Here is a 230,686-nt window from a genome sequence, read left to right as displayed (position 1 = left end):
CTATATTGAATTTGAGGCCTCTAAATGGGTCCAATCTTTGCTAATCTTCTAGAGATTGGCGGTGATCAATATGAGTACATTCAAAGTGTTATCACTCATGATTTCCTTTGGCATACTTGTAGCGACCATTATCATGGCAGCAAAGTGATTGACCTCTAGCTGAAAGCTAGCTTTCTAATAGTGGTATGAAAAAAGGCCCGACATAGAAGTCAGACCGTTTCTTCAAATATTTACTTTAGAAGCGAAGTCTGGCGTCGAAACCATTTATGCCTCACTTTGATATAAATTATATCATATTAAAACAAGGAAAGAAATCTAAGGATTTCTTTCCTTATTTTGTTAGTAAGATCACAATTTACTCGCTTATAAATCCTCTAAGGTATAAATAGGTAAGTATCTTTGTGCGAAGGCAAGGTTTTTATTAAGTTCTGCCCATTTAGTAGCATCACCAATAACATAGATATATTCTTTTGCTCTAGTAAAGGCTACATTTACATTATTGGCGTTAACCCATTTAATAGCTCCATTAGCAGCGCCATCGCTTTGACAGCCTAACATATAAATAACGACTTTAGCTTCTTTACCTTGGAAGGTATGAACCGTACCGATATTATCATCTAACCAGTCTTTCTTATTATCCTCTTTAGTCCAATTCACAATATCATTACTAAGGGATTCCATATACTTTTTAAAACCATATGCCACACTGGTAAATGGTGTAATGATAAAAATATCTTTAAATTTGGTATTTCTTGCTCGTAACTTTTGAATCAATTCAAAAGCAATTTGACCTTGTACTTGTATATATCTATCTTTACCAGTAGTAGATTCAATATTACTTGCATCATATGTTATCCAACAGCTCTCTTTGCATAAATCAATAGTCTCTTTAGTATCCAGAGTCTTATTAATCATAAAGCCACCATAGGATAAATCATTAGCTACTGTAAACATAGGATCCTTACAGCGTCTATGAATAACGAGTGGACAACCAACCCAAGATTCAGAACCATCAAGATTTTTGATAATGCCTGCAAATGAATTTTGTGCATCAGCTAAACTTTGTACAGATAACTCTTTAGTCCGATATTTACCAATACCTTCGCCACCAATTTTTTCGACAAACAAATCCTGTACAGTTTGTACCGGTTCAATCTGTTTAGGATCACCAACTACTATTGCCTTTTGCGCACGGAATAATGCCCCTACAAGCATATGAGGTGACGCTTGTCCTGCTTCATCGATAATAATTGTACCTAACGAACTTTCAGATTTACAATTAATCAAAAATCTCTCCACAGCAGCAAAGGTGGAAGAAATAACTGGTACTGCAACCATCAAGGAATTAATTAATGCAGGGAATATGGCATCAAGGTCAAAATTTTTCTGTAAATTTTTCCTATCATTTAATGAGCCCCAATACTGACTAAGTAATTGCATATTTTTTCTGAAAGCATTACTCATAACAACAGCCTTTTGCAATTGTAAAGCATCATATAACAAATGCTCTCTACATTCATTTAAGTAGTTGCACATATATAAGAACGCTGTATGGGCCTCTGCTCGGTCCTCATCAGGTGACATTAATTTTGATACTATATCATCAAAGCAATGTATAGAAGCTTTAGTACTAATTTTTAATGTACCTAAAATATCTTGCTGTGTTTCTTCTATTTTTTGAAGAGTATTATCAAACTCTTTAATATCAGCTAATAAACCATCTTTCGTATTGATTATAGATTCACGCTCATTAACCAACTGGTGTAATGCATCTAATTCACCTTTAACATTTTGAAGCTTTGTAGTCTCGTCTTCAATAACTGATAACAATGCAGCATTACTCATGGCTTCTAAAATAGACCAGTTAGTAGCACTCCAAATCTTATCAATAATAGAACGTTTGCTGTTCAACTCTATTAATTTAGACTCAATACTATTTTTACGCTCTATCAACTTCAACAAATTATCATCTAAATCATCATACTTACTTAATTGTTCATTGATTACAAGAACTTCCTCTTTTAATTTATCGATTTTACCCTTTAATTCTTGAATCAAATGAATATTCTCTTCATAGACTGTTACATAAGTAAATAATGCTTTTACAAGATTATGTTGAGCCTGAAACTGTTTCTTGGCACTTTCAAAAGCATCTTGAGCACTAGGCATACGCATAATAGAGGACATATCTGAGGATAATACATCTAATACTGGCATAAATGTGTTTATATTAGACTTCTTACCAAGTCTCGCAGAAATTAAGCCCCATTGTTCATTACTCTCTGCTAAACGATCTGCTAAAAAGGTAAAATATACCTCATTAGATTTAACAAATTGATACTTCTTATCCTTAGCAAAATAAGATAAATCAACCTGTTGATTAGAGGAATCTGGATGAAATAATGTAGCCCCATTAGTCCCCTCTTCCACAGAGGAAATATTTGGCAATTCTAATGTAATATTTTCAACGGCCTTATTATTTGATGAAAGCACCAGCATGCCATATAATGCAATATCACTAGGTATATCATAGTAAAAAGAGATCCCATCTCGGCCCACAACCTTTTTGAAGATATCATTTACATGATTACTTTCACAAAACTTAGCAGCACGTTCAACAATATTACTAGCAATGATATCCTTCAATAACGTAGTTTTTCCTGTACCAGGAGGCCCATTAACAGAAAAGACGTCTTTAGGATTCTCCTTAGCAATATTAACAGCAATTTGCTGCATAAAGGATAAGTTAAACTTTGAAGGCCATCTACCATATGGTAATACCTTCGGATTATACCATTTACGCATCTGCTTAGTATCTTTCAACAAATCATAATGCTCAATATCCTGATTAAGACTATTAATATAAGATAATACCTTATCATCATCCTTTAATGTATCAATGTGCCGTAAGACCAACTGTAAATCATCAAGGAAAAAACTAGATTTTAAATCATTAATAGGCATTGTATCAGCTTTAACAAGCTGAATTTCCTCTTCCTTAAAACCACAATAACCATAAATATCACCGGCACGAAACATGGTAACGCCCATAGGATCCAAGATATGCTCTTGTATATACGCATTGATCACACGTGCAGCCTTATCAAGGGATACCTTTTCCTCAGGAAGATTAAAACCATCCTCGATTTCTTTAACAACCTCATCCCATCCATCTAACTTAATATCTTTAAACTCCACATCAGGCTGAAACATCATTTGATAAATCACCCAAATAAAAGGAGCAATTTGTAGACTGCCCTCTTTATAGTATCCATCTGCATCAACGATAAATGATGCACTATACACATTCCCTAAATATGGTTTTTCAGGATATTCAATTTCTAATTTATCAATGAAAGCCTCTAATATTTCAGTCCCTTTAACTACACATAACAGAACAGCATGTTCATCATCTAAAACATATTCCTTTTCATCCTTAAAATATTTAATCTCATCAGTAATAGAGTAATTATAAGGATCATTTGGTAACGGGACTACATACGTAGAAACACGCGAATTTGTTCTTTTCCAATAAGGTTTTATTACAGACTGTTGATAAATAGTAGTTGTATCATTCTCAGTAGTAAATACAAGCTCATTAACATACTTCTTAGGAATTGCTTTATACTTAGGAACCTCTTTCGGTTGCAAACATTCAAGTGAATACCAATACTTTATAATTTGCTTTGCAATATCTTTCATCTATACCTACCCTCTCATTAGACTAATGAAAATATTATACAGGTAGAAGAAAGAGATTTCATGAAAATCAAATAAAAACAGTCCAACCGTAAAGTCAGCCTATTTCTTAAAGATATTACCCCAATAAGAACTTCTTATATTTCTCATTTATTTCATAATTTAATAACTAGTTATAACATAAAATATCAAAAATCCACCAATAAGAAAAGCAATTCCACTAACAACAACAGTTATAATTGTAGTATTACGCCAGATAGTACCATTCTTAATCATTTTATCATTACCATTAGCTTCGTTATAGTATGTTTGTGATATATAGGCAAATAACCAAGAAATAGTTGAAAAAAAGGCACCTATCGAAAAGAAAACTAATCCCCATGCAATCCCTCTAATCCAACGATCAAATTCAGTTCCCAAAATATTTCCTAAAAAAGCTAAGATAGCTATACCAGCTGCACCATTTAATAAAAGTAGTGCCTTTAAGCCGCCACTAGCATATTCTTTAATTAAAGATAATCCAATTTCAGACAGTTTTACCTCTAATTCACTTACCTTTAATCGAAACTCAGTTTCACTCATTTTTTCATATTTTTCATAATTATCAAAATTCTGCATATTTATCTCCTTAAAATTACTTGGGAACAGCGTAAGTTATCAGATATTTTAGTTGAACGTAATGAGCAACAAGTTGAAACAAATGAATATCCATTAATGTCGTTTGTTCAAGGGCATGGTGTAGTACCAAAAGGTGAAAGATATGATAGAAGCTTTTTAGTATTAGATCAATCGAAAAAATATAAAAGAACTGAGCTGGGAGATTTTATATATAGCTCTAATAATTTAGAAACAGGCTCTATAGGAATAAATAAAACGGGTAAAGCTGTAATATCACCTGTATATAGTATTTTTTACGGTGTATCTATTGGTGATAGTCAATTTATTGGGATAATGTCATTATTACCAAGATTTATTGCTAAGATGATTCGATTTAGGCAAGGTGTTGTTTATGGTCAATGGAGAATTCATGAAAAAGATTTTCTTGATATTTCTATATTAATACCATCAGAAGCTGAACGTACTAAGATTACAAAATTAATTCTAAGTATTGAAGAACTTATTACCCTTCATCAGTAAAAGCCATTTCTATATAATAATTCTCATGCTAATCCAGCCATAGACCGCATCACTAGATCAATATCTCTATTTTCCATTTCTTGAATAATATGTATATATGTTTTTTGTGTTGTTGTCATACTCGCATGCCCAAGTCTTCTTGCGACACTTGCAATCGATACTCCTGCAAAAAGTAATAGTGAAGCATGCGTATGTCGTAACCCATGGATTGATATAACTGGTATTCCTAACTTTTTACAATATCTTTCTAATACACCATTAATTGTGGAATTAAATACACGACCTTTCACAAATATCGGCTTATCTTCAGGTAAGCCTTTAATTAATTCTGAGAACTTTATGATTGTTTGCCAATCAAGCTGTATTTTTCTAACTGATGAGCGATTCTTTGTTGGCAGAAATCCACCATTCCCTTTATAATCCCACGTTTTATCCACAATCAATGATTGATGTGAAAAATCAAAATCCTTTGGCGTTAATGCTAAAGCTTCTGAAAATCGCATCCCAGTTTTAGCTATTATCAATATCAACCAATCCCAGTTAATCTCGGATGTCAATTTCAAATTAACTAACAAGGTATGTAATTCAAACTGATTTAGATATTTAATCTTCTTTATTCTTGGTGATCGACCTTTTATAATGGCCTTCCGCGTCGGATCCCTATCAATAAATCCTTCATCTACTGCATCCAATATAGCCGCTTTAATTTGATGATGAAAGTCCATTGTTGTTTGTCGTTCATGAAACTCTGCATAATCATTTAATAATTGTTGATACGATATTCTGTTTAATTGTGAAAGCTTAAGTTCAGGAACTAATTTTTTTAACCATAATAGAGTTATCTCATATTTTCGCATTGTTACATTACGAATAGCCCCTTCTTTATAAATTCGTATCCATTTTTCGTAATAAATATAAAATAGTTCGGATTTTTCCTCTATTGTCAACATAATTCTACCCCACCATTTACGCTGTTCCCACATAGAAATGGCTCTTGCTGATGAAGGGTAATATTTATATCTATCGTTTCTATAAATTTCCCTATAACGCACTGTTCATCATAATTAGGCATTGATATAGGTATTTCTAACAATGCTTTCAAATTAAGTTTTGATCTTCCACTACCAACAATAAAGGTAGTCATTTTTACAGTTTTTAATGAATAAGATAAAAATTTATTTTCTAGTTTTTCCTTATAACCTGCTATCACATGTGCATGGTTATTTACCCAAATCGCTCCATTTACATATTGAATAGGATAGTCATTTAAATCATTAGCACCATCTTCTGCAATCAAGACAAATTCTCCAGAATGCGTATGTCCTGATACATAATCTTGTATACCATTTGCTCCGTAATACGGTATTTTACCAGGTACCCTATCTGATGCCGTGACTGGTACTCTTAAATTATCAAAACAAGTAGTTACCTCTGACAACTTACGCTGTTCCCAAGAATACAAAAAGAGGTAGAAAAGTCCTATTTGGTCTTTTCTACCTCTTTTCCTTACATTTTGACACCTAATAGGGCTAATTGTTCGGCTATTTCTTTTTCAAGTTGTGCAATTTCTCGGTTATCTTGTTCAATCATACGATTGATTTCATCAAGATTAAGTTCTTCTTCTTCCTCAAATGTGTCTACATATCGAGGAATATTTAGATTATAGTCATTTTCTTTAATTTCTTCGATAGACGCAACATGTGCATATTTATCAACGTCTTGTCTATTTCGGTATGTTTCAATAATTTTAGTAATATTTTTATCACTTAAATTATTTTGATTTTTACCCTTTTCGAACTCATTGCTAGCATCAATAAATAGTACATCGCGTGTCGTACGGTTTTTCTTAAACACAAGAATTGTTGTAGGGATACTTGTGCCATAGAACAAGTTCGCAGGCAAACCAATCACCGCATCAAGGTAATTCTTTTCTATAATAGTTTGGCGAATCTTACCTTCTGCTGCGCCACGGAATAGAACACCATGAGGTAAAACGATTGCCATTGTACCTTCATTGTTTAGGTGATATAAGCTATGTAATATGAAAGCATAATCTGCTTTAGAGGCTGGTGCTAATTTACCATATTCACTAAAGCGTGGATCTTTAAGTTTACTTTCACTATTATCCCATTTCGCAGAATATGGAGGATTCGCAACAACCGCATCAAAGGAACGTGGTCTATCAATCCCATCACGGTCAGGACCATCTGGCCAATCACTTTCAAGAGTATCAGCATTATTCAGTGTCATATTATTATACGTAACACCATGCATCATTAAATTCATACGTGCCAAGTTATAGGTAACTGTATTTAGTTCTTGCCCGTAAAAGCTAACTGCACCTTGACGAGATCCATCAGGCAATTCATTACGAACCGTCAATAGTAGTGAACCAGAACCCATTGTAGGGTCATAGACTGTGAAAGTATCAGATTGAGATTTTATATTGCCAGTAACAATTTTAGCCAAGATTTGACTAACTTCATGTGGTGTATAGAACTCCCCACCTTTTTTACCAGCATTAGCTGCAAACTTACCAATCAAATACTCATAGATCTCACCAAGTATATCTTTACCATTTTCATCTTTATACTCGATTTCATCAATTTTAGTAACAACCGCATTTAAAGTCTTCGTTCTTCCGGCTGTTGTTGATCCAAGTCCAGAGTCACCAAGATTAATGTAGTTAAAAATACCTCTAAAATCTGCTGCAGCCTCTTTATTAATTTCAGCATTCTTATTAAAATTTTCAAATAATCGTTGATAATCACTAGGAATAACTGAGCCATTATGAATACTTTCAGTCAAAGAAGCCCATGTATCCTCAGGATTAATAACATATCCTAACGTACCTGCAATATCAATTAAACAAGCCTCTAAGCCTGCCTCTTCGACAAGTTCCTTATATGCCTCATTAACAGATTTTCCATCTGAAACATCAACCAAGTCATTATTAACTAAGTACTCTTCTTGATGAATCGAAAGATATTTATAGAACAAAAATGGAAGAATGTAATCTTTGAAAGAGCTTGCATCCATTGTGCCACGCAAATCATTGGCAATAGCCCATAATTGGCTTGAAATATTCTGTGCTTTTGATTCTGCCATACAAAATCTCCTTTATTTATACAAACATCTGTTGAAGTAATGCTTTTTTCTGTAATTGTAAGTGATCTAACTTACGCTGATGAAGGGTAATAGATTTATCAAGCTGATTAAATAGTGTACTAATTAATTCTTCCTCTTTGGGATTTGATGGTACATAACCATTAATATTATCAATAGTAGTTTTAGATAAACTAGGAACCCCTGTTGATTCATCAAACTTTTTCCAAGGCATCAATTGCATTAAATAGTATAAGAATAAAATTGAATGCTTATCTAATGCGGTAAGATAAAATAAAGTGTCTACTGTCCAAAAAGGTGCTTTGAGATATTGCGGCTTATCAATCGTTCCTTTTCTACCAATTCCTATAGCATCTATATTAGATAAAGACTCATTCACACTTAACATATAGCCACCAGTACCATATACAGGTATATCGCCTTGTTCTAGATGTTTATAGTCTTTACCGGAATTAACTTTTAAAATATCTGATAACTTACGCTGTTCCCAAGCATCAGTAAATCCTGGAAAACGAAGTTCAGGATATCGTTTTCCATTTTTCGGAAAAAGTTTCTGAAGCAACGCTTTTTTCTTTAATTTAAGATTATTTAACTTACGCTGATGAAGGGTAATAATACTATCTGTCTGCGACAAAAGACTAGCAATTAAGTTCTGCTCTTTTATTGAATTAGGTATGGCTATACTTTGTTCGATTAAATCAGTTTTACTAATCCCTTTTATTGATGTTCCTTGAAGAACTTTGGCATTTTCTTGCATTAATCGAAATAATTGATATGCAATAAATTTGATATCATTCCCATCAAAATCACTCAAAGATAAAAAATCTTGACTAGTAGTAAAATCTTGATTTATTACTGCAACTTTACCAACTCCAACTCTCGTAACTAAAGCAATTGAATCACGAGAAATTAATTTTGCAGCTGAATTTTTTAATGCATTATTGTCAATAAATTTTTTTATATTAACATGTACAACATCACCTTCAACTAAATCAGATGATTGTATCCAAGGTATATCACCACTCCAATATTCAAGATTAGTCGTTTTAGGAGTCCCTCCACCAGTTTTTATTTTTGCAATATTATCTAACTTACGCTGTTCCCAATCTTCCGTAAATCCCGGAAATCGCAATTTAGGTACTCTCCGTTTTTCTTTACTCATCATAACCTCGCTTTCCCTTTATCACAACAACACTACCTTTCATTAACATAAGAATCTGCAAATTTATATAAAGCTGCCACAAGTTCATTACCATATTTGATTTTATTAAGACTTACAATATCCGTATCTTGTGCTTTTGCTTGGTATTCCGCACGTGCATCTTTTTTTAATTTACTAATTCTACCAGTACTATCCAAATCCTGTTTGCCAGCCGTATGTCGAGAAAATAGATCTAATATTTCGTCATTACTGATAACATCAATGATTCCCCATTTTAAGCGGAAATCAAAAATATCATCTTTCATAATCATAGTATTTACATCTTCAATGACTTCCAAACTAGTTAACTTTACAGGATATTGAATAGTCTTTCCTTCTGGAGGATACGTACCTTTATAAATTGCATCAGCCGCATTATTAATTTGTTTTGCATATTGGCGATCATCTAAAGCCATTGCAAAGTCATTAATTTTTTCACGATAATCTGCAGCTGCATCCATACGTTTTTCATGAACAGCATTCATTAATGCTTCTATCAATTCAGTGAGATAGTCATAGTTAACACTAATTTGTTTTACATGTATCATGCGTAGTTCAATTTGAGCAACCGGTACATCATGATTTTCAGCAATACGCTCTTTCAAATCGTTATACAGAGATGTCGTTAACATTTCTTCTTGTTCAGGTGTCATTCCTAGCAAGGTGACAAGTTCATCTGGATTATCATAGTCAAAACCGATGTCTTCTCCATTAACAACATCCGGATCATATTGTTTTAGCTTTGACATTCCCACGCTATATGTACGCATAAGATTAAACATTTCCTCTTGCTTAGCTTCGCTAGCAGGAACTTCTGTAAAATTATCCGTCATATCTGCAAGGCGGTCTACCACTTGTTTTACCTCTTCAAATTGTTCTTTGAAAGGTTTTGCCAAAACACCAGTATCAACTAAAGCCCTTGTATCAACTAATGTTTCTTGTACATCAGCGGAATGCTTATTAGCATAAATACTTAAGGCTCTATTCATAAACTCTTCGTTCTTAGCTGGCCATCTGTAATTGACTATACGGCCCCACGGCTTACCTTGATTATCGGCAATACGATTTGTTCTAGAATAAGCCTGGATTAGCATTGCATCCTTCAATGTACGGTCTACGTAAAGTGTATTTAGCTGCGGTGCATCAAAACCAGTCAAGAGTTGATCCACAACAATAACAATGTCTAAATATTGCCCATCTTGTGCTGTACGGTTCAAACGTGTGGTTAAATCCTGAGTGTATCCAGATACATCATCAAGTCCAAAACTAGTACCAAACATCTTATTATAGTGTTTCATTGCACGTAATAGACCATCATTTGTAGTTAATTGGTTATCACTATTATTAGTACTCATACTGAAAGTAATACCAACTTTTAACGTAGGTAACTCTTGCGCCTTACGTTCTTGGTTCACTCGATCAAATTCTTCAAAGTACAATAAGGCCATTGGTGTACTAGGTCTATTGCCACCTACATGTGTAGTAAGCATTGCGTTATAAGCACCATCATTAGACCGGTTTCTCCAATTTTTAAAGATATCTTCTACAACCAATTTTACGTGCTCTTCATTATTATCATAGAAGCTTGGTTCTATCATATCATCCATATCATTATCAGTAAGGTTAGCAATCTTTCGTTCAATATCTAACTCATTCCAATCAGGATATTTATCTTTATAGAACTTTGGTAGGTATTCAAGTTTCATTTTGTCTTCCGCAATAGTCGTTTCGAAATCCACTTTAAAACCTAATACATTTTTATCTGCAATGGCTTCCCGAATAGTATACGCATGCAACAACTTACCAAAAACTTCATGTGTTTTAGTACCTTTTCTACCGACCACCTTATCAAACATAGGGGTTCCTGTATAGCCAACCCAAGCAGCACCTTTGAATACCTTTTGTAAATCTTCAAAGCTTTCACCACCGGTAGACCTATGTGCCTCATCGACAATAAATACAAAGTTTTTCTTCGGTACTACAAAGTCTTTACGATTAATGAGGGTATTTAATTTTTGTACAGATGTCACAATGATGCCATACCCTTTTTCATTTAATTTCTTCTTTAATGCCGAAGTATTTTCTGTTCCACCAATGGTATCAAATTGTTTACCATCAATATCAATAGAACCTTCAGGGTCATATGCCTTATAGTTTGCTTCAGTTTGTTTCGTTAACGCTATACGGTCAACTACGAATACAACCTTGTCTACATTTGGCATGCGACTCGCCAACCATGCAGTTTTAAAACTAGTAATCGTTTTACCAGATCCTGTAGTATGCCAAACATAGCCTAATTTATTAATTGGCAAATCAAAATCAGCGCGTTTTAATTCATTTAAAACTGCTTTTGTTGCATATACTTGGTAAGGACGCATAACCTTAAGCATCTGTTTATTCTTAGTCCCATCAAGAATAGTAAACAATGTAGACATTTGATGTGCCATAGGTATGCTAAGGAACATATCTGCAAATGTAGTCCAATTGCGAACAACCTTGTTATCATTAGGATTTTGCCATTCAAAAGCAAAATCTTTATTAAACAAATCGGCCGTAGTATTCGCCATATATTTAATTCGATTAGGAGTCATTGCGACTAGAATTTGAACGGTTGAGAAAATATCACTGTACTGTTTTTCCTGAATATATTGATGCATTTGATTTAATGCTTCATCTACAGAATGTTTTACAGATTTTTCTTCAATTTGAATAATTGGCAAGCCATTAATGAGTAGTGTTGTATCAAAACGACGTTCTGGGCGACCTGCAATTTGTGGTTCTCTCTTAACTTGGCTAACCACTTGATAAACAGTATTACCTGCCCCAATTTGCTTTTGATCAAATACTGTTAAAAATACATGGCGACCATCATCTAGATCGACCTCTACTTGGGATACACCATTAATACCATATAGAAACTGTCCTGCTTGATATGGAGTGTATAGTTCATTAATTACCTTTTGAACTTGTTTAAATTCCGTATCACTTAATGGTTGTGTCAATTGATTTTGATTCAATTGATATAAAATCTTACGGAAATTCTCCCAAAGAGCCTCTGTTGTTTTTATGGTTGGCTCATACTTCCAGAGTTTACTTTTATAAACCTTCATATTTCCATAAGCATCTATTGTATCGCCTATTTGATTAGACTTAGCTGCATTAGTAACAATCCCAGTTGATAATTGCTCAATTAATTTATTTTCAAATTCTAGCTCTGTCATATTAGTTTACTCCCTGTAACATATTAATTGCTTTTCGATATGTATTATCTGCCACACGCTGTTTTAATGCTCTTAGTCGTAATTGTTTAAAATAAATATCCCCCATAATACGTTGTGTTTCAATAGATGGTAATTTTGGTAACTGGATTTCTTTTAATAAGCTAAGACTATAACGTACAACTTGACTACCTTGTAAATTTTGTTTGAACTGCCTTTTAATTTTAGAATTCTCATTAATCAAATAAGCCATAAACTTTTTATCAATAGGCGTATTTAACGGCTCCATCCGAACATAGTTTTGAGTAAAAAGATAACCTTCATGATCACTGGTAACGAGGGTAGCAATGCCAGATATTGTACTAAATATTAAATCTCCTGCTTTAAGAGTAGAGCCTTTATATTCTGTACGAATTTGTTTTCTATCACTCATAGATCCAGGTACACCAGTTAAATCTTCATATAATTCGTTCTGTCCATACAAGGTATATAGCACTGCATCTTCACTAGTGCTTTCCTCTAATCGATATTGTGATACCCCTGTATTACTATGAAATATATCTTTAATATACACTATGTCACCTCTTCCTCAAAAATAGTTTTCATTTTATATTTATTTTTGCATGTAAAAAAATTACACTGTATAACTTTTAACTTAAGTATACAGTGTAATCCATACAAAGGCAATAATAAATTTGTAATTTTTAAAAATGCAGAACGGTTTTCTTTAATTCTAAATAATTAACTAAACTATTTTATATTCTTAATATCATAAGTAACCATTTCTTTTGGCATCTTAGCCCCTAGTCCACTTTGGAATGTATTATAGTAGTCCTTATTGTTATTAGTATCCACATATTGCACAATATCACGATAGTCTTTTACCAATAGATTACTATTATTAGATATAATAAAGTGCGTATATACAAATTGTTTGTCATGAGATACTAACATATACAAAGTTGTTTTAGGGCGCTTAATTTGCAAGTATACAGATGGCATAGCATCATTCCATACGGTAGCAAATTGAATTGGTTGTCGCATTGAATATTTATCAGACATAATGATACTTCGTACAACTTTTGGGAATATATTCTCTAGATGCTGCATATCAGTATCTGCTATTGGCATCACCATAATCCCCTCTTTATAATGATCGCTATCATGTATGTACATATACGAATCGCTTTTATCTACCCGTACCATTTTACTTGTTTTTAGTGTTAAAAATGTAAAATCATTAATTTTTAATGTCTTACTTTTAGAAAGGATATCCTTAGCTGGCTCAATAGATGGTAGAACATAGTTTACCAAAGGTGACATTATAATCTCTTTAGTCTTATCTACACCTTGTTTCTCCAATGAATTGAACTGTTTTTTAGGTGTCAAATTGTAACCGATATGATAGGAAATTGTAGGTGTATCCTTCATTGTAAAATTGATACTCCCTACCATCGGCGTCCCCTTAGCATATGTTACATCCCATGTAGCTTTTTCTATAGTAGGATACATAAATTTATCAGCATATAATGAAGGATTAGGCGCTTTATACACTCCAGCTGTTTTCTCTGCAATAGCTTTCATATCATCAATAGTCAACTTGTTATATGGAATCTTACTATCTTCCCAATTATTTCCAGCTGGTTGATGTCGTAATTCATAGGCCATAATCCCATTAGGACTCATAATCATTGCCTGTTTGAAAGCAGAGGTGCCATCTGAAATTTTTTCAGTATTACCATACCTACTTGGATATGGCATAGTAAATTTTATATTTGCCCCATCCTCCTTTAAAATAAATACTGTTGAAGAAAAATTTAACGAATGGTTTAACTCACGATTTGAATAAATTACCTTATCTAAATCTATGTCACCATTACCTACCACAGCTTTGGGCATATAATCTTTTATCTCTGCTTCAACCTCATGTTCCATCTTATGTACATCTAAATCAGTCTTGCGATAATTTTGATATGCCTCCTTTGATATTGTAGGATCCGCACCTGGTATATTAATATCAATCGCATGACTTCCTAACGTAACACAGCTTAAACATAATGCAGCCATCAATATACGTTTCATAATAGACTCTCATCCTTTCACATAATGTCTCTCAAATAGTATATATGTATAGAATATCATATTTTAGTTGACATTTAGTAGTACAATATAAGTATAGAATTAAGGAGATGATACATATGAGATTTACAAAACGTATGCTCGTCATGACCTTTTTAGCCGTGACTGCTGCTGTATCTACGGGATTTGCTTATGATTATGTATGCAATGGATCACAAGCAAATTGCAATACCAATGCTCAGTATAAATGTAATGCAGATACTCAATACAATTGTAATACAAACGCTCAATACAACTGTAATAATAACAATACAGTTTGTAACAATACTAGCCAAAGTTATTGCGGTCCAAACTCTAATACAAGAGGATGCGGCGGATATAGAAGATAATATGATAAGTACACTAAAAGCCTATAGTACTGTATATGTACTATAGGCTTTTATAGAGTTTATAACAAGAATACTATTTAATGCATCAATGTACTGATAAGACACAATTTAAAGCTACACTTGTATTAGGAGTTCATGCGGTTAAAGTATTCAATGGCTTTTGGTGTAAAACCAATATAGGTATTACCAGCTGCGTACGGTCCTAGTTCATATGGTTGGTAAACTAGATCAATGTTCCCCTTACCGCGTAAGCAATAGTTATCGGTTACATATTTTACACTCCATCCATTTGGAATATAGCTCTTTGTATGATTACCTGTATAATAACTTAATACATGGGATCGTAAGCCGTTATCCAATTGTGCTGCATTCGCAATTTTTATATAGTTATATAATGGAATGCGTTGACCTGTTACTTTATTATATACAAGACCTCTTGTATTATACATACCATGAGCAGCTCCGGCGTAGTAATAATAGGTAGTTAGTAGGATTGAAACAACTTGACTATCCTCATAGGTAACCTTATAGTTTTGAGAAACTTGATAAATATGTTGGTTGTAATACATATCCTTTGCTTCGAGTACATAATTTGCAATATCTGTATTAATAACTCTTTGAGCATAAGCATGATCTGTATAAACTAAAGGATACTTTAAATCTAAATTTACATCTGATTGACTGCCTGTAACAACAGTTGCATACGTTGGTACAGTTAACATAACACCTAACATAGAGGTCATACATAGCTTTTTAAAGATTCCCATAATAATGTCTCCTTTTACAAGCACCTTAAATAGGTTTATTACTATGTTAGTTCTACAAGCTATAATAAAACTCCTCTTTTATATTTTACTTTTTTGATAGTTTATTTCACTTTATAAAACAGCTAAAACGATTTAGTATTTTACACTAAAATATAAATGTAGCTATATCATACTTTCACCATACAAAAAGGACCCTCCAAAGAGAGTCCTTAATCTGTATTATTATGCTATTAAGCGTTTTTAGCTACTTCCATAAACTCATTTATCTTATTTCTTATGAAGAGTCATATTTTCAAAAGTTGTACCATAAGCTTCTTTAAAGATATAGTTACCTACAACATATTTAGGATCATGCAAAGCTACATCAACGTATTGTTCTGGAATATTACCGAAATTCCCTAAAGCCATACCTTCATAATTAAAATCTTCCACACTATTTATTGTTAATTTCATACCAGAGCTAGCTTGTTTAGCATATATGAGAAGTGAATAGTCTTGTGCATACTGTGGAGTACGTAATACGCTGGCTACAGAATGGTTTATATCATAACGATAAGTAACTAAAACCTTGTGAATATATGAGTTAGTTCTACGACTATTATTATTTTCAACCTCATATACAACGGCCTGTGCTTTATAAATAAACTCATTCTCTTCTACTCTTTTAATGGAACTTTTATCTACAAAATACGTAATAGCATTTTTTCCTGTAAGAATAGGAACATTGTTCTTATCATTTTTAATTGCTTCCATCGATATAGCTTGGATCTGTAATGGTATTACTATACATACTAACAATAACATAGAAAATAATTTTTTCATTATTTTAATTCCCCTCTTTTAATATTTATCACACACATTCTATGTATAGAATATCATATTATAAAAGTTATTGATAATCTATTACTTTCACCACATAAAAAAGGACCCTCCAAAGAGAGTCCTCAATGTATATGATTATGCTATTAAGCGTTTTTAGCTACTTCAACAAGTTTAGCGAATGCTGCTGCATCGTTAACTGCCAAGTCAGCCAACATTTTACGGTTTACTTCAACGCCTGCTTTAGCTAAACCAGCGATGAAACGACTGTAAGTTGTACCGTTGATGCGAGCCGCTGCGTTGATACGAGCGATCCACAATTGACGGAATTCGCGTTTTTTCGCACGACGGTCACGACGAGCGTAGTACAACGCTTTCATTACTGTTTCGTTAGCTTTTTTGAACAAACGGGAACGTGTACCGCGGTAACCTTTAGCTAATTTTAAAATCTTTTTATGACGTGCATGAGCTGTAACGCCCTTTTTCACTCTTGCCATTGTATATTCCTCCTAAATTACGATGTATCGATCTAATAGTTAACGATTAAGCGTATGGTAAGCATTTAGCTACGCGTTTGTGGTCAGCTTTTGCAACCAATGTAGCTTTACGTAAATTACGTTTACGAGCTGGAGATTTTTTCTCAAGAATGTGGCTTTTGAAAGCTTTCGCACGCTTGAATTCACCAGTACCAGTTACTGCGAAACGTTTAGCCGCTGCGCGACGAGTTTTAATTTTTGGCATAATATAATCCTCCCAATACCTTATTTACTTACTAAAATCATGGTCATGTTACGACCTTCTAATTTAGCTGCTTTTTCAATAGACGCCGTTTCTTTGAGTTCTTCAGCAAAACGTGTCAACACTGCCATGCCTAGTTCTGGATGTGAAAGTTCACGACCGCGGAACATAATGGTTACTTTTACTTTGTTACCTTCAGCCAAGAATTTGGATGCGTTTTTCATTTTTACATAAAAGTCATGGTCTTCAATATGTGGACGTAATTTGACTTCTTTCAAAGTTACGATTTTTTGTTTCTTTTTCGCTTCTTTCTCGCGTTTTTGTTGTTCATAACGATATTTACCGTAGTTCATAATGCGAGCTACTGGTGGTTTAGCGTTAGGTGCAATTTCCACAAGATCAAGATGCTGTTCTTCAGCCAATGCCAACGCCTCACGGCCAGACATAATACCGATTTGTTCGTTTTCAGGACCTACGACACGAAGTTCACGAGCACGAATCTCTTCATTAATGCGTGGTGTATCCTTGCTAATAGCGTTCACCTCCAAGAGAATAAAAAAAACGGACGGCAAACACCATCCGAATAGAATTCTCTATATTAACCTCATACTTCTTGGTATTAGGTGAGTGGCGGATGGCCTCTGCTTCATAAATTACTTAATTATAATAACAAATTAGATAGTGAAAGTCAACAACAATCTTAAGCTGCTCTCAGCAATTTATTATTACAACTCTTTTAGTATAACAGAGATTATAAGTTCTGTATATAGGCATACTTACTGACACCTATCCCCCTTTATGTATACAATATTTCTATAATATGATTATTAATTCTATAGAAAAATACGATACAATAATATATATAATATATTCTACCTAGCAAGGTATTATCTAACTGGGTATTATTTAAGTGAGTATTATCTAGCTATGTATTATCTAACTAGATATTATTTAACTGATTATTATCTAACTAAACATTATCTAACTAAGTATTATACAGTAATAGGTATTACACAAACTGAAAGGGGTTTTATCATGAGTGTAACAACTAGCTTGCCTCCTCAAAAGGCTCGTACAACAATTCAAAATATAGGTCTTATTCTTGCCTTTATTGTTTTAGGTAGCATTTTATTATTACCTACACCAGAAACATTATCTACCGGTGGTCATCGCATGATTGGTGTCCTCGCCTTTGCTATCATCTTGTGGATGACATCGGCTGTATCCTATCCGGTAAGTGCGACCATGATTACAGCGCTCACTGCCTTATTACTAGGTTTCTCTCCAAATCCAGAAGCGCCAGCGAAAGCTATGGGCACAGCCAATGCCTTAAAGCTGATTATTTCAGGTTATTCTTCCCCTGCGATGATTCTCGTAGGTGCAGCTATGTTCATTTCCGTAGCCATGCGTAAAACAGGTCTCGATCGTCGCATAGCCATGCTCGTATTATCTAGTGTAGGTACAAAGGTTAGCCGCATTTATTTAGGTGTTATTATTACAGGCCTTATTCTCGCATTCTTTGTACCAAGTGCAACGGCTCGTATCGCTTGTTTAGCTCCAATTATTATCGGTATCGTCGAAAACTTAGGTATTGAACGTAAAAGCCGTGTAGCAGCCCTACTCATGGTAGGTGCCGTACAAGCAGATACATTTTGGAATATTATGATTCAAACAGCTGCTGCTCAAAACCTCGTAGCTGTTGGATTTATGCAAACACAGATGAATACATCTGTAAGTTGGATTGATTGGCTCACAGCAGCTGCACCGTTCTCCATAATTATGGCTATCATTACCTACTTTGTAACGCAAGCTTTTATCAAACCAGAGTTTAAAGAGCTCGTTGGCGGTGATGTCCAACTCGCTAAAATGCGTAAAGAAATCGGTCCCATGTCATTTGATGAAAAGAAACTATTATGCATCTCCATTGGTTTATTAGCATTGTGGGCAACAGGAGGTAAACTACACTCCATCGATACTACGACAACTACAATCATAGCAATTGCCTTATTCTTCTTCCCTAAAATTGGTATTATGGACTGGAAGTTTGCACAGCCAAACATCGATTGGGGGTCGATTGTCATGTTTGGGGCTGGTATCGGTCTTGGATCTGTATTACTTAAAACGAAAGCTGCTACTTGGCTCGCACAAGTATTCGTAAATGCCTTCTCCCTTGAAACGGCAAGCGTGTTCCTTTTGATTGCTATTATGGCTGCCTTCCTGATTTTAATCCATCTTGGATTTGCATCAGCTACAGCTCTCTCTTCTGCCATGATTCCTATCGTAATATCCATCGTTATGGGACATTCCGCAGAAGGACTTAATCCACTTGGCGTAACAATGCTCATGCAATATGCAATCTGCTTTGGTCTGGTATTGCCAGTAAACTCACCACAAGGCATGGTAGCTTATGGTACAGATACATTCGACGTAAAAACATTTATGACTACAGGAATTCCATTAACCATCATCGGCTATATCATGATGCTCGTATTTGCACTGACATACTGGCATTGGATTGGAATTGCGTAAAATTAATTAACTATCAGAATCCTACAATTTCTTACTACTGGAAATTGTAGGATTCTTAATTTTAGCAGTTTAATTCTTATACTTATATATTAATATTTTAATACAATGCTTATTATCTAACCTCTTAAAACATTAAGCTACCATATTTAATCTGAACGATTAGTATATTTCTTCCTGACTGAAATGTCTAAGTACATATGATAAGTTTGATTTCATTTCTCCCTTTTTATTCATACACATAACAGAAAATGTATTTCCTAAAACTTTATCATGTATGACTTGTACCTCTTCAAATAAAATCTTACCTTCATAGGTCAAAGCTAAACATTTAGATCGTTTATCATTTGGGCAAATATCAGAATTTACTAAGCCTTTTTTCACTAGATTCTTTACGACTTCAAATAGATTACCATATGATATGCGTAATTCATCTACAATAAAGCCTAATGTTGGATTGCAAGATGATACATAGACAAACTCCAAAACATTGTACTGCATGGGTGTTAAGCCAAACCGTTTTAGTACGGCTACCTCCCTATCATGAATTACCGTATATATACGCTCAAATAAAAACCATAACTGCTTATCCTCTGGTAAAAATACATCTCTAGGCACTCTTTTTGCCAACTTTAACCGTTTTCCGTATCGCACAGCCCGCTCTAATCGATTAAAACGTTCCTCACTCTCACTAACCTCACGCAAACGTAATCGTGCCACTTCGCTCACACCTTCTCCATATATATACATACAAACAAAAATATTCTTATATATATTGCTATTTAAAAATTAACGGTTAAACCTATTTACTATTTCTACCGACATAGCCTATTTCCCAGATACTACCAGTTAAAAATAAATATTTTTAACTGGTAGTATCTTTAAAAAGACATATATCATTCCTTAGTAAAATTAGTTTTAACTAATAATTTCTCTAAAACAATAGCTTTCTTCCCTTAGCAAAAATAGTTTTAATTGGTAGTATTTCAAAAATGACATATATCTCCACTTGACGAAATTAGTTTTAACTGGTAGTACCTCTAAAAAGACATATATCTTTCCTTGTAGAAATTAATTTTAACTAATAGTTTCTCTAAAACAATAGCTTTCTTCCCTTAGCAAAATTAGTTTTAATTAGTAGTATTTCAAAAATTACATATATCCACTTGATGGAATTATTTTTAACTGGTAGTACTTCTAAAAAGACATATATCATTCCTTGATAAAATTAGTTTTAACTGGTGGTATATTCAATAATTATATAAAAAGTAAACCTTGCGTTATACTTTACATCAAAAACTAAATATCCCAAAATATTATTCGACACTTTTTATTAAATTCCTGCAAGTAACTTCATGATTTATAAAATAATAGTTCCATAAATATAAAAAGCACCGTCTAAAGTGATATTCCCCCTTTACGAGACAATCAGTAAAGGTGGGACATATCAAAGACAGCGCTTAGTTAACTATTAAAGCGTAATTCAATAGATATCTCTATTTTATTAAACTCATTTACCTATTCTATTTTATTGAATTAATTTGCCTAGTCTAGTTCCTTACCTTTTAGTTCAGGAATTAAGAATACGGTTGCCAATATATCGATTACATAAATAATAGCCAAGAATGCAATTGCCACTTGGTACGAGTACATTGAGATAATCATACCTACTACCATTGGGCTAAAGCCACCTACGGCGCGACCGATGTTAAATAACACGTTTTGAGCCGTTGCGCGAGCACTTGTTGGATAGGCTTCTGCCATTAAGGCACCATACCCACCCATCATACCATTTACAGAGGCCCCTAGAATAGCGCCGGCAAATAGCATAGCTGTTGGATCAGATAGTTGAGAATAAATCAAAATAGATGCCACAGCACATACTTGGAACAAGATAAATGTTGGTTTACGGCCAATTTTATCAGCCAATCGTCCGAATAACCAAATGCCGACCATCATACCACATACAGTAACAGCAGTCCACAAACCAGATTTTGTAAGGGAAAACCCTAATTGCTTACTCAAGAAATTAGGCAACCAAATCATAATACCGTAGTAACCAAAGTTTTGAACAGATGTTAAAATAGCAACACCTATGGAGGTCTTTGTAGTTCTTACATCTTTTACTAATAACTTGAATGAGTTCGTATGGGAATGTTCTTTAGTGTCTTTACTTTGAACAAAGATTTCTGGTTCATGTAATTTCGCACGGAAGATCCAGGCCACAAAGGCAGGAATAATGCCAACCATGAACATACCACGCCATCCAATATAAGGAAGTAATACGGGTGTTAACAGTGCTGCAGCCAATACGCCTAACTGCCAGCCGATGGCAACATAGCTTGTTGCCTTTGCACGATGTTGTGCAGGCCATGCTTCAGCTGCTAAAGCCATACCAATACCGAATTCACCGCCTAGACCGATGCCGGCAATTGTACGATATATGAGAAGATCCCAATAGCCTTGTGCAAAAGCACAAAGCCCAGTGAATACAGCAAATAATACAATAGTCCATGTCAACACACGAACACGACCAAACTTATCTGACAAGGTACCAAAGATAAAACCACCGATTACGGCACCTACCAAGGTCCACGTCACAAGTGAACCTGCTTGACCAGTAGTCAAGCCTAAGTCCCCTGAAATCAAAGTTAGCATAAAGCCAAGAATCAAGAGATCAAACCCATCCATGGCATAACCTATAGATGAACCAATAACAGCTTTCCAACCGTATGAATTTACTTCTTTCATAGTCATTTCCTTTCGCTACTCACAGGTAACAATTAAAGAGAATATAATAATAAAATCCCCCTCATATAATCTCACCACTAATAAATTATACAGACTAATCATAATTGTGCAAGATGTGAGGGGGATTTTTATAAATATAAATAGCTAGACAGTAGATAATTAATTACGTTCTTTAATTTCAATCTTAATAGAATTAAAGAATTCTTCAAATGGTACAGAACCTAATTCATCACCACCGTGTTTACGAACGTTAACTGTGCCTTCTTCAACTTCTTTATCACCCACAACAAGCATGTAAGGAACTTTTGCCATTTGCGCTTGGCGGATTTTGTAGCCGATTTTTTCGCTGCGATCGTCTACTTCTACGCGTACATAGTCGCGGTGCATTTGTTTTGCCAATTCCTTAGCATATTCAACATGTTTTTCAGAGATAGGCAAGATTTTAACTTGTACAGGAGCCATCCATGTTGGGAATGCGCCTGCATAGTGTTCAGTTAAGATACCAATGAAACGTTCCATAGAGCCGAAGCATGCACGGTGAATCATGATAGGACGATGTTTTTGACCATCTTCACCAATGTATTCAATTTGGAACCGTTCAGGCAAGTTCATATCCAATTGAATAGTACCACATTGCCATGTACGACCTAAGGAGTCTTCGATATGGTAGTCAAGTTTAGGACCGTAGAATGCGCCGTCACCAGGGTTGATTACGTATGGAATACCTTTCGCTTCAATAGCATTACGCAATGCTTCTGTCGCTGCTTCCCAAATGGCGTCATCACCCATTGCATTATCAGGTTTAGTGGACAATTCTACATGATATTTCAAGCCGAATTGACTATAGATACGGTCAAATAATTCGATAACTTTCATCAACTCAGATTGCATTTGAGATGGCAACATGAATACATGCGCATCATCTTGCGTGAACGCACGTACTCGGAACAAGCCGTGTAATGCACCAGATAATTCATGACGGTGAACTAGACCGAGTTCAGCGTAACGCAATGGGAAGTCACGATAGGAATGCATTTCGTTTTGGTAAACCAAGATACCGCCTGGGCAGTTCATTGGTTTAATTGCATATTCTTCTTCGTCGATAATTGTAGTGTACATATTTTCACGATAATGGAACCAGTGACCAGATGTTTCCCACAATTGTTTGTTCAAGATGATTGGTGTACGGATTTCTTCGTATTCAAATTCATGGTGAACTTCGCGCCAGAAGTTTTCTAATTCGTTGCGAAGAGCCATGCCTTTTGGCAAGAAGAATGGGAAGCCAGGACCTTCTTCTTTGATAACGAACAAACCAAGTTCTTTACCAAGTTTACGGTGGTCGCGTTTAGCTGCTTCTTCAAGCAAGTGAAGGTATGCATCAAGTTCTTCTTTCTTTTCAAATGCTGTACCGTAAATACGTTGTAACATTTTATTTTTTTCATCGCCACGCCAGTATGCACCTGCAATGCTTTGTAATTTGAAAGCTTTCACCTTACCAGTAGATGCCACGTGAGGTCCTGCACAAAGATCGATGAAATCGCCTTGAGAGTAGCAAGAGATTACAGCATCTTCAGGAAGATCTTGAATCAATTCTACCTTGTAATCTTCATTTTTGGCTTTAAAGAATTCGATAGCTTCTTGACGAGGCATAACGGATTTAGTAATCAGTAAATTTTCTTTTACAATACGGCTCATTTCCTTTTCGATTTTATCCAAATCTTCAGGAGTCAAAGTATGTTCCATATCGATATCATAGTAAAAACCCTTATCGATAGCAGGACCGATAGCCAATTTAGCTTCAGGCCATAAACGTTTAACAGCTTGTGCCAAGATATGAGAAGCTGTATGGCGCAAAGTATGTTTGCCCCCTTCATCTTCGAATGTTAAGAACGCAACTTCAGAACCATCTACAAGTTCTTCGCGAAGGTCTGTTAATTCGCCATTTACGTTTGCAGCTAGTACTTTTTTAGCCAAGCTGTTAGATAGTTGTTTTACTGCTTCCCCAAGAGTAGTGCCAGCAGCGTATTCCTTTGCACTACCATCAGGTAAAATGATTTTTACATCTGCCATTTTTCTTTCCTCCAATTTATAAACTAGGATAGCTTTGATTTTCTACTTTCACCAATATACCTACTTACCACACAATACATAAACATTGAGTACTTAGCTTGTAGAAATTGGGTAATAAAAAAAGACCTTCTATCCCTACAAACAAGGGACGAAGATCATTCGCGGTTCCACCCTAGTTAACTACCTATACCAATATATGTGTATAGTTAATTCACTTCATTAAGCCCGATAACGGTGGCGGCCGTACTTGCCTACTTAGGTTCGACAAATCAGTTTAAAGGGGGTAACTCTAATATATGTGTAAGGCATTTCCAGCATCAGCCTCTCTCTGGTACACAGGGATAAAAGAATCATGTCCTTTGCATCACTTTTACTAGATTATAGTATCATAGAGGACTAAAAAATTCAATACAGTTTATCTGTAAATTTCTTGAAAACTATAAATTGTAATTTTTTAAATCCATAAATTGTAAATCTTCTCTTCATTTATATTGATACATTTATATTTTAAAGAAAACAGCCCGAGAATGATATGCTCCCCTTTACTAGACAACCAGTAAAGGCAGAACATATCAGAATCTCGAGCCATTTTATATGTATTATTTATAAATTAACGTTTGAAGTTTATAGACAGCATAGCGCCAATTACTTTTTCCAATTTGCTAGTGGAAAGGTCTGGACCTTTGTAAAGTGTTAAGAGCACGTCATTAGAATTATCTTGTTTAGATACCATCATAACGCCACTACCGCGAGCCCCGTTATCATCGTAATCTTTCGCTACGATAACAAGGTTCAAATAATGGTCCTTCATGTATGTATACACCTTGCTTGTACGCGCAGAGGAACCAATCATTTTTGCCATGTTCATACCACGGTTAAATACGATTGCATTTGCATTATGAGGATTTGCCGCTAATTGTTGCTTCTCTTCCTCATTTAGAGGCATGAGGTTTACCATGAGGGAGTCACCCATCTTGCCGCGGAACATGGCTGGCATCGTTTCGCGCACATCATCAGGAATGCCTGTATCAGCAGTCAATTTCAATTCCTTAGGAACGGTCATGTATAAAACGCCCTTGCTATTGCGTCCCACCTCTGTTGTACTGAGGTCTACAGCGCTAAGCATAATAGAATCTTTAATGGTCGCCACTTGATTAGCCAATGGTTTTTCAGGAACGCCACGGCTCGCCAATTGTACATCGCCAGATTTAGTTTTCTTCAATGTTTCCACGTTCCAACTTGCGCCTTTTTTGTCTGCATCGCTAGCTTCTGTGAAAGCATTCGCCCCGTCTTTTGTGCCTACATATACATATGTTTGAGCTGGGATGATAGTATCTGGTGCGCCAGACTTATTGAAAGCCGCACCGTATACCACATTAGGAATCACAGTAGAACCAATTTGTAAATTGTTGTTAGTTTGGCTTTCAACATCAAAATTGATATTCCCTGTGAAAGTCATATCAGGACCATGGTTGATAACAACCACATCCCCGGCTTGAGGAATGATTACAGGGCCTACAGGACCCGCCATAGCTACACCTGCCATAGATGCTCCAAGGCAAGCTGTTAATAATGTGCGTTTCAAAATAGATTGTTTCATAGATATACTCTCATTTCTCTACAATTCGTATACATTTAATATAATTGTAAATCTAGTATAGTCACAAAATTTCCTCATACAATTTACAATCATGATTATACTTTATCTTCTATAGTGACATAGTCGGATAAACTACTTAATACTTCAAGCGCCAAAGGCCTTGTAGATGATGTGCAGCGCAACATGCACCGCCCACTCGTATCTACAGAGGTCATAACACCTAAATATTCATAACCTTCAATGATGCGATTGATGAAATTCGTATGCTTAGGATCAATGTAAAAGTACACATACGCTTCTTCTCCAGAGGTGGTTAAGTCAGGTACATCTGGAAATGCGCCGATAGATTTACTCGGTCCTAATGGTGTACCGCTCATAAACTATCCTCCTTCGCATCACCATTATATCATTTAGATTTTTATAAACTAAACTAGATGGACTATCTTATATAGCTAATAGGCTTACTACCATTTTGAAAATAGTATCTATCTTTTTCTAAATAGTAACTATCTTTTAGACTTTAATTAGTCTTCGATACCAGTTTTTTAACTATTCACCCTCTTTAGGTTTGCACTCACGGCGCATCATGGAGTACGGTTCAAGTGGTGTATCCATATAGATACGTACTTTCATTTGTGCATGAGGTGCTACATCAATAGGATTGCCATCTTCATCTGTCATTTTTTCGATAACAGTTTCAACGAGTTCCCCTTTTGGCTGACAGAATTCTACCTTATCGCCCACCTTGAAGTTATTACGTTGTTCAAGATCAACGTATTTTTCTTCTTCGTTGTAGCCCATAACTAAACCGATGAAGTCATGACTTTGGGTATTCGTAGATTTACCATAGTTTTGAGCCGTTTCATCAGGACGACCTTCTGCAAAGCCATCTGTGTAAGGACGATGGGAAATCTTTTCTAATTCTGCAAGCCATTCTGGACGAACGTACCAGTTTTTGCCTTCTTTAAGATATGTATCAATCGCTGTGCGATATACTTTCGCCACTGTTGCACAGTAGTGAACGGATTTCATACGACCTTCGATTTTAAGGCTATCAATACCAGCTTCATATAGATCTGGAATGCGGTGAATCAAGCACAAGTCTTTAGAGTTAAAGATATACGTACCATGTTCATCTTCTTCGATTGGGTAATATTCACCAGGTCGATTAGACTCTACAAGAGAATATTTCCAACGGCAAGATTGAGAACATTGACCACGGTTAGCATCGCGATTACCTGTCATATAGTTAGACAATAAGCAGCGACCGGAGTAAGAGATACACATAGAACCATGTACAAAGGACTCAATTTCAATATCTACATGGTCCTTCATTTCTTTAAGGTCTGCTAAGGATACTTCGCGAGCCGCTACAACACGTGTGGCACCAAGTTCTTTCCACATCTGAACTGTATGCCAATTCGTAGTAGAAGCTTGTGTACTTACGTGAAGCTCTAAACCCGGAGCTACGCGCTTAGCAAGGCTAAAGATACCCATATCTGCAACGATGATAGCATCAACACCGATACTTTCAAGGAATTTCAAATAATCCTCTAAGCCTTCGAAGTCCTCGTTGTGAGGAATAATATTGCATGTAACATGGAGTTTTTTACCATGAGCATGTACGAATTCTACAGCTTCCTTTAATTCCTCATCGGAGAAATTAGAGTTACCTGCGCGCAAGCCAAAGCGTTTGCCTGCGCAATATACGGCATCCGCACCATAGCGAATAGCCATTTTAAGCTTGTCCATATTACCTGCAGGACAAAGCAATTCCATAAAATGTTCTGCCATTATTTGTTGTGCCCTTTCCACACACTCACACTCATACCATCACCCATGGGATAAATAGTGGTGTTAAACAATTCTTTATTTTCAACATATGTTAAGTATTCTTGTAACCGTTTTACGATAGTTTTGAACCGTTTTGGCGGTTCCTTATCGCCCCTTACATAGCCTCTAAAGAGTACATTATCTGCAAGAATGACGCCCCCTTCTTTCACATGTGGCAGAATAAGTTCAAGTTGTTTTAAATATTGCCCCTTTGGTCCATCTAAAAACACTAGATCGTATTCGCCTGTGAGTTCCGTTAAGACTTGAGACGCATCGCCTTTCAGCAATGTAATTTTATCGGCATAATCGGATTGGTTAATATAGTATTTCGCCATTTCATAGCGCACATCATCCAATTCAATGGAGGTAATATGCCCTTCCTCTTCGTCAAGTAATGGTGCCATCAACAAAGCGGAGTAACCAATGGCTGTGCCCACCTCTAACACAGAGGTGGGCCGGTATAAACCTATTAATTCTTCAAATAGATGAACCTCAGATTCTCGTAAAATCGGCACATCATTAATCATCGCGTAAATACGCTGTTCATTTAAAATATCATTTAATATCATGAAAGTAGATTAAATCTCCTACATTATCTATTGTTAGTACCACTAGGAACTACCAACGTAGAGCGTTCAGCCGGATTTGCAGATTCTACCTGAATTTGTGGTACTTGTTGTGCATTAGGAATAACGTTCTGCATCGATTCAGGTACAGGTGTCGTCGTTGGTACATACGTATTGGTATTTGTATTATTTCCATAGGATGGAGCAGTTGGCGTAACTTGCGTCGATGATTGATTTTGTGTTGAACCTGGTACAGGATCTGGGACCTCAGCCGCTGGAACTGTAGTTGGTGTGTATTTATAACTAGGTTCTACATCAACATATTGAGAATCTGCTTCCACTGCTTCTGCAGAACTATAATTATAATTAGGCTCTGTAGTCGCTACTGCTACGTCATAGTTAGGACCAGCTTGTGCAGCTACTTCAGTATTAGCAGAAGAATTTTTTACTGTGTCAGCGCCATAAATTTTATTAACCTCTGCTAAATGTTCTTCGTATGATTTAGAGAAGTGATTATGCCCCTCTTTATCTGCTACGAAGTATAAATAATCTGTATTTTCAGAGTGTAATACTGCATCTAAAGCTTTTTTACCAGGGTTTGCAATTGGTCCTGGTGGTAAACCTTTAGATACATATGTATTATATGGGCTTTGCAATTGTGTATCACCAATCGTTACATTTTCCTTTGCATAACCAAGTACATAGGAAATAGTCGCATCAGATTGCAATGGAATACCATGAGCTAGACGCTTTTTGAATACCCCTGCAATGGTTGGACGGTCTGCATCAAATAACGACTCTCGTTCAACGATAGACGCCAAAGTTACAAAGTCATGAATACTCATATGTTGAGCTTGAATTTGTTTCTTCACAGCTGGTGTGAGATAACGATTCATTTCATCCGCCATCATTTGAATAACATCACGAGGTGTAGCCCCTACGGGGATTTCATACGTACTTGGGAACAAGAAGCCTTCTACAGGATATGTAGCAGGTTTTGTGCCTTTCATGTATGGGTATGGTACATAAGTTTTAGCTTCAGCCAAGAAGTCCTTCGCCTTCATGATTTGATTCTTTTCAAGAACGATAGCGATATCCCCAACTGTATAGCCTTCAGGAATTGTAACACGAATAGATTCTACATGACCTTCTTGTAACAAAGAAATGAGTTCGCGCACAGTTACCTTATTAGGTATTTGATAATGGCCAGTTTGAAGCTTATCATTGGTACCACTCAAGTATAACCAAAGCTTAAAGCCTTGAGTTGAGCGAATAAGCCCCCTTTCAAAAAGCATATCTGCAATTTCAGTACCCGTTTGACCTTTTTCTATAACGACTACTTGTGTTCCATCATCTTGAGCAAAGGTATTCGGTACAAAGTACAATGCACCAAGGCCTCCACCAATAATTAATATACCTACAATAACTAGGATCAAAATATATCTTAAGGCTTTTCTCACGTTGTTGAGTTCCTTTCTGTAACATAACAGTATATCAATTCATTATACCATAAACTCTATATTTCCCCTATATAAAAGGGCAATGATTACGCTTATTACATTTTATGCAATATATTAATTTTGTGAATTTGTTATGCCTTTAACATAAATGTAGTCTCGTCTTTGTACAACAATGATAATGTATAACAAAATAAAAATAGCGCATTGTCCACTGACAATACGCTAAATTTATGCTAAAGACGATTATTCGTCTTCATCCATGTCTTCATACAATTTTACTAGAGTTTCAAAGTTTTCATCTTCTTCATCCAAAGGTACGTATTCTTCTACGCCTTCTTCGTTTGTTTCGATGCGAGCCAAGATCATGTATGTGTCATCTTGACCTTCATGATCAGCATCTTCATCTTGTACATGCACAAGAACGGCATACTCTTGACCTTCATGACTCAAGATAACATCTTCTGTGAAGTATTGTTTATTACCATGTTCGTCTTCGAATTCCAAATAATACACTTCACCTTCAAAATTTTGGTCAACCATTGGAAACCCTCCTTAAGGAAAAATACTTATTTATTAAACTGCAAGCGATCTAGATATCCTTGCAAAATTACAACCGCTGCCATTTTATCGATAACGGATTTACGCTTTTTACGGCTCACGTCAGCTGCGATGAGTTGACGTTCAGCCATAACAGTAGATAACCGCTCATCCCAATATGTAACAGGTAAATCGATGACTTCCTTCATTTTTGCAACGAATTCTTCAGTCTTTTCAGCCCGTTCACCTTTTGTACCATTCATATTTTTCGGCATACCTACCACAAGTTCATGTACTTCATATTCAGAAATGAGTTCTTGTAAGCGATTAAAGTCTTTTTCTAGAGATGTTCTACGAATGGTTTCAATACCTTGTGCAGTCATGAGCAGTGCATCGCTACAGGCAATACCAATAGTACGGCTGCCTACATCTAATGACATAATTCTCATTATAGTTGTTTAGCCTTTGCGTATTCTTTCAACAATTCTTCAATCAAGTCATCACGCTCTAAACGGCGGATATCGGAACGCGCATTATTATAACTTGTTATATACGCAGGATCTCCAGAGATTAGATACCCTAAGATTTGATTAATTGGATTGTAACCTTTTTCTTGAATAGATTGATAAACGCGAGTGAGCACCTCTTCAGCGGTCATCGGTTCATCGTCTACTTTACGGAATAACATGGTTTCATCTGAAACGTTCATCGTATCCCTCCTTTTTATTACATCGGCAGATTTCACCATACAAGTGAAATCTCACCTACTATTATACTTGAATTAAAGCTACAAAGTCAGTAACTTTTTATGCATTATAAAAAATTTCTATAACAGATACAAGTATAATTATAAAATTATATGCCTATTGTAACATAGATTTTAAGGCTTCACCACCAGCTTTTAATGCTTCCATTAATTTAGCTGGCTCTTTGCCACCTGCTTGTGCCATATCCGGACGGCCACCGCCATTACCTCCAGCTACTTGAGCTGCTGCTTTAACAATATTACCTGCTTTTGCACCTTTAGCAACGACATCTTTAGATACTTTACATACAAAGTTTACCTTATCATCACCCATAGCAGCGCCTACAAGAACCACACCAGAGCCATTCAATTTATCAAGGCCCATATCAGCTAAATCACGCAATTCATCGATGGAGGACGCCTTTACAGCTGCGGCAACAAATTCAACATCACCTATCACAACTTTACCAGCAACGATGTCAGCTGCACCCGCTGCAGAAACTTCTTTACGAATTTGTTCTAATTCTTTTGCTGTGTCTTTAGCTTCTGTCAACACTTGGTGTAAGCGTTCTTCTATTTGAGGTGCTTTAGTTTTAAGCTCGCTTGCCATGCGTTCAATAGTCAAACGATCTTGTTTTGCTGCATCGAGAGCTGCACGACCTGTAATCGCTTCAATACGACGTACACCAGAACCGATACCAGCTTCAGATGTTAAACGGAAGGAACTAATGAAAGCTGTGTTGCCTACATGAGAACCACCACATAATTCAACGGAGAAGCCAGGAACCTCTACAACGCGAACTACATCGCCATATTTATCACCAAAGAGTGCCATCGCACCTTTCGCTTTTGCTTCGTCCATGGACATTTCAGCGATAGCTAGGTCCGTAGCTTTTAAAATTTCTTCATTTACAAGTGCTTCGATTTGATCAAGTTCCTCTTGTGTTACAGGGGAGAAATGAGTGAAGTCAAAACGCAAGTAATCAGGAGTTACTAGAGAACCAGCTTGGTTAACATGCTCGCCAAGAACCTTTTTCAATGCTGCATGTAACAAGTGTGTTGCTGTATGATTGCGGGCCATTGCTGCGCGACGATTTGTATCCACTTCAAGCGTTACATCGTCACCTTCAGAAATAGAACCTTCTATAACAGTACCGATATGATATACAGTGCCTTCTGGTAAACGTTTTGTATTATGAACCTCTACCTTACCCATTGGGCCCACGATAAAGCCTGTATCACCTAATTGACCGCCCCCTTCAGCATGGAAAGGAGTAGTGCGTACGATAACAGTAATTTCATCGCCGTCAGCTGCTGTTTGCAAGCGTTCAGAACCTTTACCAAGCATCAATACGGAGGATGCAGTTTCTGCTTCATCTTCAACAAGTTCTTCATCTTTCAAGAATGTAATGTCTGGTGTTGCTACCTTCGCATCTTCTTTTACACGAGCTTCACGAGCGCGTTCGCGTTGTTCTTTCATAGCAGCTTCAAAACCTTCATGGTCGATTGTAAAGCCGCGTTCAGAAGCTATTTCCTCTGTTAATTCCCAAGGGAATCCATATGTATCATATAGTTTAAATACTTCTGTACCAGGAACAACAGTTGCTTTTTCAGCTGCAAGTGTATCAATCAAGGAGTTTAATAACTCAAGACCTTGTTCCAATGTTTGGTTGAAGCGTTCTTCTTCATTTTGTACAACACGCTTAACGAAGTCTTGTTTTTCAGCGATGGATTTAATACCAGGGCCAAGAATGTCTACGACTACATCAATAAGTGGTGTTAGGAAGATACCTTCAATACCAAGTAAACGGCCATGACGTACAGCACGGCGTAAAATACGACGCAATACGTAGCCGCGACCTTCGTTGGATGGCAATACGCCATCGGAGATCAATGCAGTGACAGCACGAGCATGGTCAGCAATAACCTTCAAAGAAACATCTGTATTTGGATCTTCGTTATATTTCACACCGGCCCGTTTTGCAGTGGCTTCAATAATTGGGAAAATCAAATCGGTTTCAAAATTTGTTTTACAACCTTGTAATACGGAAGCCAATCGTTCAAGACCGGCGCCTGTATCAATATTTTTGTGTTGTAATGGTTCATAAGACCCATCTGGCATTTTATTGAATTGTGTAAATACTAAGTTCCAGATTTCAAGATAGCGATCACAGTCACAACCTGGTGCGCAATTAGGGTCATCACAACCATGTTCAGGACCTTGGTCGAAGAAAATTTCACTGTCAGGACCACATGGGCCTTCACCAATTTCCCAGAAGTTATCTTCAAGGCGTGTAATATGGCTTTCCTCTACGCCACAATCATTGTGCCATGTATCATACGCTTCTTGGTCATCTGGATATACAGTAACATATAATCTATTTTTATCGAGTTTAATAACTTCAGTTAAGAACTCCCATGCCCAGTGAATCGCTTCTTTTTTGAAGTAATCACCGAAGGAGAAGTTACCAAGCATTTCAAAGAATGTATGGTGACGAGCTGTGCGGCCTACATTTTCAAGGTCACCAGTACGCATACATTTTTGGCTTGTTGTAATACGATGACAAGGAGGTACCAACTTACCTGTAAAGAACGGCTTCAATGGCGCCATACCTGCCCCAATCAATAACAAAGACGGATCGTTTTCTGGTATAAGAGAAAAACTATCTAATTTTAAATGTCCTTTACTTTCAAAAAACTGCAAGTATGCTTGACGCAGTTCATTACCCTTCATGTGTATATTCCTCCTAAAATTATTTACTCTTCATTATAACTCAAAAACGATATAAAATCTATTAAAAACATTGAGATTATGCGGAATTTACGCACTTTCACACCAATTCAAGCAAACCGCAAAAAATATAATTTTAAATCCATATTTTTTACAATGAAAGTAAAAGTCAAATTTAATCAATGCTAGTTAAATCATAAATAATGAACATAAAAAGAGGTTATACAAATCAACAAAACAAAATTGATTCGTATAGCCTCTTTTATAGCTAGTTATTAAATTAGCGTACAACGCGTTTTGCGCCGATGTAACGTTCACCCCAATAGCCAGTATCAAGGTCTGCTACTGCAACACCACGACTGGAAGTGGCGCTGATGAACTTGCCATCGCCAATATAAATACCGGAGTGAGATGGACCTGGTTCATAAGTTTCGAAGAATACCAAATCCCCTGCTTTCAAGTTCGCACGAGAAACTTCAACACCTACATTATACTGTTCATCTGCCAAACGCGGTAAAGAAATACCTTGTTTTTCAAATACATATTTAACATAACCGGAGCAGTCAAAGCCACTTGGAGTCGTACCGCCAAATACATATGGTACACCACGGTATTTGTCAGCTTCTGCCAAGATTGCGTGAATGCTGCTAGGTATTTCATTTTTCGTAATATTGTTTAATTTAACGTTCTTGCCATTAATGGAATGACCAGCGATACGACGGGATGTCGCATTACTGTTTGTAAAAGCGGATTTCGTTGCTACTGCTTTAGTTGCTGCATTTTGGGTCAATACTGCCTTCGTAGAACGAGGAGCACCCATCAATGCATTATACGTAGCAGGGCCTACGATACCATCCACCGGAAGGCCACGATCTTGTTGGAACAGACGAACTGCCCACTTCGTTTCCTTACCATATACACCATTTTTATCTGTAGCATTATAGCCGTGTTTAATTAGTTGTTGTTGAACCGCTGTAACACTTTTGCCCTTATCACCATATTGTAATGTTGTTGCGCCAACCATGGCTGTTGTGGCACACACAAAAGTTAATGTTAATGCCGTTATTTTAACCTTACTATATTTTGACTTCATATGCTTCCTTTCCAAAAAACTTTTAAAGTAAGTTATTTATTCAAAATATACTAACCGTCTATTTATTTGCATTCACAAATACAGCTAGTCTTCTTTGCTTTTGTTAGTATAAGCCTCTGGTGCCATAAAAACATCTGCACTGCTTGGTCCGAGTAACGGAGCCTCTTCATGCTCTTCAAAATTTATAGCTGACTTAACCCAATACAAAGGCCGTTGCTTCACCTCTTCAAAAATACGACCTACATACTCGCCAATAATTCCCAGTCCGACGAGTTGAATTCCACCAATAAACAAGATTGATACGCCCAAAGTTGTCCACCCATTCAAAGCTTGTCCTGTAAGATATACATACAAAAGATGTAAGATGAGCAAAAAGCTCATTCCACCGCAAAGTACTCCTACATACAAGGCGGCCCGTAAAGGTACCCTTGAAAAAGCGGTTACACCATCGAGAGCAAATCGAATCATTTTACGCACACTAAACTTTGAGACACCTGCAAATCGAGGTGGTGCCACAAAGTGCAACTCTGCTTGTCTGTACCCTAAGGCGCCGACAATACCACGCAAAAATCGACCATGTTCTCTGAATCGTTTCAACGTGCCCAATGCTTTACTATTCATGAGGCGAAAATCGGACCCGCCTTCAACAATAGGAACATCGGCCATTTTGTTCATCAGTTTGTAATAATACTTAGACGTGAAAGATTTAGCCCAACTAGCGTCATCAGTTGAATCGCGTATGGTACGCACCACATCATACCCTGATTCCCACAATCGAACTAGTTCAGGAATCAATGCCGGTGGATGCTGCATATCACCGTCCATTGTAATGACTGCATCGCCATGAGCATAATCAAGCCCACATGTAAGTGCCGTTTGATGCCCAAAGTTACGAGCTAACAATAACACTTTAACATGTTTATCATTGAATGCAATTTCACGCAGTATCATAGCTGACGAATCACTAGATCCATCATCCACGAAGATTAATTCATAATCATACGTGAGACCTGACATAACATCAGTTACAGCTTTATAAAAGTTCGCTATATTTTCCTCTTCGTTATATACAGGCACTACAATAGAAAGTAACATAAATCCTCCAAAGTATTTTACTCACATATTTTATGTTAATTAGTAAATTAAGGCAAATGCTAAAGGTTAACAATAGGACTGATAATGTTTATAAAGACAGTAAACAAGCTACTTCTCTATAAAATACCAATAAAACCCTTCATTTATCCTTTATATAAGTACAGTAAATCAATATTATATTAATTTATTCATCAAGCTACTTAATAAAGTAATTTATAAAAAATATTTATTTTATTAATATAGAAACAAATATGATTTTTTCTGGCTTTATCAACTATTAATCAAAAAATTATATGAATTTTTATCATAAAATTATCAAAAACGCCTAATTTCATCTACCTTTCATGAAGAAGAGACCCGTTAAGGGTCTCCTTTACTATAATCCAGCAGCATCAATCCAAGATTGTAAATCTTCCTCCGCCAGTTCCATATCTTCTATATAAGCACCAGCTACAACTGGATATTTAGCGACCTCTACTGTATGTAAAATGGAATCATCGCGACCATTTTTATAAGTCCCAATCCAGATTCCAGAAAATTGTGATTCATACCATTCTACAGGTTGATCAGTTTCATTAAAGTTAATCGTAATATGACCGCGTCCAAGTGTTTCTAATACTTCAACTTGTTCTTCCTCTGTTAAACCTGTTTTTTCAATATAAATCGAATATGTCTCACCATTTTCACGCAAATTCTTTAGAGCCAAACGCAACTCATTTAAAACGGCGCGAACATTACCATAATTTTCAATCATAAATACTCCTATACAGAAACTATCTTTACATTCTATAAGCTATCTATACATTATATGAAATTTCCACTTTATGCTTTAGGCTCAACTGTTACGCCCCATTCTCGTAGGACATGCAAAATACGTTTTTTAACCTCAGGCAAGGCACATTGTACCGGCCCGCTAGGTTCAAAACCAATTTCCAATGATTCCGGTTCTACACCGATAACCACTGCATCTTCTAATGGATCTTCTTGAATAGCACGGATGCGTAAAATATCTTGCATTCCTACTTCATGTACAGAAATATGTTCCGTAAAATATTGTTCCAATTCCTTATGAGGAAATTCATATATAGTTCCTGGAGCATCTCCACCATTAATAGCGTCTACAAGAAGAATTTTCTTCATACCACGCATATACGTGAGTAATTCCATCCCCATAGTGCCACCATCAATAATGGAAATTGCAGGTGTAAATGTGAAAGATTCTTTCAATTCTTTTACTACATGAACACCTAACCCCTCATCGGTAAGCAAAATATTACCGACTCCAAGTAGGACAATTTCATTATCTCCATCATCATAAAGGCTGTTTAAATCAATACGCGGACCCTCTGAGTCCGCGTATTGTTTCAAGCCACTGATGATATCAGTACTTGTATTAGTCATTTTCTTGTAATTCTCTTTCTCTAGGATCATTAGGATCACTTGGACGATATGTAGTACCAGATGGTTTATCAATACGTTCCCCACGACGGCGTTTACCATTGAGGTCTTCAATATCAATTGGGTCATGAGCGTAATATTTCATACCCGAAACCATAGCAGATACTTCGCCGGATTCCTCCATAACGTCTTCTCGGAATGCCATATACACGTGAACAATAGTAAAGAACAAGAATCCCCACGCAATGTAGTGATGGATAACATGGACTTTATATTCACCGCCAAATAATGTAATCACTGGTGCAAATAAAGTTCCTAGAATACCATTAGGATTAACCATCGAATACATTGCAAAACCCGTTAAGATTTCAAAGAAGAACATAATGTATACCATCATATACGCAGTTCTAGCTAAGGAATTACGAAGCCAATGATGTTCATGTTTTTGAGGAATCATTAAATAGTGCAATGTTGTTTCTTTAAGACCGTACCAATACCGTTTTTGACGGAATTTAGGTAATAATCTATCCCCTCGGTTCCAAAGAGCGCCTGCAAAACGGAAGATAAAGGAGAATGTTAAGATAACACCTGCAATGAAATGAACACGTCGCATAGTTTCCATAGAGAACCAGCCATCAATAGCAAAAGTTGGTTCAGGGTTACCCGTAATCGCAGCAAAGCCTGGATCACCAATATATAGTCCTGTCCAGAATAAAGCCGTTACACTAAGCACCATAGTCCAGTGGAATATGCGCAGCCATAGACTAAATACGACATACGCCTTTTTGTCAGTATGTATTAACATAAGCCCACCACCCTTTATTTACACAATGCATCTGTATTGACGGAAACAATTTTTTCGCCTTTTTTATTGTATAAATGGGTTGCACATGCGAGGCATGGATCAAAGGAGTGAATTACCTTCAAAATTTCAAGTGGTTTATCTGCAATTTTTACATGTGTATCAATCATGGAATCTTCATAGGCACCATGTTCATTAGCTGCAGTTTTAGGGCACGCATTCCATGTAGATGGTACGATACATTGATAGTTTGCAGAGCGTCCATCTTTAATGTGTATCCAGTGCCCCAAACCACCACGAGGCGCATCTACTAGGCCAACACCTTTAGCATCTTTATCCCATGTGTTTGGCTCAAACTTAGTCATATCCGCTACTGTAGTATCACCATTTTTGATATTAGATACAAGTTTGTTAAAGAAGTATTGGCTAATATTTGCCGCTACTTGTGCATCAAGACCACGACATGCTGTACGTCCTACCATAGTAGTCATCCATACATGAGCTGGTACACCCAATACTTGTGATACTGTATCAATTTGACGAACAATCATAGATTCAGCCCAAGTTGGGTCTTTGATTATGCCTTGTTTTACCTTTGTATACACAACAATATATTTTGCTAATGGACCAACCTCTGCGGTTTTCCCTTTGAAAGTTGGAGATTTAATCCAAGAGTATTTTTTATCTTCATCAAGGAATTCCCATTTTTCTTTTGTACCAGATTTAGGACCCGTAAATTTAGGATCAGTAACACCTTCAATAGGATGAAGTGTTTTTGTTCCATCTGGGTATGTAAACCAGGAATGATCAACCTCTTCACTAAGGTATTGAGGATCCATAAAATCCTTACCTTCTAATGGGATGAAAGTTGCTTTATCTACACCTAACGCAAAGTTTTCAACAACGCCATTGGAACGAACAATACATTTCTTATGATAGTCACCATTAGAAGTGCCTGTGTAAGTATCATCTGGATAATCACCATAAGACATAACGCGTTTCTTCGCAAGTCCACCACCATCGATCATACCTTTTTCTACATAGATTTTGCCAATAGCTAGTAAATCTGGTAAATAAAAATTATCTACTAAGTCTTTAGCTAATGCAATAGATTGTTCAACAGCTCCTAGGCGTTGTGTATTGATAGGTGCATTCATATCATTCATCGAGATAGAACATGGCATGCCACCTACAATGTAATGAGGATGAGGGTTTTTACCACCAAATACAACGTGAGGAATTACAATATCCCGTTGACGGTCAAGAATATTCAAGTAATGGGATACGGCCATTAAATGAACCTCTGGTGGCAACAAATTATAATCAGGATGATCCCACCATTGGGCGGAGAAAATACCCAACTGACCAGATTCAACTATTTTCTTAACCTTTTGCTGTACAGCCGTAAAGTATGCTGTAGTAGCCTTAGGAAACTCTTTAGGATAAGCAGAGTCTTTGGATGCTGTTTCAGCAGGTGCTAAACCGCTTACATTATATGTAGCCAATACATCATTTTGTAATTGTGCGGTTTTAGCAGGGTCGGCACTAAGAGCTGCTACTGGGCTAACCCAGTCAAGGGCATGTAAATGATAGAAATGCACAATATGATCATGCACATCTAGACTACTATGCATAATATTACGTATATAGTTTGCATTTTTAGGAATTGTAATACCAAGCGCATCTTCAACAGCTCTTAACGAAGCCAAGGCATGTGTTGTAGTACATACACCACAAATACGTTGTACGAACGCCCAAAGGTCACGAGGATCGCGGTCTTTAGCAACAAGTTCGATACCGCGCCAAGCAGTACCAGAAGACAATGCATCCTCTACTTTACCACTCGCTTCATCAACTTTTATTTCAACCCGTAAATGACCTTCAATACGGGAAATCGGATCTACTACTACGCGTTTCATTAGTGACCTCCTCCATTATTATGTTTCTTTTCATCCCATAAGCCTTGTTCTTTTAAGCGTTTTTCTTCTTTCATATCAAGAATTTTATTACGCGTAAGAGTTGCAGCACCATGAACGATAACTGCTGCAGTAGCACCAACAGCAGCTACTGTACCGATTGTATCAGCAGTCGTGATGGTATTAGCCAATGGAATATCTGGTAAACGTTTGTAGAATACGTCATTATCCCAGAAGCCCTTTTCAGAGCAACCAATACAACCGTGACCGGATTGAATTGGATAGGATAAACCATTCCACCAACGTAAGTTACCACAAGAATTATATGTTTGAGGTCCACGACAACCTACTTTATACAAGCACCAACCAGATTTGGATGCATCATCGTCGAATTTTTCAACAAAGAGTCCAGAGTCAAAGAAGGCACGACGGTAGCATGTGTCGTGAATGCGATTGCCATAAAATTGTTTAGGACGGCCTTGAGAATCAAGAGGTGGAATTTGACCGAATAATGCATAGTGCATGATTACGCCAGTCATAACCTCTGGAATTGGAGGACAACCAGGGACCTTAATAATTGGCTTGCCAGATACAACGGAAGATACAGAAACTGTATTTGTTGGATTTGGTTTTGCCGCCTGTATACCGCCCCAAGAAGCACAAGAACCATATTCTATGATTGCTGCAGCTCCTTTAGCTGCTTCTAATAGAGATTCTTTAAATGTACGTCCACCTACTGTACAATAAACGCCATCGTCATCAAGTGGTACACCACCTTCAACAGCCAAGATATATTTACCGGCTTTTTCTTTGATGATTTTTTCTAAATGTTCTTCTAATGGTGCACCAGACGCTGCCGCCAAAGTATCATCATATTCAAGAGAAATCATGTTCAAAATAACATCAGAAGTAAAGGGAGAGGATGAACGGATAAAAGATTCACTACAACCAGTACATTCATGACCATGCAACCAAATCACTGTAGGTAATTCAGTTGTTTCGGCAGCCTTAACAACGGTGTCTAACATCGTTGGAGGTAGTCCTAAAATAGCAGTGAGTGCTACACAGGATTTCATAAATGTTCGTCGACTCAAACGGCGTTCTTGGAAGAGTGTCCACAAACTATTTATACGATTCTTCATGGAATATAGCCTCCTTACAACAACTTTGCGCAATATAATTATATTACTTAATAAACTACAACGTTTATGACGGAAATCATTTTATTAGCGTCCTCTATCACTTTGAAGAAGTTCAACCAACATGATGACAATCATATTTTTACTATTTTATTATATCACTTAACATTTTTGAAAACTATGAAATTTAACAAAAAAGCTGTATATAAGAAATTAACTTTCCTTATATACAGCCTCATGTTATTCATTTCCTAAGAATTCCTAGTTATTAATTAATCAGATAACTTCCTTTATTAGAGACTCAAGCATATCTGCTTTTTTATAGCCCACAAGGGAATCGAGCATTTTGCCATCGCGGAAGAATACTAAGGATGGAATACCATCAACATCTTCTTTTAACAAAATACCGCGAAGATTTTTATCTTCTGCATTAACACTAAAGAATTCTACTTGACCTTTTAAACGCTCTGCTACGTCTTCAATCTCTGGGCGCATAACAGTGCATGGTTCGCACCAACCAGCCCAAAAATCAACAATAGCTAAACCTTTAGCGCCAAGCACTTTCTCATCAAATTCTTGTACACTAGTAATTGCTGTAATTGCCATGAAGTTCTCCTAACAAAGATCTACAATCTTATATACTATCAATTATATGTTAAATATAGAAGCAAGCAATCAATAAGCCGAGTTCTGTTCCGCTTGCGCGGTGACGATTATCTTTCTAGGCGTACAGTCGCCTGCACGCTCGAGCGACACAACCCGGAAGGTAGGCGGGACCACCCTTAACCCTTCCCTATTCGGTCTTGCTCCAGATGGGGTTTACCGAGCCAGCCTGTTACCAGACTGCTGGTGAGCTCTTACCTCACCTTTCCACCCTTACCACTTACGTGGCGGTTTCCTTTTCTATGGCACTTTCCCTAAGGTTACCCTCGCCAGACGTTATCTGGCATCCTGCCCTATGGAGCTCGGACTTTCCTCGAGTCTTATAGACTCGCAACCGTCTTTCATACTTGCTTCAATTCAGTTTATCATAGCTAACAATTTGTTGCAAGAAAATGCATCATTACACAAAGAAGAAATCATTTTGTTCTATGAAAGCTTTCACAGGAACAGTAAGCCCTGCAGAGATTAAATAGTCACGTAAACCATGTGCCACTATAGACTCAGTTCCAAAATGCCCCGCATCAACTACGAGTAAGCCTAATTCCTTAGCCATTTGCGCCTCATGATACTTCACATCACCTGTAATATAGGCATCTACATGTAACCGGGCAGCATCCTTAATAAATTCTGCACCTGCACCAGAGCATAGAGCAATGGATTGAATCGCTTTCGGCACAATACCAGCAAAACGAATGTTAGCATCAGGCAACGCTTCTTGTACCCATTCACGGAAAGAATCTAAGTTTAATGCATTAGGCAAGCGACCTACCCGTCCTAGATATTGAGTTGAACTAGTAGGCTCGACTATATTCAAAACCTCATAAGCAACTTCTTCATATGGATGAGCAGCTTTCATAGCCGCTACGACTTCGCTTAAATGCGTACCATCAACGATAGCATTCACTTGTACCTCAGGAACCACTGTCAAAGCGCCAGCTGCCCCAATGACAGGATGAGAATCTTCATTACCAACAAAGCGTCCTTCCCCATGGATACTGAAACTACAATGCTCGTAATTGCCAATTCGGCCTGCCCCTGCATCGCCCATCGCCAAACGAACCGCATCAGCCGAGCTTTCCGGTACAAAGGTGATCACCTTATAGAGCGCCTCTTCACCAGTTTTAATAAAGCCCTTAACATCTGTAAGCCCCAATTGCTTTGCCAACATATCATTGAGACCGCCTGGAGCGATATCAAGATTTGTATGAGCACTATATACGGCAATCTTATGTTGAATCAGCTTATTAATCGTACGCCCTTGAGCAGTATCACATGATATCTGTTTCAACCCTTTAAAGATTAATGGGTGGTGGCTAACAATTAAATTACAATTTTGTTCAATAGCATATTCTACGGTTTCTTCTGTTACGTCTAACGTAGTCACTACACCTGTAACAACTACATTCCGATCGCCCACCATTAAACCTACATTATCCCAAGACTCTGCATAAGAACGCGGTGCTAATTGCTCCATCAAGGTAATAACTTGTTGAATCGTTATCATACAACTCACTTCTTTCTATTTATTCTCTAAAAGATTACGAAGAAAATTAACTTCCTGCTTTAAATCCTGATATTTATCAGTATGATTTAATTTCTCTGTCATATCATCTAATGCACATTGTCGTTGATATATTAAATACTCTATATATTTCCTCCAAAGTGGTGGTCTATCTTGTTCCAATAAAGCCCCTACAGACCACAACAAGGAGTCTGCCGGTAACGATTGATAAATATCTACATATTCAGTCATACCTGTATAAGCTTTCACGCAGTCATTGCGTATTGCTAAAAATGCTGTATAGAGCTTACCAGCATCTTCTACGATGATTTCTAGAACGATAACATATCCCTTTTGAACCATATATTGACGTAATTCTTTTTGTCCATTCTGTGGTTGGAGTACATAAAACTCTAATGGTTCTGGGCCTGCATCTACAATATCCCGCATTAAAAAGCCACCCATACCACAACAAATGACGCCGTTCAACTCGCCCTTTTCTGTCACTTTAAGACCATCGCCTAAACGACAATCTACTTTATCGGCTAGTCCACAAGACTCAACATATGATCTTGCAGACTCTAACGGACCTTTATGTACATCACCGGCAATGACATATTCAGCGCGTTGACGGTTGATGAGCTCTACCGCTAAATAGCCATGATCGGTACCGATATCGGCAATGGATTGCGCCTTTGGTACGATTGAGAATACCGCTTCTAGGCGGTCCATCATAGGTCTAGGTTCCATAACTTCCTCTACTATTACTAATTATATATTACTAACTATTCATTCTTAATTCTTAATTATTTATTCTTGATTATTTTTTGCTTATTTATTTGCTTATTTATTCTCGTTTATTTATTTCTAAACATAATACTATTCAAAAATAAGCTTTGTTAAGTTACAAAAATAAATGAATTACATATAAAAATAACCGCCCTTGAAATCTCAAGGACGGTAGATATCAACATAATGGTGGGCAATTCATACCATAAAGCGAACCACTTTTATATAGGTGGTTCGCTTTACCCAATAATGCTTATTCTACCTCGATAACCTTATAATCGCTCATTCGCACATCGTATAGTAATGTGTTGACTGTATCGACTGTTAATTCATTCGGATTAAATACGGCATATTCACCGTCAGCACTCATCAATATTTCAAGACCGCTTTTTACTTTCTCGATGAGTTCTGGCATATCTTCAATCAAGCCACTTTGTGGATCATTTATAATTGTGTCTACGTCCATTGTGTTGGCTGACAAATCAACGATATAAGATAGTGCCTCGTAAGGTGTTTCTACTGTTGCAAGGTGTTTTTTTGCTGGTGCGCATTGGTTGATAATTTCTAACATGATTGTAATCCCCTTTCGTTACTACTATGTCTTATCTTTGATTATATAATATCATATAATCAAATAGAATGCAAGCATAATTTTATAGATTTTCAAAAATTTTTTTGCGAGCATATTCAGATATGCTCATTCCTGCTTTTTCGGCTGCTGCTTTAAGTGTTGCGTATTCATCGTTATTCATTTGTATGGCTCTAGGTTTACGGCGCCCCTCTTCGCCTACTGTAACAGGCGCCCCAGCTCCTTTACGAGCGCCGCCCCATTGGTTTTTACTACTCATAATAACACCTCTTAAATATATAAATAACTATTTTGTTGGCCCCTATTATAGGGGCCATATATTATTATCTATCAGCCGCTGCATTCATGATGTTTGAGTACATGTCGGTTAAATCATCAAGTAACGGATTTGACTCAAAACCACCAAGATTTTGATAATTAAACGCTGCTTTCATGTTAGCCACAAAATCAAGCTTATCAAATTCATCTCGATATGCTCGATATTGTGCAGCTGCTGAATGAGCTGCGCTTAATGCTCCGTCAAACATGAGTTTCAAGAAATCCTTTTGATTATCTTGTAATGTTGCTGTGAAATCTTCTGTCATTAAAATTTTCATGGTGTGTGATGTCCTTTCGTTTTATCATTCAGTAAGTGTAATTCCCTTACCTTTGATTATATGATAACATATAATCAAATAGAATGCAAGTACTTTTTTAAATTTTTGCAAAAAAATAAAGGCCCACTACATTAAATGTATATATTTAGTGTAGTAGGCCTATTTTATTTACCAATTATCAAAAATCAAAGCTATATGTCCACCCTCACATAGTAGGGAGATAATCGGATCACCTCGATTTCATCGAATAGCGCCAGCTGCGCCAATTAGAAAACCAATCACACCACCAGCGGCCCATGTATCACGTTGACGCCGCAAGCGTTGCTCTGTTCGTCTATTGTTTTTGATTTCGTTCCTCAATTCGTCTAATGAGTTCGAGGCTTGATTTAATCTCTCCTCTTGCTCTGTTATTTTGCTCGAGGCTTTCTCTAATTCTTGCCCTTGTTTCTCGTTGATTTCCCTCAATTCGGTTAAGGCTTTCGCCCTCTCGCTGTTGATAACCCTCAATTCTTTTAATTCTGTCGCCTGCGTCATTGTTAAGCTGTCGGCTTGTTTCAATGAGTTTGTTGAGTTCTCGATTGAGGCGTCGGCTGTCATCAAGTGCCCTTTGAGTCTGTTCCAATCGCTCAATGGCACGGTTATAGTTGGCTCTGGCTGTGAAATATCCACTTGCGAGGCTGCCAATGCCATAGAGGAAAAGCACACAAATAGCACCAACAATAAGGCGCTGCATAGTAATCTTATATTTAAGCGTTTCGAGGTATGTTTTAATTTTTTCATACATGATAACCTCCTATTTAGTCCATATCACTCCAGCGAGCCTCATAACCTCGCACGTCAACATGAACGAAGTCTTGATAGTAATATTTACCTATGCCGTCGGCGCCGCATTCCTCGGCCACCTGCGCGAGATAGTCTACGTCTATCCCGTCATAGGTTATATCCGCAGCAACGCCTTGCGTATGATAGGAATTAGGAACGCCACCAACCTCAGCATTATGCTCTGGGCAACGATAGCCGCTATTAACGGTAATAGGAACGCCCAAGCGTTCACGAATTTTGTCTAATACGTCTACAAGTCGCTTGTCGATGATGTGATCCAGCACATTATGGCCGTTTTCATCAACCGCATGACGTTCACAATGACAAGCAAATTCGTAATCGTCGAAATATTCGCCAATTTTCATAGTTTTTAACCCCCAATTATAAAAGGCTGCACTCAGTACGAATGCAGCCTATACATTATTATTTCTTTAAAATCATATCAATTTTTGAATGCACTATATCCAATAGCCCTGTTACTGTGCTGTTGCCGCCGTCTCTCATATTCTCGAGTATACTCAAAAACTCAACCGAGCCAAGATATAGCCATACTAGATTGACAGCGAAAGCATATTGTCCAGCCATGAAGTCAAAGCACCATGCTGCCGCAGTTGCTAGGCAGTATGTGAGCACCTTTGTAACAAATGGCTTTCGCATATGCTTTGAGCTGATTAAGCCCTTACCCCAAGCGGCAGGAATAGCTAAATATTTGTCAGAACCGCTAATATTCTCTGGGCTAGCCCCTAAATCTAGTAACATTTGATAGCTAATAGAGGCCCATTTAGTGATAAGGTCAAGAAACACCAGTATAATGAATATCCCTAGCACTTGAACGTGTTTAAGCCCTAGCATATATATGCCAACCTCTGCTATTACTGCGAGTAAGGCTTTCATGGCAAAAGACTCTGTAAGAGTTCGCCATGCCTCACTCATGAAATTCGTTAATTCTTGCATTTGTTCCCCTTACATTGAAATTAGCCTACTTTATTGATTGTGTCTGTAGCGAACACATATTCATATTTAGCGCCTTGCTCCATAGCAACCAACTCAGAGCCGTTGAATTGAATTTTCTTATTAAGTGCACCTGTGAACTTAATAGAAGTTGCCACCCCTGTTTTGTGCGGTGTCATAGGATCCTCAGACACAGTAATTACCTGTCCACGATTAACCTTAACAATGGTATTGTTACCATTGTTAACTAAATAGCTTAAATTTTTGCACACTTCTGGGAAGTTGCCGCCTTTAGGTTGGTTGTCTGGTAATTGCGTTAAATCAAGTTCTACACATTCAACTTGTTTGTAATCGCAAACTTTTTCGATTATGCCTTTGAACATGTTTTCTAAATTGAATTTATTCATAGTTTCTAATACTGTAGGAATAATTTTAACTCCATTTGCATATACTTTACCTGTGCCAGCGATAGTAACACCACCCATGTTAGAAGTTAATTGAGTGTCTTTGGTGAAAGTTCCAAAGTCTGGGCCCTGTGTAGGCTTAACTATCTCAATAATATGAGTTGTAACTAAGCGATCCATTAAGTCGTAATAATCAACTCTTACATTGCCTTTCATGCTTTCATCAATAGCCACTCGCATATTGTCGTACTGAAATTCTCGTTTTTCTCCATTATTGATAGCTATTTTGTAGTGCGGCTCGCCTGTGAAGTCAATATAAGTAGCCCCCTCTTTTGGCTGGATAAAGTCGAGAGATTTAGGCGTGAAATTATTATGACAACCAGAAAGCTCAATGACTTTCATAAGCAATGTATCTACGCTAGTATCTTCGAGCCAGATATTGTGCTCTTTTAAGAATTGAGCTGATTTTTCTGCGCTGCCTGCCTCGCCTTTATACCCTCTTGGGCCTTGCTCCCCTCGTTCGCCTCGCTCACCACGTTGGCCGTCCTCGCCCTTTTCCCCTTTAGGGCCTCTTAAACCCTCGAGTAAATCCAGAGTCGTAGGAACATCGAATTTAATTGTTAAAGAATTATCTGCCATGATTTTTACCTCTCTTTAGTCGTGCATTGAAATATCTTGAATAAATAAGATTTTGCCGTATCCTAGCTTAATATGCTCACTATCGTTGTAAATAAAAGCGTCATATACAAAATCTTTGCCGCTTACTTTCTTGGCCACCGATGTAGCCCCACTCAATGAGAATGTAACATATTTTTCGCCAACCTCTGCGGCGAGTTCGAAGATAACGCCCTCATCTGCTCGCTTTCTGATTTTACATACACCTGTAAACCCTGTTAGCACTCTGTCGCTACCCTCTGGAACTACATACGAAACATTGAAATCGTGTCCAGCATGGATAGTGAAATCGTGTTTTACCATAATTCACCCCCTATTATTGCTTAGCAATTACAAGCACAAACAACTCACCATATGAATATGTTTCCACGTCTTTAAACCCTTGCACGCTGCCGTCGCTACCAGATGTAGACATATCTAAATAGCGGCTCTCTACAACCGCTTTTCGCTTACCTTTAATGCCGATATTAACCTTATGCGTGCGGTTGTTTCTGAAATATATATCACAACTACCAGCCCAGCGAGCTTTTTGCTGATTGAATTTATCAAAAGTAATACGTTCAAGAGCTTTTCCGATCCCATCATCTGTAGGTTGCGGAATATAAGGCCTACCGCTATTACTGGAATTACAATAACTTTCAGTCTGTACATATCCGACTGGTACAAAAGTACATTGTGCCTCAGTAAACCCATTTGGAATAGGGCACCAATCGCCATGCTTAACCCTATACACTTGAACGTCAATATTCTTAATCTTATAGCCAGATTGGAATATTGAGGCGGCGTCAATTCGTGAGCCTGTGATGTTAGCACCATTAATATTACCGTCGCGATCTATCTCGAATGTACCAGTACTATTTTTGAACGTGCCCCCTGTAATAGAGCCGCCTGTTAGGTCGCCTGTATTAATTGATATAGCTGCTAGGTTATCAACTTTAATATTCCTTGCATTCACGCTGTCGGCCTGCAGCATTTTATTTGTAATGATATTATCATCAAATAATGCTTTACCAGTAACGTGTAATAACCTGCCGTCAATGCGTGTGCCTGCTTGTGTTAAGTTAATACGGCTTATAAGTTCCTTGCCGTCTAGCGCTCCGAGTGCATTCGTTACTTTTAACTCAATGCCCTCGGATATTTGAGTAATTTGAGAGCCTACATGCTTGTTCAAATCATTCAAAGAGCGCTGAAATGCACTCGCTCGGTCGATGAGTTTGTTTTCAAACCCATTAACGCTAGTCTTGACTGTGCCGACTTCGTCATTTAAAGCCTTAATGGCCTTATCCATATCAGATATACCGAGGCTTTCCATGTCGAGTAGCTCTTTATCAATTTTAGCTTTTACGGCTACAGATATAGGCTCACTCACAGGCCCCTCGCCGAATATATCGACGTAAGCCACTTTTACATTGTACATACCAGCCTCTAAAGGAATGCTTAGAGCGTTTGTAGTAGTGAAATATACCTTACTATCTACATACACATTAGCGCCCTTACAGCTCGCAGGAATAGCCTCGAATGTAACGCCTATACCATTGATATTGGCTGTTGCTCTTAGGTTTGTAGGCTGCTTAGGTTGCGGCACATTATAGGTTAATTCAGCAGGCGCTCCATAGCCTTTAGCTGGGTTATGAGCATACAAGTACACCTTACCAGTCCGATTGCTTAGCGTTCCGCTGTATGTAGTGTTATTACTGCGGCCGATTAAGCCATCATTTTGGCCAGCGTTTAAGTCGAGCCGTAGCTCGTAATAATCTACATCGGCATTTCTAACCTCTAACCAGTTAAAATGAGCCATATCGCTGAATGAAATAGAAAAGCCTAGAGGCTTATTCGGAATTTCACTCTTTAGCTCTACAGTAATACTCTTAGATACGCCCTGTGAGGTGTTTCCGTGTGTATCTTTCACAATGGCTTTAACCTCGTATGTATGGCCTAATTCACAGCCGCTTATAATGACTTGCCCCTCACCTGCGCCGCCATATTTCCATTGACCACTATGCTCTCTATACCAGATTTCCACAGTATCAAGGCTGTTAATTTGTGGCACATTGAACTCTGCTACCACATCGAATGACTTAACCCTATTAGTGATCTCGTAGTATTTAGTGTATAGAGTGAGGTCTGTAACCTCTGGAATAAAGTATGGCGTTAAGGTGTATTGATAAGCCTGTACCTCGTCGAGCTCTTGCTCGTTGCTACCGAATAAGTTCATAGAGGTGAATTTGAGGTATATTGTTTTGCCTATATCCTCTTTGCGATATGGGTATCTAAATAAAGCCTCATCTACACGAATAAACCGCTCGCCAGCATTATGACTAATTGCATTAGTGCCATATTGTCCACGCACTAGGCCACTTAATGTATACCAGTTATCTTGGTGCATTTCTGCGCCCTCATAACTGAACGCCTCGCCATTTACCCAGCAAAGCGTATTCGCTCTCTCGGCGTCGATATGCGTACCGCCTTTGAGTATGCCTTGATTGAGCGTAACCTCGCAGGCGTTCGCTGTTTCATTGAATGCCAATCGAGTGCGGCCCATTCGAGCCTGTTGACTAATGGATCCTATGCGGCTGTAGTTCTCGCCATTATCAGATAACCATACAGAGCAACCACCCCAGCCGCTTGGTGCATTTACGCCTATAAATACTTGATTGCCGCCTACATCGCCAACTGTTTGGAAGATTGCCACATCGTTGACGCTTGGCGCCTCTTGGTTGTAATCAACAAAAGGCCGCTCGTTCTCATGTACATCGTAGCGAGCAGGTGCATACGTACCAGCTGGCTTGCCCTCTGCTGTAAATTCAAGCTGGCCGTCGGCCGCCTCGTTTACCGCTGTAATTACAACAATTTGCTTGTTTAATTGACAAGCCTCATCGGTGAGTGTTAAGAGATCCCCAACCTCAAGAGTACAGAATGCCCAATCAAGCCTAAATGTGTACTGCGTTTTAGAATACAGCCGTTTCATGGCGAGCTGTTCGGCATAGTATTGAGCTCTAGCCTTTGTATATAGGTAGTGAGCAGTTTTCTTTGAGGCTGGCTTTAAGCCGTTTCTTTGTACGTCGGCCACTACCTCAAAAGATACTGTTTCTTTCTCGTAGCCATTGGCACGGTTAATGAACTCTACTGTAGCCTCATTAAATGCCTCGCTTGTATCTTTGCGCTTATACAAAATAAGTTGGCCGTCGGTACCTGCGATAAAATCATCTGCCGTGAGGTTGTATTGAATTTGGTTCGCAGGCGTCCATGTGCCAATAGGCTTATCGGCTAAAGGTACGATTTTAAGGCGGTCGGTGCTCCAGAATACAAGGCTATTTGTAATTTCGGCTATATCGTTTATAATCTGCTGAGCCTTAGCGCTCTTTTGTTCTGGCGGTGTACTGATAAGAATATCAGCCGCCTTACAGTAAGCTCTAAAGTTTTCAATGCCCTCAATTTGTACATCGGCCCCAACTGATTGCAGCACATGCTCGATATAGTCCGCTGGGTTCACGTCCACGCCGTCGCCTGTATCTCTGAGCTTGCCGTATACCTCGAAATTATATTGAGGTAAGCTGCCACGTTCGCCCAAATCAACCACGCCAGCCATGTAAGCCAAGCCACTATAAGGCAATGCCTTTTCTGGGTGCTTAGATAGCATATAAGGCCAAGGGGCTTGGGCTATTTCGCCATTAAACAAAGTAAGCTGGATATTTTCATTTGGATATTGGAATATTTCTTTATCACGCCACACCTTGCCAATACCAGCGATAGGGCCCTCACATAATGCAATGGCAGCAGCTACAGTATAGGTATATGTGATATTCGTATGCTTAGAGCCGCCACCCTTACCAGTTCTGGTGGTGCTTTTATGTTCATGCGCCGTGAAATCTTCATAATCAATGATATTGCCACTCACTCGAGTTGTACCCAGTATCTCTGGAACCACCTCGCCATATGAGGCTGTATTGATTTGAAAATCGGCGATTAAATCGGCTCTGCTGGTAGTGTTTTTACCTCTTGTAAATAAAAAGCCCATTATTCACGCTCCTCTCTATATCTATATACAGCCCTCAACCTAGAGCGGCCTTTCTTGTCATAAAAAAGTACATCATCGAGCTTGGATATAATCACGCCATAATCAACGAAAGCATGAATTACAAGTCCTTTGCCTATGTAAATAGCCCCATGCGAAATACATCGGCCGTATTGGTATAGTAAAAAATCGCCAATTTCAAACGGAGAGCCCTCTTTCACCTCATCGGCGACTTGTTGCACGTATTTAAGATATTTCTCCTCAGAATGGTGTAAATGCCACTCATTTGAGTAGTTTTCTATCTGTAAGCGGTCAGCTTTCATGAGGCCACTATCTACGAGTGCGGCCACTAATAAATAAGAGCAATCGACGCCAGCACCTTTCACCATTGAATTATTGGCGTAAGGTGTGCCTAGCCACTCAATCGCAGCATTAGCTATCCTTTCGCCAGTCGTTAAAGTATTCATCTTATGCTCTCCTTTAGTGGAACGTAAGGGGTAGCCCTGTTTCTGTTCCAGTTATTGAATTTATTCTTACATTCACTAGGTGTTTTATTGCAGCCAGCATATATATAGAATTGGTCTCCGACTCTTGGGCTTACCTCGAGAGCGCTCATATACAGAATTACGCCGTCAGCGCTTTGTAATATCTGCGTAGATTGCCCTGCCAATGGGCCAGTGATCCAATCTATGCCGCCTGCTGTGTAATAACCATTAGTAAATGGTATGTCAATTCGTATGGAATTAGGGCCAGAGCCTAATGCTGTTACCTTACCGATCTTTCTAAATTGTTTAATATCAACGCCGCACTCTTTTGAATACACGCTAAATGGGCACTGTGGATAATATCGCCTATTTGGATATTCAATATTGAGCTTTTGCACGATTGATTTAACATTCAGCTTTAAGGTAAGGCCGCCGCCCTGCGTAACCTCACACAAACCAGTAAATAAGCCCACAGCGCCTATAATGGTGTAGTTATCATCAAAGAAAGCTCGTTTCAGCGTCATTTGAGCGCCGTCAAAGCCACCATTATGAGCCACAGCCATAATAGGAACGCCGCCTATTTTATCTTGCTCATTCGTGGATATGCTAACCGTCATTTTATCAACGCTTACGCTGCTATTAGTGGTTATCTTATCCCTTACGATAATTGGGCCGTCGCTTTTATATATTTGGCCGTTGTATGATACGTCGGCGTCTGAGTCCGCCCAATAATAGGTAACTCCACTACGCAAGCGCAACTCGTAAAGGTCGCAGCTCATGAAATACTTGTCATTATTGAGGTGATTTCGTAATACCTCGTTTACCTCTTTCATAAATGCGCCCCCTATCGAGTTGATACTAACTTGAATGATTTAGATTTATAAACGTTTGTGAAAATGTACTCGGCTGTCATATCACCGCTGAACCTTACGAGCCAATAATAAGTATAATCGGCTGTAATTACTGCATTCGGCTCAACTGTTTGGCCTGCTGCCAGCTTGATTACGCCTTTATCGCTAACAGCTCGAATGGGTGAGCCATTAGCGTATAATGTAAGGTTTTCTATGTGGTATACAGGTTCTAGGAAATCGCCGAACTTTCGCACGGCTTGCCATGAACCCATTGAACCAGTGCCGAGCTGAATGCCTTTTTCTTGGTTGTCCTCTGGATCTAACCACAAGAAAGGAACTGTACCGCCTTTAGTCTTAGAGTAAAAGCCCATGAGCTCCTTATATTGTGCTGGTGTTAGCACTTCAAACTCTGTGGAAATCGTATATTGTGGATATTTCCAGTTGGTCATGGTGCGAACCTTACCAGAACCAGAGGTCTTTGTCTTAGTATCCCATTTTTGAGCCTTTTGAGATTTCCAAGCCAAAGATATGATAGTAGGAAATTTCATTAATTCCGCCATATTACCACGTTCCCTCCGCTCCGATAAATTCTCTATCTTGATTTACAAGGAATTGACGTAACGCCCTGCCGCCTCGTGTTTCAAGGAATGAGCCAAAGCTTTCGGCGTCGATAGCGCTCACGTTGAGCGTAATGCCGCCACCTGCGCCCATACCACCATTAGAGCGATTAATGCCCTCACCTAATCGGTCGAATACGGTATCAGATAAAGGCAATACAGCCTCATCATATTTACCCTCGCCGATTTGGGCGAATGTAGCACCATAAGCAAGGCCGCCCTCTGCGAGTTTTGGCATACTGTTAGCGTTGAATGCAGCTCCAAAGCTGCCGCCAAAGTTGCCAACTGCACCGAGTGCCGTAGCTTGCGCCACGCCTGCCGCTGTGCTGCTACTCCATGCAGCTAAACCAGCCGCCGCACTAGCGCCAAATGTTGCCATTGATACTTGTTGAGCGAGTGAGCTCCATGCAGGTAATTGGGCTTGTGCCGCTGCTACGCTTGCCGCTGTTTGTTGCGATTGTAGCATTTTGCCTAGCACAGCTTGCTTTACTTGTGCTGCGATCCATTGAGCCACGCTATCACTAATTGTTTTAAGGATAGCTTTACCCATATTTTGGAAAGCCTGCGTTATGCTCATTGTGCCTTGCAAGAGCCCAGAAATACCCTCTTGTAATTTATCAATGCCAGCGCTTGCACTCTCCCAAATAGCCTCTTGTCCGTTCCAGTGGCTATCCATTACAGCCTGCTGGTACTCGTTTAAAAGCTCCTTGCGTAGTTCGTAGCTTTGCTGAGTCGCTACATATTCAGCGTCAAGCGCCGATTGCAACGCCTCAAAGTCCTGTGTACGCATAGCCTCGTCAATGTTCCATTTCTCCTCGGCCATTGTGCGCTGTAATTCTAGGTATTTATCGCTATAATCACGATGAACTGCGAGCAATTCCTCAGTCTTTTGGCGTTCAAATGTAATGCGTCCGTCCTCGACTTCCTCAAACTTAATACCTCGCTCTTTCAAGGTATCAATAAAATGCTGTTGCTGCATTTTGTCCATTTGTACGAAATCATCGGCGTATTTATCCCATTTGTCGCCGATTGCGTCTATAGCGTCGGTATATTCTTTGGTGAATTGAACCATAGGCGAGGCTTGGCCTGTACTATCTTTGACTGCTAGATTTAACTCGAGATCCTTTCGCATATCACGAATGTTATTCTCGATTTCTCGCAGCTTTGTCATTTCCTCTTGTTTAGCTTTAATGCGTTTCTCAGCATATACGGCGTTCAATAACTCGAGGTCTTTTTGATAGTTAGCATTAGCTGCCTTTGATTTTTCAAGCTCATCAAGCTCTTTCTTGTACTCTAATTCGAGTAGCTCTTGCTTGTTGCCGAGCATTTCAAGGTATGATTGCAAAATCTTTTCATGTATCTGCTTAGCCTCTTTTTCGAGGTCTTTACCTTTGCTACCTTTTCCGCCGCCACCTTTGCCTTTTTTACCTTTGCCGCCGCTGGTGTCGTAATCTCCACCGCCGCCACCGCCAACATCAAGGCCTGTATCACCGCCGCCAGATAAGCCGTTAAATACTTGCGAGGCCATATCGCCAGCAGTATTTACAATATCCTGCGCTGTATCAGCGCTGATAGTGTCTACCTGCGCAATAGCGGTGAACGTACCGCCAAAGAATTTGGCTACCTTATCACCTACGCTGTTGAGTTTAGCAATAAGCCAGTTCAAAGCCTCAATAATCTTATTTACGCCCCAAACTGCAGTATGAACGATTGTCGAGAATACCGAGCTCAATGTACTTCCAAAGCCGTTGCCAGCTGCTGCCGCTGTAGCAAATACTGTAACCAATGTTACAAGTACAGAGATTAATAACCCTACAGGGTTGGCTTTCATGGCTGCATTTAATACTCTTTGAGCAACTGCTGTGAGTAACATGCCACTACGCAAGGCAGCGAACAATGAACGTAAAACAGTTAAAGGCATTGTTAAAGCGCCAATTAAAAACACAGTCGCACCGAATGCAACTCTTAAAACAGTAACGGCCGTATAAAAGGCTTTTGTTGCTGTTGTAGTTAATATTTGAGCTGCGTTATATGCCAGCGTTTTGACTGTCAAAGCTGCAGTTTGTGCGCTACATGCGTTCACTGCCACTCTATAAGCTGTAAAAGCGGCAATAGTTCCGAGCACAACTGTTGTTATTCTCGGCATAGTCGTAATAAACAATGAGCCAAAGCTCCTTACTGTCTGCGTGATCGTTGATATTGCTATCCGTAAACCTGCAAAAGCTGCGCTAATTAAGCCTATAGAGCCTTGTGCTGTTACCGCCATGCCTCTGATTGCTACGCCTACGCCCTCGCTTAACGCTTGGAACTCGCCACTTTGTGGAATAGTAGAAATCTGTTCAAGTACAGGCTGAAAGGCTTGTATTAATTGGTTTTGAATAGATTGGCCTACCTCGGCGAATGTCATAGGAATTTCGGCGAATTTCTCGTTTGTTTCCTCTGCGCTGCCGAGCAGTGCATTCTTGATTATGTCGGCTGTAATGAGGCCTTGCGAACTCATTTCTTTTAATTGGCCAACGGATAACCCCATTTCATTGGCAATAGATTGAGCTAATAACGGCGCATTTTCCATGATAGAGCGGAACTCGTCGCCTTGTAACTTACCTGCAGCCATTGCTTGGGTAAGTTGGTACATCGCAGCACTTGCCTCTTGCACACTAGCTCCAGAGATTTTGAATTGTTTATTCAGTTGCTCTACAAAGGCGATCGCCTCATCATTCGAGCTGAATGCGTCTTTTGCCAGCATATTAAGCTTTGCCACGCTATCAGCCATGTCAATATAGCTGCCTCTCGAGCGATTGGCTGCGCCATATATTTTGTCCATGATCTCGGCGGTAGTTTGTGAGCCGTCATTGATTAAGTTGATACGAGAACGTATGCTCGTTAATTCGTCAGCTGTCTGCGCTGCTGCTACAGCCACATCTTTGACTTTATTCGCCACTAGCCCTATGCCAGTAACAGCGCCAGCGAATTGCAAGCCCTTATTCATTTGAGCAACAATAGACTTTATTTCTGCACGAATGCCAGCAGCCTCTTTGGCTACTTTATTACTCGCCTCTGCCACGCTTTTTGGTAGTTCAGAGCTTATCGTATTGGCTACCTTGTTGACGGCTGCCGTAGCCTCTGAACTGTCAGCACTAATGCGAACATTAATATTACTATCTGCCATTTTCTATATCTCACCCCCTGCCTCTCTAAACTCACGGATAAAGTCCGCCTCTGCCTGCCGTTTCTCGGCCTCTGTAGGCGGATATAGAATGTCAATAAATTTCTTCGGTTCGATTGGCTCGGATAGCTGCGTGTTCATGATATTAGCCACCCAGAAAGCTCTGTTTGTATCCTGTAGCTTTTGTCTACGTTCATACCCTCTAACTAGCTTTCTGTACTCCATAGGTTGGAGTCGCATAAACTCCCACGGCTTTAGCTCTAACACGCTGTATGCTATATCTTCCGCATTTCGTACCCATAAAGAAAAAGAGGGGGCGCTTTGGCCCCCCTCTAGTTTTTTGCTTGTTCGGCCTCGTTTTCGATAGCTACCTTATCATCTGGCGTGAGTTCGTTTGGGTACATTTGATAGTACATTTTGGAACCCAAAGCACCGCTTGCAATGATCGCTTGCATAAGTGGCGCTTGTAATGATAAGAGGCTCATGTCTTTGGTTTCATCAGCAAGTAGCTCGTCAAACAATTCATAATATTGTTGTGCATTGCGTTTATGCTGTTTCATACCAATGGCATAACCTGTGATAATGCTATTGATTGGCCAAATGCTCATTTGTAGCAATTTCCCAATAGGTTGCCCTACAGCAGCCTCAAACTCCATGAGGCGCTGCATATTGAACATTAAATATTCGCCATTTTTAAAAAAATCACAATTTACTTTTTTCATAATTAAAACTCCTATTTTTAGCGCTAAGTTAGGAATGTATTACAGGTATTTAAAGACTACCTATTAGCCTAGCGGTGCTGGTTGTAGCTCAGATAATGGGCCTATGCCATTAAGAGAGCCTTTATATGTTGCCACGCCGTCGTGAGGTGTAGAGAGAGAAAGCTCTGTAACGCTGGCAATTCCAGTGAAGAATGTTTTATCTGGATACTCGAATTTGATATGTACATTGTCGCCGTCCAAGAATGCTTTTTCTAAGAGTTTCAAGCTTTCCTCTTTAGGCATAAGTAATGTTTCAATCGCAAAGCTCCACTCTTTAAGGCCTGCAATCGTAGATTTCCAACCACCAGAGCCTTTGTGGCTTGCGTCGATAGAGTCAGCTTTACGAGAAAGGTCGCCAGAGCGTTGGCCGCCTAACAATAGCCATTTAGCGCCTGCTTTTTCATTTGTGCCAACGTTCAAATATAATAGGTAGTTCTTGCCTGCTGTAGGCATATCTACCGCCGCTGGTTTGTATAATGTTTCTGCCATTAATAAATACCCCCTTTAGTATTTAGATTTTCTTTTAAATCGTACATTTTAGCCTCAAATCGGTATTGGGTACCAATAAAAGGCCTCATGCTGTCGTGATCGTCTGTTTTATTCGTGCAGCGAATATCAATAATCTGATAGCCGCTTTCTTGTAATACGCAAAATTCCTCATTAAGTGCACCGCAGGCCTCACGAAAGGCAATAATAACCCTTTCGACTTGACTCTCTAATACGGCAATCTGCTCATAAGCTACATCGAACTCATGACTATCTGATTTAGTCCATACCTCAATGTAAAACTCTTGTTTTAGCATGTTATGCACGTTTTCATCGGCAGGCGTTGCCTCGCCTCGTCCTAGCATTACCATTCCGAGAGAGTCTACTCCAGCCGTTTGAGGTGCTAAAAAACCGAGCTTAATTTGTCCATTAAACTCGGCTTTCTCTAATGCGTATTTTATTTTATTCAATAATTCGAGCCACATATTAGCCACCTCGATATAAAGGTATATTTCTATACCCTGCATACTTGGCTGGCTGCCCTGTGAGCTGTTCCGCTGTGATTTGAGCCTCTAATACCGCTATTCTATCGTTGATATACTTTAGTTTCTTAGAGTAATAATCATCATCGGAACCATTACGGCTATATTGGCCAATCAGAGAGGCGGCTTTATTCATGCATGTTTCTCGGTAACAATAGAGTGTTACGAGCTCATCTGCAACAAAAGAGCGAATTACATCGCCCTCTTGCACGCCAAGCTTTTTAGCCAATACATACAGCCAACTCTCTGCTTTCTTTAAAGTGGTTTCTAGCACGTTGGGGCCTAGTAGCTCATCATCGAATACCATAGATTGAAATTCGTATAACATTTATGTAACCCCTTACAGTTTAATGTGTAACTCCCCTCGTTTTGCGCCTTGCTCTATATTTCTAGCCACATCATCAAGCGCAACGCCAACGGCTTTAGAGAAAAGGTTTCCAATAGCCTCATGGCTATTATCCAATGCCTCATATAAGAACCTATCGCCCTCTTTCGGCCTGTGAAATACACGTTTAGCGAACACAAAGCCATTGCCACCAGCAGGAACCCAGCGTAAAGACTGTTTTTCTTTTGGGAATATGTAATATGCAGGCGTTCCCTCATGTACAAATCTACCGTAAGGCGCCATCCTGCGACTGATATATACCTCTGCCGTTTTATCGCCAATCATACGCTTATTAATAGCTCGTTCAAGTTGCCCTGTGCGAGAGTTAAAGCGATGAGTGCGTTGTGCCTCCTCTTGTACCTCTCGAGCGCTGGCTCTTATAGCTTGTCGTAGGCGTTTCTCAAACACCTCTCTAGCATTCATGATTATTTCTTACTGGACTTTGTAGCTTTCTTGCCCTCTGTTTCGCCGTCTGTCGGCTCTGTGTCTGGGTTTTCATCGCCTACACCGCCCTCGCCGTCTGTCGGCTCTGTGTCTGGTTCAAATTCTGGCTCTAATACAAAGCCCTCATCAAGCCATAGCTCGAGAGTGCTTTCATTGTCCGTGTATCGAACCTCATTCATACGAATTACTCTGTATTTGCCCATAGTTTACCTCCTAATTAAGCGCCAAAGTTTACCCACAAAGACGCTAAGCGGTTCTTAGGAACCCATACGTCATGGAATTTTCTGTAATCAATCGCCCATGCGTCAGCTTGTTGGTTAATTGTTGGATCAAAAATACGCATTTTGTCTGTTTTAGATACAGCAATAGCAGCTTTACGGCTCATGATAAGCCAGTTAATAGCTTTAGCGCCTGTATCGGCTTTAAAGCCGCCTTTTTCTTGTCCTGTAGTTTTGCCGTCATTGAAAATGTATTGAGATTTTAAGCGTGCGCTAGATACGCCAATAATAGGAATTTCGTTATACGTGCGAACGCGAGTATTGTATTGGCCTTGTGCAAAGTTAGCTACATTGAGCATGCCTTTAGCGCCTGCTGCCTCGTTCAAAATACCTTGAACTCGTGCACTCATTACGATGACTAAATCGCCAGTTTCACCGATTAAGTCCTCAATTTCCATGATTTCTTTATTAAGCTGTTTGACAATGTTAGTATCGTCTGGGGTGAAAGAGTCTGTTTTGCGGCTTTCTTGCTTAGCATATGCAGCTACTTTAGAGTAGCGGTAAGAGTCAACTTCTGGAATAACTTGCTCCTTTTGGAATGTAGTCATAACATTTGTCGCTGTTGCTAAGAAATTTGTTTCATCTACGTCCATAGAGTCAAGAGAGAACTTACGGCCACGGTCTTGGGTAAGTTTGAAATCTTGGAATTTCAAAGATACAGCGCCTCGGTTATAGCCGTTATCACGGTCATAATTAGCCAAGCCGTCAACAGAAAGAGTAGGAATTTTAACAGTATCGCCGCCGTTGTATTTAACATCGCCAGCGTTGGCCTCCATAAAGCCAGATGTAGCACCAACTAACATCTGTTGGTCTAGTACTGTTTGGAAGTTTTGAGCCATTTGTAAAGTGTTAATTGCCATTGATTAATACCTCATTTCGTAATTAAATAATTAAGCCTCGCTAGGTGGTTTAATACCTGCGATTTTGTACATTTCTGCTAATTGACTATTGCCGTCATTCGCATTGCCTGCGCCTGCACCGCTGCCGCCATTTTGTGCAGTTTTAACGGCGTAAGGCTTGTCAGCAAGAAATGCCGTTGCGCATTCCTCGATAGTGCCGATTGTGCCGTCGTCCTTAGTCCAGCCATAAGATCCGTCTTGCTGTACGGAAATCTGCCCAGCAATGAGCTTGCTGAATGTTTCGGCGTCTGTACAATTAGCTTTTGTTAGCGCTGCAATCGTTTGAGCGCTGATTTCGGAATTAGTACGCTTTTCAATCTCTGCTTGGCGAGCTTGCTCTGCTTGCTCGTACTTATCTGTAAGGCCTTTAATTTGTTTCTCTAAAGCCAAGATTTCTGGGCTTTTCTCGCCTTTGTGAGCCTCGTATTCGTCAACCTTACCTTTTAACTCATCACGTGCTGTAGTTAAATCGGTAATTTGTTTCTCGAATTTGATTCTGTCGGCTTTGGCGCCCTCGTTAATGTGAGAGATTTCGCTTTTAAAGCCGTCGATAAGTTCCTTACCGCCCTCGAGATTTTCAAGTTTTGTGTACAATTCTGCTAAAGTCATGAGTCGTTCTCCTTTTCGTCATGAATTTTGCCACCTTTCGGCTCCCCTAATTAATGGCAATATAAAAGGCCTACGCATTCACTTGCGCAGGCCTGTAGGTCTAAATTATGTATTTTCTTTTGGTTCTCTAGGCTCGAATGTTTCACCATTCCAACCCCTTGCGTAGTCTTTCCAGTTAGCTTTGCCGCTTTTAACCTCTTTACTGCCGCTTATGCCGAGTAATTTCTCTCTATGATCACGAGAAATAGACTCTATATATTGCTTACCGCCCTCGTCTGTATTGTCTTTTGCTTTGGTAATGTCTACCTCAAAATCAAATACAGGCGATATTCTACACATGCAATGCGGATGAGCTGGCAACGTAGGAAATTTGTCTTTAGGATAAACGCCTTTACCTAAGCCATATAAATCGGCGTTGGCGTAAAAGTCGCATATATCATACCGAGGGTGCCTACTGGATAGCACCCATTTGAGTGCGACTACATCCTCATCATCTTTATAGCGTAGCATTTGGCCGTCAGCGTATGCTCTAGCCATTTCTGTGCGAGCTATCCTCTCGGCGTTGTATCGTGCTTTCTCCTGCACGGCCACAGTAACAGCTCGAGAAAGATCAATAGCGTTGCCCTCATCAACAGCTTGAATTAATTCAGAATAGGCAGCTCGTAGGCTTGGCGTTGTGTTCTGCCGTACTAGCCGCTCTGTGCGCCTAATTGTTCGCTTAAATCGAGCCAACTCCTCATCATTGAGCGATTGCGGCGGCTTTAACGTTCTAAGACGTTCAATATGTTTAGGCAGTTTATCAGTAGCAATTATGCCACCTTTGCCATAGCCCTCGAATATAGAGCGAGCTATCTCACGAATGCTTTTACCACGCTTTAGAGAGTTAGCGATAACCGCCGTCGTCTCTCGTCGCACTTTATGAGCGTTTTTATGTAGTCGCTTAGATAGCTTTAAGCCGTCGCTCGCCCAAGCCGCTTGCATAGCCTCACTAATTGATTGAGTTGTGTAATTAAAAGGCCTATGCCCTGCCACCGAGAGCGGTGTAAGTACACTATGATAGGCCTTATTGAAATTTTCCACCATATCAGCCGTAAGATGGGCCTCTAGCATTTCCATAATAGGATAAGACTTATAAGCGATTTGAACAGCCTTATCGGCTGAATATCCAAGTTTCACCAACTCATACACCATTTTTTCAAATTGCTCGAGTATCTTATCAAGCGTTTGGCTCGTCTGTGTCATTGTCGCCACCGTTTAGATCATCATCGTCATAAGCTTGGTCTTGGGCTTTAGTATCGGCCGCCGTCTGCGCCTCTTTAACGATTGCGTCTTTAGTTTCCTTTTCCAAATTAGGCATATAAGCGTCAATTACTTTCTTTAAGATTTCATTGTCGAATGTGTCGGACTCAAATTCTAAGTCTTTAGCCTGTTGTGCCTGTGTAAGACTTTCAGTAACATCATTTACTTTGAAGTCTTTTGGATACTCGCAAAAATACTCCAAATTGTCGCCGCTCCATAGCTTATAGAGAGCGATAATGTCATATTCTGCATTCTCACAACGGACTGCAAAGGCTGCTAGATTTTGATTAGTACGCTCAAAGTCCCATTGTTTAGCCACGCCACTCTTTGCTTGCTGTACGCCGATAACGCTATCAATACCACTCATGCGATACATTTCATTGATGAGCTTATCAATTTGAGCCATAAGTACCTCAGCTGGCCCTTTATCTGGTGCGATGAAGTTCGGTGCCTTACTTGACTCGAATGGATATGCGAGCAAGTTATCTGTACCGATTGTTACATCTTGCAAGCCATTGTTATCGACTGGCATAGTCAAGATAGAAAATGTCTGATTGTATAAGATTTGAGATAGCAAAGAGCACAAATTATATACATGAGCATTCGTTTTAGCTATACTCAAATACTCAGGCGGCGGCAAAATATCACGCTTGCGTGCTGCTCTGCCAAACCATTGAACCACAGGAATGCGGCCGATGTTATGCTCGCCTTTGTCGATGAGTTTATTATTATCATCTGTGATTTTCCACTCGGTAGGCGTCCATGTGTGGCAACGTGCTTTGATTGTGCCGTCAGCATTCTTCAAATACGTCGCATAAGTAAATAATTTGAGCTTTCCGTTGTCGTCAAACTCATAATTCACTACGTTCTTAGGCTCAACCGCCGTGAGATAAGGCATAGACCTATTAGCCAATGTTTCAGCCAAAGAGCTGCCAAACTCGCTCACGTTATCAGATACGATATACATAACGCCATACAGCTTAGCTGCTATAGCATTTTGCTCAATAAATTCCTGTAGCGATGTGCCTTGACGGTCTACATCATTAATGAATTCATCAAATAATACAGATTTGCTGTATTCTCGCTTGATTTCGTCCTTAAAGATTGGATCTACAGAGGCGTTCAAAATAGGCCCTGTGTAATTTAAGTAGTAAGCTATCTTACGCCTAAAAGCGATTGACTGCGTACTCTCTCGAGCGTGTTCCGTAATCGCCGCCCCAGTAGCGAACATACCGCTACCATAATATGCGTCATGTAACAGCTCATACTCCTCTAATCGAGGGTTATTGTTAATTATTGCCATATTGCCCCTTTCTAATTGATATTAATTCTACCGCTGCGAACCTGCGGCGCATTGATTTTCTCTGCAATTCCTGTGAGTGCGTCTGGTGCGTCGTCATGCGCATTCTTGCCCTCTCGCTGATATTTGGTAATGTCGGCAGCGAACTGCGGCCACCTATCACGCCAATTTTTAGGCATATATACGTGGTTCATAACCCATGTAGCATTAGACTGAATACGAGCTATCTTATTGCCGCTTTGATGAAACATATTGATCACACACTTATTAGAGTTATATTTCTGTTTGAGTATACTTTGAACATTACGGCCAAACCCTCGGCCGCCGTTATTGCTTTCTATATCGGCCACATTTACGCCGTTTCTATGCAGCATGTCCGCCACCTCTGGCTCTGTGGTTTCCATAGCGTCTTTTGTATACACTACATCAAGGATATACGCCTCACCCTCATATACGCCGTATACAATACTTGCCAAGTAGTCGCTGCCAGTATCGGCGGTATCGGTATAGTTTTTAATACATGAAAATAACACGTTACCCTTATCATCTCTTGGTAACGTGTCATATGTGAGTATTTGACTGTAAAGACAGCCTTTTAAGTCAATCGGTATTTGTTGATAGTTGGCGCTGGCAATATCCTCGCCCATAGCCCTCACTTTTGATGTGTAAGAGGCTTTAGAGAGCACCTCTTCGCAAAGCATTGAGCCGTCGTCTTGTAAGGCTTTCATGGTAATAACTTTAGCTTTAAATAATGGATCATCTTTAAAATGCTCAATTGCTCGCCCTGCTAAATCATCACTCGCCCAGCGTGTCATGATTATGATAATCTTGCCGCCCTCTTCCAAGCGTGAAAGCATGGTGTTTGTAAACCACTCCCAATGTTTCTCTTTAACGCTCGCATTATAGGCCTCTTCGCTATTCTTGATAATATCGTCAATGATCATGAGCGAACAGCCAAAGCCTGTAGCTGTACCAGTTGGCGATGTTGCAAGATATGAATTAGTATAGCCCTCTAAGCTCCATAGGTGCGCCTGTGCGTCGCCTACGGCCACTCTTATATTGGGGAATACGTCAGAGAATACAATAATATCCTCATCGGCCTTATTCTCTTGAACCGCATTTCTAACTGATTTACTAAACATTTTAGAGAGTGTTTCGTTATAAGAGCCTGTCATTACTTTGGCCGCTGGGTTATTACCAAATAGCCATTGTGTAAAATGCTGCGCCGTTAAACTCTTGCCATGCCGAGGTTATGGGGGCAGGTTCATAATAAGCACGTTATACGTATCATTTTCAATGAATTTCTGTAGCTCATTGCAAAGCCTAACTAAATATTTACGGCTCTTTTTGTAAAAGCCGCCTGTCTTTAGCTGACAATAATAAAAGAACTCACGTCTTGCGAGTTCCCTTTTAGCTAACTGTATGATCTTATCTTTATTATCTCGAACCTGCACGCCCTCACCCCCTTTACACGACCATATACAGATTGAGCCTATTCATCACCTATGAGCTTTTTAATATCAGCCGTATCAATACCTTCAAATGGGTTTCTAACCTCGACGGCTGCGTCAATATTCTTTGTATCTCTCCACGCCTCTGGCTTTCTGTTTTTAAGCCAGAATATTAGAGATGTAGAGTTTGGCTGCACATGTTTAGTAACAACCTTAACAGGCACTAATATTTTTTCTCCTGTTTCTCCATTTTCTATTCCAATTTGTGTAACTTCATCATAAGAATACCCCATAGCACTTTTAAGCAAGGCATTTTCAACCATAATGTCTACTACTTCCTTGCCTCTTTTTACGGCCTCAGCAAATTGAGGATATTTCTTTTTCCAATCATAAAATGTCGTAGTAGTAATGCCAATATTATGCGCTATCATCTCATCTGTGAGGCCGTTGCGAGCCCAGCCCTCTAAGCGAATAAGGTTATCAGCCTCTAGCCACTCTTTATATAATCCTTTTCTGCCTGCATTGCTCTTTTTCTTTGATTGTGTTTTCTTTGTCGCCACGATCTCACCTCTTTTATATGCTTAAATACAAAAATACCTCGAGCAGAGTACCCTAATCTCTGCCGAGGTATTTTTGCGTATGTCTATAGTTGAAAGAAAGGAGGATAGAATGAAACGTATAAGCACCATTCACCACTAACATAGTATCACAGATATTTAGTACTGAATATGACAGCTTTTTGACATTTTATAGAGCATATGCGCCAAATAAATATATGCTCAAATCATCAATTCCTTTGTCGAGCCACCTATACACATTTCGCTCAACTGTATTATGTTTTTCTGCGATTTCTGCGATTGTTAAATCGTTGATATATCTATCAATCACGCACTCGCAATAGTGCTTATTATTGTTAATGCAAGTTGTGCGGTATATCTCGAGCATTTTGTCTATATGCTCTATAATTAACTCGGTACGTCGCTTACTAGCGAGAATGGTTTCAATCTGCAATAAGCCTCTACGGTTAAAAACCTCATACAATACTGTTTGTAAATCGCTAGGCGTGAGCGTTTCCTCGGCCCTTGCAATAGCGCTCTGACAATGCGCTTTCATAGCCGTGTAGCCCTCGAGTAGCGTTGTAGTATTCTTATAGGCTCTTTCGTTTTTCTTTGCCAGCATATCCTCATTACGCCGATTAAATTCGGTTAAGGCTGTTTGTGCTGCTGTTTCTGCTGCAATCTTAACGATAGCCTCAACCTCTAACTCAGTAAAAGTGCGCCCCTTACATTCCATTTAATCACCCCCATATATAGCGAAAACCAGTAGCCAATAATAGTATCATTCCGATTGCCACCAGAACACTAAACACAATAGAGGTTATGAATATAAGGTTTATACGCCTATTGAATTTTTCCTCAACAGCTGCATGTGCCATTAATCGAGCTTTTTCTAATTTTTGCATTCGTCCATAATCTATATAGCCTTTAAAATGTAGGCGATCATTGTTATTCTGATTTTCCAATTTTAACCGCCTTTCCGTCTTTAACCTTGTAAATAATTTCTTCCTCAAAATGTACGCCGTTAGGTATACGCTTATTTCTGATAAGCCATTGTCGAACCAGTTTTTCTAAGCCAATTTCAAATTCTTTAAATTCACTATCCGATAAGTTTGAAAGTGTATTAGTATCATGTATCTCGTCGCTTATATCGTTTTTTATGTTGCTGATTATCATGTAAGCAGCGCCTGCGGTATAAGGCCACCATTGCGAACAGCGAACCAGATAAAATATGTCCTTTCCACACCTTTGAGCCTCTTTAATACCTGCCTCTTTTGCCTCTTTTAAGCCGTGTATTTCGTTTTCTCGAGTCCATTCATAGCAGCCGCTTTCAAGTGTGATGATGTATGTATTATTTTTCATTGTAGACACCTGCTAATTTTACATTATTTGACTCGGTACAATGCGTCCCTGCTGCACTCCAGCTAGTCGCACCAAAACCAAAATAATAAACCTTTCCCCCGTCATATTTTGCAAAATATCTTTTTAATGTTTTGCTTTTATGATTGATTATGATAGGAGTATTCACCGACACCTCACTCCAGTCTACAATACCCAAATACTTGCCAATATCCAGATAATTTGGCTCGTTGAAATCTGGGAGTAAATCGCTTAACAAGTCTATTCTCTCAAAATCTCCACTGACATATATTCTATCCCCCTTAAATTTTGGCGGCTGCTTTGTAGCTAAATATCCGCCCATTGCACTATAGTGAAAAATGTATTTAAACCCTCTATCATACAGTTTCTGTAACAGCCACTTACGGCCCTCTTTATCGTTCATGTTAATACTCCTTACCTTTATAAACTCATCAAAATCATAGCAGCGATCGTAAAGCATTTTCTACATAATCGCACTCACTTTGACTTTTATAGAATTCACGAATTTCTATCGTGCTATTTTGATTTCCCTTATCTTTTATAGAGAGCAATATGCGATGTTTCTTATCCATTACAACAAACAAATAAGCGCTTTTATTCTTTTCGATTTCGATTACAATTTCGCCAGTCGTTGTAATAAAATAATTTCTTTTTATGCCCTCTATAAATCCTACAATTTTCCCTATTTCTTTACTTGTTAGCATACATTCACCTCATTACTACCATTAGCCGCTTACCCATTGTGTAGCTATTGTCAGTAAGCTGTATTTTGCTATCTAATAATCTAAGGTCGATTATGTCCATAACCTCTAGTACCTTATAACCTAAGCTGTCTTTAACTTTGATGAACACTCTATAAGGCTTATCTTTAGCAATTTTTCGAGCATAATTCAAAGCCTTATCAAGCTCTTTATTTGTGATCCAGTCAAAGCACTTCAAGATTAAACTAGCACCTTTTGAGTATTGATGTATCTCGAACTCATCAAAGCCATGTTTCGCTAATTCTTCCATGCTACATAGCATTATTTTTCACCTCTCTACCCATTAATCGGTATAACTCGCCTTTTACATATGATCTTGTAGCCTCGATATAGCTATCTAGTTCGTTATGTTCTAAAATTTCAGCTCTGACTACGCTGCTTAAATCGACCTTTACGCCACAATTTTTATAACGCCAGATATACCCATATACAAAGCCATAAGCAAAAACTGCCTCTCTTTGCTCAACACTAGGAATGATTATATCGTTACCAATAACCACGGTTAAAGCCATTCTTAACCGCTCTAAATTTTCGATACTTTCAAATCTATTCATACTCGCCTACTTTCTAAGTTCAGCGCTCACATACGCCACCAATGATACGGCGAATGTACCAAGCAATATACCGAGTATTCTCAATACATCGCCGCCAGCTACGCCGAATAGTCCAACTAACCAAAGCACTGCTGCAATAGCAAGCGCAATAATCTCGACTTTCATTACCAGAATAAGTGCTATGGATATTGTGTATAAGAATGCTTTCATATGTTTACCTCATTTCATTTGATATTCAAATCTTATGTCCGTTTTCTGTGAATTGATCATCATGAAAATACTATGATGTGCAGGCGATTTTGTATGCTCGCCTGTTTCGCTAATAAATTTTACTCGTTTAGTAGGTACATACACGCTTATATGCGTCTGACTAAATAATTTATGCCGTTGTACCCCCCAGTGTATCTATGGGTAATACCAGTACACATGGCTTGCCTGTTTCAATACACCGAGCTATAATCTTATCTTTATTGCTATATGGTGGGTTCGTTATTAGATAATCAAACTCGTATTGATTTGTTAAAAAATCAGTAATGCCATATATAGCGAATGGATCATAGTCTTGAGTAATTACTTTTGTAAAATTGCTTTTCTCTGTGTCGAACGGTAGCAGCACCCTCGCACCTTTAGGCGGTGGAAATACCTCGAGCATAGTTTTTACTGTTTCGAGCGGTGTGTACCATTCATCAGATTTCAAGCCACTTATAAGAGCCTCTTTCATTTCAACCTTTCCAATTTAACCCCTGCATTTAAAAGGCGTTTTCTAACTACGGCGAATGACATATCACACGCCGCTGCGATTTGTCTTATTGTTAAGCCCTCACGCCTCATATCAATTAAAGTGTTTATATCCACGTTATAGCGGTTTTTCTTTCTGGTTCGAATAATCTGTAAGCCTAGCACTTTTAACGCCTCATCTGGGCTTTTACGCCCATATATACAAGCACCTAATGCGAACCAGTTACCAGCGTATACAAGTTCCATAATTCCCCTTTCCTCACTGCCCATAATATTTAGGCTTTCCGATACGTCGGCGTACTCTATTGGTGGTATCCTTAACATATCCCAATATATCGCCGCTCTTATCTCGAGCCTTTCTCTGATTGATTAAGCCGTTTGAATACTTTGTATAAGGCTCGCATTTTGCATGACAACCTACAATTCTGTATTCACAGCCTTTGCACGGTGATTTAAGCATATATAATCACCCATTAACATAATCTTTTATTTCATATGTTTCTGTTTCTTCCACCACGTGCATGGTATTTTCGTATCCGTGGCGTTTTTCCCAATTTCTAAATACTTTGGTTAATTCATCGCTTAACTCTTGAATATGCTCATCTTTAACATTACTCAAATAGTCCTCTGAGTGATCATAGATTTCATCTGGCATATAGTTGATTACATGTTCAATTACATGTTCGCCGTCTACATCTGGCACGAAATAAGCAGGGTGTCCGATTTCAACTCCATTATCTAATAATTGACTTCGTTCTAAGCTGCTATATCCGTCATACCCATTACAATCCATATAGTCATAAACAGCGGCTTCAATACTATCTTGTGGTTCGCCAGCGTATTCGTCTTCGCACCAGCAATATTTTGTTTCGTCTTTAACTAACATTATTGTTCACTCCCTTTTAGTTGTTCTTTCCATTCATTTATTGTAAATACTGGCATTCCCCTTTTTAAAGCATGATCAAGCTCACCTCTGCACCCTCGGCTTGTTTCCCACTCATCGCAAAGCACTAACACATCGCAATGACTTAATAAGCCTAAGCAAATATCAAGCCCTCGCTGGTACTCGTCGCCAGTTAAGTACATAACCCCATAGTTGTGAATTGGCGAAACATAATTATGCTCGCTATCATTCATAACTAACTCATTCATGATTTTGTCGATTTTTAACTTGTTGCTTTCCTTACCTCCGTAAGGGTGAGCAACATATACGAGTCTCTTTTTCGTCATCTGTTTACCCATTTCATACACCCTATTCTTAAATAATGCATTAGCCCACTAGAACTTAGAGGGTATGCGTCTTTTCTAGCTTTAGCACGTTTCACAAAGCCACCAAATTCGTATATATTCCCTCTAAAATCTGCAACATCAATCTCATCAATCAAGATTAAGCCTGCGTCGCCTAATAGTTCATCAATTACATCGTAATAATCGTCATATATACCTCTTGGCATTGCATAATATAGATACTTAACATTTCCGCAGTCGTGATAGCGTTTCTTTTTAAAATCACGCTTAAAATCTTGAACAGATGTTTTAATTTCAACTTCTGTGATGTATTTTGTTTTTAAATCAAAATATATAAAATCAGCCTCATATTCTGATTTTTCAGGGCAGTACATGCTCACATTAGGAATGCATATTTTTCTTAAAAACAAATGCTTGCCAAGTACATATTGAATATCGCTTTCGTCCATATTCTAACCTCTTAACTTTTAATGCTTATTGAACGAGTCGCTCATGACTCACCTCATTTATCCCTTTGATCTCATTTATTACAGCAGCTTTTGCCTCATCGAATAACTCTGTATCGTTGCCAGCAATAATATATAAGGCTTGCTCCGCTACATCGCACACAAAAGATAATAACTCTACCGTGTTACACTCCTCTGCTGTGAGCGTGAAGTGCTTTCCGTCATATTCAGCTTTTATGGTTCTGTTCATAAGTACCTCTCTAGTCTTGAATTACCAATTTATCAATTTCAAGCTCGATGCAATCAACGTATACATCGAGCGTGCCGTCTACATTGCCGAAGTCAATCGTGATTTGATCATTGATAGTTTTCAGTACTTGCTCTTTTAATTTCTCGGCATGAGCCTCGCTATTAGCATTGAGCCAAATATCAAGGCCGACAGTACCTATCAGCTGCAACCTGTACTCTTTTTCGTTCTCATTCATGGTGTGTGATGTCCTTTCATCATGAGTTTTCTGTATTCCTTATACGATATTGAGACAGGGGCTTTTGGTTTTGCCTTAGCCCCTGTCGTGGCAACCTTACAGCGTTTAGGCTTTTGAGTGGTGTCGCACTCTCTAGCCTTTCGCCTTTCGTACTCATCGACTAAGACAGTATTATCATTAATTGGCTGAATAGTGATCTCGGCCCTCGGTCTGTCTTTGTCAATACCTGCAATCATTGAGCCGTCATAATTGACGATGTATTTATCATCATCAATCACGCCAGCTGCTTGCAGTATGTCGCTAGTTGCTTGTAATAGGCCCACCAAATCTGGCCAATGCGCTCGATTTTGTAAATAATAGCGGCACAGCACCGATACTGGCCCACGAACAGCCTGCACTCGAGCCAGCTGCATGAGAGCAACTTTCTCATATTCTTTAAACGCTTTTGACGGTAAGAGTACACGTTTATTGTTAATGAGTGCTATTCTGCTGCTGTTTTTTTTCGTTCTTGGTTGGCCCAATATTACAATTTCCAACTTTTACCCCTCTATATCTTTTAAATTATTTTCTAATTCTATGCGGTAAATTTCGTTATTTTGCCCTCTGTAGCTATTCGCTCGATAATTCATATGGCGAGAATTATAAACTCGCCTTATAGAGCGTTTTAATCAATTTCCGTTTTTGTTTCTTCGAGCAATTTATCAATCATCTTTCTTACAGCGTCAAGGCTTGCGTCTGGTTCTTTATTCAACAAATAAAAACAGGTGTCAAAGCCGAGCTTGATAGCTGCCATGAACTCGGCTTTTTCTTGGTTGCATAAATTAGAGTTCATGATCGTTACAGTACCAGCAGCCATAAGTACATTAGCCACCTATTTTACATCTTGAAAATCTTTACTATGTTTAATTTTTAATGCTCCATTATCAAGCACTTTAATTTTTATCTTTTTCATATTTCCTCCTGTGAGAGCCGCCCATAAAAACAGCCTCCTTGTATTCGCCACGCAAGCGATCATAGATACGCTGACTGTAATTATCTTTTGTCCAGCTATCGCTATAGTTAGTGGTTAAGATAATCGGCCGCATTCGGTTATAGCGGTCTATGATTATGCTTTCTACTTTGGCTGCCACCCATTCAGATTTTGAATACTCCGCCCCAAAATCATCGAGCAGTAAGAGCGGTATATTCCGCAGCTTTTGCTCGTAGCTCATGAATGCCACGCTATCGCCTTTGGATAAGGTGAGCATATTGTCTAAGAGATTTGGCATTGAGATCATTAAGCAGCCCTTGCCAATCTCTAGCGCCTCTTTTAAAAGGCACACACCGAGAGAGGTTTTCCCTGTACCTGCTGGGCCCCTTAGTATGAGGCCCTTGCCTGTGTTTAGGTTTTCCTCTAGGTGCTGCCTGTAGTCATTCACTATACGATAGGCCTCGGCGTTTTCCTTTGGGAATGTTCCGTTTTTCTTTAACCACTCAAAGCTCATATCGTAGTAGCGTTTAGGAATGCCAGACACTCCATAGGTCTGGCTTTTATCCTTTTGAATAACCATAGGCTTATCATAGACAGGCTTAAAAAATTCATAATCAGCCTTTACCGTGCACCCTTTCATACTCGGCTTGCCAATCGACTGCCTCATCTTTTCGATTGCTGCCGTTACGTCTATTTTTTTCATTTCCTAACCTTTTATTTTTCAACACTCCCTCAACGTATTTAATTGAGGTTTTCCCTCTATCGTGTGTGATCTCGATAGCCTCTATTACTTGCTCTGGGCCATATTCCTCGGTAAGGGTTTCTAAAGTTTCTTTTATAAAAGAAGAGATGTCTCCGAAAGTATTTAACCAAGTTGAGAATACATCGTTTTGAATTACTGTGTTTTTCTCTTTACTTTCCTTTCCTTTACTTTCCTTTACTTTACTTTCCTTTACTTTACTTTGTGTACTTTTGTATACATTAACTGGGGTTTCTGCAACATTAACTATAGTTTCTGCAACATTAACCCTAGTTTCTGTATACATCATGTCAACATTAACTAGGTTAATGTCAGCATTAATTTTTACCGATTTTCTGCGCTCTGTGATTTTAAGGTATCTATTTTGTATCCCCTCAGATGTTAGGACTCGAAAATTGTCGTAAATTCTAAATGAGAATAGACCAACCTCACACGCTCGATTTATAACATTTTTTACATAGTCTGTATCGAGGTTTGTATCAAGAGCGATGAGTGCTATATCATCATCTTTAACATTCATGAAATAGCCCTCATCTCTATAGATCGCTGCGAATATGTATATCAGCACAGCAATAGAGCTGGCCCCACACGAAAGCATAATTTTTCTTATTTTTAAATCACTCAAAAACCCTACATCAAGAGGGAAATACTCAACCCCTTTCGCTTTAGGTCTTGCCATTATTTAAACTCCTTATCTAATAGGTGCGAATGTAATAATATCTCTATCATTCGTCTTACGATACAGCCCAATTTGTAGGCCGTAATCTAAAACACTTTTTATAGTGTTAGCCTGTACGCCTGTTTCCTTTTCAACTCGTACCATAAAGGTAGGTGTATAAGGAATATCGGCCAGCTTTAATGCTGCGATATGATCCCTCACTTTCACCCAGTCAGAGCCGAATTGAGCGAGCATTTTATCATTCATGGCCTACTACCTCGCCTGTGTTAGCGTCAATAATCTCGCCTGCCACGTTGTAAGTGTCGCCGCTTTGCTCTGCCGTTGGCTCGTCATATTCGGCGTCAATGGTTTCACCGCTGAAATCGACATCAAAATCACCGTTTTTGTTCATGCTAATTACGCCGCCGTCATTACTTAATGCTTGGCTCATTTGAACGCTTTCAATGCTCAAAGGGCCGAACTTGGAAAGCAGGCGTTTGAGTACCGTTTTTTCGGCCATGACATTGAAGTCAGCGAGGCCCCATTTATCAGTACCACCCTTATAATTTTGACTATATTTCTTGGCATGCGCTTGCATTTCATCAAGTGTCATAAACAGCATTTTCTCAAAGCCATTAGTTAGGCGAAAATACGCTAAATAGCCAATGACTTTATCGCCTGTCCGTTCGCCAAATCGGAATTTATCAAGCAAGCGGTTCTCGTATTCGAGCTCGCCCTCATATACTGTTTTAGCCCCAATATCAACATATTGGCCGCTGCGTTGAGCAAGTTGGATATAGCCTTTATAACCAAGCTGGAACTGTGCAGCACCTTTATAAGGTACGATATAGGCAAACCCAAGAGACTGATTGATTGGCAGATCCAACATAGCCGCCTGTGCCGCTGCCCCAATGACTGTGGCAGGATCTGCTTTCATCAAGTAATTATTATTATTTGTAACTGCAATAATGCTGCTCATAAAGCCAGCTGCTTTCTTGCCTAGCATTTCCTCGAATTTTTTCTTGTATGCTTGGCTTTCAAGCATGCCTTTTAATGTTTTAGCCTCTTTTGCGGCTGTGATATTGTTTTTCTTTAACTCGATACCTGTTGTGGTTGCCATTATTATTTATCCTCACTTTCTGGGAATGCGTCGCCTTTTACACCAGCGATATATGCTTTTAGAGATACGATTTCAGCTTTTAAACTATTGATTTCATCTTTGTATCTATTAACTGCATAACCCTCATATTTGAGATCGTTTTCTAATTTTTTGTTAAGCTCTTTTAATTGAGCAATTTCAGCAAGTAAATGTTTTCTTTTCGGTTTTTGCTCTACTGTTTCGATTGCTTTGCTTTCTGTGTTTTCCATTATTTTTTATCCCCTATTACAAATAATTTATTTTCAAAATCGATGTATACAGCCTTAGCCTCTGCCGTATATTTAGCGATATTTACAGGTGTTTCAATATGTATATCAAAATCGTAAGGAACCGCCTCGAGCAGCTTTCGTAAATCATGTGTTTTCATCATTTCACCTCAAATCTACGACTAGGCTCACCCTGCTTGATGTAATTTGTATACATTTCTGGGTGATCGCTCTTAAATTTCTTACTATCAAAAGTCTCTCGAGGCTTGCTCGATTTCCAGCTCACATAATGCTCGCCGCAAGAGCCTTTCTCGTTTTCGCCTAGAGCGTCTTTTAAGAGGTTTTCAATGCCTCTTTTTTTGCTTTCTAGCTCTGCGAGCTGGTCTTTAATTTTCAGATAATCAATAACAGCGTTACCATATTCAGCAGGCAGCTCTATAGCTTTGCCATTGCTGTGTTGATATAGTTTTTTCAGAGCCTCGCTGCAAGCTTTGCTGTTGTCTGGCGCTGGCATGGTTTTAGTTTCCACTAACCGCCAGAATTCCGCCCCAGTATCAATAATCGCTTGAATGACTTCGTCATTCCGCTTAATTTCTTTGTAGTAGAACGTATTTCCACCTACTAGGCAAGCTATCCACCAGCTCGCCTTGCCAGTTACCGCCATGTAGTGCTGGCATTGCACATAATAGGCATCTGGCACACTATCACCTTGCCACTCATCAGCCTTGAATGCGTTCGCTGTTTTGCATTCGAGCCCTGCGTCAAGGCCGACGATTTCCCTATCAATATTAGCCAAGAGATAAGGGTACTCTACTGATTGCAATGTGAAATTATTGTTGCGTACCTTGTAGCCAGTACGCTTTGCGAACTCTTGGGCTACAATATCCTCGAGGATAGTACCCCAATACATTGGCTCGCTCTCTTTCTCCTCTACTGTGTCGCTTGTTTTGTCGAGCCACACATCAAGAGGGCTGCGCCATTGATTGACGCCTAGCACGGCGCTCATATCAGAGCCACCAAGGCCTAACTTTCTGATTTTTAGCCACTCTTCTCGAGTAGCGTTCTTGGAGTCAAAGATTTTCTTGTACATTGTGTGATGTCCTTTCTTTTTGTTAGTAAATAAGATATAATAATGTTGTGTGATGTTCCTTTCTTAATTGATTGGAATATAGGGCCGTTCGCCTTTGGTGAATGGCTCTTTTTTTATACTTAGATCTACCATTTAATTAGCGCCTCACCTGTACACCACCAGTAAGCAGTGGCAAAGAAAAAACCCAATGTTAAGAAAGTGAATAGTGCCATTTGTAACGATGTAGGCTCATCATTACGCCCTAGCCGTTTGGCTCTCATTGGCTTTCTGTGTTTTGCTTTTAATTGTTGAGTCATCATGTTTCTATTTCCTTTCTTTAAAGTGATATACCAGCTGGCTTAGAATGTCGCCGTACACCCAGCCCATTAATTTGTGAGCTTTCTTTAGTTGTTGTGTTCTTGTTTTCATATTTCTTCTTTCTCCATTCCTTAAACGCTGCTAGGTTTTGAGGGTTACTGTAAAAATTGTGTATTTCATCAATGAGTAGCGTCATTACATCACGTCCTTACATACAGCCTCAATGCCTCGAGCTGTGAGAATTTCGTGAATACGCAAGCGGCCTTTTTGAGTCCATTTCGTTTGAATTTTGCTATCAAGTCGGCCGTCATTTCGTGTAAAAGTAAATGTTTCAGATTTTGTGTAGCCTTTGCCCATTTCAGATTTGTACAATATCCATTGATCGCCCACTTTTCGCTGTATCTTTTCCTCATGTAAAATGTTATTTAAAGCTCGAGCCGTAAGGTCATAGTCAGCAGCCACCTGTGTAGTGGTTAGCGTGCTAGTACTGCTCAAGATTTCATCTACATAATCACGAATTGGCTTAAATTCTGCGATTTGTTGCTCTTGTTGTGCAATAAGCACTTTTTGCTCATTGATTACGTTATTGGCAATCTTTAAAGCTCGGCTCATTACTTTTTCTGGGCTGTTCCAGTCTTTCTCTACTGCGATAAAATACTCTCGAGCCTCTCGGCCCTTATCATTTCTCGCCAGCATACAAAGCTGTTTCGCCATTTCAATGGTTAAGTTATGATCTTGTTGAGGTCTACCGCCTAGAGGTTTTTCACATTTTTGTGATAAACCTACATAATCAAGATTTTCAGTAAAACCATAATCACACATGCGCTCAAACCATTGAGTGTAGGGCGTTTTAATTTCTAGGAACATATGCAGCGTTCTACCACTTACATATTGCTCATCGTTCTTGCTCACGTTGATTGGAATTAGGTTCATTGTGTGATGTTCCTTTCTATAAAAAGTAATCAACTGTTACGCCAAAATAATCAGCGATTTTTTTAAGGGTTGTAACGCTTGGCTTATAATCGCCTTTGCGCCACGCTGTAACAGATGATGTATGCAAGCCTAAATCTTTGCACATTCGATAAGCTGTTACGCCGTTCTTTGTTAAGAGAACCTCGATTTTTTTATATTCCATTGCCTCACCCCTTTCTATGTGATAAAATTAGTTAAGAAATATTAATTAATTTCTATTACGTCAAGTTTTCTTAACGTTCCCTATGGCTATATAATAGCACAGAAAACTGAACGTACCTAGTAAACTTTTCGTAAATCTTTCTTAACTATTTTATAAAGTAAGGTCAGAAAAATGTACGAAAGATTTAATAATTTGTTGCAAGAAAAAGGGCTGACCGCATACAAAGTAGCAAAGGCTACTGGCGTGTCTAGGTCTACCCTCGCAGCATGGAAAAAGAAAGAATACACGCCAAAAATAGATAAGTTGCAAAAGTTGGCCAATTATTTAGGGGTATCGTTGTATTATTTAACTGGCGAGGTTGACGATTACGACATAATGCGTCAGCAAAAGATAGACTTTATTCATCAATGTGGTATTGATATTGATTTCACGTTATATGATGATGAGGCTGTCGATGATTTATACGTCGCATGTGCGCTCAAAAAAGATGTGATCCATAATTTAGAGTTACCAGAAATAAAAAAAGCGCCCTCTACGCTAATGAGCATAGAGAACGCTGAGGGGGTTAATTTAAAAGCGGTACTCGAAAAGGATAATGTATTGTCATATGATAAACACATCATTACAGCTGAGGAACGCACAACTATAAAAGCGCTTATAGAGGCGTTTTTAAAAACTAAGTAAAGGGAACATTAAGGGGAGTTATGTATTATGAAAAAGTTAGTTATTGTTGCTTGCCTATTAGCTAGCATGTCATTTTCTGCCGTTGCTATCAACCCAGCGGCGCCATTTGTACCAGCATATACAACCGAGAAAGGCGTAAATGTTAGCGTAAGAGCTGATTTAGATATAAAGAATTATGACGGCGGCAGCGTTGAAATATTGCTGTACACTCAAATAGATAACCCAGAAAAGCCATATATTACATGGAAATTGAACCACTTTTACTATACATTAGATCCGCACGGAACAGGAAAGCCTATATCTGTATTATATCGAGTGGATAGGGTTACAAATTTCTCGAGAAATTCTGATTATGTCGTGAGTGGCAGCGCACAGCCTACGCCTATAGTGCCTATTATTGAGGGTTCAGACGAATACAAAACAGCTGTATATGCTTATAATTTTGCTGTGCAAAGCGGCAAAATGGCCGAGGCGCAAGCTAAATATAAAGGCAAGAAATAAAAAAGAGCCCCTATCAAGGGGCTTTATTTATACCTAAAAGCCAAAAACCGCCGAGCATAAACTTCGGCGGTCATGGTTAGCACATCTTTACTTCTTGATAAGATTATACCATTGAAAGGAATATCACACAATGACAAATACAAAAGATTTACAAACAGGGGTTATATACGCCAGATATTCAAGCGATAAACAAAGAGATGAGTCAATCGAGGGGCAAATAAGAGAATGTACAGAGTACGCTCAGCGTGAGGGTATATTGATTACTAAAATATATACAGATAGAGCTCTCTCAGCTCGCACTGATAACCGCCCAGAGTTCTTGCAAATGATCCGTGATAGTGCCAATCAATCATTTAATTATGTCATAGTGTACCAGCTCGATAGGTTCAGCCGTAGCCGTGAGGATAGCGCCAAATACAAGGGCATATTACGCCGTAATGGGGTGAGAGTATTAAGCGCCAAGGAACATATCACCAATGAGCCTGCTGGTATTATTTTAGAAAGCATGCTCGAGGGTATGGCGGAATATTACAGCGTTGAGCTATCCCAAAAGGTTAAACGTGGCATGACTGAAAACGCACTTAAAGGCAAAATGAACGGTGCTGCTATTCCTCTCGGCTACGACCTAACAGAAAGCCACCATTTAGCCGTGAATACTCACGAGGCTAAGGCGGTAAGATTAATATATGACTTATACCTAAAACAGCATTCTATGGCTAAAATTTCAAATATTTTACACGGTAAAGGCTACACAACTAAGCGAGGCCGCAAGATTTCCCCTAGCGTGATTAAGAATATTCTGTCTAATGAGAAATATATAGGCGTGTACTCATGGGGTGATATTCGTATTGAGGACTCAATACCGCCTATTATCTCAAGAAAAATATTCGACGAGGTTCAAAAGATTATGCCTAATAGAATTAGAAATAAAGGCCGCCGCTCTGAAATGTATAGCTTATGTGGCAAGCTCATTTGTGGCGAATGTGGCGGCCACTATGTAGGCTCTACAGCTACATCAAGAAATGGCGAAAAGCACCATTATTACGTATGCACTAATAGAAGAAAATATCACACTTGTACAGCGCCAAATATCCGCCGTGATGAACTCGAGGACTTGGTGATTAATAAAACACTAAACATCTTAAATGAGCCTCAAATTATCGAGCGTATAGCCCATTTAGTAATGTCTGGCTATAGTAATGTTACCCAAGAGGCTAAAACGGCCATACATGGCATAAATAATAAAATTAAGGCTATAGATACAGAATTAGATAATTGCATGACGGCAATTAAGCAAGGTTTTATTACTGATAGGCTTAAATCAGAAATAGAAAGCCTCGAAAATGAACGTCAAGACCTATTAGAGCAAAAAGCGAACCATGAGAGCGCTATTACACCTATTAAATTTACTGCGGATCATATAGAGTATTTTCTCGAAAGAATGGCAACAGAAAACCCTACCACTAAGACAGGCCGCTCACGTATTCTTGATACGTTTATCAAAAGCGTAACTATCTATAATGATAGGGTTGAAATTATCTTCAATTATAAAAACGAATTGCCAGAATTTAACGACCAGTGCGAGGGTGGTTCGCATTTCAAAGTATTGGTGGGCCCACCTGGGTTCGAACCAGGGACCGACCGGTTATGAGCCGGTTGCTCTACCCCTGAGCTATAGGCCCTCAGTTAGTTTCTAGCTTATTAATTATACCGAATAGACTATCATTTAGTCAAGGCAACTCAAATCTTAAGACTGTTTCATTAGCATAAAACGGTGAATCATATGATCTTCGTTAAATACGCCTTTAGTAGTTAGTGTAGTCGTTTGGCTATCTGTAGATTTAATACCTCGTGCACTCATGCAGCTGTGAGACGATGTAATGTGCACAATAACATCATCAGACCCTGTCGCTAAGGAAATTACTTCCGCAATATCTTCACCAATTTTTTCTTGTAGTTGTAAACGCTTGCAGCACATTTCAGCTATGCGGGGAATCTTAGATAAACCTATGACACGACCTTTTGGAATGTACCCAATACTGATACTCATATCATACATCAATGCCATATGATGTTCACAATGAGAGAAGCAAGTAATATCCTTTACTACTACCATTTGATTTGTATCTACAGCGAAGGTCTTACCATACATTTCTGCAATCTCAGCGTTTGTATACTGAATGCCTTCATATACCTCTTCCATCATTTGAGCCACCCGTTTCGGTGTTTCTAACAAACCGTCCCGATTAGGATCCTCACCTAATGCTTCTAACAACTGATATATAAGCGATTCTATTTTTTTTGTATCCATATTTACCCCTTTATATCAAGATTTCATCAGACCTCATATCATACCATAGAAAAGATACTGATACTACACAGCCTAATAATACTATACACCCTTTGCATCTGGATCCCAGACAAATTTATGGATTTGCAGTTGGAATCGTACATTCTGCAAATTATATGCTTTCATATAATCGATAATCGATGCCGCCTCAATCTGTCCCCATACAGGCGATACATATATTTGAGCCACTGTAGGATATTTACTAATTATGCGACGCATACAATCCAAATCTTCTGGAGAACCAACGACAAACTTAATCAAATCACGTTCTGTAGCCACCTTGAATATATCTATATTCATAGACTCTTCAGCTAAAGAGGACGGCGTTTTATAATCGTAGGTAAACCACACATTATCTCTATGAAAGCTCGGTACAATCGTGCCATTTGTTTCAATATTAAAATCATAATAGCTAATATTAGGTATCTTTCGTTTATCAAATTTATCTACATCATTAATACGAGTTAAATCACTTTGATTTGATGGACTGTTTTGTATCTTTAAAGCCTTCCGACGATTTAATTCATCAATTAACTCTACAACAGCAGCTTCTTGTAATAGAGGCTCCCCACCAGTAATAGTAATGCGATGATTACCTAAGCTTTCAATAACATCAGCCACCTCAGCTACAGTCATCTCTGTGAATACACTATCAATGCCGTAGCTATAAGTCGTGTCGCAATAGGAACAGCGAATATTGCAATCATGAAGGCGTAAAAATGTAGTCAGCAAGCCTTGCCGACTACCTTCCCCATCAATAGAGGCAAAAATCTCAATCACGTTCATAAATAGCTGTGTTCCCTTCAGATTCTTGAACCTCTACTTTAAAGCATTTTGGGCCCAATTCATCAGCGATCCATTTTGCCATATTCTCCGCAGTAGGATTTATATCGCCTAGTACATCGTTGATATGGCGATGGTCCAATCGACCATGAATTTTTTCTTTAATAATCGTAAAATCGATGACCATCCCATTATGATCTAACTCTTCAGAACGTGCATGAACTGTAATAATCCAGTTATGCCCATGAAGATTTTGACATTTACTCGGATAATCTAGTTTTAATTGATGAGATGCACTCACCTCTAACCGTTTAGTAACTGTAAACATTATATCTCCTATCTATTACATAAGCTTTCAACTTATATCTATTACATAGAACTTATCGATATTACATGAAACGCTTGTCTATTACGTAAGTCTTATCATAAATTACTTTTTATTGTAAGATATTACCATTTTTTATTATAACACAAAAGGGTTGTAATACAGTGCTATACAACACTGCATTACAACCCTTAAGAGATTCAAAATATTATAAGAAGTCTTTGATTTTATCACGTTTACCGCGGTTACGCAATTTAGTAAGCGCTTTACCTTCAATCTGACGAATACGTTCTCTTGTTACATTGAAATGTTGACCAACTTCTTCCAATGTACGAGGCTTACCATCCTTCAAACCAAAACGTAAAATCAAGACTTGTTGCTCACGATCAGTCAAGCATGTAAATACATCTTCAATCTGCTCTTGCAATAAAATGTAGCTAGCTGCATCGTCTGGAGCAATTGCATCTTGGTCCTCGATGAAGTCCCCTAAATGGGAATCTTCCTCTTCACCAATCGGAGTTTCCAAGGATACTGGCTCTTGAGCGATTTTCTGAATTTCACGCACCCGCTCTACAGTAATTCCCATACCTTCAGCAATTTCTTCTGGCAATGGCTCACGACCCTTGTCTTGCAACAATTGTCTAGAAATACGAATCAATTTATTAATTGTTTCTACCATATGTACAGGAATACGAATCGTACGAGCTTGGTCTGCAATAGCACGCGTAATTGCTTGACGAATCCACCATGTAGCATACGTAGAAAATTTATAACCTTTAGTATAATCGAATTTATCTACCGCTTTGATTAGACCTAAGTTACCTTCTTGGATTAGATCCAAGAACAACATACCGCGACCTACATAACGTTTTGCGATACTTACAACTAGTCGCAAGTTAGCATCTACCAATTTTTTCTTTGCCTTTTTGCTAAGTTGAATATCTTTATATGTAGCATCCTCTTGAGCACCAGCTTCAATTTGCTTAGCTAATACGATTTCTTCATCAGCTGAAAGCAATGGCACTCGACCAATCTCTTTTAGGTACATTCGTACAGGGTCATCGATATTAACACCAGAATCAACACTTAAATCGATAGCAATTTTTTTCTCGCTAGAAACTTCGTCTTCATCTTCATCCGTTTCAATTGTATGATTATCTGTATCATCAGCATCGATATCTGCCACAATCTCAACATTCAATTTACCCAAAGTCGTATAAATATCATCTAATTGTTCCGCAGTAATTTCCGTCTGCTCATGAAGAGCATCTGAAATCTCGGATTGTGTCAACACACCGCTCTTACGGCCTTTTTCAAGAAGTTGCTCAACAATCTCCTCTATTTGACTTTTTTGTACTTTCTTAGCCACAGCGCTCTCCTTTTTAACCATTAATGATTTACTTAGACCATTCTCTAATTAAATTCTGTATTTCCTGACACTTATGTAATTCGCTAATAAACGTCGAATCTCCTGCTCGTTTTAATTGATCCGCCATAATCGAATGCGCTTTATACTGTTCACGCAATGAATGGAGCCTTATCTTGCGGATTAATGCAGGCACTTGTACCTTATATTCATCGTCACTCATGACGACCAACCTAGAGTAAATATCGTATTCTTGAGAAGATAAAACAGATTGAATTGCAGTTTCATCTAGACGACCTTCGGACTTATACAAGGTGAATAGCTTTTCTATTATACCTCGATATTCAATTTTTTCAAAGTCCTCTAATGGCAAATAGCTCATCATATGTTGTAATACTTCGCCATTTGTGAAAGCTAAGGATAATAATTTTTCCGCATCACCCCTTGGTAAATCCTGTGTTGGCAAAGGTGTCGATGCCGTATCCACTAATTCAATTTGTCCTTTTTTCACATAATCTCTAAAGTATCTAAAAATAGTACTATTATCAAGCCATAATGGCAATGCCAATGTTTTTAAAGCATCATCTCTCTGCGTTTGACTATCTATATTTGCAATATATGGGAAAACATCTGCCATAACAGCCTGCTTTCCTTCTGTATCATTTGTATCGTGTTTAATTAAAGACTCACTTAATAGATAATCAAGAGGCTTAACAGCTTTAGCAACTAACTCCTTAAATGCCTGCCCCCCATGATTACGCACATAATCATCTGGATCTTTGCCGTCTGGCATAGCAAGGACACGCACCTTAAAATCCGTATTTTGCAATAATTCAATAGCTCTAGCAGCCGCCTGACGACCAGCACCATCCATATCATAAGCTAACACGATTTCTTCAGCCTGCCTCATCAAGATATGTCCATGATCTCTTGTATAAGCAGTCCCCAATGATGCGACTACATTAGTAACACCATGATTATGAGCAGATATAACATCCATATAGCCTTCTACAAGAATAGCTTGTTTTTCCTCACGAATAGATTTATAAGCCTTATCAAAAGCAAATAGAAGTTTACCTTTTTCAAAGATTGATGACTCTGGAGAGTTTAAATATTTTGGTGTACTATCATCCATAACACGCCCACCAAAAGCAACTACTCGCCCTTTACCATCCATAATGGGGAACATAATTCTATTTCTGAAGAAGTCATAAAATTGACCCTTTTGATTCTTTCTGACAAGATTCAACTCCAAGAGAATGGAATCATCAATACCACGGTCATGAAAGGCACGATATAACTTATCCCAACCATCAGGAGCAAAACCAAGTTTAAATTGTTCTATGGTTTCTTGTGTGAGCCCCCTCTTTTTCAAATAATCTAATCCCACTTTACCAATAGACGTTTGAGTGAGACAGTTATGGAAAAAGGTGGCTGCTAAATCAGAAGCTTCATACAGTTTTTTACGTCTTTCATCTCTAGCTCTTTGCTCAGGTGAAAGTTTCGCCTCTGGCAATGGAATATTAGCCCGATTAGCTAGCCGCTCTAAAGCTTCTACAAAGGTTAAATGCTCTAACTCCATAAGAAATTTAATAGCATTTCCTGATGCATGGCAACCAAAACAATAATAAAAACCCTTTTCAGGAGCTACGCTAAAGGATGGCGTTTTTTCATTATGAAATGGACAACAACCCCAATAGTTCTTGCCGCGTTTCTTTAAGGCTACATGCTCGGATACAACTGACACGATATCATTAGCATCTTTGATTTGTTCAATCAACTCATTTTCAAAATATCGGCTCATAGCCAACGCCTCCTTCCCCATATATATATATTAATTCTATATACAAATAAAAAATCCTCTATTTGTAAAGCATTTTAATCAATTAAATTATAAAAATAATATAAAAAAGCTTGATACGAATCATAGGAATCATCATCTACAATGTAATGTACATGATGATTTCTATACGCCGTATATAGCAATATGTAATTACCGAAACTTTGATAACAATAGGCTGCAATGAAAACATTGCAGCCTATACTTATCGCTTATAGCATATTATTTTGCGTAATCCACAACGCGAGTTTCACGAATAATTACGACCTTAATTTGGCCTGGATATTCAAGTTCTGACTCGATGCGTTTTACGATATTCCGAACAAGTAATGTAGACTCAGCTTCATCAATCTTATCCGGCTTTACTACAACGCGAATCTCACGACCGGCTTGAATAGCAAAACATTTTTCAACGCCTTCGAAGGATTCAGCGATTTCTTCCAATTTAGATAAACGTTTTAAGTAGTTTTCTAATGTTTCTCGACGTGCTCCTGGACGGGCAGCGGAGATAGCATCAGCGGCAGCTACTAATACAGCTTCTACTGTTTGGAACTCTTCATCACCATGATGAGCACCAATACAGTTAATTACTGCTGCACTTTCACGATATTTACGAGCCACATCAACACCGATTTGAACATGAGAACCTTCAAGTTCACGGTCTAATGCTTTACCAATATCATGAATCAAACCACCTCGTTTAGCCAAAGTTACATCACAGCCTAGTTCAGCTGCCATTAAACCTGCTAAATGAGATACTTCAATGGAATGTTTCAATACGTTTTGACCATAACTAGTACGATATTTCAAACGGCCTAAAATCTTAACAATTTCAGGATGTAAGCCGTGAACATCAGCTTCAAATGTCGCTTGTTCACCAGCCTCTTTAATAGTTTGGTCCACCTCTTTACGAGCTTTACCAACCATTTCTTCAATACGAGCTGGATGGATACGACCATCTACAATCAATTTTTCCAGCGCAATACGAGCCACTTCACGACGAATTGGATCGAAGCCGGAAAGAATAACTGCTTCTGGTGTGTCATCGATAATCAAATCAATACCTGTTAATGTTTCGAGTGCACGAATGTTACGACCCTCACGACCGATAATGCGCCCCTTCATTTCATCATTAGGCAATGCCACTACGGATACGGTAGTTTCCGCTACATGGTCAGCTGCACAACGTTGGATAGCAGAGGAGATAATTTCTTTCGCTTTTTTCTCCGCTTCATCCTTAGCTTGCTGCTCCATTTCCTTAACCATAATCGCCGTTTCATGACGGATTTCTTGTTCCACATTCGTTAACAAGATATTTTTTGCTTCTTCGAACGTCATGCCAGAAATACGTTCCAATTCTGCCATTTGTTTTTCATACAAAGCTTCTACCTTTTCACGGCTTTGGGCTAAGTCAGCTTCTTTGCGATGTAAAGCTTCCTCTTTGTGCTCAATATTGTCTAATTTTTTATCCAAAGATTCTTCTTTTTGAAGAATACGACGTTCCATACGTTGAAGTTCAGAACGACGATCTTTATTTTCTCGTTCTACATCAGAACGGAGCTTATGAATTTCTTCTTTCGCTTCTAATAAAGCTTCTTTCTTTTTAGACTCAGCTGTGCGTTCACCATTTGCAATGATGCGTGCAGCCTCTTGTTCAGCTTGATTCAGTTTTCCTTCAGCAATATTTTTTCTTAAAAAATAGCCTACCCCTAGTCCAATCAGTACCATTACCACTGCAATTAGACTATACTCTAGAATTTCTTTCACCTCCTTTTTATTTCTCAAAATTGAGCTTTCATGCTCCTTTTTATGCCCTTTATGCATTAAATTATCAATTAGCCATATCATCATATAAATAAATAAGGCTATTATTAATTTTAGACTTCAAAGCCCTTTCTGTCAAGATTTTACAAGCCTACCAAGGCCTCTCAAAAAGCAGAATTTATTCATAAAAATCATTGCATACAACTTGAATTGTGCTTGTTGAGAACCCCCTGTATTTGAGAAAACTAAAAACTTTTACCTGAGGAGTCTTCTCTTCATTGAGAATAGATCCAAATTTTTTCTCTACCACCCGATAAGCAGCTTTTACCTCATCATAAGCAGAAATTTCTTGAGGAATCGCAAGTCCTCGAAGTTTCATTTTTTGCTTAATCATATAAGCACCGTATTTCTGTTCTTTCATAAAATAGGCTAATACCTGCTCAGATAAACGTTCATCATTAATGTAATCATAATCTTTAAGGCGCTCAAGGACCCTCTCAATGATAGGGTCCTCGAATTGTTTACGTCTCATTTTTTGCGTCAGCTCATAAGAACTAAGGAAGCGCTGAGCTAAGAAGCGATACGCTTGATCCATAGCAGCTTGCATCGTTTCGTCACTCATGATTATACTTCTTCAGTTACTTCTTCACCAATTACATCGATTTCTTCAGTGCCAACAGCCAATGTATCACGAATAATGCGATCGATTTCATCAGCTATTTGTGGATTCTCTAACAAGTATTGTTTAGCCGCTTCCTTACCTTGCCCCATACGTTCCCCATTATAGGAGTACCAAGCACCAGATTTATTAATAATTTCCATATTTGTACCAATATCAATAAGTGTGCCAGTTTTAGAGATACCTTCGCCATACATCAAATCAAATTCAGCTGTCTTAAATGGAGGTGCCACCTTATTTTTGACAACTTTGACTTTTGTTCGAGCGCCAACATTTTCGTTGTTTGCTTTAATTAATTCCCCTTTACGAACATCAAGTCGCACGGAAGAATAGAATTTCAACGCACGACCACCAGTCGTTGTTTCAGGATTACCGAACATAACACCTACTTTTTCACGCAATTGGTTGATGAAGATAACAACTGTTTTGGATTTACTGATGATACCAGTCAATTTGCGCAAAGCTTTACTCATCAAACGAGCTTGTAAGCCTACGTGAGCATCGCCCATTTCGCCATCGATTTCCGCTTTAGGAACCAAAGCCGCTACGGAGTCAACTACAACAATATCTACTGCACCACTGCGAACAAGAGCTTCTGTAATTTCTAGAGCTTGTTCTCCATTATCTGGTTGAGAAATCAACAAATTATTGATGTCTACCCCCAAGTTGCGAGCATATACAGGATCCATCGCATGTTCCGCATCAATAAATGCTGCAATACCACCTTGTTTTTGAGCTTCTGCTACAGCGTGAAGAGCCACTGTTGTTTTACCAGAAGATTCTGGACCGTAGATTTCAATTACACGGCCACGAGGGAAACCACCTACACCAACAGCAATATCGATAGCAAGAGAACCAGAGGAAATCACCTCTACATTCATGCGATCTGCCGCTTCACCAAGACGCATAATAGCACCTTTACCAAAATCTTTTTCAATTTGTTTTAACGCGTTATCCAACGCTGCTTGTCTGCCATCTACAGCCATTATTTTATTTCTCCTTTTCTGTTATATAAGTATAAACATAGTATAGTGCTAGCTCTGCCGCACTTTGTCTAATATCTTCTCGATTGCCAATTAAATTAGCTTTATGGGCCACTGTGCCATGTGGACCAGTAACACCAAACCACACTAGTCCAACGGGCTTTTCTTGAGTTCCTCCACCAGGACCGGCTATCCCCGTTGTAGAAACAGCATATGTTGTTTGGCCAACAGTTCGTGCCCCCTCTGCCATAGCCTTAGCCACTTGTTCACTAACAGCGCCATATGTATCTAACATATCTTGTGGTACACCTAAAACACGATGTTTCACATCATTACTATACGAAATGACACCACCCATATAGTACTCACTACTGCCACTGACATTAGTCAGTAATTTACCAACCAATCCTGATGTACATGATTCAGCAGTACTAATAGTACTATGTTCCTCTAACAAGGTTCGACCTAATGTTTCCTCCATAGAAATTGTTAAGTTGCGCCCTATGCGAGAGCCTAAGCGTTCTCGTATGATTGCATCCCAAGGATTAAGCAGGTCTTGTGCCGCTTCTAATGTTTCAGCCTTAGCAGTGATGCGAACCTCAATGTAGCCCTTTTTAATGAGCAAAGCTATGGTCGGATTAGATTGCTTCTTAATTAGATCCATCAAGGTGCTTTCTAAATCAATTTCACGAATATCATATACGCCATAACGATAGGATGTAACAACACCTTGAGAACCAAATCGGCCATTTAAATAAGGAACTACGCTCTCTTGGAACATGCCCTTCATTTCTCCAGGAGGTCCAGGTAAAAGTATGTACGTAGTGTCGCCATCTTCAACGACTACACCGGGAGCAACTCCAACAGGGTTATATAATACCTTTGCCCCTTTTGGTAATTGTGCTTCTCGCCGACTCGCATCGGGTATAGTACGGTTTACACTTTTAAAAAACCTTTCAAGCTCGTTCATGGCCTCTTGATTAAACACAATAGGTCTGCCAATTGAATCGGCAAGTACATTACGTGTAATGTCGCCCTGCGTTGGTCCTAGCCCACCAGTACTAATAACGATATCAGCCCTTGTACTAGCGAGCTGAAAGACTTCAGCCATCCGTTTCGGATTATCACCTACCACCGATTGATGGGCAATGGTATATCCTAGTTTATTCAACTCTTGTGCTAGCCATGATACATTCGTATTTACTGTATCACCTAGCAATAATTCTGAACCTGTAGAAATAAGTTCTACAATCATCAGATCACCTCCACAATCGAATATATCGAACTGTGCATTATTCTACAACCGTAGCTACTACATCATAAGCAAAGCCTTGCTCTACTTGTACCTTAAGAATATCACCAGGTTGAATGTCTTCACCGCAGTCTTCAATGTACATATTACCATCTACATCAGGTGCTTGAGATTTCAATCGCCCTTTTGCAAGCAATGTGTTATTCTCGCCTTCTTCGATTTCCTCTACCATAGCATAATCAATGGTACCTTCTAAATTGCGATTATTCTCTTCAGAGATAGCAGCTTGGATGGACATAAGAACGTGATAGCGCTCTTCTTTGACCTCTTCTGGTATTTGGTCTTCACGAGCACCAGCTGGTGTACCATCTTCTTGAGAATACGTAAATACGCCCATATTATCAAATTTGATTTCTTTTACAAAGTCACAAAGTTCCTCAAATTGTTCATCTGTTTCACCAGGGAATCCAACGATGATAGAGGTGCGCAATGTAATATGAGTCGGTGCATTTCTAATTTTCTTAAGCAAACGCTCAATATCATTGCGATCATCTCGGCGATTCATTTGTTTCAAAATATCGTTATTAACATGTTGCAATGGAATATCTACATATTTACAAAGCTTTGGCTCATTAACGATAATATCTAACAATTCATCAGAGAAAAATGTCGGATATAGGTATAGCATGCGAATCCATTCTATGCCTTCTACAGTTGTTAATTCTTTTAACAATGTCGTCAACAATGGTTTACCATCATTAAGGTCGATACCATAACTCGTTGTATCTTGAGCGATAAGGACAACTTCCTTAACCCCGGTCGCAGCCAATCGTTCCACTTCAGCCTTGATAGACTCGATAGTACGACTACGGAATGCACCGCGTACCTTTGGGATAATACAGAATGTACACCCGTTATTACAGCCTTCTGCAATTTTTACATATGCACTATAACGAGGTGTTGTTTGAATACGAGGCATGCGCTCATCGTAGATATTCGTAATATTTTCCATGATACAACTGCGATTGCCGTGCTCAATAGCATCAACGGCTACCATAACTTGATCCCATGCACCGGTACCGATTAATGCATCAATTTCAGGAATTTCTTGGAATAATTCATCCTGATATTGTTGACTAAGACAACCTGCTACGATAAGGCCCTTACAAGCACCATCCTCCTTATATTGGGCAACCTCAAGGATGGTATTTATAGACTCAGCCTTAGCTTTTTCAATAAAAGTACAGGTATTTACAACGATAAGATCTGCTTCGCTTAAGTCTTCTGTAATCGAATAGCCATTATCTCTCAATAAGCCTAACATTACCTCTGTATCTACTAAATTTTTAGCACAACCTAGGCTAACATATCCTAATTTTTTCCCCATTACATATCCTTTCGTCACTAGATTCTTTTTATTTATTTCTTGGATTTATACAACTGACTTAGTCCTTACGGAATCGTACCTGGCTAACCCAATGATTTAACAATAACTTTTTACCCTCTAGGGTATAACCACCATTCACAGGCCATAACACTAAATCATGCCCCATAGAATCTTTTGGCTCATCCATCTCAGGATTAGTAAATATATAGGTAAAATTCTTTTCTACCATATATTTTGCCGTTTTAGAAGATAGTAACCAATTAATAAACTCTACACTATCTGCTTTATGTTTTGAATTTTTTAAAACGGCAGCACCAGTCACATAATAAGACGTACCATCTTTAGGATAAATGATCTTAATTGGATACCCATGATGACTATATTGCGCCGCATCAGACAAGTTACCAATACCAATATTTGTCTCCCCTAGCGCAGTTAGGCGTATTGGAGTAGACAAAAATTTAGCATGTTGAACCACATGGGGCTTCAAACTATATAAGTATTCAAGAGCCTCTGGTTCCCCTTTATACTCTACCATATTATATAGCAAATTGGCCGCATTCTGAGATGCTACAAAATCGGTCATAACGATAGACCAATCACCTTGTTTTCCCAATGTATCCCATGTAGTAATATATTTACCAATGCCATTATGGAAGGTATCATTCTGAACAAATACGATGGGATCATACCAAATACCAACCCAATAGCCATTTGGATCCTTTAGATTATCACGTACCTCGTCAATACGTTCATTGACGATGGGCATATATTTACCTGCATTGGCACCAATTACGAGATTATCTTCAGAAGTTAGCACCAAATCACCAGAAGTATCAGCCACTATAGAAGCCGACCGTTGCGACATTTGTTCCTCTGTAAGAGGCATTACAGTGACTTTTACCTTTTGTTCCTCTTCATAACGCTCAGCAAGCATAGCTGTCAAAGTATTAGGTAAGTCCGTATAGACTATAATTTCACCACGAATAGGCTCTTTGGCCTGTTCTATTTGTTCTTGTTGGTAAAAGTTTATGCCATAGATCAACATTCCTACCACAAATAATGCTAAGATGCTCGGAGCAATCCATCGTTTCATATATGCCTCCCATAAGACATAAAGTATCTTAAAATGAGAGTAGCTAGAGCTACTCCCTACATGTAACGACCACCAAAACTTTTATTAGATGTACGAACTTTAGTCACATCTCTACTACGCCTTTTTCCAGTCTGGCATCGATTCCTAGATTCGCAACCTCGTTTGCCATTACGGGATTTACTAGATTGGCTAATACGCTTAGAATTTCCACCAATTGGTCGGGGTGGAATTAAACATTCTGGGCCAAAGCCAATTAAATCACGTCGATTGGCTTCTATGAGAGCCTCTTTAACAAGGTCATAGTTTTCAATATTTTTAAACTGCATCAATGCGCGCTGTTTTGCTTTATCTCTACCCTTTTTAGCAACATAAACAGGTTTTCCATCTAGTGGATTAATGCCCGTATAATACATACAAGTAGAAAGGCTACCCGGCGTAGGAATAAAATCCTGTACTTGCTCTGGGTACATATGGTGATCTCGTAAAAATTCCGCTAATTCAATAGCATCCTCTAGGGCACAACCGGGATGAGAGCTCATAAAGTACGGCACTAAGTATTGTTTCTTACCAAGCTTTTTATTTGCCTCTTCAAACCAAGACTTAAAGGTTAGGAATTCTTCTTTACCAGCTTTCCCCATCATATTGGTAACCCGTTTAGATACATGTTCTGGAGCTACCTTTAGCTGCCCACTTACGTGAAACTCGCAAAGTTCCCGCACAAAATCTTTATTGTTATCGGCTAGTACATAGTCATAACGCAAACCAGAACGAACAAATACCTTTTTTACACCTTTTAGTTTACGTAATTTACGCAGTAAAGCAATATAGTCATCATGATTTGTATTCAAGTTTTCACAAGGCTCTGGAGCCGCACAAGTACGACCTTTACACGCACCATAGACAGCTTGTTTATCGCAAGCTAGATGGCGGAAGTTTGCCGTAGGGCCCCCTACATCATGAATATACCCTTTAAAATTGTCCATCTTGATCATCATGTGAGCTTCTTCAATCAAAGACTCATGACTACGATTCTGAATGATACGCCCTTGGTGATTAGTAATAGCACAGAAAGAACAACTGCCAAAGCAACCTCGTTGGCTCACAAGGCTAAATTGAACTTCGCTTAATGCTGGCACACCACCCTTATCATCGTATTTAGGATGCCACTTTCGAGTATATGGCAAGTTATAGACACCGTCCATTTCCTCCTGTGTCAATGGCAACGCAGGCGTGTTCTGAATGAGATATCTATCACCATGCTTTTGGACTACAATACGTCCATAGAACGGATCTTGTTCATCGTATTGAATGCGGAATGCATCGGCAAAATCCATCTTATCCGCCTTAATAGCTTCATACGATGGGCACTCTACATAGTCAATGGTTGGAATTTCCTTTGCCATGTAGCAAATGCCACGTATAGATGGCAAAGACTCTTTAAATCGACCCTGATCTAAGGCATCAGCTAGTTCAACGATTTGAAGTTCTCCCATGCCATAGACGAGTACATCGGCCTTAGAATCTACTAAGATGGATCGACGCACCGTATCTGACCAATAGTCATAATGACCAAAGCGACGCAAAGACGCTTCTATACCACCAATGATAAGAGGTACATCACTGTAAGCCTCCTTCATACGGTTAGCATATACCAAGGTAGCACGATCTGGACGATGACCTGACTCACCACCTGGAGAATAATCATCTTGACGGCGAACTTTCTTTGCTGCCGTAAATTTATTAAGCATTGAATCTAAATTCCCTGCCGTAACAAGGGATGCTAGACGTGGTTTACCTAGTTTTTTGAAAGCCTCTACATCATTCCAATCTGGTTGATCTATAATGCCTACACGATAACCTTTGGATTCCAAGTATCTACCGATAACTGCAGGCGCAAAGGATGGATGGTCCACATAAGCGTCCCCACTGATGAGAACGAAATCTAATTCAGCCCAACCACGTTCCTTCATATCCGAAGGTTCTGTTACTAAAAATCTATCCATTGATTGTGTAAATGCCTTTCTATCATGCCTAATCAGATACTAGAACAGGAATAACCATAGTAAAAATAATGCCATACAAACTAAAATAATCCCTAAAATAATGCGTTCTTGTACAATAGAGCGTTGACGTTTTCGTTGACGCGTTTCTAAGGACATACGCTTTTTAGATGTTTGGTATTCAACAAACTCACTTTGTACCAAATTAGGAGTTGCTTGAGCCTTCTGTCTTGTAACAGAACGTAAAGAAAAGGTATCTATGTCCCCTACTTGGCCCTGATATACTTTTACCAAGCGATCCCCATCAAGATCTAAGTAGTTACCATAGTTTCGAATAAAACCTTTTACGTAGACTTGACCAGGAATGATATCATAGTTGCCATCTTCGATAGCCTCTAAATAGGTTGTTTTAATGTGCAGCACTTGCTCCACATCTTTAAAGGTTAGATTACGTCTTACCCGTTCACGTCGTAATTCTTCGCCTAATTCAGCCATTTTCGTTCCTTTCTAAATCTACGTAATATTCATATAGTAATTAGCTAATTATTGCTCATCATTGGAATCGGAGAAATATCTAGCCTTAGCTTGTTCAGGGCTCATTAAAATTTCTCGCGCCTTACTGCCCATGCTAGGACCAACGATTTTAAGGTCTTCCATTGTATCTACAAGACGTGCCGCACGGGTATAACCTATACGGAAACGACGTTGCAACATCGATACGGAAGCTTGACCAGATTCCATAACGAGATTGACAGCTCGCTCTAATAATTCATCGCGGTAAACATCATTAGCATCAGAAGATTCTTTTTCAGCTTCCTTTTCCACTTCTTGAGTTACCGTATTATCATATTCTGGTTCTCGTTGAGCTTTCACAAACTCTACAAGTTTTTCTACCTCATCATCAGAAATGAAAGCCCCTTGTACACGAATAGGTTTATTAGCACCAATCGGAGCAAATAACATATCCCCTTTACCCAATAGTTTCTCTGCTCCTGCCATATCAAGAATGGTACGAGAGTCAATTTGAGAGCCTACAGCAAAGGAAATACGACTTGGCACATTGGCCTTGATAGAACCGGTAATAACGTTAACAGATGGCCGCTGCGTAGCAAGAACCATGTGAATACCTGCAGCACGAGCCATTTGTGCTAAACGACTAATAGATTCTTCAATATCATCAGGAGCCGTCATCATAAGGTCAGCTAACTCGTCGATAATCAACACGATTAGCGGCATAGCAGCCTTAGGATGCGCTTCATTATAGCTCTTGATATCACGTTTACCAGATGCAGCAAACGCCTTATAACGAGCCTCCATTTCACGAACGGCCCAACGTAATACAGCTGCTGCTTTTTTCATATCCGTTACAACTGGAGCCATCAAGTGCGGGATCCCATTGTAAATAGACAATTCAACCATCTTAGGGTCGATTAATAATAACTTAACCTCTTCCGGTTTGCGGCTAAAGAGAATACTAGAAATTAATGTATTTACACATACGGATTTACCAGAGCCAGTTGTACCAGCTACGAGCAAGTGAGGCATCTTCGCAAGGTCTGTAATAACAGGCTTTCCTGCAATATCCTTACCAAGGCCGACAGGAATACCTCCACGAGCATCTTTAAAGTCACTGCAATCAAGTACATCGCGTAAATGAACGGCTTCTGTCGTTTTATTAGGGACCTCAATACCGATGGCAGATTTCCCTGGAATCGGAGCCTCCATACGAATATGTTGTGCTGCCAAATTGAGGGCAATATCATCTGTTAAATTAACGATACGACTCACTTTCACGCCTGGTGCAGGTTCAATTTCATAACGTGTAACAGTTGGGCCTTGTGTAGCATTAACAACCTTTGCCGTAATACCAAAGTCACTCAATACATGTTCAAGCATCATCGCATTTTGTGCTACTTCTTCACCATTGTTTTGACTCCCCTTCCCTTTCGCCAAAATATCTAGGCTTGGGAAATGGTAAGGTCTATCATAGGACCGATGAATCTGTCCATCTTTAGATACAGCTACTTGCGCCGTATCTTCTGTAGTACTAATAATGGACGGTACTTGTAACCCCATACCTGCCATACCAGCTCCAGCACTTACAGAACTTGCCGCTGCACCCGTTCCTGGCACAGCGGAGGCAATAGCACCGTGATTCGTTTCCAATGGTCCTATTGTTGTATTTTGATAAGAGAATTCTGGTTCTTCATCATCAGAGTTTTCTACAGTTCCAACCTCATCTGAATACTCTTCATCTGGTGTATATGAAAAGTCCTCATCTGGAACATATACATAATCATCACTCGTAGATCTATGCGTATCAGAGAATTGTTCAAAATTATCAGCTTCATAAGACTTAGCATCACCAGATGCTTCAGATATATTAGCCAATTGCTCAGCCGCACGATTACGTGCTTCTATCTCAGCCAATTCCTTCCAAGATGTAGGAGTTCTTTGTGACTCCATAGTAGTAACTGTATCTTCAATAGGATCAACATCTATAGCTGTGGTAGAGTCAAAGAGGTCTCTTCCAGTAGCAATGCCTTGTTTTTCTAGTGCATCTAATGCTTGATCTGCTGCATCAGCAAAGCGTGTATCTTTTTCCCTGTTATAAGCTTTACGCTGTTCTGCCGCTTCTTTACGTTGTTCATTCCAATCTTCAAAGACTTCTTTTGCAACAGCAACCTTCTCAGCAGCTACCTCTTTTGCAACATCAAGGCCAACCTGTGTTTTGTCCGCAGCCTTTTGTAATCCACTGCGCAAAGACAAACGTGTCACCAGTAATCCAAAAGCTATGAGTAAGAATACATCAAGAATAATAGCCCCTAGATTGCCTAATAGTGTACGAAGGAATGTAGCAATTGCACCACCTACGAAACCACCTTGATTAGCTAGTTGTGTAGTAATGAGTTCCTGCCCCTCAGGAACGCGCCACAAGGGAACAAGAGCTAACAAAAATAGGAAAAACAAGGTCATTACAATCCCTCGTTTTGTAATGGAAATAAATGTATCCTTATATAATAATCTCCAACCTAACCAGAAAACGCATAAACAAGGAATAATACCCCCTAAGCCAAAGCCATAACGGAATATACCTGTTAAAATCTGTCCTACAAGGCCGAGTTCAAAGCCGAAAAAGCCCAGAAAGGAAATCACAGCAAAGGCAATGACAATAAGGCCTTTCACTTCGCTGCGCAAAGAAAAGCTTTGAGACTTTGATTGCTGTTTTGTACTTGTTCGCTTACGGCGTGTGTTGCGTCTTTTGGTGGAAGTATTTTCTTCTGCCATAAATCTATACAAACCCCTTACTTATATAACATTACAGTAAATTAACTTATCATTATATTATAGCATATATCGTAATATTAAGTTAATTTTTACAACGTTTCTCCCAGTCGTGAAGTAACTGTTCCTCAGTCCCTCTCTTTATGCCCTTATAGTAGGTTGCATCAACTAGAGGCGTTGGTAAATACTGCTGTTTTACATATCCATTAGGATAATTATGAGCATACTTATAAGCTTTCCCATGGCCTAATTTACTAGCCCCGCTATAGTGACTATCTTTCAAATGATCAGGTACTTGTCCACAATCCTTATGTCGCACATCAGATATCGCGGCATCAATAGCTACATAAGCAGAATTACTTTTAGGTGCGAGAGCAACATAGCACGCAGCCTCAGATAATATAATGCGCGCCTCAGGAAAACCTACCATATGAGCCGCTTGAGCCGCTGCGTTGGCAAGTATAAGAGCTTGTGGGTCCGCAAGTCCTACATCCTCTGCTGCACAAATAACAATACGACGAGCAATGAAATTAGGATCCTCTCCAGCTTCAATCATGCGTGCTAAATAATGTACCGTTGCCTGCACGTCAGAACCACGCATACTTTTTATAAAGGCTGAGATTGTATCGTAATGACTGTCTCCTTTTTTATCATATGTATATATACGACGACCTACGACCTTTTCAAGAACCTCAATAGTAATCGTCCCCTCATCGGGAACCATAGCTGCAGCTTGTTCAAGAATATTAAGGGCCATGCGGCCATCACCATTGACGAAAATTCCCACATCTTCCAGAACTTCATCCGTTACCTGTAGATGGCGTTTGCCTAATCCCACTTCTTCATCGGTAATGGCGCGACGTAAAATTTGACCAATAGCCTTTGGTGTAAGTGCTTCTAATGTAATAAGACGCAAACGAGATAATAACGGTCTATTAACCTCAAAGAATGGATTCTCTGTTGTAGCACCAATAAGGATAATAGTGCCATCCTCTACACAAGGTAACAACACATCTTGTTGGCTTTTATTAAAACGATGAATTTCATCGAGGAATAGAATTGTGCGTTGCTGTAAAGAACGAACTCGTTTGCGCGCGTCTTCAATGATGGTGCGCAACTCACCAATACCGGCGTTAGTAGCATTCAGGTTTACAAAATGGCTATTACTCACCTTAGCTATAATGCCAGCTAATGTAGTCTTACCCGTTCCACAAGGCCCATAAAAAAGCATAGATGGTATTGTATCCTTCTCTACCATAGCTCTCAAGAAAGTCCCCTTACCTACGGCCTTCTCTTGACCATATAAATGATCTAGTTTAGTAGGACGCATTCGTACAGGAAGCGGCTCGTATGTATTTGTAGGTGTCATATCAAACAAACTATCCATTCTATCACCTCAATTCGCACTCAGTTTAACTGTCGTATTTTCATATCTATAACTATTCAATCCAAAAAAATTACTGTCCCGTCATAAAAGCCTAATAACATCAGTAACTCGGTAACACTGATAATATTGGCAAGATATTTATAACATTTATGACATTTAGGACTCTTAAGATTTTAAATAGTTTAAATTCTTACCAAAGATATATTTATAGTATATGATATTTCAGTCTATTTTTACACGCAAAAAAGCCCCACCATGCCGTAATGTACCGCGTTTTGATCCTGCAAGGGCAGGTGGGTGTCCTCCTCATCCTGCAGTTGTCCCGTAAGGGCGTAACGTTCAGACGAGAGTTCAGACTCCCAAAGTAAATGTGTTGGCTCAAAACTGCGATATCACACGCACATGGCAGGGATATCTTATACTTAAATAGTATCAGAAAGATTAGCAATTAACAAGTCTTGACATTTCGATTTTAATCAATTCTTGCCTATGTTTTTACACTAAAGATTGCTCTTGTTCTTCTTCTACATCTGGTTTAATATGCAACTCTTTTAATTGCTTTGGTTCTACTTCAGATGGAGCTTGGCTCATGATATCAGAAGCAGATTGAGTTTTAGGGAATGCGATTACGTCGCGGATAGATTGACGTTTTGCCATCAACATAACAAGACGATCTAAGCCAAATGCACAACCTGCATGAGGAGGTGCACCATATTGGAATGCATCAAGCATGAAGCCGAATTTGGATCTTGCTTCTTCAATGGACAAACCAATTGCTTTGAATACTTTTTCTTGTACGTCAGCTTGGTAGATACGCAAGGAACCGCCACCAATTTCTACGCCATTCAATACCATATCGTAAGCAATCGCTTTTACGCTGCCAGGATCAGATTCCAATTTATCAAGATCCGCATGGCGTGGCATTGTGAACGGATGGTGCATTGCAACATAACGTTTTTCATCTTCGTTATATTCGAACATAGGGAAATCAGTTACCCAGGTGAATGCCAATTTATCTTGGTCAATCATGTTCATACGACGTGCCATTTCAAGGCGTAGTTCACCTAATGCACGTGCCACAGTTGCAGGTTTATCAGCAATCATCAATACGAGGTCGCCACCTTTAGCACCCATTTTTTCACCGATATTGCGAATTGTATCTTCACCTAAGAACTTCATGATTTGAGACTTGATAGAACCATCTTCGTTGAAGCAAGCCCATGCAAGGCCTTTGGCGCCGTAACGATTTACATATTCAACAAGGTCGTCAAGTTCACGGCGAGGAATGCCAGCGTCACCAGGTACAACGATACCTTTAACTACACCACCATTGTCGATAACAGAACGGAATACTTTGAATTCTGTATCTTTTACAAGATCAGTTACATCAGTAAAGGCCATATCAAAACGAAGATCCGGCTTATCAGAGCCGTATTTATCCATTGCTTCGTCCCATGTAATACGAGGCATAGGCAAAGAAATTTCTTTACCTAATGCAGTTTTAAATACATGAGCAATCATCTCTTCAAGCAATGCATAAATATCTTCTTCATCAACGAAGGACATTTCTAAGTCGAGCTGAGTGAACTCAGGTTGACGGTCTGCGCGCAAATCTTCATCGCGGAAGCAACGAACGATTTGGAAATATTTTTCGTAACCAGCAACCATCAAGATTTGTTTGAAAATTTGTGGAGATTGTGGCAACGCATAGAATGTACCAGCATTTACACGGGACGGCACTAGATAGTCACGAGCGCCTTCTGGTGTAGATTTAGTAAGCATTGGAGTTTCAATTTCCAAAAAATCGCGGCTATCGAAGAAATCGCGCATTGCTTTCGTTACTTTGTGACGCAAAATCAAGTTGCGTTGCATTTCTGGACGACGTAAGTCAAGGTAACGATATTTCAAGCGAATATTTTCATCTACATCGATATCATCTTGGATATAGAAAGGAGGAGTTTTAGCAGAGTTCAATACGCGCAACTCTTCACAGAACATTTCGTATGCACCTGTAGGAAGATTTGGATTAATAGCAGCCTCATCACGCTTTGTAATCTTACCACGTACACAAAGCACATATTCATTACGAACATCCTCTGCTTTGTGGAACGATTCTACGTTATGATCTGGGGATGCCACCACTTGTACTACGCCAGAACGATCACGTAAATCCAAGAAAATCAAACCACCATGGTCACGACGGCGTTCAACCCAACCACATAATACGACCTCTTTACCTACCTCTTGTTCAGAGATGGTGCCACAACCGTGCGTACGGTGTAAGCCTTGCATTGTTTCCATTCTAACTGTCATCCTTTCACCAAAGAAGTTATACGTTCAGCCACTGTATCAAGAGATACAGTCTCTTGTTCACTAGTATCCATGAATCGAATTATGGCTTCTTTACGAGCCAATTCATCATCACCCAATATAATAACATATTTCGCATTAATTTTGTTAGCGTATTTTAATTGTGCCTTCATACTCTTGCCCTGCCCGTCCATTTCAACGGTAATATATTCATCATGTAAGGCTTGGCAAATTTTGAAAGTCTCTACCTTAGCCGCATCACCAAGAGCGACTACGAATACAGATGGTTCTACAGTTGGCTCAGGCAATAAGTTTTGTTTTTCAAGAGCTAATAGTAAACGCTCCATGCCCATAGCAAAACCGATAGCTGGAGTATGAGGTCCATCGAGCTCTTCTACGAGACCATCGTAACGACCACCACCAGCTACAGCACTTTGAGCACCTAAAGGAGTATATTGTACCTCAAAGGCTGTCTTTGTATAGTAATCAAGGCCACGTACGAGACGAGGATTTAAAGTATATTGCACATTAGCTGCAGTTAAATAGGTTTTCAATTCTTCAAAATGATCATGACACTCTTCACATAAATGTTCGTGAATTTCAGGAGCACCTACGGACAAGGATTTGCATGTTTCATTTTTGCAGTCCAAGATACGCAAAGGATTTTTGTACAAACGCTCTTGGCAATCGCTACATAATTGTTCCTTTTTAGGTTCAAAGAAAGCGATTAATTTTTCTCGGTATACAGGACGACATGTTGGGCAACCTACGGAGTTTACTTCTACATTAAGGTCTTTAAGGCCAAAGTCTTTTAATAACTGTACAACCATACAGATAACTTCACTATCTACCACTGGAGATTGCGAACCTAGTACCTCTGCACCAAACTGGTGGAATTGACGATAACGACCCGCTTGCGGTTTATCATGACGGAACATAGGGCCCATGTAATACCATTTTGTGAGACCTTCTTTACCATATACTTTATTTTCTAAGTATGCGCGCACAGCAGACGCCGTATTTTCAGGGCGTAAGGTAAAGCTAGAACCACCGTCATCACCAGTGGTAAAGGTGTACATCTCTTTTTGTACTACATCTGTAGTCTCACCGATACCACGTAAGAATAATTTAGTTTCTTCAAAGGCAGGTGTGCGAATTTCATTGAACCCATATACTTTACAAATTTCGCGCATACGTTGTTCAATATAATGCCAATGTATCATCTGTTCTGGCAAAAAGTCTTGTGTACCTCTTGGTTTTCTTATAGCCATTACACAACCTCCCAAAATCTTTCACAAATTCTATGTCGTTTCTCTAAAAGTGCATCTATCGTTTCGTGATAAACATCTACGTCTTTTGGCATATGCTGTTTAAGTTGACGATATTCAGGGGCGCGCATCCACTTGGATGAACTGCCAGGCCCCATAGATAGAATACTCTGCCGTTCTTCCATAATCTGGATATTATATTCACACGCTTTGCCAGGCAAGGTATAGCCAATATTCTCTAACTGCCCTCTCATATATTGTTGGCGATATAAATAATATGGCACATAACCAGCCGCTTCAAGACGCTCTTTACCATATTGTACCATTTCCGCCACAAGATGTTCTTCAGGAATATCATCTTCCATATGTAAATCGTACAACGGGCTACCACGTTTTAATGCTAACGTATGAATTGTAACATTTTCCGGCAGATTTTGACATACATAATCCATATTCTCTATCATGTTTAACATCGTTTGATTAGGCAAGCCTGCAATAAAATCCATATTTACGGCTAATGATGTATTGTTTTTTACATATTGTAAAAGTTCATCAATATCCCGTACACTATGGCCGCGTCCAATACGACGCAAAATATCATCTTGCATTGTTTGCGGGTTAATGCTAATACGATTCACACCTAGCGCAAGCATGGAACGTAGCTTTGTAGGATTAACAGAATCAGGTCGTCCTGCCTCTACAGTAAATTCATGACCTTCTGGTACGAGTAGAGACAACTGTTTTAGAACCTGGTGAAAGTCTTCATCCTTTAGCACTGTCGGAGTACCGCCGCCCATATAGAGGGTATCTACGGTTAGATTATAAGATTGGATAATAGCTTTCATATCTTCTATATCACGGGTTAAAGCCCTTAGAAATTGACTTTTACCAGCATAATCCTGATAGAGACCATATGGAAATGAGCAATATACGCAACGCGTGTCACAGAAAGGAATACCACAATAGAGGCTTACCTTTTTATCATCTGTATCAGATAGAAATGGACGTTGATACTCGCCAATGGCCCCCAAAGTAGCAAGCTTTTCCATAGACACAGAAAACTCGTCCCGAATGTGACGAGTTGCTGCGTGGACAGAGCCATATGTATCTATATATTTATGTAGTAGCTTTGTAGGGCGCACACCTATCATAGTTCCCCATGGAGCCTCAGCAGGTAAGCCTTGATATTCACGCAAATATCGCAACAAGGCTTGTCCAATTTGACGACGCCCCATAGAGGAAACAGTTCCTTCAAAAATCTTAATTGTATCACCAATAGTAACAGTTAATGTATATATTCCTTCCACTTCATGCGCTTCAAGGATAACCTCTGGATGTACCTTATCAGAAAAGAGTCCTGCCGCGCCACAGTTATGAGCTACTACGGAGCCAAGTGGTAATGGACCCGTATATAGATATCCATTAACCATGATGGGACATACGCTCAAGCTTTTCTAATTCTGCTTCAGTCATATGATTTTGACAATCACTACAGTAACCATATACTTTCAATTGATGATCAATGGTACGGAAGTTCAATTTCTTAGCGATGATAGACTCCAATGTTTCAAGCATGTCATCTTCAAACTCGGATACTTTACCACATTTTACGCAAATCAAATGATGATGGAAATGAGCGAACTCTTCGTCATTTAATTCATAACGATTACGGCCATCACCAAAATCAAGACGTTTTAACAAATCAAGTTCTGTGAAGAGATCAAGAGTTCTGTAAATTGTTGCTAACCCGATATCAGGTGCCACCTCTTTTACAAGAACATATACATCTTCAGCACTCAAATGATTTTCTTCAGCATCGATAAATGCTTGCAAGATTGTTTGACGTTGTGTGGTCAATTTGTACTTTTTGTCTTTAATGCGTTCTTTTAATTTTTCTAATGTTGTGTTCATAATAAATTTCCCCTCGACTGTAAAAAATAATTCGTTTAAACCTACTGACCAACGAATGGGTTGTATTGTTTTTCATACCCTATATTTGTTTCCGGTCCATGACCAGGATAAACCATTGTATTATCAGGCAATGTATAAAGCTGAGTCTTAATAGATGATATCAGAGTCTCATAAGAGCCATTTGGAAAATCTGTACGGCCTACGGAATCTCTAAATAAAGTATCCCCTACAAACACAAGACCTTCCATGTAATAACACACACCACCCGGCGTATGACCTGGTGTTTCAAGCACCTCAAGATCAATATCACCACATGTAATGTGATCACCTTGTTTAACCTCGATAATTTCCGCTTTTATCTTAATTGGCGTTGGATTGCTATAAGCACTGAGATTAAGCTCAGGATCAGATAAATACGGTACATCGCCTTTATGAATATATACAGGCACATGATAGGTGTTCACAATCTCTTGAATGCCACCAATATGATCTCCATGACCATGTGTCAGTACAACCGCCTTCGGCTTTAAGTCATGTTTTTTTAGCGCATCTAGTACTTCAGCTGTTGCAGGATCGATAATGAAAGCTTCACCTATCGCTTTATCACCGATAACATAGCAATTTGTTCCTAATGGACCTAAAGGCATGCGCATAAGTACTAATTGTTGTTCGCTCATTAAGCCCCTCCTTTACTACGTTGAACAGTATAAACTTCACGAATACGACGCAATTTAGTCATTACGAAATCTAGTTGTGAAATATCGCGGATATCAACCACCAAATTGATGCTTACATTTTTTGTATCCTCTTGAACCTTAGCATTGATGTTAGTAATGGTGATTTTCAATTCTGAAAGCACCGCCATAACTTCCATGAGAATACCAGCTCGATCATAAGCTTGAATATCAATGCCTACGTGGAAAGATTCGCCAGAAGAACCGTCCCAAGAGACTTCTATCATCCGCTCTAAGTCTTCAGGAGAATGGCCCATGCTAGGGCAATCACAGCGATGAATAGAAACGCCACGACCACGGGTTATGTAACCTATAATATCATCACCAGGTACAGGATTACAGCATTTTGCCATACGCACCATCACACCAGCTTCACCTTTTACGAGAACACCAGTTCCATTTTTAGTTTTCTTTTGTCCTTGAGATTTTAATTTCTCGATAATTTGCTCTGTGCTGCGCTTAGATTCCTCTACCTCTTTAGACTTTTTATAAAGTTCAATTAAACGCAAAAGAACAGTGCTTACAGGAATGCCGCCATAGCCACAGGCTGCAAACATTTCCTCTTCTGTACCGGCTTTAAGTTGTTTCGTTACATGTTGTAAACGGTTGTCTGCACATAATTCTTTCCAATTATGATTCAATCGTTTCGCTTCTTTTTCAAGAGAGTCTAAACCTTTTTCAATATTTTCAGCTTTATTTTCGCGCTTGAACCAATTGCGAATTTTGCTCTTGCTTTCAGAAGAACCTACGATATTCAACCAGTCGAGGCTAGGACGACCTGTTTTGGATGTGATAATATCAACAATATCACCATTTTGCAAGGTATAATCCAGCGGTACAATTTTGCCGTTTACCTTAGCGCCTACACAATGATGACCTACATCGGTATGAACTCGATAGGCAAAGTCGAGCGGTACAGAGCCTATTGGCAACTTAACAACGTCACCCTTTGGCGTAAATACAAATACTTCGCCAGAGAAAACGTCTAATTTTAAAGCGTTAACAAGTTCCGTTGGATTACTCGTATCTTGCCATTCAAGAACTTGGCGCAGCCATGCAACCTTTTGATCGAATTCTTTATCGCCGTTTTTATTTCCTTCTTTATATCGCCAGTGAGCAGCCACACCGTATTCAGATACACGATGCATCTCCCATGTACGAATTTGAATCTCTACAGGCTGCCCCATCGTGCCGATAACTGTAGTATGTAAAGATTGATACATATTAGACTTTGGCATAGAAATATAATCTTTGAAGCGATATGGCAATGGTTTCCACAAGCTATGTGCAATGCCAAGTACTGCATAACAATCAGGGATGCTATCAACGATTACACGAACGGCAAGCAAATCATAAATTTGGGATAAATCACGATTGTCCTTTTTCATCTTCTTATAAATACTGTAGAAATGTTTTGGACGACCTTTGATATCCGCCTTGATATGGGCTTCGCTTAAGGCCTTTGTAAGTTGCCTCATCGTATCATTAACGATGTCTTCCCGAACTTGGCGTTTTTGTTTCATTTGATCTACTAGATCATAGTATTTTTCCGGCTCTAAATAACGGAAGGATAAATCTTCCAACTCCCATTTCACATTGAAGATACCGAGACGATGTGCCAAAGGTGCAAAGATTTCTAGGGTTTCCTTAGCAATACGTTTTTGTTTGTCACTACGCATATGCTTTAAGGTGCGCATGTTGTGTAAGCGGTCACCCAATTTAATAACTACGACACGTACATCCTTCGCCATGGCTAAAATCATCTTTCGATAGTTTTCCATTTGGCGATCTTCTTTTGTTTCATATTGGAATTGGTTTAATTTTGTTACCCCATCAACAAGGAATGCTACTTCAGAGCCAAACATCTCCTCTAGGTCTTCCTTCGAATAAGATGTATCTTCAACCACATCATGCATAAGAGCTGCCATGAGTGTAATATGGTCGATTTGTAAATGTGCCAAAATATCTGCTACAGCTAGAGGATGCATGATATACGGCTCACCGGAAGCTCTAAACTGACCTTCGTGAGCCTTATCAGCAAGCTCAAAAGCTTTCAATACTTGGTCACACTCATCATCTGTTAAATACGTATGGATATACTCCATAAACTCGGCTAAGGCTTTACTTTTATCAAATGTACTTTGTTCCACCAAAGCTTTGCCTTCTTCATTTACAGTTGTCATGATGTCACCTCCTATACACTATAAGTAAGGAATGTTACGGATGTGACAAGATCTAATTTTCCTTCAATAGCATTCCATCTAAGCATTAATTGACCATCATCACTTGTATATTCTTCAACAATGCCCAATTCTTTAAATACATCGATAGATGTTAGAGCACTGCGATTATTCTGATCTGCCGGCTTGCGGCGCAATATATCTTGTTCAACATTATAAACCGACTGACTGCGACCTCGCATGGACTGTTTTATTATGACATACATTTGTCTAAGTCCTTCTGTAGAAAGCTTAATTGGCTCTTCAGTCAACGGTTCAATAGCTTGAATCATGAGCTGCGGAGAAACCATGCCTTGCCATTCATTCTTCTGCAAGGAGAATGCCACTTTCACCACGGTTCCCACAAAGATTGATTTAAATAAATCAGGACGATTCCAAGCTATAGCATCTAATGTACCATTCGAAGTTGCAAAAATTACCTTACAGTGATTCTTTAATTGCCCCATGAGCATAATATCCTGTACGGTAGCTTCCATAATAGCAAAGACTGGCGTGCTATTGGCCATCCCATAAGGCTCAAGGTCTGATATGCGGTCAATGATATCGACATCGATATCATCAACAGGTAATTCCGCATCAATGGCCACAACAGGAATATATTCCTCAGCAGTAACAACTTCTTTACAATACTTAGTTAAACGGTCTCGTAATTCATCAATACGATTTGCATCGATGCTAAAACCTGCCGCCGCAGAGTGTCCGCCAAACTGTAGCAAGATATCCTCGCAAGATTTTAATGCATCATATATGTTAAAGCCATCTATACTACGGCACGAGCCTTTACCAACGCCATCATGAATACTGATAACTAAGGTTGGTTTGTAAAACTCCTCTACTAGACGAGAGGCAACAATACCAATGACACCGGGATGCCACTCTTCGCCGGCCACAATAGTTACATAATCAGCTTTATGTCCTTGATTGGCTACATCGATACGAGCTAACTCATGAATATTTCGTTCTAACTCTTGTCGTTCACGATTCGTTTCGTTTAGTTCCTCCGCAATTGCCTCTACTATATCCTCGTCATCGGTCACAAGTAGTTCAACAGCACGCGTTGCATGCGTTACGCGACCTGCTGCATTAAGGCGAGGTGCTAAGGTAAAACCAATATGCCCAGATGTAATGGTTCGTTCATGAAGCCCAGCTACATCAATAAGCTTTTTAATCCCTAAATTAGGTTCCCTATTCATCTTCTCAAGGCCTGATTTCACAATGATGCGGTTCTCACCGACCAAAGGTACTACATCGGCCACAGTGCCAAGTGCAACGATATCTAAATCATCTAAGTACCATTCTCCGTGCTTTGTAAGCCACAAAGCTTGGCATAATTTGAAAGCAACGCCTACGCCAGATAAGTTTTTATCCTTATAAGGACAGTCCTTTTGCTTATGATTTATGACGGCCTTCGCTCGTGGAATCACATCTGGAGCCGTATGGTGATCCGTAATAATCATATTGATGCGGTCCCGTACAGCCTCTACAATATCGTAAGAGCTAATGCCGCAGTCTACGGTAATTACCAAATCCGTTCCCCGTTCAATAAGGTGCTTTAAAGCCTCTAAATTGAGACCATACCCTTCGCTTTGACGTTCTGGTATGTAATATGTAACATCGGCACCTAATTTCTTTAAAAATCGATAGAGTACAGATGTTGCAGTAATACCATCCACATCATAATCACCATAAATAACGATTGGTTTGTGACTTTCAATTGTTTCCAGAACTAGTGAAACAGCCACATCCATATCTTTTAATGTAAATGGATCTAACAAATCTGACAAAGTACCTTGTAAAAACTGACGACCTTCGTCTACATCAATGTGACGATTCACCATTAATTTAGCCACAATAGGGTTTACACCAAGTTCACGGATTAAGATATTCTCTTTCTCTTGATCACCTTCACAAAGGCGCCAACGTTTTTTCTTAATCATCATATCCCTCAGTAGTTTATAATCAATATTATTCTAGAATTCAACGTATTATCATTATCATTTTTATTTATTATACCTTAAAACGCAAATAAAATAAACCATTTTATATATTTTATTCTCATTTAAACTTTGCTATTTTCTCAACAAGAAAGAGCCTCCCATTATCAATAGGAGGCTCCATATCAGTGAATTCCTTAGAACCGGAAGTCCCGTTCGCCGTCTTTCATCTGTGCAATATAAGCTTTAGCTTTTTCTTTAACTAAATCATTTTTAATATTTTCTAACTGTTGTTCGATGACCTTAGCACCATGAGCCTTAGTCTTTTCATCACCGTAATCCATGATATATTCGTTTAATGTCATCAACGCATTAGGTTGGCAACAATTGTGAATTTGACCGGATTTAGCAAGGGCCATGAAACGGTCCCCTGTTCTGCCTGCACGATAACATGCAGTACAGAAACTTGGTACATAACCAAGGTCTAATAGCCAGTCTACGATTTCATCTAATGTACGTGTATCGCTGCGATCAAATTGTGCAGAATTATCTTCTGGTTTCTCTTCTTCTTTGTAACCACCTACGCTAGTACGAGATCCACCACTAATTTGGGAGATACCTAATGCCAAGCCACGTTCACGCATGGACTGACTTTCACGAGTGGACATAATCATACCTGTATACGGTGTGGAGACGCGGATAAGAGCAACAATTTTTTCAAATACATCATCAGGCACAGCATTACTGAAATCATCTACATCGATATCATCAGCTGGACAAATACGAGGTACAGAAATAGTATGTGGACCTACCCCATACACAGCCTCTAAATGTTCAGCGTGCATCAACAATCCAACGAAATCATATTTATAATGTTCCAAACCATAAAGAACACCGATGCCTACATCATCAATACCACCTTGCATAGCGCGGTCCATCGCCTCTGTATGGTAGGCGTAGTCGCTCTTAGGGCCTGTAGGATGTAAAGCTTCATAGTTTTCTTTGTTATATGTTTCTTGGAATAATGTATATGTGCCAATACCAGCTTCATGTAATTTTTTGTAGTCCTCAACGGAACAAGCTGCAATATTTACGTTTACACGGCGGATTTCACCATTTTTATTTTTGATACCGTAAATCGTCTTGATGGATTCCAAAATATATTCAAGAGGATTATTTAATGGATCCTCACCAGACTCAATTACAATACGCTTATGGCCCATCGCTTCTAACGCAATAACCTCTTCTCTTATTTGGTCTTGCGTTAATTTTTTACGTTTAATATCGCGGTTTTTGGAGTGGTACGGACAATACACACATCCATTGATACAATAGTTAGACAAGTATAACGGTGCAAATAGAACAATACGATCGCCGTAGATAGCCTTCTTGATTTCCTTTGCTAAAGCAAAAAGCTTTTCCTTATATTCAGGTAACGGACATTCTAAGAGAACTGCTGCTTCTCGGTGGTTTAACCCCTTAAATGTAGCAGCTTTCGCTAAAATAGCATCTAACAACTCCCGATTTTCCTTGTTTTCCTCTGCATAGGCAAGTGTGTCAAGGATTTCCTGATGGGAAATAAATTCCTCCGCCTTTGGAGATTTTACATCATACATAGTACTTACCTCAAATCTTTCTAGTGGCAACGCCACCCCTCTTTAGGTTTATGAAAGTATATGACAACCAGTCTTCTGGTATTTCACTGATACTGTACATAGTATACCACTATTCCTACTAAAAAGCACAGGAATTTGATACATGTAAAAAGGTTGCCGCCTCATAAGAGGAAGCAACCTTTATATCATGGGAGTTTCTAATCTATATCGATTATCTATATCGAATATGACTAAAATGTATATGGTTTATTCATTCTATTACGATCACTTGTAAACAACAAAAAATCCCTAGTGAAAGCCACTAGGGATTAATAGTCTTGTAAAATTAAGCTTCTACAGGGTATACGCTAACTTTACGGTTATAACGACCAGCACGTTCAAATGCTACTTTACCAGGCACAAGTGCGAATAAAGTGTCATCTTTACCGATACCTACGTTAGTACCAGGGTGGAAGTGAGTACCACGTTGACGAACGATGATGTTACCGCTCTTTACGATGGAACCATCATGGCATTTAACACCAAGACGTTTAGATTCACTGTCACGACCGTTACGAGTACTGGACACACCTTTTTTATGTGCGAACAATTGCAAATCAAAAGTAAACATTAAGTTCACCTCCTATATTTCGTGAATTTGGACAAACTCTGGATATTGACGGCTAATCTCCTCCAAACCAAGAAGCATAGTCCCCAGAATATCCTGTCCACTCTGATTAATCGTACCAGAGAGAACTATATCACATTGACCTTCGCTATTCGTATACTCCCCTTCTTGTCGAGCAATTTGGGTGAGTCCTAACATTGCCGTTGCCGATAAGGCAGACACTGCGGCACATACGATATCGAAGCCATGTTCATCATATCCTACATGACCGGACATATGACAACCAACTACTTGACCATCACTATTCCGCTGGATTTCAATGAAAACCATAATTAAGCTTGGATAGATTCAATACGAACTTTTGTGAACGGTTGACGATGGCCTTGACGACGACGGTAGTTGGATTTAGCTTTGTATTTGAATACTAAGATTTTTTTACCTTTACCATGCTCAAGAACTGTACCTGTAACTTTTGCACCGTTTACAAGAGGAGCGCCAACTTTAACGTCGCCGTCATTCACTACAGTCAAAACTTCTTCGAATGTAACGGACTCGTCAGCAGCTGCTTCCAATTTTTCGATAGTAATTACATCGCCTTCAGCAACGCGATATTGTTTACCACCAGTTTTAATAATTGCGTACATGAGAACACCTCCTTGTTATCGAACTCGCTGAATTCGGTATCCCGACCCGAACTTCGGTCGGGCGTTTAAACCTGCTTCACGCGGATTGCAAAGTTCAGTAAACCGAACTAATACTGATATAGTATATCCTATTTACACAGTCATGTCAAACAAAAATCAACAGAATCCGCTCAGTTTCTAACACTTTCACATATATATACCTTAAAATTCTTCAATAATCCCAAGATGTTGTAAAAGTATCTTTGTACCGATGAGGATCAATACACCTCCACCTACTATATCTGCATATTTTCCAACAAATCGGCCCATAAATTTACCTAAGTAAACACCCACTAAAGATATACCAAAGGTAATAACACCAATCATCGTAGATGCTTTCCATACATTAATAGGTAAGAATGCAAAGGTCAGTCCTACAGCCATTGCATCAAGGCTAGTCGCTACGGAGAGCATCATCATTTCCCAGACACCCAAGAATTGCTTATCATCGTCATCTTCATCATCATCATCGCTAAGTCCCTCTCTGATCATAGCGATACCTAAATAACCAAGAAGTCCGAAGATAATCCAGTGGTCCCAATCAGCAATCACATCGATAAATTGACGACCGATGAGCCAACCAATAAGAGGCATAAGAAACTGGAACAAACCAAAAAGAAATGCCAAGGTTACCTTACGGCCATTCTCGCCTACGGGCATTGTTAGCCCCTTACCGATAGATACACCAAAGGCATCCATCGCTAGGCCTATACTAATTAATATAATTTCAAATACAGACACGGTACTCCTCTATAAACAAACTACATATTATTCAGTGACAGCCATCAAGGAATACCCTTCACGGCTAATTTGTGAATTTACTACAATAGAAATCTTGCGCCCTATAGACTCACCCAAATCCACGAGAACAGCCTTTGTTAAATATTGAGCTACCTCTGGATGAACTTCGATTTCTAGATTCGTTTTAATACGTCCCGACTTAAATAACTCGCGGATACGACGCACAATCTGCATATACACGGTGCGGCCTGACAACATATAGCCCGTACCACCGCATTGAGGGCATGTATCAAACATCAAGGTTTGCAAGCCTTGGCGAGCTCGCTTTCTGGTCATCTCTACGAGGCCAAGCGAACTAATGCCGCATACAACAGTTTTCATTTTATCTAACTTAGCTTGTACCCCCAACAATTTTAACAATTCTTGTTGATGCTCTTTATCTTTCATATCGATGAAATCGACCACAATGATACCGCCAATATCGCGCAAACGCAATTGACGACAGATTTCTTTTGCCGCCTCTTTATTGACTGTGAAAGCTAAATCTTCCAGCTTATTAGACTTACCAGTATAGTGAGCAGAGTTTACATCAAACACGGTAAGAGCTTCAGTATGATCGATACGGATTGAACCACCAGAAGGAAGATTAATATCGCGAGAGATAAGATCTTCTAATTGCGGTTCAATGTGGTTTGCCTTAAAGATAGGTGTACTATCGCGATGACGTGTTACTTTAATTTGTTGCGACGTAGGTCCATGACCTAAAAGATCCATCAATCGACCTTCACCCATATCGGAATCAACGATGATTTCCTCTACATTGCGATGCGCATAGTCCCGAACAAGGCGGAACCAAAAATCCGCATCACTATAAAGGTCAGTACCACTCTTAGCAACCTTAAAACGCTTCAACACATGTTGCCAGGTCCGCCACAGATACTCCATATCGCGACCGATTTCATCGGCACTGGCCTTAGCTGCTGCAGTGCGAATGATAAAACCGCAACCTTCTTGTACATAAGGGGTTGCCAATTCTTGTAGTTTACTGCGCATGGTTTCGTCTGTAATTTTCTTGGAAATATGCATGCCTTCAGAATATGGTAATAGTACCATAAAACGACCAGCCAAACTGACGTCTGCAGTCACGCGGGCACCTTTACCGAGCATTTCTTCTTTCACTACTTGAACGAGAATTTGTTGCCCTACAGATAGGCGTGGCAAAATTTTCTGTTCCTTCCCTTGTTGTAGGTTCAAGTACGCATTTTGAGAGCCCCCAATATCAACAAAGGCCGCTTGCATACCATTTAATACGTTCTTTACTGTGCCTTTGTACATATGATTTGCCATATGAGACTCATCAGTACGCTCCAAGACAAAGTCCACTAGCTGGCCTTCTTCGTCGATAACAGCCATACGAATTTCTTCACGCATAACATTGACCAAAATTTTATGCATCCTATCCCTCCCTTCTTTGTCATCTAAATTAATTAGTAATTAATCTCTAAAGGCGTATAGCGGCCTTTTTCGTTTTCTACCATAATTGCTTTACGATGAATTTCGTAGCCAGAAGTAATAGGCCAATTATATTGATCCTTGCCTAAATTCCACACTTCGCTAGGTTTGATTGTACCTTGCGGATAAATGCCGATGCCCATTGTAAGGGTCACCATACCCTCTTTAACAGAGGCTACGATCGGTTCTTTTACAAACTCTTTTACATCAATGGTACGAGTTTTCTTAGGTGTTACCTTTTCATAAGAAATTTCCATTGCTTCATTAAAAGGTTTGAGTAACGCAGCCCAATCAGCATTTTCATCTGTCACAGGGCCTGTTACCTCATAGATAGCAAAGTTACAGATGGCCATCATCTTTTTCACCTTTTCAGGCATTTCTTTACCATCTAGAACCTCAAGACCAGAAGGCGCTACACGGTTTAAACGGTCCATAATGGACTCTAAACTGTCCTCTTCAAGCACATCCATATCGATATATTCAGCCGCTGCGGTTACGCCTAAGGCGAGTGCAGAGGAGAAGCTAATTTTCATGTGAGGGTTAAACCCTTCAGAATACGCCATTTTAATTTCTGCTCGACGTATCATCCGCTCTACAGCTTGAGCATAATCAAGGTGTGACAGGAATCGTAATTCTTCGCCCTTATTTAAGGCCAAACGTAACTTTTTCAACTCTGCCACCCTCCTTATAGTCAATAATAGCTGTATTGAGCTCTGGACATACATTACAGCCCTTACATGGAGCTCGACGACAATCGCCTGTAAGATTAGCTGCTACCGCTTGCTCCCACTCGCGTTTTAAGAAAGCTTTACTTACAGTGCAATCTAAATGATCCCAAGGCAAAGGCTCATCAAAATCACGGGTGCGACGTGCATAGTATGCAGGATCCAATCCGCAGTCAGCAAATGCTTTCAACCAAGTTTCATAGTTAAAGAACTCGGTCCAACCATCGAATTTACAACCTGCCTTCCAAGCCTCTACGAGAACTTTAGACAATCTGCGGTCCCCACGAGCAAAAGCGGCTTCCATGTAACCAGTATAACCATCATGGTAGTGGTAGGAAATGTTACGATTATTGATAAGAGACTTCAAGTAACGTTGTTTGCGATGAATTTCCTCCACATCTTGTTGACCATACCATTGATATGGAGAATGTGTTTTTGGTACGAAAAAGGATACGCTCACCGTTACAGAACCATTTCGTTTCCCTGTAATTTCACGGTGTAAATCGAGCACCTTGTAAGCAAGATCCGCAATACCAGCCAAATCTTCGTCTGTTTCTGTAGGAAGGCCCATCATAAAGTATAATTTAACTGTATTCCAGCCAGATTTGAAAGCATTAGTACAGGCCGCCAATAAGTCTTCTTCACTAACGCCTTTATTGATAACGTCACGCATTCGTTGCGTACCTGCTTCAGGAGCAAAGGTAAGCCCGCTCTTGCGCACTTGCTGTACCTTTTTCGCAATATCAATAGAGAAGCTGTCGATACGCAAGGACGGTAAGCTAACACTAACTTGTTTATCTTTAAACTCTTCCATGAGCATATCTACAAGCTCAGGTAATTTGGAGTAGTCTGCAGAGCTTAAACTCATCAAGGATATTTCATTGTACCCAGTATTGGCAATCGTATCTTTAGCAATTTGCAACAAACGTTCTGGTGTCTTTTCACGGACAGGACGATATAACATACCAGCCTGACAGAAACGACAACCACGAGTACAACCACGGAATAGCTCCAATACAGCACGATCATGCACTATATCAAGGAATGGTACAACAGGCTTTGTTGGATAGAATACATTCTCTACATCCTCTATAATACGTTTCTCAACGGCTGCTGGTACGTCTTCAAAACGCGGCATAATCGATTTAAAATCGCCTTGTTCTGTATATTCAACATCGTATAAAGCTGGACAATAGGTACCAGGAATTTGAGCTACTTTGCGCAAGAAGCCTTCTTTACCACCTGGGAAGCCTTTCGCTTTTTCTGCTTTGAATAGGTCGATAAACTCATCACCCCACTCTTCAGATTCCCCGAGGGATACGATATCAAAGAAATCTGCAATAGGCTCTACGTTATACGCACAAGGGCCGCCGCATACGAGCAATGGGAAGTCCATATCGCGGTCCTTAGCATACATTGGAATACCTGCTAAGTCGAGCATATTCAAGATATTTGTAAAGCTCATTTCATATTGAAGCGTAAATGCTAACACATCAAAGTCTTTAATAGGCGTACGTGTTTCTAAGGAAAATAATGGAATATTACGCTTCCGCATCTCCTCTTCCATATCATGCCACGGTGCAAATACGCGCTCGGCTACCGCATCTTCACGACGATTTACGAGACCATACAAAATCTTGATGCCCAAATGACTCATGGCCACTTCGTACACATCGGGAAAACCTAAAGCCATAGTTACATCAACAGTACTGTGATCTTTCACGATACTATTGTATTCGCCGCCCGTGTAGCGAGCAGGCTTTTGGACATGTTGTAACCATGACGTATCTAATTGAATCATACATCCTCCGTCTTTAATGAAAGACTTCTTTCACAATCAATCCTATGAAAGGATATTAAAATATATATTTTGTCCGCTGTCTAGCAATATTTAATAAAATGCCAATGCTCAGCATATTAGTTGTTAGCGCACTAACACCATAGCTAAGGAATGGCAACGGAATCCCCGTTACAGGCATGATACCAATCGTCATGCCTACGTTTACGAGCACTTCAAAGGCAAACATCGTACCAATACCCGTTGCTAATAACATACCGAAATTATCATTGCAGGTATATGCTACTTGAATGCTGCGATAAATAAGCATAAACAATAATAGCAATACTACAATGCATCCTACAAAGCCAAATTCTTCGCCGATTACAGAAAAGATAAAGTCCGTATGATTTTCTGGTAAAAAGTTCAACTGACTTTGAGTACCATTAAAGATACCTTTACCAAAAATCATACCCGACCCGATGGCAATCTTAGATTGAATAATATGATAGCCAGAACCGAAGGGATCAATATCTGGATTTAAAAATACTAGAATACGTTGCTTTTGGTATTCTTTCAGTACAAACCAACCTAAAGGCATCAAGAGTAACGCCACGCTCGCAATGATTTTTATAAGCTTTGTTTTGATACCAGATATAAAGAGCATCCCTACAAATATAGCAATATATACGAGGGATGTCCCCAAGTCAGGTTGTAAGAATACGAGAAGGATAGGAATCCCTACATATAACACTGGCATCAATAGGGATTTAAAAGTATCTAACTTGCCAATGCGCGGTTCTAGCATTTTAGCCATACAGATAATCATCAATAGTTTAGAAAACTCTGAAGGCTGAATAGTAATTGGCCCCAGTTGAATCCAACGCTGTGCACCTAGTGCGGAGGTACCAACTACCATAACTGCAATTAACATAAGCATGGTAATCACATAAATCATATTCCCCCACCCTTTAAGGCGATGATAATCTAGAAATTGCATGCCTATAACGACAGCTATATTTGCTAAAAAGAATACGAGTTGTTTTACCACTAAACTACCAAAACCGATAGCTTCATGATTCACATGGGTAGCACTACCAATAGCTGTAAGACCAATTCCGACAAGTAATATAGTACATATGATGATAGTCCAATCGCTATCTGTCCATATTTTACGCCACATCATATCACCTATTTCAACTTGCTACGGCGCCATAAGCTTTGTTTTCCTTGCACCAATAAGCGTTGCGTGGTCCAACCACCACGATTAATGTAATGAACATTGTTAGAATCCTCAAAAATAGACTCACCTACTGTTGCAAGACTTGGTGTACTATCTTGCTCCTTCGATGTTTTTTTCTTAGTTACATAAGCATCGAAGTGCTTTTGTACATCGTAGTCTTCCCAACAATCACCGGTAGTTACATAATCAACAAGAGGTGCTAACATAGCTTTTAGTTCACTAGAAACAAATTCTAACAAACGACCATCTTGTGTATAGGTCAAAATATCCTCATCATAAGGAATTATAGCCCCTACATATTCAGCGCGAAGGACTTCTAACATATCATATAAATGGATATCCTCTCCATCGATAGGTACTGCATTAAAAGCAATAGCATAATCACGAATATTATGTTCTTGACATACTTGAATCATGCGTGCCCCATTACGCAAGGATACCCATAAAGGATGCGTCACCACGATGCAGCGATTTACTAATTCTAAAATAGACTCTATGCCCTTACCGATACCAGCAGGAGCATCAATTAAAATATAGTCATATGTCTCAGAGAGGCGACGGACTAATTTTTTATATTTTTTACGACCTATATCTTCCCAACGAGCACTTTGGCTAGCTGGTAGAAAATCTAAGTTTTCAGCAATTGATACGATGGCATCATCCATATAGTCTTTATCTTCGCTCGCATCTAATGCGTCGTAAATAATTTCATTTGCCACTCCTAACACAAGGTCTAAATCGCGCAATCCAAAATCTCCATCACAGAGCAATACGCGATGCCCTGCATTGCTTAAGGCTGAACCCAAGCAAGCGGTAATCGTAGTCTTACCTACGCCCCCCTTACCGGATACAACGCCGATTATCTCGCCCATACTAATCCTTTCTTGGTTGTCCACTAGTTACCGCATTCTGAGGTTTTTGCCCTTTATTAATACTTGTCCCCGTAGCAGTTTCCTTATTGCTCTTACTATTTGTATCATTAGATTTCTTATTCACTGGTACATTGAAGTACGCAGCCAATATATCTCTTACGATAGGCCCTGCAGAGCCCGCACCAAAGCTACCTTGCTCAACAAGTGCAACCACTACAATTTGTGGCTTATCATATGGTGCATAGGCTACAAACCAGCCGTGATCTCTGCCATGTGCATTCTCTGAAGTACCTGTTTTACCAGCTACATCAATAGGGAATCCTTTAAACAACTCCCCTGCTGTACCACCTTCATTAGTAACATCACGCAAGCCTTCGCGAACAAGATCCATAATATTTTTTGGTACAGGTAAGATACCGAGCTTGTCTGGGCCAAAGATTTCTTTTGGCGTGCCATCCTTATTATCAATACGGCTCACTACATATGGGCGGTATTTAATGCCACCATTTGCTACTTCACTGAGCATAACAGCCATTTGTAATGGTGTCACCAAAGTAAAAGACTGACCTATGGCCGCATCAAAGGTTTCACCTAAATACCAATCTTCATCATACACTTTGCGTTTATAAGCAGGACTTGCCATATTACCAGAGGCCTCACCAACAAGATTGATGCCTGTCTTTTCGCCAATACCAAAGTAGCCAGCATATTTTACAAGTCCTTCTATGCCAACGCGATTGCCCATTTCATAGAAGTAAACATTATCTGATTTTGCAAGAGCTTTATTAAAGTTAAGCCACCCTAATGCTTCACCTTCTGCATTTCGTTTATCGATAAGCCAATGTTTACCACTATCAAAAATCATTTCTTCAGGGGTAACCTTTTTAAGATCTAAAGCCGCCGTACCTGTAATAATCTTGAACGGAGAACCTGGTGGATATTCACCAGAAATAACCTTATTATCAAATGGATGATTCTTATCGTTATTCAATTGATTCCACTGTGCCGTTGTAATCCCCTTCGCAAACCAATTAGGGTTAAACTCAGGGGCGCTGACCATGGCCAAAATGGCACCCGTATTTGGATCCATTGCTACTACAGCAGCTCCTTGAGCTGGAATGCCTTGGGCACGCAACTGTTCTAATTGGTTCTTAACAGCTTCTTCAGCAGCCTTTTGTAGATTTGCATCTATTGTCAAATGAATATTAGATCCAGGCACTGTATGCTTTCTATCTACCTCCGCAACCGGTCGGCCTGTAGCATCAACCTCTACCTGTTTACCACCATCAGTGCCACGCAAGATGGAATCATATAGTTTTTCAAGACCAGAACGGCCTAAAATAGTACCACCACTAATAAGGGTATTTGGATCTTGCTGTTTTAGCTCTTCTAATTCTTCTTCGCTCACTTCACCCACATACCCAAAGAGCTGAGAAGCCATCGTTTCATATGGATAATAGCGAAGTGGTTCTACATCTATGGTAACACCTGGTAATTCATGACGATGCTCTTCGATGCTTGTAACTACATCCATAGAAATATCATTAGCAATACGAATTGGCTCATAACCATATTTATGATCATTTACCTTTTTTGTAATATCTTCTGGTTTAATTTTCAGCAAAGTTGCCAACTTAGCAACTTCACCTTCGTCTAGAGCCTTCCCCGTAGGCAAAATGGAGATAGTGTATGCCGGTCTAGAACCTACTAAGATCTGACCATTTCGATCGTACATAATACCACGAGCAGCTGTCATGGATACCATGCGCAAACGGTTGCCTTCTGCCTTAGCTTGGTAATAACCACCAGACAAGATTTGCAACGACATCAGGCGTAATGCCAAGACTATAAATATGCCGGCTACAATGTAAAAGAGTACATCAAAGCGATTCGTTTTTCTTCGTTTATAGAGGCCTTCAAGCACTCTTTCACCCCCTTAATCCTTACCAAATATAACCTTGTTGTTCATCATCTTTACGCCATAACAAACCATGCACAATAGCGCCTAACAAGCCATTCCAGAACATCACGGGTAATACCATATGCCACAAGTATAGTCCAAAGTGCAAATCGCCACCACTAGCTAATATCATAAAGCTACGAATAACGCCATCTAGTAGCGTACAAGTAGCTACTATACCGCTAGACCAATACCAGCGTTCTTCATAGATACGATGCTTTACGGCAGATAGTAGGTATACCACAATTACGTAAGGGAATAGATGGAGCCCAAAAAAGTTAGATATCAATACATCATGTACGATACCCCCAACAACAGCGGATATCAGCCCCATACGACGACCTTTAAATAAAGTAATCATAACAATTATCGTCAAAATTAAGTTTGGTAACCAATTTGTATGGAAAATAGTAGGCAATAATTGCGCTTGTATAAAATATATTAAAAATCCAGAGAGAGCTAAAGCTAGACGCATCATTGTTTAACGGCCCCCTTTGCACCCTCTACTTGATCTCGTTGTGTTTGAGGCACAAGTTTAGGTTCAAGTTCTGGTTTTTGTGGTGCACTTAGAGAAGACGAGGTAAGCACAAAAACTTCTTCTAAACGATGAAAATCTACACTCGGTGTGACTACCGCATTTTTAACAAATCCTTCCGAATCATTTTCGATAGATTGCACGTTGCCAACAGGTAGACCTTTCGGATAAATGCCTCCATATCCAGAGGTAATCAACTTATCACCTACCAATACATCACCATCACGAGCAATATTTACCATAGATGGTGTACGAGGTGTATTGCCATTACCTTTTACAACGCCAGACAAACGAGATTCAGGTCGTTGTACAAGGATACCTATTGCGCTACGCGGATCAAGAATGGTTTGAACGCGAGCAGAATGCGGATATACATCTGTAATAAAACCAACGACACCACTAGGTACAACAACAGCCATATTAACTGCCATACCTTCTTCACTCCCTTTATCAATGGTGAAAGTATTTGTCCAAGTACCGTAATCCTTTGTAATGATACCTGCTAAGGTCATGGAGAATTCTGGATGGCTACTCTTATAGTTTAAAAGCTGACGAAGGCGAATATTCTCTGCCACTACTTCATCGTAGTTAACTACCTTTTGTTCCAATGTAGCTTTACGAGATGCTTCCTCTTCGCGTTCGATAGTAGAGAAAATAGCATTATTAAGTACTGTAAAGCTAGTTTGGACGCCCTCTAATAAACGAGCTGCCCCATAAGAGAAAGGCGTTGTAATTCCTTCAAGGGTAACCGTAACAAAGGGAATACTAGTCCGTTGCTTCCACGCAAAGCCGAGCAATGCCATTAGGATACAACCAATGACAACGATGATAATTAACTTTTTATCTGACTGTATCATGCTAGTCTCGGCCCTTTCTATTCTTAGAATTTACAATAAAACGCGATAAGCTCACCAAATCAGATGAGGCCCCATTAAGGCCTACCACAACTTTTGTTTCAGGTGCTTCAGGAACGTGAACAGGTACACCTACTTCAGTACCAATCCGGTCCGCTAAGCCAGATAGTCTTGCTGTACCGCCAGCAAGCCATATGCCATGTTGCATAATATCAGCCACGATTTCTGGTGCCGTAGCACGAATCATTTGCTTAACCTCATCCAAGAGTCCTATCAAACATTCATTTACAACTTGGTACACTTCAGATTGATGAATCACACAACGTCTACCTAAGCCGTTCATCATATCGCGCCCCTGAAAGGCATACTCTGCATCCTCTAAAGGAGCGATAGCTGTACCTAATGTATGCTTAATATCTAATATGGTCTCATCAGATACGATAACGCCAAAACACTCACGCACATAGCGCAATAAGGCATTATTAATATCAGAACCACCAAAACGAATTGTTTTGCTATCTACGATACCACCTAAAGAAACAATCCCCATATCAATAGTGCCACCACCGATGTCAATAACCATAGATCCTTGCGCTTCAAAGATAGGCACACCACAACCAATAGCAGCCGCCACAGGTCGTTCAATGAGGAATACCTCTCGAGCACCAGCTTGAATAACAGCATCCATCATAGCTCGTTGCTCAACATCGGTCATGCCACAAGGAACCCCTACGACAACGCGGGCTCGACGCAACGCATTAGACACCTTATTAAGAAAGTAGCTAAGCATAGTATGCATAACACGATAGTCAACGATAAATCCATCCTTTAAAGGCGTTAACGGACGCCACATATCGGGCATGCGCAATACGAGGCGCGCCGCTTCATCACCAACGGCTACTACTTTTTCTTGTTTTGTATCAGTTGCTATAATCGATGGTTCGCTTATAACAGTCCCTCGCGTCCCCCCCATGAGGCGCGTTTGTATGGAACCAATATCTATACTTACATCTTTTCCTAGAGTAGGTAAAATGGAACTCATAGTAATTTCTCCTTCATTACATCATCATTCCATTTTACCATATATAACGCGACTTTTTCCATTGATATCAGTACCTTTCCTTTTGTTAAAAGCACAGATAACGCATAATCCCTGTACTCATAAGTCATACATAAAAATTACATAATTTCATACATATAATCTCATACACAATAAGGAAAAGCACTCATTTATAGGAACTTACCCATGCGTCAAAATTAGGTATAGTTCAAAATGAGTGCTTTTAATAATCTTACTTGGCTTTGTTCAGTTTATTTAGGCTCAGCTCAATTTACCAATTTCGCTGAGGCTCGTAAATTCATTATCCCCTATAACAATATGATCAAGTACAGGAATCCCCATAAATTGACCAGCACTAACAAACATTCTCGTTAGACGTATATCTTCATCACTTGGTCTACTATCACCTGACGGGTGGTTATGGATTAGAATAATAGCCGCCGCATTGCATGCTATAGCTTTTTTAAATACTGCTCTTTGCTCTACAAGGCTTGATACCAATCCACCATTAGAGATATGCTCCAACTGAATAAGCTTATTTCGAGATGTTAGCATGGCAGCCCACACATGTTCCACATCTTCGTGCCGCAGTCGTTCCATCACATATTGAGCTATTACAAAAGGTTGCGAAAAATCTTCATAAGTCTCTTTAATCTTAAGCTCCCCTAGACGCCTACCCATTTCAAGTGCTGCGCATAGCGTCACTGCTTTATCTCTACCAATACCCTTGATTTTGATTAGATTATCTACGGTCATTCGGTTAAGACCATATACGCCATCATCAAAGGATTGTACGATATCACTTGCCAAAGAAATCGCAGATTGCCCCTTTACCCCTGTACGCAATAAAATAGCCAACAACTCCTCCATTGCCATATGTGAAGGGCCTAAGGCGAGAAATTTCTCTCGAGGGCGCTGGAATGGTAGCATATCTTTTACACTTACTGTTGGTACTTCCATAGAATCTCTCCATTCAAATAGATAACACCATTTGTAAATCAAACAATAAACACATCTACTCTCTTAAAAATTATTCAGCACAGCACAGCACAGCACAGCACAGCACAGCACAGCACAGCACAGCACAGCACAGCCAATTATATCACTATCTGTCTAATACGCTAGTACTATTTTGCCCCTAACGCCTTGCACAGTTCCTCGTATACATGTTCAACTGGTAACCCTACCACATTAGTATAAGAGCCCTCTATTTTATCTACCCATAATGCACCTTTTCCTTGGATGCCATAAGCTCCAGCCTTATCCATCGGTTCCCCACTAGCAATATAAGACTCAATTTCAAAGGGTGCTAATTGTTTAAAATATACTTTTGTTTCATTGTGAAAAACTATCTCCTCCCCTTTGATGAGTAACGCGACTCCAGTGATTACAGAATGTGCTCTACCCGATAAATGCTCCAACATATGGCGTGCATCGGATTCATCATGTGGCTTTCCTAATACTTTATTATCAAGGACAACAATAGTATCTGCGCCTAACACAATACTTCTATCAGGAACACCTACAGCACAACGAGCCTTACCTAATGCTTGGGCTTTCACCATTTCAATAGGGTTGTCGTAACCCTCATTAGATTCCTCATAAGTACTGGATACAACAGTATGATCAATCCCAACCTGTGTTAATAATTCAGTTCTACGTGGTGATTGACTCGCCAAATATAATCCAGCCATATACACTCCTTTACATTAAAATTCTTGTACATAAAATTCTTGGTGCACAAAAGTTATATCTACCTATTCCCCTAAAACTGACCGTCCCTTAAATAGTTGTTTCTTTATCTTCTTCAGAAGAAATTAATTTTTCATAATATTCTTGTACATCTTCCCCATGCTTCACCGCATCAGCTCGCACCGCTGCATAAAACACGATATCCGCTTGAGGTACCCGAATACGACCAGGTACATATTCTTCTAACATTTCAAAGAATCTATCGTCGGCTTTCAACAACAAACGACCATTTTTAACTTTATTTCCATCTACAATAGAATACACAAGAGACCAAATAGGACGTGGATCAGAGGTGGAACATTTTCTATATTTATAGCGGTATTTAATATTTGTCAACAACTCACGTTCAAACTTGAACACCCCATCAATCATGTCATAATCTACTTCAAAATGGCGATTTCTAAAGATAGAGTGCTCTTCAATCACAAACTTTGTATCTGTCAAAATATAGGTATATCGACTAACAGCCTGTTTAACCATAACAATGATGGCCATAATTTCAATAAAATACTCAGCTAATAAAACCGTATGTAATTGAATACTGCGATACGTTGTATAAGCTGCTGCACACAGTAATAAAATTACAAAAAATACTACCAATAACTCTGCACTTCTGGTGCGCTGAGATTTTTCTTCATATAATACCGTCATGCTTTACCCCTTTAAAAGAAATCACTAATTAATAACTATACATACTATTATAAGATATTCTATGCATAAAAACTACAAAAACCCCGTCCATATCTAAGATATAGGCGGGGTTTTATGACTCTATTAGTCACTCAGTTCAGATACGAACTATATTATTTTTTCAATGCTGCAGTAATACGTTGAGTATCACGAGCAATCATGATTTCTTCATTTGTAGGAATTACGAAGATTTTAACTTTAGAGCCTTCAGCACTGATTTCTTGTTCTTTACCACGAACATTATTGCGTTCAGAATCAATACGAGTACCTAAGTATTCCAAACCGTTACAGATTGCATCACGGTTACCAATACCGTTTTCACCAATACCAGCAGTAAAGATGATAGCATCTACACCGCCCATAACAGCAGCAAAGGCACCGATTACGCGGCGAACTTTGTAATGGAACATATTCAATGCCAATTGTGCGCGTTTATTGCCGTTAGCAGCAGCTTCTTCAATCACACGGAAGTCATTGGATACACCAGAAATCCCTAATACACCGGATTCTTTATTCATAACTCTATCGATTTCTTCATAGGTCATACCTGTTTTTTCCATCAAGAATGGAACGATAGCAGGGTCAATATCACCTGTACGCGTACCCATGATCAAACCGGACAATGGAGTGAAGCCCATTGTAGTATCGATGGAGCGGCCGCCTTTAATCGCAGCCACGGAGGAACCATTACCCAAGTGGCATGTGATGATACGAAGATCAGTCATATGTTTACCCATTAATTCTGCACAACGTTGCGCTACATATTTATGGGATGTACCATGGAAGCCGTAACGACGAATACCATAATCTTCATAATAAGAGTAAGGAAGCGCATACATATATGCTTCTTTTGGCATAGTTTGATGGAATGCAGTATCAAATACAGCAACTTGAGGTACATTAGGCATAATAGCTTCACAAGCTTCAATACCTTGAATGTTTGGTGGGTTATGCAATGGTGCAAGAGAAGCACATTCTTCCAATGCTTCCATAACTGCTGGAGTAATCAATACGGAATCAGCAAATTTTTCACCGCCGTGTACTACACGGTGGCCTACAGCATCGATTTCATCCATAGAGGAAATAACACCAAATTCAGCATCAACTAAAATATCTAGCAAAATGCGAAGCGCTTCTTTATGGTTCAAAATTGGTTCAACGCGTTCTAATTTATCTGCATTAGGACGTTTGTGAGTGAAGATAGCATCTTGATCACCAATCTTTTCAAAAAGACCTTTTGCCAATTCTGTTTCAGTTGTCATATCAAGTAATTGATACTTCAAGGAAGAACTACCGCAGTTAACTACTAATACGTTCATCGATTAACCCTCTTTCTGTTGTGTAACTTGAATCTTGTTTTGAATTTCTTTGCTGATATCAGCACCTACCTGATCCTTTTCAGGATATTGGTAGACTATATTCCACAATACGCCATGATCTAAGAATACGTATTGAGAAATTCTAAATATTTGTCCTTGTGATGTAACAGTAACATCAAGCTTTTTAGCAGATGCACCTTCTAATGCTACGGACTCTTCTTTGATGGTCGCGCCTACTTTAGCAAATTCAGACTTACTGTGATTAATATACTCATCTACCGTAGGTAAAGGTTTATTTTCACCAGGCCGTAAAGCCTCAACCTCAATTACCATATGTTCTGTAACAGATCCATAAATATCAATTGGATACCCCTTATCAGACATATTTTTTGTACTTTTACCCATTTCATAAGGCAAAGCAATGGTAATTTCAGATTGACCAGCACGGATAACTTGATGGCCAAAACTATATGTATCCATTACATTTGTAGAGCCACATCCCGCCATTGCTAGCAGCACAGCACCGAGCAGAGCCCCTTGTAATGTACGTTTCCAATTTTGTTTCATCATATACCTCACATCAATTCAGCATTTACAGTTAATTATAGCCTATAGTGTCAAGAAAATCTATACTAAACTTAATATTTGCACATAACATCATTTCTATAACTAGGCCTTTTATATAGATATCATGAAATGTTATTTACAGCATTTCTTCGCTTTGTTACACTAACAATAATGAAAGGAGTCACTATGAAAACAATCGGTATCATCTGTGAATATAATCCATTTCACAATGGACATGCGCATCAATTACATACCTTAGCACAAGAGCATCCTGAGGCGCTGCGCATTTGTATCATGAGTGGTTCCTTTGTACAACGAGGAGAACCTGCTATTTTTTCTAAATTTGACCGTGCTCGTTGGGCTATTCTCGGTGGTGCAGACATCGTTATCGAGCTACCTACACTCTATTCTTTGGGTAGTGCACAACTCTTTGGAACAGGTTCTATTCGTATGGTAAAAGCTTTGCATATCGATGCACTCTCCTTTGGTTCTGAAACGGCTGATCTAGATACACTCGTAGATATAGCTAAACGTATGGATTGTGAAAGTACTCAAGCAGTATTACGGACCTATATTAACGAAGGCATGTCCTATGGCTCTGCCTTTCGTAAAGCCCTTAATACAGAGATGCTCAACACCCCTAATGCACTGTTAGGACTTGAATATATTCGGGCAGGACTTACCTATTATCCTTCCTTAAAATATATACCAATCTTACGCACATCAGATCATCACGACGCGAATATTACAAAAGATTTTCCTTCTGGTACAGCATTGCGTAAACTTATAACAAATATGGCTACAGGTAGTAACAATTGTAATAAAAATAGTATCTACACTTCTACAGATATAGATACAACGACCAGTGCAAGTACAAATACAAATACAAATACAAATACAAATACAAATTCAAATTCAACTGCAACTACATTAACAAAATTAAATACACTAAATAGTAAAATAGAGTTACAACTTCAGTCAATCATTCCTAAGACTATTGCAGACGATATGACTAATATAATTTCTAATGGTGCTTATGTAAACTATAACCGCTACTATGATATGGTCCATACTTTAAGTCGTCGTACTTCAACTAAGGAGCTAGAAAGCTTTGGAGAGTTCAGTGAAGGCATTGAACACTTATGGTCCAAAGCGGCCCAACAACCTACGTGGGACCTGGTTATGAAGCAAATAAAATCAAAGCGCTATACCTATGCCCGTTTACAACGAATGGGAGCCTATCTCACCTTAGGAATACAAAAAGATTTACTACAAAGTGCTATACAGGAAGCGCCACAATATGCTCGCTTGCTAGCCTTCAACGATAGAGGTCGTCAATGGCTTCGAAATGATTTTGAAATACCACTTATTCAAAAATGGGCCAAAGCACCTAATGAATTAAATACGTTGGGACAAACGATGCATCAAATCGATACATTAGCTACAGATATACAGGCCTTATGCTTACATAATGAAGTTAAACGAATGGGTCATATGGACTACACCTATACGCCACAATACATAAAATAAGCAGAACTACGATCTAGTAGAAACATTCTGCACATAAATATAAGAGTCAAATAATTTAATTTTATTAAGTTAATCATCTTATTATATGGTAATACTCAAAAAGAAGAAGGGGTTACAATACAGATTATTCCTGTATTGTAACCCCTTCTTCACCATCCAGATCAGCGACGGCAACGCGTACACTTTCAAGATGTGATGTAGGAATATTTTTACCTACATAGTCCGCTCGTATAGGCAATTCACGATGACCACGATCGACGAGAACGGCCAATTGAATAGATCTTGGTCTACCAGCCGTCATTAATGCATTTAAAGCAGCACGAATGGTACGGCCCGTATACAAAACATCATCTACAAGAATAATTGTCTTTTCCGTTGTATCAATCGTACACGGTTCCCCCTCTTTAGGACGAGCATCACGATCATCACGATACACTGCAACATTCAAAGACTCACAATCAATATGAATACCTTCTATACGCTCGATTTCCGCTTGTAAACGTTTTGCCAAAATGACACCACGCCGTTCAATGCCTACAATTAACGCATTAGATAAACCTTTATTGCGTTCTAAAATTTCATGACTAATACGACGAATCGCACGCATTATAGCGTCTTGATCCATTAGTAAGCGTTTCTTCTCCATATATACGCCCTTACAGCATAGGATTGTTCTATGCCCCTATATCCAAATAAGTAGTAAAAATAAGTACTTAAATAATCAATGTAACCATTTAGACTATTTTCGTTTATCTTCACGATAAGTCTTAGCAAATTCTAAGCACGCCTTAAAATCAGCTGGTATCGGTGCTTCAAAGTGCATTTCTTCACCTGTAATAGGATGTTTAACATCTAACGATTTAGAATGTAATGCTTGCCCTTCTATAGGAAAATCCATACGTCTATATCCATAAAACGGGTCATTAACAACAGGATGTCCAATATGAGCAAAGTGAACACGAATTTGATGGGTTCGACCTGTTTCTAAATTACACTCTACCAAGGTTTGATGACCATAACGCTCCAATACTTTAAAATGTGTTACTGCATCTTTACTGTTTTCAAAGACAACAGCCATTTTCATACGGTCTTTTGGATGGCGCCCAATAGGCGCCTTAATAGTCCCCTTTTCTTCTACAATATTACCCTGTACTAGCGCCCAGTACGTACGTCTTGCAGAATGTGTCTTTACTTGTTCTGCTAGACCAATGTGCGCTGCATCATTTTTTGCAACCATCATAACACCAGACGTATCTTTATCTAAGCGATGCACAATACCCGGTCTAATTTCACCATTAATACCTGATAGGTCCTTACAATGGAATAATAGAGCATTTACAAGTGTACCAGAATAATTTCCTACTGCAGGATGCACCACCATGCCACGAGGTTTATTAACAATAACAATATCGTGATCTTCATATAAATAATCTAAAGGAATATCCTCGGGTTTAACCTCAATCGATTCAGGCTCTGGGATCTCTACACGAATTATAGTATCAGGTGTAAGCCGAAGATTAGCCTTCCCTACTTTACCACCTACTGTAACATGACCACCTTTAATTAAACTTTGAATATAGCTACGAGATCCTTCCATCTGTTCAGTTAAAAATACATCTAGTCTCATGCCTTCTTGCTCAGCACTTACAATATATTCATTCATCCTCTATTCCTCTTTGAGTCAAGTATAAGATATATATTTATTGACGAATCAAGTCAATGATTTATAAAGAGCCCTAATAATGAAAGCTATTCATGGTCCTCTTTCAATGAAAACAAATAAAATACAACAAAAGCTACACCTATACAAATACCAATATCTGCCACATTAAAAATAGGCCATACACGAAAATCAAAAAAGTCCACTACCCCATGAATCATGTATCGGTCAATGCCATTACCAATTGCACCTGCGACTAATAAGGCGGATCCGATTTGCAAAGTCCAATGGCCCTTAGCTAATCGCTTCCAATAAAAAGCACAAACAGCTAATAGAACAAAAGCTACTAGTAAGAAAAACCATCGTTGATTCGCTAACATGCCAAAGGCTGCACCGCGATTAATAATATAGGTAAGATGAAATACATTAGGAATAACAGGTAAAGATTCACCTAACAAAAAATGATTCATTACATAATATTTAGTTAATTGGTCCAATAATAACCAAATGATAAGTACTGTATAAAACAAGATTAACTCCCTTACTATAATATAAGTCTTAATAGTCCTATTATACTAAGTTACGCAAATTTAGGCAAAATAAAAAGCCCCTCAATGAGGGGCGTGTTTTATTTGTGATTACTCAGCGGAAATTACAGAAACTGGGCAAACGGATTCGCAAGAACCGCAATCGATGCAAGCATCGCCAATTTCGTATTTAGTTTCGCCTTCAGTAATGCAGGAAACTGGGCAAACAGATGCGCAAGAACCACATTTAATGCAACCATCAGCAATAACTCTCATAATTAGGACCTCCATCAAAATATAGATCAAAACTTTTTATTATCATTTAGAAAGGCACTTGCCTCAACTTATGTTCTCATTATCACACAGTTCAAATTGAAAGTCAAATGAAAATGATAAAAAATTATATAATATTTTGCATAATAATTGTTCCTTTTTATCATAAAAAGCCTATATTTATATGTATTTTGATATTTCTTTTCATTTATGTAATTGAGTTTAATAATCAATAATTGAGAATGCACTAATTATCATTTCAATTAAAATACGTACTATTATACTAGGAATTCAATTATCAATATTTATTATCATAAAAACTATTTTTTTATTACAACAGATTTAACGCTTATCTATATTTTAATCTAACATATAAACTTCACTCTAAAAAAGGCCGAATCATACGATTCGACCTCATTTATATTTATAAAGTAAAGTAATATCTTTACTATTATTCACTATATAACAATAATACTATTTTTTTCTTATAGCACTTAGAAAGATGTTAAGAATGTTAGTGTACCTAAAATAACGCCTGCAAGGTTTGGTACGATTAAAATATAATCACGTTTAGGTGATTTTGTCCAACCATATAATACCCAGATCAAACAGGATACTGCTGCAAATAATGGTTGCCATGGTTGACTAGGTTGACCATGAAGATTAGCAATTATTTGTGGGATATAGGCTAAAAATACAAATACACCAATAAATGCACCAATAGAACCAACTAACATGTTAAATCTTTCTTTTGTCATAGATGACCTCCTTATTCAACATTACATTATTATATCTTACACAATATACTATATCATATTTTTTTCGATGTAGTCAATTGTGTAAAATTAATCATGCAAATTAGTTTAATTCATATTGCTTTTGATTACACTTATATGTAATCTATATTAAAATCATATAGACTAAAATCATAAAAAACGAGGCCGAATCTTACGATTCGACCTCGTGTGTGCTTGTATAGTAGAGTAACCTATTCCCTATTATTTACCAGGGAAGAATGGCCATACCATTGGAATGATAATTAAGCTTACTACGAAGCAAACTAAAATCAATGGAACGCCAGCTTTTACATAGTCAGTAAATTTGTATTGACCAGGACCAAGTACTAATGTATTTGGAGGTGTACCTACAGGTGTACCGAATGCGCAGGATGCGGCAACGCCGATAGCCATCAATACAGCATGAGGATCAGCACCCATACCTTGAGCAATGGAGATACCGATAGGAGCCAATAATGCACAAGATGCAGTATTAGACATAAATTGCGTCATAACACAAGACAAAATAAACAATACGCCTGTTGCAAAGTAAGGACTAGGATCGGAACCCATAACACCAATTACTGCATCAGCAATCATTTTACCTGCACCAGATTGATCAAGTGCAGTTGCCACTGGCATCATACCAGCAAACAAGAAAATTGTTACCCAGTCAATAGATGTGTAAGCTTGTTTTTCATTCAAACAACCAGTTAATACGCAAAGCATTGCACCAATAACAGCAACCATGCTCAACGGTAAGTTAATACCAAAGTGTTCTTTCAATGGTTCACCTAAAATCATGGCAAGGATTACACCTAAAAGAATAAGTCCGGAGAACAATTGTTTCTTAGGATCGTTAGAAATATCTTCAGCAGCTACTTCTTGTTCTACATCACCAGCATCAGTAATTTCATGTTTAGGTAATAAATGTTTACCAATGAGCATCATGAATACGATAGTAGCGATAGTCAAAGGAATGCCAATCCAAGCAAACTCAAAGAAACCAAATGGTTCAATACCAAATTTAGTCAATGTACCACTTACAATGATATTAGGTGGTGTACCAACCATTGTAATGATACCACCGATACCTGCAGCGAATGCTAAAGGCATCAATTGACGAGATGCAGGAATCTTAGCAACAGCACAGATACCAACAACTACAGGAAGTAAAGCAGCTGTTGTACCAGTGTTAGATAAAAATGCGGACATGGTAGCTGTTACAAGCATAATCGCAAGCATCAAGCCATTTTCGCTAGTCCCTGCATGAGATACTACGGTTTCCCCAATTTTTTGAGCCAAACCAGTATAGAATAATGCAGCACCAACAACGAACATGCCTGCAAACAACACAACTGTACTATCAGATAAACCAGAGAATACAACCTTAGGAGTAATAATACCCATAAGGCCTAATGTAATTGCGCCGCCTAAAGAAGTAATAGCTAGAGGAATAATTTCCGTAACGAATAAAACAGCCATGACTGCAAGGACGATTAAGGTTTGTTCTGCAGTACCCATACATCATCATCTCCCTTCAGAGAAATGCACTGACATAATTATAAGAGATATAAAATATAACCTACGATACCAATGGCAGAGGCCATTATAAAAGTAATCCCATATCCCTCTCTTGTTTTAGGATACCCAAATAATAAAGTTTCACCAAGAAAACCTCGGCGGTTAAACCAAGAATATTTAGTTCTCTGCTGAAACCATTTAGCTTTACCTTCAGCACCGATAATCAGTGCAGTAATAAAAAAAACAATAAATGCCCAAACAAAACAAATCAGTATTTTTAATTCAATTGATAACAAGTGACCACCTCTACTATATTTAAAGCACTAGAAGGTTATTCTGTGAAATCTTGCTAATCACCTAATGACCGATCTGAAAAGCATTTATTGCAAATATTCCCTTTTATGTATGATTACATAATGACCAAGGGCTTTTTGATTCACCAATAGGTGTACCTATTTAGGTACACCTGGGTGAATAAATATTAAATTATTAGTGGTTAGACAACATAGCAAGCATTGTACCTGCAGCTACTGCCGTACCAATAACGCCAGCTACGTTAGGTCCCATAGCATGCATGAGCAAGAAGTTAGCTGGGTTAGCTTTCGCACCTACTACTTGAGATACGCGAGCTGCCATTGGAACCGCGGATACACCGGCAGAACCAATAAGTGGATTTGTTTTACCACCATCTACTAAGCTCATCAATTTACCGAACAATACACCACCAGCTGTACCGCAAATAAATGCGAATAAGCCTAAAAGAATAATTTTGATGGTTTCTAAGCTTAAGAAGTGTTCCGCACTCATTGTCAAGCCAGTACCAGTTGCTAAGAAAATTGTAACTGTATTGATCAATGCGTTTTGAGAAGTATCGGACAAACGATCAGTTACGCCAGATTCACGGAACAAGTTACCTAACATCAACATACCTAAAAGGGATGTAATGGAAGGAAGCAATAAGGAAATGAAGATCGTTGCAACGATTGGGAACACGATTTTTTCAAAACGTGTTACTTCGCGCAATTGTTCCATAACGATTTCACGTTCTTTTTGAGTAGTGAAGAGTTTCATTACAGGTGGTTGAATCAACGGTACCAAAGACATATAGGAATATGCGGCAACCGCGATAGCACCTAACAAATGAGGAGCTAGCTTAGTAGCTAAGTAAATGGATGTAGGACCATCAGCACCACCGATGATACCAATAGCAGCCGCTTCTTGAGCTGTAAAGCCAAGCATCATTGCGCCACCTAAGGCAGCAAATACACCAATTTGAGCTGCAGCCCCTAAAAGCAATGTTTTAGGATTGGCAATGAGTGGACCAAAGTCAGTCATTGCACCTACACCAAGGAAAATTAAAGGTGGGAAGATTTCTTGGGAGATACCTGCACTAATAAGCGCCATAACGCCTTCTTCGAAACCGTTACGAGGAATATTGGCAAGTAAACAACCAAACGCAATCGGACCCAACAATAATGGTTCGAACTCACGAGCAAATGCTAAATACAATAGGATCAAACCTACAAGAATCATAATAGCATTGCCTGTTGTAAATGCGAGGAACCCGCTATCGTTAATAACAGATTGTATCGCAACAGCAAAAGCCTCCATATGCGTTCCCCTTTCACAAATATAAAATTGTTAGATGACGTGGCGCAGCCACGTCATACAACACTTGGTATTAGCCAAGAACAACCATGTCATCGCCAGTGGATACAGTTTGGTTAGCAGATACGCGAACTTCGGAAACTACAGCATCATGAGGAGCTGCGATTTCATTTTGCATTTTCATAGCTTCAAGAATCAACAAAGTTTCGCCTTTTTTAACTGCTTGACCAGCAGATACTGCTACAGATAAGATTTTACCAGGCATTGGAGCTTTTACAGTTTCAGCACCTGCTGGAACTGGAGCTGCTGCTGCAGGAGCTGGTGCAGGAGCTGCTTTAGGAGCTGGAGCTGCTGCTGGAGCTGCTTTAGGAGCTGCTGCAGGAGCCGCTGCTTTCACTTCATTAACTTCTACATCATATGCTGTACCATTTACTGTAACGTTGAATTTTTTCATCTTAAATTCCTCCAAAATGTGTAGTTCCTACACAAAACTTATAAATATTTTTACACATATAAATTGAGTAATCCCACGGATTATCAAAATAGCCAATTATCTTATCGATTACCACGCAAACGGCCTTCCATTTTCCAATTGTAGCTTACGATTGGACGGATATGCGCGATTTGATCAGCGGAATAACCCATTGCCGCTAATGCACCAACGATTACTGCTACTACATCTTGAGATGGAGCTTTACCGTTAGTTGTTGTAGCATTGCTCATTACAAATGCCTCCTAAAAATATTTTAACCTCTACCGCTTAAGCGACCTTCCAAGCGCCATTTAGCACTAGTTGCTGTAGGTCGAATAGATGCAATTTGTTCAGATGAGTACCCCATCGCCACAATGGCACCTACGATAGCTGCTACTACTTCATCCTCATTTTGAGCAGATGCATTTGCTGGAGCTACAGGAGTAGCTGTTGGAGTAGCAACAGGAGCAGTTGCTGCTGGTGCTTCTTTTTTCTTCCTAGTAGGATCGATTAAATGTACGATTTCCATAAGAATACCTAAAGCTATCAATACAGCAAATACAACTGTCATATTAATCGCCATGATTAACCAAGGATTGGTAGTAACTGCTTGTCCTTCCATAATCATTCCCCTTTCTAAAAAAGTAGTAAAGAAAGGTATCTCCCAAATTCGATGATATGTTTACCGAATCGAATTATAATGGAATATTACCATGTTTCTTTGGAGCACGGTTTTCGCGTTTACTTGCAAGCATTGCCAAAGCGTTGATAACTGCTGGACGAGTTTGTTTAGGTTCGATTACAACATCTACGAAGCCACGTTCTGCAGCTTTGTAAGGAGTCGCAAACTCTTCTACATATTTAGCTGTTTTAGCATCTTTATCTTCGTCTTTCTTGAAGATAATATTAGCTGCACCAGCAGGACCCATTACAGCGATTTCGGATGTAGGCCAAGCATATACTTGGTCTGCGCCTAAATCTTGGGAACACATAGCGAGGTAGGAACCGCCATATGCTTTACGAGTGATAACAGTAATTTTTGGTACTGTAGCTTCAGAGTAAGCATATAACATTTTAGCACCATGACGAATGATACCGCCCCATTCTTGATTTGTGCCAGGCAAGAAACCAGGAACGTCAACGAAGTTAACGATTGGAATATTGAAAGCATCACAGAAACGGATGAAACGGGAAGATTTGTCAGAAGCGTTAATGTCCAAGCAACCAGCCATTACTTTTGGTTGGTTAGCAATGATACCAACGGATTGACCATCAAAACGAGCGAAGCAAGTAATGATATTAGTAGCATAGAATGGTTGTACTTCATAGTATTCGCCATTATCTACAGTAGCTGCAATAACATCTTTCATGTCGTAAGGCATGTTACTGTTATCTGGCAACAAGCTATTCAAGCTTTCATCCTCACGAGTTGGATCGTCACCAGTATCTACCAATGGAGCATCTTCCATATTGTTGGATGGCAAGAAGCCTAATAAGTAACGAATTTGAGCGATACAATCATCTTCATTTTCAGCTGCAAAGTGAGCAACACCAGACACGGAGTTGTGAGCCATTGCACCACCAAGATCTTCAGCGGTTACTTCTTCACCAGTTACAGATTTGATTACTGCAGGACCAGTGATGAACATTTGAGAAGTATTTTTAACCATGTAGATGAAGTCAGTCAATGCTGGAGAATATACAGCACCGCCCGCACATGGGCCCATGATTACGGAAATTTGTGGAATAACACCAGATGCATTTGTATTTTCAAAGAAAATTTTACCGTAACCAGCAAGGGCATCTACTGCTTCTTGAATACGAGCACCGCCGGAATCGTTGATACCAACAATAGGAGCACCCATTTTCATTGCTAAACGTTGTACTTTAACGATTTTAGCAGCATGCATTTCACCAAGAGAACCACCTTCTACAGTGAAATCTTGTGCGAATGCATATACTAAACGACCGTCGATAGTACCATAACCTGTTACTACACCTTCGCCTGGTAATTCTTTCTTGTCTTGACCGAAGTTAACACAACGATGTTTAACGAATTGATCAAGTTCAACGAAGGAATTATCATCGAACAATTTAGCCAAGCGTTCGCGAGCAGTCATTTTACCTTGAGCATGTTGTTTCTCAACGCGTTTTTCGCCGCCACCAGCTTTAACTTTAGCTAGTTTTTCGTGCAATAACTCGATTTTTTCCTGCACTGTTGCCATTATAGCACCTCCAAATAAAACTTGTTACAGTATCATTTTATTTCATAAATGAATAAAGTTCAAGAAGCATACATATTTAATATATAACGTAGGATTATATGTATATGTATATCTACAACTCATATATAATGATGTGAATTGGATACTGTATTATTTCATACGTTGACATAATTCAAGCAAAACACCGCCAGTTGCTTTTGGATGTAAGAAAGCAATTGAGGAGCCGCCTGCACCATAACGAGGTTTTTCGTCAATCATACGAACGCCTTTAGCCATCAAATCAGCAATAGCATTTTCAATATTATCAACGCGCAATGCAACGTGTTGGATACCATCACGACCGCCATTTTTTTCGATAAATTTACCGATAGGGCCATCTGGAGTTGTAGTTTCTAAGAATTCAAGTTCAGCATCACCACAAGGGAAGAAGGATACTTTTACCTTTTGTTCTTCTACGATTTCGTCTTCAGGAAGATGTTCAATGCCTAATGCATTTTTATAGAATTCTTTAGTTGCTGCTAAATCATTAACACCAATACCGATGTGATCCACTTGTAATACTTTAAAAGCCATTTTGATTATCTCCTTTTCAAGGCTAAATCTCTAATGCTATGTAGTCGCCGTCTACTTTAGCACGCTTGTCATTACGCCATTAACAACTGTATATGGATCGCTTTCGCGTTCATTAACAGCTGCCACTTGGCTATTAAATTCGTCGCTTGTAACAATTTTATCAGCTACATAACGACCAATTTGTTCATTAATCATTGCGATGATTTCATCACGAGTACGTTCTGCCCGACGAGATTCCAATTCACCAGAATCTTCAAGATACTCAAAATGTTCATCTAAAGCGTCGATAAGCTCATCTACGCCTTGGTCTTTACTAGCAATTGTGCGCTTAATTGGTGGGCGCCATTTTACTTCACGAGAATCTAGGTCAAGCATCATTTCAATTTCTACATTCAAACGATCGCAACCATCTCGGTCAGCTTTGTTGATAGCAAATACATCGCCAATTTCAAGAATACCCGCCTTGATAGCTTGGATATCATCACCGAGACCAGGAACCAGTACAACCAATGTAGTATCAGCATTTTTTACAATATCTACTTCAGATTGACCTACGCCTACAGTTTCAATAATTACTAAATCCATGCCAAAGGCATCCATGAGTTTTACAACGTCTGCAGTCTTCTTAGATAATCCACCAAGACTACCACGCGTGCCCATGCTTCGAATGAACACATTTTCATTTAATGTTAAATCATTCATTCGAATACGGTCCCCCAAAATAGCACCTCCAGAGAATGGGCTAGTTGGGTCGATGGCAACGATGCCGATTTTTTTACCTTGATCTAAATAATGTTTAACCACCTTATCGGTCAAAGTACTTTTACCAGCACCAGGGGCCCCTGTAATACCGAGAATACGTGCGTTCCCCGTTTTAGGGTAAATTGCCTTCATAATATCGATGGCATTATCATACTCGTTTTCTACAGCTGTTATGGACCGTGCTAAGGCTAGTCTAGAACCTTCAAAAAGGCCTTTAACTAAATCCATTCGCCTCACCACCTATCTTCGAATATGGGAATAGAGGGGAGCCAACTATTAGAGTTGCACCCCTCTTTGCCCAAGCAATTATTTTACGTTTTCTTTAATAAAGTTAACGATATCGCTAGTTGGTGTGCCAGGTGTGAATACTGCCGCTACGCCAGCTTTTTTCAAGCCAGGGATATCAGCGTCAGGAATAACGCCACCACCGATTACAAGAACATCCCCCATGCCTTTTTCTTTCAAAAGTTCAACAATTTTAGGGAACAATGTATTGTGAGCACCGGAAAGAAGAGATAATGCAACTACATTAACGTCTTCAGAAAGCGCTGCTTCAACGATTTGTTCTGGTGTTTGACGAAGACCAGTGTAGATTACTTCGAAACCAGCATCGCGAAGTGCGCGTGCTACTACTTTTGCACCACGGTCATGACCATCAAGACCTGGTTTTGCTACAATTACTCTAATACGTTTTTCTGCCATGATATATTACCTCCGAAATCAGCCGATATTATAATGTAGAATGAGCTTCGTATTCACCGAATACTTCGCGCAATACATTACAAATTTCACCCAAAGTAGCATATGTTTTAACTGCTGCAAGAATTAATGGCATCAAGTTAACAGATTCGTCAGCTGCGCCAGCTTTCAAATCAGCTAAGGCTTTATCAACTGCGGCTTGATCGCGGTTAGCACGAACTGCTTGAGTTTTCTTAGATTGGTTAGCACCTACGGAAGCGTCTACGCGAAGCAAGTCTTTTGGAGCTTCTTCTTCAACTTGGAATTTGTTTACGCCAACGATTGTGCGTAAGCCAGATTCAACTTCCATTTGCCATTTGTAAGCGGATTCTTGAATTTCTTTTTGGATATAGCCTTTTTCGATTGCTACTACAGCGCCGCCCATTTCATCAATTTTCTTGATGTATGCCATAGCTTCGTCATAGATAGCGTTAGTCATAGCTTCAACATAGTAGGAACCGCCCAATGGGTCAACTACGTCAGCCAAACCAGATTCGTAAGCCACGATTTGTTGAGTACGAAGAGCTACTTGTACAGATGCTTCTGTAGGAAGAGCCAAAGCTTCGTCACGAGAGTTTGTATGTAAGGATTGAGTACCGCCCATTACAGCAGCTGCAGTTTGAAGAGCGACACGAACGATGTTGTTATCAACTTGTTGTGCAGTCAACATGGAGCCAGCTGTTTGAGTATGTACACGAAGCATCATGGATTTTGGTTTTTTTGCACCAAAACGTTCTTTCATGATTGTTGCCCATAAACGACGAGATGCGCGGAATTTAGCAACTTCTTCAAGTACATTATTATGAGCATTCCAGAAGAAGGAAAGACGACCAGCAAATGTATCAACATCAAGACCAGCTTTCAAAGCTGCTTCTACGTATGCGATACCATCAGCAATTGTAAATGCGATTTCTTGTGCTGCTGTGGAACCTGCTTCACGGATGTGGTAACCGGAGATAGAAATTGTATTCCATTTTGGAACGTATTGAGAACAATATTCGAAGATATTAGTGATCAAACGCATAGATGGTTTTGGAGGGAAAATGTAAGTACCACGAGCTGCATATTCTTTCAAAATATCATTTTGAATAGTACCTTTCAATTCTGTGGAAGGTACACCTTGTTTTTCAGCTACTGCGATATACATTGCCAACAAAACGGATGCTGGAGCGTTGATTGTCATGGAAGTGGATACTTTGCCAAGGTCGATGCCATCGAACAAGATTTCCATATCTGCCAAAGAGTCAATCGCTACACCTACTTTACCAACTTCGCCTTCAGCCATAACATCATCAGAGTCATAACCGATTTGAGTTGGCAAATCGAATGCACAGGACAAGCCTGTTGCACCAGATTCGATTAGGTAGCGGTAACGTTTGTTAGATTCTTCAGCTGTAGCGAAGCCTGCATACATACGCATAGTCCAGAAACGACCACGGTACATAGTAGGTTGTACGCCACGAGTATAAGGGAATTCGCCAGGCATTCCCAAATCGCGTTCATAGTCAAAGCCTTCAATATCAACTGGTGTATACACACGGTTGTATTTTAAGTTTTGACGTTCTGGAGTTTTTGCGCATTTTTCGTCACAAAGTTTGTTGTACTCAGCAATTTGGGCTTTTAAGTTTTCGTAAGCCATGTTTTCATCATCCTCCTAAAAAAACAGGTTATTTTTTCATGCTTCCAGTTTCTGTGAAGCGTTTATGCCAAGAAAGAGCTTCATCAAGCAACATTGGTGTATGGGCATTCTTTGTTGCAGCTAATGCTTTTTCTAGGTATTCAGTTAACATAGGTTTGTAGTCTGGGTGAGCACATTTTTCAATAATCAAACGAGCTCTTTCCACTGGACTTAAACCACGACAGTCAGCAACACCTTGTTCTGTACAGAAAATCATAGTGTCATGTTCTGGATGATCCACATGGGATACATATGGAACGATAGAACTGATGTCGCCATTTTTAGCAACGGAGTTAGTACAGAAGATAGTGAGATATGCACTACGTGCAAAATCACCAGAACCACCAACACCATTCATCATTTTGCTACCCATAATATGAGTAGAGTTTACATTGCCAAAAATATCAAATTCGATAGCGGTATTCATGGCAATGACACCAATACGACGAGCAATACCAGGGTTATTGGAAATTTCTTGCGGACGAAGAATTATTTTTTTACGATATTCATCAATATTCGCATAGAAACGTTTCAATCCATCTGGAGAAGGACTCAATGCAGTACCGGAACATACAGTTACTTTACCAGCATCGATTAAGTCAAACATACCGTCTTGAATTACTTCTGTATAAATAGATAAATCTGTGAAAGGCCCTTGAGCCAAGCCACTGATTACCGCATTTGCTACAGAACCTACGCCGGATTGCAACGGAAGCAAGTTTTTAGGCAAACGACCTTCTGCAATTTCTTGTTCAAAGAATTTGATAAGATGTTGACTCATTGCCTTTGCATCATCATCAATAGCAGCTAAAGGTCTTGTTGTATCAGGTACATCACTTGGAACCACAGCAATGATTTTGCTAGGATCACAAGGTATTGCTTCTGTACCGATACGATCGCCGGCCTGTTCCAACGGAATTGGTTTACGATGTGGTGGATCCAACGGTTCATAGATATCATGCATACCAACTAAAGATAATGGTTGAGATACATTTACCTCTACGATAACCTTTTTAGCTTGACTAACAAATGTTGGAGAATTACCAACAGAAGTAGTCGGTACTAAAGAACCATCTTCGTTGATTTGACATACTTCAATAATTGCTACATCTAAATCCCCAAAAAATCCATAACGAATATTTTGTGCCATTGTGCTTAAATGCATATCGATGTATTTAACATCTCCACCATTTAAAGCCTTTCTCATATCTTTATTGGTTTGATATGGAAAGCGGCGATTAATACCATTAGCACGAGTTAATGCGCCATCAGCTTCATCACCTACGGAAGCACCTGTCCACAAATCGATTTTGAATGGTTCTTTTTCCATTCGTTCTGCCAATGCCAATGGCACAACTTTTGCATAACCCGATGGTGTAAAGCCGGAAATACCAACTTTATCATTAGGGTTAATCAACTGAGCTGCATCATAAGCAGTGACAATTTTACCTTGCAGGTCCACATTTTTTACGCGGTCTTTGATGTCTATCACCATAACCATCTCCTTTAAGAGTAACATTGTTAAACGACAATTGAATCTCTTTGGTCTAATACGTTCCTTAAACCGACTTCATCGTAGTCCACATCCAATGTATTGTCAACTTATATTACTAAAATGTATTTTTTATCACACTCCGACTGTGCATTATGACCAAAACGCATAGGTTTTTACATTTTCACATAAGTTTTATTCACACCGATATAACTCACAGGAATTATCAATTTAATAGTATATATTGTTGTTTTTTATGTATATCGAACTATCTCAATACAACATATAGAGCCTTATCAATATAATAAAGAAATAATATATACAGAAACTGACCGCTACACCTCCTATAAAAATATAGATATACAAAAAACCGGTTTTCAAATGCAAGCAATAATGTTCAATTATTCTAACATTAGAAAACCGGTTAAATATACTTAAGCTTACCCTGCTAAGGTATGTATAAATTATACCATACTATGAAATTGTATCGCTACCATAAAACTTACTAATTATACAAAATATACCTTTTACATATGGGCCTTTGTGGAAAGTTGTACTTTCACAAAGGCCCCAACCCAACCAAGGAGTTGCCAAAAAACAATAGTAACTTGATGGCTATAGAGCTCAAAATCAGACAATCCACTAAAAAGAACTCCGATAGCTAAAGCGCCTATACCTATCTGTGCAGCTTGTCGGAACATATCCCCTTTCAAACGAACAGATGTAATAACATGACCGACGATAACTGCTAGGAATGATAGCAAGCCAGGAATACCTGTTTCAGCCAATATGTTTAAATATAAATTATGGGCATGATACATCAACACATTAGGACCTTGAATGTAATAGTTATACTCTGGATAAACTAAGTAGAATGTATTCCACCCAATACCAAAGATTGGATTTTCTCGTACGATATACATTGTGCTATCCCATAGAGCCCAGCGAAGATCTGATGACGTATCATGACCTTGGAATATAGACCAAAGTCGTGAAGCAACTTCCCCTTCATAGAAGTATAGAATTAACGGTACCACTAACAAGGATAAGAATAGTCTTCGTTCTACGAAAATAGCCCAATACAGAATCATGGCCGCAAAACTAATCCAAATACCACGCGAATAGGTTAATAACATCGTTAGAAATAGTACAACACCAATGATCAGCATTGTAACAACTTCACGAGTACGATTCTCTTTCATATAAACAAGAATATAGCTAATACATACACTTAGTACCATCAACAGATAAGCCCCTAGCAAATTAGGATTTTGCAATGTAGACGCCATTCGACGCATCAATTTAGGGAATTGTGCTGCATCTACCCATTCTTTTATATGTATATTAGGAACAAATATATACTGATAGGCCCCAATAATGCATACAAGAACGGCTGTACCTAAAAAGGCACGAAGAAAATAGTTCCACTGTTTAGGTGTTCGAATATAGGTACGAACTAAATAGTACATGCCCCCACCCGCTACAATTTGGTAGAACCAGCTCTGAATAGACCAATCCCAGTTTGGGGACATTAACGACGATATACCTGTCCAGATAACAAAGATCATAACAGTCCAAGATAAATAACCTGTCGGCAAACTCAATGATTTACTAGAAATTAAATCATATAATGCCAAACCTATAGCCAACCAGAGAAGTACATCTCCTACCATTGGTTGAAGAGGCATCGCAATAACGACACCATAGATTAATCGTTCAATATAAAAGGTAAGTCGTTTCTGATTAGGAATGAGTGAGAGTTCCATATTCTCACCTCAATGACTCATCTCATGGAAAAACCACTGACGAGCATCCCCTAGAATATATAAAGAACCACATACAGCAATGATATCACCAGTCTTTGTATGTTTGTATGCCAATGCTAATGCAGCCTCAACAGATTCTGCAGTTTGAGCCGTCACCTTAGGTACAGTACGGCGAATCACTTCAACCAAGTTTTCAGGTACCTCTGTTCTATCTGTTGGTGCAGGTACAACGAGGACTGTGTCGCCAGATTTAACCACTTCACGAATAATAGCCTCTTGGTCTTTATCTTTAAGGATAGCCATTACCACCGTTTTCGGTGTGTCCTTAAATAGTTCATTGTACGTCATGGCAAAAGACTCAGCCCCTGCCGCATTGTGAGCACCGTCAAATATAAAGGTACGATCTAAGCCTCGTTTAACTTCAAAGCGCCCCGCCCACGTAGTGCGGGCAAATCCTTCACGCATCGTTTCTTCACTGATGTTCGTATCCTCTTTCATCAACAGGCGTACGGCCATCAATGCACAAGCGAGATTTACAGATTGATGAATGCCAGCCATCGTCGTAAACAGCATAGCAGGTGCAGCATCGTTAGAACTAACCGTAATCATTTGACCACCCGTTACAGCGCTACGGCTATCGATACCAAAATCTTTATTAAAAACATAAAGCTTAGCATGTTGTTTTTTAGCTACGTCCTCAATAACATTAAGAGGTGTATCTTGTGCAGCTGTCACTACAGGCACTTTAGATTTGATAATCCCCGCTTTATGGCGTGCAATTTCCTCGACAGTATCACCACAATATGCTTGATGATCTATTGTTACATTAGTAATAACAGATACTTTTGGAGTCACGATATTAGTAGAATCTAGTAAGCCACCTAAACCAACTTCTACTACAGCATAGTCGACACCTTGATCCTTAAAGAATAAAAATGCGGCAGCTGTTAATATTTCAAATTGTGTTGGCGCTTCTATTCCATTACTAATAATAGTATCTACTGCAATCTTTACGCGACTAATTAATTTTCCAAAGGCTTCCTCTGTTATATTTCCATCATTAATTTGAATACGCTCCGTATAGGATTGAAGGTGAGGCGATGTAAATCGCCCCACCCGTAATCCACTTGTAAACAGTGCGTAGGAAATATATGAGGTAACCGAGCCCTTACCATTTGTACCTGTAACATGAACAATTTTATAATCTTCTTGTGGATTCCCTAACACATCCATAAGAGCCGTAATTCGTTCAAGGCCAGGTTTAATACCAAATGAAGATGCCTGCTCCAAATAGGCTAAGGCCTCCTGATATGTCATATAAACCTCCTATTATAAGGTTTCAAGGAACGCTTCACGTTCCAATAACGCTTGTTGTTTTTGTTTATATTCTTCTAACTTTTCTTTTTCTTTTGCTACTACAGCTTCAGGCGCTTTTGCTAAGAAGCCTTGGTTAGACAATTTACCTTCCAAACGAGAAATTTCTTTTTCCATTTGGATTTTTTCCTTTGCAATACGCTCTCTTTCTTTTTCACCGTCAATCAAGTCTTTAAGTAAGAGATATACTTCCATACCATTGACAACGGTTACAGTCGCATTTTCTGGTTTTGGATCATCGGTACTAAGAATTGTTACTTTCTCAGCCCAAGCCAATGTTACGAAGTAGTCACTATGTTCTGCTACAGTTTTAGCTAATGCTTCATCTGTTGGCGCTACGATAACCTCAGCTTTTTTACCTAAAGGCACATTCATTTCAGCACGCATGTTACGAATACCTTTGATAGCATCCATCATAACTTCCATTTGACGTGCTGCCCCTTCAAGATTATCGAATTTCAATGCTTCAGGCCATTTAGTAACAACGATGCTGTCCCCTTCGTGTGGCAAATGTTGCCAAATATGTTCAGTTACGAACGGCATGAATGGATGTAATAATTCGAGCATATGACGTAAGATTGTTACAAGTAAATATTGAACTGTACGACGATCACGTTCGTTGCTTTCACTATACAAACGAGGTTTCGCTAATTCAATGTACCAATCGCAGTACGTATTCCAAATGAAATCATATACGGAGCTTGCAGCTTCACCAAGTTCGAATTTATCGAGATTAGATGTTACGCTTTGTACGGTTTCATTGTATTTTTGAACAATCCATTGGTCTGCTAATGTCAAATCATCTGCTGTTGGAACAAAACTTTCATCATAATTTGTAAGGTTCATCAATACAAATTTTGATGCATTCCAAATCTTATTGGCAAAGTTACGGTTAGCCTCAACACGTTCCATATAGAAACGCATATCGTTACCAGGTGTGTTGCCAGTTACAAGAGTAAAGCGCAATGCATCAGCACCATATTGGTCGATAACTTCAAGCGGATTAATACCATTGCCCAAAGATTTACTCATTTTACGGCCCTGGCTATCGCGAACAAGACCATGAATAAATACATGTTTAAAGGGAATTTCATGTTCAAACTCAAGAGCCATAAAGATCATACGAGCAACCCAGAAGAAGATAATATCGTAACCAGTTACAAGCACACTTGTTGGATACCATTGTTTAAGTTCTGGAGTTTGCTTAGGCCAACCCATTGTGGCAAACGGCCATAAACCAGAGCTAAACCATGTATCAAGAACATCTGGATCTTGTGTAACATGACCGTGGCAATGAGGACATTCTGTAATATCTTCACGGCTAACGATAGTTTCACCACAGTTATCACAATACCATGCAGGAATGCGATGGCCCCACCACAATTGACGAGAAATCGTCCAATCGCGGATATTTTCAAGCCAGTTCACATATGTTTTTGTAAAACGTTCAGGAACGAACTCTACTTCGTGGTCTTTAACAACCTTAAGAGCGGGCTCTGCCAATGGTTTCATATCTACGAACCATTGTTTAGATACCATTGGTTCGATGATTGTATTACAACGGGAGCAATGACCTACTGCATGGTCATGATCATCAATTTTTTCAAGTAGGCCTAATTCTTTAAGTTCTGCTACTACTTGTTTACGCGCTTCTTCACGAGGTAAGCCATTAAATTTGCCAGCACCTTCATTCATTGTTGCATCATTGTTCATAACAACGATGGATTCCAAATTATGACGTTGGCCCATTTCAAAGTCATTAGGGTCATGAGCAGGTGTAATTTTTACACAGCCTGTACCGAAGCTAGCATCTACATAGTCATCGGCAATTACAGGAATTTCTCGATTAACAAATGGCAAGATCAATGTTTTACCAATGAGATCTTTATAACGATCATCATCAGGATTTACTGCTACTGCTACGTCACCAAACATTGTTTCTGGACGAGTTGTAGCAACAACAACAAAACGATTATCTTCACCTTTTACAGGATATTTAATATGCCATAAATGGCCATGTTCGTCTTCATGCTCAACTTCAACATCAGATAACGCAGTGGCACAACGAGGACACCAGTTGATGATGCGTTCACCGCGATAGATCAAACCTTTTTCATAAAGGCTTACAAATACTTCGCGCACTGCATGGTAATACCCTTCATCCAAAGTAAATCGCTCACGGTTCCAATCACAGGATGCGCCAAGGCTACGGATTTGTTTTACAATAGTATCACCATATTCTTTTTTCCATTCCCACACGCGCTCTACGAATTTTTCACGGCCCAAATCATAGCGAGATTTTCCTTCTTCTTTAGCAAGCATCTCTTCTACTTTGATTTGTGTAGCAATACCAGCGTGGTCTGTACCTGGCATCCACAATACATTGTAGCCTTGCATGCGTTTGAAACGGATGAGGATGTCTTGTAATGTGTTATCAAGGGCATGCCCCATATGCAACATACCAGTTACATTAGGAGGTGGTAATACGATACTAAATGGCTCTTTATTCGTGTCTACTTCTTCGTGAAAGTATCCTTGATTTTCCCAATAAGAATACCATTTGCCTTCTATTTCACCAGGATTATATGTGGTTAAATTTTCGTAGGTTTTCATCGTTCCTCCTAAAAGACTCCTTAGCGCTTCATAATCTTAGCCAATACAAATAGGCTTGTTTCATATAGCAATATCATAGGTAATGCAATCATCGTTTGCGAGAACATATCCGGTGTAGGTGAAATGACAGCACCTATGATAAAGGATATAAGAATAAATATCTTTCGCTTCGTTTTTAAAAAGCGTGATGTAATTAAGTTGAAATATCCCAAAATAATTAAGATCAACGGCAACTCAAAGATAAATCCAAAGGGCAGTACAAAGGATAATACAAAGTCCATATACTGACCAATAGAAAACATCGGTTGTAATTCATCTGTAGCAAAGCCCATAAAGAACTTTACCGCTGCAGGCAATACGAGAAAATAAGAAAATACAATACCTATCCCGAATAGACCAATTGCTACTGGTAAGATCCAGTTAGATAGCTGCTTTTCTCGCACAGTTAGTGCAGGCTTAACAAATAGCCAAATCTGATGCAATATAATGGGAGCGGCTATGACTAAGCCACCTACAACAGACACCTTCATATATGTAAAAAATGCTTCAGTAGGTCTCATATAATAGAGCTTGCCAGCCGGTTTTAGGAGTATTTCCAATAATAAGTCTACATAATAATAAGAAATACAAGTTCCCACAATAACTGCTACAGCTATTATAATCAATCGTTTTCGCAGCTCTGAAAGATGTCCTACAAGAGACAATTCCCTTGCTTCATCCATCATCTTCTGCTCTATAGCCGTATAAACTGGTTCATCTTCCACATCCTCAGGAATGTGTTGAGTTGCCACCTTATATCGTTCTTGCTCAGACTTTTGTTCTGCTTCACGCCGTTTTTGACGAACTACACTATCAAAAGAAGGTTTTTGCATGGGATATTCGAAATCCGATTTTGGTTCGAATGGTTCCATATTATACCTTTCTATCAGCCAGATTTTCTACAGCCATCACAAGGAATTCCTTCCCTGAGAAATCACGCACTGCAGCGAGTGCCGCTAGAGCATCTTTACAATATTTATCAGCTACAGCTAATGTATTATCAATTCCACCTTGAGCAATAACATAATCAATAATGTCTTGCTCATTACCACCATTATTTAAGCCTTTAATATCTTCAAGCAATTTATCTTTATTACCATCGTTAACGATGCTTAATAACGGATACGTCAATAGTCCCTCTCGAAGATCATTCCCTACAGGCTTTCCCGTTGTTTCCGCTGTTTCACGATAATCCATAATATCGTCTGTAATTTGGAATGCCATGCCTAATGCATGACCATATTTTTTCAACTCTATGATTTCATCCTCTTGCCAATCTCCTAAGAGACCACCAAGCTCCATACAGCCTTCCATGAAGTCTGCTGTTTTCTTTTGCGTCTTTGTCATATAACGCTCTATGCCTTGATCGATGCGATATACATCTTCCATTTGCATGAACTCACCTTCTACGAGGCATGTAATAATATGAGAGAATACTTGAAGATACTTCATATTCGTCATTTCAGATACGATTTTAAATGCTTTAGCAAATAAATAATCACCACTAAGGATAGCTACCTTATTGCCTTTATGCATGTGAATTGTATCCTCCCCACGGCGAATTTCAGCTTGATCTAAAACATCATCATGGATAAGTGTTGCTAAATGAAGCATTTCAACAGCCTCAGCAATTTTAATGCGTTGACGCTCTATAGATGTACCTGCATTAGCAATCAATAGACACAATTGAGCGCGCAAACGCTTACCACCTGCTGCTGATAACGGTCGAATCAGTGCATTGAAGTCCTCTGCACCGGTATTAAAAGATGATGCAAGAGACTCTTCGACATGCTCTAAATCTAGAGCAATGCGTTCCATAATCTCTAATTCGTTCGTTTGACTCATGCTTCATCTCCTACCAAAATTTTATTGATTCGTTGTTGTAAAAGCTCACGTCCAGTATGCTTTAAAGAGCTGTACAAAATCGGCGAGGTAGCCGTTGGATATAGCTCTTTAATAATAGACAAGCTTGCAGACTTTTCTTTAGCCGTCAATTTATCGGCCTTGGTCACTACAATTTGTAACGGAACACCGGCTTCGACGAGCCAATCAAAGGCCACCTTATCAATGGCCATTTCAGGATGGCGACCATCGATAAGTAAACACAACAACATCAATCGTTCAGAATGTAAAATATAATCGGCAATAAAGGAAGACCACAGATTGCGGTTTCCTTTATTTGTCTTTGCAAAACCATAACCAGGAAGGTCAACGAGAAACCAGTTATATCTGCGTTCCTCGGTTTCAGAAATATCCTCTTTTGATTCAATATCAAAGTAGTTTATCGTCTTAGTCTTACCTGGCTGACCACTAACGAGGGCTAACCCACGATAGTTACATAAAGAATTAATCAACGAAGACTTGCCCACATTAGAGCGTCCAAGGAAGGCGATTTCTACGGTATCCCCTTCAGGATATTGATCCGCCTTCACACAGGAAGTATTATATTTTGCCGCTATAATACGAGGCCCCTTTGGTTCTTTTCGTGTATATTGTGGTTTTGGGCCCATTGGTTTAGTGGATTTTTTCTTCTTTTGCATTACACAAGTGCCTTTGCTAATACTTCATCCATTGTCTTAACTGGCGTAATGATGAGGCCCTCTTTCACAATGTCAGGTAATTCTGCAATATCCTTTTCATTGCCTTTTGGAATCAATACCTCTTTTATACCATGAGACAAGGCTGCTAATAATTTTTCTTTTAAGCCGCCTATTGGTAATACGCGGCCACGCAATGTGATTTCACCAGTCATGGCAATATCAGAACGAATCTTGCGGTTAGTCAAAATAGATACCATAGCTAATGTCATTGTAATACCTGCTGAAGGACCATCTTTAGGGGTTGCCCCTTCTGGCAAGTGAACGTGAATATCAAGCTTTTTATAAAAATCTTCTTCAATCTTTAAAGCTTTTGCATTATGGCGAATATAACTCATAGCTGCTTGACCAGACTCTTGCATAACCTTGCCGAGGCTACCAGTTAAAGCCAATTTACCGGTACCATTCATAGTTGTAGCTTCACATGGTAATACTACACCACCAACAGATGTCCAAGCTAATCCATTTACATAGCCAACTTGTGCTTTCTTTTCTCGCTCTTGGTCAACAAAGATTGGTGCGCCTAAGAATTCGTGAAGATTCTTAGTAGTGACTTTTGGTGCGTCTCCGCCTTCTTCAACTACTTTGAAAGCAATCTTACGGCAAATCTTAGCAATTGTTTTCTCTAAAGTACGAACACCTGCTTCGCGAGTATATTCGGAAATTACCTTTCTTAACACAGCATCAGATAATTTAACCTTGTAATCTTCAAGGCCATTTTTCTTAATTTGCTTAGGTGTTAAGTAACGCTTAGCAATTTCTAGTTTTTCTTCTTCCATATAGCTGGACAACTCAATAATTTCCATACGATCTAACAATGGACCAGGAATATTAGATGCTACATTAGCCGTAGTAATCCAGAAAACTTCAGAGAAGTCGAACGGTACTTCGATAAAGTGATCACTAAATGTGCTATTTTGTTCTGGATCCAATACTTCTAATAACGCTGAAGATGGATCACCTTTATAATCAGATGCTAATTTATCAATTTCATCCAATAAAAATACAGGATTCTTAGTACCTACATTTTTTAACCCCTGAATCATACGACCAGGTAAAGCACCAATATAAGTACGTCGATGTCCACGAATTTCAGCTTCATCACGAACACCACCTAAGGATGCACGGATAAACTTACGATTCATTGCTTTAGCAATAGAGGTAGCCAAAGAGGTTTTACCAACGCCCGGTGGGCCTACTAAACAAAGAATAGAGCCACTATTTTTACCAGTTAATTTACGAACCGCTAAAAATTCTAAAATGCGTTTCTTAACCTTTTCAAGGCCATAATGATCGGCCTCGAGCATAGCATGAGCGCCCTTAATATCTAAACGATCTTCCGTTAATTCGTTCCACGGTAATGCCAATACCCAATCTAGGTAATTGCGCAAAATTGTTGCTTCCGGCATCAATTGAGGCATGCGGCTGTAACGAGAAATTTCTTTATCAATACGCGTATGTACGTCTTCACTTAGATTAAGTGCTTTTAACTTAACTCGTAGTTCTTCTGCCTCCTCCTCGGGATTCCCTTTATCACCCAACTCATCGTGGATAACGCGGATTTTTTCGCGCAAGAAATATTCCTTCTGCGCTTTTTCCATAGATTGACGCACTTGATTATTGATGGAATTTTCCAAATCAGAGATTTGTAATTCCATATTTAAAATGCCTACAATCATGTTAAGACGACGAGCCACAGATAATTCTTCAAGTAACTCTTGACGTTTCAAATTATTAATAGGCAATAGAAATGCAACTTGGTCAGCTAATTCACAAGGATTGCGTAATTCCATAACGCGCGTTACACCTTCATCAGTAACTGATTTAGCTTCTTCTGCCCATTCGCCAAATTTAGCTTGAACCAAACGACGATAAGCTTCAAGCTCTACATCGTCTTCAAATTCAGACGCCACTCGTTCATAGTCTCCTATATAATAAGGGTCCATGCTAGTAATATTCATAAGACGAATACGAGTGATGCCCTCTACAAGAACACGTACTATACCACCTGGTAAGCGCAACATTTGTTTAATTTTTACTAATGTACCCATTTGGGCTAAATCATGAACTGTTGGTGCATCTACAGCATCATCTTTTTGAGTTACGACGGCTAAAATGCGGTCCTCATTCATTGCGGCTTCCACCGCCTTAATGGATTTGTCTCGACCGATATCGAGGTGAATCACGATATTCGGGTATACTACCATACCTCTGAGAGGTACGGTAGGGATCCCAACTTCGAGTAAATTCATACTTCCTCCAGGTATATATATATATTATGAAAAGAAACTCATTCCTACACAGAAATGAGTTTCTTCGAATTACGATTTCAACTGGATGTCTTGGTCTGCCTCATTTTTGAGTATAGGTTCGCCTGTGCTTAATACGGATTCACGATTCACAATGCACTTAGTTACTTCCGGCATGGAAGGAACCTCAAACATTACGCGTTTCATCACCTTTTCAATGATAGCACGCAAACCACGAGCACCTGTTTTTCGCTGTAATGCTTCATCAGCGATTTCTTCTAATGCATCTTCAGTGAAAGTTAATTCTACACCATCAAGGGATAGAATTTTTTCATATTGTTTTGTTAATGCATTTTTAGGCTTTGTCAAAATTTGAATTAACGCATCTCTGTCTAATTGATCTAATGTCACCATTACTGGCAAACGTCCAATAAACTCAGGAATCAAGCCAAATTTTAATAAATCTTCAGGTACAACATCTTTTAAGATAGCCGATACATTGCGTTCTTCTTTACGCTGTACATCTGCACCAAAGCCAAGTGTTTTCTTAGCGGTACGCTTAGTAATAACCTTATCCATACCATCAAATGCACCACCACAAATAAAGAGAATATTCGTAGTGTCAATTTGAAGCATTTCTTGATTAGGATGCTTCCTACCACCTTGTGGGGGAACAGAAGCGACAGTACCTTCTAAGATTTTAAGCAATGCTTGTTGTACGCCTTCACCAGACACATCACGTGTAATGGAAGGGTTCTCAGACTTACGAGCAATCTTATCAATTTCATCGATATAGATAATGCCACGTTCAGCCCGAGCTATATCATAATCTGCAGCTTGGATAATTTTGAGTAAGATGTTTTCTACATCTTCCCCTACATACCCAGCCTCAGTTAAGCTTGTAGCATCTGCAATAGCAAATGGTACTTCTAGCATTTTCGCTAAGGTTTGAGCCAATAGTGTTTTACCACTACCAGTAGGACCAATGAATAAAACATTAGCCTTTTGTAATTCTACATCATCAACTACATTATCTGTTTGTAAACGTTTGTAGTGATTATATACAGCCACGGCTAAAGAGATTTTAGCATCATCTTGACCAATGACATATTCGTCAAGATGAGCTTTAATTTCTCTAGGCGTTGGCAATTCTTTTAAATTGAAGTCGTCCGTCTCAACCGTAGCCAACTCATCTGCAATGATGCGTTCACAAACTTCAACGCATTCATCACAAATATACACGTTAGGCCCCGCCACTAATTTGCGGACTTCTTCGCTTGTGCGTCCACAAAAACTGCAGCGCATAGTGTCTTTATCTTTTGCCAAGGGGCGCCTCCATTACTTGCTTTCTACAGGTTCTCTTGTGAGCACCTCATCAATTAAGCCGTATTCAACGGCATCCTGAGCACTCATGAAGTTATCGCGATCTGTATCGCGAGCTACTACTTCAATATCTTGTCCACTGCGAGAAGCTAAGATACCATTTAACTCTTCACGCATGCGAAGAATCTCACGGGCATGGATTTCAATTTCAGATGCTTGTCCTTGTACACCACCTAATGGTTGGTGAATCATGATGCGCGCATGAGGTAACGCATATCGTTTACCTTTAGTGCCAGCTGTTAAAAGCACAGCACCCATGCTCGCTGCAGAGCCTACACAAATAGTAGACACATCTGGTTTAATATATTGCATCGTATCATAAATAGCCATACCTGCGGTTACAACACCACCAGGGCTATTGATGTACAAATGGATATCCTTATCAGGATCCTCTGCTTCCAGGAATAACATTTGCGCAATAACCGCATTTGCCACATTATCATCGATGGGGCCACCAAGGAAAATAATGCGATCCTTTAACAAGCGAGAGTAAATATCATAGGAACGCTCTCCGCGTTCACCTTGTTCAACTACGATTGGTACATACATGTAATCACCTTTTCATGTACCTAGTTGAGCAAACTATTATTCAGCCGCTTCAGCGCCTTTTGCATTATCAATAATGAATCGAGCTGCTTTTTTGCGAGCTACAGAGCCTGCCAACATAGCTACACGACCTTCTTTTGCAATAATATCCCAAACTTCTTTAGGATCTGCCCCAAAGTTTTGAGCCATAATGAAGATTTCACGGTTCATATCATCTGGAGTTACTTCGATACCTTCAGCAGTTGCAATAGCATCCAATACTAAATCAGCGCGTACGTTTTCAGCTGCGGAATCTTTGTATTCAGAGCGTAAATCTTCGATAGTTTTATTGGAGAATTTCAAGTAGTCATCAAGTTTCAAGCCACGGCCTTCCATATTCATAGCCAATTCTTGAATCATTTGTTCTACGCGATCTTTAATCATTACTTCTGGGATTTCTACAGTTGCATTTTTAACAGCTGTTTGAATCAAGTCAGCATTGTAAGTATCGATTGCACGACGGGAAGCTTCTTCCTCCATTTTAGTGCGAAGATCTTTTTTCAATTCTTCAATAGTTTCGTAAGAGCTTGCTTCTTTTGCGAATTCATCATTCAATTCAGGCAATTCTTTACGTTTAATATCATGGATATGAGTTTTGAATTCTGCTTCTTTACCAGCAAGTTCTGCTACGAAGTAGTCTTCAGGGAATGTTACTTTTACAGTTACATCATCACCAGCTTTAGCGCCAATCAATTGATCTTCGAAGCCAGGAATGAAGCTACCAGAACCGATCTGTAATGGGTAGGATTTACCTTCACCACCATCAAAAGGTTTACCATCAACGGAACCAGCAAAGTCGATTACTGCAAAGTCGTCTTTTTGAATTGTAGCGCCTTCTTCAGCAACAACCATTTTTGCTTGTTGTTCACGAATATTGTTCAACTGTTCTTCGATTTGTTCATCAGATACTGTAGCATCTTGTTTATCTGCTTCTAAGCCTTTGTAATCGCCAAGTTTAACTTCAGGGCGTTTAGTTACAGTAGCTTTGAAAATCAAATCTTTGCCTTCTTCGAATTGTTCGCGTTCGATTTCAGGTTCAGATACAGGCACGATATCATTTTCACGAAGTGCAGCACTATAGTTTTGGCTAGCCAATACTTCAAACGCTTCTTCCAAGATAGCTTCTTTACCGAAGTTCATTTCCAAAATACGGCGAGGCGCATGTCCTTTGCGGAAGCCAGGGATGTTCACTTGACCTGCAATGCGTTTTACAGCTTGTTTAATGCCCTTATCTACTTCTGCTGCAGGTACTTCAATAGTTAACGTTACTACGTGTTGATCAACAGGATTTACAGTTGCTTTCATTTAAAATATGTCCTCCTTGAAGGGCAATATGCCCAAATTTCTGTAGTATATTATGCACTCCTAATAATAACATAAATGCAAGGTCAATGCAATTCTTCTCAATATACACTAAAAGACCACCCCAAAACGGGTGGTCTTTACATATTTTACATAATTATGCCAATTAGTTATCTTTAGCAATCAATTTGATAATGTCCCGACGAGACAAAATTCCAATCAAACGGTACTCTTTATCTACAACTGGCACATTTTTCAAATGTTGATCAAGCATAACAGATACAATTTCTTCTACATCTTTATCCGGTGTGGTTGTAATTACTTCATCAGTCATCAACTCATGAACGTGAGATGCCAATAATTTTTTAAATTGAGCATTATATTCACCGATGCCATTGTAATAGATGCTAGCGCCTAATACATTAACATAATGAGGCACATGAGGACGTACTTTTTTATAAAGTAAATCACCTTCAGAGATAATACCTAACAACTTATTATCATCATCCACTACGGACACAGCTGTTAAATTATATTTAACCAATAAATCAGCTACATCAGAAATCGGCGCATCTTTGCCAACAGTAACAGGGTATTTATTCATTACTTCTTGGATTTTCATAGTGAATTCCTCCTTACAAATACATCTTGCTTTATTATACTATTCGCCACAGTATAATAAAACTCCTTTTTTTCTGAAAGTATTATACAAATAATTTTTAAGTCTACGTCTTCTACCAATGATAAGGTTCATTGCGATTAATTTTTGATGCTCGATATATTTGCTCTACAAGTAACAATCGAACCATTTGATGTGTAAAAGTCATAGGGCTAAAGGATAATTTATAATTTGCAGTCTGACGTAATGTATCACTCACCCCAAAGGCACCGCCAATAATGAAGGCCATATCGCTCACACCATCCACCTCAAGTTTAGATACCGTCTTAGCGAGTTCTTCAGAGGACATCGTTTTGCCATACACATCAAGTAATACGGTATACGCATTTTTAGGAACCGCTTTTAATAAACGGTCTCCTTCTTCGGCAACAACTTGTTTGCGATCCGCATCACTCGGCTTATCTCCAATTTTACTTTCATTCAGCTCTGTAATTGTAATACCACCATAGGGACGCATACGTTTCACAAACTCTGCTACACCCTCACGTAAATAAGCATTCTTCAATTTACCAATACAGACTATATAAAATCTCATTTTTACCTCTTCACAGATTGGATGGACACGATTTCATTAGGTTGACCATGTTGCAGCTTCATTTCAGGTCCAATACGAACACCACCATCCACAAGCATTTTACCAATAGTTTGAGTAACAAGGACAGCATTATTATTATTTTCAGATCGATGAGCCAATATAACTTGCATAAAATTAGGACGCTTCATCATGAGTAGAGCTTGTGCAGCCATTTCATTACTCAAATGACCTTCATCACTAGCCACACGTTGTTTTAAAAACGGCTGATAGGGTCCGAAACGCAACATATGCGGATCATAATTTGCCTCTAGCACTAACAGCGTCGTATCATCAAGCCTGCGTAAAATATCATCTGAAATCACACCTGTATCAGTAACAACAGTTGCCTTATCGTTCCCAGCAAACACATTTATTCCAATTGGATCAGCCGCATCATGACTTACCGAAAACGGCTCTACGGTGAGACCGCCCAACGTTAAACTGCCCTTTGTAAGCTCAATCAATCGATTCTTCGGTACGATTAACTTATCTTGAATTTCACGCCATGTGCCCTGCTTCGTATACACAGGAAGATCAAATCGTTTTAGTAATTGTTGTAGTCCCGCAATATGATCACTATGTTCATGACTGACGAATATGCCCTCCACCTGAGCCATGTCTATATGCAATTCTTTTAACCCATTGACAATGCGCCGGCAACTAATGCCTACATCATGCAATATGACAGAGTTCCCTTTTTTTATTACTGTACAATTGCCCTTGCTACCACTGGCAAGGACATGGACCTCCAACGGTGATGATTCACTCATCAAAACACTCCATATACTTAATCATAAATCTATTATTTCTGTAAAAGTCAATAGCTTAGTTATTTAGTTAAATATTGTATTAACTCATTTAAATTCAAGCTATTATTACGTTCTTTCAGATAATTTAGTCAAACGCTCTACAAAGTACGACATATTAGCCTCAATATCTGATCCTCGACGGAACATGTCACCGCCAACGAGGAACATAGTATCATTTCCGTACAGCTCAACGAGTTCATTAAGACGAGCATCTGTAACACCACCACCCGGTGCCGGGCAAGCTGCTTTCATCAAACCTAATGGCTGTTTAATGTAAGAGGAAATCCTCTTGCATTGTTCCTCTGTAAAAGTAAAGCGTCCACCATAAGATACGAAAATTGGCATATCAGCCCCAAAGATACGAGGTAATAAACCTAGTTGTAAATAGTCAGCTACTCCAGATACACCAGGGCTTACAAATCCACCAGAATAAGCTGGATGATGAATAATGGGCAATCGTAAGTTTTCATCAGTAGCTAATTTGTGTAACCAACCGAAACCAACGAGACCTGCAGCCACCATGAGAGCTGTAGCACCAGCCTCTTTGGCAAAATAAGCGCGTTCTAACACATCTGTACCATCACCTGATACGTTTGCAGCATATAAAGTATGTGTACCATGTACAGCATTCATTTCCTGTACCATAGCAGCACATCGTTTTACACGATCTTTATATTGAGAGAAGGACTGATTAGAAATACCATGATCATCCTTTATGACATCTGCACCACCACGTGTGTAAGCGCCACACATACGAGCCAATTCTACATTCGGTGTGCCCATCGGCTTTACAACGGCTTGAATCATTGGACGCGTCGGGGTTTCCACTAATCGACGAATTCCTTGTAAGCCAAATTGTGGTCCCTTAAACACATCGTAAAGTGTTGGACATAGTTCAATATCTACTACCCAAATATGTGGCTGTAACGAAGAATTACCAAAGACAACATTTAAAAATTGTGTAGCCTCTAAGGCCGTGGTATCTACGTGATATGAAATACGAGCCAAATAGTAACGAGAGGTGTCAATTACAGCATTTGGCATCACACCTACATTGATATAAGGAGAGTCTTCTACTATAGGTTCAAGAGATTCTAGTCGACCAGTAATAGTTTCTTTAATGTATGGATCCGTTACAAACTCATAAGGAAATTCTATAGTTTGCTCCACTTGAACAGCCCAAGCAATTGATTTTGCTTCTTCATATGTACTCGCTTCTATTCTATATGTAACTATAAATCGCTCGTCTTTCATAATGCGTCTCCTTTGCAATAATATTATTTAATTATATACCAAAGTAGTATACGATTCCATAAAAAAAGACCTCACTCCAAATCAGAGTGAGATCTTTTTAACAAACGAAACCATATATATTGATGTTTTACCTATACTAACAAGGCTTCTACTGTGAGAGACAATACATATAATCGCATGAGAGTAAACTCGTCTAACTATATCTTATTGGTAGAAATGTTTAGGATAACCTTTGAATCGTGTGAAGTGGCGATATTTACGAGTCGCACGATTAGGTTCGTTAACAGTTTTATAACCAAAACCATTAAACATTACATTTAAAATAACAGCTACTATACTACCAGCTGTGATACCAGATTTCAACAGAATTTGAGCCCATGCTGGAAAGTGTGTATAGAATTGAGGTGCTGCAAGAGGAATCATGGATACCCCAATACTAATGGCAACTAGCATCAGGTTATAGTTACCATCGAAACTAACTTTACCAAGAGAACGAATCCCACTGGCGATAATCATGCCGAACATAGCAATCCCTGCGCCCCCTAGTACAGCATTTGGAATACAAGCTACGATAGCGGCTAATTTAGGGAAAAGGCCTAATAAAATTAAAATTACACCAGATGCTGCTACAACGAAACGACTCTTAACACGTGTTACAGCAATAAGACCTACGTTTTGAGCAAATGCTGTATACGGAAAACTATTAAGGATACCACCAATAATAGTAGACAAGCCATCCGCGCGAAGTACCGCAGCCAATTCATTTTGACCAATAGGTTTATCTACAATTTCACCTACCGCAATACTATCACCAGTTGTTTCTACCATAACTACGAGCATTACAATAATCATAGATACAATAGAAGCAAAGTCAAAGGTTGGAAGACCAAAATAGAATGGTGTTACAACAGAAATCCATTGAGAACGTCCTACCTCTGAAAAATCTGTAATACCAACAATCATAGCTAAGGCTGTACCGAGAATAAGGCCAACTAAGATTGCCAAATTACCAAGGAAACCTTTACCAAATCGATAAGTTAATATAACGAGAACAAATGTAGCTACACCAAGAGCTATGTATAGTGGATCGCCAAAGTTTTTATTGCCTACGCCACCCCCCATCCAGTTAACAGCTACTGGCATCAAGTTGATACCAATAATAGTAATGATAGTACCTGTTACTACAGGTGGGAATAGCCGAATCAAACGACTGAAAAATGGTGCCACAAGGAATGTAAAGAGACCAGCTACGATAATCGCACCGTAAATCGTATTGATATCATGCTGTTGACCAATCATAATCATAGGGCCTACAGAAGCAAATGTAACACCTTGAATAAGAGGAATACGCCCGCCAACTGATCCGAATCCTAATGTTTGAATCAATGTAGCTACACCACATGTAAATAAGTCAGCTGTAATCAAACGAATTAAATCTTCAATTGGCAAATGCATAGCTTGTGCAATAATAATTGGTACAGCTACTGCCCCAGCATACATAGCCAGAACGTGCTGTAAACCATAAGCGAATAACTGCGGGATTGGCAGCATACCATCTACATGGTCGACACCAGATGCACCTTTACTCATAAGAATCACCTCATATCTTACGTTTTAGTTACTAGTTAAACAATATAGTCATACTATCGTACATGATAGAGTTTAGAAATCTCATCGACTTCACGTGGGAACCTTGATGGCTAGGGGCAAAAGCCCCTACCATTAAGCAAATATTCTATTTTTTATAACCTGTATGTTTAATCGGCAAGGACCTACGTGGTTCTCCGTCGATACGACGATACGCATTTGCAATAGCCGGTGCAATCGGAATGCTAGAAATTTCGCCAATACCTTTAGCTCCGTATGCATATTGTTCTGGTGTCCCTTTTTCGATAAGACTTACATGAATTGGAGGACATTGGGTAGCTCTAAGAAGTCCTAGCGTACCGTATTTAGATGTTACATACCCTTCTTTATAAGGGAAGTCTTCTGTAACTGCATAACCCATTCCCATAATGGCACCACCTTCGGCCTGACCTGTACAGGATTGAGGGTTCACTACACGACCTACATCGTATGCTACATGTAAATTAGCAACCTTATTGTCTTCACCAATTGTTGCTACACATGCACCATAACCATAGGCAACGTGATTTTTTGGATGCGATTTATCAGAATTAAATGGATCTGTTTCACCGAGGAACTCTTCATAAATCTCTACGCCATTCAGTTCTTCTAATGTTTTAGAAGCTAACATTTCTTTTAAGCGAAGACTTGCTTTGCGCGTTGCTTCACCGGTAAAGAGCGTTTGACGAGATGCAGTAGTTGTACCAGAATCTGGTGTGCGTACTGTATCAGGACGTTCTACAAATACTTTATCCGCCGTTAAGCCTGTTGTTTCACAAAGTACTTGTGTTGCCATAGTAGCCATGCCTTGACCAATACAAGCAGCACCCGTACGAATACGAACTTTACCATCACGTACTTCTAAAATAACGCGACCCGTATCAGGTAGTCCTACACCAATACCACTATTTTTCAAACATACCGCAAGACCAGTACGATCAGAGGCATAATATGCATCTTTTACAGCTTCCAAACATTCTACTAAAGCGGTTTCTTTGGAACAAATTTGGCCATTTGGTAATGAGTCACCAGGGCGCACAACATTTTTATAGCGGAATTCCCAAGGATCCATGCCTACCAACGCAGCTAATTCATCAATATTTTGCTCTTGACCAAAGATAGTTTGTGTTACGCCAAACCCACGAAATGCACCACCAGGAACAGTATTTGTATAAACACATACACCATCAAAGGCAAAATTATCAAAGTGATAAGGGCCACAAGAATGGGTACCAGCACGTTGAAGTACAGGACCTCCTAAAGATGCATACGCGCCACAATTAGAAATGATATTTACCTTACTTGCTACCAGATTACCTTCTGCATCACAAGCTGTTGTAATATCCATTTCCATCGCATGACGTTTAGTATGGATATTAAGACTTTCTTGACGAGAGAATAGAACCTTAGTTGGTTTACCTGTAAGCCAAGCTACGAGAGATGCATGATGCTGTACGGTCATATCCTCTTTACCACCAAAACCGCCACCTACGAGCATGCTATGAACCTTTACAGATTCATTTGGAATGCCAAGCATACGAGCAACTTCACGCCGATCATCATAAACATTTTGGCTACCTGAATGCAGATGAATTTCGTCTCCCTCACGATATGCAACGGCACATTCTGGTTCCATAAATGCATGGTCGGTTTGAGGCGTAGAATAATGATTTGTTACTACAAAAGCAGCCTCTGCAATAGCCTTATCTACATCGCCACGAGATAACGTTTGACGAGACAATACATTTCCCTCTGGATGTAATTGAGGAGCATCTGGTTTTAGCGCTTCCAATGGATCTAGTATGGGTTCTAATTCAGTATAATCAACTTCAACTAAAGCCAATACTTCATCTAGATACTTCTTCTCAGTAGTTGCTACCAATGCAATTGCATCGCCTACATAACGTGTAATATCACCTTCGGCGATAAGTACATCCCAATCCGGTACTAAATGACCAGTCTTATTGAATGGTACATCCTTAGCGGTCAATGCCGTTACACACGCTGGATGTTCAAGAGCTTTAGATACATCAACACGATCAACTCTAGCTCGTGGGTATTTAGAACGCAATGCTTTGGCATAAATCATGCCATCCATATAGATATCATCAGCATATTGTCCAGTACCTAATGCTTTTTCCTCAGCATCTACACGGTGTAAACGAGCGCCTACATTACCATTTGTATCCTTTTCTGGAACTGGTAAATTCTCACGGAACATTTTTGCAGCTAACATAATGCCCTCTTCAATTTTTACATAGCCTGTACAACGGCAAATATTACCTAATATCGCCTTTTTAACATCGTCAGGTGTAGGGTCATTATTTTCGTCAATCAATACTTTTGCACTAATAATCATACCTGGTATACAGAAACCACACTGCACCGCTCCGCATTCACCAAAAGCATAGGTGTATACTGCTTTTTCTCGTTCAGATAAACCTTCAATCGTGACAATTGATTTACCATCTAATTGAGATAGTTTGCTTACACAAGCCTTTGCTTTTTTTCCGTCTATAATTACTGTACACGTACCACATGCACCAGCACTACAACCTTCTTTAGTGCCCGTCAGCTTTAAATCAGCTCGCAAGAAATCAATTAAACGTTGATCCTCTTGAACCTCATATTGGGTGCCATTCACTTGAAAGCGGTACATATATAGCCCTCCTCTCATTAAGGAATACATTCACCAAGATATGATTCTGTTAAGGATCCATCTTGTACCACATGGTGACCTCTAAGGATAACATCTCGAACCATACCGGTTACAGATAGTCCCTCATACGGTATATAGTCAGCCTTTGTATGGGCAGACTCTATTGAAAGAATGTGTTTTACATTCTTATCTACGATTGTAATATCTCCATCACTACCTACAGCTAATGTACCCTTCTTAGGATACATGCCATATAGTTTTGCTGGGTTTTCACTAACTAATTTCATAAAATCTACAGCGCTCATATTGCATTGGTTAACCAACACATCATAAGCAATGATACCCCGTTCTTCGGCTCCAGGAATACCTCCAGGAATTCGGGTAAAGTCATAACGACTCTTTAATTTTTGATCATTAAAGGTAAAGCTACAATGGTCGGAACCAATGGTTTGGAATACACCATTTACTAGTGCATCCTTCAATGCCATTTGATCTTGTATCGTTCTAAGTGGAGGACTCATCACATATTTAACCCCTTCAAAATCAGGTAATTTATATCGTGATTCATCAAGCACCAAATACTGTGGACATGTTTCACAAGTCACTTGATGTCCTAATGCCCGCTCACGTAGAACTTCATCTACGCCTTCTTTAGAACTTACATGCACAATATGCACGGGATACTCTAATGCAGCACCAATTGTACTAAATCGCTTAATCGCTTCCGATTCAATCATGGCCGGTCTTGTGAGTGGATGATTGTCTACATCTAATTCACCACGTTTACGTTTATCTGCTACAAAGGCATCGATAAGATCACCGTTTTCACAGTGAGCCCCTACAAGCGCACCCGTTGGTTTTATAGCTTCAATAGCATCATAAATTTCTCGATCTGTTAAACGGAAGCCATACGCTAAGTACACTTTAAAGGACGATACACCAGCTTCTACAACCTTTGGTATTTCATGAGATACCTCTTCATTCATTTCTACAAGCTCCATATGGAATTTGTAGTCACAGGAGCAATGCCCCAAGGCACGCTCCTTATGAACTTCTAACCCTTTACAAAGGGATCCATCCTCAAGAGAAGCAAAGTTGATGATTGAAGTAGTGCCGCCAAGAATAGCAGCCTTTGTACCACTATCAAAATCATCTGCAGTAGACGCCAAGGCATTTGTCATTTGAAAGTGTGTATGAGGATCAATAAATCCAGGGAACACATAGCAACCTTTTGCATTAAGAACTTTAGCCCCTTCTGGAACAGAAAGGTATTCATCAATGGCGACAATTTTGTCGCCATCAATTAATATATCTCCGGTAAGGATTCTGTCAGTTAAGACCAATTCCCCTTGTTGTATGATAATCATGATACATAGTACACATGCTCTTTACAGAAGGCATGTACAACTCCTTTCAATTCTTCAGGTAATGCATCAATGTCACATACGGCTTCTTCACCTTTAAAGCGATAACCACAGCTAGTGCCTTTGATGTAGAAACCATCATTTGTACTATCTGCTAAAGCTTCAGCATTGTGGAAGAATGTAATACGATCCTTGTATGGTTGACAAGGTTCTACGCAATGACACGCACAGTTACCACATTCATTACAGCTTTGATCAACATGGATGATCAATTTAGCATCATTTACAGTAACGACTTCATTACATCTATTAGGACATACGCGAACACAAGCACCACACACTACGCGACAGTGGTAGTCAGAGCTATGTGTACCAGGGAAGGATGGCATTGCTTCGCGTTTTTTCTTCATAGCATCGCTCTTCTTGAAAATTTTGTTCTCAGCGATGTCTTTAGCGAGTTTAGCTATAAGTTCTTTATGAACTTTTAAAGCAGCATTGTAATCAGTAGATTCCACTTCGTCTGCTAAGCCTTTGAAAGTATTGTAACCTTCACCTTGTAGAAGAATTGTACATACTGTTACAGGCCAAATACCACAATCAAAGATAGCTTTGATATTTTGTTTTACAGCACCACCACTATAAGACATAGGTAAACGTTCGCCGAATTGAGCACTTAGGAGCTCAGCCACACCAATTGTTACAGGTAACAAGGATTTACCAGACATATACATTTGCTCGCCTGGCAATTCATTGTTGTGAATTTGTACAGGGAATGTATTTGTCAATTTAACACCGAAAATCTTATTGTGTTTTTCACCAAGAGCGATAAGACGCTCTAACATCGGAACAGCTTTATCGAATTGAAGGTCAACTTCAAACTGATGATCTTCAAAGTCAATGTATTCAAAGCCAGCGTTATCCAATAATTCTCTAATGCGTTTTGGACCTAACAATGTAGGATTACATTTCAAGTATAAATGAAGTCCCTTTTCACTGATAAGATAAGAACAAATGGATTCGATTTCTTCTGCTGGGCAACCGTGCATTGTGGACAATGTAATTGCTTGGCAAAGTTCATCACTGATAGAGTTGATATAATCAGCATCGATATGTTCAAACTCATCTACATGGTCAAGACACCATTGTTTACATGTATCCCACATAGGGGATTGAGATGCATTTCGCATGGTGTTGATGAATTTATCAACCATAGGGCTCTTGATACCAGCCAAGTTGTAGCCAACACTCATGATGAATAAAAAGCCATCTGGATTGCCTAAACCTAATTCTTTAGAGATTAATTTCAATGCGAACCAAGCTTTGATATATTCATCAGCAGCTTCATCACAGCTATATTCAGAAGACCACTCTACGTTATAGGCTTCGTCTACAGAGTAGATACAAGGTCTAGGAATACCTAATTCTTCACCGTACATGATTTGTACGGTTTTTAATTCGATGCAACGAGCACCAGCTACATAGGATGCCACAATGTTTTGTGCCAACTGTGTATTAGGGCCAGCTGCTGGGCCTACAGGATTTTCAATGGATTTACCAAAGATAGATAAGCGTTGATCATGATTCGTACGATGAATTTTATTTACATTGTAAATACGATTGTACATCTTGTACTCAGTCATAATGTGGTTCATCAAATTTCCGAAACTTACCGGATACATAATGTCACTCATAATGTCACACTCCTTTAAAGCGTTTGCGTTATGGGTTTAGTCGTTTCCATAAACCTTTAGATGTTGCTAAAACTTCGTCCATTACTTCAGCTTTATCAATGCCTTGTAATTTACGATCAATCATGCGTGGTACACCATCACTAATAGTTGTTACCACATACATACCATTAGTACCGAATAGTAAGTGACCATTGATGTTGTTTTCATCAAGTGGTGTTGGTGCTGCGTAATCAAGAACAATTACGTCAGCTGCGGCACCTTTTTTAAGGATGCCTACCGTAGTATCGAAGAATTCATTAGCCATTTTGCGATTGTTTTCAAATAGCATATGAGGTACTTCGCCCCAGCCTACATATGGTTTATGTTGCTCATGTTTCACGAGACAATTCGCTACTTTATAAGATTCGAGCATATCATTTGTATAACCATCTGTGCCAAGCCCAACAGTGATCCCTGCATCTAATAGTTTTAAGATATCTGTCGTGCCTACTGCATTACCCATATTACTTTCTGGGTTATGTACGACCTTAGCTTGAGAGTTTTTCAATAATGCCACATCTTCGTCAGTTACGTGTACACAGTGACCAGCGATGCTCTTAGGGCCTAAAATACCTGCCTCTACGAGGCGTCTAACAGGTGTCATGCCATATTTTTCTTTACTATCTGCCACATCTTCTGGGCCTTCAGCAACATGAACGTGATATCCTAACTTGTCTTCATTTTGTGCTTTCACATAATCTAATGTTTCAGGACTTAGAGTAAAGGATGCATGTAAGCCCATCATAGCAGCGAGTCTAGATGGATCTTTTTTAGCCTCTTTACCAAAACGTACATTTTCTGCAACAGCGGCTTTCATCTGATCAACACCGTTACGGTCAGACACTTCGTAGCACAAGCAAGAGCGAACACCAAACTGTTTAGCTACATCTGCAATGATGGATAAGCTGTTAGGCACTTCACCATAACTTGCGTGATGGTCAAAAATAGTAGTTACACCATTTTCGATACAGCCTAAATACGTAAGTAATGCACTTGCTTTTACATCAGGAGCGGTCAATTTATTATCTAAGTAGAACCAAAGTCCTTCCAAGATTTCACCGAAGTTAGTCGGTGCCGGACCTGGCAATGATAAACCTCGTGCAAGAGCGGAATAAATATGGTGATGTGCATTAATGAAACCTGGCATAATTAGGCCACCATGAGCATCAATGATTTCTGCATTTACATACGTTTTACATAATTCATCATATATACCAATATCAACAATTTGAGTCCCGTCGATAGCAATAGCACCATCATAAATGATAGGTCTATCAGCGTCGCGAGTAATAACAGTACCTTTTCCTAATATAATCATGTGGGCACCTCCTCAACGATTCGTTGAAATGCATACTTATAAACTTATATATTATTATAATACGATACGTGTGCCTGTTTTTCCTGCTATACCATCTTTAGATTTCTCTAATAATGTGATAATTGAAACACGGCCTTTTTGGGATTCTGCAAATGCTATAGCGGCTTCTACCTTTGGTTTCATCGAGCCTTCTGCAAACTCACCAGCTGATACAAATTCTTTAGCTTGTGTAACGGTTATTTCATCAAGCCATTTTTCATTTTCTTTACCAAAGTTAATGGCAACCTTTTCAACAGCTGTTAAAATAACGAGAACATCAGCATCAATTTCTTGGGCCAATAAACTACTAGTCCAATCTTTATCAATAACAGCGGCTGCACCATGAAGTTCATTACCTTCTTTAGTTACTGGGATACCTCCCCCGCCACAAGCAACAATTAATTGTTTACCTACTAAACCTTTAATTGCTTCTAGTTCAATAATTTCTTTTGGTGCTGGAGATGCCACCACACGACGATAACCACGTCCCGCATCTTCTTTTACCACATAATCGTAATTCTTTTCTGCGTATTCAGCTTCTTCCTGAGTCATAAAGTGTCCAATTGGTTTTGTAGGATTTTGAAAAGCTGGGTCATTTTGATCAACAAGTACTTGTGTAACCATAGTCATTGTTGGCAAATCTTTTATACCACGATTTAAGAGCTCTTCGTGAAGAGCATTTTGTAAGTCATAACCAATATAAGCTTGGCTCATTGCTACACATACAGATAATGGAGTGTTTGGTTGACCTTCTACTTCACGAGTCAATGCAGCCATCGCATTGTTGATCATACCAATTTGAGGTCCATTACCATGTGTTACCACTACATCACAATCAGCTTCTACTAAATCAATAATTGTTTTAGCTGTACTTTTTACAGCAATTTTCTGTTCTGGTAAGGAATTGCCTAATGCATTTCCCCCTAATGCTACTACAACTCTCTTTTTCATGTTATGCCTCATAACAAACTATTAAGAATAAAAGGAGCCATCAATACGGATGGCCCCTAAACTTTACTTTACGGTTGAACTCGTTCGGTTCCCTTCCGTTCTAATTCTTTTAAGGTTTCTACAGGATTTTTAAATTTGCTAAGGAAAATCATAGCTGCAATAACATATGGTTTGTAGCTTGCTTCCTTATAAAGAGGTATGCGGTAGCGATCAAATACTGTTGCATCTACTTCGCCTTCTTCACAACTTACACCTGTAATATCTGCTGGTAAGCAATGTAAGTAAAGAGCTTTGCCGTCCTTTGTGAGACTCATCATCTCTTCCGTACATGCCCAATCTTTATGTTTACCATTTTCTTCAAGAAGAACTTTTTCTAATGCTTTAATACCTTCATGATCATTTTCACCATACAGTTTTGTACGTTTTTCCATTGCACCGAATGGAGCCCAGCTCTTAGGATATACGATGTCTGCATCTTTGAAAGCATCCTTCATGTCGTTAGTTCTACGGAATGAACCGCCGCTAGCTTCAGCTTGTTTCTTAGCGATTTCTTCAACTTCCGGCATTACTTCATACCCTTCTGGATGTGCTAATACAACTTCCATACCGAGACGAGTGAATAAGCCAATAGCACCTTGAGGTACGGATAAAGGTTTACCATAAGATGGGGAGTATGCCCAAGTCATAGCAATCTTTTTGCCTTTAAGGTTTTCTACACCGCCGAATTCTTTGATGATATGAGCTGTATCAGCCATGATTTGTGTAGGATGGTCAATATCACATTGTAGGTTTACAAGCGTTGGGCGTTGCTCTAGTACACCATCTTCATGACCTTCTTTAACTGCATCAGATACTTGATGCATATAAGCATTCCCTTTACCAATATACATATCATCACGAATACCGATAACATCTGCCATAAAGGAAATCATATTAGCTGTTTCACGAACTGTTTCACCGTGAGCGATTTGAGATTTGCCTTCATCTAAATCTTGAACTTCAAGGCCTAGCAAATTACAAGCGGAAGCAAAGGAGAAACGAGTTCTTGTAGAGTTATCGCGGAATAAGGAAATGCCAAGACCGCTGTCAAATACTTTAGTGGAGATATTGCGTTCTCTAAGAGCACGCAATGCATCAGCTACTGCCCAAACACCTTTTAATTCGTCATCAGATTTTTCCCAAGTTAGGAAGAAATCTTCGCCGTACATTTTACTAACATCTAAGCCTTGTAGTGTTTCAATACTTTTATTGAAGTCTGTCATCTGTAAGTCCTCTCTTTCAATTCCCTAAAGGGCTACTTAGGATCTAACTTTATACGATGCCTCATCAAATGTTGAGGTACCATATGAAATTCTTAATATCAACTATTTTCAGTTATTTTCGTTAAAATAGATCTAATTCAATATATGTGATATTAGTCTTTGCAGTATACGGATGGTAACAATGCATATACGGCGGCACATGTTACAAGATCTTGTTTCCATGTAATTTCGTTAGGAGCATGTGCTTGTGCTTCTGCGCCAGGACCGAAGCCAATACAAGGGATGCCATTACGACCCATGATAGATACACCATTTGTGGAGAATGTCCATTTATCAGTTAATGGGCGAGCTTTACGCATTTCAACTGTATCTTCTGCACCAATACGTTCGTTGCCATATAAGCTAGTGTATGCTTCTTCCAAAGCTTCTGTTACTTTATGATCTTTAGGAATTACCCAAGTTGGGAAGTAGCATTCGATTGGATATGTCAAACCAGTCCAAGATGGACGAGCATATTCGTACATAGATACTTTCGCACCATATTCTTTAACATGTGGTAATGCTTCGATTTCTGCCAAGCAACTTTGCCAAGTTTCGCCAGCAGTCATACGACGGTCCAAGGAAATAGCGCAGGAGTCAGCTACTGCACAACGGCTTGGAGACGTATAGAAAATTTGGGAAGTAGTTACTGTACCGCGGCCTAAGAAGCGAGCTTCTTCATAATGGTCAGGGTTGAATTTAGGGTCAAGCATTTTAACAAGGCCCTTAATTTTTGTGCTTTCATCAGCAGAATTAGCATTCAATTCACGGATGTCTTGAAGTATATCTGCCATTTTATAAATTGCGTTATCACCGCGTTCAGGAGCAGAACCATGGCAAGATACGCCTTGTACATCTACACGAATTTCCATGCGACCACGTTGCCCACGATAGATACCGCCATCGGTTGGTTCTGTAGATACTACAAATTCAGGACGGATATTGCGTTCCTTAATCATATATTCCCAGCAAAGGCCATCACAGTCCTCTTCTTGTACGGTGCCTACAACAAGTACACGATATTTATCACTTAGAAGTCCTAAGTCTTTCATAATTTTAGCGCCGTATACAGCGGATACAATACCACCCAATTGGTCAGATACGCCACGGCCACCAATTTTAGTTTCGTCTTCGAAACCATCATATGGATCAAAATCCCAATTGTCACGATTGCCAATACCAACTGTATCAATATGTCCATCAAAAGCAATGAGAGTTTTCCCTGTGCCCATATATCCGAGAATATTCCCCATAGGATCTACTTCAACTTCATCGAATCCTAGGTTTTTCATTTCTTGTTCTATACGTTTTACATGATCTTTTTCTTCAGCACTTTCTCCTGGAAATGCTACGATCTCACGTAAAAACTTTGTCATCGCTGGGCCATAAGTTGCCGCTGCTTGTTTAATTGCTTGTAAATCCATAATTAATGCCTCCTAACGATCTTCACCATACCACATAATGTTTTTATATCTTTCAGGATCCGTATCACCTTCAGTGGAGAAACAGAGTACCTTTGAAGACGCATCTAATTCTAACTCTTTTCGTAAGTCTTCATATTCCGGCATCGTCATAATTGCCATTACAAGACCTAATGGAACTGCACCAGACTCACCAGTAGTAATTGGAGTATCGCCTTTAATTGGTGCACCACCAACGCGCATGCCTAAACGTGCCACCCAGTCAGGCGCAGAAACGAATACATCTGCATGATTTCTTAAAATATCCCAAGAAACCGTGTTCGGTTCACCACAAGCTAAACCTGCCATGATTGTTTCTAAATCACCTTCTACGATACGAGGTTTACCATCATCAGCTACAGCTCCTTTGTATAAACAAGCTGCTGCTGCCGCTTCTACAACCACTAATTTAGGTTTTTTAGCCACATTGCTGTATAGATTAGTGAAGTAACCCACTACAGAACCGGCAAGGGAACCTACACCAGCTTGTACAAATACATGTGTAGGAACTTTACAATTATCAGCTTCTAATTGATTTGCTGTTTCCATAGCCATTGTGCCATAGCCTTGCATAATCCAGTTTGGAATTTCTTCATAACCTTCCCATGCAGTATCTTGAACTACAACACCGTTAGGAACTTCTTTAGACTTTTTAGTTGCTAAGCGTACACACTCATCGTAATTGAAGTCTTCGATTGTTACGGTAGCGCCTTCATTTTCGATTTGTTTTCTGCGGTATTCTGTAGAGCCCTTTGGCATAAATACTACAGATTTTTGACCTAATTTATTGGCTGCCCATGCTACACCGCGACCGTGGTTACCATCAGTTGCAGTAAAGAATGTAGCTTGACCAAACTCTTCTTTTAATTTTGCAGATGTTAATACATCATATGGTACATCCTCAACAGCTTTACCAGTTTGTTGCGCCACATATTTTGCCATCGCATAGGAACCGCCTAATACCTTAAATGCATTAAGGCCAAATCGGTAAGATTCATCTTTTACAAAGAGTGCATCAACACCGATATAAGACGCTAAATTCTTAAGCGATACAAGTGGAGTAATGCTATATTGTGGAAAACTTTCATGAAACGCTTTAGCTTTCTTAACCTCTCTAACATCCATAACGGACAAAAACTTGTCACTTGATGGTGCCATCGTATTACGCTTCCACTGAATTCGTTCCATATTTGCCTCCTAGGATTCTTCCTTTATAGTATTTAAATCACTATAAAGAGTAAACTTAGAAATATTAAAATACTCTGCTATCTTCTCAGAAGACTTCGAGATAAGAAAAGCCCCTTTTTCGTTTAAGTAGGTTATAGCTTTTAAGCGTTCCACCTTATTCATCAATGGTCCTGGTTTACCAACTATACGTTCTATATCTAGTAATAAATCATCTAATAGCTCCGATACACTTGTCGTAATTTTTTCAACAGATCCTGCATCTTCCTGACCTGTATTGACCAGACTATCCAAAAGTCGATGCATCAAAACAAACTCTGTTATATCTTGGTTAATCCCCAACAAGTATGCTATACGACCTGTATCATCACGAATATACATGGTAGAAGATTTTAATATTCGGCCATCTTTAGTTTTTGTGAGATAACCAAATCTACCCTCGCTACCATCGTCATGACTCAGCACATCTAAAACCACATGCGATGGACCATCACCAACATGTCGATTAGTTATAGTTCCATTCTCAATATATACAAGAGACGAATTGATATCCCCTTTTAAATCATGAATCAATACTTCACAGGATGGGCCAAATTGCGCCGCTAATCCATGGGCTATGACTTTTATTCGCTCTAATGTACTCATTGAAATAACCCCTCTTCCAATGTCATTAATTAACCTTTCCAATTTAAATTACGCCAGCCCGATTAATAGCTAATATAAAATTAACCCTAACTATTTTTGTATTAACCTAAATTTTTGTTAGGTTCTTTAACTAAATTATAGGACTATGTGTACAAAAATGCAATATAATTATGCATTAAAGTTATTTATAATTATACGCTTATATACACGAATAGAGATAAAGATAAATAAATATTATGATTTTCATCACATTTACTTAATGATATTAAAATTTTTAATGACCTATGCTTCATCCTATCAATCATAAATACATACAAAAAAGGCTGTAATAACGACTTATCGTCATTACAGCCTTTTTATTATTAACTATTAGTATTTATTTAGTAGTTGAAATCAAATTAAGCATTTGCTAATGTTTTACCTAATTCTTGGCATTGTGCATTACCATCATCATCAGGTTCGCCCAAGATTGCTACGCCATCAGCCACTAATTCGCCACCAGCATCTTTAATTCGAGTGCCCCAGTCTTCCAACCAAGTGCCACCCCAACCATAGGAGCCAAAGATCGCTATTTTTTTACCACTCAACTTGCCTTCTAGTTCAGTGTAGAATGGTTCAAATTCGCCTTCTTCTAATTGTTCTGCACCCATATCAGCACAGCCAAGAGCTAATTTTTCATAAGCTGCTGCTTCATCAACAGATACTTCAGAAACGGATTTTACTTCAACTTCTTGACCTGCAGCTTTAATACCTTCAGCTACTTCATAAGCCATGCGTTCTGTATTGCCTGTACCGGACCAAAAAATTACACCAATCATCTTGTACCTCCTAGGCCGTTCTTGCGACCAATGAACTAAATGTTTTTCCCAACATCAATTGAGTTTGACAAAATTCACGACATGCTTTGTAACACAAGAAAGAGCGTTGCGCATTTACCACATCATGGTAAACCTTCCACTCTCCGCACATTCGGTATCCTCCACCACGATAAGAAATAAAACATTTCACATCCTTTAATGGGTAACCTAAAAAAATGCCGATTTCATGTGGAAACTCAATGCTTACTTCCATACGATATCTAAGATGTTCAAGCATCTCCATAATGCTCATTTGATCATGATAACCGTAGGCTTTCAAAAATAACATCACCGCAGGTTGGCGTACATAGTCTCTTAATTGCTTCTCACGGAATACCAATAATAGTCTTCGCGCTTTACAACGACATAATTCAAAGAAGAACAATCCTTTTTCATTGAACGCTTTATTATACTCTATCAATACAAATTGGATTTGTTCATTCATGTCCCGTGGAATAGAAACCAAGTTCGATAGCTTAATACCTCGAATTGCCGGTGCACAATGATATCCAATGATATGGTCAATTGAATTCATCATAATAGTACCTGCCTGTTGCACATCGTTAGAATTACCTCTAATGAGAATAATTCCTATAGGCTCATAGTACTCTTGATGAGAAAAATTGTCAAGAATAATTGATATATATTTTCAATAATTATTTATTATTTGGTATGTAATAAACCTTTAACTTTAGGGAATACAACACTATCATTAGCTTCATCAACAGCGATTAAATGAGCATTTGGTCCTGTATATTTATCTTCAGAAATACTAATATGTAATATCTCATTATAAGAATTATTATTAGCTACACTTTTATATTTCAATGTACCTTCATAGGCATTGCCTTGTTTTACTAATGGATTTATTACCGTAAAAGTGCCAAGCGCAGGGCTCTCACCCTTGTTAATAGCAGCGGCCAATGCACCAATTGAGGAAGAATCTGTATTCATATGTTTTGCTTCACTCATACGACCAGATAATTGTTTACCTAATACAACATTAGCATAAACAGCATATCGCATTTCGTTTTCTGTTTTAATATTTAATGTATATACATCTGCAGAAGATACACCTGCTTCAAGAAGTACAGATTTAACGTCTTGTTTCCCTTCCCCTGCAAATAATGCTTTAGGATTGTTTTGATACATAGTAACACCTTCAGGCAATTTAACACCTTGATATGTTACAGTTTGACTTCTATTTAAAATGGACTTGATATTTGCTGCAGAACCAGTAGCTGGCACAGATGCCAACACAGCCGCTGCCGTAGCAAGTAATACTAATTTCTTCATGTTTTTCCTCATCAAAGCTTTAATATAATAAGCTAGCAATACAACATCTAGAGATTAAAGCCAAACAATGGCTTAGGCTATTCTAAATATCTATTGTCATTAAAGTATTTATAGTAATAACCCAGTGTTAAAGAACCGCCCACCAAGGAGCGGTTCTTTAACATTATAGTAATATAAAATAAGCGTTATATTATTTCTTTTGTGCCTTAGCCCAACTATCGCGTAAACCAACAATACGGTTCATCACAATATGGTCTGAAGTACTGTCTTTATCAGTTACAAAGTAACCTTGACGCAAGAATTGGAAATGATCACCTGGTACAGTATTAGCAAGACATGCTTCCCCTTTACTATGGAATACTTGTAAGGAGTCATGGTTGAAATCGCCCAAGAAGTCTTTACCATCCGAATCTTCTTTAAGTAAATAATCATATAAGCGAGATTCAATATCTACTGCAGTAGATGCTTCAACCCAGTGCAATGTCCCTTTTACCTTACGAGTGCAACCGCTACCACTCTTAGTTTCTGGATCATATGTACAGTGTATTTCTGTAATATTGCCATTTTCATCTTTAATAACATCAGTACATGTAATGAAGTATGCACCTTTTAAGCGTACTTCTTTACCTGGTGCCAAGCGGAAAAATTTCTTAACTGGTTCTTCCATAAAGTCATTGCGTTCAATGTAGATTTCACGACCGAATACAACTTCACGGTTACCCAACTCTTCATTTTCTGGATTGTTTTCAACTGTGCAAAGTTCAGTTTGACCTTCTGGATAGTTCGTAATAACAACTTTCACAGGATCAATAACTACCATAGGGCGTGTAGCTTTGAGTTTCAAATCTTCACGGATACAGAACTCAAGCAAAGCAATATCAACAACGCTATCCGCCTTCGCTACACCAATGCGATCACAGAAATCACGAATAGATTCCGGTGTATAACCACGGCGGCGCAAACCTGAAATTGTCGGCATACGGGGATCATCCCAACCAGCTACAAGGCCTGCCTCAACAAGAGCACGCAATTTACGTTTGGACATAACCATTTTAGTTACATTCAAGCGAGCAAACTCAATTTGTTGAGGAATTTCAGTATCATCCCATTCCTCTAACACCCAATCATATAATGGCCGGTGAACTTCAAATTCCAATGTACAAATAGAATGCGTAATGCGTTCAATAGCATCTTCAATAGGATGGGCAAAATCATACATAGGGTAAATTTTCCACTCATTACCCGTATTATGATGCTCTGTATTTACAATACGATAAATAACAGGATCACGCATTACGATATTAGGATGCGCCATATCGATTTTTGCACGCAATACCTTTTCCCCATCTTTATACTTGCCAGCCTTCATTTCTTCGAAGAGTGCCAAGTTTTCTTCTACACTACGCTCACGGTATGGACTATTGACACCAGGAGTAGAGAAATCGCCGCGATTTTGTTTAATTTCATCTGCACTTTGATCATCTACATAAGCCTTGCCAAGGGTGATTAATTTCTTAGCATACTCATACATTTGGTCAAAATAATCAGATGCATAGCGTGGTTGTTCATTCCAATCAAATCCAAGCCATTTAACGTCTTCCATGATGGAGTTTACATATTCGACATCTTCTTTTACAGGATTTGTATCATCAAAGCGAAGATTTGTTAAGCCATTGTATTGTTTACCAATACCAAAGTTGAGGCAAATAGATTTAGCATGTCCAATATGCAAGTAACCATTTGGTTCTGGTGGAAAGCGAGTCAATACACGGCCACCGTATTTGCCAGTTTCGTTATCTTTGTTGATAATAGCTTCAATAAAGTTAACAGATACAACTTCTTCAGGAGCTACATCTTTTTCAATGTCTTTATGTTCCAACGTTCTTACCTCCATAGGAAAAATATTCTTTTATTTTACCATATTTTGTATAAAACCGCATATCTTTTAATGTCTTCCACTTTTAGTCGAAATCAGTTAAATCAACGCCAGCCTTTTTAAGCTCTTCTAGCGCAGACTCTACATCCATTTGAGGTTTCTTATAATTTACTTCTTCATTTACACATGTTTTTAAAGGTTTCTTATGAACGCCGGCAATAATATTATCCGCTGTCAAAATAGACATGTCATAACGAGTTCTATCTGTGTAAGAGCCAATATGCGGTACAATAAGGCAGTTTTCTACATCTAACAATGGATGATCCGCTGGTAATGGTTCTGGATCCGTTACATCGAGGGCAGCATAATCGATTTCACCCGTTTTAAGAGCATTGATAAGTGCATCAGTATCTACGATAGGTCCACGACCAACATTAACAAATAAAGCTGTATTCTTCATCTTCTTGAAAAACGCTTCATCACACATATGATATGTTTCATCTGTCAATGGAGCCATAACGCATACTACATCACTAATGGCTAATAAATCATCTAACTCCATATAAGTAGTCTTATGAATCTTATCATCCAAACGTTGATTACGATTATGATACACAACAGTCATACCAAACGCACGGGCACGTCGAGAAATGGATACGCCGATAGCCCCCATGCCAATGATACCAAGAGTGCGACGACTTAAATCAAAACCTTTAATATTAGAAGGTCTTTGAGCCCAACGACCGTCTTTTACAAAGTTAGCATTTTCTATAATACGACGACTAGCCGTGGCAATCAACGTAAATGCAAGTTCTGCTACCGTTTCATTGAGAACACCTGGCGTATTGCCATAAGGAATACCTGCCACTGTTAGTTCATCAATATTTACATTATCATAACCTACGGCCGCTTGTGCTATAACCTTTAAATTTGGCGCATTCTTTACAAGATCACCATCTACATCTAAAGGTCGTACACACCACAAACCATCCGCATCAATGAGCCATTCCTTCAGTACCTCACGAGGCATCACTGTTTTTTCAGTCCATTGGCGCACATCTACATGCTCTTTTAAATATGCAATCGCATCTTTGCGAACCAGTCCATTTACTACTACTAGAGGTTTCTTTTCCATGTATATCCCTCCCTAAAAAATTCTATATATTATAATTATATTTTATACTAGAAAGCTAACGTAATACAACAAAAAGGAGTAAGGTCAAAACCTCACTCCTTTTATGTATAATTTAAATTTGAACTAGTTCAAATCTGCAGTACAGTTAGGGCATTTAACTGCATTGATATTGATTTCAGATTTACAGAATTGACATTCTTTCGTTGCAGGTGCTTCTGCAACTTCCTCTTCTTTCGCAGATTTCATCATTTTAGCCAAACCACGAACCATCAAGAATACAACAAATGCCAAAATCAAGAATTGAATCAAATCAGTAATAAATGTACCATATGGCAATACAGATCCAGCTGCACGAGCTGTAGCAATATCAGCACCAGACATGAATGCATCTTTAGAACCTGTGCTCAATGGCAAGTACAAATTACTAAAATCAATACCACCTGTGAATACACTGAGAATAGGCATGAATAGGTTGTTTACAACAGAATTAACCAATGCTGTGAAAGCAGCACCAATAATCATACCAATAGCTAGGTCCATCATATTGCCTTTGAAAGCAAATGCTTTAAAGTCATTTAGAAAGTCTTTCATTTTCATACTCCTAGATACGTTTAATTGAGAATGCATTAATAACAGTACTAATCATAAAATAAAGATAAAAAGATGTCAAGAAATTTCGATGTAGTTTTTAAAATTTAGTTAATATAGTTTTTTATAATTCTATCTATTATAGTAATAAATCGCTTATTATGCGTATTTTTTACACCATATTTCCTATGCCTACACTCTAAAACGCTATGTTACCTTCGAAAAAATAGAGTCTAACAAAACTTTGGTCAGACTCTATTAATTAGAAGTAGTAATGTATTACTCCATTAACCTAAGCCTAGCGAAAGAAGTTTAGCACGCTCTATTACTGCAATAAATGCAGGTGGTATCATGGAAGCATCTAAAAATTGACTAATACGTCGCCCTACAATTACTCCTTTATTAGCATAAAACCAAGAGAAGTAATAGATATGTAAATCATCCAACTTACGATCCGAAATATTTGGTAAACATCGTTGTACAATTTGGCTTTTAGTAATACCTAATTTAGCATAACCACGCCGCGCCATATCCTTTGTTACCATTGGACGAGCGTCATCAATAATGTCCTTGATGATGGCATCCATTATGGAACGCTTGTGCATCGCAAGTAGATACGATACAAAATCCATTTCAAAACAAATTTCCTCCGTATAGAATATATTGCTATGTGCTTTTGCATATTTTCCCTCTACATCGCGATCATAGAGAGCTACTGTAGGAATAGAGAATCTATTAAACAATTTTTGCAATTTACTGATAGAGGACTCGCCCCGAGCGTTGATAAGACAGATTCCAAAATAGTCAAAGTCCACGCCTAATTTTTTACCAAAGCCTGTAAAGCTACCGTACTCAGTCTCCCCTTCTACGATGATAATACACCGAGCGTATAGAGCCTCTTTTGCCTCAGGAAAATGCATAATCAAGTGTTTCTCTACCTCTTTAGGAAAATTGAAAGTAACTCCACACGCTGCACAGACCATATTATTTTCATCCCGATAAAGCCGAATAATATGACGATAATCGTCAACTAGCGCATCCGTACTGTGAGTAACCACAAAGAGCTGTCCTAACAATCCATCTATTTTAAAAATATCTCGCAGCAATGCTAAAAACTCTTCATTTTCATTAGTTGCAATTTGACGGTAATAATTGAGCACAGCCCGTTGCAAATACGGACTTAAATGTAGCTCAGGCTCATCCACACTTATAAAGATTGGTAAAAACTTGTATCCCTTTGCATCATATACAAGTAAAGATTCTAAATTTGTAGTTGCACTACTCACTTTCATATAAATTTGAGCCAAAATCTTGAGAGCCACAGCCATAATCAATCGTACATTATCAGCAGAACACTTACGTTCCATAGCGGAGGATGTAGACAATACCTCTACAAGATGTTGAATATTGAGCATACAGTAAGGATCTAAATCCTTACGTAAACTAACAATTTCACGCTGAAAATCATCAGTAGGCATTTCTAATCGAGACACATAAGCTTGTAATAGCTGTCCTAATTCTACATATATAGAGGACGGTATAGAAAACAGTTCCTGCTCTGAGGTATCGCGATGACACACATATAAAGCATGACGAATCATAGACAACGGCATAGGCTCAATCCCTGCATCAGTGACTCTGTATAATCGTGGATATACCTCTTGTACAACTTGTTCAAGTCGTAAACGGTAGGTAGGTCCCTCATCAGCAGTATACATGCTTTTATAATTTAACTCACCTAGAGATATTTCAAAATCAATGCGAATAGGCTTATTTACATCCGTAAAATCACTTTCAATAAAACCATGGCACTCCATGATAATTTCTAAGAGATCTAAAAAATTAGACTTACCTACCGCATTTTCACCGACAAAGTAATTAATATCATTGTGAAAGCTTAGCGTTACATCGGCTAAGTTCCTATAGTTTTCAATATGCATCCATTTTATATACATAGCTCCTCCGTCTGTAGCTACTTTCAAAATGAAAAAGCTCTAGTATATTTCATTACAATAAATCACTAACTAATACCCCTGTATTTTATCTTTTATGTAAAAAGGTGCCAATCACGAATGTAATCAGCACCCCCACTGTCATATACAGTCTGATACTGTATATATTCGACATTTATTTAATTTTATCCTCTATAACCTTGCCCTCTCTTAATGGACCACTCTGTTCTTTAAGACGCGCCAACATGACAGAGGATATAAACATAGCAATACCAGCTCCTACTGTTGCTATGGATAAGCTTTCACCAAAGATCAAGAACCCATAGAAGGAACTAATAAATACGCCAACGTATTGCAAGAATTGAGCCACTACAGCATTGGTCGTAACAAAGGCGCCAGTCAAGAAAAACTGAGCCACTACACTAATACCACCGATAGCGAAGATAATGAGCCAATCTGTACCTTGAGGCATAACGAGCTTATCAGTAGTGACGAGGCCCGCAATCATGCCAGTAATCATGAAATAGGCCATGATTTCAAAATTACTATGTTTTCCGCGTTTACTAATAGTTCGTATCGTCGTATAGGCCGCCGCAGCTAAAGCAGCACCTAAAATTGCTACCAATGCATACCAAGAAAATGATTCATAACTAAAAGGATTTACCATTACTAAGACAGCAATCAAAATGACTCCAAGCCATTTGCCAGCCCCTTTAGGTATCGATTCCTTCAGAAACAGAGCACTAAAGATAAAAACAAATATTCCTGTCGTCTGAAATAGAATTGTTGCATCAGATAATTTTATGTGTACCAATGCTATGAAATTACATACCATACCAAAACCGCCGTATAAGCCACGCATGACGAGGAGCCCCCGATCCTCTTTTGAAAAACGGATGCCCTTCACATACATAATAATGAGCACCGCAACAGTCCCAAAGAACCCACGGGCAAAAGCGATCTCCCCAGGTGGAATATTTGTCCCTAACAGTTTTACAAATACATTCATCGTACTAAATAAAAGTGCGGATAACAATGCATATATAAGGCCCTTTTTAGCCATAGCCCCTCCTATAATTATATTTCTCTATATAATTATAAACCCATATTTCTATAAATAATGAATACATCAATACATACTAACAAAATTCCATATCATATGATGAATGTTAATTTAATGAGAAAATGAATTTAATTGGTTAATCAATAAAAAATGATTACTCAATAAAAAACATATAGATATGCCGCCCTTCTAAGGAAAGGCGGCATTGTATTATTTAGAGAATGTATCTACAAAATCTAAGATTTCTTGTTTCATATTCTCTTTGTCGATTGCTTTTGTAAAGCGCAATGGTTTGGATTGTAAGGCTTCCAATTGTTTAGGGAAGGCAACACCCGTTACAGCAGAGATATTATCTAAGCTTTCATAAGGAGTCTCGCCCACCTTGATATCCAATGCCTCACAGATTGGTGTAGGAAATTTAAATGGATGTGCTGTAGATGCAATCACTATATGACGAGCGCCATCTTCAGGATGCTTCTCCAACTCCTTCATATACGCCCCCATAGCAACTGCCGTATGAGGATCCATTACATAACCGTAAGAATTATATACTTGTTCAATGATTGCTTTTGTTTCTTCATCATCAACGTAGGCACCAGCAAAATCAGTCTTAACACGTTTGAACTCTTCTTCATTAACAGTTAATTTGCCTGTTGTTTTAAGATCTTTCATCCATCCTACTGTACGTTCGCTATCTTCACCAGAAATATAATATAAGAATCGTTCAAAGTTAGAGGATTCAAGAATATCCATAGATGGAGAAATCGTCGTATAGAATGGGCGGTTCATATCGTAGGTACCGTTTTCAAAGAAGTCAGTAAGTACGTTATTTTGATTAGATGCACAAATCAATTTGCCGATAGGAATCCCCATTTTTTTAGCATAGTAAGCAGCCAAGATATTACCGAAGTTACCTGTTGGAACTACAACGTTGAAAGCTTCATCTTCATGGATTGCACCTTGTGCAACCAGTTCAGCATAGGCATTTACATAGTAAACTACTTGTGGAGCTAAACGACCAATATTGATAGAGTTCGCACTGGAGAACATAATCCCTTTTTCAGCAACCTCTTCAGCAGTCGCTTTATCAACAAAGAGGCGTTTCAAGAATTGTTGAGCATCGTCAAAATTGCCATGAATAGCCGTAACATTAACATTCTCCCCTTCTTGTTTTTGCATTTGTTCCGCTTGCATAGGACTAACGCCATCAGTCGGGTAGAATACTTGAATATGAGTTCCCGGTACATCCTTGAAGCCCTCAAGAGCTGCTTTACCAGTATCACCAGAGGTAGCCGTTAAGATAAGAACCTCTTTTTTCTCACCTTCCGCCTCTTTAGCTGCCACTAACAAATATGGGAATAAGGACAAGGCCATATCTTTGAAAGCTTGTGTGCGGCCATGGAATAATTCCAATACGGAAACCTTTTCCAATAAAGAGTGTAATGGTGCAATATCACGGGTGCTGAAGTTAGCATCGCAATAAGCAGAATTAATCATTTCATTTAAATGAGCTTCGGAAAAGCATGGAAACAACTTTGCTAAAACAACGGCTGCTACTTCTTGGTAGTTTTTATCTTTCACATCATTGTAAGTTAAGCAGTTTGTAGGAAATAAAGATGGTACATATAGGCCACCATCCTCTGCTAAGCCGTGCAACAATGCATATGTTTCATTTACCGTAACGGTACCTCGGGTGCTAGTATAATTCATGGAATACCTCATTCATGACTACAATGGATTTTTACGAGTTTAATAGATTTATTATAGCATAAAAGCGCCCACTTGGGGCGCTTTCTATAGAATTATATAATAAATTTTTAATCTAATAGATAAAACCAAATATTACTAACTAATTAAGTGAATATACAGCTTTCCAATATTAATCAGAATTCGGTTATAGTTCACCTTCCGCAATAGCATCCAATGTATCAAGAGATGGGATGAAGAATAACATGCCAGTAATAGGTTTGGAGTAATCAAGCAATTTATCGTTTTGCGTAAACATATTGGTAAGCATTGTTTTAGTTACATCCCAGTAACGAGCATAACCGATGAAAAATGTACCACGTACGCCATGTCCTGGTTGAGCAAATGGAACATTCATACGAACGATTTTGTGTTCTTCGTCATCACGATTATCTTGAGCCACTACATTGTGAGCTGCCGGATCTTTTTCATCATCCTCTAATTCAATATCGCTAAATTTACGACGACCAATGAATTTTTCTTGCATTTCTGTAGGAAGTGCACGCCATGCATCAAGATCATGTTCATATTTTTGAGCAAATGCATAAGAGCCGTTAGTGAATTCAGGATCTTCATCACCAATAACGCCCCACTCTACAGCCTCTTGGCCAACAGGGTTTTCCGTACCATCAACGAAATCAATAATCGCACGACCTTGTTCGTAGTGGAAGCCATGGGTTTCATCTACAACAGATGTAATAGGGCGTAAGAACTCCATAATTTGATCTACTACAGTATACGTAACAGATTCATCATTAGAGCAGACATGCAAAAATAAGTCAGCTGCTACAGCTGGTACATCTTGTTTATCACCTTTTATGCCTTGGAAGTCTTCTAACTCTTTTGGTACCGGTGCATTAGGAAACAAATAATCCCATGCCTTACGGCTAAAGCCAAAGGCAATGCCCAAACCTTCCCCATTAGCGCGAATACTAACAGAACGTTTAATGGCTTGAATACGATCTGCCATATCTTGAATCACTTCAAGCTCTGCCTCATGATCTTTACGGTTTAACAACAAAGTGGTGAAGTTGACACTTTGTCCAGCATCTTTATACACATCTTGTGTTCTAGAAACATCTACTGCCATTTGGTACCTCCTAATGAGAAAAACTATTATACAACCATCATAAGCTATTATAATTTTACTGTCTATAAAATATATTATATTGTATCAATTCTATATTCCATTAATGTTAAAGTTTATAAACTTAATTGAATCAATGACTACTCGTTTGAGAAAAATAGGATTAAACCACAACGTATTTTAACCATGTAAATAACTATATGAAGGCTAAAAAGATATGCAAAAAGCTAAAAGAAAAATATTTACACAAAAAAAGAACTCACACAAAATGTGAGTTCTTTACTCTGGTGGACCACCAGGGGTTCGAACCCTGGACACCCTGATTAAGAGTCAGGTGCTCTGCCAGCTGAGCTAGTGGTCCATGACATGAATAATTATATGCTTATTTTATAGGAATGTAAAGAAAATTTATTACACTCCTATAAAATATCAACATTCATATTATTAATATTGTAATACCCAATCCTTCATAATATTACAGGCCTCAGTAGGGAGTAAATCACTAGTCCCTACGCAGTTTTCACCACTATATAGTTGAAGCACACTATGAGTGCGGCTTACTTCTTTAACAATAATATTCGTTAAATTAGACTTAGGAACGCTAAACTGTAACCCATAACGACCAAAATAGGTAAAAACAGACTCTTGTGTATCGTATTCTATATGGACTTGAAGCATCTTGCCTCCAGGCCAGCATGATTCAATATTTTCCTTTGATCTAGGCTTTAAAAAATCAAAAAATCCCATACTACCCTCCGATTCGCCACATTGGTCGTTCTGGTTGCTCCATGCCTATACCATCATGTCGTTCTTGTTTTCGTTGCAAAGCACGTTCGATATGCTTGGCTAAAGCCTCTTCTGAGGCACCATTGCGCACGAGCGATACAAGGTCAGCCTCATCATCTCGCAACAAGCACAATCGCATTTGACCATCAGATGTAAGGCGCACACGATTGCATGTATCACAATAGCTATGAGACATAGAAAAAATAAAGCCCACGGCCTTACCACTAGGCAGTGCCAAATATGTAGCTGGACCAAAGCCATAAACAGAATGAACCTCTGTGAGAGATCCGCCACTAACGCGTTCTAATTGTTCCTTCCATTCATCAAAGGTAGGCCCATGAAAGGCATCACCTTGGAACGGCATGTATTCAATAAACCGCCAAACAACAGGCCATTTTTCAACATATTGTAATAAAGATTTAACTTCATCATCGGACCAATAACGAGATAAAACGGTATTAATCTTAACGGATTTAAAGTTAGCATTAATAGCACTACGTATACCGTCGAGAACAGACTCCAACTGTCCCGTTTTACCAACACAGGTAGCAAAAGCTTCAGTTTCAAGAGAGTCCAAACTAATATTCACACGATTCAAGCCAAATTTTTTTAACCGTTGCGCTCGTGAAGCTAATAAACTGCCATTGGTAGTCATAGAGATATCTTCAAACCAACCTGATTCTTTAATGCGACCTAGTAGTTCTTCAATATGTGGATAGAGCAAAGGCTCACCACCTGTGAGGCGTACTGCCTTCACACCAATATGATGGAAAGCTCCTAAAATGGTCATCCATTCATCAACAGACAATAGTTGCGTTTGACTTTGAGGCGTAATTTCTGCAGGCCGGCAGTAGGGACAACAAAAATTACACGCATCTGTCAGCGACAGACGTACATATTCAATTGTACGACCCCATGCGTCTTTCATAATACACCTCGTTTACCAACTCAAAATTATTTAATAATAGATACTTCATCACCTACGCGAATCGTACCGTTTTTAAGAACCTTACCAAAGATACCTTGTGTAGGCATAATGCAAGAACCAACTTGTTTCATGATTTCGCAACCATGATGGCATTCCTTGCCAATTTGAGTAATTTCAAGAATCACATCATCACCTACTTGTAAGTGAGTCCCTACAGCTAATTCATAAAGAACCATACCTTCTACTGTAATGTTTTCAGCGAAATCACCAGGTTTAACATCTGCACCTTGCGCCCGCATATGTTCAATACTAGCGATACCAAGTAAGCTGATTTGACGATGCCAATTTCCTGCATGAGCATCTCCCTCCATCCCATGATCTACAATGAGATTGGCGGATTCAATATTATGTTTTTTTTGCCCTTTTTTCTCACTAATGGAGATAGCAATAATCTTTCCGTCTGCCACGTGCCCCTTCCCTTCTTATGGGAACATTCCATATACATAACTTTTTATAAACACTTAATTGTAAATCCAGACTGTATTCCTATTTTATGAAAGTATCACAAAATAGTTCTACAATTATCTATATATTATAGCATAGTATTCATACATTTTCCCTGTGAATTTAATCACTAAAAAGAACTCTATTCTATAGGAATAGAGTTCTCGTATGTATTATTTAGCGACGACCCATTTCTTGAATTTCATCGCCATGATTAACACCATTGAGTAATAAGTTAAGCAAGATTGCCGTAATACTACCAAAGGTAATGCCAGATTTTAATATAATTTGTGCCCAATCAGGGAAATTAGCATAAAAGTTCGGCGCCGCAATAGGGATCATAGCCACACCAATACTAATCGCCACAAGCATCAAGTTATGATTACCATCAAAGCTAACCTTGCCAAGAGAGCGAATACCGCTAGCAACAATCATGCCAAACATAGCAATGCCAGCACCACCGAGTACTGCATTTGGTATACTAGCAACAATAGCGGCTAATTTAGGGAATAAACCTAACAAAATTAAGATTACTCCAGATGCAGCTACTACAAAGCGACTTTTAACACCTGTAACCGCAATAAGTCCTACATTTTGAGCAAAGGCTGTATATGGGAAACTATTAAGAATTCCCCCTATTAAAGTGGAAATACCATCAGCACGAATAACAGAAGCCAATTCTTTTCGACCTATTGGCTTATCCACAATTTCACCAATAGCAATACTATCACCTGTAGTCTCTACCATGACAACGAGCATGACGATAATCATAGATAGTACAGAAGCCCAGTCAAATGTTGGCAAACCAAAATAGAATGGTTCAATGAAAGCAACCCATTGAGAACGACCAACTTCGTCAAAATTAGCAACGCCCATTGCAAAGGCAATTGCTGTGCCTGCGATCAAACCGATTAATACAGAAAGATTACTTAAGAAACCTTTAGCAAACTTGTATACAAATACAACAATTAAAAACGTAAGAAATCCAAGTCCTATGTTCGTATAACTTCCAAATTCTGGATTTCCTACACCGCCCCCCATCCAATTAATGGCAACTGGCATCAAATTAATCCCAATAAGAGTAATTATTGTTCCCGTTACAACAGGGGGGAACAGTCGAATTAGACGGCTAAAGAATGGAGCTACTATAAAAGTAAATAGACCTGCTACAATAATGGCACCGTAAATGGCAGTCATACCATGCTGTGCCCCAATCATAGTCATAGGTCCGACAGATGCAAAAGTAACACCTTGGATCATAGGGATACGCCCACCTATATTACCGAAGCCTAATGTTTGAATTAAGGTCGCAATGCCACAAGTAAACAAGTCTGCTGTAATAAGACGAATCAAGTCCTCCACAGGTAAATTCATCGCCTGTGCCACGATAATCGGTACCGCAACAGCTCCAGCATACATGGCAAGTACATGCTGTAAACCAAAGGCAAAGAGCTGTGGTATGGGCAACATACTATCGACTGTATTTATTTGGTTCTGATCTGTCATAATGTCTCCTACATAAAGCCTCGAAATATCACCCATTTATTTTACACTATCGTTCGGATTATAACAATAGAAAAAAGAGAGTCTATTATTTTATATGTATTAATAGGCTCTCTTTATATTATTTCCCGAACTTTTATAGTTTGCTCGGTTATATTATTCGATTTATATTATAATCTCTTATTATTCATATAACCCTATGATAGACGACTCTTTAACATCAAGATCTTTTTCAATGGCATACATCTTAGATGTTAGTTCTGCTACAAAACTTTCATCTTTAATACCAGATAAATTAATACGCACATTCAAAAAAGCCGATTTCACTGCAGCACGCGCATTAATAGCCGCAATAATACCATCTGTAATAAGGTTTTGATTCCCCTTACGAGAGGCTAATTCTGCTAAATCAAATATTTGATTCGCTAATTCTCCAATTTCAAAAGGTACCATAGCAGCATCTTTGTATGCTTGTTGAATAGCAGCTGTACGCGCAGCCTTTTCTTCATCTGTATTCTTTGGCAATCCTAAGGCGTTCATAAAGATATTAAATACATCTGCATCAGCTTGAGATAATTCGAGCATGCGCTTGCGAATCGCTTCTGCTTTAGCTTGAAGCTCCTCCATTTCGGTCTGAACCGCTTCATAACCTTTTTTACCAAATGTAAGGTTTGCTACCATTTCTGCTAAAGCCGCCCCCGTTGCGGCAGTCAATGCCGCAATAGCACCACCACCTGGCGTTGGCGCTTTAGAGGCAGTAGCAGCCACAAAATCTATTACTCGTTGTTCTACTAATTTCATAACATAGCCTCATGTAAAAACACTTTCTATTAGAACAAGCCTTTAATTGTGCCGTCTGCTTCGATATCCATATTAAGAGCAGCAGGACGTTTAGGAAGGCCCGGCATGACCATTACGTCACCTGTACGACACACGATAAAGCCTGCCCCATTAGCAACACGAATATCGGATACAGTAATTGTAAAGCCTGTTGGAGCTCCTAAGAGTGCTGGATTATCGGATAAGGAGTATTGCGTTTTCGCCATACATACAGGCAAACGATCAAGGCCCCAATCTGCTAATTGTTTAATTTGCTTTTTCGCTTTGTCCGTAAAGATAACACCATCGCCACCATAAATAGTTTTAACGATTTTATTAACTTTGTCCTCTAAACTATCTTCTAACTCATATACGAATTTAGGTGTTGGCTTAGGGCCTTCAAGTAACTCTACAACTTTTTTCGCCATATCAGTGCCGCCTTCGCCACCCTTTTCCCAACATTCATTAAGCTCTACAGGCACGCCAAACTCATCACATAGGCGAGTCAACTCAGCAATTTCTGCATCTGTATCGCTAGCAAATTTATTGATTGCCACTAATACAGGCACATTGAAATAACGCATGTTTTCAATTGCTTTTTGTAAGTTGCTGAAACCTTTAGTCACGGCTTCAACATTTTCTGTATTCAACTCTTGTTTTGGTACACCACCATGCATTTTAAGAGCTCGTAATGTAGCTACGATGACGATTGCATCAGGGAAAATATCGCCGTATCGGCATTTAATATCAAGGAACTTTTCAGCACCCAAGTCAGCGCCAAAGCCGGCTTCAGTAACTACGATATCACCAAGTTTAAGTCCTAGTTTTGTAGCTACAATGGAGTTACAACCATGAGCAATATTTGCAAATGGACCGCCGTGAACGATAGCCGGTGTATGTTCTAATGTTTGTACAAGATTTGGTTTAATAGCATCTTTCATAAGAAGTGCCATCGCACCTTGGCATCCAAGTTGATGAACATAAATAGGATCACCTGCTAAGTTACAACCGATAACGATGCGACCAAACCGTGCTTTCAAATCTTCTAAGTCCTTAGCTAAGCAAAGAATAGCCATGATTTCAGAAGCTACAGTAATCATGAAGTGATCTTCTCTAGGGAACCCACATACTTTACCACCGAGTGCAACTGTCACATTGCGAAGAGCACGGTCATTCATATCTAGAACACGAGTCCATGATAATTGACGCAAATCGATTTGCAATTCATTTCCTTGATGGATATGGTTATCGATCATAGCGGATAATAAATTGTTAGCCGCTGTAATAGCATGCATATCACCTGTAAAATGAAGATTGATGTCATCCATAGGTACAACTTGAGCATAACCGCCACCTGCTGCACCACCTTTAATCCCAAAAACAGGTCCTAAGGATGGCTCACGTAATGTAGCAATTGCATTTTTACCGATTTTTTGTAAGCCTTGTACGAGACCAATGCTCGTTGTAGACTTACCTTCCCCTGCTGGTGTTGGCGTAATCGCTGTGACTAGCACCAATTTGCCATCTGGTTTAGATTCTAAACGACGAATAGCATCAAAAGAAATTTTAGCTTTATAATGACCATATTGTTCAATGTCATCAGGTGTTAACCCACATTTATTGGCAATAACCTGAATCTTTTCCATTCTATTCTGTTGGGCAATCTCAATATCGCTTAACATAAAGCCTCCTCGGCACCATGGCCACATAAACCTATATAACAACTATTAGATAGACGTATACGTTTTGTAATATATGTCTACTGTGAATGTATATTTGTACACTTACATTACTCTATTATATGTGAAAGTTTCTCTAATGTCTAATACTTATGTCTAACAAATTTAGTAATCTATCTAATATATAACAAAACAAGCACAATATATGCAGGTAAGCAAGAAAAGGCCCTGACGTAAATATACATCAGGGCTTTCAATATATACCAAATACTTATCTTATTAGAATGGGAATAGGATTGGAAGTAAAATAAGTGCTACGATACTAGATACAACGATAAGTGGTAAACCAGCTTTCACATAATCCATGAAGCTATAGCCAGCTATGTTGTATACCATAGTGTTGGCAGGCATACCAATTGGTGTTGCATATGCCAAGGAGCTTGCAATTACGATAGCTGCAAGAACTGCTTTAGGATCGAAGCCAAGTTGAGAAGCTAGGCTAAGACCGATTGGAACTAGTAAAGCACAAGTAGCTGTATTAGACATAAAGTTTGTCATAAACACACCAAGCACAAAGATTACTACTAACACAACGATTGGAGATGGGCTTGCTCCAAGACTATTAACAATAATGTCAGCAATTACACTACCAGTACCAGTTTTTACCATTGCATCACCGAGAGCCATAGAACCAGCAAATAGCATAATTGTTTTCATGTCGATAGATTTAACAGCTGCCGTTTCGCTAATAACATTAGTAGCTACTAAAACAAGCGCACCTATCCAAGCACTTACATAAAGTTTTACACCTAATTGTTTTTCAAAAATCATAGCAACGACTGTCAGAATCAATATAATCGCAGCAGTCCATTTCTTCCAAGATGGCACATGACTATAATCATCATTACCTTCAAAAGCACCATCTGGTTGGTGGCTTGGAGCATCTGGTAAGAAACGTTTACCAATTGTAGCATAGAATATAGTACCTACGATAAGGATTGGTAAGCCTACTAAACCATAATCAAAGAAATTAAAAGAACCTAAGCCTGCTTGTTGTAATCCTGCTTGAGCAATCATGTTACCAGGAGCACCGATAAGTGAGATATTACCACCCATGGCTGCCGCAAATACGAGAGGCATCAATAACTTAGTTTGTTTAAAACCACTCTTTTTACAAATACCGATAATTACAGGAATCAGTACAGCAGCTGTACCAGTATTAGATAAGAAGCCAGATAAAACACCTGTAATCATCATAACTGCAACGAGCAAGGATGTTTCAGTTTTAGCAAACTTATGAACTACATTACCTACACCTACAGCGACACCTGTTGCAAAGAAAGCTTCACCAATTACAAACATGCCCATAAATAGTAAGACGTTTGGATCCACAAAACCTGCGAACGCTTCTTTAGCGGATAATACCCCACTTAAGTGTAGGCCTACTGCTACAACCATAGCGGTAATAGACAAAGGGATTTTCTCCCACGCAAACATGACGATGGCAAATACCAAGAAGCCAAGAGTTATCATTACACTCGTATCCATATATACCTCCCAATACGTGTAATATACCTAAAAAAGGGTACAAAAAAGGAGGATTGTACAAAATCCGTATAATCCCCCTATTAAGTTAAGCTCACAATGAGATTATTTAATGAAGCTTACGTGTTTATAAATCTCTTCTAACACTTCTTCTTTCTTCGCATTGTATTCTACTTTTTTATTTTCAAAGTAGTTATTACCGTCTGCATCAATAGATACGATGAGCGGACCAAATTCTTTAACCTTAAAAGTCCACAAAGTCTCACACATACCTAATTCACGCCAATTAGCAGATTCTACTTTTTCGACTTCTGTAGCTGCAAGTACGGCATTGCCTGCAGGGAATACACAGTGTAGTGCACCAAAATCTTTGCAGGCACGTGCTGTTTCAGGACCCATACCGCCTTTACCTACAATGAGACGTACCCCCGTCTTTTTAACAAATTCATATTCGAATTTTTCCATACGCATAGATGTAGTAGGACCTACAGATACAACTTCAAATTCATTATCGCTTATAGTGCGAATAATTGGTCCTGCATGAAGTATAGCCCCATCTTTAACATCAACTGGTAGCGTTTTACCTTCTTCTACCACACGACGATGGCCCATATCACGACTAGTTGTAATATGCCCAGTCAAATAAATCACATCACCTGGCTTAATGCCTTCTAAATCAGATTTTTGAATTGGTGTAGTTAATATTTTCTTAGCCATTATAATGTCACTCCTTTATGAGATTTAACTGTGCAATTACCATCCTTGTCAAAGACGAGAACGCCGCGGCGATGATTCCAACAACCTACACTAACAGCACAAGAAATAACAGATGGATGACGTGTACCATGTTCAATATTCACACCTAATACAGTTTTATCCCCACCCATACCTTGAGGTCCAATACCAATTTTATTTATGCCATCCTCTAATAATTGTTCCATGTAAGCCGCTTTTTCATTAGGTGCTTTTGAAGATACAGGACGCATTAATGCCTTTTTAGATAATCCCGCAGCGGTATCAATAGTTGTAGCAATCCCTACACCTACCAATAGTGGAGGACACGCATTCAAGCCATAGCTTGTCATCAAATCAAGAACAAACTTAGCAACACCTTCATAGCCTTCGCCTGGCATCAATGTTTTACCGGATCCTGGCAAGGAACAACCGCCACCAGCCATATAAGGGAAGATTTCTACATCATCGCGACCAGGAATGATATCCCAGTGAATATAAGGTGCAGTGAGGCCAATATTTTTACCAGTATTAAACTCATCAAAAGTTTCTACACAGTTCAATCGTAATGGAGCCTCTTGTGTAGCCTTATAAGTTGCTTCTCTTAGAATATCTTCTAATTCTCCTAGTAAGGGATAATTAGATCCAACCTTTACCCAAAATTGTAATACACCAGTATCTTGACAAGAAGGACGATTAAGCTGAGCTGCTAAATCCATATTGTGTTGCATTGTTTCATAAATAGATTTGGCCATAGGATTTTTTTCATCCTGTGCCAATTCATGAATTTTTTCTTGTACATCATCAGGCAATACCTTTGCCATATAAGAAATGAAATTAGCTATCTTATTTGTCATTTCTTGTACTTGTTGTTCCTTCGTACTCATCGTAAACCTCCAAATGGACTTCATTATTTAAGACGTGATTATTTATGTTTCGAAACCTTAGCTCCTTTCGATGATTTCATTGTACTCTTTTTTTAGGATATAACTATCCAATTTACAAGTTCATTTTCAATGGTAAAAGTCTGTTAAACACATACAAAATTTCCTTAATTATTCTCTTTTAACCCATTAAAAAAATACAATTTCACCTATATGATTGTACAAAAAAAGAACACTACCATCGGATCGTAGTGCTCTTTCACCATATATTTTAATAGGATTAACAAATATACAAAATCACCTAAACCTAATGATTGTATATCCGCTCAAATTTAATCTCAAAAATATGCAACTATAATCAGTTACAATGGTATATAACAATACCAGTTAATCTTGTAATTTTTTTACAACCATCTCAAGTTGTTCTCTAACGTCATTTAACTTTTGATTAGCCACTTCTAATCTAATCTTATTAGTAGAATCATCTTGATATGGTAAACAAGATTGTAGTATCTCTATAATATCCTGTTCTTGTGTTGATATAATTTCCTTCCAATCATGTAATTTTGTTTTACGTCCTATTTCGTTTGCTTGCTTACGATATTCAGATGGCGTGGTATGGAAATGTTTTTTAAAAGCTACATTAAAAGCTTTAATATCCGCAAAACCACAGCTACTTGCAATATGTGCAACTGCATCATTAGAATTAACTAAACGAACTGTAGCCTCCCTCAATCTTAATCGTAATACATATTCAAGGAAGGAGACACCTAATTGGCGTTTAAAAAATTGTGATGTATAGTTCACATTATAGCCACCTATCTTTGCAAGATTTTCTAATTCAATTTTTTGCTGATAATTCTCATCTATATAAGCAATCATTTTATCGAAGGTGGCTACTGTTATATCGACAGGCTTTGTATGTACATGAATAGATTTAACCTTATTAATTTCTTTATATATATCGCTAACTAAAGATAAATAATGATACTCCACATCTAATCGATTAGTAGGACTTTCACCATTCACCATCAATAACATCATCATAGCCGCATGATGACGCAATGTGGTAAAGAAAGAGTTGTACCGATTACTTTCATCAGAACGTAATACAAATTGATACATTCCAAAGTTAGGATCAAACTGCTGAAAGAAATCCTTTCCGACATGAATAACAAGAGCTGTCGTATCTTCTTCCAACGCCAACGTAGCATGACCTACTTGAGGTGAAATGATAATTGTATCAAGCGGTTCCATTGTGAAAACCTCACTATTACAACTCATATCGATTCTGCCTTTTAGCAAAATCAAGATTTCTACACCACTATGCCAGTTGTAATGATATGTACTAACCTTGTATATATCACTATTGAAATCTATATGATTGTGTTTATAGGTATAGTGAAAGTAATCCATGACAACGTAACACCCCTCATAAAATCAAACAAATACCTCTCAATTATTTACATAAAAAATGCACCCCTTATTAATCAAAGGGATGCATTCATTATGATATATATAATTAGCAACGGTCAACAGTAATCTTATTTTACATGTCAATAATTTATAGTTTTATGTTTCTATAGCATTATATATCTATTCTTAAAATTACATAACCGCTGTAATAGCTGCTGCTAAGCCAAAGAAGATACCTGGTGCATTGGCTAATGCTACTGGAATATCTCTATGTTCTTTAAACAAACCATACGCTACCCATAATGTACAGTTGATTGCAGCTACAAGTGGTTGAATCCAATCGCCAGTACCTGGATGAGCTAGGTTATGCATGATTTGTGGGAAGTAAGATACATACATAGCTACAGCAGTAACAGTTGCAACTTTACCTACGTTTTCCATAAATTTTACTTGATTCATATATCCTCCAAAATTATAATTTACTAATTTTTTACTCCTGATGAAATATATTCTACTCAGTTTAGTGAATATAACTATCCAAATTAAAAGGTAATTTTTATAGTAAAATCAACGGAAAAAATAGATTTCTCTCGATTTATTGTATTTTCAGGGTGAATTTATATATAAATCCACCTAGAAAGCACATATAAAAAAGCACTACTTATCAACAGTAGTGCTTTTTCAATAACTTTATAGGGTTTCTTGATATAGAAATTTACCCAATTCTAATCTTTCTATATGTGTCATAAATTCATCAAAATAATTTGCTTCCCAAACTCTTATCATAAGAATATAGTCACAATAAAAATATAGTTATCATAAAACCCAATTATAAATCCTTTACTACATCGGCTAACTTTTCTTTCAAAGATTCCAATTTTTTGCTCATAAATTCCAATTCGCTCTTAGCTCGGGAATCATCTTCATACGACAAGAATGAATGCAATACATCAAGAACATCTTGATTGTCTACAGAAATAATTTCTTTCCAATCTTGTAAGACGGTTTTACGCCCAATGCTTTTGACTTGCTTACGATATTCTGTGGGGGTCATATTAAAGTGTTTTTTAAAAGCCACATTAAAGGCTTTCACATCTGCAAATCCACAATCGCTTGCAATTCTTGCGACAGCCTCATCCGTACTAGCTAAGCGAACAGTAGCGTCACGGATTCTTAACCTCAAGACATACTCAACAAATGAAATCCCCATTTGCCGTTTAAAAAACTGCGATGTATAGGCAATATTATAGCCTCCAATTTTAGCAATATCTTCTAACTCTATTTTCTGCTCATAATGCTCATCAATATAGGCAATCATTTTATCAAAAGATGCCGGTTTTATATCGCCAGGTCTAGCATTTTCATAAACCTTTTTTATAGGATTAAATTCTCTAAATACATCACCGGCCAAAGCTAAGTAATGGTGTTCTATCCACATTCGATGTACTGGGCTTTCACCTTTAGTCATCAACAACATCGTCATAGCAGCATGATGGCGTAAGGTTGTAAAGAATTCGTTATGACGCGTACTATCATCTGAACGCAAAACAAATTGGTACGATCCAAAATCCGGATCATACTGTTGATAGAACTCGTTACCTACATGAATAACAAAGGCTATAGCATCCTCTTCGAGGGCTAATGTTGCATGCCCCACTTGAGGAGAGATAATCACGACATCAAGAGGTTTCAACGTAAAAACCTCACCATTGCAACTCATCTCAACACTACCTTTTAACAAGATAAAAATCTCTGTTTCTGCATGCCAGTTGTAATGATATGTACTAACCCTATATATGTTACTGCTAAACTCTATATATTTATGTTTATATGAATAGTCAAAATAGTCCATTACACTTTTGCTCCCTAAGGTAATTTCGCTCTTAACGCCAGTTCTTGTGCTTTACCTACATTTAACAAATCAGTTTCATCCTGTGTCCAAGTACCAAATAACACGTTCTCTACAATAGTGCCAAATGGTTCGGTACATTGTTTGGAATTATACACTTGTACTAAATTCCATTTATATACTTGAATACTTTCAAATAATCCACTTTGTTCTAATTCATTAATATTAGATACCAAAGATTTCACAATTTCATCGTGATGCTCTTTAGGTGTAGCTCTGGCTTGTAAAGAATACATATAAAATGCACCCCTTATTGATATAAGGGATGCATTTATTATGATATATTTATTTAACTACGGTCAACAGCATCTTAAAGCTTTCTCTTGCATCTAGGCTATGAGGTACTTCCGATGGCATAATCAAGGTTTCACCAGTCTTCACATTATGCTCCGTATCACCAACAACGATATGCGCTTCTCCATCGAGGATTTGCACAATCGCATCGCCTACTGTTACATGCGTAGAGATTTCTTCCCCCTTAGGCAGCGCAAATAGTGTAATGCTGAGTCGCTCATTTTGAGCAATTGTAATACTAATCACTTGCCCCTCTTTATACTCTAGGTGCTCACCTAAATGCAAAATTTCGTTTACCGGGATATTTTTTGTGAAAGTCTTACTCATAGAAATCACTCCTTATATAGCTATATAATAGTAAAAGTAAATAAAAAGTAGATTAAAACAATTTTATCAAAACCAATTGATATAACTAAAAAATATCCTTCCCTTAATTTTATTATAATTTAATTGAGATTTAATTTCAGTATCTTTGGTAACAAAATTAAAATTATTTTTTGATAAACGAAATGTTTTGAATAAACGCAAAGACGAGGCCTCCTAAGAAACCTCGTCTTTTTTACATTATGGTTAGCCATAAATATTATAGTTTTTTAACTAGTATATTTGTATCTAAAACTCTAAAACGCTATAACTCTAAAAAATCTAATGCCTTAGAGTAAGAGTCTAAAAATCAAAAGGGTCTAAACTGCAGGCAGCAAGCCTAATAGATACACATTAAATGTATCACCAGGATGTACTTCATGAGTTCCTCGTGGAATACATGCCAACGCATTCACAGTATATAGCCCTAACATGCTACTACTATTAAAATGACGGTTAGCCACAAACCGTGGCACACCACCGCCGAACACCACTTTTCCTTGTACATAGCGATCAAAAACATTACGTTTGAAGATTTCTGTATCCATTACGCAAGCCACCACTGGAGTCGTCCAATTAGCCAACCCTTTATAACGCTTCAAGGTAGGCGCTACGATTAAATGCCATCCATTGAAAGCAGCCCCTGGATTACCGGACAAGCCAAAGATAATCTGACCTTTCGGGGTAACCGCACCATAGGATGCTGCACCCGGTCGCATTTGAATACGGGCATAGATAGATTCTGCCCCCAATTTTTCATAAATAAGAGGCATCGTATCAAAAAGACCTACCGATACACCACCAGAACTAATTATAACATCTGCTTCTTCACTAAGTTTTAAAACATGATTGATTTCAGAGTCTAACGCCTCTGGAGCATCACTTACATGATAATGTGTTATCTTGTGAAAACCTAAGTCCTCTAAGAGTCCACAAATCATAGCTCGATTGGAGTTGTAAATTTTACCAGGCGTTAAGCTTTCACCAGGTTCAATAACCTCATGACCAGAGGTAAGAACTAATACACGAGGCATGGCATTAACAGAGATCTCAATAATGCCAAGTCCCGTCAAAATGGTTTGTACTGTAGATGTTACCTCTGTACCGTGCGGAATCACAATAGTACCGACATTACACTCTTCACCTTGTGGAATAATATGATCACCACAACGATATTTACCTTGAATTGTAATCGATGTATGCGGTTCACCTGTGCCTACTACTTGTTCCTGCATGATAACGGTATCACATGTATCTGGTACTGGTGCACCAGTCATAATCCGTACTGCATGGCCAGGTTTTACAGGCTGTTTCCATACAACACCAGCTCCAATGATGCCGTCAACGATATATTCATTACGACCTTCTTCATAGGCGATAGCATACCCATCCATTGCAGATTTTGAAAAAGCAGGTACATCCGTTGGCGCAATAATATCCTCTGCTAGTACGTATCCCTTCGCAGCTTTAACTGCAATCGTTTCAACTTTATGAACTTGCGTTTGTAAGGCCTCATCCCATAATTGGAGAGCCTTCTCAACAGTAACGACGGCCATTTAAACTCCTCATCATTTCCTGTATGTGGCGTACCAATTCAGGTACGTCTTGATCCAATTTGCTAATTTCTATCGTCGCCACTCGGTCCATTGGGTCCGAGATCAGCTCTTCCGTATATCCCTCTTGAGTAACCTCTATAATTGGGGCAATCCCTTGGGATCTCGTTTCTAGTATAACTATATCTACAGGCATAAACTGTGATATTTCATACAAGTTGGATTGTTCTTTCATGCGTATACGAATCGCTGTTTCAGTAGGCCCTGCAATTGCAACCGCATCAGCTCCAGCTTTATAGGCAAGGTCTGTATCTGTTCCTTCATGATCCATCTGAAAGCCATGCTTATCGCTTTTTACTACACCAACCGATAAACCGATATTTTGTAACTCACACACAAGGCGCGTTACAACAGTAGTCTTACCTGTTTTACGTTTCGATGCGACCACACTAATTAAAGGTACACGGCGGAATTCATTTTCCGCTAAAGCTCGCGCCCATTGATAGTCTTCAAATCGATTAATATTGCTTAGCTCCCAACTAAAATCAGTAGCATCAATAGATTCTACATGACCAATAACATCGAGGGCATGATGCAACGATACATTTTCGCCAACAAGAATAGATTGAATTAAGGACGCAATATATGGCCTATAAATACCCGCCATCGGCTCAGATTTACCACTTTCACTATATGGGACAATGGCATTCCAATCATTATGATCTACTTGATAGAGCCAATCATAATACAAATCCATTTCCATGAATGGCATATCTACTGCCATTACCGCATAAGCAGAACTAGTACCAACAGCTAGAGTACTATACAGCCCCCCTAAAGGTCCGCATCGCCCAACAGAATCCCGAACAATAGAAACCTTATTTTTCTCATCGTTCGATAATGTATCTATAATATGAGTTTGGATAGCAAGTCCTAATTGCTCGTCATCACCGATAGAGATAAGAATATCTTGAACATCTGCATCTAATCCCTTACGAAGTGCATGAGATATAAGACTTTCACCATTAATCCAAGGCAACAAAGCTTTAGGTTGCCCCATTCTAGTACTGAGTCCTCCAGCCAAAATAATTAAACCTAATTTATCCACGACGTTGTAAACCTCGTTTAACACCTTGGTAGATGAATAGTAAAACTGCAATATTTAAAAGGCCATCTGGAACCATATAGGATGCATTATAAATCATGGAATAAACCCAAGGATTCTGCCCTTGTGGAGCATAGCTAGCAAAGACTACAGCACCGCTCGTAACAGATGCTCCCCAACGCAATACAATACCTACGATGGATCCAGTGATAAGACCAGAAAGAGAATCTTTAAAGTAACCACAAACGCCAATAGCACCGTAAGCAACCAGGTAGTCTAATATAATACTTAAATAATGAACAGATGATTTAAAGCCTAAAATAAAGTGTAATATACCATATACAACACCTGCGAAGATACCTCGTGTTCCGCCCCAACGATATGCGTAAATCATGAGTGGTACCAGTGCTGCCGCCTTAATAGAGCCCCCCTGTGGCATATGGAAAATCGTAATAAATGACAACACTTGAGCAATGGCAATTGCTACGCCAGCTTCAGCAAGCATACGGATTTTAGACTGTTCCACATTAATCAACCTCCTTTTACTATATATCTAAAATGAAAATATTATTTATACAATCTACTTGTATTGTACTACAGTTTATCCCTTACACCAAACAAAATATTCGGAACGTATTGAAAATTTTATGAGTCTCTTGTATAATGGTACAGGTTCAATATGTAATACTCGAAGGAGATATAGAAACTATGATTAATACAACTAACATCTTTGATTATGAAGACGTGCAATTGATTCCTAATAAATGTATTGTCTCCAGTCGTAGCGAATGTGATACACATATAAAATTAGGTAAACGCACATTCCGCTTACCAGTAGTACCTGCTAATATGCAAACTATCATCGACGAAGAGTTGGCTGAAAAATTAGCTTGTGAAGGGTATTTCTATATCATGCATCGTTTCCAACCAGAACGTCGTATGGACTTTGTAAAACGCATGCACGACCTTAACTTATATTCTTCTATTTCTATCGGCGTAAAAGCTGAAGAATTTGCCTTAGTTGATGAATTCAAGAAAGCAAACTTAACCCCAGAATATATCACTATTGATATTGCACATGGTCATTCCAATGCAGTCATCGAAATGATCCAATATATAAAAAAGAACTTACCTGAAACCTTTATTATCGCTGGTAATGTAGGCACTCCAGAAGCAGTTCGTGAACTAGAAAATGCTGGTGCTGATGCGACTAAAGTAGGCATCGGTCCTGGTAAAGTATGTATCACAAAACTGAAAACTGGCTTCGGTACTGGCGGCTGGCAATTGGCTGCAGTTCGCTGGTGCGCAAAAGCAGCTACTAAGCCTATCATAGCTGACGGTGGTATCCGTGACCATGGTGACATTGCAAAATCTATTCGCTTTGGCGCTACTATGGTTATGATTGGCTCCCTATTTGCTGGTCATGAAGAATCCCCAGGGGAAGAAAAAATCGTTGACGGCAAAGCTGTAAAAGAATACTTTGGTTCCGCTTCTGAGTTCCAGAAAGGTGAACGCAAAAACGTGGAAGGCAAAAAAATCTTTATCGACTCCAAAGGTTCTATCTTCGATACATTAACTGAAATGGAACAAGATTTACAATCTGCTATCTCTTACGCTGGCGGTACGACTCTACAAGCCATTCGCAAAGTAGACTATGTACTTGTTAAAAACTCTATCTTCAATGGCGATCGCTAGTCTAATCAATATATAATAACGCTAAAAGACACAGGTTCAAAACCTGTGTCTTTTTAATGCGAGAAATACATAAAATATAAAAATATGAAAAAGGAGCTACGATACGAAAGTCGTAGCTCCTTAATTATAGACTATTAAATTTGTTCTTCACTAAGACCACAGTCTTTACTCATTAAATGGTATGCGTATTTACCAATACCTGCACTTACAACAAGCAATGTAGTCAATACGATAAATGCTACTGTAAGACTTGTACCGTGCGCAATGAAGCCAATCAAGGCAGGCCCCATCAAAATACCCATATAACCGAGCATTGTAGATGTTGCAACCGCTTGTGTCATAGGAATAACATTTTGTTCCCCCATCGCAGAGAATAGATTTGGTACTATCATAGCTAATGAAATACCCAATAATAAGTAAGTATACATGGAGGCATGTCCTGGTAAGAATACGATCAGCCCCATCGCAATAGAGCCAAGTAAGTAGCCACCAACGACAACTTGCTTAGATGTTAAGTGTTTACCTAATCTATTACCAAGCAAACGACCTATGCACATAGTACCATTAAAGAGCATTACACCCATAACAGCCTCTTCAATAACAATCCCTTTATCTTCAAATAAATATAATGCGCTCCAGTCCCCTACAGCACCTTCTACCAAGTAAGACACAAAGGACAATAAACCAAAAATAAGGGCGATTGGATGGAAGGACAATGGGCTTTTAGACTTTTTAGTAACCTTTGCATTTGGGTCACTACCAAAGGTCAACATAAATTGGCTAACTACGACCATCGCAATAAATAATACGATGAGTAGCCCCCAAATACTTTCATTAACAGAAAAAGATAAGATTTTTAAAAGCACAAGTAAAACACCGGCACCAGCAAAGCCACCTAAACTCCAGCCTCCGTGATAGGCGCCCATCAAATGTTTTTTGCTCACCTTTTCCGTTAGGATAGCTTGTAAATTAGCAGAAGCACCACTAAGACCTACACCAATACCAAAAAAGAACAGGGCTACTGTTGTTGTAGCAATAGTAGGACACATAGTAACGATGGCAAGAGATACCATACCAATAAAGCTAGCTAACAAAACGACTCTCTTACACCCAAAGCTTTCTACAAGCTTACCTGCTATAGCCATGGATAAACAAGAACCTACACCGAGCAACAAAATCATGGAACCTAATACATCTTCACCAATACTAAGCTTTGCTTTTAAATATGGCACGAAACCTGCCCATAAAGCTGTGTACATACCAGGGATAAAGAATGCCCCAAAAGCACCACGAATATTTGCTGTTGAAATAGAAACTTGATCGTTCATTACATCCTTTCTGGCTTCTAGAACCGTCCGACAAAGAAAGGTCCTTTTTATCCGCAATGCGCTAAAATATGCGCCATTACAGGAAACCATTTTAATTACATATGATTTATTATTGGAATATAATAAACCCCTTTACCAAAAATGTAAAGGGGTTTATGGGGTTAAAATTTATTTATGTTCTTTTAACCACTGAATGGCATATTCAGCATATACCGCAGATGCAGCAGATAATACAGTATCATCCATATTAAATCTATTATTATGATGATCGTATGTAGCTTCTACATCAGGGTTTTGAATACCAATAAAGGCAAAGCATCCTGGTTTATCTTGTAAATACCAGGCAAAATCTTCTCCAGGCATGACTTTACGCATCTTAGAAAGCTTGTCCTTACCTAATGTATCAATAACGACACGTTCTGCCAGTTCACTGGATTCAGGATCATTAATAGTAGGGGGCACTTTTTTTATATATTCTAATGTAGCAGTCGCTCCATAGGCCTCTGCAGTGTGTTCTACAATGCGGCGAATAGTATCGACAATATATTGTTCTTGGTTTGGATCAAAGAAACGAACTGTACCGCCTAGGGAAGCTTCCCCAGGGATGACATTCCATTCTGAGCCAGAATGAATATTGCCAATCGTAACAACGACGGAATCAAGGGCACTCACATTGCGAGAAACCACGGTTTGTAAATTCATAACGATGGCACTAGCCACCACGATAGCATCAATCGCTTGATGAGGCTGTGCACCATGACCTTGTTTGCCTTTTACATTAATAGTAATCTGGCTACTCGCAGCCATACGAGGACCCTCTTCTACAGACATGAGTCCCGCTGACAAATCGATCCACACATGCCCTCCAAAGATAGCATCTACCTTATCATACCAATCGCCAAATTTAATGAAATCCGGAGCCCCTGCTCCAGTTTCTTCCGCAGGTTGGAATGCTAAATACACATCGCCTTCAATACGGTCTTTCATAGACATTAGCATCTTAGCCGCACCTAATAAAATAGCCATATGTCCATCATGACCGCAAGCGTGCATTTTGCCTTCTACTTCTGATTTATAGTCCACTGCATTATGTTCATGAACAGGCAGTGCATCGATATCGGCACGCAACGCGATAGCCTTTCCATGTTTAGCACCATGGATAATGCCGATTAAGCCGATACCACGTTCTGTGTCTACATGAACCTCTACGCCCATTGATTCTAGTTCTTTAGCGAGTGTCTTTGTCGTCTCAAACTCTTCATTGCTGAGCTCTGGATGTTTATGAAAATATCTACGCCAATTTTGAACGTAGCCTTTATATTGCTCTATTAAATCGCGACTATGCATCGTATCGCCTCCTCTAATATCAATATGCATCGCTAATATATAACGATTAAACAGTCTCCGAATTTATAAATACAAAACCTACATGCACCAAGAAAAACCCCTTATTTAGGGGAATAACATGGTAAAAGTAAAAGAAAACGACAGGCAGCGCGCCATGTCGTTTTCTCAGTTTCTTATCGGTTGCGCAATACTGCTTGTACCGCTAAGGATACAACAGCTGTTGCAACTGTCACAGCAGCGGTGATTTTCGCCGTTGTGATAATTTCTTCTTTTGTAGGTTTTGCTTTAGCTGCAATGTCCAACGTTTTTGCTACCGCTGGAACCAATACTTCATTACGTAAGGATTCTGTATTCATATTTACTCCTCCAATATAGACTGTTTCTTTTAGGGTAACACGAATACGGAGTAAAGTCTATATAATCATCGGTTTATTTCCATAGTTCAATGTTACATAACTATAGTAAACAATATTTATGAAAGTTAAACAAAATCTTACTGTGCCGCTAATTCTTCAATTACATCAGCTAAAATAGCAATAGCTTTTTCTAATTGTTCTTGCGGAATATTAAGAGCTGGTAAAAGACGCACCTTATTTTTAGCAGATAAGCATACTACACCTTTCTCAAGACATTTAGCTATAACAGCTTTAGCATCAACCGTAGTTTCAATGCCAAGCATAAGGCCCATACCGCTAACACCAAGAATGCCAGTTTTACCAGTTAAGGTAGCCTTTACATATTCCCCTTTTGCTTTTACAGAGTCAAGGAGTTCAGGAGTTAACCGGCTAATAATAGTATTACCTGCAGCTGCGCAGATTGGATTACCTCCAAAAGTAGTAGCATGAGCACCAGCATTTAATACATATTGCATCTTTTCATTGAATAAGGTGGCACCCATGGGTAGACCTCCGGCCAAACCTTTTGCAGTAGATACCACATCTGGTTCGATACCAAATTGTTGGTATGCATATAAGCTGCCAGTCCGACCATTACCAGTTTGTACCTCATCGATGAGTACCAGTTGATCGTGTTCATGAGCATATTTTGTTACGCTTTGGACAAACTCCTTATCTAATGGCATAACACCACCTTCACCTTGAATAGGTTCCATCATGATGGCACAAACAGCTGGATTAGCAAGGGCTTTCAAAGCCGCATCAATATCATTGGCTGGGGTATAAATAAAGCCTTCCGTAAATGGGAAGAAATGTTGATGGAATACATCTTGTCCTGTCGCGGACAAGGTGGTAATAGTACGACCGTGGAAACTATTGACTAAGGTAACAATTATATGACGCCCTTCGCCGTATTTGTCATGGCTATATTTACGCGCTGCCTTAATCGCACATTCGTTAGACTCCGCACCAGAGTTAGAAAAAAATACCTTTTTCATCCCCGTTTTCGCACAGAGCTGTTTCGCTAGCTCAATTTGTGGCAAGGAATAGTATAAATTAGAAATATGATTCAATGCATGAGACTGCTTAGTAACAGCCTCAGTCCACTCATCATCATCAACGCCAAAAGCGGTTACGCCAATACCAGAACCAAGGTCGATGTACTCTTTACCATCTACGTCCCACAAGAGAGAACCTTTTCCTTTTTCAAAGCATACGTTGAACCGACCATACGTATTGGCTATATATTCTTTATCTTGTTGTTCAAAATCGATTGCATTACTCATTATATCCTCCAAATGTACGGTCATGCCGTCGTCTATCTATGTAAAAGATACCCAATAGATGATTACCAGTATTATGTTTACTATATTAAGCAACAAACATTGTACCAAGGCCTTCATCGGTTAATAACTCGATAAGAATGGCATGTGGAATTTCACCATTAATGATGAATACCTTTTGTGCCCCTGCTTCTATGGCCTCTAAGCAGCAATCTACCTTTGGAATCATACCGCCTGCAATGACGCCATCCGCTTTTAACTGAGCTGCCTCGGCCATTGTAATTTTAGAAATTAAAGAATCTGGATCATGCACATCTCGCAGTACACCATCAATATTAGTCATAGCCACCATGGTTTCCGCCTTGAGAGCGCCCGCAATTTTCGCGGCTACCGTATCAGCATTAATATTATATGTCTTGCCATCGGCTCCCATGCCGATAGAAGAAATAACCGGAATATAGCCACGGCTAATTACGTCATGGATAATACTCGTATCAATGGTATCAATATAACCTACATAACCAAGTTCTTCGTTTTGTTTATGAACTTGAATCATGTTGCCATCTACACCACAAAGGCCAACAGCTTTGCCACCAAGATCCGTTAAATCCGCCACGAGCCCTTTATTCACCTTGCCGGCTAGCACCATTTGTACAACATCCATCGTTGCTTCATCGGTAACGCGTAGACCATTAGCAAAATGTGATTTAATTTGCATCGCCTCTAAGGTACTATTAATAGCTGGACCACCACCATGAACGAGGACTACTTTTACCCCCACTAATTGAAGTAATAGTAAATCCTTCATGACAGATTTCTTTAACTCTTCATCCACCATGGCATTGCCACCGTATTTAACGACAACGTACTGGTCTGTGTATTGTTTTATATATGGAACGGCCGCCGTTAAGATATGCGCCCGCATTGCATTTGTTACATTCTTCATAGATTCCTCTCTAACCTAATACTAAACCAGTATCCTCTGGTAACCCCAATGCAATATTCATACATTGAACGGCGGCACCCGATGCACCTTTACCTAAATTATCGAAAATGGCGTGAACCATGATGCGTTCATCGTTACCAGTGACATAGATTTTCATACTGTCCGTATTGCTCAATTGATTAGCGTTTAACATACCGCTATTGCTATTTTCAGTAAATGGTGCAACCGTAACGATTGTACTATCTTTGTAAAAGTATTCTAACGTTTGTTGTACCTTATCAATACAAACAGGTTTATGACATAAACGACTATGAATACCTACGGTAACCTCCATTCCAGAGTAGTAATCATCAACAATTGGCATAAAAATTGGAGCTTCACTAAGGCCGCATACATGTTGTACTTCGGGTAAATGTTTATGTTCTTGGCCAAGCCCATATTGACGAGGCGCATAAAGGAAATAGTCCTTAGGACTACTTTCATATTGGCCAATCATCTTCTTACCACCACCGCTATAGCCTGTTAAGGATGTAATAGTGAAAGGATAATCCGCTGGCACGAGCCCTTCTTTTACAAGAGGTGCTATGCAAGCTATCATACCACTTGCATGACAGCCAGGATTTGCAATATGTTTTTTAGTAGCAATAGCTGTCTTATAATTAGTACCAAGCTCTGGGAAACCATAGGCCCAATCAGAATCAGTTCTAAAAGCAGTAGATGTATCGATTACCTTGCACGGCAAGTCACCGATAACCGCCATAATATCTTTAGATGCCGCATCAGGTAAACAAAGAAATACGATGTCTGCCTTTTTTGCAACCACTTTAATGGCCTCTACATTTTTGCGATCCTCATCAGCAGTCGCTAAGAGTTCTATATCTTTTCGATCGGATAATCGTTCATGAATTCTAAGACCCGTTGTGCCTTCATGACCGACAATAAATACTCTATGGGGTGTCATAATAAACCTCAATTCTCACCTATTGGTGACTCACACCTATTTATATAGCCCTTTATCCAATATAAATAGAAAACAAACGATACCATACATCACCATTTAGGAAGATGAACTTATTTCAATGGATAATTTCCAAAGGTAGCAACCATAACTGCCTTAATCGTGTGGAGACGATTTTCTGCTTCTTGGAACGCCAATGAGTTTGGACCTTCGAATACCTCTTCGGTTACCTCAATGCCATCCATGCCAAACCGTTCATAAATATCTTTACCTACTTGTGTTTCTGTGTTGTGGAACGCAGGTAAACAGTGACAGAACTTAGTATTGGGATTACCAGTTAATGCCATCATTTCTGCATTTACTTGGAACGGTTTAAATGTATTGATACGTTCCTCCCACATATCGTAAGTATCGCCCATCGTTACCCACACACCAGTGTAAATGACATCTAAGCCTTTAACACCTTCAGCTACATCATCTGTACAAGTGATAGTAGCACCTGTTTCTTTAGCCACCTTTAAGCACTCTTCGTAGAATGGACCAGCTGGCCAGTATTGTTTAGGACCAATAAGTCTGAAATCCATCCCCATTTTAACGGCACCACTCATCAAAGCATTGCACATATTAGATTGACCATGACCTACATAGGCAAAAGAAATTTCATTCAACGGTTTGTCGATATTTTCTTGAAGTGTTAAGAAATTGGCTAATGTTTGTGTAGGATGATCCATATCGGTAAGCCCATTCCAAACTGGCACACCAGAGTATTCCTCCAATGTATCTACGTCCTTTTGGTCAAAGCCTCTAAACTCGATGGCATCATACATGGAACCGAGAACACGAGCCGTGTCCTTTAAGGATTCTTTCTTATTCATTTGAGAACCTGTAGGACCAAGATATGTTGTAAAAGCACCTTGGTCAGCTGCCCCTACCTCAAAAGCACAGCGGGTCCGCGTTGAGTCTTTTTCAAAAATTAGAACAAAGTTTTTACCTTCTAATGTTTTAATTTCCTTACCCGCTTTTTTATCTGCTTTTAATTTAGCTGCTAAATCTAAAAAGTATTTAATTTCCTCTGGTGTATATTGAAGCATTGTTTTAAATGATGTATGTTGTAAACTTTTCATGATAACCTCTTATTTCAAACTATGTGTTTAACTACTTTTCTTGTAAATATTCGGCGGCAATAGCTGCCATCATTGTTATACTAGGTTCGAGGATGCTTTCATCGATGGTGAAAGCCTCATTATGTAAGGCCGGATTGCCTTCAAAGCCAGTGCCTAACCAAAGGAACGCACCTTTGATTTTATGAAGATAGGCGGAGAAGTCTTCTGCTGCCATAGATGGGAACTCAGGATGTACCACTGCGTCTTTACCAAGATATTTCTCTACAATGGATGTGGCATAATCAATGGCCTCTGGATTATTGATAGTTGCACCATGTCCCCTTTTATAATCCAAAGTGCTTTCCGTTTTAAACATCACATCGAGGGCCTGTAAACTTTCACCTAATCGTCGCTCAATATAATCACGTTTCTCTGGTTCATAGGTACGACATGTACCTTCTAGATATACATCGCCACAGCCTACATTGTATCGATCACCGCCATTTATAACACCTATGGTACATACAAGATTTTCCATAGGATTCGTTTCACGAGCTACCATAGACTCCACATTTACAATCCAGTTCGCTGCGGCTACAATAGCATCAATCCCATTGTGAGGCTCCGCACCATGGGTTGATTTGCCCTTAATATGTACAAGGAAGTGATCTGATGCAGCCATCAAATTACCTTTTTTTAGACCTACAGTGCCAACGGGTAATTGTGGCCATACATGAAGTCCATATATTTCATCTACGTCATCAAGGATACCGCTATCTACAATACCTTGTGCTCCTGGGAATAATGCTTCCTCTTCGGAAGGCTGGAATACAAGTTTTACAGTGCCGTGCAATTGATCTTTAATAGACTGTAAAATCGCTGCTGCACCAAGCAAGATTGCCATGTGGCTATCATGACCACAAGCATGCATAACGCCTTCATTTTGTGAAGCAAAGGGCAAGCCTGTTATTTCATGTATGGGTAATGCATCCATATCGGCACGCAATGCAATAACAGGGCCTGTATGAGCACCTTCTATCTTACCGATAACAGCATAATCGGAAACATCGTTTACAAAGGGAATTTCTAGTTCACCAAGCACCTTTTGAATAAATAAAGATGTATTTTTTTCTTCACCCGACAATTCTGGATGACTGTGAATATGTCGACGCCATTCCACAACTTGTTCTTTATATTGGGAGGCATAAGTTTTTATTAAGTCTTGTAATGCATTCATTACTCTATCTCCTTTATACACTATATGCATAATTTATACATATTTAGCGTATTTTTATAATCTATGTACGTATTATAATACTACATTTTATAATAAGCAAGTTTTTATACGTATTTTTCGTATTTTTATTTGTTATATTGTACATTAACTTTACTCATAAATGCTTAATGCTTTTTATTAGACAAAAAAGACACCTCCCAAAGGAGGTGTCTTTCTCTTATTTTTCAATGACTGATTCGTCAAGCTGAGTACCATCAGGTAAAAATGATTTTACAATCAGCTTATTTGGTGTTACGGTCATAGACATATAATTATTCGTTTCAGGCTGAGGTGCTACATATACATCTAAGGGATGTTGCTTCCACTTAGGACGTCGTGCATCACCAGCTATACCTGTAAGGATATATAGTGGACCAGATGGGTCTCGATCAAAGTTTCGTACATGGCCACGGTTGCGGTATGTATGTAAATGAGCAGATAAAACTAAGTCTACATTAAACTCATCGAAGATAGGCATAAATAATACGCCCTCATCATCGAAACCTACATCGCGACTTGCACCTGGTCGGTCAAAGGCATATCGGAATGGATCACGATGCATGAGGACTACAGTCCACTTTTTAGTATTAGCTGCTAAATCTTGACGTAGCCACTGAACCTCTACATCGTACAAATCAGGATGATGAGTATCATGATTATCCTCATGATTACTTTCATACAACATCGTATCTAATACAACGTAATGCACATCGCCAAAATCATAGGAATAATAACGGCGATTAAATATTTCATTCCCATTAGGCGGTACTGCGAAGTAATTCAAATATGCATAAGGCTCGCGCATTTTCCAATCTAATGTATACATCTCATGATTGCCTAAGGTCGTTGCTAACGGCACATTAGCACTCAATGGTCTGATGGAATTCAACCAAGTGCGCCATTGATAGTCTTGTTCCCCATTATCTACAAGGTCCCCCATGCTAATATACAGGGCTGTCCTTGGATTGCGATGTGCGGAATCCTTAACAATCTGCTCCCACGCAGAATAATCACCAGATTGAGAATCTGGATAGATAAGAACATCATACACACTGGCGCCAGCCGTTTCCAGAGAGTACCAATCACTACGGCGATTACTACCATAACCAACTCGATATTCGTATTTAGTACTAGGCATCAAACCAGTTAATGTACCCTCATGGATATAGGTAGTACTACCATCATCGGTAAAAGCTTTGTCTGTAGCTCTTATCGTTTGAGTCGTATCGGATCCAACAAGACGATACTCTATTACCGCATCAGCTTCACTGCTATCTGATTGCCACATAATAGTACGACTCGTGCTGTTATCTTGAGCTACGATTTGTCGAATATAACGGCCTTCAGAATCTAGGAGTGGCTTAATATCTTGTCCACTCACAATAGCAGCCGTTCTAGTTATGCGACTCTGTATGGCATCCTTATAGACATATCCACCTACAACAGCACAGACCAAGGCAATAATGGTCAGTACGGATATAATTAATCTTTTTTTGTTCATATAATTCTAATTCTTTTCGTAATATTGTTTCATTTGTGTATAGCCATTGACAATGACTTCGATTTCACCCGTTCTAGGATGGAAGATAAGTCCGTGAATAGGCACATCTTTAGGAATCAAAGGATTCATACGCAATTCGTCTACTGTATCCTCTACATTTTCAGCAGGATGTGTAAAGCCATCAGCCCAGCGTTCCATTTCTTTACGGACCATATGAATCGCTTCTGGTGCAATACCACGAGCCAACATTTTTTCTGTTAGATCTTTTGCCGTAGTTTTTGCCATACCACATTCGTGATGACCAATGATAAAGATTTCGTTAACGCCTAGCTCATAAACACAAACAAGTAAACTACGTACAACGCCATCAAAGGGACCTGTAATACAGTTACCTGCTGTCTTTACGATTTTCGCTTCACCGCGCCCAATATCCATGGAATCTTCTAAGAAGTTAACAAGACGTGTATCCATACATGTAACAATTGCCATTTCACGACTAGGCATTTTACTACACTTTGTATCTGTATCTACATAACCTGTATTTTGATCTTCTACATATTCTCGATTATGGGCTAAAATATCATCTAATAAGCTCATAGTACCTCCTATATAAAAAGACTTTGGCATACAACCAAGGTCTCTATATCAATAATGCTCGATATACATATTATATCATATTAAGTTGTACACGCTTTAAGCCACAAAAAATAGGTCTATTCAAATACATGTATTATATATTTGAATAGACCTAAATCGCTTTTAAAGTGCTAGAGTACACTCCTTATCTATCAGGTGTAGATAATGCTTCGATAGCTACGCTACCACCTCGTACAACTTCAATACGATTGACGAACATATCTTTAAATAAGGCAATCATGTCATTATTTTTAGATACGGTCTTTACACATTGTACTAGTACAGATTTACGATTATAATCCACAACTAATAGATCAAAGGTTTGGGCAATGCGGAAGATTTCTTGTTTATCCGCTTCTTTACAGCTATTGACCTTGATAAATAGTAATTCTTTTTTCGTAATCGGCATGTCTGTAAAGTCTATAACCTTAATCACCTCTACACTGCGATTAAGCTGTTTAATAATTTGTTCATATGTCAAATCATCACATGTGAGCTCAATTGTCATACGAGACATGGTAGAATCTTCAGTTTCCCCTACAGTCAATGTATCAAGATTATAATTTTTGCCTGCGAAGAGGCCTGAAATCTTAGCTAGTACACCGATTTGGTTTTCTACATACGCTGAAATACAACGTTTTTTCATATGTACTTCCATAGCCCCTCCTATTTTTTATCCTTCAACAACATATCACTTAAAGACTTACCTGCTGGTACCATTGGCAACACATTGAGTTCTGTTGGAATGATAAACTCGAGTAAGGTTGGTCCATCTTTGAAAGTATCCGCCAATTGGAATCCTTTTTCGATGTCCTCTACCTTAGTGATTCGCATAGCTTTAGCACCATAAGCTTCTGCCAATTGTACAAAGTTTGGAACATATTCAAACTCATTATTATCAATAATATCACGCGTTACAATAGAGCTTTCATCCATCAATAAATTTGTACAAGCATATCGTTTGTCGTAGAACAATTGTTGCCATTGGCGTACATTTCCGAGGAAACCATTATTTAAAATAATTAGCGTCACAGGCAAGCGGTAGTGCATAGCAGTGGCAAACTCTTGGATATTCATTTGCACGCCACCATCACCACAGATAGCAAATACACGCTTATCTGGATTTCCCATTTGCGCACCTAATGCAGCAGGAAAACCATAACCCATAGTCCCTAAGCCACCAGACGTCAACATTTGATATTGACCTTTCACATCAAGGAACTGGGTAGTCCACAATTGATTTTGACCCACATCGGTTGTAACGATAGGATGTTCATAATGATGATTGATGTACTCGATAACAGTTTGAGGTGTTAACCCCTCTTCGTCAGCTTGAGTGACAGGGCGCTCTGCCTTAAGTTGCTGTAATTGTTTTGGCCAGTTGCCAAGATCGTGAGGTTCAATATATTCTAAGATTTTTTCTATAGCCAATTTAGCATCTGCTACGATTGGAATATCGACCTTAATATTTTTAGAAATAGACGCCGCATCTACATCAATATGGATAATCTTACAATCTTGTGCAAAGGTACTTAACTTGCCTGTAATGCGGTCGTTAAAACGGGTACCAATAGAAATCATCACATCACAATCAGTTATGGCTACATTAGGCGCATAGCCACCGTGAATCCCTACATTACCAAGATACAATGGATGACGACTATCAATAGCACCTTTTCCCATCAAGGTTGTTACAACAGGAATCCCTGTTTTTTCAACCAACTCCATCATAAGGTCATTGGCCCCACTAATACTTACCCCACCGCCTAATAGGAATAGAGGCCTTTTAGCTTTACTAATAATAGAACAGGCCTTTTTAACTTGACCTACGTGAACAGTGGTATTTGGTTTGTAACCGCGAATATTAATCTCTGTTGGATATTCATCTGACCCCATAGCCTTCTGAATATTCTTAGGAATATCTACTACAACAGGGCCTGGACGACCTGTGCGAGCAATGTAAAAGGCCTCTTTCAAAATACGACCTAAATCTTTACGGTCACGAACAGTAACGGCATATTTACAAATATTGCGGACGATGCCAACAGTATCTACCTCTTGAAAAGCATCATTGCCCATGAGGCCTAAATCAACTTGTCCAGTAATACAAACGAGGGGCACACTATCTGCATACGCTGTGGCAATACCAGTCACAAGATTTGTAGCACCTGGACCGGAGGTTACCATACACACCCCTACTTTACCAGTACTCCGAGCATAGCCATCTGCAGCATGAGCTAAGGCTTGTTCATGACGAGGCAAAATAACCTTTACTTGATCTTGTTTATATAATTCATCCATGATATCGATGGTTGCGGCCCCAGGGTAGTTAAATAAAAACTCTACCTGCTCCTCTTGAAGGGCTTTTACCAAATACTGTGCGCCTGAAATCATAGGTATCTCCTTATTTATATAATGCATGCATATCGAATTCTCAATATTGACATCAGATATATCTAAAAAATTGAATATCTTATCTAGATATGTTATACTCAGTAGTGTACCATATGTTGTGGTACATGAATATGTATAAAATCTCAAATTATAGAAATATATGTAGATTCTATTTTGAAAGGACTGAATATCATGAAAGAAATATTAGGTTTCCATTTAAACGGTTGCCCTTATTGCGCTAATGCATTCCGTGCTATCGATGAACTCGTTGCAGAAAATCCTGCATACGCAGATATTCATATCAACTGGGTTGAAGATCAAGATGCTCATGAGCTCTTCAAAACTCACCCATATGAATACTATCCGAACTTATGGTTCGACCTCGACAAACAATACGAGGCACAACCTGGTGAAAGCTATGCCCAAACAAAATCTTTAATCAAAACTGTATTGGACAAAGCACTCGCGTAAAACGCTATATTTACAAATAATAATGCACCCCTAACATATAATCTAATGTTAGGGGTGCATTTTAATATACTGTAAGATTATGGCTTTTTTTGTACCATAAACTTACTGACTGCTTTATACACAATTAAAATCAAAGCAATTTCTAAAGGGAAACAAATGATATTTTTAATAAGACGTCCAATAAATATAGCAGATACTGCTTTGTTATAAAATATTGTGAGCCATATTGTATTTAATATCAGATGTATACATACAGTAACAATCGTCTCCGGTAAAAGTAATTGTTTAAATGTAACATTACGTCCGTGTAAAAAATACCCATACACATAGCCTACAAGAAATTCAGATATGATAAAGCCGGGAAAGAATACTCCTTGTCCAAATAAAAACATACCTATAAAACAGGCAATAGCAGCCATTATACCTGCTGCCATAGGCCCATAAAGAATACCAAATATAGCGGTTGATAAAAATCCAAAGGTAATATGTATAAATGTAGTATGAATAGCAAATATATAAGATAGTAAAACCGTCAATGCTACAAACATTCCTGTCTTTACAATCATATCAGTTTTCATAAGAAGTACGACTCCTTTTTCTATCCTTCCACTCTAAATACATATGGCGAATAACTTGAATTGGTGATATAAATAACATTCTAGGTCCACCATAGCGCATGATTTCACGTATTTTTTCACGATACGTAGGCGCATAGCAATGCGTTTTACATACGCTGCAGAAGGTCTTGCTTTCCATATGAGGACATACATCTATACGATGTTCAGCATATTGCCAAACTTTTTGACACTCCTCACAGAGTTGTCCTTTAGGAGTGTGGTGCTTATTATGACAATAGATGCCAATAATCTGGTACATAGTTTTTAGTTCTAACTTACGTTTCTCATCAACTGTCATGTTTCTCTCCTATTTCACAGACCATGAAACCCAAGCCACCTTATCAACAGTCTTATTATGGATTTCTCCATCAATAGCTAGTGGCTCAATGAGATTTCTAATCTCTTCTTTCATGTCTTCCATGTCTCCCCATCCATTATTATGAAGTCGCATGGTAAAATAATTAACTGCCTTTTCAAGAGACATAACCTCTGTTTCAGGAACCGTTTTATAAATTACTTTTACATTATGCCCCATCTCATGAATTGCATCTAAACATTCTTTCATCTTGCCATCCCATGGGAAAGAATCACGTCCAAAGAAATGTTCAGATAACATATCTACCATTTCGTCGCTCCGTTCACTGAAAGCAATCCACAAGCATTTATCATTACTTGCATCATGCATAGCGCGAATATTTTCTACATCAAACATAATCGGGCAGAAGATACTGTATGCCAAGTCAAAGCTTTTATCCCAACCTAGTTCTCGACGAGTTTCATCAGACCAAGGTCCGATATATAAGCTAAGATCTAAACCTTCTGACTCTGCTAATTGTTTAGCACCACGAATCATACCATCAGATAAATCGATACCAGTCGCCTTATAGCCTTCCCGAGCTAACCCAAGTGCGTAGTCACAAACACCACAGCCTACATCAAGTGTACGACCATTCGATGAAGGTAATAAATTTTCATCCTTTAAGAAGGCTAAAAAATCAGTGACCTGTGCCTTGCGATCCTCGCGATTGTGCATTTCTACAAAGTACTCGGAACGATGGTTCCATGCGTCTTGCTCATTGCGCCAAGTTTCGTTGACCGTGAGCTCCTGTATTTTATTTGTCATATTATCCCCTCTAAATAGCTACATCCTCAAACGGATGAGTTATAGATACATATATAAGTAATTTTCACTTAGTTAAATTCACTATGTAATTTAATGCTCCCCTATATGTCCTAGTGTTCCGGCTAGGATGTTCAGATTTTCATATAGCTATCCTTATTGTACATCATTCTCAAAACAAAATGTGTTACCCAAATCACATTTATTATGTTATTTCGATATTATTAAATATAAAACTCTATATCGAAATCTTATCAGCAACTCAACTCATGTAGTTATATATCTCTATGTAGTTCATACATGTATCGCCATTTGTTTCTTTCCCATTAATGCATACAAATAACACTTCAAAGTTGACTATATACATTATTTCATATATTACTTATATTTATTATAATAAAGAAAAGGAGGACTTAAAAGTATTGGAAAATATATGATAATCCTAATGTTTGTATTAGTCGCTATCGCAGTGACATTTGCTACGTATAACCTATCTATAATTAGATCCATGCCTCCGAAAGAACGTTATAAACTTCTTTATTTTACAGATGATCAAGTCTCAATAGGCATTGGATTAATGAAAAGAACCTATAAATTAAAAGATATTCGAGAAGTACGCTTCTCTAAGGGAAAAAATTCCGCAGTATGGGAAGCTGGGCAGGCAGAATGAAGATTTGCAAACTAAATGGTAAGACAAGTCGTTGGATAGAATTTGATGGTACTGTCTATTACAAAAAGATGGTATATATAACAAATGAAGAAATCATTGATAAATCAATAAATATACTCATGAATGAATTTAGATCTAGAGGAATTCAGTGTAATAAATATAGATAGTAAAGTTAGAACACTAAAGTACGCTAAATTATGATATACGAATATATAATTTTCTGTCCTATAGACTAATTATAGACATACAAAAAGGCTTCTCAAAATTTTGAGAAGCCTTTTATTTGGTGCGCCTAGCAGGAATCGAACCTGCGCACCCGGTTCCGGAGACCGGCGCTCTATCCCCTGAGCTATAGGCGCATGAATACCTAAAAATTATACCATATTACGCTATGGTTCGATAGTATAAAGTATATAGGATACTAGGTTTATACAGAAAGGCCCCTATAGTTAAGCATCTTGTTAGCTAACTATAGGGGCTATCTCTATTATATTCTTGCCTTAATCAATTCTAGTAAAGCATCACAGCTCCGACTTATATCGTCATAGGTTTCGTCAAAGTTTCCCGTATACCAAGGATCCTTTACATCACTACTTTCACCAACGAACGACATGGCCTTATACACTTTAGAGTCTATGTCATTGCCAATGATACGTTTTAAATTCCGCCCATTATTTTCATCCATGATGATGAGATAATCGAAGTTGTGATAATCCTCCATCGTCACTTGCCGTGCCTTGTGACGTGTATAAGGAACGCCCATTTCATCTAATTTCTGTTTAGTCCCATAATGGGTATCGTTCCCTATCTCCTCACGAGATGTACCAGCGGATTCGATATAAATAGAATCACTTAAACCAGCCTTATTAATGATATGCTTCATATAAAACTCTGCCATTGTAGAACGACAAATATTACCATGACAGATGAATAAAATATTAACCATTATAACTCCTAATGAATAAAATCTTAATCATAAAAAACTCCTTATATACTAATGGTCCTTACAGCATACGCTATAAGGACCATTAATGCAATATTCAATTAAAAATTATGTCGTATCCCAGCATCAATGCGCCATGTATTTTCTACGATAGCACCAAAGTTTTTAGTGAATGTACCATATAGATATGTACTAGGACGGACACTCCAAGACCCACCAATTTCAGCATCAAGCCATGTATCCTTCAAATCTGCTGTTGTTTGTACTGTTGGATTGCCTGGTGCGGAATATGTTGTATTTGCCTTACCAGAGAATTCATGCGCTAATGCTAATTTAGCGAAGATATTGGATTTTTCTGTTTCTTTCCCAATGCCAATACCAAGTCTGCCTACAGCAGAGTTCATAGCATCAGCTTTCACATGCATAGAACCACCACCGACAACAGAAGCATCATAGGATACACCATTCAAACGGCCTACAATAAATTCTACACTAGGATCGATGTAGAAACCATTTTGCTTCTTGATGCGCTTACCGTATTCAGCACTCAATGATGTACCATAAGTATGATACTTGCCATTTAACCGCTGTCCACCAACAGTATAAAGGTTATAATTATTGGATAAACGATTACCACGAGCAATGATATCTAAATAACGACCATCATCATGTTGTTTTGTTCCGTACAAGGCAATGCCACCAAGTTTACCATCACCACTGCCATTAGTATAGGAATTACTGGATGTACTATAATCAATAGCGCCGCCAAAAATCCAACCATTAGAAGCCTTATGATCGTAGCCGACTTGTACCCCATTATACGTCATATGTGCATCAGCACCGTCTGTGATTTTAGATTTACCGCCTATATATTTTGCCCATACACCTTGGTTTGTATTAGCTAAACGAAGATCTCCTAAACGGCGTTGTAAATCATTGGTATTACTCTTCCATGCCATAGCAGTCGATGTAAGAGCAGATTTTGAACCACTCACTAAGGATGATTCATTAGCACGATTAATCTTTGTTGTATCATTTACAACAAGACGCCCCTGCGAGTCAAAATGATCTGCACCTAGTTCTGCAACAGCACCTGGACGAGTAATCCCTTCATTGATTTGAACTGTTGTGCTCAGTTTTTTATCATTGCCAGTATATTGTAATTTATCAGCTAAGGCTTGTATTTCCTTTCGGTAGCTATCATCATTAGTCAAATTAGCTCCATCGCCTTGCAAGGTAATATGGCTATTATCTGCAGCATGTTCAACAACAATATTCCCCTTTCCTTTTTCACTAGCTGGAACACCGGCCTTATAAACAGCATTCACATAGCCGCTATAATTTTGAATTGTAATAGGCCGTGCATCGATAGGATGAAGGATACCGGCTGCCGCTGGATTTGATCCACCTACGAGATTACGAACCTTACTGCCCTTGTATAGATATGCTGCATTATCCCCAGATGGACGTTCTCTTTTAGGGGTAGGCCGCTCCATACCAATCCATTCATTATTCCAAGTCCCTCCATTTTGTAAGTAAATATCAGCACCAGAATTATGAGGGTTCTTATTGCTTTCAGCATATTCATTTAATACAGCACCCGTAAGTTTAGAATTAGGTGTTGTAAAAGCTAATGCTATATTCGTTGGCGTTTCGTTATGATTTGGATCACGTCCATAATCCTTATTAATTAACCCTACATTCCCAACAGCGACCAATTCTTTAGACCCTGGATGTTTACCATCAGAGCCAGTATTAACGTATACATCACCCTCTTCTGCCACCACAGAGTAAGTATCAGAAGTTTCTAAAGGATGCGTGATAATACGTCCACCACCATCAACAATAATATGACCACGTTGATTAGCTTGTAAACCAACACCGATAGCATCGATATCTACATTGCCTTTGACGTGAATATTAGTATCTCCATAATCTCTATCAGGATTGTCCTTGCTGAGTCTTGGCACTTTACCACCGTAACCAGCATACACAGCGCTCATATAGTAATGACCGAGTTCCCTTTTTGAGGCTGGTGCATCATTTTTAAGGCGTACAATCAAATCTTTATCCACCGTCAATTGTGATCCAAATCCATTATAAATACCTGATACATTTTTAGTTTTACCTGTATCTGTTAAGCTTTTACCATGCACATTAACCGTCAAGGTATCTTCTATATGCTTAACTTCTGGTTGTGTTTGTACCGGTGACCCCATTGTTAAGCCAAGCAATTCCTCCGCTTTATCGCTTGTGGCATTAATTTCTGTAGCAAATGCAGAGCAGGTCATTCCAGTTAATACCAATGCAGCCATCACAGCTGATACATTTCGTTGTAATTTCATAAAAATCTCTCTTTCTTACCTCGCTTAATACGAGGCTCTCACAGAACGCATTTATACGTACACCCTAAAATTATAAAAAGACCCCCTAAATCCAACTTAGGAGGTCTTGTTTATTTCACACACTTAGTAAATAGTATATCCTATATTATTCAGGATTGATGATGAAGGACAATGCACTGAAGTATTTATTTTGCTCACCTTTAGTTTGAGTTGGGAAGCCCACTTCAACGCCTACTACGTTAAGGCCGTTAGCACTTACTGCAACAGTTGCTTTACCGTTTTCATCAGCTTTGCTTTCGTTAGTAAGATCATTAATTACGTCTTTAATAAGAGGTGCATTTGCATATGGTTTACCGTCTTTCAAGACTTGGATTTCATATGTATCACCTTTTCTAAGAGTTAATGGGTTAACAGATGGAATGATTTGAATGAAAGCATCTTTATTATTGAAAGGTTTTGCTTCTGCATTCCAGTAGTGAACGTCATATTTAATGGCATGTGTACTTTTTTGAGCGCCTGGTACTTCTGTAATTGGTTTATGAACTGTTTTACCATCTTTATCTTTTGTCCAATAGCCATAGTCAAAATCAGTTACTGTAATGCCCAATTTATCATTTGGTACAACTACTACATTTTTTTCATGTTTAATAACTTGTACAGGAATTACCATACCATTGTTATCTAAACCAATGATGCTTTTTACCATTTCTGGGCTATATGCATCATCAACAGGGCCTTCGCCAAGTACTAGCGCTTTTTCATCTAAGCGGTTAGCAAAGAATACGCCATGCGCATCAACGGAAGAGCACACACAACCTGCAGCCAAACCTACTGCAAATAAAGAAGCTAAGATTTTCTTATTCATAAGAACCTCCATAATCAATAACTTATTTCAACAAACTTGATATTATTATACAGCGTTACAAATATTTCGTATATACCAATACCCCTATCAGCAAGTTATTATGCGTATTTAGTATATTAACGCATTTTTATACCCATTAATCATAAATGATAAAATTATCATCTATTTTCATGGAGATATAATCCACAGGAATATGTTAGATAACAACTTATAGATTAGATAAAAAAGGCGCCCCCTAAGGAGCGCCTTTATATATCTGCATGATATATTATTTTTTATTCTTTGCTGCTTTCGCACGTGCGTTGCGATCAAGGATTGTTTTACGCATACGAATGCTTTCAGGTGTTACTTCAACAAGTTCGTCATCGTTGATCCACTCAAGAGCTTGTTCCAAGGAGAAGATACGAGGTGGAGTCAAGCGTACCGCTTCATCAGAGGAGCTAGAACGCATGTTGGTAACATGTTTTTTCTTACATGGGTTAACATCCATATCAAGTTCACGTGTATTTTCACCGATAACTTGGCCTGCATACACGTCTTGGTTAGGGCCAACGAACAATGTACCACGGTCTTGAACAGAGTTCAAACCATATGGAGTAGTTTCGCCATTTTCGAATGCTACCAAAGCACCACGTGTACGGGAAGGAATTTCACCTTTATATGGTGCATAACCATGGAATACATGGTTCATAATACCATTACCTTTTGTAGCTGTTAAGAATTGGGCACGGAAACCAATCAAACCACGAGCAGGAACTACGAACTCCATGCGAAGGTAACCAGCTAATTCAACCATATTAGTCAACTCAGCTTTACGTTGACCAAGGTTTTCCATTACGGTTCCCATGAATTCTTGAGGCACGTCGATAGTCAATGCTTCAAGTGGTTCACACAATTGGTCGTTAATAGTTTTGAAGATTACGCGAGGTTTACCTACTTGTAATTCGTAGCCTTCACGACGCATAGTTTCAATCAATACTGCCAAATGCAATTCGCCACGACCAGATACTTTGAACGCATCTGCAGAATCAGTTTCTTCTACTTTCATGGATACATTAGTTTCTACTTCGCGGAACAAACGATCACGCAAGTGACGGGATGTAACAAATTCACCTTCACGGCCTGCGAATGGAGAGTTATTTACGGAGAATACCATGGACAATGTTGGTTCGTCGATGGAGATGGATGGTAATGCTTCAGGATTTTCAGCATCTGCTACTGTTTCGCCGATGTTGATATCGTCAATACCAGCGAATGCAATGATATCACCCATTTCAGCTTCATCAGTTTCAACACGGTTTAAGCCATTGTATGTGTACACACGACCGATTTTCGCTTTACGAGTACTTTCACCATTCATGATAGCCACTTGTTGGTTGGTTTTCATTTTACCGCGAACGATACGACCTACGGCGATTTTACCGATGAAGTTATCGTAATCAAGTGTAGTTACCATAAATTGAAGAGGACCTTCCATATCACCTTGTGGTGCAGGAATTTCATCGATCAATGTTTTGAATAACGGCTCCATGTTTACAGCTTCATCATCCCAATTAGTTTTGGACACACCTGAACGAGCAGATGCGTATACTACAGGGAAGTCGAGTTGATCATCATCAGCTTCAAGTTCCATGAATAATTCAAGAACTTCATCTTCAACCTCTTTAACGCGTTGGTCAGGACGGTCGATTTTATTGATAACTACGATTGGTTTCAATTTTTGTTCTAAGGCTTTACGCAAAACGTATTTAGTTTGAGGCATTGGACCTTCGTAAGCATCTACGAGAAGCAATACGCCGTCAACCATGTTAAGTACGCGTTCCACTTCGCCGCCGAAGTCAGCATGGCCTGGAGTATCAACGATGTTGATTTTAATACCATCATGCATTACAGCAGTGTTTTTAGACAAAATAGTAATACCGCGTTCACGTTCCAAGTCGTTGGAGTCCATTACGCGTTCTGCTACTTTTTCATTTTCACGGAACACATGGCTTTGTTTTAATAATGCGTCCACCAAAGTAGTTTTACCATGGTCAACGTGGGCGATAATCGCTACATTACGAAGATTTTCGCGAATCATAAGATCCTCCCTTTAATTCTTTCAGTATATTCTATATCACATAGCCTCGATAAAACAGGCTATGCAAGTATATTCCCCAAAATTGGCAACAGTTAATTATAACGCAGTCTATAGAAAAAAGTCAAAACAGTACACCTATTCTAATCATGGCAATTTCAACATTCGATTATACTTTTGACTCATCTTAAGACACAACCTATTTATGCTCTATCGCCCGCTTAGCAGATTTACGCAACAACGGAATTTGTTTATCTGTTAAATGGAAACAGAATTTAGGAATCAACTTTTCTATAATCTCCTTATCAGAGGCTTTCAAAATATATTCTGGCTGTAGTATAAGTTCTAATGCATCAAGCCCAGGATAATCTTTACCTATACTCCAATCATGATTTTTATTAAACGGACAGCAGTCTTGGCAATTATCACAACCTAATATCCACTCTTCCAACATATCCTCTGTCACACCTTCTGGCAATTTACCATCACCAAAGGTATTGATATAAGATACACAGGTTAATGGATTCATTGTAAAAGGTGCAGATAGAGACTTCGTTTTACACTTTTGCTGACATAAATCGCAAGTCTCTGGACATGGTGGTATCTCTAGATGACGAATATACTCACAAGGCTGATCAATTAAATAGGCTACCAATTCATAATTAGAGCCTTTAGGTCCATAAAAGAAATTGTTTTTTCTATAAATTCCAAGTCCTGCCGCTACAGAAGCAGGGCGCAAAGGAACAACACCAGTAGGCTTTGCTGTTTCACCACCAATAAATTGGATGTTCTTATCATTGAACCATGTTTCAAAAGATCGCCTTTGTTTGACTTCGACCCCATCAGGGATATTAGCTAACGATAGTAGTAAGCCTTTTGCATATCGCTTTTGAAGCGAAGCAGGAAACTTATACGCTCCAAAATATTCAGTACAAACCACTATAGATTGTGCCCAAGGATAGTTTTCTTTCAATGTTAAAAAGGCATTACTATGTGCATATACCTTTTTACTTTCAGGTACATCTTCTAAACGCTTTATCATTCGTTCTTTATAAAAATCAAGTGCATCAAGAGGTACTATACCACAATCGTCATACCCACATGCTAGTGCTTTATCATGAATCTCTTGGGCCAACAAAGTATTCATATCATCGCCTCCCAAATATAGACTAACTATATAAATATCATACGCTTATAATGGACATAAAAAAAGATTTCTTATGAATCCATCATCCCTAAAAAGAGTAACGTTACATAAGAAATCTTATATTAGTATTTAGTTGATATTAGTCTTCACCAATCATACGTACTTCGGGCTCAAGGTGTACGCCATGTCTATCGTACACACGACGCTGTACTTCTGCAATCAGATCCAGTACGTCCTTTGCACTAGCACTACCTGTATTAATGACAAAGCCTGCATGTTTGTGGGATACTTGTGCATCACCTACAGACAACCCTTTTAGGCCTGTTTGTTCAATCAATGTACCTGCAAAGTACCCTGGTGGGCGTTTAAAGGTTGAACCTGCACTAGCATATTCCAAAGGTTGCTTGGATTCACGTTTTTCAGTTAACTCATCCATACGAGCTTTAATGATATTCTTATCACCTGGTTTGAGTGTCATAATAACTTCCCCAATAACCTCATGATTATCGTGGAATACACTATGACGATAAGCAAAGTCCAGGTGAGATGCGTCATACTCTTTAATATTTCCTTGGAAATCCACGGCTCTCACTGCAGTAACTACATGGCTCATTTCCCCGTCATAAGCACCTGCATTCATAAATACGGCACCACCAAGTGTGCCTGGAATACCAATAGCAAATTCAAGACCAGATAAACTATTCTCCCAAGCAAATTCAGAAGCATCTTTTAACATATACCCGGAACCAATGCACAATGTGTTTTCGTTACAGTCCATAATTTGAGTCATATGTCGAACCGATACAACAGCACCGCGGATACCTCCGTCTTTCACCAAAATATTAGATCCACAACCAATAATAGTTACAGGCACATCTAATTCGTGAATGGTACGAAGCGTAAAACTAAGTTCTGCCATCGTAGTAGGTTCAATAAATAAATCCGCAGGTCCTCCAATTTTAAATGTCGTATGATGACAAAGGAGCTCCTGCTCGCGTACACGTGTACTTGGTAATTTTTCTAATAAAGTGGTTTGTAATACCTTAATGTTGTGGTTGTTGTTCGCCATGATCTAACACTTTCATCCCCTCAGTGATTGGTTCGCTAATGATTTTGTAAATATCATTAGAAATCTGGCTCCAACGCATTTGCGCTTGCAAATAAGCAGCCGCTGCAGCATTTTCTTGAATTTGAGGCATCAATTCCTCTTGTTTCTTCTGCAACTCATCTGCTTCTGGAGCACCGGACAACTTAGCATATTCCCACTGCATTTGTTGTGCCATAAATGTGCGAACCAAACCCGTTGCTACTGCATCTGCGTTCACTGCTTCCTGAGCAGCCATTAATTCTTTGTACTCTTCGGATTCACGCATTGCGTGAGCTAAATCATGAGCTTTATCGTAGTTCATAATATCCTCCTCCAAACAACACCGTTAAAATCGCTACCGGTCATATAGATTTGGTAGGTCTCCTAACACATACGTATAATATATTCCTCAATTGTAAAAGTCTATTTATTTTGATTGAATCCAATTGCCTTCAGCCTTAAGGTCTGGATAA

General features: G+C 38.9%; 230 protein-coding genes, 3 tRNA genes, 2 other RNA genes, 1 pseudogene and 1 other annotated feature (1 of these 237 running past the window's edge). Of the genes and pseudogenes, 11 read left to right on the top strand and 225 right to left on the bottom strand.

From position 1 onward, the window contains the following. Positions 1-24 precede the first annotated feature (24 nt). A complete protein-coding gene (locus PK1910_RS10315; RefSeq protein WP_275946313.1) occupies positions 25-159 on the top strand; it encodes a hypothetical protein in 135 nt (44 codons plus the stop codon). Positions 160-363: 204 nt separating this feature from the next. Here the strand turns inward: PK1910_RS10315 and PK1910_RS01395 are convergent, their stop codons facing one another. Then, positions 364-3,702: an AAA domain-containing protein gene (locus PK1910_RS01395; protein ID WP_331299206.1), complete on the bottom strand. Its 3,339-nt coding sequence runs from the start codon at positions 3,700-3,702 to the stop codon at positions 364-366. A gap of 159 nt (positions 3,703-3,861) precedes the next feature. Continuing rightward, positions 3,862-4,317, bottom strand: a complete 456-nt coding sequence (locus PK1910_RS01390) for a hypothetical protein (protein ID WP_215675519.1) — start codon at positions 4,315-4,317, stop codon at positions 3,862-3,864. 96 nt (positions 4,318-4,413) lie between these two features. Here PK1910_RS01390 and PK1910_RS01385 point away from each other — a divergent pair, with 96 nt between their 5' ends. After that, entirely contained in the window at positions 4,414-4,836 is a 423-nt protein-coding gene (locus PK1910_RS01385; protein WP_331299201.1) for a restriction endonuclease subunit S, read from the top strand. 23 nt (positions 4,837-4,859) lie between these two features. Here PK1910_RS01385 and PK1910_RS01380 read toward each other — a convergent pair whose 3' ends face one another. The 7 genes from PK1910_RS01380 to PK1910_RS01350 form a co-directional block, all read right to left on the bottom strand. Next, on the bottom strand, positions 4,860-5,819 hold the full coding sequence (locus tag PK1910_RS01380) for a site-specific integrase (RefSeq protein WP_232055007.1): 960 nt from the start codon (positions 5,817-5,819) through the stop codon (positions 4,860-4,862). Then, entirely contained in the window at positions 5,780-6,298 is a 519-nt protein-coding gene (locus tag PK1910_RS01375) for a restriction endonuclease subunit S (RefSeq protein ID WP_287510121.1), read from the bottom strand. The genes PK1910_RS01380 and PK1910_RS01375 overlap by 40 nt, the downstream gene beginning before the upstream one ends. A 44-nt stretch (positions 6,299-6,342) precedes the next feature. Continuing rightward, positions 6,343-7,944 (bottom strand): type I restriction-modification system subunit M, encoded by a 1,602-nt coding sequence (locus tag PK1910_RS01370; RefSeq protein ID WP_287510120.1) that lies wholly within the window; start codon positions 7,942-7,944, stop codon positions 6,343-6,345. 16 nt (positions 7,945-7,960) lie between these two features. Then, positions 7,961-9,124: a restriction endonuclease subunit S gene (locus PK1910_RS01365; protein ID WP_287511244.1), complete on the bottom strand. Its 1,164-nt coding sequence runs from the start codon at positions 9,122-9,124 to the stop codon at positions 7,961-7,963. A 32-nt stretch (positions 9,125-9,156) separates the two neighbouring features. Continuing rightward, complete coding sequence (locus tag PK1910_RS01360) at positions 9,157-12,384, bottom strand: type I restriction endonuclease subunit R (protein ID WP_287509127.1); 3,228 nt, start codon at positions 12,382-12,384, stop codon at positions 9,157-9,159. 1 nt (position 12,385) lies between these two features. Further along, entirely contained in the window at positions 12,386-12,955 is a 570-nt protein-coding gene (locus PK1910_RS01355) for a restriction endonuclease subunit S (protein ID WP_278466432.1), read from the bottom strand. A 176-nt stretch (positions 12,956-13,131) separates the two neighbouring features. Continuing rightward, complete coding sequence (locus PK1910_RS01350; protein ID WP_278466431.1) at positions 13,132-14,463, bottom strand: hypothetical protein; 1,332 nt, start codon at positions 14,461-14,463, stop codon at positions 13,132-13,134. A gap of 116 nt (positions 14,464-14,579) precedes the next feature. Between PK1910_RS01350 and PK1910_RS01345 the strand changes: the two genes are divergently transcribed. Further along, positions 14,580-14,849, top strand: coding sequence for a hypothetical protein (locus PK1910_RS01345; RefSeq protein ID WP_071815115.1), 270 nt, complete (start codon positions 14,580-14,582; stop codon positions 14,847-14,849). 125 nt (positions 14,850-14,974) lie between these two features. On the opposite strand, the gene PK1910_RS01340 is transcribed toward PK1910_RS01345, so the two are convergent. The 5 genes from PK1910_RS01340 to infC all read right to left on the bottom strand — a co-directional run bounded on the left by PK1910_RS01340 (position 14,975) and on the right by infC (position 17,715). Beyond that, positions 14,975-15,616: a PdaC/SigV domain-containing protein gene (locus PK1910_RS01340; RefSeq protein ID WP_004697221.1), complete on the bottom strand. Its 642-nt coding sequence runs from the start codon at positions 15,614-15,616 to the stop codon at positions 14,975-14,977. A 267-nt stretch (positions 15,617-15,883) separates the two neighbouring features. Then, positions 15,884-16,369 (bottom strand): hypothetical protein, encoded by a 486-nt coding sequence (locus PK1910_RS01335; RefSeq protein WP_331299195.1) that lies wholly within the window; start codon positions 16,367-16,369, stop codon positions 15,884-15,886. A 212-nt stretch (positions 16,370-16,581) separates the two neighbouring features. Next, the gene (gene rplT, locus PK1910_RS01330; RefSeq protein ID WP_004696335.1) at positions 16,582-16,932 is read right to left on the bottom strand and encodes a 50S ribosomal protein L20; all 351 of its coding nucleotides are present in this window, start codon (positions 16,930-16,932) and stop codon (positions 16,582-16,584) included. 46 nt (positions 16,933-16,978) lie between these two features. After that, positions 16,979-17,176, bottom strand: coding sequence for a 50S ribosomal protein L35 (gene rpmI / locus PK1910_RS01325; RefSeq protein WP_004696338.1), 198 nt, complete (start codon positions 17,174-17,176; stop codon positions 16,979-16,981). Positions 17,177-17,196: 20 nt separating this feature from the next. Continuing rightward, on the bottom strand, positions 17,197-17,715 hold the full coding sequence (gene infC, locus PK1910_RS01320) for a translation initiation factor IF-3 (RefSeq protein WP_038150063.1): 519 nt from the start codon (positions 17,713-17,715) through the stop codon (positions 17,197-17,199). Positions 17,716-18,208: 493 nt separating this feature from the next. On the opposite strand from infC, the gene PK1910_RS01315 reads away from it, so the two are divergent. Then, a complete protein-coding gene (locus tag PK1910_RS01315) occupies positions 18,209-19,702 on the top strand; it encodes a DASS family sodium-coupled anion symporter (RefSeq protein ID WP_077708546.1) in 1,494 nt (497 codons plus the stop codon). Between the two features lie 159 nt (positions 19,703-19,861). Here the strand turns inward: PK1910_RS01315 and PK1910_RS01310 are convergent, their stop codons facing one another. The 75 genes from PK1910_RS01310 to PK1910_RS00940 form a co-directional block, all read right to left on the bottom strand. Next, a complete protein-coding gene (locus PK1910_RS01310) occupies positions 19,862-20,428 on the bottom strand; it encodes a MarR family winged helix-turn-helix transcriptional regulator (RefSeq protein ID WP_287511251.1) in 567 nt (188 codons plus the stop codon). A gap of 816 nt (positions 20,429-21,244) precedes the next feature. Further along, a complete protein-coding gene (locus tag PK1910_RS01305) occupies positions 21,245-22,450 on the bottom strand; it encodes an MFS transporter (RefSeq protein ID WP_287511253.1) in 1,206 nt (401 codons plus the stop codon). 159 nt (positions 22,451-22,609) lie between these two features. Then, entirely contained in the window at positions 22,610-24,520 is a 1,911-nt protein-coding gene (gene thrS / locus PK1910_RS01300) for a threonine--tRNA ligase (RefSeq protein ID WP_287511254.1), read from the bottom strand. 141 nt (positions 24,521-24,661) lie between these two features. After that, positions 24,662-24,894 (bottom strand) — a binding site (T-box leader). Between the two features lie 236 nt (positions 24,895-25,130). Beyond that, positions 25,131-26,120 carry a hypothetical protein gene (locus PK1910_RS01295; protein ID WP_287511255.1) on the bottom strand — a complete coding sequence of 330 codons (990 nt, stop codon included), beginning with the start codon at positions 26,118-26,120 and terminating at the stop codon, positions 25,131-25,133. 95 nt (positions 26,121-26,215) lie between these two features. After that, positions 26,216-26,497 (bottom strand): DUF4911 domain-containing protein, encoded by a 282-nt coding sequence (locus PK1910_RS01290; RefSeq protein ID WP_287511256.1) that lies wholly within the window; start codon positions 26,495-26,497, stop codon positions 26,216-26,218. 172 nt (positions 26,498-26,669) lie between these two features. Further along, positions 26,670-27,914, bottom strand: a complete 1,245-nt coding sequence (locus PK1910_RS01285; RefSeq protein WP_287511258.1) for a peptidase U32 family protein — start codon at positions 27,912-27,914, stop codon at positions 26,670-26,672. After that, positions 27,914-28,522 (bottom strand): O-methyltransferase, encoded by a 609-nt coding sequence (locus tag PK1910_RS01280; protein ID WP_287511259.1) that lies wholly within the window; start codon positions 28,520-28,522, stop codon positions 27,914-27,916. Before PK1910_RS01280 ends, PK1910_RS01285 begins: the two co-directional genes overlap by 1 nt. Before the next feature lie 23 nt (positions 28,523-28,545). Further along, on the bottom strand, positions 28,546-29,979 hold the full coding sequence (mltG, locus tag PK1910_RS01275) for an endolytic transglycosylase MltG (protein WP_331299192.1): 1,434 nt from the start codon (positions 29,977-29,979) through the stop codon (positions 28,546-28,548). A 243-nt stretch (positions 29,980-30,222) separates the two neighbouring features. After that, complete coding sequence (locus PK1910_RS01270) at positions 30,223-30,519, bottom strand: DUF1292 domain-containing protein (RefSeq protein ID WP_008601328.1); 297 nt, start codon at positions 30,517-30,519, stop codon at positions 30,223-30,225. 26 nt (positions 30,520-30,545) lie between these two features. Then, complete coding sequence (gene ruvX, locus PK1910_RS01265) at positions 30,546-30,965, bottom strand: Holliday junction resolvase RuvX (RefSeq protein ID WP_004696363.1); 420 nt, start codon at positions 30,963-30,965, stop codon at positions 30,546-30,548. Continuing rightward, positions 30,965-31,225 carry an IreB family regulatory phosphoprotein gene (locus PK1910_RS01260; RefSeq protein ID WP_004696366.1) on the bottom strand — a complete coding sequence of 87 codons (261 nt, stop codon included), beginning with the start codon at positions 31,223-31,225 and terminating at the stop codon, positions 30,965-30,967. Before PK1910_RS01260 ends, ruvX begins: the two co-directional genes overlap by 1 nt. A 154-nt stretch (positions 31,226-31,379) precedes the next feature. After that, positions 31,380-33,995 (bottom strand): alanine--tRNA ligase, encoded by a 2,616-nt coding sequence (gene alaS, locus PK1910_RS01255; RefSeq protein ID WP_288565701.1) that lies wholly within the window; start codon positions 33,993-33,995, stop codon positions 31,380-31,382. Between the two features lie 277 nt (positions 33,996-34,272). Next, complete coding sequence (locus PK1910_RS01250) at positions 34,273-35,085, bottom strand: C40 family peptidase (protein WP_287511263.1); 813 nt, start codon at positions 35,083-35,085, stop codon at positions 34,273-34,275. A gap of 84 nt (positions 35,086-35,169) precedes the next feature. Further along, entirely contained in the window at positions 35,170-36,180 is a 1,011-nt protein-coding gene (locus PK1910_RS01245) for a glycosyltransferase family 2 protein (RefSeq protein ID WP_004696372.1), read from the bottom strand. A gap of 376 nt (positions 36,181-36,556) precedes the next feature. Beyond that, positions 36,557-36,934: a hydrogenase expression/formation C-terminal domain-containing protein gene (locus tag PK1910_RS01240; protein ID WP_004696374.1), complete on the bottom strand. Its 378-nt coding sequence runs from the start codon at positions 36,932-36,934 to the stop codon at positions 36,557-36,559. A 68-nt stretch (positions 36,935-37,002) separates the two neighbouring features. After that, a complete protein-coding gene (locus PK1910_RS01235) occupies positions 37,003-37,581 on the bottom strand; it encodes a HyaD/HybD family hydrogenase maturation endopeptidase (RefSeq protein ID WP_004698675.1) in 579 nt (192 codons plus the stop codon). Next, complete coding sequence (gene cybH / locus PK1910_RS01230; RefSeq protein ID WP_118091347.1) at positions 37,574-38,383, bottom strand: Ni/Fe-hydrogenase, b-type cytochrome subunit; 810 nt, start codon at positions 38,381-38,383, stop codon at positions 37,574-37,576. The genes PK1910_RS01235 and cybH overlap by 8 nt, the downstream gene beginning before the upstream one ends. A 14-nt stretch (positions 38,384-38,397) precedes the next feature. Next, a complete protein-coding gene (locus tag PK1910_RS01225) occupies positions 38,398-40,299 on the bottom strand; it encodes a nickel-dependent hydrogenase large subunit (RefSeq protein ID WP_024061955.1) in 1,902 nt (633 codons plus the stop codon). Further along, on the bottom strand, positions 40,299-41,438 hold the full coding sequence (locus tag PK1910_RS01220) for a hydrogenase small subunit (RefSeq protein WP_119563196.1): 1,140 nt from the start codon (positions 41,436-41,438) through the stop codon (positions 40,299-40,301). The genes PK1910_RS01225 and PK1910_RS01220 overlap by 1 nt, the downstream gene beginning before the upstream one ends. Positions 41,439-41,711: 273 nt before the next feature. Continuing rightward, on the bottom strand, positions 41,712-42,041 hold the full coding sequence (locus tag PK1910_RS01215; RefSeq protein ID WP_004698670.1) for a thioredoxin family protein: 330 nt from the start codon (positions 42,039-42,041) through the stop codon (positions 41,712-41,714). 57 nt (positions 42,042-42,098) lie between these two features. Next, positions 42,099-42,449: RNase P RNA component class A (gene rnpB, locus PK1910_RS01210), an RNA gene on the bottom strand. A 49-nt stretch (positions 42,450-42,498) separates the two neighbouring features. Continuing rightward, positions 42,499-43,602, bottom strand: coding sequence for a Nif3-like dinuclear metal center hexameric protein (locus PK1910_RS01205; protein ID WP_287511266.1), 1,104 nt, complete (start codon positions 43,600-43,602; stop codon positions 42,499-42,501). A gap of 15 nt (positions 43,603-43,617) precedes the next feature. Continuing rightward, positions 43,618-44,349, bottom strand: a complete 732-nt coding sequence (locus PK1910_RS01200) for a tRNA (adenine(22)-N(1))-methyltransferase (RefSeq protein WP_287511268.1) — start codon at positions 44,347-44,349, stop codon at positions 43,618-43,620. A gap of 292 nt (positions 44,350-44,641) precedes the next feature. Continuing rightward, positions 44,642-44,959: a phospholipase D-like domain-containing protein gene (locus tag PK1910_RS01195; RefSeq protein WP_331299182.1), complete on the bottom strand. Its 318-nt coding sequence runs from the start codon at positions 44,957-44,959 to the stop codon at positions 44,642-44,644. An 82-nt stretch (positions 44,960-45,041) separates the two neighbouring features. Further along, positions 45,042-45,236, bottom strand: a complete 195-nt coding sequence (locus PK1910_RS01190) for a plasmid mobilization protein (RefSeq protein ID WP_331299177.1) — start codon at positions 45,234-45,236, stop codon at positions 45,042-45,044. A 64-nt stretch (positions 45,237-45,300) separates the two neighbouring features. Then, positions 45,301-45,573, bottom strand: coding sequence for a hypothetical protein (locus PK1910_RS01185; protein ID WP_331299175.1), 273 nt, complete (start codon positions 45,571-45,573; stop codon positions 45,301-45,303). A 240-nt stretch (positions 45,574-45,813) separates the two neighbouring features. Continuing rightward, entirely contained in the window at positions 45,814-46,353 is a 540-nt protein-coding gene (locus PK1910_RS01180) for a hypothetical protein (RefSeq protein ID WP_331299173.1), read from the bottom strand. 17 nt (positions 46,354-46,370) lie between these two features. Beyond that, positions 46,371-46,760, bottom strand: coding sequence for a YcbK family protein (locus tag PK1910_RS01175; protein WP_331299171.1), 390 nt, complete (start codon positions 46,758-46,760; stop codon positions 46,371-46,373). Between the two features lie 58 nt (positions 46,761-46,818). After that, positions 46,819-47,349 carry a phage holin family protein gene (locus tag PK1910_RS01170; protein WP_331299168.1) on the bottom strand — a complete coding sequence of 177 codons (531 nt, stop codon included), beginning with the start codon at positions 47,347-47,349 and terminating at the stop codon, positions 46,819-46,821. Positions 47,350-47,369: 20 nt separating this feature from the next. Next, positions 47,370-48,389 carry a collagen-like triple helix repeat-containing protein gene (locus PK1910_RS01165; protein WP_331299166.1) on the bottom strand — a complete coding sequence of 340 codons (1,020 nt, stop codon included), beginning with the start codon at positions 48,387-48,389 and terminating at the stop codon, positions 47,370-47,372. Between the two features lie 15 nt (positions 48,390-48,404). Beyond that, on the bottom strand, positions 48,405-48,728 hold the full coding sequence (locus tag PK1910_RS01160; RefSeq protein ID WP_331299164.1) for a hypothetical protein: 324 nt from the start codon (positions 48,726-48,728) through the stop codon (positions 48,405-48,407). 13 nt (positions 48,729-48,741) lie between these two features. Further along, on the bottom strand, positions 48,742-52,443 hold the full coding sequence (locus tag PK1910_RS01155) for a phage tail protein (RefSeq protein WP_331299162.1): 3,702 nt from the start codon (positions 52,441-52,443) through the stop codon (positions 48,742-48,744). Then, positions 52,443-52,907 carry an NlpC/P60 family protein gene (locus PK1910_RS01150; protein ID WP_331299160.1) on the bottom strand — a complete coding sequence of 155 codons (465 nt, stop codon included), beginning with the start codon at positions 52,905-52,907 and terminating at the stop codon, positions 52,443-52,445. Before PK1910_RS01150 ends, PK1910_RS01155 begins: the two co-directional genes overlap by 1 nt. Further along, positions 52,904-53,758, bottom strand: coding sequence for a DUF2163 domain-containing protein (locus tag PK1910_RS01145; protein WP_331299158.1), 855 nt, complete (start codon positions 53,756-53,758; stop codon positions 52,904-52,906). The genes PK1910_RS01150 and PK1910_RS01145 overlap by 4 nt, the downstream gene beginning before the upstream one ends. An 11-nt stretch (positions 53,759-53,769) precedes the next feature. Then, on the bottom strand, positions 53,770-54,336 hold the full coding sequence (locus PK1910_RS01140) for a DUF2460 domain-containing protein (protein ID WP_302131545.1): 567 nt from the start codon (positions 54,334-54,336) through the stop codon (positions 53,770-53,772). A 1-nt stretch (position 54,337) separates the two neighbouring features. After that, the gene (locus PK1910_RS01135; RefSeq protein ID WP_331299157.1) at positions 54,338-57,562 is read right to left on the bottom strand and encodes a tape measure protein; all 3,225 of its coding nucleotides are present in this window, start codon (positions 57,560-57,562) and stop codon (positions 54,338-54,340) included. 3 nt (positions 57,563-57,565) lie between these two features. Next, complete coding sequence (locus PK1910_RS01130) at positions 57,566-57,826, bottom strand: hypothetical protein (RefSeq protein WP_331299156.1); 261 nt, start codon at positions 57,824-57,826, stop codon at positions 57,566-57,568. Between the two features lie 65 nt (positions 57,827-57,891). Beyond that, entirely contained in the window at positions 57,892-58,236 is a 345-nt protein-coding gene (locus tag PK1910_RS01125) for a hypothetical protein (RefSeq protein WP_331299155.1), read from the bottom strand. A 108-nt stretch (positions 58,237-58,344) separates the two neighbouring features. Further along, positions 58,345-58,809 (bottom strand): phage major tail protein, TP901-1 family, encoded by a 465-nt coding sequence (locus tag PK1910_RS01120; RefSeq protein WP_331299154.1) that lies wholly within the window; start codon positions 58,807-58,809, stop codon positions 58,345-58,347. Then, positions 58,809-59,291, bottom strand: coding sequence for a hypothetical protein (locus PK1910_RS01115; RefSeq protein WP_331299153.1), 483 nt, complete (start codon positions 59,289-59,291; stop codon positions 58,809-58,811). The genes PK1910_RS01120 and PK1910_RS01115 overlap by 1 nt, the downstream gene beginning before the upstream one ends. Position 59,292: 1 nt before the next feature. Continuing rightward, a complete protein-coding gene (locus PK1910_RS01110; protein WP_331299151.1) occupies positions 59,293-59,676 on the bottom strand; it encodes a hypothetical protein in 384 nt (127 codons plus the stop codon). 12 nt (positions 59,677-59,688) lie between these two features. Beyond that, positions 59,689-60,156: a hypothetical protein gene (locus PK1910_RS01105; RefSeq protein ID WP_331299147.1), complete on the bottom strand. Its 468-nt coding sequence runs from the start codon at positions 60,154-60,156 to the stop codon at positions 59,689-59,691. Between the two features lie 2 nt (positions 60,157-60,158). Then, positions 60,159-60,380 (bottom strand): hypothetical protein, encoded by a 222-nt coding sequence (locus PK1910_RS01100; protein WP_331299146.1) that lies wholly within the window; start codon positions 60,378-60,380, stop codon positions 60,159-60,161. 14 nt (positions 60,381-60,394) lie between these two features. After that, a complete protein-coding gene (locus PK1910_RS01095) occupies positions 60,395-61,315 on the bottom strand; it encodes a hypothetical protein (protein ID WP_331299144.1) in 921 nt (306 codons plus the stop codon). A 30-nt stretch (positions 61,316-61,345) separates the two neighbouring features. Then, a complete protein-coding gene (locus PK1910_RS01090; protein WP_331299142.1) occupies positions 61,346-61,963 on the bottom strand; it encodes a hypothetical protein in 618 nt (205 codons plus the stop codon). Positions 61,964-62,068: 105 nt separating this feature from the next. Then, positions 62,069-63,214, bottom strand: coding sequence for a hypothetical protein (locus PK1910_RS01085; protein ID WP_331299141.1), 1,146 nt, complete (start codon positions 63,212-63,214; stop codon positions 62,069-62,071). Continuing rightward, entirely contained in the window at positions 63,180-64,565 is a 1,386-nt protein-coding gene (locus PK1910_RS01080; protein ID WP_331299140.1) for a hypothetical protein, read from the bottom strand. Before PK1910_RS01080 ends, PK1910_RS01085 begins: the two co-directional genes overlap by 35 nt. A gap of 11 nt (positions 64,566-64,576) precedes the next feature. Then, on the bottom strand, positions 64,577-65,704 hold the full coding sequence (gene terL, locus PK1910_RS01075; RefSeq protein ID WP_331299138.1) for a phage terminase large subunit: 1,128 nt from the start codon (positions 65,702-65,704) through the stop codon (positions 64,577-64,579). 350 nt (positions 65,705-66,054) lie between these two features. Continuing rightward, a complete protein-coding gene (locus tag PK1910_RS01070; RefSeq protein ID WP_331299136.1) occupies positions 66,055-66,573 on the bottom strand; it encodes a helix-turn-helix domain-containing protein in 519 nt (172 codons plus the stop codon). Between the two features lie 187 nt (positions 66,574-66,760). After that, positions 66,761-67,306, bottom strand: coding sequence for a helix-turn-helix domain-containing protein (locus tag PK1910_RS01065; protein ID WP_331299135.1), 546 nt, complete (start codon positions 67,304-67,306; stop codon positions 66,761-66,763). A gap of 212 nt (positions 67,307-67,518) precedes the next feature. Then, positions 67,519-67,932, bottom strand: a complete 414-nt coding sequence (locus PK1910_RS01060; protein WP_331299133.1) for a hypothetical protein — start codon at positions 67,930-67,932, stop codon at positions 67,519-67,521. After that, positions 67,922-68,353, bottom strand: a complete 432-nt coding sequence (locus PK1910_RS01055; protein ID WP_331299131.1) for a hypothetical protein — start codon at positions 68,351-68,353, stop codon at positions 67,922-67,924. Before PK1910_RS01055 ends, PK1910_RS01060 begins: the two co-directional genes overlap by 11 nt. 34 nt (positions 68,354-68,387) lie before the next feature. Then, the gene (locus tag PK1910_RS01050; RefSeq protein WP_331299129.1) at positions 68,388-68,654 is read right to left on the bottom strand and encodes a hypothetical protein; all 267 of its coding nucleotides are present in this window, start codon (positions 68,652-68,654) and stop codon (positions 68,388-68,390) included. A 4-nt stretch (positions 68,655-68,658) separates the two neighbouring features. Next, positions 68,659-68,961 carry a hypothetical protein gene (locus tag PK1910_RS01045; RefSeq protein ID WP_331299127.1) on the bottom strand — a complete coding sequence of 101 codons (303 nt, stop codon included), beginning with the start codon at positions 68,959-68,961 and terminating at the stop codon, positions 68,659-68,661. A gap of 1 nt (position 68,962) precedes the next feature. After that, positions 68,963-69,265: a hypothetical protein gene (locus PK1910_RS01040; RefSeq protein WP_331299126.1), complete on the bottom strand. Its 303-nt coding sequence runs from the start codon at positions 69,263-69,265 to the stop codon at positions 68,963-68,965. Between the two features lie 6 nt (positions 69,266-69,271). Then, the gene (locus tag PK1910_RS01035; RefSeq protein WP_331299124.1) at positions 69,272-69,475 is read right to left on the bottom strand and encodes a hypothetical protein; all 204 of its coding nucleotides are present in this window, start codon (positions 69,473-69,475) and stop codon (positions 69,272-69,274) included. Positions 69,476-69,644: 169 nt separating this feature from the next. After that, a complete protein-coding gene (locus tag PK1910_RS01030; RefSeq protein ID WP_331299122.1) occupies positions 69,645-69,986 on the bottom strand; it encodes a DNA methyltransferase family protein in 342 nt (113 codons plus the stop codon). Further along, positions 69,983-70,249, bottom strand: coding sequence for a hypothetical protein (locus PK1910_RS01025; RefSeq protein WP_331299120.1), 267 nt, complete (start codon positions 70,247-70,249; stop codon positions 69,983-69,985). The genes PK1910_RS01030 and PK1910_RS01025 overlap by 4 nt, the downstream gene beginning before the upstream one ends. A 220-nt stretch (positions 70,250-70,469) precedes the next feature. Continuing rightward, positions 70,470-70,889: a hypothetical protein gene (locus PK1910_RS01020; RefSeq protein ID WP_331299117.1), complete on the bottom strand. Its 420-nt coding sequence runs from the start codon at positions 70,887-70,889 to the stop codon at positions 70,470-70,472. Further along, on the bottom strand, positions 70,889-71,245 hold the full coding sequence (locus PK1910_RS01015) for a DUF4406 domain-containing protein (protein WP_331299116.1): 357 nt from the start codon (positions 71,243-71,245) through the stop codon (positions 70,889-70,891). Before PK1910_RS01015 ends, PK1910_RS01020 begins: the two co-directional genes overlap by 1 nt. Next, positions 71,230-71,700 (bottom strand): MmcB family DNA repair protein, encoded by a 471-nt coding sequence (locus PK1910_RS01010; protein ID WP_331299115.1) that lies wholly within the window; start codon positions 71,698-71,700, stop codon positions 71,230-71,232. Before PK1910_RS01010 ends, PK1910_RS01015 begins: the two co-directional genes overlap by 16 nt. 25 nt (positions 71,701-71,725) lie before the next feature. Beyond that, positions 71,726-71,947 carry a hypothetical protein gene (locus PK1910_RS01005; RefSeq protein ID WP_331299114.1) on the bottom strand — a complete coding sequence of 74 codons (222 nt, stop codon included), beginning with the start codon at positions 71,945-71,947 and terminating at the stop codon, positions 71,726-71,728. Between the two features lie 10 nt (positions 71,948-71,957). Next, positions 71,958-72,182, bottom strand: a complete 225-nt coding sequence (locus PK1910_RS01000) for a hypothetical protein (protein WP_331299113.1) — start codon at positions 72,180-72,182, stop codon at positions 71,958-71,960. Next, positions 72,179-72,718, bottom strand: coding sequence for a RusA family crossover junction endodeoxyribonuclease (locus PK1910_RS00995; RefSeq protein ID WP_331299111.1), 540 nt, complete (start codon positions 72,716-72,718; stop codon positions 72,179-72,181). The genes PK1910_RS01000 and PK1910_RS00995 overlap by 4 nt, the downstream gene beginning before the upstream one ends. Before the next feature lie 128 nt (positions 72,719-72,846). Beyond that, on the bottom strand, positions 72,847-73,053 hold the full coding sequence (locus PK1910_RS00990; RefSeq protein ID WP_331299110.1) for a hypothetical protein: 207 nt from the start codon (positions 73,051-73,053) through the stop codon (positions 72,847-72,849). Positions 73,054-73,114: 61 nt separating this feature from the next. Continuing rightward, complete coding sequence (locus PK1910_RS00985; RefSeq protein WP_331299108.1) at positions 73,115-73,792, bottom strand: ATP-binding protein; 678 nt, start codon at positions 73,790-73,792, stop codon at positions 73,115-73,117. Then, on the bottom strand, positions 73,767-74,591 hold the full coding sequence (locus PK1910_RS00980; RefSeq protein WP_331299107.1) for a Lin1244/Lin1753 domain-containing protein: 825 nt from the start codon (positions 74,589-74,591) through the stop codon (positions 73,767-73,769). Before PK1910_RS00980 ends, PK1910_RS00985 begins: the two co-directional genes overlap by 26 nt. Positions 74,592-74,603: 12 nt before the next feature. Next, entirely contained in the window at positions 74,604-74,837 is a 234-nt protein-coding gene (locus PK1910_RS00975; RefSeq protein WP_331299106.1) for a hypothetical protein, read from the bottom strand. Continuing rightward, complete coding sequence (locus tag PK1910_RS00970; protein ID WP_331299104.1) at positions 74,830-75,690, bottom strand: recombinase RecT; 861 nt, start codon at positions 75,688-75,690, stop codon at positions 74,830-74,832. Before PK1910_RS00970 ends, PK1910_RS00975 begins: the two co-directional genes overlap by 8 nt. 2 nt (positions 75,691-75,692) lie before the next feature. Then, entirely contained in the window at positions 75,693-75,938 is a 246-nt protein-coding gene (locus tag PK1910_RS00965) for a hypothetical protein (protein ID WP_331299102.1), read from the bottom strand. Then, positions 75,938-76,099, bottom strand: a complete 162-nt coding sequence (locus PK1910_RS00960; RefSeq protein ID WP_331299100.1) for a hypothetical protein — start codon at positions 76,097-76,099, stop codon at positions 75,938-75,940. The genes PK1910_RS00965 and PK1910_RS00960 overlap by 1 nt, the downstream gene beginning before the upstream one ends. After that, on the bottom strand, positions 76,096-77,025 hold the full coding sequence (locus PK1910_RS00955; RefSeq protein WP_331299098.1) for a YqaJ viral recombinase family nuclease: 930 nt from the start codon (positions 77,023-77,025) through the stop codon (positions 76,096-76,098). The genes PK1910_RS00960 and PK1910_RS00955 overlap by 4 nt, the downstream gene beginning before the upstream one ends. Before the next feature lie 125 nt (positions 77,026-77,150). Continuing rightward, positions 77,151-77,324: a hypothetical protein gene (locus PK1910_RS00950; RefSeq protein ID WP_331299097.1), complete on the bottom strand. Its 174-nt coding sequence runs from the start codon at positions 77,322-77,324 to the stop codon at positions 77,151-77,153. Between the two features lie 193 nt (positions 77,325-77,517). Then, complete coding sequence (locus PK1910_RS00945) at positions 77,518-78,255, bottom strand: phage antirepressor KilAC domain-containing protein (RefSeq protein ID WP_331299094.1); 738 nt, start codon at positions 78,253-78,255, stop codon at positions 77,518-77,520. 16 nt (positions 78,256-78,271) lie between these two features. Further along, positions 78,272-78,457 (bottom strand): helix-turn-helix domain-containing protein, encoded by a 186-nt coding sequence (locus tag PK1910_RS00940; protein ID WP_331299092.1) that lies wholly within the window; start codon positions 78,455-78,457, stop codon positions 78,272-78,274. A 171-nt stretch (positions 78,458-78,628) separates the two neighbouring features. Here PK1910_RS00940 and PK1910_RS00935 point away from each other — a divergent pair, with 171 nt between their 5' ends. From PK1910_RS00935 to PK1910_RS10260, 3 genes are all read left to right on the top strand, one after another. Further along, positions 78,629-79,141 (top strand): helix-turn-helix domain-containing protein, encoded by a 513-nt coding sequence (locus PK1910_RS00935; RefSeq protein ID WP_331299090.1) that lies wholly within the window; start codon positions 78,629-78,631, stop codon positions 79,139-79,141. 27 nt (positions 79,142-79,168) lie between these two features. After that, on the top strand, positions 79,169-79,642 hold the full coding sequence (locus tag PK1910_RS00930; protein ID WP_302131503.1) for a hypothetical protein: 474 nt from the start codon (positions 79,169-79,171) through the stop codon (positions 79,640-79,642). 130 nt (positions 79,643-79,772) lie between these two features. Further along, positions 79,773-81,293 (top strand): recombinase family protein, encoded by a 1,521-nt coding sequence (locus tag PK1910_RS10260; RefSeq protein WP_414617155.1) that lies wholly within the window; start codon positions 79,773-79,775, stop codon positions 81,291-81,293. Here PK1910_RS10260 and PK1910_RS00925 read toward each other — a convergent pair. From PK1910_RS00925 to PK1910_RS00715, 43 genes are all read right to left on the bottom strand, one after another. Continuing rightward, positions 81,250-81,324: transfer RNA gene (locus PK1910_RS00925), tRNA-Ile, on the bottom strand. The two genes, PK1910_RS10260 and PK1910_RS00925, sit on opposite strands and share 44 nt — an antisense overlap. Before the next feature lie 65 nt (positions 81,325-81,389). Beyond that, positions 81,390-81,953 carry a GTP cyclohydrolase I FolE gene (gene folE / locus PK1910_RS00920; protein WP_287511269.1) on the bottom strand — a complete coding sequence of 188 codons (564 nt, stop codon included), beginning with the start codon at positions 81,951-81,953 and terminating at the stop codon, positions 81,390-81,392. Positions 81,954-82,034: 81 nt separating this feature from the next. Continuing rightward, positions 82,035-82,778 carry a radical SAM protein gene (locus PK1910_RS00915; RefSeq protein WP_287511271.1) on the bottom strand — a complete coding sequence of 248 codons (744 nt, stop codon included), beginning with the start codon at positions 82,776-82,778 and terminating at the stop codon, positions 82,035-82,037. Then, positions 82,765-83,103, bottom strand: coding sequence for a 6-carboxytetrahydropterin synthase QueD (queD, locus tag PK1910_RS00910; protein ID WP_004696395.1), 339 nt, complete (start codon positions 83,101-83,103; stop codon positions 82,765-82,767). Before queD ends, PK1910_RS00915 begins: the two co-directional genes overlap by 14 nt. A 205-nt stretch (positions 83,104-83,308) precedes the next feature. After that, positions 83,309-84,469 carry an RNA polymerase sigma factor RpoD gene (gene rpoD / locus PK1910_RS00905; RefSeq protein WP_077708559.1) on the bottom strand — a complete coding sequence of 387 codons (1,161 nt, stop codon included), beginning with the start codon at positions 84,467-84,469 and terminating at the stop codon, positions 83,309-83,311. 28 nt (positions 84,470-84,497) lie between these two features. Continuing rightward, positions 84,498-86,270 (bottom strand): DNA primase, encoded by a 1,773-nt coding sequence (gene dnaG / locus PK1910_RS00900; RefSeq protein ID WP_287511272.1) that lies wholly within the window; start codon positions 86,268-86,270, stop codon positions 84,498-84,500. Positions 86,271-86,528: 258 nt separating this feature from the next. Further along, positions 86,529-88,130 carry a ribonuclease Y gene (gene rny / locus PK1910_RS00895; RefSeq protein WP_004696400.1) on the bottom strand — a complete coding sequence of 534 codons (1,602 nt, stop codon included), beginning with the start codon at positions 88,128-88,130 and terminating at the stop codon, positions 86,529-86,531. A gap of 118 nt (positions 88,131-88,248) precedes the next feature. Next, entirely contained in the window at positions 88,249-88,692 is a 444-nt protein-coding gene (locus PK1910_RS00890) for a regulatory protein RecX (protein ID WP_287511273.1), read from the bottom strand. A gap of 2 nt (positions 88,693-88,694) precedes the next feature. Further along, a complete protein-coding gene (gene recA / locus PK1910_RS00885; protein WP_004696404.1) occupies positions 88,695-89,735 on the bottom strand; it encodes a recombinase RecA in 1,041 nt (346 codons plus the stop codon). A 4-nt stretch (positions 89,736-89,739) separates the two neighbouring features. Beyond that, positions 89,740-90,987 (bottom strand): competence/damage-inducible protein A, encoded by a 1,248-nt coding sequence (locus PK1910_RS00880; protein WP_287511275.1) that lies wholly within the window; start codon positions 90,985-90,987, stop codon positions 89,740-89,742. Positions 90,988-91,024: 37 nt separating this feature from the next. Continuing rightward, complete coding sequence (gene rimO, locus PK1910_RS00875; protein ID WP_287511276.1) at positions 91,025-92,371, bottom strand: 30S ribosomal protein S12 methylthiotransferase RimO; 1,347 nt, start codon at positions 92,369-92,371, stop codon at positions 91,025-91,027. 58 nt (positions 92,372-92,429) lie between these two features. Further along, complete coding sequence (locus PK1910_RS00870; RefSeq protein WP_004698526.1) at positions 92,430-93,467, bottom strand: ABC transporter substrate-binding protein; 1,038 nt, start codon at positions 93,465-93,467, stop codon at positions 92,430-92,432. Between the two features lie 56 nt (positions 93,468-93,523). Next, positions 93,524-95,470 (bottom strand): YgiQ family radical SAM protein, encoded by a 1,947-nt coding sequence (locus PK1910_RS00865; RefSeq protein ID WP_004698698.1) that lies wholly within the window; start codon positions 95,468-95,470, stop codon positions 93,524-93,526. Between the two features lie 39 nt (positions 95,471-95,509). Continuing rightward, positions 95,510-95,962: a helix-turn-helix domain-containing protein gene (locus PK1910_RS00860; protein ID WP_119563206.1), complete on the bottom strand. Its 453-nt coding sequence runs from the start codon at positions 95,960-95,962 to the stop codon at positions 95,510-95,512. A gap of 48 nt (positions 95,963-96,010) precedes the next feature. After that, positions 96,011-98,755: an FtsK/SpoIIIE family DNA translocase gene (locus tag PK1910_RS00855; RefSeq protein ID WP_278471773.1), complete on the bottom strand. Its 2,745-nt coding sequence runs from the start codon at positions 98,753-98,755 to the stop codon at positions 96,011-96,013. An 82-nt stretch (positions 98,756-98,837) separates the two neighbouring features. Next, a complete protein-coding gene (locus PK1910_RS00850) occupies positions 98,838-100,139 on the bottom strand; it encodes a replication-associated recombination protein A (RefSeq protein ID WP_077708566.1) in 1,302 nt (433 codons plus the stop codon). Between the two features lie 243 nt (positions 100,140-100,382). After that, positions 100,383-100,554: non-coding RNA, 6S RNA (ssrS, locus tag PK1910_RS00845), on the bottom strand. Between the two features lie 80 nt (positions 100,555-100,634). Then, on the bottom strand, positions 100,635-102,440 hold the full coding sequence (gene aspS, locus PK1910_RS00840; RefSeq protein ID WP_008601374.1) for an aspartate--tRNA ligase: 1,806 nt from the start codon (positions 102,438-102,440) through the stop codon (positions 100,635-100,637). An 8-nt stretch (positions 102,441-102,448) separates the two neighbouring features. After that, positions 102,449-103,720: a histidine--tRNA ligase gene (hisS, locus tag PK1910_RS00835; RefSeq protein ID WP_205112501.1), complete on the bottom strand. Its 1,272-nt coding sequence runs from the start codon at positions 103,718-103,720 to the stop codon at positions 102,449-102,451. Beyond that, entirely contained in the window at positions 103,720-105,147 is a 1,428-nt protein-coding gene (gene hemZ, locus PK1910_RS00830) for a coproporphyrinogen dehydrogenase HemZ (protein ID WP_287511280.1), read from the bottom strand. The genes hisS and hemZ overlap by 1 nt, the downstream gene beginning before the upstream one ends. Then, entirely contained in the window at positions 105,140-105,628 is a 489-nt protein-coding gene (locus tag PK1910_RS00825; RefSeq protein WP_008601380.1) for a Fur family transcriptional regulator, read from the bottom strand. The genes hemZ and PK1910_RS00825 overlap by 8 nt, the downstream gene beginning before the upstream one ends. A 41-nt stretch (positions 105,629-105,669) precedes the next feature. Next, entirely contained in the window at positions 105,670-106,305 is a 636-nt protein-coding gene (locus PK1910_RS00820; RefSeq protein ID WP_105086656.1) for an MBL fold metallo-hydrolase, read from the bottom strand. Next, positions 106,305-108,545 (bottom strand): RelA/SpoT family protein, encoded by a 2,241-nt coding sequence (locus PK1910_RS00815; protein ID WP_155086103.1) that lies wholly within the window; start codon positions 108,543-108,545, stop codon positions 106,305-106,307. Before PK1910_RS00815 ends, PK1910_RS00820 begins: the two co-directional genes overlap by 1 nt. 11 nt (positions 108,546-108,556) lie before the next feature. Continuing rightward, positions 108,557-110,539 (bottom strand): single-stranded-DNA-specific exonuclease RecJ, encoded by a 1,983-nt coding sequence (recJ, locus tag PK1910_RS00810; protein ID WP_287511283.1) that lies wholly within the window; start codon positions 110,537-110,539, stop codon positions 108,557-108,559. Between the two features lie 194 nt (positions 110,540-110,733). Next, complete coding sequence (gene hydG, locus PK1910_RS00805) at positions 110,734-112,152, bottom strand: [FeFe] hydrogenase H-cluster radical SAM maturase HydG (protein WP_278451715.1); 1,419 nt, start codon at positions 112,150-112,152, stop codon at positions 110,734-110,736. Between the two features lie 325 nt (positions 112,153-112,477). Next, positions 112,478-112,762 (bottom strand): 50S ribosomal protein L27, encoded by a 285-nt coding sequence (rpmA, locus tag PK1910_RS00800; RefSeq protein WP_004696430.1) that lies wholly within the window; start codon positions 112,760-112,762, stop codon positions 112,478-112,480. Between the two features lie 12 nt (positions 112,763-112,774). Continuing rightward, positions 112,775-113,089 carry a ribosomal-processing cysteine protease Prp gene (locus PK1910_RS00795; RefSeq protein WP_287511285.1) on the bottom strand — a complete coding sequence of 105 codons (315 nt, stop codon included), beginning with the start codon at positions 113,087-113,089 and terminating at the stop codon, positions 112,775-112,777. A 2-nt stretch (positions 113,090-113,091) separates the two neighbouring features. Beyond that, a complete protein-coding gene (rplU, locus tag PK1910_RS00790; RefSeq protein WP_004696434.1) occupies positions 113,092-113,403 on the bottom strand; it encodes a 50S ribosomal protein L21 in 312 nt (103 codons plus the stop codon). Positions 113,404-113,604: 201 nt separating this feature from the next. After that, positions 113,605-114,183: a manganese efflux pump MntP gene (locus PK1910_RS00785; protein ID WP_287511287.1), complete on the bottom strand. Its 579-nt coding sequence runs from the start codon at positions 114,181-114,183 to the stop codon at positions 113,605-113,607. 27 nt (positions 114,184-114,210) lie between these two features. Continuing rightward, positions 114,211-115,638 carry an Rne/Rng family ribonuclease gene (locus PK1910_RS00780; protein ID WP_287511289.1) on the bottom strand — a complete coding sequence of 476 codons (1,428 nt, stop codon included), beginning with the start codon at positions 115,636-115,638 and terminating at the stop codon, positions 114,211-114,213. 32 nt (positions 115,639-115,670) lie between these two features. After that, positions 115,671-116,366, bottom strand: a complete 696-nt coding sequence (locus PK1910_RS00775) for a TIGR03936 family radical SAM-associated protein (RefSeq protein WP_331299078.1) — start codon at positions 116,364-116,366, stop codon at positions 115,671-115,673. After that, a complete protein-coding gene (locus PK1910_RS00770; RefSeq protein WP_077708574.1) occupies positions 116,338-118,221 on the bottom strand; it encodes a TIGR03960 family B12-binding radical SAM protein in 1,884 nt (627 codons plus the stop codon). Before PK1910_RS00770 ends, PK1910_RS00775 begins: the two co-directional genes overlap by 29 nt. Before the next feature lie 55 nt (positions 118,222-118,276). After that, a complete protein-coding gene (gene rodA, locus PK1910_RS00765; protein ID WP_083791376.1) occupies positions 118,277-119,380 on the bottom strand; it encodes a rod shape-determining protein RodA in 1,104 nt (367 codons plus the stop codon). A gap of 8 nt (positions 119,381-119,388) precedes the next feature. Continuing rightward, entirely contained in the window at positions 119,389-120,312 is a 924-nt protein-coding gene (locus PK1910_RS00760; RefSeq protein WP_128114056.1) for an AAA family ATPase, read from the bottom strand. A gap of 1 nt (position 120,313) precedes the next feature. Beyond that, positions 120,314-122,236 (bottom strand): penicillin-binding protein 2, encoded by a 1,923-nt coding sequence (mrdA, locus tag PK1910_RS00755; protein ID WP_008714278.1) that lies wholly within the window; start codon positions 122,234-122,236, stop codon positions 120,314-120,316. 19 nt (positions 122,237-122,255) lie between these two features. After that, entirely contained in the window at positions 122,256-122,750 is a 495-nt protein-coding gene (gene mreD, locus PK1910_RS00750) for a rod shape-determining protein MreD (RefSeq protein WP_287507292.1), read from the bottom strand. Continuing rightward, on the bottom strand, positions 122,747-123,664 hold the full coding sequence (mreC, locus tag PK1910_RS00745; RefSeq protein WP_287507290.1) for a rod shape-determining protein MreC: 918 nt from the start codon (positions 123,662-123,664) through the stop codon (positions 122,747-122,749). The genes mreD and mreC overlap by 4 nt, the downstream gene beginning before the upstream one ends. A gap of 1 nt (position 123,665) precedes the next feature. Continuing rightward, on the bottom strand, positions 123,666-124,703 hold the full coding sequence (mreB, locus tag PK1910_RS00740; protein WP_287507287.1) for a rod shape-determining protein: 1,038 nt from the start codon (positions 124,701-124,703) through the stop codon (positions 123,666-123,668). A 279-nt stretch (positions 124,704-124,982) separates the two neighbouring features. Then, the gene (gene radC, locus PK1910_RS00735) at positions 124,983-125,681 is read right to left on the bottom strand and encodes a RadC family protein (RefSeq protein WP_227065657.1); all 699 of its coding nucleotides are present in this window, start codon (positions 125,679-125,681) and stop codon (positions 124,983-124,985) included. A gap of 167 nt (positions 125,682-125,848) precedes the next feature. Continuing rightward, positions 125,849-126,415: a Maf family protein gene (locus tag PK1910_RS00730; RefSeq protein WP_021148356.1), complete on the bottom strand. Its 567-nt coding sequence runs from the start codon at positions 126,413-126,415 to the stop codon at positions 125,849-125,851. 88 nt (positions 126,416-126,503) lie between these two features. Continuing rightward, positions 126,504-127,124 carry a hypothetical protein gene (locus PK1910_RS00725; RefSeq protein ID WP_287511290.1) on the bottom strand — a complete coding sequence of 207 codons (621 nt, stop codon included), beginning with the start codon at positions 127,122-127,124 and terminating at the stop codon, positions 126,504-126,506. A gap of 152 nt (positions 127,125-127,276) precedes the next feature. Continuing rightward, on the bottom strand, positions 127,277-128,482 hold the full coding sequence (locus tag PK1910_RS00720; protein WP_278466384.1) for an acetate/propionate family kinase: 1,206 nt from the start codon (positions 128,480-128,482) through the stop codon (positions 127,277-127,279). A 3-nt stretch (positions 128,483-128,485) separates the two neighbouring features. Continuing rightward, positions 128,486-129,049, bottom strand: coding sequence for a hypothetical protein (locus tag PK1910_RS00715; RefSeq protein WP_004696462.1), 564 nt, complete (start codon positions 129,047-129,049; stop codon positions 128,486-128,488). Positions 129,050-129,235: 186 nt separating this feature from the next. Here PK1910_RS00715 and PK1910_RS00710 point away from each other — a divergent pair, with 186 nt between their 5' ends. Beyond that, positions 129,236-130,579 (top strand): tRNA(Met) cytidine acetate ligase, encoded by a 1,344-nt coding sequence (locus PK1910_RS00710; RefSeq protein WP_287511291.1) that lies wholly within the window; start codon positions 129,236-129,238, stop codon positions 130,577-130,579. A gap of 124 nt (positions 130,580-130,703) precedes the next feature. On the opposite strand, the gene pyrR is transcribed toward PK1910_RS00710, so the two are convergent. The 69 genes from pyrR to thiT all read right to left on the bottom strand — a co-directional run bounded on the left by pyrR (position 130,704) and on the right by thiT (position 204,535). Beyond that, positions 130,704-131,225, bottom strand: coding sequence for a bifunctional pyr operon transcriptional regulator/uracil phosphoribosyltransferase PyrR (gene pyrR, locus PK1910_RS00705; protein ID WP_004696466.1), 522 nt, complete (start codon positions 131,223-131,225; stop codon positions 130,704-130,706). A gap of 93 nt (positions 131,226-131,318) precedes the next feature. Continuing rightward, on the bottom strand, positions 131,319-132,242 hold the full coding sequence (locus tag PK1910_RS00700; RefSeq protein WP_004696468.1) for an RluA family pseudouridine synthase: 924 nt from the start codon (positions 132,240-132,242) through the stop codon (positions 131,319-131,321). 86 nt (positions 132,243-132,328) lie between these two features. After that, the gene (gene lspA / locus PK1910_RS00695) at positions 132,329-132,769 is read right to left on the bottom strand and encodes a signal peptidase II (protein WP_004696470.1); all 441 of its coding nucleotides are present in this window, start codon (positions 132,767-132,769) and stop codon (positions 132,329-132,331) included. Between the two features lie 108 nt (positions 132,770-132,877). After that, the gene (locus PK1910_RS00690) at positions 132,878-133,042 is read right to left on the bottom strand and encodes a DUF362 domain-containing protein (RefSeq protein ID WP_004696472.1); all 165 of its coding nucleotides are present in this window, start codon (positions 133,040-133,042) and stop codon (positions 132,878-132,880) included. A 491-nt stretch (positions 133,043-133,533) separates the two neighbouring features. After that, entirely contained in the window at positions 133,534-133,797 is a 264-nt protein-coding gene (locus PK1910_RS00685) for a SemiSWEET family transporter (RefSeq protein WP_004696474.1), read from the bottom strand. A gap of 240 nt (positions 133,798-134,037) precedes the next feature. Further along, positions 134,038-135,339 carry an SLC13 family permease gene (locus PK1910_RS00680; RefSeq protein ID WP_004696476.1) on the bottom strand — a complete coding sequence of 434 codons (1,302 nt, stop codon included), beginning with the start codon at positions 135,337-135,339 and terminating at the stop codon, positions 134,038-134,040. Positions 135,340-135,377: 38 nt separating this feature from the next. Then, positions 135,378-135,635, bottom strand: coding sequence for a hypothetical protein (locus PK1910_RS00675; RefSeq protein ID WP_004696478.1), 258 nt, complete (start codon positions 135,633-135,635; stop codon positions 135,378-135,380). Positions 135,636-135,828: 193 nt separating this feature from the next. Continuing rightward, complete coding sequence (gene mmdB / locus PK1910_RS00670; protein ID WP_004696480.1) at positions 135,829-136,950, bottom strand: methylmalonyl-CoA decarboxylase subunit beta; 1,122 nt, start codon at positions 136,948-136,950, stop codon at positions 135,829-135,831. Positions 136,951-137,020: 70 nt separating this feature from the next. Further along, positions 137,021-137,401: a methylmalonyl-CoA decarboxylase subunit gamma gene (mmdC, locus tag PK1910_RS00665; RefSeq protein WP_287511293.1), complete on the bottom strand. Its 381-nt coding sequence runs from the start codon at positions 137,399-137,401 to the stop codon at positions 137,021-137,023. Between the two features lie 101 nt (positions 137,402-137,502). Continuing rightward, positions 137,503-137,670: a methylmalonyl-CoA decarboxylase subunit epsilon gene (gene mmdE, locus PK1910_RS00660; RefSeq protein ID WP_004696483.1), complete on the bottom strand. Its 168-nt coding sequence runs from the start codon at positions 137,668-137,670 to the stop codon at positions 137,503-137,505. 23 nt (positions 137,671-137,693) lie between these two features. Beyond that, positions 137,694-138,041: a methylmalonyl-CoA decarboxylase subunit delta gene (gene mmdD, locus PK1910_RS00655; protein WP_008714293.1), complete on the bottom strand. Its 348-nt coding sequence runs from the start codon at positions 138,039-138,041 to the stop codon at positions 137,694-137,696. Positions 138,042-138,114: 73 nt separating this feature from the next. Further along, on the bottom strand, positions 138,115-139,644 hold the full coding sequence (mmdA, locus tag PK1910_RS00650; protein WP_008714294.1) for a methylmalonyl-CoA decarboxylase subunit alpha: 1,530 nt from the start codon (positions 139,642-139,644) through the stop codon (positions 138,115-138,117). A gap of 150 nt (positions 139,645-139,794) precedes the next feature. Beyond that, a complete protein-coding gene (mce, locus tag PK1910_RS00645; RefSeq protein ID WP_004696488.1) occupies positions 139,795-140,217 on the bottom strand; it encodes a methylmalonyl-CoA epimerase in 423 nt (140 codons plus the stop codon). 51 nt (positions 140,218-140,268) lie between these two features. Continuing rightward, positions 140,269-141,207 carry a methylmalonyl Co-A mutase-associated GTPase MeaB gene (gene meaB, locus PK1910_RS00640; RefSeq protein ID WP_004696489.1) on the bottom strand — a complete coding sequence of 313 codons (939 nt, stop codon included), beginning with the start codon at positions 141,205-141,207 and terminating at the stop codon, positions 140,269-140,271. Positions 141,208-141,285: 78 nt separating this feature from the next. Then, positions 141,286-141,681 carry a cobalamin B12-binding domain-containing protein gene (locus PK1910_RS00635; protein WP_004696492.1) on the bottom strand — a complete coding sequence of 132 codons (396 nt, stop codon included), beginning with the start codon at positions 141,679-141,681 and terminating at the stop codon, positions 141,286-141,288. A 28-nt stretch (positions 141,682-141,709) separates the two neighbouring features. Then, positions 141,710-143,356: an acyl-CoA mutase large subunit family protein gene (locus tag PK1910_RS00630; protein ID WP_004696495.1), complete on the bottom strand. Its 1,647-nt coding sequence runs from the start codon at positions 143,354-143,356 to the stop codon at positions 141,710-141,712. A gap of 28 nt (positions 143,357-143,384) precedes the next feature. Further along, complete coding sequence (locus tag PK1910_RS00625) at positions 143,385-144,890, bottom strand: acetyl-CoA hydrolase/transferase family protein (protein ID WP_012864603.1); 1,506 nt, start codon at positions 144,888-144,890, stop codon at positions 143,385-143,387. Between the two features lie 524 nt (positions 144,891-145,414). Further along, positions 145,415-146,653: an O-antigen ligase family protein gene (locus PK1910_RS00620; RefSeq protein WP_004696499.1), complete on the bottom strand. Its 1,239-nt coding sequence runs from the start codon at positions 146,651-146,653 to the stop codon at positions 145,415-145,417. Positions 146,654-146,662: 9 nt separating this feature from the next. Beyond that, positions 146,663-147,970: a bifunctional folylpolyglutamate synthase/dihydrofolate synthase gene (locus PK1910_RS00615; RefSeq protein ID WP_287511294.1), complete on the bottom strand. Its 1,308-nt coding sequence runs from the start codon at positions 147,968-147,970 to the stop codon at positions 146,663-146,665. Positions 147,971-147,982: 12 nt separating this feature from the next. Beyond that, positions 147,983-150,640: a valine--tRNA ligase gene (locus PK1910_RS00610; protein WP_287511295.1), complete on the bottom strand. Its 2,658-nt coding sequence runs from the start codon at positions 150,638-150,640 to the stop codon at positions 147,983-147,985. A gap of 20 nt (positions 150,641-150,660) precedes the next feature. Further along, positions 150,661-151,551, bottom strand: coding sequence for a twin-arginine translocase subunit TatC (gene tatC / locus PK1910_RS00605; RefSeq protein WP_012864607.1), 891 nt, complete (start codon positions 151,549-151,551; stop codon positions 150,661-150,663). A 1-nt stretch (position 151,552) separates the two neighbouring features. Next, positions 151,553-152,524 carry a polyprenyl synthetase family protein gene (locus tag PK1910_RS00600; RefSeq protein ID WP_278607091.1) on the bottom strand — a complete coding sequence of 324 codons (972 nt, stop codon included), beginning with the start codon at positions 152,522-152,524 and terminating at the stop codon, positions 151,553-151,555. Further along, positions 152,521-153,219 (bottom strand): ribosome biogenesis GTP-binding protein YihA/YsxC, encoded by a 699-nt coding sequence (yihA, locus tag PK1910_RS00595; RefSeq protein WP_004696509.1) that lies wholly within the window; start codon positions 153,217-153,219, stop codon positions 152,521-152,523. Before yihA ends, PK1910_RS00600 begins: the two co-directional genes overlap by 4 nt. Continuing rightward, complete coding sequence (gene lon, locus PK1910_RS00590; protein WP_331299035.1) at positions 153,219-155,528, bottom strand: endopeptidase La; 2,310 nt, start codon at positions 155,526-155,528, stop codon at positions 153,219-153,221. The genes yihA and lon overlap by 1 nt, the downstream gene beginning before the upstream one ends. Before the next feature lie 69 nt (positions 155,529-155,597). Continuing rightward, positions 155,598-156,851, bottom strand: a complete 1,254-nt coding sequence (gene clpX, locus PK1910_RS00585) for an ATP-dependent protease ATP-binding subunit ClpX (RefSeq protein WP_287511297.1) — start codon at positions 156,849-156,851, stop codon at positions 155,598-155,600. A gap of 12 nt (positions 156,852-156,863) precedes the next feature. Continuing rightward, positions 156,864-157,457 carry an ATP-dependent Clp endopeptidase proteolytic subunit ClpP gene (clpP, locus tag PK1910_RS00580; RefSeq protein ID WP_004696517.1) on the bottom strand — a complete coding sequence of 198 codons (594 nt, stop codon included), beginning with the start codon at positions 157,455-157,457 and terminating at the stop codon, positions 156,864-156,866. A 36-nt stretch (positions 157,458-157,493) separates the two neighbouring features. Next, entirely contained in the window at positions 157,494-158,798 is a 1,305-nt protein-coding gene (gene tig, locus PK1910_RS00575; protein ID WP_008601449.1) for a trigger factor, read from the bottom strand. Between the two features lie 163 nt (positions 158,799-158,961). Further along, entirely contained in the window at positions 158,962-159,417 is a 456-nt protein-coding gene (locus PK1910_RS00570) for a CBS domain-containing protein (protein WP_004696521.1), read from the bottom strand. A gap of 112 nt (positions 159,418-159,529) precedes the next feature. Continuing rightward, a complete protein-coding gene (gene rlmH, locus PK1910_RS00565; RefSeq protein WP_287511299.1) occupies positions 159,530-160,009 on the bottom strand; it encodes a 23S rRNA (pseudouridine(1915)-N(3))-methyltransferase RlmH in 480 nt (159 codons plus the stop codon). A 2-nt stretch (positions 160,010-160,011) separates the two neighbouring features. Next, the gene (locus tag PK1910_RS00560; protein ID WP_004698746.1) at positions 160,012-160,818 is read right to left on the bottom strand and encodes an MBL fold metallo-hydrolase; all 807 of its coding nucleotides are present in this window, start codon (positions 160,816-160,818) and stop codon (positions 160,012-160,014) included. 105 nt (positions 160,819-160,923) lie between these two features. Beyond that, positions 160,924-162,111 carry a RuBisCO large subunit C-terminal-like domain-containing protein gene (locus tag PK1910_RS00555; RefSeq protein ID WP_077708587.1) on the bottom strand — a complete coding sequence of 396 codons (1,188 nt, stop codon included), beginning with the start codon at positions 162,109-162,111 and terminating at the stop codon, positions 160,924-160,926. 204 nt (positions 162,112-162,315) lie between these two features. Further along, positions 162,316-163,701, bottom strand: coding sequence for a nucleobase:cation symporter-2 family protein (locus PK1910_RS00550; RefSeq protein WP_021148373.1), 1,386 nt, complete (start codon positions 163,699-163,701; stop codon positions 162,316-162,318). Positions 163,702-163,846: 145 nt separating this feature from the next. Then, positions 163,847-166,396, bottom strand: a complete 2,550-nt coding sequence (gene xdh / locus PK1910_RS00545) for a selenium-dependent xanthine dehydrogenase (protein WP_278605011.1) — start codon at positions 166,394-166,396, stop codon at positions 163,847-163,849. 17 nt (positions 166,397-166,413) lie between these two features. Continuing rightward, on the bottom strand, positions 166,414-167,763 hold the full coding sequence (gene hydA / locus PK1910_RS00540) for a dihydropyrimidinase (RefSeq protein WP_287511302.1): 1,350 nt from the start codon (positions 167,761-167,763) through the stop codon (positions 166,414-166,416). Beyond that, positions 167,760-169,451 (bottom strand): glutamate synthase, encoded by a 1,692-nt coding sequence (locus PK1910_RS00535; protein WP_021148376.1) that lies wholly within the window; start codon positions 169,449-169,451, stop codon positions 167,760-167,762. The genes hydA and PK1910_RS00535 overlap by 4 nt, the downstream gene beginning before the upstream one ends. A gap of 28 nt (positions 169,452-169,479) precedes the next feature. Continuing rightward, a complete protein-coding gene (ssnA, locus tag PK1910_RS00530) occupies positions 169,480-170,808 on the bottom strand; it encodes a putative aminohydrolase SsnA (protein WP_195394640.1) in 1,329 nt (442 codons plus the stop codon). Between the two features lie 54 nt (positions 170,809-170,862). Then, positions 170,863-171,798, bottom strand: a complete 936-nt coding sequence (gene arcC / locus PK1910_RS00525; RefSeq protein WP_195394639.1) for a carbamate kinase — start codon at positions 171,796-171,798, stop codon at positions 170,863-170,865. 68 nt (positions 171,799-171,866) lie between these two features. Continuing rightward, positions 171,867-173,060, bottom strand: a complete 1,194-nt coding sequence (gene ygeW / locus PK1910_RS00520; RefSeq protein ID WP_004698646.1) for a knotted carbamoyltransferase YgeW — start codon at positions 173,058-173,060, stop codon at positions 171,867-171,869. 152 nt (positions 173,061-173,212) lie between these two features. Further along, on the bottom strand, positions 173,213-174,523 hold the full coding sequence (locus PK1910_RS00515; protein WP_287511305.1) for a YgeY family selenium metabolism-linked hydrolase: 1,311 nt from the start codon (positions 174,521-174,523) through the stop codon (positions 173,213-173,215). Between the two features lie 12 nt (positions 174,524-174,535). Next, positions 174,536-175,747 (bottom strand): diaminopropionate ammonia-lyase, encoded by a 1,212-nt coding sequence (dpaL, locus tag PK1910_RS00510; protein ID WP_012864621.1) that lies wholly within the window; start codon positions 175,745-175,747, stop codon positions 174,536-174,538. Between the two features lie 9 nt (positions 175,748-175,756). Continuing rightward, on the bottom strand, positions 175,757-176,389 hold the full coding sequence (locus PK1910_RS00505) for a helix-turn-helix transcriptional regulator (RefSeq protein ID WP_012864622.1): 633 nt from the start codon (positions 176,387-176,389) through the stop codon (positions 175,757-175,759). A 398-nt stretch (positions 176,390-176,787) separates the two neighbouring features. Beyond that, positions 176,788-177,207, bottom strand: coding sequence for a flavodoxin (locus PK1910_RS00500; RefSeq protein WP_004696544.1), 420 nt, complete (start codon positions 177,205-177,207; stop codon positions 176,788-176,790). 10 nt (positions 177,208-177,217) lie between these two features. Continuing rightward, entirely contained in the window at positions 177,218-177,805 is a 588-nt protein-coding gene (locus PK1910_RS00495; protein WP_008601461.1) for a DUF3793 family protein, read from the bottom strand. A gap of 104 nt (positions 177,806-177,909) precedes the next feature. Next, the gene (locus tag PK1910_RS00490; protein ID WP_004698726.1) at positions 177,910-178,542 is read right to left on the bottom strand and encodes a hypothetical protein; all 633 of its coding nucleotides are present in this window, start codon (positions 178,540-178,542) and stop codon (positions 177,910-177,912) included. A gap of 190 nt (positions 178,543-178,732) precedes the next feature. Continuing rightward, on the bottom strand, positions 178,733-180,421 hold the full coding sequence (locus tag PK1910_RS00485; protein WP_105086679.1) for a glutamine--tRNA ligase/YqeY domain fusion protein: 1,689 nt from the start codon (positions 180,419-180,421) through the stop codon (positions 178,733-178,735). Positions 180,422-180,503: 82 nt separating this feature from the next. Beyond that, the gene (locus PK1910_RS00480; RefSeq protein WP_008601465.1) at positions 180,504-181,553 is read right to left on the bottom strand and encodes a 2-hydroxyacid dehydrogenase; all 1,050 of its coding nucleotides are present in this window, start codon (positions 181,551-181,553) and stop codon (positions 180,504-180,506) included. Between the two features lie 123 nt (positions 181,554-181,676). Then, positions 181,677-182,144 carry a large conductance mechanosensitive channel protein MscL gene (mscL, locus tag PK1910_RS00475; protein WP_039965058.1) on the bottom strand — a complete coding sequence of 156 codons (468 nt, stop codon included), beginning with the start codon at positions 182,142-182,144 and terminating at the stop codon, positions 181,677-181,679. A 284-nt stretch (positions 182,145-182,428) separates the two neighbouring features. Beyond that, positions 182,429-184,096, bottom strand: a complete 1,668-nt coding sequence (locus tag PK1910_RS00470) for an ATP-dependent nuclease (RefSeq protein WP_287511308.1) — start codon at positions 184,094-184,096, stop codon at positions 182,429-182,431. A gap of 172 nt (positions 184,097-184,268) precedes the next feature. Continuing rightward, positions 184,269-185,156, bottom strand: coding sequence for a DMT family transporter (locus tag PK1910_RS00465; RefSeq protein ID WP_008601469.1), 888 nt, complete (start codon positions 185,154-185,156; stop codon positions 184,269-184,271). A 210-nt stretch (positions 185,157-185,366) separates the two neighbouring features. After that, complete coding sequence (gene thrC / locus PK1910_RS00460) at positions 185,367-186,866, bottom strand: threonine synthase (protein WP_331299011.1); 1,500 nt, start codon at positions 186,864-186,866, stop codon at positions 185,367-185,369. A 184-nt stretch (positions 186,867-187,050) separates the two neighbouring features. Next, positions 187,051-187,992 (bottom strand): Dyp-type peroxidase, encoded by a 942-nt coding sequence (locus PK1910_RS00455; RefSeq protein ID WP_287511310.1) that lies wholly within the window; start codon positions 187,990-187,992, stop codon positions 187,051-187,053. A 282-nt stretch (positions 187,993-188,274) separates the two neighbouring features. Further along, positions 188,275-188,350: transfer RNA gene (locus PK1910_RS00450), tRNA-Lys, on the bottom strand. An 83-nt stretch (positions 188,351-188,433) separates the two neighbouring features. Next, positions 188,434-188,736: a hypothetical protein gene (locus PK1910_RS00445; RefSeq protein ID WP_008601476.1), complete on the bottom strand. Its 303-nt coding sequence runs from the start codon at positions 188,734-188,736 to the stop codon at positions 188,434-188,436. A gap of 1 nt (position 188,737) precedes the next feature. Further along, the gene (gene moaA / locus PK1910_RS00440) at positions 188,738-189,703 is read right to left on the bottom strand and encodes a GTP 3',8-cyclase MoaA (RefSeq protein ID WP_120055451.1); all 966 of its coding nucleotides are present in this window, start codon (positions 189,701-189,703) and stop codon (positions 188,738-188,740) included. A 26-nt stretch (positions 189,704-189,729) separates the two neighbouring features. Next, complete coding sequence (locus PK1910_RS00435) at positions 189,730-190,170, bottom strand: MOSC domain-containing protein (RefSeq protein ID WP_173014547.1); 441 nt, start codon at positions 190,168-190,170, stop codon at positions 189,730-189,732. A 214-nt stretch (positions 190,171-190,384) separates the two neighbouring features. Continuing rightward, positions 190,385-191,713, bottom strand: a complete 1,329-nt coding sequence (locus PK1910_RS00430) for a nucleobase:cation symporter-2 family protein (protein ID WP_270278521.1) — start codon at positions 191,711-191,713, stop codon at positions 190,385-190,387. A gap of 180 nt (positions 191,714-191,893) precedes the next feature. Next, complete coding sequence (locus PK1910_RS00425) at positions 191,894-192,511, bottom strand: cyclodeaminase/cyclohydrolase family protein (protein WP_120055458.1); 618 nt, start codon at positions 192,509-192,511, stop codon at positions 191,894-191,896. 29 nt (positions 192,512-192,540) lie between these two features. Continuing rightward, positions 192,541-194,211 carry a formate--tetrahydrofolate ligase gene (locus PK1910_RS00420; protein WP_101928830.1) on the bottom strand — a complete coding sequence of 557 codons (1,671 nt, stop codon included), beginning with the start codon at positions 194,209-194,211 and terminating at the stop codon, positions 192,541-192,543. Positions 194,212-194,487: 276 nt separating this feature from the next. Beyond that, on the bottom strand, positions 194,488-195,756 hold the full coding sequence (locus tag PK1910_RS00415; protein WP_008601488.1) for an SLC13 family permease: 1,269 nt from the start codon (positions 195,754-195,756) through the stop codon (positions 194,488-194,490). A gap of 102 nt (positions 195,757-195,858) precedes the next feature. Next, positions 195,859-196,470, bottom strand: coding sequence for a L(+)-tartrate dehydratase subunit beta (ttdB, locus tag PK1910_RS00410; RefSeq protein ID WP_008601490.1), 612 nt, complete (start codon positions 196,468-196,470; stop codon positions 195,859-195,861). After that, positions 196,470-197,372 carry a L(+)-tartrate dehydratase subunit alpha gene (gene ttdA / locus PK1910_RS00405; protein ID WP_128113932.1) on the bottom strand — a complete coding sequence of 301 codons (903 nt, stop codon included), beginning with the start codon at positions 197,370-197,372 and terminating at the stop codon, positions 196,470-196,472. Before ttdA ends, ttdB begins: the two co-directional genes overlap by 1 nt. A 384-nt stretch (positions 197,373-197,756) precedes the next feature. Beyond that, positions 197,757-198,785 carry an AraC family transcriptional regulator gene (locus PK1910_RS00400; protein ID WP_119562703.1) on the bottom strand — a complete coding sequence of 343 codons (1,029 nt, stop codon included), beginning with the start codon at positions 198,783-198,785 and terminating at the stop codon, positions 197,757-197,759. A 192-nt stretch (positions 198,786-198,977) separates the two neighbouring features. Further along, complete coding sequence (locus tag PK1910_RS00395) at positions 198,978-199,244, bottom strand: SemiSWEET family transporter (protein ID WP_004698672.1); 267 nt, start codon at positions 199,242-199,244, stop codon at positions 198,978-198,980. Between the two features lie 370 nt (positions 199,245-199,614). Next, complete coding sequence (locus tag PK1910_RS00390; protein ID WP_287511315.1) at positions 199,615-200,637, bottom strand: AraC family transcriptional regulator; 1,023 nt, start codon at positions 200,635-200,637, stop codon at positions 199,615-199,617. A gap of 14 nt (positions 200,638-200,651) precedes the next feature. Further along, complete coding sequence (locus tag PK1910_RS00385; RefSeq protein WP_287511368.1) at positions 200,652-200,954, bottom strand: DEAD/DEAH box helicase family protein; 303 nt, start codon at positions 200,952-200,954, stop codon at positions 200,652-200,654. Positions 200,955-200,979: 25 nt separating this feature from the next. Continuing rightward, entirely contained in the window at positions 200,980-201,315 is a 336-nt protein-coding gene (locus PK1910_RS00380; protein WP_128113931.1) for a cupin domain-containing protein, read from the bottom strand. Between the two features lie 356 nt (positions 201,316-201,671). Then, complete coding sequence (locus tag PK1910_RS00375; protein ID WP_128113930.1) at positions 201,672-202,907, bottom strand: molybdopterin molybdotransferase MoeA; 1,236 nt, start codon at positions 202,905-202,907, stop codon at positions 201,672-201,674. Continuing rightward, the gene (locus tag PK1910_RS00370; RefSeq protein ID WP_128113929.1) at positions 202,888-204,012 is read right to left on the bottom strand and encodes a molybdopterin-guanine dinucleotide biosynthesis protein MobB; all 1,125 of its coding nucleotides are present in this window, start codon (positions 204,010-204,012) and stop codon (positions 202,888-202,890) included. Before PK1910_RS00370 ends, PK1910_RS00375 begins: the two co-directional genes overlap by 20 nt. Then, positions 204,005-204,535 (bottom strand): energy-coupled thiamine transporter ThiT, encoded by a 531-nt coding sequence (gene thiT / locus PK1910_RS00365; protein WP_039965064.1) that lies wholly within the window; start codon positions 204,533-204,535, stop codon positions 204,005-204,007. Before thiT ends, PK1910_RS00370 begins: the two co-directional genes overlap by 8 nt. Positions 204,536-204,717: 182 nt before the next feature. Here thiT and PK1910_RS00360 point away from each other — a divergent pair, with 182 nt between their 5' ends. Continuing rightward, positions 204,718-205,704: a GMP reductase gene (locus PK1910_RS00360; protein WP_128113928.1), complete on the top strand. Its 987-nt coding sequence runs from the start codon at positions 204,718-204,720 to the stop codon at positions 205,702-205,704. A 134-nt stretch (positions 205,705-205,838) separates the two neighbouring features. Here the strand turns inward: PK1910_RS00360 and PK1910_RS00355 are convergent, their stop codons facing one another. The 12 genes from PK1910_RS00355 to ilvB all read right to left on the bottom strand — a co-directional run bounded on the left by PK1910_RS00355 (position 205,839) and on the right by ilvB (position 218,871). Next, entirely contained in the window at positions 205,839-207,032 is a 1,194-nt protein-coding gene (locus PK1910_RS00355; RefSeq protein ID WP_004698757.1) for an MFS transporter, read from the bottom strand. 168 nt (positions 207,033-207,200) lie between these two features. Continuing rightward, positions 207,201-208,379, bottom strand: a complete 1,179-nt coding sequence (locus PK1910_RS00350; protein WP_004698594.1) for a M20 metallopeptidase family protein — start codon at positions 208,377-208,379, stop codon at positions 207,201-207,203. Between the two features lie 173 nt (positions 208,380-208,552). Next, complete coding sequence (locus PK1910_RS00345) at positions 208,553-208,735, bottom strand: hypothetical protein (RefSeq protein ID WP_004696604.1); 183 nt, start codon at positions 208,733-208,735, stop codon at positions 208,553-208,555. Between the two features lie 137 nt (positions 208,736-208,872). Further along, entirely contained in the window at positions 208,873-210,060 is a 1,188-nt protein-coding gene (locus PK1910_RS00340; protein WP_004696605.1) for an aspartate aminotransferase family protein, read from the bottom strand. Positions 210,061-210,145: 85 nt separating this feature from the next. Continuing rightward, on the bottom strand, positions 210,146-211,003 hold the full coding sequence (gene argB / locus PK1910_RS00335) for an acetylglutamate kinase (RefSeq protein WP_105086695.1): 858 nt from the start codon (positions 211,001-211,003) through the stop codon (positions 210,146-210,148). Positions 211,004-211,013: 10 nt separating this feature from the next. Beyond that, positions 211,014-211,964, bottom strand: a complete 951-nt coding sequence (gene argC / locus PK1910_RS00330; RefSeq protein ID WP_118091691.1) for an N-acetyl-gamma-glutamyl-phosphate reductase — start codon at positions 211,962-211,964, stop codon at positions 211,014-211,016. Between the two features lie 110 nt (positions 211,965-212,074). Further along, the gene (gene argF, locus PK1910_RS00325) at positions 212,075-213,085 is read right to left on the bottom strand and encodes an ornithine carbamoyltransferase (RefSeq protein WP_004696611.1); all 1,011 of its coding nucleotides are present in this window, start codon (positions 213,083-213,085) and stop codon (positions 212,075-212,077) included. 31 nt (positions 213,086-213,116) lie between these two features. Next, complete coding sequence (locus tag PK1910_RS00320; protein ID WP_128113925.1) at positions 213,117-214,301, bottom strand: M20 metallopeptidase family protein; 1,185 nt, start codon at positions 214,299-214,301, stop codon at positions 213,117-213,119. Positions 214,302-214,518: 217 nt separating this feature from the next. After that, a complete protein-coding gene (locus tag PK1910_RS00315) occupies positions 214,519-215,841 on the bottom strand; it encodes a fibronectin type III domain-containing protein (protein ID WP_287511321.1) in 1,323 nt (440 codons plus the stop codon). 6 nt (positions 215,842-215,847) lie between these two features. Next, positions 215,848-216,438, bottom strand: a complete 591-nt coding sequence (locus PK1910_RS00310) for a beta-class carbonic anhydrase (protein ID WP_287511323.1) — start codon at positions 216,436-216,438, stop codon at positions 215,848-215,850. 184 nt (positions 216,439-216,622) lie between these two features. Continuing rightward, the gene (gene ilvN / locus PK1910_RS00305) at positions 216,623-217,135 is read right to left on the bottom strand and encodes an acetolactate synthase small subunit (RefSeq protein ID WP_101928817.1); all 513 of its coding nucleotides are present in this window, start codon (positions 217,133-217,135) and stop codon (positions 216,623-216,625) included. Positions 217,136-217,143: 8 nt separating this feature from the next. Next, positions 217,144-218,871, bottom strand: a complete 1,728-nt coding sequence (gene ilvB, locus PK1910_RS00300) for a biosynthetic-type acetolactate synthase large subunit (RefSeq protein ID WP_287511327.1) — start codon at positions 218,869-218,871, stop codon at positions 217,144-217,146. Between the two features lie 192 nt (positions 218,872-219,063). Here ilvB and PK1910_RS00295 point away from each other — a divergent pair, with 192 nt between their 5' ends. Beyond that, positions 219,064-219,342 carry a hypothetical protein gene (locus tag PK1910_RS00295; protein WP_004696628.1) on the top strand — a complete coding sequence of 93 codons (279 nt, stop codon included), beginning with the start codon at positions 219,064-219,066 and terminating at the stop codon, positions 219,340-219,342. Positions 219,343-219,419: 77 nt separating this feature from the next. Here PK1910_RS00295 and PK1910_RS00290 read toward each other — a convergent pair whose 3' ends face one another. From PK1910_RS00290 to PK1910_RS00280, 3 genes are read right to left on the bottom strand one after another with little or no spacing between them, the layout of a single operon-like run. Continuing rightward, positions 219,420-219,920, bottom strand: coding sequence for a folate family ECF transporter S component (locus PK1910_RS00290; RefSeq protein WP_287511329.1), 501 nt, complete (start codon positions 219,918-219,920; stop codon positions 219,420-219,422). Continuing rightward, positions 219,910-220,257, bottom strand: coding sequence for a nitrous oxide-stimulated promoter family protein (locus tag PK1910_RS00285; RefSeq protein ID WP_004696632.1), 348 nt, complete (start codon positions 220,255-220,257; stop codon positions 219,910-219,912). Before PK1910_RS00285 ends, PK1910_RS00290 begins: the two co-directional genes overlap by 11 nt. Positions 220,258-220,266: 9 nt before the next feature. Beyond that, a complete protein-coding gene (locus PK1910_RS00280) occupies positions 220,267-221,082 on the bottom strand; it encodes a class I SAM-dependent methyltransferase (protein WP_287511330.1) in 816 nt (271 codons plus the stop codon). Positions 221,083-221,500: 418 nt separating this feature from the next. On the opposite strand from PK1910_RS00280, the pseudogene PK1910_RS00275 reads away from it, so the two are divergent. Next, positions 221,501-221,916 (top strand): annotated as a pseudogene (locus PK1910_RS00275) (hypothetical protein). A 117-nt stretch (positions 221,917-222,033) separates the two neighbouring features. Here the strand turns inward: PK1910_RS00275 and PK1910_RS00270 are convergent. The 9 genes from PK1910_RS00270 to trmL form a co-directional block, all read right to left on the bottom strand. After that, a tRNA-Arg gene (locus PK1910_RS00270) sits at positions 222,034-222,108 on the bottom strand. 128 nt (positions 222,109-222,236) lie between these two features. Continuing rightward, the gene (locus PK1910_RS00265) at positions 222,237-222,695 is read right to left on the bottom strand and encodes a low molecular weight protein-tyrosine-phosphatase (protein WP_287511332.1); all 459 of its coding nucleotides are present in this window, start codon (positions 222,693-222,695) and stop codon (positions 222,237-222,239) included. Between the two features lie 98 nt (positions 222,696-222,793). Further along, the gene (locus tag PK1910_RS00260; RefSeq protein WP_287511333.1) at positions 222,794-225,037 is read right to left on the bottom strand and encodes an autotransporter family protein; all 2,244 of its coding nucleotides are present in this window, start codon (positions 225,035-225,037) and stop codon (positions 222,794-222,796) included. Positions 225,038-225,182: 145 nt separating this feature from the next. Further along, positions 225,183-225,902 (bottom strand): DUF4198 domain-containing protein, encoded by a 720-nt coding sequence (locus PK1910_RS00255; protein WP_156697005.1) that lies wholly within the window; start codon positions 225,900-225,902, stop codon positions 225,183-225,185. Positions 225,903-226,170: 268 nt separating this feature from the next. After that, positions 226,171-227,982: a translational GTPase TypA gene (typA, locus tag PK1910_RS00250; protein WP_004696644.1), complete on the bottom strand. Its 1,812-nt coding sequence runs from the start codon at positions 227,980-227,982 to the stop codon at positions 226,171-226,173. Between the two features lie 196 nt (positions 227,983-228,178). Next, positions 228,179-229,126 (bottom strand): epoxyqueuosine reductase, encoded by a 948-nt coding sequence (locus tag PK1910_RS00245; RefSeq protein ID WP_287511335.1) that lies wholly within the window; start codon positions 229,124-229,126, stop codon positions 228,179-228,181. A 139-nt stretch (positions 229,127-229,265) separates the two neighbouring features. Further along, positions 229,266-230,195, bottom strand: coding sequence for a UDP-N-acetylmuramate dehydrogenase (murB, locus tag PK1910_RS00240; RefSeq protein ID WP_287511336.1), 930 nt, complete (start codon positions 230,193-230,195; stop codon positions 229,266-229,268). Next, the gene (locus tag PK1910_RS00235; RefSeq protein ID WP_287511338.1) at positions 230,170-230,535 is read right to left on the bottom strand and encodes a YlbF/YmcA family competence regulator; all 366 of its coding nucleotides are present in this window, start codon (positions 230,533-230,535) and stop codon (positions 230,170-230,172) included. The genes murB and PK1910_RS00235 overlap by 26 nt, the downstream gene beginning before the upstream one ends. A 105-nt stretch (positions 230,536-230,640) precedes the next feature. Next, positions 230,641-230,686 carry the end of a tRNA (uridine(34)/cytosine(34)/5-carboxymethylaminomethyluridine(34)-2'-O)-methyltransferase TrmL gene (gene trmL / locus PK1910_RS00230; RefSeq protein WP_004696651.1) on the bottom strand. 440 nt of this gene lie beyond the right edge of the window, so 46 of the gene's 486 nt are visible here — the last part of the coding sequence; its start codon lies off the right edge, out of view; it ends in the stop codon at positions 230,641-230,643.

The organism is Veillonella parvula, from assembly GCF_036456085.1.
In the GTDB taxonomy this organism is placed as follows: Bacteria; Bacillota; Negativicutes; order Veillonellales; family Veillonellaceae; genus Veillonella; species Veillonella parvula_E.
Note: the sequence above shows the minus strand (reverse complement) of the source record. Positions and strands in the feature narration are given on the sequence as shown.

Excerpts from the sequence above, each read along its gene's own strand:
- PK1910_RS00245 (WP_287511335.1), bottom strand. The coding sequence starts at position 229,126 with ATGAATACTTTGTTGGCCCAAGAGATTCATGATAAAGCACTAGCATGT.
- PK1910_RS01360 (WP_287509127.1), bottom strand. The coding sequence starts at position 12,384 with ATGACAGAGCTAGAATTTGAAAATAAATTAATTGAGCAATTATCAACT.
- PK1910_RS00610 (WP_287511295.1), bottom strand. The coding sequence starts at position 150,640 with ATGAAAACCTACGAAAATTTAACCACATATAATCCTGGTGAAATAGAA.
- PK1910_RS01225 (WP_024061955.1), bottom strand. The coding sequence starts at position 40,299 with ATGAAACGCGTAGTAGTAGATCCGATTTCCCGTATTGAAGGTCATTTA.
- PK1910_RS01005 (WP_331299114.1), bottom strand. The coding sequence starts at position 71,947 with ATGAACAGAACCATAAAAGCTGAATATGACGGAAAGCACTTCACGCTC.
- PK1910_RS01395 (WP_331299206.1), bottom strand. The coding sequence starts at position 3,702 with ATGAAAGATATTGCAAAGCAAATTATAAAGTATTGGTATTCACTTGAA.
- PK1910_RS00455 (WP_287511310.1), bottom strand. The coding sequence starts at position 187,992 with ATGGCAGTAGATGTTTCTAGAACACAAGATGTGTATAAAGATGCTGGA.
- mmdA (WP_008714294.1), bottom strand. The coding sequence starts at position 139,644 with ATGGCAACAGTGCAGGAAAAAATCGAGTTATTGCACGAAAAACTAGCT.
- PK1910_RS00700 (WP_004696468.1), bottom strand. The coding sequence starts at position 132,242 with ATGAATGAATATATTGTAAGTGCTGAGCAAGAAGGCATGAGACTAGAT.
- hydA (WP_287511302.1), bottom strand. The coding sequence starts at position 167,763 with ATGATTATCATACAACAAGGGGAATTGGTCTTAACTGACAGAATCCTT.
- PK1910_RS01305 (WP_287511253.1), bottom strand. The coding sequence starts at position 22,450 with ATGAAAGAAGTAAATTCATACGGTTGGAAAGCTGTTATTGGTTCATCT.
- PK1910_RS01090 (WP_331299142.1), bottom strand. The coding sequence starts at position 61,963 with ATGACTTTAGCAGAATTGTACACAAAACTTGAAAATCTCGAGGGCGGT.
- argC (WP_118091691.1), bottom strand. The coding sequence starts at position 211,964 with ATGACACCCCATAGAGTATTTATTGTCGGTCATGAAGGCACAACGGGT.
- PK1910_RS01380 (WP_232055007.1), bottom strand. The coding sequence starts at position 5,819 with ATGTGGGAACAGCGTAAATGGTGGGGTAGAATTATGTTGACAATAGAG.
- PK1910_RS00955 (WP_331299098.1), bottom strand. The coding sequence starts at position 77,025 with ATGTACAAGAAAATCTTTGACTCCAAGAACGCTACTCGAGAAGAGTGG.
- rimO (WP_287511276.1), bottom strand. The coding sequence starts at position 92,371 with ATGGGGAAAAAATTAGGATATGTTAGCCTAGGTTGTGCTAAAAATTTA.
- PK1910_RS00295 (WP_004696628.1), top strand. The coding sequence starts at position 219,064 with ATGAAAGAAATATTAGGTTTCCATTTAAACGGTTGCCCTTATTGCGCT.
- PK1910_RS00600 (WP_278607091.1), bottom strand. The coding sequence starts at position 152,524 with ATGAGTCAAACGAACGAATTAGAGATTATGGAACGCATTGCTCTAGAT.
- radC (WP_227065657.1), bottom strand. The coding sequence starts at position 125,681 with ATGGAAGTACCAACAGTAAGTGTAAAAGATATGCTACCATTCCAGCGC.
- PK1910_RS00400 (WP_119562703.1), bottom strand. The coding sequence starts at position 198,785 with ATGGATTACTTTCACTATACCTATAAACACAATCATATAGATTTCAAT.
- mreC (WP_287507290.1), bottom strand. The coding sequence starts at position 123,664 with ATGATACAGTCAGATAAAAAGTTAATTATCATCGTTGTCATTGGTTGT.
- PK1910_RS00420 (WP_101928830.1), bottom strand. The coding sequence starts at position 194,211 with ATGTTAAGCGATATTGAGATTGCCCAACAGAATAGAATGGAAAAGATT.
- tig (WP_008601449.1), bottom strand. The coding sequence starts at position 158,798 with ATGAAAGCAACTGTAAATCCTGTTGATCAACACGTAGTAACGTTAACT.
- PK1910_RS00720 (WP_278466384.1), bottom strand. The coding sequence starts at position 128,482 with ATGAACGTATTAGTAGTTAACTGCGGTAGTTCTTCCTTGAAGTATCAA.
- PK1910_RS01215 (WP_004698670.1), bottom strand. The coding sequence starts at position 42,041 with ATGGCAATTACAGCAATTACTAGTGTACAAGAATTTGATGAGAAAGTG.
- PK1910_RS00870 (WP_004698526.1), bottom strand. The coding sequence starts at position 93,467 with ATGAAACGATGGATTGCTCCGAGCATCTTAGCATTATTTGTGGTAGGA.
- PK1910_RS01025 (WP_331299120.1), bottom strand. The coding sequence starts at position 70,249 with ATGGAACTTGTATACGCTGGTAACTGGTTCGCATTAGGTGCTTGTATA.
- xdh (WP_278605011.1), bottom strand. The coding sequence starts at position 166,396 with ATGTACCGCTTTCAAGTGAATGGCACCCAATATGAGGTTCAAGAGGAT.
- PK1910_RS00375 (WP_128113930.1), bottom strand. The coding sequence starts at position 202,907 with ATGGCCGTCGTTACTGTTGAGAAGGCTCTCCAATTATGGGATGAGGCC.
- PK1910_RS00730 (WP_021148356.1), bottom strand. The coding sequence starts at position 126,415 with ATGGCTGGATTATATTTGGCGAGTCAATCACCACGTAGAACTGAATTA.
- thrC (WP_331299011.1), bottom strand. The coding sequence starts at position 186,866 with ATGAATTATACTAGCACCCGAGGTACCGTTACGGTAAATGAAACATAT.
- PK1910_RS00425 (WP_120055458.1), bottom strand. The coding sequence starts at position 192,511 with ATGAAATTAGTAGAACAACGAGTAATAGATTTTGTGGCTGCTACTGCC.
- PK1910_RS00620 (WP_004696499.1), bottom strand. The coding sequence starts at position 146,653 with ATGGAACTCTCACTCATTCCTAATCAGAAACGACTTACCTTTTATATT.
- PK1910_RS00285 (WP_004696632.1), bottom strand. The coding sequence starts at position 220,257 with ATGACAGTTGATGAGAAACGTAAGTTAGAACTAAAAACTATGTACCAG.
- PK1910_RS00950 (WP_331299097.1), bottom strand. The coding sequence starts at position 77,324 with ATGATGACTCAACAATTAAAAGCAAAACACAGAAAGCCAATGAGAGCC.
- PK1910_RS01050 (WP_331299129.1), bottom strand. The coding sequence starts at position 68,654 with ATGCTAACAAGTAAAGAAATAGGGAAAATTGTAGGATTTATAGAGGGC.
- PK1910_RS01190 (WP_331299177.1), bottom strand. The coding sequence starts at position 45,236 with ATGAGTAGTAAAAACCAATGGGGCGGCGCTCGTAAAGGAGCTGGGGCG.
- PK1910_RS00865 (WP_004698698.1), bottom strand. The coding sequence starts at position 95,470 with ATGGATAGATTTTTAGTAACAGAACCTTCGGATATGAAGGAACGTGGT.
- PK1910_RS01285 (WP_287511258.1), bottom strand. The coding sequence starts at position 27,914 with ATGGCAGAACATTTTATGGAATTGCTTTGTCCTGCAGGTAATATGGAC.
- PK1910_RS00315 (WP_287511321.1), bottom strand. The coding sequence starts at position 215,841 with ATGAACAAAAAAAGATTAATTATATCCGTACTGACCATTATTGCCTTG.
- ttdA (WP_128113932.1), bottom strand. The coding sequence starts at position 197,372 with ATGAGTACGAAGGAACAACAAGTACAAGAAATGACAAATAAGATAGCT.
- PK1910_RS00570 (WP_004696521.1), bottom strand. The coding sequence starts at position 159,417 with ATGAAAATCCAAGAAGTAATGAATAAATACCCTGTTACTGTTGGCAAA.
- PK1910_RS10315 (WP_275946313.1), top strand. The coding sequence starts at position 25 with ATGGGTCCAATCTTTGCTAATCTTCTAGAGATTGGCGGTGATCAATAT.
- PK1910_RS01105 (WP_331299147.1), bottom strand. The coding sequence starts at position 60,156 with ATGAATGCTAGAGAGGTGTTTGAGAAACGCCTACGACAAGCTATAAGA.
- PK1910_RS01125 (WP_331299155.1), bottom strand. The coding sequence starts at position 58,236 with ATGTTCAATATGCAGCGCCTCATGGAGTTTGAGGCTGCTGTAGGGCAA.
- clpP (WP_004696517.1), bottom strand. The coding sequence starts at position 157,457 with ATGTATGTACCAATCGTAGTTGAACAAGGTGAACGCGGAGAGCGTTCC.
- mce (WP_004696488.1), bottom strand. The coding sequence starts at position 140,217 with ATGGCTTTTAAAGTATTACAAGTGGATCACATCGGTATTGGTGTTAAT.
- typA (WP_004696644.1), bottom strand. The coding sequence starts at position 227,982 with ATGATTCGCGAAAATCTTCGTAATGTAGCGATTATCGCCCACGTTGAC.
- PK1910_RS01205 (WP_287511266.1), bottom strand. The coding sequence starts at position 43,602 with ATGATAACGATTCAACAAGTTATTACCTTGATGGAGCAATTAGCACCG.
- PK1910_RS00710 (WP_287511291.1), top strand. The coding sequence starts at position 129,236 with ATGAAAACAATCGGTATCATCTGTGAATATAATCCATTTCACAATGGA.
- PK1910_RS10260 (WP_414617155.1), top strand. The coding sequence starts at position 79,773 with ATGACAAATACAAAAGATTTACAAACAGGGGTTATATACGCCAGATAT.
- PK1910_RS01315 (WP_077708546.1), top strand. The coding sequence starts at position 18,209 with ATGAGTGTAACAACTAGCTTGCCTCCTCAAAAGGCTCGTACAACAATT.
- murB (WP_287511336.1), bottom strand. The coding sequence starts at position 230,195 with ATGGCGAACAACAACCACAACATTAAGGTATTACAAACCACTTTATTA.
- PK1910_RS01140 (WP_302131545.1), bottom strand. The coding sequence starts at position 54,336 with ATGGCGGAATTAATGAAATTTCCTACTATCATATCTTTGGCTTGGAAA.
- dnaG (WP_287511272.1), bottom strand. The coding sequence starts at position 86,270 with ATGAGCCGATATTTTGAAAATGAGTTGATTGAACAAATCAAAGATGCT.
- PK1910_RS01000 (WP_331299113.1), bottom strand. The coding sequence starts at position 72,182 with ATGAATGAGAACGAAAAAGAGTACAGGTTGCAGCTGATAGGTACTGTC.
- PK1910_RS00880 (WP_287511275.1), bottom strand. The coding sequence starts at position 90,987 with ATGATTGTAGAACTTATTTCTACAGGTTCAGAATTATTGCTAGGTGAT.
- PK1910_RS00395 (WP_004698672.1), bottom strand. The coding sequence starts at position 199,244 with ATGAATCAAGTAAAATTTATGGAAAACGTAGGTAAAGTTGCAACTGTT.
- PK1910_RS00855 (WP_278471773.1), bottom strand. The coding sequence starts at position 98,755 with ATGGCAGAAGAAAATACTTCCACCAAAAGACGCAACACACGCCGTAAG.
- PK1910_RS01200 (WP_287511268.1), bottom strand. The coding sequence starts at position 44,349 with ATGGAACCTAGACCTATGATGGACCGCCTAGAAGCGGTATTCTCAATC.
- pyrR (WP_004696466.1), bottom strand. The coding sequence starts at position 131,225 with ATGGAGAAGAAACGCTTACTAATGGATCAAGACGCTATAATGCGTGCG.
- mscL (WP_039965058.1), bottom strand. The coding sequence starts at position 182,144 with ATGAAAGACTTTCTAAATGACTTTAAAGCATTTGCTTTCAAAGGCAAT.
- PK1910_RS00470 (WP_287511308.1), bottom strand. The coding sequence starts at position 184,096 with ATGTATATAAAATGGATGCATATTGAAAACTATAGGAACTTAGCCGAT.
- PK1910_RS00615 (WP_287511294.1), bottom strand. The coding sequence starts at position 147,970 with ATGACATATCAGGAGGCCTTAGCCTATTTGGAGCAGGCATCTTCATTT.
- PK1910_RS01065 (WP_331299135.1), bottom strand. The coding sequence starts at position 67,306 with ATGGAATGTAAGGGGCGCACTTTTACTGAGTTAGAGGTTGAGGCTATC.
- PK1910_RS00310 (WP_287511323.1), bottom strand. The coding sequence starts at position 216,438 with ATGAGCTTATTAGATGATATTTTAGCCCATAATCGAGAATATGTAGAA.
- rlmH (WP_287511299.1), bottom strand. The coding sequence starts at position 160,009 with ATGAGATTTTATATAGTCTGTATTGGTAAATTGAAGAATGCTTATTTA.
- PK1910_RS01270 (WP_008601328.1), bottom strand. The coding sequence starts at position 30,519 with ATGGTTGACCAAAATTTTGAAGGTGAAGTGTATTATTTGGAATTCGAA.
- PK1910_RS01365 (WP_287511244.1), bottom strand. The coding sequence starts at position 9,124 with ATGAGTAAAGAAAAACGGAGAGTACCTAAATTGCGATTTCCGGGATTT.
- meaB (WP_004696489.1), bottom strand. The coding sequence starts at position 141,207 with ATGGATTTAGTTAAAGGCCTTTTTGAAGGTTCTAGACTAGCCTTAGCA.
- PK1910_RS00780 (WP_287511289.1), bottom strand. The coding sequence starts at position 115,638 with ATGCATAAAATTTTGGTCAATGTTATGCGTGAAGAAATTCGTATGGCT.
- mmdD (WP_008714293.1), bottom strand. The coding sequence starts at position 138,041 with ATGGAAGGACAAGCAGTTACTACCAATCCTTGGTTAATCATGGCGATT.
- PK1910_RS00690 (WP_004696472.1), bottom strand. The coding sequence starts at position 133,042 with ATGAGAGTTATTGCTGATGGTTGCATTAAATGTGGTTCTTGCGCATCT.
- PK1910_RS01290 (WP_287511256.1), bottom strand. The coding sequence starts at position 26,497 with ATGAGCGGTACACCATTAGGACCGAGTAAATCTATCGGCGCATTTCCA.
- PK1910_RS01010 (WP_331299115.1), bottom strand. The coding sequence starts at position 71,700 with ATGGACGAAAGCGATATTCAATATGTACTTGGCAAGCATTTGTTTTTA.
- PK1910_RS01195 (WP_331299182.1), bottom strand. The coding sequence starts at position 44,959 with ATGTTAGAAATTATCAACCAATGCGCACCAGCAAAAAAACACCTTGCA.
- PK1910_RS01060 (WP_331299133.1), bottom strand. The coding sequence starts at position 67,932 with ATGAAAAATAATACATACATCATCACACTTGAAAGCGGCTGCTATGAA.
- hemZ (WP_287511280.1), bottom strand. The coding sequence starts at position 105,147 with ATGGTTAATGGATATCTATATACGGGTCCATTACCACTTGGCTCCGTA.
- PK1910_RS00430 (WP_270278521.1), bottom strand. The coding sequence starts at position 191,713 with ATGACAGATCAGAACCAAATAAATACAGTCGATAGTATGTTGCCCATA.
- PK1910_RS01115 (WP_331299153.1), bottom strand. The coding sequence starts at position 59,291 with ATGTGGCTCGAATTATTGAATAAAATAAAATACGCATTAGAGAAAGCC.
- PK1910_RS00290 (WP_287511329.1), bottom strand. The coding sequence starts at position 219,920 with ATGAAAACTGATATGATTGTAAAGACAGGAATGTTTGTAGCATTGACG.
- rpmI (WP_004696338.1), bottom strand. The coding sequence starts at position 17,176 with ATGCCAAAAATTAAAACTCGTCGCGCAGCGGCTAAACGTTTCGCAGTA.
- PK1910_RS00725 (WP_287511290.1), bottom strand. The coding sequence starts at position 127,124 with ATGACGGTATTATATGAAGAAAAATCTCAGCGCACCAGAAGTGCAGAG.
- PK1910_RS01095 (WP_331299144.1), bottom strand. The coding sequence starts at position 61,315 with ATGGCAATTAACACTTTACAAATGGCTCAAAACTTCCAAACAGTACTA.
- folE (WP_287511269.1), bottom strand. The coding sequence starts at position 81,953 with ATGGATACAAAAAAAATAGAATCGCTTATATATCAGTTGTTAGAAGCA.
- PK1910_RS00550 (WP_021148373.1), bottom strand. The coding sequence starts at position 163,701 with ATGAGTAAAGGTGCATCTGGTGTCGACCATGTAGATGGTATGCTGCCA.
- PK1910_RS01165 (WP_331299166.1), bottom strand. The coding sequence starts at position 48,389 with ATGGCAGATAATTCTTTAACAATTAAATTCGATGTTCCTACGACTCTG.
- PK1910_RS00890 (WP_287511273.1), bottom strand. The coding sequence starts at position 88,692 with ATGAGTGACGAAACGATGCAAGCTGCTATGGATCAAGCGTATCGCTTC.
- PK1910_RS01350 (WP_278466431.1), bottom strand. The coding sequence starts at position 14,463 with ATGAAACGTATATTGATGGCTGCATTATGTTTAAGCTGTGTTACGTTA.
- PK1910_RS00965 (WP_331299102.1), bottom strand. The coding sequence starts at position 75,938 with ATGGAAAACACAGAAAGCAAAGCAATCGAAACAGTAGAGCAAAAACCG.
- PK1910_RS00945 (WP_331299094.1), bottom strand. The coding sequence starts at position 78,255 with ATGAACCTAATTCCAATCAACGTGAGCAAGAACGATGAGCAATATGTA.
- PK1910_RS00850 (WP_077708566.1), bottom strand. The coding sequence starts at position 100,139 with ATGGATAGTTTGTTTGATATGACACCTACAAATACATACGAGCCGCTT.
- PK1910_RS00235 (WP_287511338.1), bottom strand. The coding sequence starts at position 230,535 with ATGAACTACGATAAAGCTCATGATTTAGCTCACGCAATGCGTGAATCC.
- PK1910_RS00680 (WP_004696476.1), bottom strand. The coding sequence starts at position 135,339 with ATGGGTACTGCAGAACAAACCTTAATCGTCCTTGCAGTCATGGCTGTT.
- PK1910_RS00635 (WP_004696492.1), bottom strand. The coding sequence starts at position 141,681 with ATGGCAGAAAAACGTATTAGAGTAATTGTAGCAAAACCAGGTCTTGAT.
- PK1910_RS01185 (WP_331299175.1), bottom strand. The coding sequence starts at position 45,573 with ATGAAAATTTTAATGACAGAAGATTTCACAGCAACATTACAAGATAAT.
- mmdE (WP_004696483.1), bottom strand. The coding sequence starts at position 137,670 with ATGAGCAATGCTACAACAACTAACGGTAAAGCTCCATCTCAAGATGTA.
- queD (WP_004696395.1), bottom strand. The coding sequence starts at position 83,103 with ATGTTTACAGTTACTAAACGGTTAGAGGTGAGTGCATCTCATCAATTA.
- PK1910_RS01175 (WP_331299171.1), bottom strand. The coding sequence starts at position 46,760 with ATGAAAATTGGCGAATATTTCGACGATTACGAATTTGCTTGTCATTGT.
- PK1910_RS01170 (WP_331299168.1), bottom strand. The coding sequence starts at position 47,349 with ATGCAAGAATTAACGAATTTCATGAGTGAGGCATGGCGAACTCTTACA.
- PK1910_RS01340 (WP_004697221.1), bottom strand. The coding sequence starts at position 15,616 with ATGGGAATCTTTAAAAAGCTATGTATGACCTCTATGTTAGGTGTTATG.
- PK1910_RS00815 (WP_155086103.1), bottom strand. The coding sequence starts at position 108,545 with ATGACAACTGTAAATGAAGAAGGCAAAGCTTTGGTGGAACAAAGTACA.
- thrS (WP_287511254.1), bottom strand. The coding sequence starts at position 24,520 with ATGGCAGATGTAAAAATCATTTTACCTGATGGTAGTGCAAAGGAATAC.
- PK1910_RS00685 (WP_004696474.1), bottom strand. The coding sequence starts at position 133,797 with ATGACAAAAGAAAGATTTAACATGTTAGTTGGTTCTATTGGTGCATTT.
- PK1910_RS01280 (WP_287511259.1), bottom strand. The coding sequence starts at position 28,522 with ATGATATTAAATGATATTTTAAATGAACAGCGTATTTACGCGATGATT.
- PK1910_RS00940 (WP_331299092.1), bottom strand. The coding sequence starts at position 78,457 with ATGGAATATAAAAAAATCGAGGTTCTCTTAACAAAGAACGGCGTAACA.
- PK1910_RS01030 (WP_331299122.1), bottom strand. The coding sequence starts at position 69,986 with ATGAAAGAGGCTCTTATAAGTGGCTTGAAATCTGATGAATGGTACACA.
- PK1910_RS00960 (WP_331299100.1), bottom strand. The coding sequence starts at position 76,099 with ATGATGAAAACACATGATTTACGAAAGCTGCTCGAGGCGGTTCCTTAC.
- arcC (WP_195394639.1), bottom strand. The coding sequence starts at position 171,798 with ATGAAAAAGAGAGTTGTAGTAGCATTAGGGGGAAATGCATTAGGCAAT.
- PK1910_RS00985 (WP_331299108.1), bottom strand. The coding sequence starts at position 73,792 with ATGAAAGGGTGCACGGTAAAGGCTGATTATGAATTTTTTAAGCCTGTC.
- PK1910_RS01035 (WP_331299124.1), bottom strand. The coding sequence starts at position 69,475 with ATGAAAGCATTCTTATACACAATATCCATAGCACTTATTCTGGTAATG.
- PK1910_RS00260 (WP_287511333.1), bottom strand. The coding sequence starts at position 225,037 with ATGAAATTACAACGAAATGTATCAGCTGTGATGGCTGCATTGGTATTA.
- PK1910_RS00760 (WP_128114056.1), bottom strand. The coding sequence starts at position 120,312 with ATGGGCGAGATAATCGGCGTTGTATCCGGTAAGGGGGGCGTAGGTAAG.
- rpmA (WP_004696430.1), bottom strand. The coding sequence starts at position 112,762 with ATGTTTACTTTTGATTTGCAATTGTTCGCACATAAAAAAGGTGTGTCC.
- PK1910_RS00355 (WP_004698757.1), bottom strand. The coding sequence starts at position 207,032 with ATGAACGATCAAGTTTCTATTTCAACAGCAAATATTCGTGGTGCTTTT.
- dpaL (WP_012864621.1), bottom strand. The coding sequence starts at position 175,747 with ATGGAACGAATTCAGTGGAAGCGTAATACGATGGCACCATCAAGTGAC.
- PK1910_RS00255 (WP_156697005.1), bottom strand. The coding sequence starts at position 225,902 with ATGAATAAGAAAATCTTAGCTTCTTTATTTGCAGTAGGTTTGGCTGCA.
- PK1910_RS01135 (WP_331299157.1), bottom strand. The coding sequence starts at position 57,562 with ATGGCAGATAGTAATATTAATGTTCGCATTAGTGCTGACAGTTCAGAG.
- mmdB (WP_004696480.1), bottom strand. The coding sequence starts at position 136,950 with ATGGAGGCTTTTGCTGTTGCGATACAATCTGTTATTAACGATAGCGGG.
- PK1910_RS00340 (WP_004696605.1), bottom strand. The coding sequence starts at position 210,060 with ATGAGTAATGCAATCGATTTTGAACAACAAGATAAAGAATATATAGCC.
- PK1910_RS01045 (WP_331299127.1), bottom strand. The coding sequence starts at position 68,961 with ATGGAAGAATTAGCGAAACATGGCTTTGATGAGTTCGAGATACATCAA.
- PK1910_RS00320 (WP_128113925.1), bottom strand. The coding sequence starts at position 214,301 with ATGAATGCATTACAAGACTTAATAAAAACTTATGCCTCCCAATATAAA.
- PK1910_RS00415 (WP_008601488.1), bottom strand. The coding sequence starts at position 195,756 with ATGGATACGAGTGTAATGATAACTCTTGGCTTCTTGGTATTTGCCATC.
- mmdC (WP_287511293.1), bottom strand. The coding sequence starts at position 137,401 with ATGAAAAAATTCAACGTTACAGTAAATGGTACAGCATATGATGTAGAA.
- PK1910_RS01295 (WP_287511255.1), bottom strand. The coding sequence starts at position 26,120 with ATGAAACAATCTATTTTGAAACGCACATTATTAACAGCTTGCCTTGGA.
- PK1910_RS01385 (WP_331299201.1), top strand. The coding sequence starts at position 4,414 with ATGTCGTTTGTTCAAGGGCATGGTGTAGTACCAAAAGGTGAAAGATAT.
- yihA (WP_004696509.1), bottom strand. The coding sequence starts at position 153,219 with ATGCAAAAGAAGAAAAAATCCACTAAACCAATGGGCCCAAAACCACAA.
- terL (WP_331299138.1), bottom strand. The coding sequence starts at position 65,704 with ATGTTTAGTAAATCAGTTAGAAATGCGGTTCAAGAGAATAAGGCCGAT.
- PK1910_RS01250 (WP_287511263.1), bottom strand. The coding sequence starts at position 35,085 with ATGAAGTCAAAATATAGTAAGGTTAAAATAACGGCATTAACATTAACT.
- PK1910_RS01235 (WP_004698675.1), bottom strand. The coding sequence starts at position 37,581 with ATGACTAATACAAGTACTGATATCATCAGTGGCTTGAAACAATACGCG.
- PK1910_RS01020 (WP_331299117.1), bottom strand. The coding sequence starts at position 70,889 with ATGTTAGTTAAAGACGAAACAAAATATTGCTGGTGCGAAGACGAATAC.
- PK1910_RS01335 (WP_331299195.1), bottom strand. The coding sequence starts at position 16,369 with ATGGAAGCAATTAAAAATGATAAGAACAATGTTCCTATTCTTACAGGA.
- cybH (WP_118091347.1), bottom strand. The coding sequence starts at position 38,383 with ATGTTAATACATACTGACAAAAAGGCGTATGTCGTATTTAGTCTATGG.
- PK1910_RS01260 (WP_004696366.1), bottom strand. The coding sequence starts at position 31,225 with ATGAACGTTTCAGATGAAACCATGTTATTCCGTAAAGTAGACGATGAA.
- PK1910_RS01180 (WP_331299173.1), bottom strand. The coding sequence starts at position 46,353 with ATGAAAAAATTAAAACATACCTCGAAACGCTTAAATATAAGATTACTA.
- argB (WP_105086695.1), bottom strand. The coding sequence starts at position 211,003 with ATGAAGAATGTAACAAATGCAATGCGGGCGCATATCTTAACGGCGGCC.
- PK1910_RS00975 (WP_331299106.1), bottom strand. The coding sequence starts at position 74,837 with ATGAATGATAAAATGCTCGCTCAATTCGGCTCTGACTGGGTGAAAGTG.
- PK1910_RS00490 (WP_004698726.1), bottom strand. The coding sequence starts at position 178,542 with ATGAAGAAATTAGTATTACTTGCTACGGCAGCGGCTGTGTTGGCATCT.
- argF (WP_004696611.1), bottom strand. The coding sequence starts at position 213,085 with ATGAAAAGTTTACAACATACATCATTTAAAACAATGCTTCAATATACA.
- PK1910_RS00535 (WP_021148376.1), bottom strand. The coding sequence starts at position 169,451 with ATGAGTGACATTATGTATCCGGTAAGTTTCGGAAATTTGATGAACCAC.
- PK1910_RS00465 (WP_008601469.1), bottom strand. The coding sequence starts at position 185,156 with ATGGCTAAAAAGGGCCTTATATATGCATTGTTATCCGCACTTTTATTT.
- recA (WP_004696404.1), bottom strand. The coding sequence starts at position 89,735 with ATGGCTGTAGATGGCAGACAAGCAGCGTTGGATAACGCGTTAAAACAA.
- ttdB (WP_008601490.1), bottom strand. The coding sequence starts at position 196,470 with ATGGCTAAGAAAATATTAACTACACCAATTCAAAAATCTGATTTAGAA.
- PK1910_RS00480 (WP_008601465.1), bottom strand. The coding sequence starts at position 181,553 with ATGGAAAAGAAACCTCTAGTAGTAGTAAATGGACTGGTTCGCAAAGAT.
- ygeW (WP_004698646.1), bottom strand. The coding sequence starts at position 173,060 with ATGACAGACTTCAATAAAAGTATTGAAACACTACAAGGCTTAGATGTT.
- PK1910_RS00390 (WP_287511315.1), bottom strand. The coding sequence starts at position 200,637 with ATGGACTATTTTGACTATTCATATAAACATAAATATATAGAGTTTAGC.
- PK1910_RS00560 (WP_004698746.1), bottom strand. The coding sequence starts at position 160,818 with ATGAGTGAATCATCACCGTTGGAGGTCCATGTCCTTGCCAGTGGTAGC.
- PK1910_RS01015 (WP_331299116.1), bottom strand. The coding sequence starts at position 71,245 with ATGGGTAAACAGATGACGAAAAAGAGACTCGTATATGTTGCTCACCCT.
- ssnA (WP_195394640.1), bottom strand. The coding sequence starts at position 170,808 with ATGATTATATTAGGAAAAGGTACTGTTATTACTCGCGACGCTGATAGA.
- mreD (WP_287507292.1), bottom strand. The coding sequence starts at position 122,750 with ATGATGCGTCTAGCTTTAGCTCTCTCTGGATTTTTAATATATTTTATA.
- PK1910_RS00625 (WP_012864603.1), bottom strand. The coding sequence starts at position 144,890 with ATGGTGATAGACATCAAAGACCGCGTAAAAAATGTGGACCTGCAAGGT.
- recJ (WP_287511283.1), bottom strand. The coding sequence starts at position 110,539 with ATGATTAAGAAAAAACGTTGGCGCCTTTGTGAAGGTGATCAAGAGAAA.
- hisS (WP_205112501.1), bottom strand. The coding sequence starts at position 103,720 with ATGGCTATAAGAAAACCAAGAGGTACACAAGACTTTTTGCCAGAACAG.
- PK1910_RS01100 (WP_331299146.1), bottom strand. The coding sequence starts at position 60,380 with ATGGGCAAATACAGAGTAATTCGTATGAATGAGGTTCGATACACGGAC.
- PK1910_RS00445 (WP_008601476.1), bottom strand. The coding sequence starts at position 188,736 with ATGGGATTTTTTGATTTTTTAAAGCCTAGATCAAAGGAAAATATTGAA.
- PK1910_RS00860 (WP_119563206.1), bottom strand. The coding sequence starts at position 95,962 with ATGGCTGAATTAGGCGAAGAATTACGACGTGAACGGGTAAGACGTAAT.
- PK1910_RS00715 (WP_004696462.1), bottom strand. The coding sequence starts at position 129,049 with ATGAAACAAAATTGGAAACGTACATTACAAGGGGCTCTGCTCGGTGCT.
- mreB (WP_287507287.1), bottom strand. The coding sequence starts at position 124,703 with ATGAGTTCCATTTTACCTACTCTAGGAAAAGATGTAAGTATAGATATT.
- PK1910_RS00935 (WP_331299090.1), top strand. The coding sequence starts at position 78,629 with ATGTACGAAAGATTTAATAATTTGTTGCAAGAAAAAGGGCTGACCGCA.
- PK1910_RS00280 (WP_287511330.1), bottom strand. The coding sequence starts at position 221,082 with ATGACAAATAAAATACAGGAGCTCACGGTCAACGAAACTTGGCGCAAT.
- PK1910_RS01040 (WP_331299126.1), bottom strand. The coding sequence starts at position 69,265 with ATGAATAGATTTGAAAGTATCGAAAATTTAGAGCGGTTAAGAATGGCT.
- PK1910_RS01240 (WP_004696374.1), bottom strand. The coding sequence starts at position 36,934 with ATGATTGAAAATTATGGTAATGTTCGCGCCGTTTTAAATGAGTTGCGT.
- PK1910_RS01055 (WP_331299131.1), bottom strand. The coding sequence starts at position 68,353 with ATGAACGATAAAGAGGGCCGTAAGTGGCTGTTACAGAAACTGTATGAT.
- PK1910_RS01080 (WP_331299140.1), bottom strand. The coding sequence starts at position 64,565 with ATGGCAATAATTAACAATAACCCTCGATTAGAGGAGTATGAGCTGTTA.
- PK1910_RS00770 (WP_077708574.1), bottom strand. The coding sequence starts at position 118,221 with ATGATTCAATTAGATACGTCATGGTTACAACATGTCCAAAAGCCTGCT.
- ruvX (WP_004696363.1), bottom strand. The coding sequence starts at position 30,965 with ATGAGAATTATGTCATTAGATGTAGGCAGCCGTACTATTGGTATTGCC.
- PK1910_RS00970 (WP_331299104.1), bottom strand. The coding sequence starts at position 75,690 with ATGGCAACCACAACAGGTATCGAGTTAAAGAAAAACAATATCACAGCC.
- hydG (WP_278451715.1), bottom strand. The coding sequence starts at position 112,152 with ATGTATGATGTAAAATCTCCAAAGGCGGAGGAATTTATTTCCCATCAG.
- PK1910_RS00350 (WP_004698594.1), bottom strand. The coding sequence starts at position 208,379 with ATGCATAGTCGCGATTTAATAGAGCAATATAAAGGCTACGTTCAAAAT.
- PK1910_RS00555 (WP_077708587.1), bottom strand. The coding sequence starts at position 162,111 with ATGAAAGACGAGCGATTTATAGTTACATATAGAATAGAAGCGAGTACA.
- PK1910_RS01390 (WP_215675519.1), bottom strand. The coding sequence starts at position 4,317 with ATGCAGAATTTTGATAATTATGAAAAATATGAAAAAATGAGTGAAACT.
- PK1910_RS01120 (WP_331299154.1), bottom strand. The coding sequence starts at position 58,809 with ATGGCAGAAACATTATACAAACCAGCGGCGGTAGATATGCCTACAGCA.
- rodA (WP_083791376.1), bottom strand. The coding sequence starts at position 119,380 with ATGTGGCGTAAAATATGGACAGATAGCGATTGGACTATCATCATATGT.
- PK1910_RS00795 (WP_287511285.1), bottom strand. The coding sequence starts at position 113,089 with ATGGTTTTCATTGAAATCCAGCGGAATAGTGATGGTCAAGTAGTTGGT.
- PK1910_RS00345 (WP_004696604.1), bottom strand. The coding sequence starts at position 208,735 with ATGAATACAGAATCCTTACGTAATGAAGTATTGGTTCCAGCGGTAGCA.
- lon (WP_331299035.1), bottom strand. The coding sequence starts at position 155,528 with ATGAATTTACTCGAAGTTGGGATCCCTACCGTACCTCTCAGAGGTATG.
- PK1910_RS00825 (WP_008601380.1), bottom strand. The coding sequence starts at position 105,628 with ATGAACACAACATTAGAAAAATTAAAAGAACGCATTAAAGACAAAAAG.
- rplU (WP_004696434.1), bottom strand. The coding sequence starts at position 113,403 with ATGTACGCAATTATTAAAACTGGTGGTAAACAATATCGCGTTGCTGAA.
- PK1910_RS00930 (WP_302131503.1), top strand. The coding sequence starts at position 79,169 with ATGAAAAAGTTAGTTATTGTTGCTTGCCTATTAGCTAGCATGTCATTT.
- PK1910_RS00505 (WP_012864622.1), bottom strand. The coding sequence starts at position 176,389 with ATGAGTACATTAGAGCGAATAAAAGTCATAGCCCATGGATTAGCGGCG.
- PK1910_RS01220 (WP_119563196.1), bottom strand. The coding sequence starts at position 41,438 with ATGAAGAATCGTATAAATAGTTTGTGGACACTCTTCCAAGAACGCCGT.
- PK1910_RS00915 (WP_287511271.1), bottom strand. The coding sequence starts at position 82,778 with ATGAACGTGATTGAGATTTTTGCCTCTATTGATGGGGAAGGTAGTCGG.
- rny (WP_004696400.1), bottom strand. The coding sequence starts at position 88,130 with ATGCATAAAGGGCATAAAAAGGAGCATGAAAGCTCAATTTTGAGAAAT.
- PK1910_RS01370 (WP_287510120.1), bottom strand. The coding sequence starts at position 7,944 with ATGGCAGAATCAAAAGCACAGAATATTTCAAGCCAATTATGGGCTATT.
- ilvN (WP_101928817.1), bottom strand. The coding sequence starts at position 217,135 with ATGGAAGTACATATGAAAAAACGTTGTATTTCAGCGTATGTAGAAAAC.
- PK1910_RS01110 (WP_331299151.1), bottom strand. The coding sequence starts at position 59,676 with ATGTTATACGAATTTCAATCTATGGTATTCGATGATGAGCTACTAGGC.
- PK1910_RS01145 (WP_331299158.1), bottom strand. The coding sequence starts at position 53,758 with ATGAAAGAGGTAAACGAGGTATTACGAAATCACCTCAATAATGACAAG.
- PK1910_RS00265 (WP_287511332.1), bottom strand. The coding sequence starts at position 222,695 with ATGGTTAATATTTTATTCATCTGTCATGGTAATATTTGTCGTTCTACA.
- PK1910_RS01155 (WP_331299162.1), bottom strand. The coding sequence starts at position 52,443 with ATGGGCTTTTTATTTACAAGAGGTAAAAACACTACCAGCAGAGCCGAT.
- PK1910_RS00380 (WP_128113931.1), bottom strand. The coding sequence starts at position 201,315 with ATGAGTAAGACTTTCACAAAAAATATCCCGGTAAACGAAATTTTGCAT.
- tatC (WP_012864607.1), bottom strand. The coding sequence starts at position 151,551 with ATGGAACCATTCGAACCAAAATCGGATTTCGAATATCCCATGCAAAAA.
- moaA (WP_120055451.1), bottom strand. The coding sequence starts at position 189,703 with ATGAAAGACGCATGGGGTCGTACAATTGAATATGTACGTCTGTCGCTG.
- PK1910_RS00820 (WP_105086656.1), bottom strand. The coding sequence starts at position 106,305 with ATGAGCGAACAACAATTAGTACTTATGCGCATGCCTTTAGGTCCATTA.
- rplT (WP_004696335.1), bottom strand. The coding sequence starts at position 16,932 with ATGGCAAGAGTGAAAAAGGGCGTTACAGCTCATGCACGTCATAAAAAG.
- PK1910_RS00515 (WP_287511305.1), bottom strand. The coding sequence starts at position 174,523 with ATGGATTTACAAGCAATTAAACAAGCAGCGGCAACTTATGGCCCAGCG.
- PK1910_RS00980 (WP_331299107.1), bottom strand. The coding sequence starts at position 74,591 with ATGGCAAGACCTAAAGCGAAAGGGGTTGAGTATTTCCCTCTTGATGTA.
- PK1910_RS01160 (WP_331299164.1), bottom strand. The coding sequence starts at position 48,728 with ATGGTAAAACACGATTTCACTATCCATGCTGGACACGATTTCAATGTT.
- PK1910_RS01345 (WP_071815115.1), top strand. The coding sequence starts at position 14,580 with ATGAGATTTACAAAACGTATGCTCGTCATGACCTTTTTAGCCGTGACT.
- PK1910_RS00630 (WP_004696495.1), bottom strand. The coding sequence starts at position 143,356 with ATGGCTTACGAAAACTTAAAAGCCCAAATTGCTGAGTACAACAAACTT.
- aspS (WP_008601374.1), bottom strand. The coding sequence starts at position 102,440 with ATGGAAACAATGCAAGGCTTACACCGTACGCACGGTTGTGGCACCATC.
- ilvB (WP_287511327.1), bottom strand. The coding sequence starts at position 218,871 with ATGATTTCAGGCGCACAGTATTTGGTAAAAGCCCTTCAAGAGGAGCAG.
- PK1910_RS00360 (WP_128113928.1), top strand. The coding sequence starts at position 204,718 with ATGATTAATACAACTAACATCTTTGATTATGAAGACGTGCAATTGATT.
- PK1910_RS01150 (WP_331299160.1), bottom strand. The coding sequence starts at position 52,907 with ATGAATACTTTAACGACTGGCGAAAGGATAGCTAATGCTGCGATTGAG.
- PK1910_RS01245 (WP_004696372.1), bottom strand. The coding sequence starts at position 36,180 with ATGTTACTTTCTATTGTAGTGCCTGTATATAACGAAGAGGAAAATATA.
- alaS (WP_288565701.1), bottom strand. The coding sequence starts at position 33,995 with ATGAAGGGTAATGAACTGCGTCAAGCATACTTGCAGTTTTTTGAAAGT.
- PK1910_RS00500 (WP_004696544.1), bottom strand. The coding sequence starts at position 177,207 with ATGATTGGTGTAATTTTTTGGTCCGGTACAGGCAATACAGAACGCATG.